206 protein-coding genes and 4 pseudogenes (1 of these 210 cut by a window edge) are annotated in these 230,686 nt (G+C 68.1%); 116 read left to right on the top strand and 94 right to left on the bottom strand.

The window, feature by feature from the left end; translation table 11 throughout:
• Nucleotides 1–468: the 5' portion of a TVP38/TMEM64 family protein gene (locus SK803_RS13455; RefSeq protein WP_319966290.1), read on the bottom strand. 183 nt of this gene lie to the left of the window's left edge; the window shows 468 of its 651 coding nt (coding positions 1–468); it begins with the start codon at nucleotides 466–468; its stop codon lies beyond the left edge, outside the window.
• A gap of 71 nt (nucleotides 469–539) precedes the next feature.
• On the opposite strand from SK803_RS13455, the gene SK803_RS13450 reads away from it, so the two are divergent.
• A complete protein-coding gene (locus SK803_RS13450) occupies nucleotides 540–944 on the top strand; it encodes a hypothetical protein (RefSeq protein ID WP_319966289.1) in 405 nt (134 codons plus the stop codon).
• 159 nt (nucleotides 945–1,103) lie between these two features.
• Here SK803_RS13450 and SK803_RS13445 read toward each other — a convergent pair whose 3' ends face one another.
• Genes SK803_RS13445 through SK803_RS13435 form a run of 3 tightly spaced genes read right to left on the bottom strand, consistent with a single transcriptional unit; the run spans nucleotide 1,104 to nucleotide 4,189 of the window.
• A complete protein-coding gene (locus SK803_RS13445; protein ID WP_319966288.1) occupies nucleotides 1,104–1,412 on the bottom strand; it encodes a transcriptional regulator in 309 nt (102 codons plus the stop codon).
• Entirely contained in the window at nucleotides 1,409–2,254 is an 846-nt protein-coding gene (locus SK803_RS13440) for a hypothetical protein (RefSeq protein ID WP_319966287.1), read from the bottom strand. Before SK803_RS13440 ends, SK803_RS13445 begins: the two co-directional genes overlap by 4 nt.
• Nucleotides 2,255–2,311: 57 nt before the next feature.
• Nucleotides 2,312–4,189 carry an ABC1 kinase family protein gene (locus SK803_RS13435; protein WP_319966286.1) on the bottom strand — a complete coding sequence of 626 codons (1,878 nt, stop codon included), beginning with the start codon at nucleotides 4,187–4,189 and terminating at the stop codon, nucleotides 2,312–2,314.
• A gap of 107 nt (nucleotides 4,190–4,296) precedes the next feature.
• Between SK803_RS13435 and SK803_RS13430 the strand changes: the two genes are divergently transcribed.
• Nucleotides 4,297–6,564, top strand: coding sequence for a glycosyl hydrolase family 95 catalytic domain-containing protein (locus SK803_RS13430; protein WP_319966285.1), 2,268 nt, complete (start codon nucleotides 4,297–4,299; stop codon nucleotides 6,562–6,564).
• Nucleotides 6,565–6,620: 56 nt separating this feature from the next.
• Here SK803_RS13430 and SK803_RS13425 read toward each other — a convergent pair whose 3' ends face one another.
• Nucleotides 6,621–7,004, bottom strand: coding sequence for an SSI family serine proteinase inhibitor (locus tag SK803_RS13425; RefSeq protein ID WP_319966284.1), 384 nt, complete (start codon nucleotides 7,002–7,004; stop codon nucleotides 6,621–6,623).
• An 87-nt stretch (nucleotides 7,005–7,091) separates the two neighbouring features.
• On the bottom strand, nucleotides 7,092–7,961 hold the full coding sequence (locus SK803_RS13420; protein WP_319966283.1) for an SGNH/GDSL hydrolase family protein: 870 nt from the start codon (nucleotides 7,959–7,961) through the stop codon (nucleotides 7,092–7,094).
• An 87-nt stretch (nucleotides 7,962–8,048) separates the two neighbouring features.
• On the opposite strand from SK803_RS13420, the gene SK803_RS13415 reads away from it, so the two are divergent.
• Nucleotides 8,049–9,338, top strand: coding sequence for an MFS transporter (locus SK803_RS13415; protein ID WP_319966282.1), 1,290 nt, complete (start codon nucleotides 8,049–8,051; stop codon nucleotides 9,336–9,338).
• On the opposite strand, the gene SK803_RS13410 is transcribed toward SK803_RS13415, so the two are convergent.
• Complete coding sequence (locus SK803_RS13410) at nucleotides 9,270–10,067, bottom strand: diacylglycerol kinase catalytic domain-containing protein (RefSeq protein ID WP_319966281.1); 798 nt, start codon at nucleotides 10,065–10,067, stop codon at nucleotides 9,270–9,272. The two genes, SK803_RS13415 and SK803_RS13410, sit on opposite strands and share 69 nt — an antisense overlap.
• A gap of 50 nt (nucleotides 10,068–10,117) precedes the next feature.
• The gene (locus SK803_RS13405; protein ID WP_319966280.1) at nucleotides 10,118–11,065 is read right to left on the bottom strand and encodes an SPFH domain-containing protein; all 948 of its coding nucleotides are present in this window, start codon (nucleotides 11,063–11,065) and stop codon (nucleotides 10,118–10,120) included.
• Between the two features lie 125 nt (nucleotides 11,066–11,190).
• On the opposite strand from SK803_RS13405, the gene SK803_RS13400 reads away from it, so the two are divergent.
• Nucleotides 11,191–11,877, top strand: a complete 687-nt coding sequence (locus SK803_RS13400) for an NUDIX hydrolase (RefSeq protein WP_319966313.1) — start codon at nucleotides 11,191–11,193, stop codon at nucleotides 11,875–11,877.
• 307 nt (nucleotides 11,878–12,184) lie between these two features.
• Here SK803_RS13400 and SK803_RS13395 read toward each other — a convergent pair whose 3' ends face one another.
• Together SK803_RS13395 and SK803_RS13390 are read right to left on the bottom strand one after the other, a co-directional pair.
• Nucleotides 12,185–13,132, bottom strand: coding sequence for an inositol monophosphatase family protein (locus tag SK803_RS13395; RefSeq protein ID WP_319966279.1), 948 nt, complete (start codon nucleotides 13,130–13,132; stop codon nucleotides 12,185–12,187).
• 21 nt (nucleotides 13,133–13,153) lie between these two features.
• The gene (locus SK803_RS13390; RefSeq protein ID WP_319966278.1) at nucleotides 13,154–14,299 is read right to left on the bottom strand and encodes a helix-turn-helix domain-containing protein; all 1,146 of its coding nucleotides are present in this window, start codon (nucleotides 14,297–14,299) and stop codon (nucleotides 13,154–13,156) included.
• A 954-nt stretch (nucleotides 14,300–15,253) separates the two neighbouring features.
• Between SK803_RS13390 and SK803_RS13385 the strand changes: the two genes are divergently transcribed.
• Nucleotides 15,254–16,834 (top strand): asparagine synthase-related protein, encoded by a 1,581-nt coding sequence (locus tag SK803_RS13385; RefSeq protein ID WP_319966277.1) that lies wholly within the window; start codon nucleotides 15,254–15,256, stop codon nucleotides 16,832–16,834.
• A 137-nt stretch (nucleotides 16,835–16,971) separates the two neighbouring features.
• Nucleotides 16,972–17,406, top strand: coding sequence for a GNAT family N-acetyltransferase (locus SK803_RS13380; RefSeq protein WP_319966276.1), 435 nt, complete (start codon nucleotides 16,972–16,974; stop codon nucleotides 17,404–17,406).
• Between the two features lie 5 nt (nucleotides 17,407–17,411).
• Here the strand turns inward: SK803_RS13380 and SK803_RS13375 are convergent, their stop codons facing one another.
• Nucleotides 17,412–18,419: a Gfo/Idh/MocA family protein gene (locus SK803_RS13375; protein WP_319966275.1), complete on the bottom strand. Its 1,008-nt coding sequence runs from the start codon at nucleotides 18,417–18,419 to the stop codon at nucleotides 17,412–17,414.
• Nucleotides 18,420–18,608: 189 nt separating this feature from the next.
• Between SK803_RS13375 and SK803_RS13370 the strand changes: the two genes are divergently transcribed.
• The gene (locus SK803_RS13370) at nucleotides 18,609–19,895 is read left to right on the top strand and encodes a bifunctional o-acetylhomoserine/o-acetylserine sulfhydrylase (RefSeq protein ID WP_406601526.1); all 1,287 of its coding nucleotides are present in this window, start codon (nucleotides 18,609–18,611) and stop codon (nucleotides 19,893–19,895) included.
• A complete protein-coding gene (metX, locus tag SK803_RS13365; protein ID WP_319966274.1) occupies nucleotides 19,895–20,908 on the top strand; it encodes a homoserine O-acetyltransferase MetX in 1,014 nt (337 codons plus the stop codon). The genes SK803_RS13370 and metX overlap by 1 nt, the downstream gene beginning before the upstream one ends.
• On the opposite strand, the gene SK803_RS13360 is transcribed toward metX, so the two are convergent.
• On the bottom strand, nucleotides 20,871–21,557 hold the full coding sequence (locus SK803_RS13360; protein WP_319966273.1) for a TioE family transcriptional regulator: 687 nt from the start codon (nucleotides 21,555–21,557) through the stop codon (nucleotides 20,871–20,873). The two genes, metX and SK803_RS13360, sit on opposite strands and share 38 nt — an antisense overlap.
• A gap of 79 nt (nucleotides 21,558–21,636) precedes the next feature.
• On the opposite strand from SK803_RS13360, the gene SK803_RS13355 reads away from it, so the two are divergent.
• Nucleotides 21,637–22,761: an erythromycin esterase family protein gene (locus SK803_RS13355; RefSeq protein ID WP_319966272.1), complete on the top strand. Its 1,125-nt coding sequence runs from the start codon at nucleotides 21,637–21,639 to the stop codon at nucleotides 22,759–22,761.
• Here SK803_RS13355 and SK803_RS13350 read toward each other — a convergent pair.
• Nucleotides 22,733–23,239 (bottom strand): hypothetical protein, encoded by a 507-nt coding sequence (locus SK803_RS13350; protein WP_319966271.1) that lies wholly within the window; start codon nucleotides 23,237–23,239, stop codon nucleotides 22,733–22,735. The two genes, SK803_RS13355 and SK803_RS13350, sit on opposite strands and share 29 nt — an antisense overlap.
• A 120-nt stretch (nucleotides 23,240–23,359) precedes the next feature.
• Between SK803_RS13350 and SK803_RS13345 the strand changes: the two genes are divergently transcribed.
• The 4 genes from SK803_RS13345 to SK803_RS13330 all read left to right on the top strand — a co-directional run bounded on the left by SK803_RS13345 (nucleotide 23,360) and on the right by SK803_RS13330 (nucleotide 26,938).
• Nucleotides 23,360–24,496: a sensor histidine kinase gene (locus SK803_RS13345; protein ID WP_319966270.1), complete on the top strand. Its 1,137-nt coding sequence runs from the start codon at nucleotides 23,360–23,362 to the stop codon at nucleotides 24,494–24,496.
• The gene (locus SK803_RS13340) at nucleotides 24,493–25,146 is read left to right on the top strand and encodes a response regulator transcription factor (protein ID WP_319966269.1); all 654 of its coding nucleotides are present in this window, start codon (nucleotides 24,493–24,495) and stop codon (nucleotides 25,144–25,146) included. The genes SK803_RS13345 and SK803_RS13340 overlap by 4 nt, the downstream gene beginning before the upstream one ends.
• Before the next feature lie 62 nt (nucleotides 25,147–25,208).
• A complete protein-coding gene (locus SK803_RS13335; RefSeq protein ID WP_319966268.1) occupies nucleotides 25,209–25,919 on the top strand; it encodes an alpha/beta hydrolase in 711 nt (236 codons plus the stop codon).
• Nucleotides 25,916–26,938: an acyltransferase gene (locus SK803_RS13330; RefSeq protein ID WP_319966267.1), complete on the top strand. Its 1,023-nt coding sequence runs from the start codon at nucleotides 25,916–25,918 to the stop codon at nucleotides 26,936–26,938. The genes SK803_RS13335 and SK803_RS13330 overlap by 4 nt, the downstream gene beginning before the upstream one ends.
• A 1,369-nt stretch (nucleotides 26,939–28,307) precedes the next feature.
• Here SK803_RS13330 and SK803_RS13325 read toward each other — a convergent pair.
• A pseudogene (locus SK803_RS13325) lies at nucleotides 28,308–28,544 on the bottom strand (hypothetical protein); the annotation flags it as partial.
• A gap of 269 nt (nucleotides 28,545–28,813) precedes the next feature.
• Nucleotides 28,814–29,386 carry an SACE_7040 family transcriptional regulator gene (locus SK803_RS13320; RefSeq protein ID WP_319966266.1) on the bottom strand — a complete coding sequence of 191 codons (573 nt, stop codon included), beginning with the start codon at nucleotides 29,384–29,386 and terminating at the stop codon, nucleotides 28,814–28,816.
• A 164-nt stretch (nucleotides 29,387–29,550) separates the two neighbouring features.
• Here SK803_RS13320 and SK803_RS13315 point away from each other — a divergent pair, with 164 nt between their 5' ends.
• The 5 genes from SK803_RS13315 (at nucleotide 29,551) to SK803_RS13295 (ending at nucleotide 37,990) form a co-directional block, all read left to right on the top strand.
• Nucleotides 29,551–30,336, top strand: coding sequence for an SGNH/GDSL hydrolase family protein (locus SK803_RS13315; protein ID WP_319966265.1), 786 nt, complete (start codon nucleotides 29,551–29,553; stop codon nucleotides 30,334–30,336).
• Nucleotides 30,337–30,474: 138 nt separating this feature from the next.
• Nucleotides 30,475–32,064: a carboxyl transferase domain-containing protein gene (locus tag SK803_RS13310; protein ID WP_319966264.1), complete on the top strand. Its 1,590-nt coding sequence runs from the start codon at nucleotides 30,475–30,477 to the stop codon at nucleotides 32,062–32,064.
• Between the two features lie 2 nt (nucleotides 32,065–32,066).
• On the top strand, nucleotides 32,067–33,980 hold the full coding sequence (locus SK803_RS13305; RefSeq protein ID WP_319966263.1) for an acetyl/propionyl/methylcrotonyl-CoA carboxylase subunit alpha: 1,914 nt from the start codon (nucleotides 32,067–32,069) through the stop codon (nucleotides 33,978–33,980).
• Nucleotides 33,981–33,985: 5 nt separating this feature from the next.
• Complete coding sequence (locus SK803_RS13300; protein WP_319966262.1) at nucleotides 33,986–35,137, top strand: acyl-CoA dehydrogenase family protein; 1,152 nt, start codon at nucleotides 33,986–33,988, stop codon at nucleotides 35,135–35,137.
• Between the two features lie 126 nt (nucleotides 35,138–35,263).
• Nucleotides 35,264–37,990: a hypothetical protein gene (locus SK803_RS13295; protein WP_319966261.1), complete on the top strand. Its 2,727-nt coding sequence runs from the start codon at nucleotides 35,264–35,266 to the stop codon at nucleotides 37,988–37,990.
• Here SK803_RS13295 and SK803_RS13290 read toward each other — a convergent pair.
• Nucleotides 37,987–39,522 (bottom strand): acyl-CoA dehydrogenase family protein, encoded by a 1,536-nt coding sequence (locus tag SK803_RS13290; RefSeq protein ID WP_319966260.1) that lies wholly within the window; start codon nucleotides 39,520–39,522, stop codon nucleotides 37,987–37,989. The genes SK803_RS13295 and SK803_RS13290 overlap by 4 nt on opposite strands.
• 70 nt (nucleotides 39,523–39,592) lie before the next feature.
• Between SK803_RS13290 and SK803_RS13285 the strand changes: the two genes are divergently transcribed.
• From SK803_RS13285 to SK803_RS13275, 3 genes and pseudogenes are all read left to right on the top strand, one after another.
• Nucleotides 39,593–40,942: an FAD-binding oxidoreductase gene (locus SK803_RS13285; RefSeq protein WP_406601527.1), complete on the top strand. Its 1,350-nt coding sequence runs from the start codon at nucleotides 39,593–39,595 to the stop codon at nucleotides 40,940–40,942.
• Entirely contained in the window at nucleotides 40,943–42,175 is a 1,233-nt protein-coding gene (locus tag SK803_RS13280; protein ID WP_319966259.1) for a cyclopropane-fatty-acyl-phospholipid synthase family protein, read from the top strand. It begins immediately after the preceding gene.
• A 163-nt stretch (nucleotides 42,176–42,338) separates the two neighbouring features.
• Nucleotides 42,339–43,325, top strand: a pseudogene (locus SK803_RS13275) (ATP-binding protein); the annotation flags it as partial.
• A gap of 170 nt (nucleotides 43,326–43,495) precedes the next feature.
• Here SK803_RS13275 and SK803_RS13270 read toward each other — a convergent pair.
• The 4 genes from SK803_RS13270 to SK803_RS13255 all read right to left on the bottom strand — a co-directional run bounded on the left by SK803_RS13270 (nucleotide 43,496) and on the right by SK803_RS13255 (nucleotide 48,236).
• Nucleotides 43,496–44,326: a S1C family serine protease gene (locus SK803_RS13270; RefSeq protein ID WP_319966257.1), complete on the bottom strand. Its 831-nt coding sequence runs from the start codon at nucleotides 44,324–44,326 to the stop codon at nucleotides 43,496–43,498.
• Between the two features lie 66 nt (nucleotides 44,327–44,392).
• A complete protein-coding gene (locus tag SK803_RS13265; protein ID WP_319966256.1) occupies nucleotides 44,393–46,426 on the bottom strand; it encodes a putative bifunctional diguanylate cyclase/phosphodiesterase in 2,034 nt (677 codons plus the stop codon).
• Between the two features lie 245 nt (nucleotides 46,427–46,671).
• A complete protein-coding gene (locus SK803_RS13260; RefSeq protein ID WP_319966255.1) occupies nucleotides 46,672–47,139 on the bottom strand; it encodes a GNAT family N-acetyltransferase in 468 nt (155 codons plus the stop codon).
• On the bottom strand, nucleotides 47,136–48,236 hold the full coding sequence (locus SK803_RS13255) for an LLM class flavin-dependent oxidoreductase (RefSeq protein ID WP_319966254.1): 1,101 nt from the start codon (nucleotides 48,234–48,236) through the stop codon (nucleotides 47,136–47,138). Before SK803_RS13255 ends, SK803_RS13260 begins: the two co-directional genes overlap by 4 nt.
• Nucleotides 48,237–48,440: 204 nt before the next feature.
• On the opposite strand from SK803_RS13255, the gene SK803_RS13250 reads away from it, so the two are divergent.
• A complete protein-coding gene (locus tag SK803_RS13250) occupies nucleotides 48,441–50,135 on the top strand; it encodes an FAD/NAD(P)-binding protein (protein WP_319966253.1) in 1,695 nt (564 codons plus the stop codon).
• Here the strand turns inward: SK803_RS13250 and SK803_RS13245 are convergent.
• From SK803_RS13245 to SK803_RS13235, 3 genes are read right to left on the bottom strand one after another with little or no spacing between them, the layout of a single operon-like run.
• Nucleotides 50,124–50,591: a flavin reductase family protein gene (locus SK803_RS13245; RefSeq protein WP_319966252.1), complete on the bottom strand. Its 468-nt coding sequence runs from the start codon at nucleotides 50,589–50,591 to the stop codon at nucleotides 50,124–50,126. The two genes, SK803_RS13250 and SK803_RS13245, sit on opposite strands and share 12 nt — an antisense overlap.
• Nucleotides 50,588–51,079 (bottom strand): NADPH-dependent FMN reductase, encoded by a 492-nt coding sequence (locus SK803_RS13240; protein ID WP_319966251.1) that lies wholly within the window; start codon nucleotides 51,077–51,079, stop codon nucleotides 50,588–50,590. Before SK803_RS13240 ends, SK803_RS13245 begins: the two co-directional genes overlap by 4 nt.
• A 55-nt stretch (nucleotides 51,080–51,134) precedes the next feature.
• A complete protein-coding gene (locus SK803_RS13235) occupies nucleotides 51,135–51,938 on the bottom strand; it encodes a S1 family peptidase (protein WP_319966250.1) in 804 nt (267 codons plus the stop codon).
• Between the two features lie 177 nt (nucleotides 51,939–52,115).
• Between SK803_RS13235 and SK803_RS13230 the strand changes: the two genes are divergently transcribed.
• A complete protein-coding gene (locus SK803_RS13230) occupies nucleotides 52,116–52,535 on the top strand; it encodes a cupin domain-containing protein (RefSeq protein ID WP_319966249.1) in 420 nt (139 codons plus the stop codon).
• A 319-nt stretch (nucleotides 52,536–52,854) separates the two neighbouring features.
• Here the strand turns inward: SK803_RS13230 and SK803_RS13225 are convergent, their stop codons facing one another.
• Nucleotides 52,855–53,541: a hypothetical protein gene (locus tag SK803_RS13225; RefSeq protein ID WP_319966248.1), complete on the bottom strand. Its 687-nt coding sequence runs from the start codon at nucleotides 53,539–53,541 to the stop codon at nucleotides 52,855–52,857.
• Between the two features lie 197 nt (nucleotides 53,542–53,738).
• Here SK803_RS13225 and SK803_RS13220 point away from each other — a divergent pair, with 197 nt between their 5' ends.
• Both SK803_RS13220 and SK803_RS13215 read left to right on the top strand, forming a co-directional pair.
• Entirely contained in the window at nucleotides 53,739–54,236 is a 498-nt protein-coding gene (locus SK803_RS13220) for a hypothetical protein (protein ID WP_319966247.1), read from the top strand.
• A gap of 251 nt (nucleotides 54,237–54,487) precedes the next feature.
• Entirely contained in the window at nucleotides 54,488–57,721 is a 3,234-nt protein-coding gene (locus SK803_RS13215; protein WP_319966246.1) for a S8 family serine peptidase, read from the top strand.
• 53 nt (nucleotides 57,722–57,774) lie between these two features.
• Here SK803_RS13215 and SK803_RS13210 read toward each other — a convergent pair whose 3' ends face one another.
• Together SK803_RS13210 and SK803_RS13205 are read right to left on the bottom strand one after the other, a co-directional pair.
• Nucleotides 57,775–58,050 carry a hypothetical protein gene (locus SK803_RS13210; RefSeq protein ID WP_319966245.1) on the bottom strand — a complete coding sequence of 92 codons (276 nt, stop codon included), beginning with the start codon at nucleotides 58,048–58,050 and terminating at the stop codon, nucleotides 57,775–57,777.
• A gap of 146 nt (nucleotides 58,051–58,196) precedes the next feature.
• Nucleotides 58,197–58,856 carry an alpha/beta fold hydrolase gene (locus tag SK803_RS13205; RefSeq protein WP_319966244.1) on the bottom strand — a complete coding sequence of 220 codons (660 nt, stop codon included), beginning with the start codon at nucleotides 58,854–58,856 and terminating at the stop codon, nucleotides 58,197–58,199.
• A gap of 42 nt (nucleotides 58,857–58,898) precedes the next feature.
• Between SK803_RS13205 and SK803_RS13200 the strand changes: the two genes are divergently transcribed.
• Nucleotides 58,899–59,249 carry a MerR family transcriptional regulator gene (locus SK803_RS13200; protein WP_319966243.1) on the top strand — a complete coding sequence of 117 codons (351 nt, stop codon included), beginning with the start codon at nucleotides 58,899–58,901 and terminating at the stop codon, nucleotides 59,247–59,249.
• On the opposite strand, the gene SK803_RS13195 is transcribed toward SK803_RS13200, so the two are convergent.
• From SK803_RS13195 to SK803_RS13170, 6 genes are all read right to left on the bottom strand, one after another.
• On the bottom strand, nucleotides 59,239–60,321 hold the full coding sequence (locus SK803_RS13195) for a mechanosensitive ion channel family protein (protein WP_319966242.1): 1,083 nt from the start codon (nucleotides 60,319–60,321) through the stop codon (nucleotides 59,239–59,241). The two genes, SK803_RS13200 and SK803_RS13195, sit on opposite strands and share 11 nt — an antisense overlap.
• 255 nt (nucleotides 60,322–60,576) lie before the next feature.
• Nucleotides 60,577–61,773 (bottom strand): M1 family metallopeptidase, encoded by a 1,197-nt coding sequence (locus SK803_RS13190; protein ID WP_319966241.1) that lies wholly within the window; start codon nucleotides 61,771–61,773, stop codon nucleotides 60,577–60,579.
• A complete protein-coding gene (locus tag SK803_RS13185; RefSeq protein ID WP_319966240.1) occupies nucleotides 61,770–65,507 on the bottom strand; it encodes a Pls/PosA family non-ribosomal peptide synthetase in 3,738 nt (1,245 codons plus the stop codon). The genes SK803_RS13190 and SK803_RS13185 overlap by 4 nt, the downstream gene beginning before the upstream one ends.
• Before the next feature lie 100 nt (nucleotides 65,508–65,607).
• The gene (locus SK803_RS13180) at nucleotides 65,608–66,987 is read right to left on the bottom strand and encodes a DUF4153 domain-containing protein (RefSeq protein WP_319966239.1); all 1,380 of its coding nucleotides are present in this window, start codon (nucleotides 66,985–66,987) and stop codon (nucleotides 65,608–65,610) included.
• Nucleotides 66,988–67,564: 577 nt separating this feature from the next.
• A complete protein-coding gene (locus SK803_RS13175) occupies nucleotides 67,565–68,536 on the bottom strand; it encodes a HAMP domain-containing sensor histidine kinase (RefSeq protein ID WP_319966311.1) in 972 nt (323 codons plus the stop codon).
• A gap of 23 nt (nucleotides 68,537–68,559) precedes the next feature.
• On the bottom strand, nucleotides 68,560–69,249 hold the full coding sequence (locus SK803_RS13170; RefSeq protein ID WP_319966238.1) for a response regulator transcription factor: 690 nt from the start codon (nucleotides 69,247–69,249) through the stop codon (nucleotides 68,560–68,562).
• Nucleotides 69,250–69,394: 145 nt separating this feature from the next.
• Between SK803_RS13170 and SK803_RS13165 the strand changes: the two genes are divergently transcribed.
• Both SK803_RS13165 and recD2 read left to right on the top strand, forming a co-directional pair.
• Nucleotides 69,395–70,306 carry a carboxyl transferase domain-containing protein gene (locus tag SK803_RS13165; protein ID WP_319966237.1) on the top strand — a complete coding sequence of 304 codons (912 nt, stop codon included), beginning with the start codon at nucleotides 69,395–69,397 and terminating at the stop codon, nucleotides 70,304–70,306.
• Nucleotides 70,307–70,315: 9 nt separating this feature from the next.
• Nucleotides 70,316–72,478 carry an SF1B family DNA helicase RecD2 gene (gene recD2 / locus SK803_RS13160; protein WP_319966236.1) on the top strand — a complete coding sequence of 721 codons (2,163 nt, stop codon included), beginning with the start codon at nucleotides 70,316–70,318 and terminating at the stop codon, nucleotides 72,476–72,478.
• On the opposite strand, the gene SK803_RS13155 is transcribed toward recD2, so the two are convergent.
• Nucleotides 72,475–73,239, bottom strand: a complete 765-nt coding sequence (locus SK803_RS13155; RefSeq protein WP_319966235.1) for an alpha/beta fold hydrolase — start codon at nucleotides 73,237–73,239, stop codon at nucleotides 72,475–72,477. The two genes, recD2 and SK803_RS13155, sit on opposite strands and share 4 nt — an antisense overlap.
• 424 nt (nucleotides 73,240–73,663) lie before the next feature.
• Between SK803_RS13155 and SK803_RS13150 the strand changes: the two genes are divergently transcribed.
• The 3 genes from SK803_RS13150 (at nucleotide 73,664) to SK803_RS13140 (ending at nucleotide 77,103) form a co-directional block, all read left to right on the top strand.
• Nucleotides 73,664–74,833 (top strand): M14 family zinc carboxypeptidase, encoded by a 1,170-nt coding sequence (locus tag SK803_RS13150; protein WP_319966234.1) that lies wholly within the window; start codon nucleotides 73,664–73,666, stop codon nucleotides 74,831–74,833.
• 16 nt (nucleotides 74,834–74,849) lie between these two features.
• Complete coding sequence (locus SK803_RS13145; RefSeq protein ID WP_319966233.1) at nucleotides 74,850–75,929, top strand: serine hydrolase domain-containing protein; 1,080 nt, start codon at nucleotides 74,850–74,852, stop codon at nucleotides 75,927–75,929.
• Between the two features lie 82 nt (nucleotides 75,930–76,011).
• Entirely contained in the window at nucleotides 76,012–77,103 is a 1,092-nt protein-coding gene (locus SK803_RS13140) for a serine hydrolase domain-containing protein (RefSeq protein WP_319966232.1), read from the top strand.
• Nucleotides 77,104–77,155: 52 nt separating this feature from the next.
• Here SK803_RS13140 and SK803_RS13135 read toward each other — a convergent pair whose 3' ends face one another.
• On the bottom strand, nucleotides 77,156–78,769 hold the full coding sequence (locus SK803_RS13135; protein ID WP_319966231.1) for a glycosyl hydrolase family 18 protein: 1,614 nt from the start codon (nucleotides 78,767–78,769) through the stop codon (nucleotides 77,156–77,158).
• A 332-nt stretch (nucleotides 78,770–79,101) separates the two neighbouring features.
• Here SK803_RS13135 and ribB point away from each other — a divergent pair, with 332 nt between their 5' ends.
• Together ribB and SK803_RS13125 are read left to right on the top strand one after the other, a co-directional pair.
• A complete protein-coding gene (ribB, locus tag SK803_RS13130; protein ID WP_319966230.1) occupies nucleotides 79,102–79,716 on the top strand; it encodes a 3,4-dihydroxy-2-butanone-4-phosphate synthase in 615 nt (204 codons plus the stop codon).
• Nucleotides 79,713–80,384: an HAD family hydrolase gene (locus SK803_RS13125; RefSeq protein ID WP_319966229.1), complete on the top strand. Its 672-nt coding sequence runs from the start codon at nucleotides 79,713–79,715 to the stop codon at nucleotides 80,382–80,384. Before ribB ends, SK803_RS13125 begins: the two co-directional genes overlap by 4 nt.
• Here SK803_RS13125 and SK803_RS13120 read toward each other — a convergent pair.
• On the bottom strand, nucleotides 80,374–82,782 hold the full coding sequence (locus SK803_RS13120; protein ID WP_319966228.1) for an ATP-binding protein: 2,409 nt from the start codon (nucleotides 82,780–82,782) through the stop codon (nucleotides 80,374–80,376). The genes SK803_RS13125 and SK803_RS13120 overlap by 11 nt on opposite strands.
• 204 nt (nucleotides 82,783–82,986) lie before the next feature.
• Between SK803_RS13120 and SK803_RS13115 the strand changes: the two genes are divergently transcribed.
• Nucleotides 82,987–83,712, top strand: coding sequence for a response regulator transcription factor (locus SK803_RS13115; protein WP_319966227.1), 726 nt, complete (start codon nucleotides 82,987–82,989; stop codon nucleotides 83,710–83,712).
• A gap of 141 nt (nucleotides 83,713–83,853) precedes the next feature.
• Nucleotides 83,854–84,714, top strand: a complete 861-nt coding sequence (locus SK803_RS13110; protein WP_319966226.1) for a DNA-3-methyladenine glycosylase family protein — start codon at nucleotides 83,854–83,856, stop codon at nucleotides 84,712–84,714.
• On the opposite strand, the gene SK803_RS13105 is transcribed toward SK803_RS13110, so the two are convergent.
• The gene (locus SK803_RS13105) at nucleotides 84,620–85,570 is read right to left on the bottom strand and encodes a serine/threonine-protein kinase (RefSeq protein WP_319966225.1); all 951 of its coding nucleotides are present in this window, start codon (nucleotides 85,568–85,570) and stop codon (nucleotides 84,620–84,622) included. The genes SK803_RS13110 and SK803_RS13105 overlap by 95 nt on opposite strands.
• Before the next feature lie 601 nt (nucleotides 85,571–86,171).
• Nucleotides 86,172–87,554 carry an N-6 DNA methylase gene (locus SK803_RS13100; protein ID WP_319966224.1) on the bottom strand — a complete coding sequence of 461 codons (1,383 nt, stop codon included), beginning with the start codon at nucleotides 87,552–87,554 and terminating at the stop codon, nucleotides 86,172–86,174.
• 52 nt (nucleotides 87,555–87,606) lie between these two features.
• Here SK803_RS13100 and SK803_RS13095 point away from each other — a divergent pair, with 52 nt between their 5' ends.
• Complete coding sequence (locus SK803_RS13095) at nucleotides 87,607–88,302, top strand: PP2C family protein-serine/threonine phosphatase (RefSeq protein ID WP_319966223.1); 696 nt, start codon at nucleotides 87,607–87,609, stop codon at nucleotides 88,300–88,302.
• A 60-nt stretch (nucleotides 88,303–88,362) separates the two neighbouring features.
• Here SK803_RS13095 and SK803_RS13090 read toward each other — a convergent pair whose 3' ends face one another.
• The 3 genes from SK803_RS13090 to SK803_RS13080 all read right to left on the bottom strand — a co-directional run bounded on the left by SK803_RS13090 (nucleotide 88,363) and on the right by SK803_RS13080 (nucleotide 92,063).
• Nucleotides 88,363–90,135: an alpha/beta hydrolase gene (locus tag SK803_RS13090; protein ID WP_319966222.1), complete on the bottom strand. Its 1,773-nt coding sequence runs from the start codon at nucleotides 90,133–90,135 to the stop codon at nucleotides 88,363–88,365.
• 177 nt (nucleotides 90,136–90,312) lie between these two features.
• Nucleotides 90,313–91,203 (bottom strand): helix-turn-helix transcriptional regulator, encoded by an 891-nt coding sequence (locus tag SK803_RS13085; RefSeq protein ID WP_319966221.1) that lies wholly within the window; start codon nucleotides 91,201–91,203, stop codon nucleotides 90,313–90,315.
• A 38-nt stretch (nucleotides 91,204–91,241) separates the two neighbouring features.
• A complete protein-coding gene (locus SK803_RS13080; protein WP_319966220.1) occupies nucleotides 91,242–92,063 on the bottom strand; it encodes an oxidoreductase in 822 nt (273 codons plus the stop codon).
• 132 nt (nucleotides 92,064–92,195) lie between these two features.
• On the opposite strand from SK803_RS13080, the gene SK803_RS13075 reads away from it, so the two are divergent.
• Complete coding sequence (locus SK803_RS13075; protein ID WP_319966219.1) at nucleotides 92,196–92,723, top strand: TetR family transcriptional regulator; 528 nt, start codon at nucleotides 92,196–92,198, stop codon at nucleotides 92,721–92,723.
• Nucleotides 92,724–92,745: 22 nt separating this feature from the next.
• On the opposite strand, the gene cobF is transcribed toward SK803_RS13075, so the two are convergent.
• From cobF to SK803_RS13035, 8 genes are all read right to left on the bottom strand, one after another.
• Complete coding sequence (gene cobF / locus SK803_RS13070) at nucleotides 92,746–93,504, bottom strand: precorrin-6A synthase (deacetylating) (protein ID WP_319966218.1); 759 nt, start codon at nucleotides 93,502–93,504, stop codon at nucleotides 92,746–92,748.
• Between the two features lie 10 nt (nucleotides 93,505–93,514).
• Nucleotides 93,515–94,681, bottom strand: a complete 1,167-nt coding sequence (locus SK803_RS13065; protein ID WP_319966217.1) for an MFS transporter — start codon at nucleotides 94,679–94,681, stop codon at nucleotides 93,515–93,517.
• Complete coding sequence (locus tag SK803_RS13060; protein ID WP_319966216.1) at nucleotides 94,675–95,895, bottom strand: phenylacetate--CoA ligase family protein; 1,221 nt, start codon at nucleotides 95,893–95,895, stop codon at nucleotides 94,675–94,677. Before SK803_RS13060 ends, SK803_RS13065 begins: the two co-directional genes overlap by 7 nt.
• Nucleotides 95,896–95,898: 3 nt before the next feature.
• Nucleotides 95,899–98,373 (bottom strand): acyl-CoA reductase, encoded by a 2,475-nt coding sequence (locus tag SK803_RS13055; RefSeq protein ID WP_319966215.1) that lies wholly within the window; start codon nucleotides 98,371–98,373, stop codon nucleotides 95,899–95,901.
• Nucleotides 98,370–99,506 (bottom strand): LuxE/PaaK family acyltransferase, encoded by a 1,137-nt coding sequence (locus SK803_RS13050; RefSeq protein ID WP_319966214.1) that lies wholly within the window; start codon nucleotides 99,504–99,506, stop codon nucleotides 98,370–98,372. The genes SK803_RS13055 and SK803_RS13050 overlap by 4 nt, the downstream gene beginning before the upstream one ends.
• Nucleotides 99,503–100,624: a GNAT family N-acetyltransferase gene (locus tag SK803_RS13045; protein WP_319966213.1), complete on the bottom strand. Its 1,122-nt coding sequence runs from the start codon at nucleotides 100,622–100,624 to the stop codon at nucleotides 99,503–99,505. Before SK803_RS13045 ends, SK803_RS13050 begins: the two co-directional genes overlap by 4 nt.
• A gap of 345 nt (nucleotides 100,625–100,969) precedes the next feature.
• Nucleotides 100,970–101,611, bottom strand: a complete 642-nt coding sequence (locus tag SK803_RS13040) for a peptidylprolyl isomerase (protein ID WP_319966212.1) — start codon at nucleotides 101,609–101,611, stop codon at nucleotides 100,970–100,972.
• Nucleotides 101,612–101,637: 26 nt separating this feature from the next.
• Nucleotides 101,638–102,300, bottom strand: a complete 663-nt coding sequence (locus SK803_RS13035) for a DUF2306 domain-containing protein (RefSeq protein ID WP_319966211.1) — start codon at nucleotides 102,298–102,300, stop codon at nucleotides 101,638–101,640.
• A 142-nt stretch (nucleotides 102,301–102,442) separates the two neighbouring features.
• Between SK803_RS13035 and SK803_RS13030 the strand changes: the two genes are divergently transcribed.
• From SK803_RS13030 to SK803_RS13010, 5 genes are all read left to right on the top strand, one after another.
• The gene (locus SK803_RS13030) at nucleotides 102,443–102,862 is read left to right on the top strand and encodes a DUF2690 domain-containing protein (protein ID WP_319966210.1); all 420 of its coding nucleotides are present in this window, start codon (nucleotides 102,443–102,445) and stop codon (nucleotides 102,860–102,862) included.
• Between the two features lie 77 nt (nucleotides 102,863–102,939).
• On the top strand, nucleotides 102,940–103,365 hold the full coding sequence (locus SK803_RS13025; RefSeq protein WP_319966209.1) for a hypothetical protein: 426 nt from the start codon (nucleotides 102,940–102,942) through the stop codon (nucleotides 103,363–103,365).
• Nucleotides 103,359–104,483 (top strand): C40 family peptidase, encoded by a 1,125-nt coding sequence (locus SK803_RS13020; protein ID WP_319966208.1) that lies wholly within the window; start codon nucleotides 103,359–103,361, stop codon nucleotides 104,481–104,483. The genes SK803_RS13025 and SK803_RS13020 overlap by 7 nt, the downstream gene beginning before the upstream one ends.
• A gap of 13 nt (nucleotides 104,484–104,496) precedes the next feature.
• Nucleotides 104,497–105,363, top strand: a complete 867-nt coding sequence (locus tag SK803_RS13015) for a M23 family metallopeptidase (protein WP_319966207.1) — start codon at nucleotides 104,497–104,499, stop codon at nucleotides 105,361–105,363.
• Between the two features lie 32 nt (nucleotides 105,364–105,395).
• A complete protein-coding gene (locus SK803_RS13010) occupies nucleotides 105,396–106,604 on the top strand; it encodes a peptidase inhibitor family I36 protein (protein WP_319966206.1) in 1,209 nt (402 codons plus the stop codon).
• A 1-nt stretch (nucleotide 106,605) separates the two neighbouring features.
• On the opposite strand, the gene SK803_RS13005 is transcribed toward SK803_RS13010, so the two are convergent.
• On the bottom strand, nucleotides 106,606–109,278 hold the full coding sequence (locus SK803_RS13005) for an AfsR/SARP family transcriptional regulator (protein ID WP_319966205.1): 2,673 nt from the start codon (nucleotides 109,276–109,278) through the stop codon (nucleotides 106,606–106,608).
• Between the two features lie 52 nt (nucleotides 109,279–109,330).
• On the opposite strand from SK803_RS13005, the gene SK803_RS13000 reads away from it, so the two are divergent.
• The 5 genes from SK803_RS13000 (at nucleotide 109,331) to SK803_RS12980 (ending at nucleotide 117,438) form a co-directional block, all read left to right on the top strand.
• Entirely contained in the window at nucleotides 109,331–109,792 is a 462-nt protein-coding gene (locus tag SK803_RS13000) for a (2Fe-2S)-binding protein (protein ID WP_455032243.1), read from the top strand.
• Complete coding sequence (locus tag SK803_RS12995) at nucleotides 109,789–111,621, top strand: molybdopterin cofactor-binding domain-containing protein (RefSeq protein WP_319966204.1); 1,833 nt, start codon at nucleotides 109,789–109,791, stop codon at nucleotides 111,619–111,621. The genes SK803_RS13000 and SK803_RS12995 overlap by 4 nt, the downstream gene beginning before the upstream one ends.
• 106 nt (nucleotides 111,622–111,727) lie before the next feature.
• Entirely contained in the window at nucleotides 111,728–113,857 is a 2,130-nt protein-coding gene (locus SK803_RS12990; protein ID WP_319966203.1) for a bifunctional diguanylate cyclase/phosphohydrolase, read from the top strand.
• Between the two features lie 27 nt (nucleotides 113,858–113,884).
• Nucleotides 113,885–115,858 (top strand): APC family permease, encoded by a 1,974-nt coding sequence (locus tag SK803_RS12985; protein ID WP_319966202.1) that lies wholly within the window; start codon nucleotides 113,885–113,887, stop codon nucleotides 115,856–115,858.
• A 143-nt stretch (nucleotides 115,859–116,001) separates the two neighbouring features.
• The gene (locus SK803_RS12980) at nucleotides 116,002–117,438 is read left to right on the top strand and encodes a tannase/feruloyl esterase family alpha/beta hydrolase (RefSeq protein WP_319966201.1); all 1,437 of its coding nucleotides are present in this window, start codon (nucleotides 116,002–116,004) and stop codon (nucleotides 117,436–117,438) included.
• Here SK803_RS12980 and pip read toward each other — a convergent pair.
• The 3 genes from pip to SK803_RS12965 all read right to left on the bottom strand — a co-directional run bounded on the left by pip (nucleotide 117,435) and on the right by SK803_RS12965 (nucleotide 119,671).
• Nucleotides 117,435–118,382 carry a prolyl aminopeptidase gene (pip, locus tag SK803_RS12975; protein WP_319966200.1) on the bottom strand — a complete coding sequence of 316 codons (948 nt, stop codon included), beginning with the start codon at nucleotides 118,380–118,382 and terminating at the stop codon, nucleotides 117,435–117,437. The genes SK803_RS12980 and pip overlap by 4 nt on opposite strands.
• Nucleotides 118,383–118,556: 174 nt before the next feature.
• Nucleotides 118,557–119,099, bottom strand: a complete 543-nt coding sequence (locus SK803_RS12970; protein WP_319966199.1) for a DUF305 domain-containing protein — start codon at nucleotides 119,097–119,099, stop codon at nucleotides 118,557–118,559.
• Nucleotides 119,100–119,188: 89 nt separating this feature from the next.
• Nucleotides 119,189–119,671, bottom strand: coding sequence for a hypothetical protein (locus tag SK803_RS12965; protein WP_319966198.1), 483 nt, complete (start codon nucleotides 119,669–119,671; stop codon nucleotides 119,189–119,191).
• A 288-nt stretch (nucleotides 119,672–119,959) separates the two neighbouring features.
• On the opposite strand from SK803_RS12965, the gene SK803_RS12960 reads away from it, so the two are divergent.
• Genes SK803_RS12960 through SK803_RS12950 form a run of 3 tightly spaced genes read left to right on the top strand, consistent with a single transcriptional unit; the run spans nucleotide 119,960 to nucleotide 122,366 of the window.
• Nucleotides 119,960–120,700, top strand: coding sequence for a lytic polysaccharide monooxygenase (locus SK803_RS12960; protein WP_319966197.1), 741 nt, complete (start codon nucleotides 119,960–119,962; stop codon nucleotides 120,698–120,700).
• Between the two features lie 4 nt (nucleotides 120,701–120,704).
• A complete protein-coding gene (locus tag SK803_RS12955; RefSeq protein WP_319966196.1) occupies nucleotides 120,705–121,307 on the top strand; it encodes a DUF305 domain-containing protein in 603 nt (200 codons plus the stop codon).
• A 36-nt stretch (nucleotides 121,308–121,343) separates the two neighbouring features.
• The gene (locus tag SK803_RS12950; protein ID WP_319966195.1) at nucleotides 121,344–122,366 is read left to right on the top strand and encodes an FAD-dependent monooxygenase; all 1,023 of its coding nucleotides are present in this window, start codon (nucleotides 121,344–121,346) and stop codon (nucleotides 122,364–122,366) included.
• On the opposite strand, the gene SK803_RS12945 is transcribed toward SK803_RS12950, so the two are convergent.
• Both SK803_RS12945 and SK803_RS12940 read right to left on the bottom strand, forming a co-directional pair.
• Nucleotides 122,335–124,932, bottom strand: a complete 2,598-nt coding sequence (locus SK803_RS12945; RefSeq protein WP_319966194.1) for a BTAD domain-containing putative transcriptional regulator — start codon at nucleotides 124,930–124,932, stop codon at nucleotides 122,335–122,337. The genes SK803_RS12950 and SK803_RS12945 overlap by 32 nt on opposite strands.
• Before the next feature lie 4 nt (nucleotides 124,933–124,936).
• Nucleotides 124,937–125,749, bottom strand: coding sequence for an AraC family transcriptional regulator (locus SK803_RS12940; RefSeq protein ID WP_319966193.1), 813 nt, complete (start codon nucleotides 125,747–125,749; stop codon nucleotides 124,937–124,939).
• Between SK803_RS12940 and SK803_RS12935 the strand changes: the two genes are divergently transcribed.
• From SK803_RS12935 to SK803_RS12915, 5 genes are all read left to right on the top strand, one after another.
• Entirely contained in the window at nucleotides 125,748–126,146 is a 399-nt protein-coding gene (locus SK803_RS12935) for a DUF2000 domain-containing protein (RefSeq protein ID WP_319966192.1), read from the top strand. The two genes, SK803_RS12940 and SK803_RS12935, sit on opposite strands and share 2 nt — an antisense overlap.
• 13 nt (nucleotides 126,147–126,159) lie before the next feature.
• Nucleotides 126,160–127,104, top strand: coding sequence for an RNA polymerase sigma factor SigJ (gene sigJ, locus SK803_RS12930; RefSeq protein WP_319966191.1), 945 nt, complete (start codon nucleotides 126,160–126,162; stop codon nucleotides 127,102–127,104).
• An 82-nt stretch (nucleotides 127,105–127,186) separates the two neighbouring features.
• Nucleotides 127,187–128,344 (top strand): NAD(P)/FAD-dependent oxidoreductase, encoded by a 1,158-nt coding sequence (locus SK803_RS12925; protein WP_319966190.1) that lies wholly within the window; start codon nucleotides 127,187–127,189, stop codon nucleotides 128,342–128,344.
• A 7-nt stretch (nucleotides 128,345–128,351) separates the two neighbouring features.
• On the top strand, nucleotides 128,352–128,930 hold the full coding sequence (locus SK803_RS12920; RefSeq protein WP_319966189.1) for a Pr6Pr family membrane protein: 579 nt from the start codon (nucleotides 128,352–128,354) through the stop codon (nucleotides 128,928–128,930).
• Nucleotides 128,931–128,958: 28 nt separating this feature from the next.
• Nucleotides 128,959–130,164, top strand: a complete 1,206-nt coding sequence (locus SK803_RS12915; RefSeq protein WP_319966188.1) for an MFS transporter — start codon at nucleotides 128,959–128,961, stop codon at nucleotides 130,162–130,164.
• Here SK803_RS12915 and SK803_RS12910 read toward each other — a convergent pair.
• On the bottom strand, nucleotides 130,074–130,901 hold the full coding sequence (locus tag SK803_RS12910; RefSeq protein ID WP_319966187.1) for an alpha/beta fold hydrolase: 828 nt from the start codon (nucleotides 130,899–130,901) through the stop codon (nucleotides 130,074–130,076). The genes SK803_RS12915 and SK803_RS12910 overlap by 91 nt on opposite strands.
• Complete coding sequence (locus tag SK803_RS12905; RefSeq protein ID WP_319966186.1) at nucleotides 130,898–131,581, bottom strand: SRPBCC family protein; 684 nt, start codon at nucleotides 131,579–131,581, stop codon at nucleotides 130,898–130,900. Before SK803_RS12905 ends, SK803_RS12910 begins: the two co-directional genes overlap by 4 nt.
• Nucleotides 131,582–131,718: 137 nt before the next feature.
• On the opposite strand from SK803_RS12905, the gene SK803_RS12900 reads away from it, so the two are divergent.
• Nucleotides 131,719–132,303 carry a DUF998 domain-containing protein gene (locus SK803_RS12900; protein ID WP_319966185.1) on the top strand — a complete coding sequence of 195 codons (585 nt, stop codon included), beginning with the start codon at nucleotides 131,719–131,721 and terminating at the stop codon, nucleotides 132,301–132,303.
• 73 nt (nucleotides 132,304–132,376) lie between these two features.
• On the opposite strand, the gene SK803_RS12895 is transcribed toward SK803_RS12900, so the two are convergent.
• A complete protein-coding gene (locus SK803_RS12895) occupies nucleotides 132,377–132,601 on the bottom strand; it encodes a zinc-ribbon domain-containing protein (RefSeq protein WP_319966184.1) in 225 nt (74 codons plus the stop codon).
• Nucleotides 132,602–132,686: 85 nt separating this feature from the next.
• On the opposite strand from SK803_RS12895, the gene SK803_RS12890 reads away from it, so the two are divergent.
• The 7 genes from SK803_RS12890 to SK803_RS12860 are packed head-to-tail and all read left to right on the top strand — an operon-like array spanning nucleotide 132,687 to nucleotide 138,138.
• Complete coding sequence (locus SK803_RS12890) at nucleotides 132,687–133,187, top strand: GNAT family N-acetyltransferase (protein WP_319966183.1); 501 nt, start codon at nucleotides 132,687–132,689, stop codon at nucleotides 133,185–133,187.
• 36 nt (nucleotides 133,188–133,223) lie between these two features.
• On the top strand, nucleotides 133,224–133,814 hold the full coding sequence (locus SK803_RS12885; RefSeq protein WP_319966182.1) for a nucleotidyltransferase family protein: 591 nt from the start codon (nucleotides 133,224–133,226) through the stop codon (nucleotides 133,812–133,814).
• Nucleotides 133,777–134,025 carry a BON domain-containing protein gene (locus SK803_RS12880; protein ID WP_319966181.1) on the top strand — a complete coding sequence of 83 codons (249 nt, stop codon included), beginning with the start codon at nucleotides 133,777–133,779 and terminating at the stop codon, nucleotides 134,023–134,025. The genes SK803_RS12885 and SK803_RS12880 overlap by 38 nt, the downstream gene beginning before the upstream one ends.
• Nucleotides 134,022–134,744 (top strand): metallophosphoesterase family protein, encoded by a 723-nt coding sequence (locus SK803_RS12875; protein WP_319966180.1) that lies wholly within the window; start codon nucleotides 134,022–134,024, stop codon nucleotides 134,742–134,744. Before SK803_RS12880 ends, SK803_RS12875 begins: the two co-directional genes overlap by 4 nt.
• Nucleotides 134,741–136,498, top strand: a complete 1,758-nt coding sequence (locus SK803_RS12870) for a thiamine pyrophosphate-requiring protein (RefSeq protein WP_319966179.1) — start codon at nucleotides 134,741–134,743, stop codon at nucleotides 136,496–136,498. Before SK803_RS12875 ends, SK803_RS12870 begins: the two co-directional genes overlap by 4 nt.
• A complete protein-coding gene (locus SK803_RS12865; RefSeq protein WP_319966178.1) occupies nucleotides 136,495–137,445 on the top strand; it encodes a TIGR03557 family F420-dependent LLM class oxidoreductase in 951 nt (316 codons plus the stop codon). The genes SK803_RS12870 and SK803_RS12865 overlap by 4 nt, the downstream gene beginning before the upstream one ends.
• Nucleotides 137,446–137,472: 27 nt before the next feature.
• Complete coding sequence (locus SK803_RS12860) at nucleotides 137,473–138,138, top strand: DUF6766 family protein (RefSeq protein ID WP_319966177.1); 666 nt, start codon at nucleotides 137,473–137,475, stop codon at nucleotides 138,136–138,138.
• On the opposite strand, the gene SK803_RS12855 is transcribed toward SK803_RS12860, so the two are convergent.
• Nucleotides 138,130–138,354 carry a hypothetical protein gene (locus tag SK803_RS12855; RefSeq protein WP_319966176.1) on the bottom strand — a complete coding sequence of 75 codons (225 nt, stop codon included), beginning with the start codon at nucleotides 138,352–138,354 and terminating at the stop codon, nucleotides 138,130–138,132. The two genes, SK803_RS12860 and SK803_RS12855, sit on opposite strands and share 9 nt — an antisense overlap.
• Entirely contained in the window at nucleotides 138,344–138,496 is a 153-nt protein-coding gene (locus tag SK803_RS12850; RefSeq protein ID WP_319966175.1) for a hypothetical protein, read from the bottom strand. The genes SK803_RS12855 and SK803_RS12850 overlap by 11 nt, the downstream gene beginning before the upstream one ends.
• Nucleotides 138,497–138,813: 317 nt before the next feature.
• Between SK803_RS12850 and SK803_RS12845 the strand changes: the two genes are divergently transcribed.
• Nucleotides 138,814–138,957 (top strand): hypothetical protein, encoded by a 144-nt coding sequence (locus tag SK803_RS12845; protein WP_319966174.1) that lies wholly within the window; start codon nucleotides 138,814–138,816, stop codon nucleotides 138,955–138,957.
• Between the two features lie 79 nt (nucleotides 138,958–139,036).
• On the opposite strand, the gene tuf is transcribed toward SK803_RS12845, so the two are convergent.
• Both tuf and SK803_RS12835 read right to left on the bottom strand, forming a co-directional pair.
• Nucleotides 139,037–140,218, bottom strand: a complete 1,182-nt coding sequence (gene tuf / locus SK803_RS12840; RefSeq protein WP_319966173.1) for an elongation factor Tu — start codon at nucleotides 140,216–140,218, stop codon at nucleotides 139,037–139,039.
• A 219-nt stretch (nucleotides 140,219–140,437) separates the two neighbouring features.
• Nucleotides 140,438–141,349: a LysR family transcriptional regulator gene (locus SK803_RS12835; RefSeq protein ID WP_319966172.1), complete on the bottom strand. Its 912-nt coding sequence runs from the start codon at nucleotides 141,347–141,349 to the stop codon at nucleotides 140,438–140,440.
• 70 nt (nucleotides 141,350–141,419) lie between these two features.
• Between SK803_RS12835 and SK803_RS12830 the strand changes: the two genes are divergently transcribed.
• The 6 genes from SK803_RS12830 (at nucleotide 141,420) to SK803_RS12805 (ending at nucleotide 145,430) form a co-directional block, all read left to right on the top strand.
• A complete protein-coding gene (locus SK803_RS12830; protein WP_319966171.1) occupies nucleotides 141,420–142,454 on the top strand; it encodes an FAD-binding oxidoreductase in 1,035 nt (344 codons plus the stop codon).
• Between the two features lie 5 nt (nucleotides 142,455–142,459).
• Nucleotides 142,460–143,080: a response regulator transcription factor gene (locus SK803_RS12825; protein ID WP_319966170.1), complete on the top strand. Its 621-nt coding sequence runs from the start codon at nucleotides 142,460–142,462 to the stop codon at nucleotides 143,078–143,080.
• 70 nt (nucleotides 143,081–143,150) lie between these two features.
• Nucleotides 143,151–143,522, top strand: a complete 372-nt coding sequence (locus SK803_RS12820) for an ATP-binding protein (RefSeq protein WP_319966169.1) — start codon at nucleotides 143,151–143,153, stop codon at nucleotides 143,520–143,522.
• 16 nt (nucleotides 143,523–143,538) lie between these two features.
• On the top strand, nucleotides 143,539–144,564 hold the full coding sequence (locus tag SK803_RS12815; protein ID WP_319966168.1) for a PAS domain-containing sensor histidine kinase: 1,026 nt from the start codon (nucleotides 143,539–143,541) through the stop codon (nucleotides 144,562–144,564).
• On the top strand, nucleotides 144,561–144,929 hold the full coding sequence (locus tag SK803_RS12810; RefSeq protein WP_319966167.1) for a response regulator: 369 nt from the start codon (nucleotides 144,561–144,563) through the stop codon (nucleotides 144,927–144,929). The genes SK803_RS12815 and SK803_RS12810 overlap by 4 nt, the downstream gene beginning before the upstream one ends.
• 117 nt (nucleotides 144,930–145,046) lie before the next feature.
• A complete protein-coding gene (locus SK803_RS12805; protein ID WP_319966166.1) occupies nucleotides 145,047–145,430 on the top strand; it encodes an STAS domain-containing protein in 384 nt (127 codons plus the stop codon).
• Between the two features lie 19 nt (nucleotides 145,431–145,449).
• Here the strand turns inward: SK803_RS12805 and SK803_RS12800 are convergent, their stop codons facing one another.
• The 7 genes from SK803_RS12800 to SK803_RS12770 all read right to left on the bottom strand — a co-directional run bounded on the left by SK803_RS12800 (nucleotide 145,450) and on the right by SK803_RS12770 (nucleotide 153,664).
• Nucleotides 145,450–146,595, bottom strand: a complete 1,146-nt coding sequence (locus tag SK803_RS12800) for a glycosyltransferase (protein WP_406601524.1) — start codon at nucleotides 146,593–146,595, stop codon at nucleotides 145,450–145,452.
• Between the two features lie 21 nt (nucleotides 146,596–146,616).
• Nucleotides 146,617–147,696: a nucleotide disphospho-sugar-binding domain-containing protein gene (locus SK803_RS12795; protein WP_319966164.1), complete on the bottom strand. Its 1,080-nt coding sequence runs from the start codon at nucleotides 147,694–147,696 to the stop codon at nucleotides 146,617–146,619.
• 9 nt (nucleotides 147,697–147,705) lie between these two features.
• On the bottom strand, nucleotides 147,706–148,227 hold the full coding sequence (locus SK803_RS12790; protein ID WP_319966163.1) for a TetR family transcriptional regulator: 522 nt from the start codon (nucleotides 148,225–148,227) through the stop codon (nucleotides 147,706–147,708).
• Between the two features lie 80 nt (nucleotides 148,228–148,307).
• Nucleotides 148,308–149,228 carry a hypothetical protein gene (locus tag SK803_RS12785; RefSeq protein ID WP_319966162.1) on the bottom strand — a complete coding sequence of 307 codons (921 nt, stop codon included), beginning with the start codon at nucleotides 149,226–149,228 and terminating at the stop codon, nucleotides 148,308–148,310.
• Nucleotides 149,229–149,385: 157 nt separating this feature from the next.
• On the bottom strand, nucleotides 149,386–152,145 hold the full coding sequence (locus SK803_RS12780) for a helix-turn-helix transcriptional regulator (RefSeq protein WP_319966161.1): 2,760 nt from the start codon (nucleotides 152,143–152,145) through the stop codon (nucleotides 149,386–149,388).
• Nucleotides 152,146–152,231: 86 nt separating this feature from the next.
• On the bottom strand, nucleotides 152,232–153,161 hold the full coding sequence (locus SK803_RS12775; protein ID WP_319966160.1) for an LCP family protein: 930 nt from the start codon (nucleotides 153,159–153,161) through the stop codon (nucleotides 152,232–152,234).
• Nucleotides 153,158–153,664, bottom strand: a complete 507-nt coding sequence (locus SK803_RS12770) for a SigE family RNA polymerase sigma factor (protein ID WP_319966159.1) — start codon at nucleotides 153,662–153,664, stop codon at nucleotides 153,158–153,160. Before SK803_RS12770 ends, SK803_RS12775 begins: the two co-directional genes overlap by 4 nt.
• A gap of 162 nt (nucleotides 153,665–153,826) precedes the next feature.
• On the opposite strand from SK803_RS12770, the gene SK803_RS12765 reads away from it, so the two are divergent.
• Nucleotides 153,827–155,440: a ricin-type beta-trefoil lectin domain protein gene (locus SK803_RS12765; RefSeq protein ID WP_319966158.1), complete on the top strand. Its 1,614-nt coding sequence runs from the start codon at nucleotides 153,827–153,829 to the stop codon at nucleotides 155,438–155,440.
• Here the strand turns inward: SK803_RS12765 and SK803_RS12760 are convergent.
• The 4 genes from SK803_RS12760 to SK803_RS12745 all read right to left on the bottom strand — a co-directional run bounded on the left by SK803_RS12760 (nucleotide 155,437) and on the right by SK803_RS12745 (nucleotide 160,989).
• Nucleotides 155,437–156,240, bottom strand: coding sequence for an SAM-dependent methyltransferase (locus SK803_RS12760; RefSeq protein WP_319966157.1), 804 nt, complete (start codon nucleotides 156,238–156,240; stop codon nucleotides 155,437–155,439). The two genes, SK803_RS12765 and SK803_RS12760, sit on opposite strands and share 4 nt — an antisense overlap.
• Nucleotides 156,241–156,297: 57 nt before the next feature.
• A complete protein-coding gene (locus SK803_RS12755; RefSeq protein ID WP_319966156.1) occupies nucleotides 156,298–157,338 on the bottom strand; it encodes a hypothetical protein in 1,041 nt (346 codons plus the stop codon).
• On the bottom strand, nucleotides 157,331–157,822 hold the full coding sequence (locus SK803_RS12750) for an RNA polymerase sigma factor (RefSeq protein ID WP_319966155.1): 492 nt from the start codon (nucleotides 157,820–157,822) through the stop codon (nucleotides 157,331–157,333). Before SK803_RS12750 ends, SK803_RS12755 begins: the two co-directional genes overlap by 8 nt.
• A gap of 128 nt (nucleotides 157,823–157,950) precedes the next feature.
• Complete coding sequence (locus SK803_RS12745) at nucleotides 157,951–160,989, bottom strand: TIR domain-containing protein (protein ID WP_319966154.1); 3,039 nt, start codon at nucleotides 160,987–160,989, stop codon at nucleotides 157,951–157,953.
• 211 nt (nucleotides 160,990–161,200) lie between these two features.
• Between SK803_RS12745 and SK803_RS12740 the strand changes: the two genes are divergently transcribed.
• Nucleotides 161,201–161,677, top strand: coding sequence for a DUF4262 domain-containing protein (locus tag SK803_RS12740; RefSeq protein ID WP_319966153.1), 477 nt, complete (start codon nucleotides 161,201–161,203; stop codon nucleotides 161,675–161,677).
• Between the two features lie 304 nt (nucleotides 161,678–161,981).
• Here the strand turns inward: SK803_RS12740 and SK803_RS12735 are convergent, their stop codons facing one another.
• Nucleotides 161,982–162,935 (bottom strand): helix-turn-helix transcriptional regulator, encoded by a 954-nt coding sequence (locus SK803_RS12735; protein WP_319966152.1) that lies wholly within the window; start codon nucleotides 162,933–162,935, stop codon nucleotides 161,982–161,984.
• Nucleotides 162,936–163,018: 83 nt separating this feature from the next.
• On the opposite strand from SK803_RS12735, the gene SK803_RS12730 reads away from it, so the two are divergent.
• Nucleotides 163,019–163,492, top strand: a complete 474-nt coding sequence (locus SK803_RS12730) for a VOC family protein (protein ID WP_319966151.1) — start codon at nucleotides 163,019–163,021, stop codon at nucleotides 163,490–163,492.
• Here the strand turns inward: SK803_RS12730 and SK803_RS12725 are convergent.
• The 4 genes from SK803_RS12725 to SK803_RS12710 all read right to left on the bottom strand — a co-directional run bounded on the left by SK803_RS12725 (nucleotide 163,476) and on the right by SK803_RS12710 (nucleotide 167,386).
• Nucleotides 163,476–164,852, bottom strand: a complete 1,377-nt coding sequence (locus SK803_RS12725) for an NAD(P)/FAD-dependent oxidoreductase (RefSeq protein ID WP_319966150.1) — start codon at nucleotides 164,850–164,852, stop codon at nucleotides 163,476–163,478. The two genes, SK803_RS12730 and SK803_RS12725, sit on opposite strands and share 17 nt — an antisense overlap.
• Nucleotides 164,853–166,070, bottom strand: a complete 1,218-nt coding sequence (locus SK803_RS12720) for an MAB_1171c family putative transporter (RefSeq protein WP_319966149.1) — start codon at nucleotides 166,068–166,070, stop codon at nucleotides 164,853–164,855.
• On the bottom strand, nucleotides 166,057–166,614 hold the full coding sequence (locus SK803_RS12715) for a hypothetical protein (RefSeq protein WP_319966148.1): 558 nt from the start codon (nucleotides 166,612–166,614) through the stop codon (nucleotides 166,057–166,059). The genes SK803_RS12720 and SK803_RS12715 overlap by 14 nt, the downstream gene beginning before the upstream one ends.
• Nucleotides 166,615–166,678: 64 nt before the next feature.
• Nucleotides 166,679–167,386: a hypothetical protein gene (locus tag SK803_RS12710; protein ID WP_319966147.1), complete on the bottom strand. Its 708-nt coding sequence runs from the start codon at nucleotides 167,384–167,386 to the stop codon at nucleotides 166,679–166,681.
• Nucleotides 167,387–167,627: 241 nt separating this feature from the next.
• On the opposite strand from SK803_RS12710, the gene SK803_RS12705 reads away from it, so the two are divergent.
• Both SK803_RS12705 and SK803_RS12700 read left to right on the top strand, forming a co-directional pair.
• The gene (locus tag SK803_RS12705) at nucleotides 167,628–168,530 is read left to right on the top strand and encodes a GGDEF domain-containing protein (RefSeq protein WP_319966146.1); all 903 of its coding nucleotides are present in this window, start codon (nucleotides 167,628–167,630) and stop codon (nucleotides 168,528–168,530) included.
• 77 nt (nucleotides 168,531–168,607) lie between these two features.
• Complete coding sequence (locus tag SK803_RS12700; RefSeq protein WP_319966145.1) at nucleotides 168,608–169,723, top strand: hypothetical protein; 1,116 nt, start codon at nucleotides 168,608–168,610, stop codon at nucleotides 169,721–169,723.
• Nucleotides 169,724–169,727: 4 nt separating this feature from the next.
• On the opposite strand, the gene SK803_RS12695 is transcribed toward SK803_RS12700, so the two are convergent.
• The gene (locus SK803_RS12695) at nucleotides 169,728–170,327 is read right to left on the bottom strand and encodes a DsbA family protein (RefSeq protein WP_319966144.1); all 600 of its coding nucleotides are present in this window, start codon (nucleotides 170,325–170,327) and stop codon (nucleotides 169,728–169,730) included.
• A gap of 114 nt (nucleotides 170,328–170,441) precedes the next feature.
• A complete protein-coding gene (locus SK803_RS12690) occupies nucleotides 170,442–171,752 on the bottom strand; it encodes a DUF2252 domain-containing protein (RefSeq protein WP_319966143.1) in 1,311 nt (436 codons plus the stop codon).
• 116 nt (nucleotides 171,753–171,868) lie between these two features.
• Between SK803_RS12690 and SK803_RS12685 the strand changes: the two genes are divergently transcribed.
• Genes SK803_RS12685 through SK803_RS12670 form a run of 4 tightly spaced genes read left to right on the top strand, consistent with a single transcriptional unit; the run spans nucleotide 171,869 to nucleotide 176,020 of the window.
• On the top strand, nucleotides 171,869–174,637 hold the full coding sequence (locus SK803_RS12685) for an SdrD B-like domain-containing protein (protein WP_319966142.1): 2,769 nt from the start codon (nucleotides 171,869–171,871) through the stop codon (nucleotides 174,635–174,637).
• Nucleotides 174,638–174,647: 10 nt separating this feature from the next.
• On the top strand, nucleotides 174,648–174,785 hold the full coding sequence (locus tag SK803_RS12680; protein ID WP_319966141.1) for a hypothetical protein: 138 nt from the start codon (nucleotides 174,648–174,650) through the stop codon (nucleotides 174,783–174,785).
• A gap of 11 nt (nucleotides 174,786–174,796) precedes the next feature.
• A complete protein-coding gene (locus SK803_RS12675; protein WP_319966140.1) occupies nucleotides 174,797–175,600 on the top strand; it encodes a hypothetical protein in 804 nt (267 codons plus the stop codon).
• Between the two features lie 15 nt (nucleotides 175,601–175,615).
• Nucleotides 175,616–176,020: a hypothetical protein gene (locus SK803_RS12670; protein ID WP_319966139.1), complete on the top strand. Its 405-nt coding sequence runs from the start codon at nucleotides 175,616–175,618 to the stop codon at nucleotides 176,018–176,020.
• Between the two features lie 4 nt (nucleotides 176,021–176,024).
• On the opposite strand, the gene SK803_RS12665 is transcribed toward SK803_RS12670, so the two are convergent.
• The gene (locus SK803_RS12665; protein ID WP_319966138.1) at nucleotides 176,025–178,022 is read right to left on the bottom strand and encodes an ArnT family glycosyltransferase; all 1,998 of its coding nucleotides are present in this window, start codon (nucleotides 178,020–178,022) and stop codon (nucleotides 176,025–176,027) included.
• Nucleotides 178,019–179,236 carry a bifunctional glycosyltransferase family 2/GtrA family protein gene (locus SK803_RS12660; protein ID WP_319966137.1) on the bottom strand — a complete coding sequence of 406 codons (1,218 nt, stop codon included), beginning with the start codon at nucleotides 179,234–179,236 and terminating at the stop codon, nucleotides 178,019–178,021. The genes SK803_RS12665 and SK803_RS12660 overlap by 4 nt, the downstream gene beginning before the upstream one ends.
• Nucleotides 179,237–179,387: 151 nt before the next feature.
• Between SK803_RS12660 and SK803_RS12655 the strand changes: the two genes are divergently transcribed.
• Genes SK803_RS12655 through SK803_RS12645 form a run of 3 tightly spaced genes read left to right on the top strand, consistent with a single transcriptional unit; the run spans nucleotide 179,388 to nucleotide 183,536 of the window.
• On the top strand, nucleotides 179,388–180,053 hold the full coding sequence (locus SK803_RS12655) for a response regulator transcription factor (RefSeq protein WP_319966136.1): 666 nt from the start codon (nucleotides 179,388–179,390) through the stop codon (nucleotides 180,051–180,053).
• Nucleotides 180,050–181,396, top strand: coding sequence for a HAMP domain-containing sensor histidine kinase (locus SK803_RS12650; protein ID WP_319966135.1), 1,347 nt, complete (start codon nucleotides 180,050–180,052; stop codon nucleotides 181,394–181,396). The genes SK803_RS12655 and SK803_RS12650 overlap by 4 nt, the downstream gene beginning before the upstream one ends.
• Nucleotides 181,397–181,451: 55 nt before the next feature.
• The gene (locus tag SK803_RS12645) at nucleotides 181,452–183,536 is read left to right on the top strand and encodes a M6 family metalloprotease domain-containing protein (protein ID WP_319966134.1); all 2,085 of its coding nucleotides are present in this window, start codon (nucleotides 181,452–181,454) and stop codon (nucleotides 183,534–183,536) included.
• On the opposite strand, the gene SK803_RS12640 is transcribed toward SK803_RS12645, so the two are convergent.
• The 3 genes from SK803_RS12640 to SK803_RS12630 form a co-directional block, all read right to left on the bottom strand.
• A complete protein-coding gene (locus tag SK803_RS12640; RefSeq protein ID WP_319966133.1) occupies nucleotides 183,533–184,021 on the bottom strand; it encodes a hypothetical protein in 489 nt (162 codons plus the stop codon). The genes SK803_RS12645 and SK803_RS12640 overlap by 4 nt on opposite strands.
• Before the next feature lie 52 nt (nucleotides 184,022–184,073).
• A complete protein-coding gene (locus tag SK803_RS12635) occupies nucleotides 184,074–184,535 on the bottom strand; it encodes a hypothetical protein (RefSeq protein WP_319966132.1) in 462 nt (153 codons plus the stop codon).
• Between the two features lie 71 nt (nucleotides 184,536–184,606).
• Complete coding sequence (locus SK803_RS12630; RefSeq protein WP_319966131.1) at nucleotides 184,607–186,055, bottom strand: LLM class flavin-dependent oxidoreductase; 1,449 nt, start codon at nucleotides 186,053–186,055, stop codon at nucleotides 184,607–184,609.
• Nucleotides 186,056–186,119: 64 nt separating this feature from the next.
• On the opposite strand from SK803_RS12630, the gene SK803_RS12625 reads away from it, so the two are divergent.
• From SK803_RS12625 to SK803_RS12565, 13 genes are all read left to right on the top strand, one after another.
• Nucleotides 186,120–186,602, top strand: a complete 483-nt coding sequence (locus SK803_RS12625) for a MarR family winged helix-turn-helix transcriptional regulator (RefSeq protein ID WP_319966130.1) — start codon at nucleotides 186,120–186,122, stop codon at nucleotides 186,600–186,602.
• Between the two features lie 416 nt (nucleotides 186,603–187,018).
• A complete protein-coding gene (locus SK803_RS12620; RefSeq protein WP_319966129.1) occupies nucleotides 187,019–188,413 on the top strand; it encodes a hypothetical protein in 1,395 nt (464 codons plus the stop codon).
• On the top strand, nucleotides 188,410–190,212 hold the full coding sequence (locus tag SK803_RS12615; RefSeq protein WP_319966128.1) for a DUF4407 domain-containing protein: 1,803 nt from the start codon (nucleotides 188,410–188,412) through the stop codon (nucleotides 190,210–190,212). The genes SK803_RS12620 and SK803_RS12615 overlap by 4 nt, the downstream gene beginning before the upstream one ends.
• A gap of 14 nt (nucleotides 190,213–190,226) precedes the next feature.
• Nucleotides 190,227–190,961, top strand: a complete 735-nt coding sequence (locus SK803_RS12610; protein ID WP_319966127.1) for a vWA domain-containing protein — start codon at nucleotides 190,227–190,229, stop codon at nucleotides 190,959–190,961.
• Nucleotides 190,961–191,938, top strand: a complete 978-nt coding sequence (locus SK803_RS12605; RefSeq protein ID WP_319966126.1) for a protein phosphatase 2C domain-containing protein — start codon at nucleotides 190,961–190,963, stop codon at nucleotides 191,936–191,938. The genes SK803_RS12610 and SK803_RS12605 overlap by 1 nt, the downstream gene beginning before the upstream one ends.
• Complete coding sequence (locus SK803_RS12600; RefSeq protein WP_319966125.1) at nucleotides 191,935–192,891, top strand: protein kinase family protein; 957 nt, start codon at nucleotides 191,935–191,937, stop codon at nucleotides 192,889–192,891. The genes SK803_RS12605 and SK803_RS12600 overlap by 4 nt, the downstream gene beginning before the upstream one ends.
• Entirely contained in the window at nucleotides 192,888–193,592 is a 705-nt protein-coding gene (locus SK803_RS12595; protein WP_319966124.1) for a protein DA1, read from the top strand. The genes SK803_RS12600 and SK803_RS12595 overlap by 4 nt, the downstream gene beginning before the upstream one ends.
• A gap of 11 nt (nucleotides 193,593–193,603) precedes the next feature.
• Entirely contained in the window at nucleotides 193,604–194,320 is a 717-nt protein-coding gene (locus tag SK803_RS12590; RefSeq protein WP_319966123.1) for a nucleotidyl cyclase domain-containing protein, read from the top strand.
• A complete protein-coding gene (locus tag SK803_RS12585) occupies nucleotides 194,317–196,569 on the top strand; it encodes a hypothetical protein (RefSeq protein WP_319966122.1) in 2,253 nt (750 codons plus the stop codon). Before SK803_RS12590 ends, SK803_RS12585 begins: the two co-directional genes overlap by 4 nt.
• A complete protein-coding gene (locus tag SK803_RS12580; RefSeq protein ID WP_319966121.1) occupies nucleotides 196,566–197,672 on the top strand; it encodes an SPFH domain-containing protein in 1,107 nt (368 codons plus the stop codon). The genes SK803_RS12585 and SK803_RS12580 overlap by 4 nt, the downstream gene beginning before the upstream one ends.
• Nucleotides 197,659–198,216, top strand: coding sequence for a hypothetical protein (locus SK803_RS12575; RefSeq protein ID WP_319966120.1), 558 nt, complete (start codon nucleotides 197,659–197,661; stop codon nucleotides 198,214–198,216). Before SK803_RS12580 ends, SK803_RS12575 begins: the two co-directional genes overlap by 14 nt.
• Complete coding sequence (locus tag SK803_RS12570; protein ID WP_319966119.1) at nucleotides 198,213–198,905, top strand: Crp/Fnr family transcriptional regulator; 693 nt, start codon at nucleotides 198,213–198,215, stop codon at nucleotides 198,903–198,905. The genes SK803_RS12575 and SK803_RS12570 overlap by 4 nt, the downstream gene beginning before the upstream one ends.
• Before the next feature lie 404 nt (nucleotides 198,906–199,309).
• A complete protein-coding gene (locus SK803_RS12565) occupies nucleotides 199,310–200,251 on the top strand; it encodes a hypothetical protein (protein ID WP_319966118.1) in 942 nt (313 codons plus the stop codon).
• 10 nt (nucleotides 200,252–200,261) lie between these two features.
• On the opposite strand, the gene SK803_RS12560 is transcribed toward SK803_RS12565, so the two are convergent.
• Nucleotides 200,262–201,464, bottom strand: a complete 1,203-nt coding sequence (locus tag SK803_RS12560; RefSeq protein WP_319966117.1) for a cupin domain-containing protein — start codon at nucleotides 201,462–201,464, stop codon at nucleotides 200,262–200,264.
• A 407-nt stretch (nucleotides 201,465–201,871) separates the two neighbouring features.
• Between SK803_RS12560 and SK803_RS12555 the strand changes: the two genes are divergently transcribed.
• The 19 genes from SK803_RS12555 (at nucleotide 201,872) to SK803_RS12465 (ending at nucleotide 218,520) form a co-directional block, all read left to right on the top strand.
• A complete protein-coding gene (locus tag SK803_RS12555; RefSeq protein WP_319966116.1) occupies nucleotides 201,872–202,951 on the top strand; it encodes a Gfo/Idh/MocA family protein in 1,080 nt (359 codons plus the stop codon).
• Nucleotides 202,952–203,027: 76 nt separating this feature from the next.
• Entirely contained in the window at nucleotides 203,028–204,086 is a 1,059-nt protein-coding gene (locus SK803_RS12550; RefSeq protein ID WP_319966115.1) for a hypothetical protein, read from the top strand.
• Nucleotides 204,086–204,676, top strand: a complete 591-nt coding sequence (locus SK803_RS12545; RefSeq protein ID WP_319966114.1) for a DJ-1/PfpI family protein — start codon at nucleotides 204,086–204,088, stop codon at nucleotides 204,674–204,676. The genes SK803_RS12550 and SK803_RS12545 overlap by 1 nt, the downstream gene beginning before the upstream one ends.
• Nucleotides 204,673–205,389 (top strand): SDR family oxidoreductase, encoded by a 717-nt coding sequence (locus SK803_RS12540; RefSeq protein ID WP_319966113.1) that lies wholly within the window; start codon nucleotides 204,673–204,675, stop codon nucleotides 205,387–205,389. The genes SK803_RS12545 and SK803_RS12540 overlap by 4 nt, the downstream gene beginning before the upstream one ends.
• Nucleotides 205,386–205,784, top strand: coding sequence for a RidA family protein (locus SK803_RS12535; protein ID WP_319966112.1), 399 nt, complete (start codon nucleotides 205,386–205,388; stop codon nucleotides 205,782–205,784). The genes SK803_RS12540 and SK803_RS12535 overlap by 4 nt, the downstream gene beginning before the upstream one ends.
• Complete coding sequence (locus SK803_RS12530) at nucleotides 205,781–206,716, top strand: carbohydrate kinase family protein (protein ID WP_319966111.1); 936 nt, start codon at nucleotides 205,781–205,783, stop codon at nucleotides 206,714–206,716. The genes SK803_RS12535 and SK803_RS12530 overlap by 4 nt, the downstream gene beginning before the upstream one ends.
• Nucleotides 206,717–206,723: 7 nt before the next feature.
• Entirely contained in the window at nucleotides 206,724–207,977 is a 1,254-nt protein-coding gene (gene ahcY, locus SK803_RS12525) for an adenosylhomocysteinase (RefSeq protein ID WP_319966110.1), read from the top strand.
• Nucleotides 207,978–208,015: 38 nt separating this feature from the next.
• Nucleotides 208,016–209,416, top strand: coding sequence for a hypothetical protein (locus tag SK803_RS12520; protein ID WP_319966109.1), 1,401 nt, complete (start codon nucleotides 208,016–208,018; stop codon nucleotides 209,414–209,416).
• Complete coding sequence (locus SK803_RS12515) at nucleotides 209,409–210,218, top strand: S-methyl-5'-thioadenosine phosphorylase (protein ID WP_319966108.1); 810 nt, start codon at nucleotides 209,409–209,411, stop codon at nucleotides 210,216–210,218. Before SK803_RS12520 ends, SK803_RS12515 begins: the two co-directional genes overlap by 8 nt.
• Complete coding sequence (locus SK803_RS12510) at nucleotides 210,215–211,405, top strand: adenosylhomocysteinase (protein ID WP_319966107.1); 1,191 nt, start codon at nucleotides 210,215–210,217, stop codon at nucleotides 211,403–211,405. Before SK803_RS12515 ends, SK803_RS12510 begins: the two co-directional genes overlap by 4 nt.
• Entirely contained in the window at nucleotides 211,402–212,568 is a 1,167-nt protein-coding gene (locus SK803_RS12505) for an adenosylhomocysteinase (RefSeq protein ID WP_319966106.1), read from the top strand. The genes SK803_RS12510 and SK803_RS12505 overlap by 4 nt, the downstream gene beginning before the upstream one ends.
• A 6-nt stretch (nucleotides 212,569–212,574) precedes the next feature.
• On the top strand, nucleotides 212,575–213,228 hold the full coding sequence (locus SK803_RS12500) for a histidine phosphatase family protein (RefSeq protein WP_319966105.1): 654 nt from the start codon (nucleotides 212,575–212,577) through the stop codon (nucleotides 213,226–213,228).
• Nucleotides 213,225–214,385 carry an MFS transporter gene (locus tag SK803_RS12495; RefSeq protein ID WP_319966104.1) on the top strand — a complete coding sequence of 387 codons (1,161 nt, stop codon included), beginning with the start codon at nucleotides 213,225–213,227 and terminating at the stop codon, nucleotides 214,383–214,385. The genes SK803_RS12500 and SK803_RS12495 overlap by 4 nt, the downstream gene beginning before the upstream one ends.
• A gap of 24 nt (nucleotides 214,386–214,409) precedes the next feature.
• On the top strand, nucleotides 214,410–215,210 hold the full coding sequence (locus SK803_RS12490) for an MTAP family purine nucleoside phosphorylase (RefSeq protein ID WP_319966103.1): 801 nt from the start codon (nucleotides 214,410–214,412) through the stop codon (nucleotides 215,208–215,210).
• An 18-nt stretch (nucleotides 215,211–215,228) separates the two neighbouring features.
• Nucleotides 215,229–215,930: a phosphoribosylaminoimidazolesuccinocarboxamide synthase gene (locus SK803_RS12485; RefSeq protein WP_319966102.1), complete on the top strand. Its 702-nt coding sequence runs from the start codon at nucleotides 215,229–215,231 to the stop codon at nucleotides 215,928–215,930.
• Nucleotides 215,908–216,612: an SDR family oxidoreductase gene (locus SK803_RS12480; protein ID WP_319966101.1), complete on the top strand. Its 705-nt coding sequence runs from the start codon at nucleotides 215,908–215,910 to the stop codon at nucleotides 216,610–216,612. The genes SK803_RS12485 and SK803_RS12480 overlap by 23 nt, the downstream gene beginning before the upstream one ends.
• A 14-nt stretch (nucleotides 216,613–216,626) precedes the next feature.
• Nucleotides 216,627–216,989, top strand: a complete 363-nt coding sequence (locus tag SK803_RS12475; RefSeq protein ID WP_319966100.1) for a hypothetical protein — start codon at nucleotides 216,627–216,629, stop codon at nucleotides 216,987–216,989.
• A complete protein-coding gene (locus SK803_RS12470) occupies nucleotides 216,986–217,810 on the top strand; it encodes an HAD family hydrolase (RefSeq protein ID WP_319966099.1) in 825 nt (274 codons plus the stop codon). The genes SK803_RS12475 and SK803_RS12470 overlap by 4 nt, the downstream gene beginning before the upstream one ends.
• A gap of 26 nt (nucleotides 217,811–217,836) precedes the next feature.
• Nucleotides 217,837–218,520: an HAD family hydrolase gene (locus tag SK803_RS12465; RefSeq protein WP_319966098.1), complete on the top strand. Its 684-nt coding sequence runs from the start codon at nucleotides 217,837–217,839 to the stop codon at nucleotides 218,518–218,520.
• Here SK803_RS12465 and SK803_RS12460 read toward each other — a convergent pair.
• Nucleotides 218,517–219,434, bottom strand: coding sequence for a glycosyltransferase family 2 protein (locus tag SK803_RS12460; RefSeq protein WP_319966097.1), 918 nt, complete (start codon nucleotides 219,432–219,434; stop codon nucleotides 218,517–218,519). The two genes, SK803_RS12465 and SK803_RS12460, sit on opposite strands and share 4 nt — an antisense overlap.
• A gap of 121 nt (nucleotides 219,435–219,555) precedes the next feature.
• Between SK803_RS12460 and SK803_RS12455 the strand changes: the two genes are divergently transcribed.
• Complete coding sequence (locus SK803_RS12455; RefSeq protein WP_319966096.1) at nucleotides 219,556–220,344, top strand: PIG-L deacetylase family protein; 789 nt, start codon at nucleotides 219,556–219,558, stop codon at nucleotides 220,342–220,344.
• A 22-nt stretch (nucleotides 220,345–220,366) separates the two neighbouring features.
• Here the strand turns inward: SK803_RS12455 and SK803_RS12450 are convergent, their stop codons facing one another.
• The 5 genes and pseudogenes from SK803_RS12450 to SK803_RS12430 form a co-directional block, all read right to left on the bottom strand.
• Nucleotides 220,367–223,066 carry an nSTAND1 domain-containing NTPase gene (locus SK803_RS12450; RefSeq protein WP_319966095.1) on the bottom strand — a complete coding sequence of 900 codons (2,700 nt, stop codon included), beginning with the start codon at nucleotides 223,064–223,066 and terminating at the stop codon, nucleotides 220,367–220,369.
• A 292-nt stretch (nucleotides 223,067–223,358) separates the two neighbouring features.
• Nucleotides 223,359–223,559: pseudogene (locus SK803_RS12445) on the bottom strand (RNA polymerase sigma factor); the annotation flags it as partial.
• Nucleotides 223,559–223,660, bottom strand: a pseudogene (locus SK803_RS12440) (dihydrofolate reductase family protein); the annotation flags it as partial. The pseudogenes SK803_RS12440 and SK803_RS12445, both read right to left, overlap by 1 nt.
• 156 nt (nucleotides 223,661–223,816) lie before the next feature.
• On the bottom strand, nucleotides 223,817–224,848 hold the full coding sequence (locus SK803_RS12435) for a hypothetical protein (protein ID WP_319966094.1): 1,032 nt from the start codon (nucleotides 224,846–224,848) through the stop codon (nucleotides 223,817–223,819).
• Nucleotides 224,849–224,859: 11 nt separating this feature from the next.
• Nucleotides 224,860–225,414: an RNA polymerase sigma factor gene (locus tag SK803_RS12430; protein ID WP_319966093.1), complete on the bottom strand. Its 555-nt coding sequence runs from the start codon at nucleotides 225,412–225,414 to the stop codon at nucleotides 224,860–224,862.
• 704 nt (nucleotides 225,415–226,118) lie between these two features.
• Here SK803_RS12430 and SK803_RS12425 point away from each other — a divergent pair.
• Nucleotides 226,119–226,385: a hypothetical protein gene (locus SK803_RS12425; protein ID WP_319966092.1), complete on the top strand. Its 267-nt coding sequence runs from the start codon at nucleotides 226,119–226,121 to the stop codon at nucleotides 226,383–226,385.
• A 1,314-nt stretch (nucleotides 226,386–227,699) separates the two neighbouring features.
• Here the strand turns inward: SK803_RS12425 and SK803_RS12420 are convergent.
• Genes SK803_RS12420 through SK803_RS12410 form a run of 3 tightly spaced genes read right to left on the bottom strand, consistent with a single transcriptional unit; the run spans nucleotide 227,700 to nucleotide 230,265 of the window.
• Nucleotides 227,700–228,131 (bottom strand): very short patch repair endonuclease, encoded by a 432-nt coding sequence (locus SK803_RS12420; protein ID WP_319966309.1) that lies wholly within the window; start codon nucleotides 228,129–228,131, stop codon nucleotides 227,700–227,702.
• A 45-nt stretch (nucleotides 228,132–228,176) separates the two neighbouring features.
• Entirely contained in the window at nucleotides 228,177–229,052 is an 876-nt protein-coding gene (locus SK803_RS12415) for a GIY-YIG nuclease family protein (protein ID WP_319966091.1), read from the bottom strand.
• Entirely contained in the window at nucleotides 229,045–230,265 is a 1,221-nt protein-coding gene (locus tag SK803_RS12410; RefSeq protein WP_319966090.1) for a DNA cytosine methyltransferase, read from the bottom strand. Before SK803_RS12410 ends, SK803_RS12415 begins: the two co-directional genes overlap by 8 nt.
• Nucleotides 230,266–230,686 lie beyond the last annotated feature (421 nt).

The following is a 230,686-nucleotide window of genomic DNA, read 5'->3' as shown; positions in this document are numbered from 1 at the left end:
CCTGGACACTCCGGCGGACACCGACACCGTCTCTGCCATCATCGGAATGCCGCGCGCCACCCCGAAGAACCACGGCCCGAACTGGCGGCCCCATCGCCGCATTTCGGTCAGTTCCTCGATGGTCACCACCCGGCGCACCAACCACGGGCCCGCGTACCGGCCGAGGGCGTACCCTGCGGCAGAGGAACCCAGGGATCCGACGATCGCGAGTGCCAGCCCGAGGGGCAGGCCGAGTGCCGTTCCCGCCAGCACGATGAGCGGAGTGGACGGCACGGGCAGCAGCACGTCCACGACGAGCAGGGCGAAGATCGCCACCGCCGCCCACACCGGGTCGATGCCGCGCACCCACGTCACGACGCCCTCGAAGTCGATGAGGTCGAGTGCTTCGAACACGATCCAGCTCAGCAGCACGAAGCCGAGCACGACGGCCGGTATCCACTTCCACCGAACGCCCGTCTCATAACTCATCGGGTGATGGTCGCCCACCGCGATGCGCCGGACAATCCGCCAGTGGCGCAGGTTCCGCGAAGGAGACACACATGAGTGACGACCTCGTGCCGTTTCTCGGCCACTGGGTGCTCGATCCCGCGCGTTCCGCGTACACCGGCGGAGACCCTCCCCGCAGCGGTCACTACGACCTCCGCCTCGAAGGAGAGCGGCTGGTCGTGAGCATCGAAGGCGTGCTGGGTTCCGGTGATCCCATCCGCACCGGGTACACATTGGACCTGTGGCAGGACACGCCGATGGCCGTCGGCAAGGTCGACCGAGTGCGCACGGTCGTCGAGCCGCGCAAGTTCTGCACGATCGCCTACGCGGGTGCGCAAGCGGTTGCGCGCGCGTGGCGGATCCTGGGCAACCTCAACGACATGACGGTCGTCCAGTCCGCACCGGACCACTTCGGCGTGTGGCGCGACGACGTTTCCGTGTACCGCAGGCAGTTCTAGTGGTGTGGCGCGGAATGTTGCCGGGGGAATGCGCGGTCAGACGGGTGCATCGTGGTGCCGCCCCCATGTCCTCGTACTGGTGGTACGGGGGCGTGGGGGCGGTGCCGCGAGGTGCCCTGCTGAGCGTGGATTACCTCGCCAACATTCCGGGGCGCGCCACTAGGAGTTGTCATGCCGGTCGAGCAGTGTTCGCAACGCCTTCATCTCCGCGGCGAGGGCGGCGCGGCCGGCGGCGGTGATGTGCAGCCACGTCTTGGGCCGCTTGCCCTCGTAGCCCTTCTCCACCTCGACCAGGCCTGCCTGTTCCAGCACGGTGATGTGCCGCGACAGGTTGCCCGCGGTCAGTTCCAGCGCCGACTTCAGGTAGGAGAACTCCACCCGTTTCGTCTCGGCCGCGATCGTCAGCACGCCGAGCCGATGCCGCTGGTGGACGGTGTCGTCCAACCCCGCTGTGGGGTTCTCGCTCATCGCGCCATCTCTCGTTGCACGGACCCGATGATCCCCCCGATGAGGAGGACGAACGCGGGCAGTGCGGTGCTCGCGAAGTACTGCACGGGGTACGGCCAGTAGATGAAGAACCGCCCTGCCTCGTTCACGAAGAGCACGGTAGCGGCGAAGATCGCCACGGTGACCGTGCAGACCACGCTGCGCTCCAGGTACGCGAGCCCGGCCAGGCCCGCGGCCAGGATGACCATCGGGCCGTACGGGTAGATCGTGACGAAGTGCGCGAGAGCGAACAGCGCGAGCACCGCGAGCGTGAAACCGACGCTGCGTACGCGCCAGGTCGCCGCCACGATCACCGCCACGGTGATCGGCAACGCGATCTGCCAGCCCGCCCGGCCGAAGAACAGCTCGCTCAGCACTGGCACCCCGATCAGCGGCAGCACCAGCATGAAGATCGTGACCTGGGCGTAGGCCCTGGTGGGGGTCTCCACGCCGACCTGCGCGGCGCGCCACCGGTACCACCAGACGACCGCGAGATAGCCGCACAGCAACGCGACGATCCAGTAGATGTCAGGGACGATGCTGGGCTGGTGCAGGCCGAACACCGGGCCCATCATCTGGCCGGTGGGATGCAGCCAGTGGTAGAGCCACGACTGGTCCGCCGAGGTCCACGTGCACACGCGAGGCTCGACGAGCTCCGGGTCCTGCCCGGCCTCCACGCACAACCTCGGCCCGTAGAACGGTGTCGCCCCCAGCGTGATCAACCCGAACAGCAGGAACGGCAGCCAGTAGCCGTGCCGGTCGGCGCGGGCGCGCTTGCGCATCGCGGCGAGTTCTACGAGCAGACCCTTCGGATCCACAGTCATGATCAGTCCCCCAACTGCACTCGACTGCAATCAGGTTTGCATCGCAAACCTGATTGGTCAAGCGCGAGGACGGAACACCGCGACGACGACGCGCAGGCCGAGCAGCACGCTGACGATCAGCAGGTTGTAGCCGAGCACCTGGTACAGCCCGATGTCCTGCACCACCTGGGGTCCGCCGGAGGAGCCGAGCAACAGCACCGCCATCACGCCCGCGGTGGCGCCCAGCGCGGTGAGCATCACCTGGTGCAGCAGGCCGGTGATGAACGACCTGTCGCGCTCGTCGGCGAACAGCCGCATCGACATGCTCAGCCGGCCCTGCTCCATCGCACCGGTGATCCGATCGATCCGCCGCGGCAGCCGGCGCAGCATCGGCAGCACGGCCTGGAGCTCCTCGGCCATCGTGCGCTTCACGGACTCCGGCGTGAGCCGCTCGGAGATCTGCTCGGCCGCGAACGCCCGCGACTCCACGACGATGTTGAAGCCGGGCGCCAGCACGGCCAGCGTGCCCTCCAGCGTCGCGAGCGCGCGGAACACCGCGGCGATCTCCGGCGGGATGCTCAGCCCGAACCGCGACACGATCAGGAACAGGTCGCCGAACATCTCCACGTCCGGTCGCATGCCCGCGCCCAGGTGCCGGGCCATGAACTGCCCGAGCGAGCGCTCCAGCCGTTGCTCGTCGATCTCCTCCGGCCGTGAGGTCAGCTCCAGCAACGCGTCCGTCAGTCCCGCCGGATCGCTGCGGTCGATCGCCAGCAACAGGCGTTGCAACGCCGAGCGCAGCGCGGAGTCGATCCGGCCGACCGACCCGAAGTCGAGCAGGCCCAACCGGCCGTCGGACAGCAGGAACACGTTGCCGGGGTGCGGATCCGCGTGGAAGACGCCGTCCAGCATCACCTGGCGCAGCACGAACCGCAGCAACGTCCGCGCGAGCCCCTCGTCCTGAGCGGCACCGCGCAACGGCACGCCGTCGAGCCGGTCCATCACCAGCACGCGCGATGTCGACATGTGGACGTGCGGCAACGTCACCGAAGAGTCGGAAGCCGCCGCCACGGCCGCGATGTTGCGTGCCTCGATCTTGAAGTCCAGCTCCTCGCGCAACGCCGCCGCGAATCCCGCCGCCAGGTCCCTGATGCCCAGCGCGGCGCCCCATCGTGTGCGCTGCAACGTCTCAGCGAGGCGGGACACGATGTCCAGGTCGCCCTCGGCCACCGCACGGACGTCCGGGCGCTGCACCTTCACCACGACCTCGGCGCCTGACTTCAGCACGGCCTTGTGCACCTGTGCGATCGAGGCCGCGGCCAGCGGCGTCTCGTCGACGGAGGTGAACGCGTCCAGCCCGACCTCGGCGTCGAGCACCACGCGGATGTCCTCCCACTTCGCCGGGGGAACCTTGTCCTGCAACAGGCTCAGCTCGTCGACGAAGTCCTGCGGCAGCAGGTCCGCTCGCGTGGACAACACCTGGCCGAGCTTCACGAACGTCACGCCCGCGTCCTGCAACGCCAGTCGCAGTGACCGGGAGAGTCCGGTGGAGGTCCGTTCCCGGCCGCGCAGGTAGGGCCCGAGGCCGTGCCGGAACGCGATCGCGGTGATCCGCGAGTACCGGCGCGTCCTGGCGATGCGGCGGCGCAGCATGCCCCACCACTCCGTCGGCGGCGGGATCGAGCCCGTCGGCACGATGATCTCGGCGAACGCCAGCAGGCCGATCACCGCGAGGATCGACAGCCCCAGCTGGAGCGTGACGAGCCCCGCCGTCGGCTCGACGCTGGTCTCGCCGAAGGCGCTCGACGCGACCGACATGGCCATCAGGCACGCCAGCGCCGTGCGGATCAGGCCGATGCGCAGGCCCAGGATCCGCCGTGCGGCCAGCGCCATGCCCAGGACCAGCAACAGGAAGGTGATCGGGAAGCCGATCGTGTAGACCAGGAAGTCCCCCATGATCGAAGCCTAGGCGCGCCTCTTGACTCAGGCTGTGCCGTCACGAAAGATCCGATGAATCGCCGCCCGCGTGGACCTGACCGCACATCGAAGTGAGGTGCCCGAACGTGGTCGAACTCAACCGGCGCACGCTGATCGGAGGCGCGTTGGCCGGGGTAGCGGGTAGTGCGCTGCTCCCGGACATCGCGTCCGCGGGTGATGACTTCAACTGGAAGGATTTTGTCGGGTCATCGGATCTTCTGTGGAAGAAGATGCCGACGACCTGGTACGAAGGCCCGTACCTGGGCAACGGCTATCTGGGGTCCGGCATCTACGCCGAGCCGAACGCCAACGCCATCAGATTCAACGTCCAGCACTCCCAGGTGCAGGACCACAGGCCGGAGTTCGGGGCGCTGTTCGGCCTCGCCCGGCTGCCCATCGGCTACTTCACGCTCGAACCCGTCGGCGCGATCACCGGCGTCGACCTGCGCATGGACCTGTGGAACGCCGAGCTGACCGGCACGATCACCACGGCCGCGGGAAGTCTGCGGCTGCGGGCGTTCATCCACACCAAGCGCGACCTCTACGCCATCGACGTGCAGGCCAGCGAGGGCGAGCGCGCGTTCAAGTGGGTCTTCCACCCGCTCAAGGCGATCAGCCCGCGCACCGACCCGAAGTGGGGCCGGCAGCCACCGGCGGGCTTCACCGACAACCCGCCGGTGCAGCTGACCAACGCCGGTGACGTGCAGCTGGCCGTGCAGCCGTTGAACGCGGGCGGCGAGCACGTGACGGCGTGGCGCGAGGTCACCCGCGGCACCCGGCGCACGCTCTTCACCAGCGTGGCGTGGTCGCATCCGGCCAAAACGGCTGTGCGCAGGGCGATCGGCAACGTCCGGTGCGGCTCGATCGAGGGTCTCGCGGTCGACCACCGCCTGTGGTGGCACGACTTCTACCGCAAGAGCTTCCTGTCCATTCCGGACAAACGACTGCAGGCGTTCTACTGGATCCAGCTCTACAAGTTCGCCTCCGCGGCCAGGAAAGAGGCGCCCGCGATCGCGACCTGCGGGCCGTGGCTCGAGAACACGCCCTGGCCGAACACGTGGTGGAACCTCAACGTGCAGCTGGAGTACTGGCTGATCCACGGCTCCAACCACGTCGAGTTCGACGCCGTCACATATTCGGTCGACAGGTACCGCGACGTGCTGGTCGAGCAGGTGCCGGCCGAGTACCGGCACGACTCGGCGGGCATCCCGCGCACCACCGACACCGTGCTGAACAACGGCGCGGGGATCGGCAACTCCGGTTACGGCGTGGGCATTCCCGGCAAGGACGTGCCGACGCCCGAGGTCGGCAACCTGACCTGGACACTGCACAACGTCTGGCTCACCTACCGGCACACGATGGACGACCGGGTGCTGCGCAACGTGCTGTTCCCGTTGCTGCGCAGGGCCATCAACTACTACTTCCACTTCCTGACCAAGGGCTCGGACGGCAAGTGGCACCTGCCGATCACCTTCTCGCCCGAGTACGGCGTGAACGCGCCGGACTGCAACTACGACCTGGCGCTGATCCGCTGGGGCTGCCAGACGTTGATCGAGTCCGCGAAGTCGTTGCGCGTCAACGATCCGCTGATTCCGAAGTGGCAGGACACGCTCGCGAACCTCACGCCGTACCCGGTGGACAAGAACGGGTACATGATCGGCGCGGGGGTGCCGTTCGCGAAGTCGCACCGGCACTACTCGCACCTGCTGCAGATCTACCCGCTGTACGAGGTGACTTGGGAGGATCCGGCGAAGCGTCAGCTCATCGAGACCTCGCTGAACCACTGGATCAGCTTCGAAGGCGCGTTGCAGGGCTACACGTTCACGGGTGCGGCGTCGATCAGCGCGCAGATGTTGCGCGGCGACAAGGCCGACTTCTACCTCGGCGAGCTGATGCGCCGGTACATCAAGCCGAACACGATGTACCAGGAGTCCGGCCCGGTCATCGAAACGCCGTTGTCGGCCGTGCAGTCGATGTACGACATGCTGTGCCAGAGCTGGGGTGGCGTGATCCGCGTCTTCCCAGCGGTGCCGTGGCCCGAGATCTCGCTGGACAACTTCCGGACGCAGGGCGCGTTCCTGCTCTCTGCTTCACGGCAGAAGGGTGTTACGCGGTGGATCAGGCTGCGGAGCGAGGCCGGTGCGCCCTGCGTGGTGCGCACGGACATCAAGGATCCGGTCGTGCGCGATCAGCGTGGGCGGGCGAGGCGTTTTTCGGTGCTGCCCAACGGAGATCTGCGCATCGAGCTGCGGCGCGGTGAGGAAGCTGTCATTCACCGCGCCGGTGACAAGCCGGACCTGAAGGTGGGGCCGGTGATCGGTGCTCCGGCGCCGTCATGGGGCCTGCCCGGTTAGAAACACAGCCGGTGCCCCGCCGCGACGGCGGTGCGGCGGGACACCGGCTGTGCGGCCTAGAAGTCGAACACCTTGGCGGTGTTCACGCGCATGACGCACGGGTTGGAGAAGGTCTCCTCGAAGTCGACCTTCTTGCCCTTCCACGTGCCGTGCAGCTTCGCCTTGGTCGGGTTCAGCTCCATGGTGCACATGGCGTCGCCCGTCTCGATCTTGGTGAAATCGCCCTGGACGGGAGCGAGGGCGTCGCACGCCGTCTTGGCGTTCTTGTGCGGCCCGCCGGCGGGCTCGCAGTTGAGCAGTGTGTTGTCGAACGAGCCCATCTCCTGCTCCACCGACAAGATCAGGGTGGACTCGGGGAGCAGAGGCGCCGCGGTCGCCGTCGCGGGGATGGCCGGAGCGGCGAGCGCGAGGCAGGCGAACAAAATTCGGTTCCTGGCCATGCCAACACTGTGGCGCGACCAGGAACCGAATCTCCAATCAACTCAGCGGTAACACCAGATCGTGTAAACCGCCACAACGGCGTGCAACTAGACGCCGATTGATTCCGTCCCGGCCAGTGCCGCGGCGACCTGCTTACCCACTGCAGCCATGCCATTGGCATTCGGGTGAACAGGGAACGCGAGACTCGTCGGAATGATGCCCTCGACCCACTTGTCCCACGGTGCCGCACACGTGTCGCGACCAAGACTGATGTCGTACGGGTTCACGAAAGTGGCGCCGGCGGCCTTTGCTTGGGCGCCGAGCATTCCGTTGAGTTGCTTCTGCACGTTGTCGAGGAACGGGATGTCACCCCTCGAGATGGGCACGATCGGCCAGCAGCCCCCGGACGGCGGCAGGATGCGCAGGTAGCCGACCACGACGACCTTGGCCTTCGGCGAACGCTGCTTGACGCCCGCGAGCACTTCGGCGACCTTCACGCCCGTGGCGTCGACGCGTTGGGCCAGGGAGTCGCCGTAGTTGGCCTTGCAGGGTGCGCCGTGCGGGTCGAGCAGGCTCTTTCCGGCGCAGGTCACGATGATGTCCATGAAGCCGATGTCGTTGCCGCCGATGGACACCGTGACGAGGTCCGTGTCGGCTTTGAGGGCGCTGAGCTGGGGGACGGACTGACCTGGGATGCCGCTCTGGGCGGCGAACATGTCCCCGGTCTGCGCTCCACCGCAGGAGATGTCGGTGAAGTTGGCGATGCCGAGCCTTTTCGCGATGACGGACGGGTAGTTCTGGGTGGACTTGAAGCAGCTCAGCGGATCGAGCCGCTGCAGGGGGATGAACGGCCCGGAGACGAACGAGTCCCCGAGTGAGACGTAGTTCCGGTACTTCGGCGCGGCGGTGGCGGTAGGAACGAAAAGTGCCGCGATCAGGGCGGTGAGCAGGGAAACAACAGTCACTCGGCGCGTCATTGCTACCTCGTTACTGAAGAGTAGGAACGTAGGACGAAGGGTGACCGGACCATTGCGCAGTGTCAATCCCTCGACCAGGCTGGAACGATGACGGGGGTACGCAAAGTAGCTGTGGCATCGGCGGTCGGTAACACGATCGAGCTCTACGACTTCCTGCTCTACGGCACGGCGTCGGCACTCGTGTTCGACAAGATCTTCTTCCCGCAGTTCGACTCGCGCGTGGGCGTGCTGCTCGCGTTCGCCACGTTCGGCGCGGGCTTCTTCGCCCGGCCGCTGGGCGGTGCGGTGATCGGTCATCTCGGCGACCGGATCGGGCGCCGCTCGATGCTCGTGGTGACGTTGTCCGTGACGGGCCTGTCGACGGCGATGATCGGCTTGCTGCCGACGTACGCCCAGGTCGGGATCCTCGCGCCGCTGTTGCTGGTCCTGCTGCGGCTCGTGCAGGGGTTCTTCATGGGCGGCGAGCAGGGCGGCGCGTCGCTGATGGCCGTCGAACACGCGCCACCGGGCCGTTGGGGCTGGTACGGCAGCTGGGTGTTCATCGGGTCGCCGGTCGGGCTCGTGCTGGCGAACCTGGCGATGTACGTGTCGTCGCGCGCGTCCGGGCCGGACTTCCTGAGCTGGGGCTGGCGGTTGCCGTTCCTGTTCTCGATCGTGCTGGTCGGGATCGGGCTCTACATCCGGCTGCGGGTGTCCGAGAGCCCGCAGTTCGCGCGGGTCGAGAAGTCCCGGCAGAAGTCGCGGCTGCCGATCGCCGAGGTCCTGCGCGACCGCTGGCGCGTGGTGTTGCTGGGGGCCGGGGTGAACCTGGGCTTCACGATCTTCATCTACGTGCTGAGCGTGTTCATGATCGGGTACGGCCGCACGACGTTGAAGATCTCCGCGGACGACCTGCTGGTGGCGACGATCGTGGGGTCCCTCGCCCAGGTCGTCGCGGTGCCGGCGTTCGCGTGGCTGTCCGACCGCGTCGGCCGGTTGCCGGTGATGTTCGGTGGTGCGATCTTCCAGGCCGCGTTCGCGTTCCCGTTGTTCTGGTTGACGGACGCGGGCTGGTTCACGTTCGCGATGGTGCTCGGTTTCGTCGGCTCGGCGGCGTTGTTCGGCCCGTCCGCCGCGTACTTCGCCGAGCTGTTCCGGACGCGCGTGCGCTACAGCGGGGTGGCGCTGAGCTTCCAGCTGGGCGCCGTGCTGGGCGGCGGGCTGGCACCGCTGGTCGCGCAGTCGTTGCTGCGCACCGGAACCTGGGCGATCGCGCTGTACCTGATCGCGGGCGCGGTGCTGTCCGGCGTCTGCCTGCTGGTGATCGGCTCAGCGCACGAGGCGGAGCCGGCGGGCGGCGAGTCCGACGCTCAGCCTCTGGCCCCAGCCGAGGCGTAGCGCGTCGCTCTCGATGCCGTCGCCGAACGCCACCAGCCCGTCGGACTCGACGTCGACGTGCAGGCTCGTGTCGGTGATCTCGCCTTCGGTGTGCGCGATTCCGGTGCTCGGCGACGGCCACGCCTCCCGCACGAACCAGACCAGCCTGCGCTCGGTCGGTTGCGGAAGGGTGAGCGCGCTCTTCCGTTCGCGGTGGGCACTCGAGCACCAGCCCGTCGCGCCGGTGCCGCTGCCGACGAGGATGCCGGACGACGCCTGGCGCTCGTTGTGGATGCGGTACCGGCTGGTCTGGTGGCTCGGGTGGCCGACGTAGATCTCGTTGAGCGCCTGGAGGGTCTGGCCGTCGTCCGTCCTGGCCTCGACCATCGTGCGGTCCTCGGTGTTCTTGGTGCTGTGCAGGAGTTCCTCGGCCTCGTGAGGGGCGTGCCGCGCGAGCACGCCCTGCTCGGGGTTGATGCCGATCACGGGCTGGCCGTCGAGGTACTTGGCGACGTTCGCGACCAGCCCGTCCTGCCCGACGATGACGACTACGTCCTCGGGCGCGAACAGGAACCGCGACAGGTCTTCCCTCTCGACCACGCCGCGGCGCCAGTCCAGCGGGATTGCGGCGCTGACCTCTCCCAACGCTTTGCGGGCCTGCTGGTCACGATCCACCACCTCGTCCAGGGTTCTGTCGCGGGACTTCAGGAAGAACTCGACCTGGCCACGGGTGCCGTGTCGTGCCAACAACTCTGTCAGCTCGGTGCGTCTGTGCACCAGCACAATTCGCGGGGCGAGGCTCATCGGGCCAGGCGGTTCAGGATCGGCTGGATCAGGTCGGGGGTCAGGGTGATGCTGCCGATCTCCGGCAGGTTGCCCGCGAGTTCCTTGGCCGCCAGGGCGTACAGGGTCTCCTGCGGGATCTCCTTGTAGGCGTCCAGGCGTGCCTTCTCGCCGGCGGCTTCGGCTTCGGCGAGCTTGCGGATGCCGTCCGCCTTGGCGTCGTCGGCGATCCGGCTGGCCCTGGCGTGGTCCTCCGCCTTCTTGAGGGCGTTCGCTCCTCGTTGCACGACAAGGAGTTCTTCTCGCTTGGCCAGTTCGATCTGGTTCTGCAGCTCGTTCTCGCTGATCGACCGTTCGCGTTCCACTGCCATGGCTCGGCGTTCGTAGGTGGCCTTGTCGGCCTCCTGCTGGACCTTCTCGCGGATGGTGGTCTGGAGGGCCTTCTCCATGTCGGCGTCCGGGCGGATGGCCACGACCCTGACGTCGATGATCTCCATGCCGATGTGGTCCGCGGTCAGGTTGGCTGTGACTGCTTCCTTGACCCGTTCAACGCCGGACCTCATCGCTGGTTCCAGGTCCATGGTGGCGAGGACCTTGAGGGCGTGTTGCTGGGTGCTCTCGGTGAGGGTGTTCGCGATCTGGCTCAGGGGGTCCTGGCGCCAGGTTCCGTTGTCCGGGTCGATCGAGAAGTCGATCCGGGTGGTTGCTGTCTCAGGGCTGGTGCAGCGGTAGGTGACGGTTAGCTGGACGGTGATGTCTTGGTAGTCCTGGGTTCTCGCGTGGAAGAGCATGGGGAGTTCGCGGTCGTCGACCGGGACCTCTGACAGGACGGCGTTTCTGGGGCGGAACCAGAAGCTCAGGCCCGTGCCTTCGTGGATGAGCTTGCCCTTGCTGACATGTCTGATGTGGACGGTGGGGGCGCCGCGGAGGTGGCGGAGTCCGGGGTAGGTGCTGATGTCGGCCACGGTCTTGGCTCCTTGCTGGTGCTTGGCGTCGGGCTGGGTCTTGGGTGCCGGCGATCGACGACAAGCGTGCGACCCCCCAGTCGGGCGCTTGTCGTCGATCTGACGATAAGCCTATACTCGTTGGTGTGTACAGGCCAAGTGATTTCCCTCCCTTTGCTGTCACGGTCGATCTGGTGGTGTTGACCGTGCGGGGCGACGCGCTGTGTGCGTTGCTGGTTCGGCGGGGGGAGGCGCCGTTCCGGGGGCGGTGGGCGTTGCCTGGAGGGTTTGTGCAGGTTGATGAGGCGGTGGATGCTGCCGCTGTGCGGGAGCTGTCCGAGGAGACTGGGGTGTCCGGGCTGCATCTTGAGCAGTTGGGGACTTATGGGGAGCCTCGGCGGGATCCTCGGATGAGGGTGGTTTCGGTGGCGTATCTGGCGTTGGCGCCGGATCTGCCGGTTCCGGTGGCCGGGACTGACGCTGCGGACGCGTCTTGGGTGCCGGTTGGGGAGGTTGGTCCGTTGGCGTTCGACCACGCCCGGATTTTGGGGGACGGGGTGGAGAGGGCCCGGGCCAAGTTGGAGTACACGGCGTTGGGGACCGAGTTTTGTGCTGCCGAGTTCACGGTGGCTGAGTTGCGGCGGGTTTACGAGATCGTTTGGGGGGTTTCGTTGGACCCGCGGAACTTTCATCGGAAGGTTACTGGGGTGGAAGGGTTGTTGGAGGCTACCGGGGGGAGTACCTCTCGGGATGGGGGGCGGCCGGCTGCGTTGTTTCGGCGGGGGGCGGCTGGGGTGTTGTATCCGCCGTTGGTTCGGGGGGCTGGGGCGTAGGGTTCCGCGACCTGTGTGGGTGGTTGGGGTGCGGGCGGCGGGTTGCGGTTGAGTGCTTCCCCTGGGGGACTCCGTCCCCCAGACCCCCTGCCAATCTGATCTGGGGGTACCACGCCACGCGTGGGTTGATGGCTCTGTTGCGTTGGGCGGCTGCCGGTTGCGTGGGTGGTGCGGTCCGGGCGGGTCCCCGTCACAAGTCGGGTCAGAGCGCGCTGCAACCAGGGAGGGCTGAGGCACGACTCGTGACGGGGCCCCGCCCGGAGCGCACTGAAAAGCAAAAGCTAAGAGCGCCTCGGCTTCGCCGTCGCTAGCTGGGCGTGCTGCTCGTGGGTCGAATTGTGCGCAGGATTTCTTCTGCGAGGGGCTGATTGCCTGCGGCGATGAATCTTCGGCGGGTGTTCATCGTCTTGTTGATCTCGGGCATGCTGTTCAGGCCGTAGTCGAGAGTGATCGGGTGCCCTTCTAGGTCGATGGTGACGCCTCCTGCTGCGTGCAGGATGTAGTGGCCTGGAGCGAGGTCCCACACGGCGAACCCTTTGGCGAATTCTACGGTGGCGTCGGTGAACCCTGCTGCGACGTGGCACAGGCTCACGGAGCCGAAGTCAACGCCGATGCGGCCCTTTTTCTTTCCGTTGCTTCCTGGTTCGCTCAGTGCGTCAAAGAATCGTTGTTGGTCGGCGAGAGGTTTGAAGCGCTCGTCGGGGCGCATTAGGTAGTTGGTGACCAACGCTTGTGACAGGCGAGCATTCGAAGGCCGGTTCAACGGGTGCCATTTGCCGTCCGCTGTGACGGTAAACGCGTGATCGTCACCGTTCTCGTCGCATCCGGCGACGTAGAGCCGCACATGATGGAAGATGTCGCCGACAACGGCGAGGACGGGCCGTTTTCGGGATCGTGAGTAGATCATGATGTGGGTGTAGCCATGCAGCGCTCGTACGGCGAGTTCGCTGGTGTCCAGCGGATCGACCAGGACGCACAGGTCTGGGTGCTCGGCTGATCCGATTACCTGCGGGTCTGCCTCTTCTGACGCGTAGATGAACGAAGGCATAACCTCGGCCAGCAGGTCTTTGTAGCGGCCGTGCATCCACAAGTCGTGGTCGGACAGGAAGTTGTCTTGGTGCCGAAGGTTCGCGTTCTCGGCGCGCTGGCCTGTCAGCGCTGCCTGTACCAGGCGAGGCCGAATCTCGTTCATCATGCCGGTGACGAGATCGACGATACGTAGTGCCAGCTCTGGAATCGGGCGTTCAGTGTCCATGTGGTGGTTGCCCTTTGCTGTCTACCGCAACTCTAGTGGTGGCTCGATGCCAGGTGGGCTCATCGTCGCGGCGATGAAGATCGCCTCGAAATGTGCGGCGCGCATGATTTTGGCGCCGGTCAGGTCGTTGAAGCTGCTGACTTCGAGGTTCTGGTCTTTGGTCATCGCGCCGAAGACTGCGAAGTAGAGTTCGGCGTTCGGGTAGCGGTTGCGCAACTGCCGGGTGATGTAACCGATCACGTCTGCATGCTTGACTTCGAAGTCGCACACCACGATGGAAGAGGCTTCCTCGGTACCGGGATAGAACGAGTTGGCATCGAGTTCTATGCCGTCGCGGATCTTGTTGCACCGCAGATAGCCGATGGGGCAGCGGGAAAAACGAGATGAGGCGAGAAAGGTTGCCATGGCCAGGCCTGCTTCATTTATTCCGAAGCAGATGTCGGCGTCGAGTCGCTTGCCGAGGTTCTTGATCTGCTGCGACAGGCGCTCCACACCGTAGCCGAAGGTGTCCCATGTCAAGTCCAGAAGTTGCCCTGGCTGGGGATTCGGCAGGCTGAGGACGCAGATGTCGGGGTTGCCGTGTTCAACGGTAGGCACTGTCAGTGTGAACTCCGAGCCGACCTGCTCCGGCGGCCCGGCGGAGTTGATTGTGCGGACCGGTGCAGCGTCGATCTCCAGTGGTGCGACTGGTATCGCCGTCTGTTTGTCCACCTTGAACTGCTTGAGTGCGAGTTGATCCTCGATGCTCAGGCGCTCGTACGCTTCGGCGATCAGCTCGGTCGGGCTGATCTGCTCGTCCGCGATGCCCAGCGGTCCTCGGCCGTAGGCGGCGCACAGGACGAGCAGGGCCGGCATCGATGGCGGCGAGCCTTGACCGCGGCTGCATGCCCACGTCTCCCAGGCATTGATCGTCGTGCCGCCAAGGCTGGTCTGGTTGCCGGTGACCTCGTTGTAGCGAGCTGCTGCCTGATCCTGAGACAAGCCTGCCGAGTATCGATGCGCTTGCAGGCTCGGGACATCTGGGTGTCTCGCCGACAGCTCCGCCGCTGCGCACTTCACCGATCCCAGCTCGGACCACAGCCGCCTGCCCTGAGCGGCGAGTTCGCGGCCTCGCGCTTGTGGGGTGGGGCGATGGTTCGCGTGCGGTGAGCTGGACGGCGTGATCACGGGCGCCCCTCGATCCGAGGACCGGCAACTACGCTGGGCATCTTACCCATCACAATGGGCAACGTTGTTTCTTCGGGCATCTTCCCAGGTCAGCGTGCCCACCGATCCGTCTGCTGCCGGTCTGCTGTGCAGGTGTCAGGGCATCAGGTCAACTGCGACGGTAGTGGTCGTCAGCAGATCCTGTTCCTGTGCAAGGAAGAAGTGAATGGGCACCACAGCGGTTGGCCGGCGTGCGAAGACCAAGTACGTCGCTCCGTACATCACGGCGTGGTGGCAACGAACCGCGGTACATCAGCGGGTAGGACTGCCCGAGTTCGGCAGGGTTCATCCGTTGAGGCAACGGCGTGCCATGCTCCGGCTGTTGTGCCAGGTCTGTGCCTGTCCTGCTGATCGGGGCGGCAATGGTGTTCTGTGGCTGCTGCGGGACTACCGAGATGACTGGCATGGCCGGCCGGAAGGCATGGCCTCAGTCGAACCGCCAGTCTGCGCGTGCTGTGTCGAGGTCTCACTGAAGCTCTGCCCAGCGCTACGGCGTGGCGCCGTGGCCGTTCGAGTTCGCGAATTTCCAATCGCGGGCGTGCGGGGTGCGGTCTACCGCAAAGGGGTGGCCGCTCCCGTTGCAGCTGAAGCGGCGAACCTGTCCTACGACGACCCTCGCGTGCGCTGGACGGTCGCCTCGGCGCTGATTCGCGAACTTCGGGACTGCACCGTGATCACGATTGCGGAACTCGCTGGCTCATGAGCTTGCAAGAACCGATCGAGGTCATGAAAGGAGGGGAGATGGACGAGTTCGCGCACGTGTTCACCGGTCCGGTCGTACTTGTGATGGCGAGGGAGTACACGAAGGAAGCAGGCAGCTCCGACACCAGCGACGAGTACGACGAGATGTGATCGACAGCTTGGGGTGGTGACCGGGCGGTGCTGCCCCAAGCGCTGCAACGGAGGTGCGCAGTGTTGGACTTCCAGCTCGACCGGTCCACATCGGACCTGAGATGGCGCAAGGGTGACGGTCGTTGGGTGTGCGGCCGGAGCTGGATCAAGCCGTTCAAGCATCCGCTGGTGGAGCAGTTCTGTGTTGCGAACGGTCGGTCAACACTGTTGGTCACGAGAGAACGTCAAACGTCTGTCCTGTCTGCACCTGTGCCGGATGACGTGACTTGCGTTGACGCGCCGACCTACGAGAAGTACCTGTCCGAGATGCGGGAGTGGCCTCTGGAGTACCTCGTTGTGGAGCATCACCACGAGGACGGCGCCTTCAGCATCCGGGCAGGCCAATGGGGGAGCGCGCCCGTCTATCTGGTCGAGGCGACGCAGCGCCTCCGCGGGACTTGGTCGCTGCCCGCGCTCCGGCCCTACATCCGTGCTGACCAGCTGAATGCATTGGAAGTGGTGCGAGGCCTCACGTATCGCTTGAGGTACAGCCGTGAGACGTACCTCGAAGGTGTCTTTCAGCTCACGGAACGCGCGGAGGCTGAGTACACGAAAGATCGTGGTTTGCAGTTGAGGTATCCCGAACCGGCGAAGCACGCGTTGCCGCGGGATGTCCGGGATGATGTCGACCTCGTCGGCGTCTTCGAACAAGAGCTCGACCGAGCTGTCACCGCATGGCCGTTCGCCCCTGGGGAAACCGCGGTCGAGTTGTCCGGCGGGATGGACTCCGCGAACGTGGCGATGACGCTGGCGGCGCTCGGCCATCGTGATGTCCAGGCCTATGCGTTGATCTTCGGAGGTGACATCGGAGAGCAGCAGTTGAGGCGACGTCGGGAGATGATCGAACACTGCGGCTTCGCGGACATGCGGATCGACGCATTGGACCACCCACCCCTCAAGCCTTTCGGGGCGCGGGCCAGCGGAGAGCCTCTGCACCCGCTCGCTCAGCCCTACCACGAAGGACTGGAACATGTCCTCGATCTTGCTCGTAGTCGAGGAGTGAGGACCGTCTTCACGGGCGACGGCGGCGATCAGCTTTTCAGTCTGCGTGAAGCTGAGTGGTCGGCATTGGGGAGCAGCCCCGGCCGAAACAACCCTCATCGGCCACTGCCCACCTGGCTCGGTGAGCGTGCCGTTGAGCAGTTGGAGTACCTGGACTCGAACCTGCCGCCGGCCACGGTGCTCAACCCCTCCGCGCTGTTGGGCTTCGCGTCGCGCACGCCGCAATACCTGGAAGCCGGGATGTGGCAGGTTTCGCCGCTCTGTTCACCCCGGTTGGCCGGCTTCTGCGAGCAGCTGCCCCTTGGCTGGAGGAAGCACAAGCGACTGGCTCGCGAACGACTGCGACGGCTGGGATTCTCGGATGACGTGGTCAATCCAGCCCTCCGGGAGAACTTCACGCACGTGATGGAGTACGCACTCGCCGAGTTCGGCATGCCGTTGCTGGAGAAGCAACTGGATCACTCGATCCTGGTCGATCTCGGGTACGTCGATGCGGACGAGTTGCGTGCGATTCACGGCAGGATCGCCAACGGTGGTGAGATGGACTTGTCCATCTTCGCGTTTCTCAGGATGGAGCTCGGCGTGCGAGGCGTGGCGGCGTGATGCCTGAGACGAGCGCGTTCGAGATGCGGCTCGGCAGGGAAGCCGATCGTCCCGCCGCTGCCGAGATGATCCGGTCACGCGCGGTGTGGATGCGGGGACGCGGCCAGCGCTGGGAGTCCTGGTACACGAGGGCGGAGATGCTGGCCGATCAGATCGGTGCTGAGCGCTGGCCGGTGTTCGTCCTGACGAAGGATCGTCGGGTTGTGGGTATGACCACCGCGACCTTCACTCTGCCTCATCTGGGATGGGCTGAGGACGAGATCGCCGAGCCGTCTGTGTTTCTCCAGACCACGGTCACCGATCCAGGCTTTGCTGGTGGTGGCCTCGGTGTGTTGATCGCTTGTTGGGCGCTCGACTACGCGGCGGTGAACGGGAAGCTGTGGACTCGGCGTGGTGTCTTGACGATCGGCGAGGAGAACCTCGGGCTGGTGCGGTACTACCAGTTGCAAGGTTGGCGGGTGGTTCGTGCCATCTCGCATCCGCGTAAGCCGGGCGTCACGGTGTGGTCCCTGCAACGCCCGGCTGTGCCTCAGTCCGACCTTCGCGAGTTCGTTCGGTGGCAGCCTGTCTGATCCGGTCAGAGGCGGACTGATTCGCCTGTGGTGGAGGAGTGTTTGGCTGCTTCGATTACCTCTAGGCCGGTTACTGCGTCTTGCGGGGAGACTGGGGCTGTGCCGGTGGCTACCTGGGCGTAGAAGTCCTGGTAGGCGCCTGGTTCTGTGCGGTGAGGTTTGCCGCCCAGGGTGCCCCAGGACTGTTCTGGGTCTTCGCCCCAGCCTGGGGTTGCGGGGGTTTCGCCTGCTTTCAGGCGTTCTTCTTGGGGGTCCATGCCGTATTTGACGTAGGCGGCGTCGTGGCCCAGTACGCGGAAGCGGGGGCCCAGGTCGGCGGCCAGGGCGCTCATCCAGAGGTGGGAGCGGACGCCGTTCTCGTGGGTCAGGGAGAGGAAGACGTCGTCGTCGGCTTTGGCGCCTGGGCGGACTGTGGCTATTTCGGCGTGGACTGAGAGTGGGCGGCCGAAGAGGGCTACGGACTGGTCTACCAGGTGGGTGCCCAGGTCGAAGAGGATGCTGCCGAGGTCGGCTGGGTCGCCGGATTCTTTCCAGGACGACTTGATTTCTGGGCGGTAGCGCTCGAAACGGGATTCGAAGCGGTGTACTCGGCCCAGGGCGTTGGTGTTGAGGAGTTTTTGGACGGTCAGGAAGTCGCCGTCCCAGCGGCGGTTGTGGAACGGGACGAGCATCAGGCCTCTTGAGGAGGCGATTGAGGCCAGGGCTCGGGCTTCGGCTGCTGAGGCGGCGAAAGGTTTGTCGACCACCACGTTGAGGCCGTGTTCCAGGACCTGGCGGGCGTGGGTGGCGTGGAAGCGGTTGGGGGTGGTGATCACTACCAGGTCGAAGTTGTTGGCCCACACCTCGTCCAGAGTGGACAGCAGGCGGGCGTTGGGGTAGCGCTCGGCCACCTCGGCTTGGCGGGCTGGGTTCGAGGTTACGACGGCGGCCAGGGTCAGGCCTGGGGTTGCCTCGATGAACGGGGCGTGGAAGGCCGCCCCACCTAGTCCGTAGCCGACGAGAGCTGTGCGCATGTGCTCAGACTAGGTGGTCTCAGCTGATGGACGGGGTGTTGGAGCGGTTGGTGGGGCCCTACCGTTCGAGTCATGACCATGCCGCTGGTTAGCCGACGCCACGTTGACTACGTGCGCGTCACCAGCATGGCTTGTTGTTGCTCGCGTTGATCTGACTTCCCCCAATCGGCGAACAGACGGAGCACAGCCATGTCCTGGTCCTTTGAGACGAAGCAGATTCACGCGGGCGCCGCGCCCGATCCGGCCACTGGTGCTCGTGCCACGCCGATCTACCAGACCACTTCTTATGTTTTTCGGGACACGCAGCACGGCGCTGATCTCTTTGCGCTGGCTGAGCCCGGGAACATCTACACGCGGATCAACAACCCGACGCAGGACGTGCTCGAGCAGCGGGTTGCCGCGCTCGAGGGCGGTGTGGCGGCGGTTGCGTTCGCTTCGGGGCAGGCGGCTGAGACGGCCGCGATTCTGAACCTGGCCAAGGTCGGCGATCATCTGGTTTCCAGCGCGTCGTTGTACGGCGGCACGTACAACCTGTTCCACTACACGTTGCCCAAGCTGGGCATCGAAGTGTCGTTTGTGGACGATCCGGATGATCTGGAGGCTTGGCGGGCGGCGGTCCGGCCCAACACCAAGTTGTTCTTCGGGGAGTCGCTGGCCAACCCGCGCAGCCACGTGCTGGACATCGAGGGTGTTGCGGGGGTGGCGCACGAGAACGACGTGCCGCTGATCGTCGACAACACGGTTCCCACGCCGTACCTTCTCAAGCCGCTGGAGCACGGTGCGGACATCGTCATCCACTCGGCCACGAAGTACCTGGGTGGGCACGGGACGGCCATCGCCGGTGTGGTGGTGGATGGTGGGAAGTTCGAGTACGGGGCTGAGAAGTTCCCGGACTTCCACGAGCCGGACCCCAGCTACAACGGGCTGCGGTACTGGCCGGTGCTGGGGCACGGGGCGTTCGCGGCGAAGTTGCGGGTGCAGGGGTTGCGGGACACGGGCGCGGCCATTGCGCCGTTGACCAGTTTCCTCGTGATCCAGGGGATTGAGACGTTGTCGCTGCGCATCGAGCGGCACGTGGAGAACGCGCAAGCGCTTGCGGCTTGGCTGGAGGAGCGGGACGAGGTCGAGAAGGTCCACTACGCGGGGCTGGAGTCGTCGCCGTTCCACGCTGCCGCGCGGAAGTACCTGCCGAAGGGGGCGGGTGCGGTCGTGAGTTTTGAGCTTCGAGGTGGGGTCGAGGCTGGGCGGGCGTTCGTTGACGGCACGAGCTTGTTCAGCCAGCTGGTGAACATCGGTGACGTGCGGTCGTTGATCGTGCACCCGGCTTCGACCACGCACAGCCAGTTGACGGCCGAGGAGCAGTTGGTCACGGGTGTTTCGCCTGGGCTGGTGCGGTTGTCGGTGGGGCTGGAAGGGCTGGAGGACCTCAAGGCCGACCTCGAGGCGGGCTTCACCGCGGCGAAGTCCGCGTTGTAGTGGGCGGCTGGCGGTTCGGGGACCCGAACGGGCGGCGGAAGTGGTTCAGTCACGCCGCGCCGTTCGGGGGACTGCCGGGTTTCCAGCTCGCGTACGAGACGTGGGGGACCTTGAACGCGGAGGCCTCCAACGCGGTGCTCGTGCTCCACGCCCTCACCGGGGACAGCCATGTCGCCGGGGGCGTGGAGCCGGGTCACCCCACGCCGGGCTGGTGGGCTTCCCTGGTGGGGCCCGGGAAGCCGCTCGACGGGTTCTTCGTGGTCGCGCCGAACGTGCTGGGTGGGTGTCAGGGGAGCACCGGGCCCTGGCAGTACCCGGCGTTTCCGGACATCGCCATCAGAGATCAGGTGGCGGCCGAGGTTCACCTCGCGGACTTCCTCGGGATCGAGCGGTGGGCAGCGGTGGTGGGCGGGTCGATGGGCGGGATGCGGGCCGTCGAGTGGGCGGTGGGTCAGCCTGCTCGGGTGGACTCGTTGTTGCTGCTGGCGACCACCGCGGCGGCGTCGGCCGAGCAGATCGGGCTGGCGTCGGCTCAGGTGCACGCGATCAAGGCCAGTCCGGCGGAGGGGCTGGGGATCGCGCGGCGGATCGCGCACATCAGTTATCGCAGTGAGCAGGAGTTGCAGGCCAGGTTCGGGCGGGACAGGCAGGACGACGGGCGGTTCGAGGTCGAGTCCTATTTGGACCACCACGCGGCGAAGCTCACCAGGAGGTTCGACGCGGCCAGCTATGTCACGTTGACGGAGGCGATGAACTCGCACGACGTCGGGCGTGGGCGTGGTGGGGTCAAGGCGGCGCTGCGGCGGGTTCAGGCGCGTGCGTTGGTGGCCGGGGTCGACTCGGACCGGCTTTATCCGTTGGCGCAGCAGCGAGAACTGGCGGCGGGCATCCCCGGGGCCGACGACCTGCGGGTGATCGCGTCGCCGTACGGGCACGACGCGTTCCTGATCGAGAGCGAACAGGTCGGTGCGCTGGTCAGGGAGCTTGTGCCCGCGCACTCAGGTAGTCGTTGAGGCGTGCGGAGGCGGCGAGCATGGCCAAGCCCTGTGCGGTGAGGCGGCGGCGCCAGTCGGCGAGGGCCGCACTCAACGTGTCGGTGCCGCCTGCCGTGCGGATTTGCTGTACCACCAAGGCGATTCGGGCCAACGGGTAACCGCCGCGGCGCAGCAGGTGGGCCAGTTCGGCGTCGCGGACGTCCTCGGCGCGGAACACGCGGTAGCCGGTGGACTCGCGGTTCGGCGTGAGGATTCCGGCTTCTTCCCATGCGCGCAGTGTTGCCGGGGTGACGTCCAGGCGGCGGGCGAGTTCGCCGATCGTGCGGGGTTCCAGGACCGGTTCGAAGTCGGCCAGGTCGTGCACGGCGCGGCTGACCGAGTCGAGGGTTTCGCGGTCGCGGAGGAGTCGCTCGTGGCCGCGGTCGATGGTCAGCAGGACGTCGTCGAGCGCGTCGGCGTGCACGGCGTTCATGATCTGGCCGGCGCGAGCGTGCCCGAAGGCCGGGATCAGCGCGAGGAACGCGCGCAGGGCGGCGGCGTGCACCGCCGTGTAGACGCGGTAGTCCGACGGGGTGCGGTCAGCGGGCGGGATGAACCCGGATTGCTCGTAGTTGCGCACGGCCTGGGTCGAGATACCGTGTTCACGAGCGAGGTCGGTTGGTCGCACGGTTGAGACTTTAGGCGATCTTATCGCCTGGAATCGCGCGAAAGTCTCAACAGAGGTTTCAATGTTACGGTTGAACCACATGAGCCAGGACATTCGCGAGTTCATCAGTCCCTTCACCGAGCTCTTGGCGTTCGGCGAGCCGACGCACCTCGAGCACGCCCACACCTGGATCCGCAACGAGCTGTTCGAGCAGCTGGCCGCGCAGGGCTTCCGCTCGATCGCCCTGGAGACCTGCCGGGTCAGGGGCCTCCTGGTCGACGACTACGTCCAGGGCGGCCCCGGCGACCTCGACACGGTCATGAAGGAAGGCTTCTCCCACAGCTTCGGACAGTGGCCGGCCAACCGTGAGCTGGTCGCGTGGATGCGCGAGTACAACGCGGACAAGCCGGCCGAGGAGCGGCTGTCGTTCCACGGCTTCGACTTCCAGACCGAGACGACCAGCGCGCCCAGCCCTCGGCCCTACCTCGAACACGCCCGCGACCACCTGGGCGAGGACGTGGATCTCACGATCGACGACGAGAAGTGGAGCAGGGACGAGGCCGTTCTGGACCTCACCAAGTCACCCGGTCAGTCCGAAGAGGCCATCAGGCTGCGTGAGATCGGCACGGGGATGCTCAGGCGCCTGCACGCGCGCAGGACCACCGACGAGGCCTGGACGCGCGCGGAAACCCATCTGACGGCCGCGCTGAGCCTGCTGCAGTACCACTGGGAGTGTGCCGAACCGAACCCGTTGGGGGTGCGGCTCAACCGTCTGTGTCAGATGCGCGACGGTGTGATGGCCCGCAACCTGCTGGCGATTCGCCGGATCGAGGCGCGAAAGGGACCGACGTTCGTGTTCGCGCACAACGCCCACCTGCAGCGCACGAACAGTTCGATGGAGATGGCTGGCGAGCGGATCGAGTGGTTCTCCGCGGGCGCGCTCGTGGTGCCGATCCTCGGCGACCAGTACACCGTCATCGGCGGCACGCTCGGCCGCAACGACACGATCGGATTAGGCGAACCGGACAAAGCCACCCTCGAAGGCCAGTTGCAGAGCCGGTTCACGACCTGGGGGATGACGACGGACAAGCCGGCCGGCCCGTCCCGCGCCGACACGGGTGCCGACCCGATGCTCGCGATGGCCTACTTCCCGCTCGACCAGCACCTGCTGGCCGGCGTGGACGCCCTGTTGCACGTCAGGGTTGGTCGTCCAGTGACGCGGTGATCCACGGCGCGACGGGCAGGTCGCGCGTCTCGCACTCGATCGCCAGCTTCAGGGTCCACCGCAGGGCTTGTAAAACCACGGTCGCGAGCTCCTGCGGTGCCCCGTTGGCCAGTGCGATCTCGATCTGCTCCGCAGCCGCGTCCTGATCTCCGTGCACCTCGGCCAGCAACGCCCTGATCGCGGTGCGCACGGGCGGGTCGGCGTCGTCGATCTGGACCTCGCGGCCCTCCTCGTCGAAGACCTGCATCTTCACCGGCGTGGCGCCGCCGGAGCCGAGCGCGCCGACCATGCTGCTGCACTCGGCGAACAGCAGCAACACCAGCTCACGGATCTCCTCGTTGCCCTCCGGCGACCCGCTGAGGTAACCGGTCACGAGGTCCACCGCCACAGCGTCCTCACCGGCCCTGGCGGCAGCCAGCGCCTCGCCGGCCACGGCGGTCAGCCGTGCCCAGCGATCTGGATCCTGCGGTGGTTTCACAGGTACTGCCTACCGCGCGGTGTCACGCATTCGCAATGCCCCATCTTGATCAGAGTGCTACCGGGGTATGTCACTCCGCAGGTCAATGTGTGATTCAGCGGATCCACCTAGCATCGGGTGGTGTTTCGCACGCTGTACCGGACAGTCCTCGGTCCCGATCGCACCCGAGTGCTCACGAAAGTGCTCGGCCGGTTCCGCGTTCCCGCGTTCGCCGCGTTGATCATCTACGGGTTCGTCTGGGCGATCATCGGCTGCGTGGCGTACGTGGACACCGCGAACCCCGCTGGGACAGTGCACGGTGACGGCTGGTGGGTGCTCATCTTCTTCGTCACCCTCGTTCCGTACGTTCTGCTGATCTGGTCGCCGCTCTACTCCTGGCGACTGGCGGCACCGGGGTTCTACTTCATCAGCTTCCTGTACGAGGGCGACCGTGCGGCGGCCTTCCAGTACTGGACCGTCATCCCGATCCTGGTCGCGGTCGCGGCCTTCTACTCGCGCGGAATCGTCGTCACGGCGACGTTGATCACCATGGCGATAGTTCCGTTCGCCGAACCGCAGCGCGCCGCCTTGGCGCTCTACGTGCCTCTCATAGTGGCGGTCATCTACCTGTTCGGCGAACGCGGCCGAGCTGAACGAGAGCTCGAAGAAGCCCGCACGTCGAAGGCCGCCCTCGAGGAACGCGCTCGCATCGCGCGCGAGATGCACGACGTCGTGGCGCACCACATGTCGATGGTGGTCGTGAGGTGCGAGACCGCGCCCTACCGCCTCAAAGGACTGAACGACGAGGCCGAGAAGGAGTTCGCCGAACTCGGCCAGGCCGCCAGGGAAGCCATCACCGACATGCAACGGCTGCTCGGCGTGCTCAGGACGAACGGCCACGAGCCGGAACGCGAACCGCAGCCGGGCATCAGCCGCATCCCCGAGCTCGCGAGGCCCGGTGACGAGGCCGAGGTCGACGTGGACGACGTCCCGGAGGCGGTCGGGCTGACCGCGTACCGGATCGTCCAGGAGGCGCTCACGAACGCCACCAGGCACGCGCCCGGCTCGAAGGCGTCCGTCCACGTGCACAAGAACGAGGGCCAGCTGGACGTGCTGGTGATCAACACCGCCGGGGGACCGTCCATGGGCGGTGGCAGCGGGCAGGGACTGGTCGGCATGCGCGAACGCGTCGCGGTGCACGGTGGCACGCTGACCGTGAAGTCGACCGAGAACGGCGGGTTCATGGTGCGGGCGAGGATTCCGTTGGGGGACAAGTGATCAGGGTGGTCGTGGTGGACGACCAGGAGATGGTGCGCGAGGGCTTCTCCGCGCTGCTCGACGCGCAGGAGGACATCGAGGTGGTCGGCGCCGCGGGCAACGGCGTCGAGGGCGTCGCACTCGCGCGCAACGTCAAACCGGACGTCGTGCTGATGGACGTGCGCATGCCCGAGATGGACGGCCTCACCGCGACCCGGCTGCTGCTGGACGGTTCGGTCGAGACCAAGGTCCTCGTGCTGACCACGTTCGACCTGGACGACTACGTCTACGAGGCGTTGCAGGCCGGTGCGAGCGGATTCCTGCTCAAGCACGCGCCCGCCCGTGAGCTGCTCAACGCCGTGCGCGTGGTCGCAGCAGGGGAAGCGCTGCTGGCGCCGTCCATCACCAAGCGGCTGATCGAGGACTTCGTGAAGTCCCGCCGCGCCGAACGCATCCGGCCGGCGCGACTGAACGTCCTGACCGAACGCGAGACCGAGATCCTGGTGCTGGTCGCGCAGGGCATGTCGAACGTGGAGATCGCGGCGCATCTGGTGCTCGCCGAGCAGACCGTCAAGACGCACGTGAGTCGCGTGCTCACGAAACTCGGGCTCCGCGACCGCGCCCAGGCCGTCATCGCGGCGTATGAGACCGGGCTCGTAGTACCGGGGTAGCAGGGATAAAACAGCACGTCAGAGGGATGATCACGGCCCTGTGGTCTTCCTAGGTTCGGTTCATGCGCCGAGCCGTGTTGTTCCTCCTGCTGATCGCCGTTCCGTCGGTCGCGCCGTCGATCGCCGAGTGGCGTGCCGACGTCGCCCGCCGGGTCGCGATCGTCGGTGACCTCGCCACCGCCCGTGACGTCGTGGTCGTCGTGCCGGGGTCCGACGTGGACGTCGACCGGTTCGACCGGACCGTCGGGCGGATGGCGACCAACCTGTACGAGCAGGCGCACCGCGACGACCTGGCGGTGATCGCGTGGCTCGGGTACCGCACTCCGCAGGGACTTGGGGTGGACGCGGCGACCGGCGGTTTGGCAAGGCAAGGCGCCACAGCGCTCGTGGAGTTCGTGCGTGCTTTGCACACCAACGCGCGTATCCACGTGTTCGGGCACAGCTACGGCTCGGTCGTGGTGTCGCTGGCGGCGCACGAGCTGGACGTGGCCGACATCGTGTTCACCGGAAGTCCTGGCGTGCGGGCGAATTCGGTGTCGGAGCTGGGGACCGGCGCCAAGGTGTGGGCGATCCGGGCCGGCGGTGACTGGATGCGGTTCGTGCCCAACGTCCGGTTGTTCGACCTCGGGCACGGCACCGATCCCACGTCGGACGGGTTCGGCGCCACCGTGCTGCGGTTCGAGGGCGGCAAGCACGACACCTACTACGAGCCGGGCAGCGAGACGTTGAGCGCGCTCGTCCGGATTGCTTCTGGTTCGGGGGAGACGCTGTGAGGAATCCGTTCATCGACGCTGTCCGTGCGATCGCGGTGATCGCGGTCGTGCTCGGCCATTGGCTCGTCACCTCGTTGGTGGACACGCCGACCGGCATGTACATCGACAGTCCGCTCAAGCACTTGCCTGAGCTGACACCGGTTTCGTGGGTGCTGCAGGCGCTCGGCCTGTTCTTCTTCGTGGGCGGCTATGCGGCGGCTCGCTCGCAGACTCCGTTCCTCGTCAGGCTGAAGCAGCTCGCCGTGCCCACGTCGCTGATGCTCGCCGCGTGGGTCGCTGTCCTCTTCGGACTGTCGATGCGTGGTGTCGACCAGGGCACCGCCTACAACATCGGTTTCCTGGTCACGACACCGTTGTGGTTCATCGTCGTCTACCTGGTGCTGCTGGCGCTGAAACCGGTGGTGCGCAAGCTGGACGAGCACTCGTGGGGTGTGCTCGTCCCGATCGCGCTGGTGCTGGTGGTCCCGTACGCGGTGTGGTGGGCGGCCTGGCAGCTCGGCCACTCGCTGGCACGCAGGAGGATTCCGGGTCCGCCGCTGCTGGTCCTCGGCGTGCTCGGGTACGCGTTGCTCACGCAGTTCGGCGGCTATCCGACGTCGGCCGTCGGCATCCCGGGTGCGGCCGTCTCGAACCTGAACCCGCCGAACTACGCGACGCTGGCGCTGGCGTTCGCCCAGATCGGCCTGGTGCTCACGATCGCGCCGCTGCTGACCCGGATCGGCACGACGAAACCCGTGCGGTGGCTGAACAAACGAGCACTCGGGATCTTCCTCGCACACCAGAGCGCACTGATCACCGTGACGCTGACGCTCAGCGCGTGGGGGCCGCTGCCGGGGCTCCAACAGCCACCAGATCATCCCGGCTGGGTGTGGCAACGACTGCTGTGGCTGCCGGTGTGCGCGGCCGTGACCTGGGGATGGCTCCGAGCACTGCAAGGCCGATCGCGGCGAAGTGCAGCACCACCACCGCGGGAGCCGGTTCCAGCGCCAGCATCGGCGGAACGCACGCCAGCGCCGTGAGCAGCCACGGCAACCGGGTGTCGCAGCTGCCGGTGCGGGCGGTGTGGATCAGGTACCAGCCGAGCAGGAGGTGGATGAGGTTCTGCAACGGGTCCACCGGCAGCAGCACCAGCACCCCTTCGCCGAGGAACCCGCTCACCACGAACCCGAGCACGCCGAGCGTCCCGAACACCACGCCCATGCCGGTCGCGAGCCTGGTCCGGTGCGACTCGTGGGCGAGTTTCGACACCTTGACCAGGCGCCGCTCGAACCGGTGGAACACCAGGATCAGCGGCACCAGCCCGAACACCAGCCAGATCGGCGCCTGCGTCAGCCCGAGCAACCCGACCAGCGCACCCACACCGGCCAAATAGGCCAGGTACACCGTCATCGGAGCCCGGCGCGCGAAGTTCACGACGTGCCAGGAACGGCCCTCCAGCCACGCGGTGACCCGCCCGCGGGCCAGCAGGGCCAGGCACACCTGCGCCACCCCGAGCACCATCATCGAGCGCGGGTAGTCGCTGAAGAACACCAGCGCCGGCAACGTGATCGCGCCCGCCGCGGCCAGCGTCCTGCGACTCAGGTTCGTCAGCGTGCCGTCCGCGTAGAAGAACCCGATCTGCTGCATCAGCAACGCGCCGACGATCAGGTTCGCGTACCCGCCGGTCTTCCAGTCCGTCGACGTGCGCGCGACCTCGACGGTGAGCGTCACCAGCACCAGCACGAACGGCGTGGTGCGGCGGAAGTGCTGGTGCAGCCACGCGGCGGCGGGCGTGGCCGCCACCGCGAGCAGGTAGACCCCGAGGAACCACAACGGATGCGTGATCAGGCGGCTGTACGCGTCGACCTTCACGTCCAGCAGGTTCAACGCCGCGAACAACACCACCCACAGCAACACGAACGCGAGCACCGGCCGCAGCAGCCACGAGGTCCGGCTCGACACCCAGCACCCGAAGCCGCCCTCGTGCGCCTGCCAGCTGCGCAGGTTCGCGTGCCCGCCCGCGAAGAAGAACAACGGCACCGCCTGCAACGCCCACAGCCACGGCGTGCCGAAGCCGCGCAGATGAGCCAGCATCGCCACGGTCTCGCCGAGCACGAGGAGGGTGAGGCTGAAGAGCCGCAGGAACGTCGCGTACCGGTCCTGCTTGGCGTGCGCCAGCTCCAGCGGCAGCGAGTTCACGCTGGCCGTGCGTGGAATGTCGTCGCGCCGCCGCCCGTGCAGGCGCGCCAGCAGGAGGAACACCACGACCGCACTGCCGAACGCCCACGCCACCACGGGTTCGTGACCCGGCGGCCCCCACCGCTGCCGCCACGAGTTGAACTTCAGCCCGAACGCGTAGGTCTCGGCCACCACGTGACAGGTCTGCTCGGCGCCTCGCGGGTTCAGCCGGCACTGCGCGTGCAGGTCGGTCGTGAGCCGGTCGTCCAACGCCTTGCGAGCGTCCTGCCCGAGCGGATCACCCTTGTGCTCCGCATAGCGCAACAGGTCGTAGCCCAAGTCGTGCGCCCGGCACCCGGTGCTGAAGTCCCACTCGGTGTCACCGGCCGGCCCGGAGCAACCACCGGAGGCGTCGACGACCCGCAACGTCCCGTCCGGCGCCGTCACCGTCTTGGGGTCGCGCCCCATCTCCTTGGCGAAGTCCGACGGCAGGTTGAGGTACGGATCGTGGGTCGCGGACGGCGCCGTGAACGCGTGCACGGCGTTGGCGGCGGCGATCACGTCGGCGCTCGGCGGCACCCCGTTGTCCCCGTTTGCCGGTCTTGAGGCGATCACCCCGCACACGAAGACGGCGACAGCGATCACCGTGAACCGGAACCAGGCCGGGAGACGGAGGAGGAGTTTGCGGGCGCCCATTGTCGCGCCAGGTTACGGAAGGGTCTCGGCTGATCGCCAGTTCACGAGGTCACAGTGGCCGGAGTGAGCGATGCGAGTGCCATCCGGGACAGCAACGCGGCCATCTGGTCGCGGTCGAGATGCGCACTGTGCGGGGTCGAGTTGATCAGCCCGAACACCGCGTGCGCCGCCGCACGCGCGGTCGGCTCGTCGAAGTCCGGCACGGTCCGCCGGATCGTCTCGACCCACACCTCGACGTAGCGGCGCTGCAACGCCCGCACGCGCCGGCGGTCCGGGTCGGTGAGGTTGGCGAGGTTCCGCATCTGCACGGTGATGAGCGCCGGGTCGTCCAGCGCGAAGTCGACGTGCCAGCCGACCAGTTCCCGCAACGCTTCCTCGGCGCTGGTGGCCGCGTCCACGCGCGTCTGGCCGCCGTCCAGCAGTCGTTCGGAGATCGACGTCAGCATCTCGCCGAGCATCGCGTCCTTGCTGCGGAAGTGCCGGTACAGGGCCGGGCCGGAGATGCCGACGGCCGCGCCGATGTCGTCGATGCCCACGCCGTGGAAGCCGTGCCGCGCGAAGAGTTCCGCCGCGGCGTTGAGGATCTGGTCCCGACGTGAGGGTTTCTCGGCCACGTGTGGAGGTTAGCAGCCGTTCACATTGTCGTCCGATGGGTGGAATTCGCGCAGGTACAAGCCCTGATTGTTGACTCTTGACGAATACTTCACACGGGCCTTACTCGTAAGTAACCATTGGCGTGCAATGCATCACACCCCTGCGGCCCCTTCGGGAGTCTTCGATGCGTCCTGCTCACTTCATCGCCTCGGTGGTCACCGCCGCCGCGGCCGTCATCGCGCTCGCCAACCCCGCGAGTGCGGCCCCCGTCAACTACGTCGCGCTCGGCGATTCCTACGCCTCCGGGCTCGGGACCGGCAGTTATGACGGTGCCAGCGGCAGTTGCAAGCGCGGTCCGCTCGCCTATCCGGCCCTGTGGGCGGCGGCGACGGCGCCCGCGAGCTTCAAGTCCGTCGCCTGCTCCGGTGCTCGAACGGGTGACGTCATCAACCAGTCGGCGGCGCTCACGAGCGGCACGAACCTGGTCACCGTGCAGGTCGGCGGCAACGACGCGGGCTTCACGGATGTCATCACCACGTGCACCTTCGGTTCGGATCAGGACTGCACCAACCGGGTGAACCAGTCCAAGACCTACATCGCGAACACGCTTCCCGGACTGCTCAACAACGTCTACGGCACGATCAGGTCGAAGTCCCCGTCGGCGCGCGTGGTCGTGCTCGGCTACCCGCGCATCTACAAGGTGCCCGGCACGTGCAACGTCGGCCTGAGCGACACGAAGCGGGCCGCGATCAACTCCGGTTCCGACGCGCTGCACAACGCCATCAGTGCGCGGGCGGGTGCGGCCGGGTTCACCTACATCGACGTGCGCGGGGCGTTCACCGGGCACGAGATCTGCTCGTCGAGCTGGTGGCTGAACAGCCTGAGCTGGCCGGTCGAGGAGTCGTACCACCCGAACCGCGGTGGTCACCAGAGCGGCTACCTGCCCGCTCTGCGGGCGGTCATCGGTTAGGTTATTCCGGAACGTGAGAGTGCCTGAAACCGCTCCTGACCTGGCTTCTGGTCACTCTCCACCTGTTCCGGTGGACCGCTTGGTTAGCGGGCGCTAACATGAGGAAGTTAACGCCCGCTAACCTGAGGTCTGGGGAGCATGGACGCACCGGTCCTGCGCAGCGCCGCCGAGCCATCGGACCGCTACGCCAAGGAGCACACCGCGCTCGTCGACGAGCTGCGCGGCAAGCTCGCCACCGCCGCTCTGGGCGGCCCTGAGAAGGCGCGTCAGCGGCACGTCGACCGCGGCAAGCTGCTGCCGCGTGAGCGCGTGGACACGCTGGTCGACCCCGGCTCGCCGTTCCTGGAGCTGTCGCCGCTGGCCGCGAACGGCATGTACGGCGACGACGCACCGGCCGCGGGCATCATCACCGGCGTTGGGCGGGTGTCCGGCCGTGAGTGCGTGATCGTCGCGAACGACGCCACGGTCAAGGGCGGCACCTACTACCCGATCACGGTCAAGAAGCACCTGCGCGCGCAGGAAGTGGCGCTGCAGAACAACTTGCCGTGCATCTACCTGGTCGACAGCGGCGGCGCGTTCCTGCCCAAGCAGGACGACGTGTTCCCGGACCGCGAGCACTTCGGCCGGATCTTCTTCAACCAGGCCACGATGTCCGCGAAGGGCATTCCGCAGATCGCGGCCGTCCTCGGGTCGTGCACCGCCGGTGGCGCGTACGTGCCGGCGATGAGCGACGAGGCGATCATCGTCAGGAACCAGGGCACGATCTTCCTCGGCGGTCCGCCGCTGGTGAAGGCCGCGACCGGTGAGGTCGTCAGCGCCGAGGACCTCGGCGGCGGCGATCTGCACTCGCGCACGTCCGGCGTCACCGACCACCTGGCGGAGAACGACGCGCACGCGTTGAGGATGGTCCGTTCGATCATCTCGACGCTCGGGCCGCGCGTGCAACGGCCGTGGGACGTCGCGCCGGTCGAGGCTCCCGTGGTCGACAGCGACCTGTACGGCGTGGTGCCAACGGATTCCCGGACGCCCTACGACGTGCGCGAGGTGATCGCACGGGTCGTGGACGGCTCGAAGTTCCAGGAGTTCAAGAAGGAGTACGGGCAGACGCTCGTCACCGGCTTCGCGCGCATTCACGGTCACCCGGTCGGGATCGTCGCCAACAACGGCATCCTGTTCGGCGAGTCGGCCGTCAAGGGCGCGCACTTCATCCAGCTGTGCGACAAGCGGTCCATCCCGCTGGTGTTCCTGCAGAACATCACCGGGTTCATGGTCGGCCGCGAGTACGAGGCGGGTGGCATCGCCAAGCACGGCGCCAAGATGGTGACCGCCGTGGCGTGTGCCCGCGTCCCGAAGTTCACCGTGATCATCGGCGGCTCGTTCGGTGCCGGCAACTACTCGATGTGCGGCCGGGCTTACTCGCCGCGGTTCCTGTGGATGTGGCCGAACGCGCGGATCTCCGTGATGGGTGGCGAGCAGGCGGCTTCGGTGTTGGCGACGGTTCGCCGCGACCAGCTCGGTGACGAGTGGTCCGCGGAGGACGAGGAGGCGTTCAAGGCGCCGATCCGCCAGCAGTACGAGGACCAGGGCAACCCGTACTACTCGACCGCGCGGCTGTGGGACGACGGCGTGATCGACCCGCGTGACACCCGCACGGTGCTGGGACTTGCCTTGTCCAGTGCGGCGAACGCCCCCATCGACGATGTTTCCTACGGCGTCTTCCGGATGTGATCATGTTCGACAGCGTTCTGGTGGCGAACCGCGGGGAGATCGCGGTCAGGGTTATCCGCGCGTTGCGGTCGCTCGGGATTCGTTCCGTCGCCGTGTACTCCGACGCGGACGCCGATGCGTTGCACGTCCGGATGGCCGACGAGGCCGTGCGGATCGGGCCCGCGGCGGCCAGGGAGAGCTACCTCTCCGTCGAGAAGATCGTCGCAGCGGCTGTTTCGACTGGCGCGCAGGCGATCCACCCCGGCTACGGCTTCCTCGCCGAGAACACGGCGTTCGCGGCGGCCTGTGACGCGGCCGGTGTGGTGTTCGTCGGGCCGCCCGCCTCGGCGATCGACGCGATGGGCGACAAGATCCGCGCGAAGCTGACCGTGTCGGCCGCGGGCGTTCCCGTTGTGCCGGGCCGCACTCGCGAGAACATGTCGGACGACGAGATCGTCGACGCTGCGCTGGAGATCGGTTTTCCGGTGCTGCTCAAGCCTTCCGCGGGTGGTGGCGGCAAGGGCATGCGGCTGGTGCACGAGGAATCGGCGCTGCGCGAGGCGATCGAGTCGGCACGGCGGGAGGCACGCGGGTCGTTCGGTGACGACACGCTGCTGATCGAGCGGTTCATCACGAACCCGCGGCACATCGAGATCCAGGTGCTCGGCGACTCCCACGGCAACGTCATCCACCTCGGTGAGCGCGAGTGCAGCCTCCAGCGGCGGCACCAGAAGATCATCGAGGAAGCCCCCTCACCGTTCCTCACGCCGGAGATGCGGGAGGCGATGGGTGCCGCGGCGGTCGACGCGGCGAAGTCCGTCGGGTACGTCGGCGCGGGCACCGTCGAGTTCATCGTGGACGGTGCGTCGGGCGACTACTTCTTCATGGAGATGAACACCCGGCTGCAGGTCGAGCACCCGGTGACCGAGATGGTCACGGGTGTCGACCTGGTCGAGTGGCAGCTCCGCGTCGCGTCCGGTGAGGTGCTGAACCTCGACGTCTCGCTCCAGGGCCACTCGGTCGAAGCCCGCGTCTACGCCGAGGACCCGTCGCGCGGCTTCCTGCCGACCGGCGGCCGGGTGCTGGCACTCAGCGAGCCCACATCGGTCCGGGTGGATTCCGGGCTGTACGAAGGACTTGTCGTCGGTTCGGACTACGACCCGATGCTCGCCAAGGTGATCGCACATGGCCGCACCCGCGAGGAAGCGTTGCGCCGCCTCGATCACGCGCTCGGTCAGATGGTCCTGCTCGGCGTCACGACGAACATCCCGTTCCTGCGGGCACTTCTGCGTGACGAGGACGTGCGTTCCGGCGCGCTGGACACCGGCCTGGTCGAACGGAAGCTGGACTCGCTGACCTCGGCCGAGATCCCGGACGACGTGTACGTCGCGGCCGGCCTGGAACGGTCGCTGGACCCGCGCGGCGACGACCCGTGGGACCAGCTGTCCGGCTGGCGCGTCGGTGAGCACGCCTGGACGACCTGGCGGATCAACGACGTCGACGTGCGCGTGCGCGGGGACGAAGTCGTTGTGGGCGCTGGAGAACCGGTCAAGGCCCGCGTCCGCAGGGAAGGCACCGACCTCCTCGTCGGGTCACGCCGGTATGCGACCGCGCGCGACGGCGACGTGCTGTGGCTGGGCCACGACGGCGCCTCCTGGGCGTTGGTCGAGGCCGAGTTCCTCGTCGGTGCCGCCGAAGGTGCCGCGGCCTCCGGCGGCCCGGTGAAGTCGCCGATGCCCGGAACAGTTCTGGTGGTCCGCGCCCAGCAGGGCGAGGAAGTGACCGCCGGTCAAGCGTTGTTCGTGGTCGAGGCCATGAAGATGGAGCACACCGTGACCGCACCGGTCGACGGCGTGCTCGCCGAAGTGAACGTTCAGGCAGGCCAGCAGGTCAGACTCGACCAGGTGCTGGCCCTCGTCGTCTCTCACGAGGAGTGACAGCAATGTTGGACTTCAGGCTCCCGAGCGAGTACGAGGACCTGCGGAAAACCGTCGAGGAGTTCGCGCGCGACGAGGTGGCGCCGGTCATCGGCGACTACTACGAGCGCTGCGAGTTCCCGTACCCGATCGTCGCGAAGATGGGGCAGATGGGCCTGCTCGGCCTGCCGTTCCCGGAGGAGCACGGCGGCATGGGCGGCGACTACTTCGCCCTGTGCATCACGCTGGAGGAACTTGCCCGCGTCGACTCGTCCGTCGCGATCACGGTGGAGGCGGCCACGTCGCTGGGCGCCATGCCCATCTACCGGTACGGCACCGACGAGCAGAAGGCCGAGTGGCTGCCGTCGCTCACGTCCGGGGAGAAGCTCGGCGCGTTCGGCCTGACCGAGCCCGGCAGCGGTTCGGACGCGGGCGCGCTCGCGACCACCGCGCGCCTCGACGGTGACGAGTGGGTCATCAACGGCACCAAGGCGTTCATCACGAACTCCGGCACGGACATCACCGGCCTGGTGACGGTCGCGGCGGTCACGGGCACGCTGCCGGACGGCCGCAAGGAGATCTCGTCGATCATCGTCCCGTCCGGCACGCCGGGCTTCACGGTGTCGAAGAAGTACTCCAAGGTCGGCTGGTCCGCCTCGGACACCCGCGAACTGTCGTTCCAGGACTGCCGGGTGCCCGCCGCGAACCTGCTCGGCACCCGCGGCCGCGGGTTCGCCCAGTTCCTGCGGACGCTGGACGAGGGCCGCGTCGCCATCGCCGCGCTGTCCGTCGGCCTGGCCCAGGGCTGCGTCGACGAGTCGGTCCGGTACGCGCACGAGCGGGAGACGTTCGGCGCGAAGATCGGTACGTACCAGGCGATCCAGTTCAAGATCGCCGAGATGGAGGCCCGCGTGCACACCGCGCGCCTGGCCTACTACGAGGCCGCGTCCCGGATGCTGCGCGGCGAGCCGTTCAAGAAGCAGGCGGCCATCGCGAAGCTCGTGTCGTCCGAGGCGGCGATGGACAACGCCCGCGACGCCACGCAGATCTTCGGCGGCTACGGCTTCATGAACGAGTACCCGGTCGGCCGCTTCTACCGCGACGCCAAGATCCTGGAGATCGGCGAGGGCACCTCCGAGGTCCAGAAGATGCTGATCGCCCGCGAGCTGGGTCTGTAGTCCGTTCCATCTAAATAATCTCAAACCGCCGGTTCGAATCGTTCTGTCCGGCTACCGTCGTTTGCCTTCCGCACGAGTGTGAGGGTGCAGATGACAGGTAGTCGGCCAGAACCGGTCTTTCCGGGTTTGCGAGTCCTCCTCGAGGTCATTCACGGTCTTTGCGACCGGCCCGGGTTCTTCTACCGGAGCAAGACCGAGGAAGTGGTCGGTGACCAGCCGCTTCCGTTGCTCTACCTGGAGAGCGAAGCCAGTCCGACGCCATTCCTGCGCGCGCTCGAACACAAGCTCGACGAGGGACGCCCGGCAATACCGCACGCCTATGTCGATGTGTCCGCCGTCGGTGCGGAAGTGGACAAAAGATGGCCGGAGGAAGCGCGGGAGACTCAGCCGCTGCTGCCGTTGTTGGACGTGCTGGCCTATCAGCTGGCGGAGGTCCACGTCGGCAGTGAGCGGCTGACGCGGTTCGACCACTACCGGCTCGTGGACTGGCTCACGAGCAAGCGGCTGCCGCGCAAGCCGGGGCGGGACGACCGGGCGAGCGTGATCGAGCTGCTGAGGCAGTGGACCGGCAAGACCGCCGAGAACGGCGAGGCGCTCAACCGGGCCGTCGACGCGTTCATCCCGAACCTCGTGACGAGGCTGGGGCTCGGGCTGGTCGCGTGGGTCGGCAGCAAGGCTGGCTTCCGGTGGCTCGGCAAGCGGGTGCCGGGGCTGGCGCGCGAGTCGAAGTGGTTCATGCGCGGGCAGAACTTCGCGCTGCCCAACCACTCCATCGAGTTCCTCGGGTTCGCCGAGCGGCTGACGCTGGGCAGGCGCGAGTCCGAGAACGAGGAGCAGATCAAGCTGCTGCTCGTGCACGCGTTCCTGGAGGACCTGCGGATCTCCTACCGGCGCCGCCGCCGGTTCCTGCCGCGCAGGGCCGGGTTCCGCCGCACCGCCTACATCCCCGTGCTGCTCGACGGCGTGACGAAGGACAACGGCGGCTGGGAGCTGCTGGAGCTGATCAACGACGTCCGCAACGAGACGGGTGAGGCCGACCCGTTGCTGGTGATCGCGGCCAGCTCCGTGCAGCCGGCGTTGTCGGAACGGCTCGGGACCACGCCGGTCGCGCCGGAGGAGACCGCGGACGCGCTGGCGACGTGGCGGGAGGAGCTTCCGCGCAAGCGTCAGATGCTCGCGCCGGACGCGCGCTACCTGATGATCAGGCTGCCGTTCCCGAGCCCGGACAGGAAGAAGTGGAAGGGCACGCCCGCGTTCACGGCGGCCCCCGTGAAGTGGCTGGCGCGGCCGCGGCGACTGGAGACGATCATCGCGGCCGTGGCCGCGGTGTTGCTGCTGCCGGGGTTCGTGGCCGTGCAGAACCACATCGACGCGAACTGCTCGATAGTCGGCTCAGCGGTCTCGCCGGGGGTGTCGACGCGGCTGATGGACGTCGACGGGCACGCCGAATGCGTGGGCTACAGCGACAACGACAGCCAGGTGTTCGGTTCGAACGAACGGCTCAGGTGGACGCAGCAGGCGGTCTTCGCGCAGAACGAGGAGGCCGAACGGCTGCGCGGCTCGAACGACGACCGCCCGCTCGTCTCGTTGCTCTACTTCTCGAGCCTCACCCACCGGGACAGCAACCCCGACGCCGACCACTCCAGGGCCGAGGAACTGGAGGGGATGCTGCTCAAGCAGCGGCAGCAGAACGACAGGTCGAGCTCAGGGCCGTTGCTGCGCATCGTGGTCGCGAACGGCGGCGCGAAGATGGATCGCGCGCACGACGTGCTGACGGAGATGCTGACCCCGTTGCTGGAAAAGGATCCGAGCATCATCGGGGTGATCGGGCTCGACCGCAGCGTCGAGCAGACCAGGAAGGTCATCACCTCGCTCGGTTCGCTCGGGGTACCGACCATCGGCACCACGCTCACCGAGGCGTCGCTGCCGAAGCTCTCGACGATGTACTTCCAGCTGATCCCCGGCAACGTCCGGCAGGCGGACCTCGTCCGGCAGTACGCGCAGCACGTCCGCGCGACCAAGGTGACGATCCACCACCCGAAGCTGGGGCAGGAGGACGTCTACCTCGACAACCTGGTCGCCGTGCTGGGACAGGAGCTGGCCAGGACAGGCGTGCCGTTCGAGGCACGCGAGTGGGCCAACGGCCCGCAGGAGGTGCCGTCGCAGTGCGTCGAGAACCACTCCAGCGAGCTCGTGTTCTTCGCCGGCCGCGAGGAGCACTTCGGCGAGTTCCTGCAGGCGGTCGGCAGGAACTGCTACGACAAGACGCGCCTGCCGCGCATCCTCGCGGACGACGCGATCATCCGGTTCATCGCGCAGGAGGCGAGCCGCAAGCGCGACTCGCTGGCCGGCATGCGCGTGTCCTACGTGAGCATGGCCGGACTCGTCGTGCTCGCGGGCAAGTCCTGTGTCGACGGCAAGCCGGACGACAAGGTGCGCGGCGGTCTGCCCCTGGACGCCTTCTGCGCCGGCTACAGCAAGCTGGCCAAGGAGGTTCAGGACTCCGCGCTGCCGCGGGAGGACAAGCCGGCCAAGCCGTGGCCTGGCGAGCACATGGCGGTCGCCTACGACGCGGCAGGGCTCTTCCTCGACGCCGTGCGCAACGCCCAGGCTCGCCTGGCCGGGTACACCCCGCACCGCGGGGCGATCGGCGGGGAGCTGCGCGAACTGGAGTTCTTCGGCGCCACGGGACGCACGAACTTCAAGGTGTCGAGGGTCGGTGAGACGAGGAACTTCACGATCCTCGAGCTCGCCGACATCTACGACTTCGAGCTGCAGCCCGAGTGCGTGTTCCTGACCGGTGACCTGTACGGGCCGGATTCACCACGCCGGGACACCGGTTGCCCTGCCTAGAGCTTGGGCACAGCTCGGTCGATGATCGCGCTGAAGTCGGTGGACTTGGGGAGCGTGCCGAACGCGACTCCCCAGTCGCCGCCGAGCCGTGAGCCGAGGAACGCGTCCGCCACCGCGGGGTGCCCGTGCCTGACCAGCAGGGCACCCTGCAGGATCAGCGCCATCTTCTCCACGACCCGGCGTGCCTGCGACTCGTCCACATCGGACAGCGCGGTGCCCAGGTCCTTGAGCGCGTTGTCGATCCGTGCGTCGACCCCGGTGACGGTGGCCAGGAACTCCTGCACCGACTCGGGTTCCTTCTTCATCGCGCGCAGGACGTCGAGCGCGGCGACGTTGCCGGAACCCTCCCAGATCGACATCAGCGGCGACTCGCGGAACAGTCGCGGCATCCCGCTGTCCTCGATGTATCCGTTGCCGCCCAGGCACTCCAACGCCTCGGCCGCGTGCACCGGCCCGCGCTTGCACACCCAGTACTTGGTGACGGCGAGCCCGAGCCGCGGCCGATGCTCCGCCAGCCACATCGCGGCGGTCGTGGCGGCCTCGGACTCGATCGCGAGGTCCGCCAGCACGTTGCGCATGGCCGGCTGGTCGATCAGGTACTTCCCGAACGCCTTGCGGTGCGCCGCGTGGTGCGCCGCCTGCCTCAGTCCGGCGCGCATGCCCGCCGCCGATCCGAGAACGCAGTCGAGCCGGGTCATGTTGACCATCTCGATGATCGTGCGCACGCCCCGGCCCTCGTCGCCGACCCGGTGCGCGAACGCCTCGTCGTACTCGATCTCGGCGGACGCGTTGGACTTGTTGCCCAGCTTGTCCTTCAGCCGCTGCAGGAAGAACCGGTTCCGCGTGCCGTCCGGCAGCACCCGCGGCACCAGGAAGCACGTCAGCCCACCGGGCGCCTGCGCCAGCGTGAGGAACACATCGGACATCGGCGCCGAGGTGAACCACTTGTGCCCGGTGAGGACATATCCGTCCTGGACGGGCTTGGCCACCGTCGTGTTCGCCCGGACGTCCGACCCGCCCTGCTTCTCGGTCATCGACATGCCGGCGATCAGGCCGGTCTTGCTCAGCGGTGCCCTGAGGCCGAAGTCGTAGTTCCTGGCCGTCAGCAGGGGTTCGTAGAGTCCGGCCAGATCCGGCGCGACACGCAAAGCAGGCACAGCCGCATAAGTCATCGAAATCGGACATCCGTGACCGGCTTCGACCTGCGACCACACGTAGAACTTCGCGGCACGTTCCACATGGTGGTCATCCACGTACGCGTGCAGGCCGTTCGAAATGGCGACCTTCGTCAGCTCGTGCCAGGCCGGGTGGAACTCGACCTCGTCGATCCGGTTCCCGTACCGGTCGTGCGTGCGCAGCACCGGCGGGTAGGCGTTCGCGAGCCGGCCCTGCTCCTGCCACTCGTCGCTGCCCGCGAGCCTGCCGAGTTCGTGCAGGTCGGGGGTGTCCAGCCAGCTGAGCAGCGCCGGGTCGTCGGCGACGTCGTGACCGCTCAGCGGCGGAACCTGGTTGGTCACCTCGTGCGTAGCCATGCCTCGCACGTTACTACTCGTTAGTAACTTTAGGCAGGGTTCGTCGATGATCGCTGGCCCATTCGGGCTTTTGGGCGCGACAACGGCGCTGACGCGGAATAACGTCGTTCTGGTGAGTGACCATGGGCACAGCTCGGCCGTGGCTGCGCTGACCGCGCAGTACGCCGCGATGCGCGAAGGTGCGCCGGTGCGGCTCGCGAAGAAGACGTCGAACCTCTTCCGGTTTCGCGCCGATCAGTCGGGCGGGCTGGAGGTAGGCAGGTTCGACCGGGTGCTGTCGGTGGACCCGGTCGGACGCACCGCGCAGGTGCAGGGCATGACCACCTACGAGAACCTCGTCGCCGCGACACTGCCCCACGGCCTGATGCCGTTGGTCGTGCCGCAGCTCAAGACCATCACGATCGGCGGCGCGGTAGCCGGACTCGGCATCGAGTCGACGTCCTTCCGCAACGGACTGCCGCACGAGTCGGTGCGGGAGCTGGAGATCCTCACCGGCGACGGCGAGGTCGTGATCGCCAAGCCGGACGACGACCTGTTCCGCGCGTTCCCCAACTCCTACGGGACCCTGGGTTACGCGCTGCGGCTGGAGATCGAGCTGGAGCCGGTGCGTCAGTACGTGCGGCTGCGGCACGTGCCGTTCGGGTCGTTCGCCGAGTGCGCCGCGGTCATCGAGGAGGTCTGCTCGGACGGTTCCGCGGACTTCGTCGACGGCACGGTGTTCTCCCGCGGCGAGATGTACCTGACGTTGGGGCACTACGCCGACATCGCGCCCTACACGTCGGACTACACCGGCAACCAGATCTACTACCGGTCCATCCAAAAGCGACGCACGGACCACCTGACGATCCAGGACTACCTGTGGCGCTGGGACACCGACTGGTTCTGGTGCTCGCGGGCGTTCGGCGCGCAGAACCCGGTGGTGCGCAGGTTGTGGCCCAAGCGGTATCTGCGTTCGGACGTGTACCGCAAGCTCGTCGCGAAGCACCGGCAGTTGAGGCCGCGCACGGACGTCGAGCCGGTCATCCAGGACGTGGAGATCCCGGTTTCGGCGCTGGCCGAGTTCCTCGACTTCTTCGACCGCGAGATCGGCATCGCGCCGGTGTGGCTGTGTCCCGTGCGGTTGCGGGACAACACGGGATGGCCGCTCTACCCGATGGACGCGGACACGTTGTACGTCAACGTCGGGTTCTGGTCGGAGGTCCCGGTGCGGCCGGGAGAGAAGATGGGTGACCGCAACCGGCTGATCGAGCGCGAGGTGGCTCGGCTGGGCGGCCACAAGTCGCTGTACTCGGACTCGTACTACAGCGAGGACGAGTTCTGGCGGCACTACAACGGTTCGCACTACCGGTCGGTGAAGAGCCGGTACGACCAGACGAACCGCCTGCCTGATCTGTACGCCAAGTGTGTCAGGGGACGATGAATGCGGTTGGCCTCCATTTTCCAGCGCATCACAGGTGGCAGCGACGTTCGCTTCCAGGCCTACGACGGCAGTACCGCGGGACCTGTGAGTGCCCCGGTTTCCATCGATGTCCGAACCCCGGAAGCCTTGTCCTACCTGGCTTCCGCCCCAGGTGAGCTCGGCCTCGCCCGTGCCTACGTGACAGGACACCTGGAGATCCTCGGCGACGTGCACGCCGGCCTCTCCCAGCTCTCCGAGTTCTCGCTGCGGGAACTCCCGTGGCTGCAACGCGTGGAGCTGCTGCGCTTCCTGGGCAGAATCCGGCTGTCGCACAAGGTGGCCCCGCCGCCGCAGGAGACCCGCCTGCGCGGCCTGCGTCACTCCAAGGCCCGCGACCAGCAGGCCATCGCGCACCACTACGACGTCTCGAACCAGTTCTACGAGTGGATCCTCGGCCCGTCGATGGCCTACACCTGCGCGGTGTATCCGTCCTCGGACTCCACTTTGGAGGAAGCCCAGTTCGCCAAGCACGACCTCGTGGCCCGCAAGCTGGGCCTGCGCTCCGGCATGAAACTGCTGGACGTGGGCTGCGGCTGGGGCGGCATGGTCATGCACGCGGCCCGCGAGTACGGCGTGCGCGCGATCGGCGTCACGCTGTCCCGCAACCAGGCCGAGTGGGCGCAGAAGGCGATCGTCGAGGCAGGCCTGTCCGACCTGGCCGAGGTCCGCCACCTCGACTACCGCGACGTCCGCGAGACGGGCTTCGACGCGGTGTCGTCCATCGGCCTGACCGAGCACATCGGCAAGGCCAAACTGCCCGGCTACTTCTCGGCGCTCTACCGCAAGCTCAAGCCAGGCGGCCGCCTGCTCAACCACTGCATCACCCGGCCGGACAACAAGCAGCGGGCGTTGTCCGGGCCGTTCATCGACCGGTACGTGTTCCCGGACGGCGAGCTGGTCGGCCCAGGGCATCTCGTGTCGTTGATGCACGACACCGGGTTCGAGGTGCGGCACGAGGAGAACATCCGCGAGCACTACTCGCTGACGCTCGCCGCCTGGAGCCGCAACCTGGACGCGCACTGGGACGAGGCCGTGGAGGACGTCGGGGAGGCCCGGGCTCGGGTGTGGCGGTTGTACCTGGCGGCGTCGCGGCTGGGGTTCGACCGCAACAACATCCAGCTGCACCAGGTGCTCGGGGTGAAGCTGGACGGGACGACCTCGCACATGCCGTTGAGGCCGGACTGGCTGTCCTGATCTTCGGCAAACCTAAAGGGTGATCTTCGGCAGATCAAATGAGTGATCTTCGGCAGATGTAAGGGCAACTGTTCGGCAGATCTAAACTGAGCGGTACGATGAGGTAGTGCGAGAAGGTATCGACTACCGGCCGCGACGTGCGGCGGAGCGGGTGACCGAAGCGATGTCGGACACCCGCGTCATCGTGCTGAACGGGGCTCGCCAGGTTGGCAAGAGCACCCTGGCCGAGAAGGTGCTTCGCGAGTACGGAGGTGTAGCGCGTCTTCTGGACGACGGCAATACGCGAGCGGCAGCTGCGGCGGACCCGTCAGCGTTCGTCCGGCACGACGGGTTGATGCTGATCGACGAGGTCCAGCGGGTGCCGGACCTCTGGCTCGAAATCAAGTACGTGGTCGATCACAATCAGCGGCCAGGTCAGTTCCTGCTCACGGGTTCGGCTCGCCTTCTGGCGTTGCGCAGCCTGCCGGACGCCCTGCCGGGGCGTTCGGAAACAGTAGAGCTGTGGCCGTTCTCCCAGGGTGAGATCGACGACGCACCTGATGGTTTCGTGGATGCGGCCTTCTCCGAGGGGGCTGATCTGCGCGCCGAACCTGGCGAGCTGCGGAAGAAGGACTACCTGGCACGCGCCGCCAGAGGCGGTTATCCGGAAGCGTTGCGAAGGGACAGCCCACGTCGTCGCGCCCGGTTCTTCAACGACTACCTCGCCGACCTGATCGCGCGTGACGTGAAGCAGGTGGCCGACATCGAGCGGGCGGGCGACATGCGCACGCTCATTTCACTGTTGGCAGCGCAGACCACTGGTCTGTTGAGCTTCAACCGGCTGTCTGGCGATCTCGAGCTGTCCGCGCCGACCGTGCGGAGATATGTGGAGATCCTCGAGACAATCTATCTCGTGCGCACGGTGCCAGCTTGGTCGGCCAACGCCACGACGCGGGCACTGGCGACCCCGAAGGTGTTCTTCGTCGACTCCGGGATCGCCGCTCATCTTGGAGCCGGAGAGGGCGCGCTGCTGGAGAACTTCGTGCTCGGCGAACTTGCGCGACAGCTGACTTGGTCGGAGACGTTCGCATCGCTCCACCACTACCGCGACCGCGACCAGTACGAGGTCGATGCGGTGCTGGAGGACAACGCGGGCCGGGTGATCGGGATCGAGGTCAAGGCCGCGGAAACCGTCCGAGCTGACGATTTCCGCGGCCTGCGGTTGTTGCAACGGCGCCTGGGCGACAGGTTCTACGCGGGGTATGTGCTGTACACCGGCCGCGAGTCGTTCAGCTTCGGTGATGGCATGGCCTGCTTGCCGATCTCCGCGCTCTGGACCAGTTAGCTCAGCTTGTCCACGATCTGCTTGGCCGTGTTGGACGGGATCGCGAACCCGATCCCCACGCTCCCGGCCTCACCGCTGCTCGACGCCGGCGAGTAGATCGCCGAGTTGATCCCGATCAGCTCACCGGCCGCGTTCACCAGCGCCCCGCCCGAGTTGCCGGGGTTGATCGACGCGTCGGTCTGGATCGCCTGGTACGAAACGGAAGACGCGCGGCGGGTCTCGCCGGGCACGGTCACCTTGCGGTCCAGAGCGGACACGATTCCGGTCGTCACGGTGCCCTGCAGGCCGGACGGTGAACCGATGGCCATCACCGCGTCGCCGACCTTCACCGAACCCGAGTCGGCCCACTTGATCGGCGTCAGGCCGGACGCTCCCGAGACCTGCAGCACGGCCAGGTCCGAGGCCGGGTCCGTGTTGACGACGGTGGCCGGCAGTTCGCGGCCGTCGTTGAACTTCACGGTGATCTGGCCGCCGGCCGCCGCCACGACGTGGTTGTTGGTGAGGATCTTGCCGTCCGCGGAGAGGATCACGCCGGAGCCGAGGCCGTTGCCGACGTTCACCTGCACCACGGAGGGCAGCACGTCAGAGGCGACGGCGCTCCAGTCCAAAGTGGACGTGTTGGAGATCGTCTGCGCGGAGACGGAGGTGGGGGTGGGGGTGGAGTCCGGCGAGGCGATCACCGCTCCGGTGACGCCGCCGAACAAGCCCGCGACGAGTGCCGCGGCCGTCAGCATCGGGGCCGTTCGGCGCCAGAACTTCGGGGCGACGACGGCGGGCTGCGGTTCCACCAGTGACCCGCTCATCGCGGGGAAGCTCTGCTCGGTCATGACTCCACGATGGACCCCCATCATGTGAGTCAGCTGTGCCGAAACCCTGGAAAACCCTGATAAGAACTAGCTGAGAAGCAGCGAGGAAACCTCTGAGGCCGGCAGCGGTGGCCCGAAGTGCGCGCCCTGCCCGCCCGTCACACCCAACGCGGCCAAACGCGAGGCCTCGGCCTCAGTGCGGACGTCCTCGGCGTAGAGCGGCAGCCGCAGGATCGACGCCCACTTCAGCAACGCCACCGAGGCGCTCTCCTCCACCCTGTTCGCGCCGGTGTCCAGGCCGCGCACGACGGCGCCGGTGAACTTCACGCCGCTCAACGGGATCAGCCGCAGCCGGTCGACGCCGACGTTGCCGCCGTTCATCTGGTCCAGCACGAGGCCGATGCCGCGTTCGGCGAGGATCGTCAGCTCTTCCAGCTGCTCGTCGGTCAGCAACGCCGGCAGGTGCTCGTGCAGTTCGAAACGCAGTGCGGCAGCGGGGAGTCCGGTGCGGTCCAGCACGCGGGCGACCTCGGCGACGAGTTCGGGTTCCTGGCACAGCCGCGGCGGCAGGTCGATCGACAGCACGGGCATCCGCGGGCCCAGCGCCGCGTGCCATTCGCTCGCCTGCGTGCACGCCTCGGCGAGGGCCCAGTGCACGAGACGGACGATCATGCCGTTGTCGGAGGTCTGGCCCATGAACCTCTCCGGGCACAGCACGCCGTGCTCCGGGTGGTTCCAGACGATCTTCGCTTCGAGGGCGAGCACCGAACCGTCGGCCAGCGAGTGGACGGGCAGGTAGTCGACCCGGAACTGGCCCTCCTCCAGCGCGCCGGGGATCGACGCGGCGAGCGCGTACCTCTCCTTGTCGCGCAGATCGCGTTTCGGGTCGTACAACGCCCACTGCGCCTTGCCGTCGCGCTTGGCCCAGCCGACCGTCACGTCCGCGGCGCGCAGCAGGTCCTCCGCGTCACCACCGCGGGCCGCCCGCGCCACGATGCCGACGCTGGTCGTGACGCCGATGCCGTGACCGTGGATCCAGATCGGCTCCTCCAGCCGCGCGGCGAAGTCCTCGACCAGTGCGATCACGCCGCGCACGTCGCGGGGGTCCTTGATCAGGACGCCGAACTCGTCCTCGCCGATCCGCGCGACCTTGCCGACGTCCTCGGTGAACACCGCCCGCAGGTGCCTCGCGACGTGCATCAGCACCCGGTTGCCCGCCTCGTGCCCGAACGCGTCGTTCACGCCGCGGAACCCGTCGATGTCGACCTGCACGAGGGCGAGGGCCTCCGGGCCCTTCGAGCCGACCGCGCCTTCGAGCCAGCCGAGGAACTGCGCGCGGTTGGGCAGGCCGGTCTGCATGTCGTTGAGGCTCTGCCGCACGAGTTGCGTCTGCAGCGCGCGCATCTCGTTCATGTTCTCGATCATCGTGACGAAGTACGGCGGTGAGTCCTCGTGCTCGCGCACCAACGAGATCGCCATGTGCGTCTGGAGCGTCTCGCCGTCGCTGCGGATCATCCGCTTCTCGACCCGGACGTTGTCGTGGCCGGACGCGATCAGCTGCTTGGCCAGCTCCCTCAGCCCCGCCCGGTCGTCCGGGTGCACCAGGTCGCGGCCGCTCATCGTGGCCAGGTCCGCACGCCGGTAGTCGAGCATCGCCAGCATCGAGTCGTTGACGTCGATGATGTCGCCGGTGAGGCCGCTCACGACGATCCCGAACGCCGCGCTCTGGAAGATCGCCCGGAACTTCGCCTCGCTCGCCCTGACAGCGCTCTCGGCCCGGCGCATCGAGTTGATCGCGGCGGTGCGGCTGATCTCCTGCTGGTCGAGCGTGCGGTCGCGCAGCCCCTCTGCGTACCCGGCGGCGAGCGCGGCCAGCTGGGCCGGCGTGACCGGAGCGTGGTCACCGAGGTAGGTGAGCGTCTGCTCCAGCGTCGCCGAGGAGATGAAGTCGTGCTCGACCATGGACCGGCCGACCCGCCGAGCCTCGTCCACGCCACCGGTGAGCAGCTGCTCGACGTACCCGCCGAGCAGTTGCTCGAGCTTCTCGCGCGTCAGATTCGCGAGAAGGGTGTTGGAGATCGCCGCCGCCCAGCGAACGGCGGGCTCAAGGCTCTCGACCATGCTCATTCAGCTCAGGTGGCCATTCGTGGGGACCGGGGTGATCCGCTGATCGATCGTCGGACGCCAATCGATACGCCTCGCAACCCACTTCCGCCAGATTCGGTCGAACGGGTGACAGCTCCGCGCGATACCACCACCGGGTGTGGGTCCAACGAGCAAGCTTACTGATCACGGGGCACGTGTCCAACCGAACCCCGATTCCCGGCCGGGAATCGTCGGTTCGTCCACGAATTCACTCGTTTGAACTAATGAATCACCTTGTCGAACGCCAGCGGGCCAATTGTCGCAGGGTCTGCGTCAACGTCGAACAACGGCGTGTACCCGGTCGCCAGGTAGAGCGCTTTCGCCTCGGGTTGCCGCGGTCCGGTGGTCAGGTAGATCCGGCGATATCCAAACGTTTGCGCCTCCTTCTCCAGTTCTTCCACGACCCGGCGGGCCAGCCCGCGCCTGCGGTGTTGCGAATGCGTCCAGATCCGCTTCAGCTCGGCGGTCTCCTCGTCGTGACGCATGAACGCCCCGCCCGCGATCGCCTCACCGGCCTCCATCAGCAGCAGGAACTGCCCATGTGGCGGTTCGAAGACGTCTGCGGCACGTTGCATCTCCTGTGCGCCAAGGGGTCCGTAGCGGGACGTGTACTCGTACGTCAGTTCGGCCACCAGCGGCGCCGCGTCCGGATCGGACTGCCGGACGCGGCGCACTTCGAGCGTGGTCATGCGGCCTTGGCCCGGTCCCGCTTCGCGACCTCCTCGCGCACCAGCGGAATCACGTACCTGCCGAAGTCGATCGCGTCGTCCAGCAGGTCGTAGCCGCGCGCGGACAGGATGTCCACGCCCAGGTCGTAGTAGTCCAGCAACGCCTGCGCGACGGTCTCCGGCGTACCGACCAACGCGTTGGAGTTGCCCGCCCCGCCCGTCGCCTTCGCGGTCGGCGTCCACAATGCACGGTCGAATCGTTCGCCGCGGTCGGCGACGGCCAGAAGTCGCTGGGAGCCGGTGTTCTCCGGATTCGTCAGCGAATGCCTGCGGCTCAACGGCCCGTTCGCCTTCCGCGCCTCGATCCGGTCCACCGTCCGGTGCGCCTTCTCCCAGGCCAGTTCCTCGGTCGGCGCGATGATCGGCCGGAACGCGACCTGGATCCGCGGCACGTCGGTGCGGCCGGCCTCCTTCGCCGCCTGCTTGACCGACTCGATCTGCTGGGCCGTTTCCGCGAGCGGTTCGCCCCACAGGCAGAAGATGTCCGCTTCCGCACCACCTGCCGCGTACGCCGCGGGGGAGGAGCCGCCGAACGACACGTCCGGGCGCGGTTGCTGCACGGGGAACACGTCGCTCACGAAGTCCGCGAAGTGGTAGTGCTCACCGTCGTGGTCGAAGGCTTCCCTGCTCAGCCAGGCCTTCTTGACGATCTGGATGTACTCGCGGGTGCGGCTGTAGCGCTGGTCCTTGGACAGGTAGTCGCCCTCGCGCTGCTGCTCGTGATCCGTGCCGCCGGTGATGAAGTGCACCGTCAGCCGGCCGTCGCTGATCTGGTCGAGCGTCGCGAACGTCTTGGCGGCGAACGTCGGGTACGAGACGTTCGGCCGGTGCGCCAACAGGATCTGCAGCTTGTCGAGCTTGCTGGCGAGGTAGGCCGCGGCAGCCGACGGCTCCGGCGCGCCCGATCCGTACGCGAACAGCACGCGGTCCCACCCGTGCTCTTCGTGCGCCCGAGCGAGCCTGAGCGTGTAGTCCTTGTCGAACGCTCCGCTGGACGAGCGCGGTGTCGTCTCCGACCCGTCGTTCGTGGCGGCGATCCCGAGAAACTCAACTGGCATGACCGATTCCCCAGAGTTGGTAGTGATCGGGGCTGGTGGTGATGGGGTGCGTTGAGGGAGACGCCCTTCGAGTGCACACCTGCCGCCCGGCCGTAGCAACGACGTCCACAGAGCGGGATTTGCTTGCACACGCGGGGTACCGTGGGAGTGCTCGCGTTGAGGGGCGCGGCTCGTTTCTCGTTGCCCTTCAACGGAAAGACGCGCATGCGCTCACTCGTCGTGATCGGCGGTGGCCCTCGTGCCGCCGGCCTGCTCGAACGCATCGCCGCCCAGTCACCGTCGCTGGAGCTGGCCGTGCACGTCGTCGACCCGTACCCGCCCGGCGCGGGCCGGGTGTGGCGGCACGCGCAGTCACCGTTGCTGCGCATGAACTCCATGGCCGAGGACGTGACGGTCTTCACCGACTCCTCGTTCGACGGCCTCGGTCCTGTTCGTCCTGGTCCGTCGCTCGCGGAGTGGGGTGATGTCGACCCGACGTCGTTCCCGTCCCGTCAGGTGCAGAGCAAGTACCTCGCCTGGTTCTTCGACCACGTCAAGGAATCTCTGCCACCGAACATCACTGTGTCCGTTCACGAAGCCCGCGCCTTGAAGGTCGTCGGCGACTGGGTGTGGCTGGACAGCGGGGAGTCGCTGCGGGCCGACGTCCTCGTGCTGGCTCTCGGTCACCTCGACGCCGAACCCGAGCCGGAACACCGCAAGCTCGCCGAACACGCTGTGGAGCACGGCCTGGTCTACGTGCCGCCGCTGTACTCGGCCGACGCGGACCTGTCGGAAGTCGCGGGTGACGTGGTGCTGCGCGGATTCGGGCTCGCGTTCATCGACCTGATGGTGTTGCTGACCGAGGGCCGTGGCGGGCGGTACGTGCGCTCGGACGGCGAGTTGCGTTATGTGCCTTCGGGTTTGGAACCACGGCTGTTCGTGGGCTCGCGGAGAGGCGTGCCGTACCACTCGAAGACCGGCTACCGCCTGCAGGGAACCCGTCCGTCGTTGCCGCACTTCTTCACCGCGGAAGCGTTGAAGGGCCGCTCTTTGGACTTCCGCGGCGACGTGTGGCCGTTGATGGCCAAGGAGATCGCGTGGGGCTACTACCACGAGCTCTTCACCGGGCATCCCGGGCTGGTGCGGATGCCGTTCGTGGAGTTCGCGACCGCTTTCACCGCACTGCCCTGGTACAGCCGGGAGATGCGGGCGCTGGAGGCTCTCGCGATCCCGGACCCGGCCGACCACATCGACTTCGAGCTGCTGGACCGCCCGCTGACCGGGCTGACCTTCGCGTCGGCTGAGGAGTTCCAGGAACATCTGCGGGCCTACGTCGAGGCCGATGTGGCCCGGCGCTCGGATCCGCGCCACAGCGCCGATCTGGGGGCGTTCCTGGCCCTGCTGTCGGTCTACGGCCAGATGGCGCAGGTGATGCCGCACGACGGCTGGTGGCACGGTTACTTCAGCTACCTGGCCTCCGGGCCGCCGCCGGACCGGCTGGAGGAGCTGCTGGCGTTGTCCCGCGCGGGAATCGTGCGGTTCGTCGGTGCCGACATGTGGGTGGAGGCGGTCGATGGAGCGTTCCTGGCGGGCAGCCCGACGACGCCGGACGTGGTGCGCGCCAACGGTCTGATCGAGGCCCGCCTGCCCTCGCACTCGTTGTCGCGCACGGCGGATCCGGTGTTGCGGTCGTTGCGCGCGGTCGGTGACGTCTCCGAGGACGATGCCGGGCTGGTGCGGGTGACTCCGGAGGGCCGCCTCGTCGACGAACGGGGTGAGGTCGACCCGGTTCGGTTCGCGGTGGGGCCTTACACGACCGGTAAGGCGTTCGCGGCGTTCGCGCGACCGAACACGAACGCCCCGGCGTTCCGGCAGAACGACGTCCTCGCCAGGGAGTTGTTGAAGGTCCTAGGCGACTGAGGTGTAGCGCCCCTGGTGCCGCACCAGGGGCGCGGCGATGTCGGTGTGCGTGATGTCGAGCGGTTCGCCGACCAGCGCCACGTGATCGCCGACGACGATCCGCCGGGAAGTCCTGCACCGCAACCGCACCGGCGCGTCCAGCAGCCACGGCACGCCGTCGTCGTCCGCCTGCCACCGCGTGCCGGGGCCGAACCGGTCGACGCCCTTCGTCGCGAACAGGTCCGCGAGCGCGGTCTGCCCGGCGTCCAGCAGGTGCACGGCGAACAGCGGCGCCGTTCGCAGCACCGGCCACACCGAGGCGCCTTCGCCGATCCACACGACGACGAGCGGTGGTTCGAAGGACGCCGAGGTGAACGAGCTCACTGTCGTGCCGACCGGTCCGTCCGCGCCGTGCGCCGTCACGATCGTGACGGCCTGAGCGTGGTGCCTCAACGCGTTCCGCAGCTGTTCTTTCATCGCTGCACCAACGCCTTCAGCACGTCCGAGTCGAGTGCGAAGTCCGTCTCGTGCGCGGGCAGCGAAGCCTCGTTCAGGAACAACGCCTGCGGCACCAGCGCACCCAGTTCGGTCAGGACGGGCCGTAGATGCACCTCGACGGCCAGCGCGTGCCTGTCCGACGCGGCGATCTGGAGCGGGACGACGATCTTGCCCCGCAACCACGCCGGCGGCGCCTGGTCCAGCACGGCCTTCAACAGCCCGGTGTACGCGGCCTTGTACGTCGGAGTGGCCACCACCAGCACGTCAGCCTGGCTCAACGCCTGGAGCGCGGCCTTGATCGTGTCCGGCTCCGTGAACACCGCGGGTGCGAGCGTGGCCGCGTCCACCACCGGCCCGTCGACGGGCACGCCCAGCGTCGAGGCGAGGGCCTCGCGCAGGGCCAGGGCCGCCTGCAGAGTGCGTGAGGCGGGCCGCGGGTTGCCGACCAGAACACCGATCTGCGTCATGCCTCCAGCACAGCCGCAAGCCGCAGGACCGTCAACCCGCGTCCACCACGCGAGATCAGAGCAAAATCTCTTTCGCGACCCACGAGTTGATGGCATCGACCCGCGCGTAGATCGCTGGGTGGTTCGGCCGCGCGCAACCGTCACCCTTCGACACCAGACCGATCAGCTTGCCGCCGGCGACGAACGGCCCGCCCGAGTCACCGTTGCACGCGTCGACGCCGCCCTTCGTCACCGCCGCGCACATCATCGACTTGTTCTCGTAGAAGTCGTTGCCCGCGCCGTCGTCACCCCAGAACACGCGGCAGGTCTCGTCCTCCAGGATCGGGATCGAGGCCTTCATCAGAAAACCGTTGGTGCTGCCGCCCTCCTTCACCGCGCCCCAGCCCAGCACGGTGGCGGACCTGCCCGGCGCGTACAGGTGGCGGTCCGCCACACCGGCCATCTTGATCGGCTTCTGCTTCAGCGCGCGGTCGAGCGTCAGCACCGCGGAGTCGAACGAGATGCCGTCGTACTTCGGGTTGATGACGATCTTCGTGAGCTTCGCGACGACACCCTCGCCGGTGCTGTGCACGTTCTCGCGTCCCGCCACGACCACGCGCTTGTCCAACGGGATCGGCTTCGGGCCGGTCACGCCCTCGTCCACGCAGTGCGCGGCGGTGAGAATCTTGTTCGGTGCCACGACAACCCCGGTGCACCTGGGGTCGCGGGTGTCGGCGGTGGGCGCCAGATACACCGCGAACGGATTGTCCTTGATGGACGCTCGGGTGCCGCCGACCACCTGGGCGGACGGATCCGCGACCGCCGTGCCCGCCATCGTGAGCGCGATCAGCGCGGCCGCGATTCCACCTCGTAACAGCATTCGCCGTTCCTTCCGCAGAGAACTTTCTTACGCGGCAAGGAACGGCGAATGTTTCGTCTCAGTTCGTCGTTGTAACTTAGGAGACCGCTTCAGCTGCCGAACGCCCGGCGAGCGAGCGCGGATCCACCGCATCGTACGAGACCTGAAACAAGTTCACTTTCTGGGGAGAGAGCGCCGATGACCTTCCGACCGGCTTCCGAAGTGGGTTTCAGCACCAAGACCACCCGGTTCGTGGCACCGGGCTCCGCAACGAACGGCGAGTTCGGCCTGTTCGAGTGGCGGATGGAGGCGCGTCAGCCTGGCGCGCGCCCGCACTTCCACAAGACGTTCTCCGAGTCGTTCTACGTGCTCGAAGGCGAGATCACGCTGTTCGACGGCGACGAGTGGATCAAGGGCGGCGAGGGAGACTTCCTCCACGTGCCACCGAATCGCCCGCACGCGTTCCGGAACGACAGCGACGCTCCCGTGCGCATGCTGATCCTCTTCGCACCGGGGATCGCCCGCGAGAACTTCTTCCTGGAGGTCGGCGCCGCGAAGGGCCTGCCGCCGGAGGAGCTGGAGGCGTTCTACGCGCGCCACGACCAGTACAACCTGTAGTGCGGTGCCCTCTGGGGGGAGGGGCACCGCACTATCCAGGTGCCGCCGACCGCCACTGCCCGGTGAGGGGGGTTCTCCGGTGGTGTCGGTCGACGGCGGGTTGACCGCGGCGCGAGCACGCGACGCCTGCGGAAGGGCTTTTCCAACCTGGGGGTGTCGGATCGCCCTGGCGCCCAGCTCGAGCGCTCGCGGCCACCCACATTGTTGAACGTACAACCGGACCGCCGTGTTCCACTCGGCGTTGAGTGTGACCAGGCTCAATTCCTTCAGGTCGTCTTCAGGTTCTTGCCCCCTTCAGACGCGAACGGTGATCACCTGCTCACGACAGGTCGTTGAGCTTGCGCTCAGCGGCCTTGCGAGCCTTCTCCGCCGCCGCCGTGACCCGCTTGGCGTCCTCCAGCCGTTCCGCCGCCCGGTCGAACGCCCGCTGAGCCGCCAGCTGATCGGCCTGAGCTTCCCCGAGCGCCTGCTCTGCCTCGTCCAGCGCCTGCTGGGCCTCGGCCCGCTTGCGTTCCTGCCGCTCCCGCCGCTTGCGGGCCAGTGCGTCCTCACCGTCCGGCGTCGGCTCCGGCGCCGGCAGCGCGAACCCGAACCCGGAGTACTCCAGCCCCTTGGTGAGGTGGCCCCTGCGCACCTGCTCGGCCGACTCCGGGTCCGCCATCGCCGCCGTGAGCGTGTTGCGCACCTGCGTGACGGCATCGTCCGCGAGCGGCCCGGTCAGCTCCAGCGTGCGGTAGACCAGGGCCTCCATCAGCTCTTTGCGCTTGCGGCCGAGCTCTCGCATGGTCAGCTGCGCGGTGGAGAGCCCCAGCGCCTCTTCCAGGCCTTCAGGGGCGTCTCGCACGAGTCGGTTGACGGCCCAGGCGCCCACGGTGGGGCGGCGCAGGTCGGCGATGGCCTTGGCGAGGTCCTTGTCGTCGGCCTGCTTGGCGGCGGCGTTGCGGGCCGCGGTGAACTCCTTCGGAGGCAGCCCGTAGAGCTCGTCGGCGACCGGCTTCAGGTCCATGGGCGCAAGGTAGCGCCTGAACAGCCGTTAGTCCTGTGGAATGACGTCGCTCAACGAGGTGACGGCGGCTTGCGTTGAAGGGGGGAGCGGCTCACGAGGAAACCGGCCGGTGACCGACTGGTCCGCTCGAATCGGGTAAACAGGATGGGGAGATGCACACCAGGTGGAGATGGGTCCTGTTCGGGCTCGGCGGAGCAGTGTCCGTCAGCGGGCCGATCGCGATGGCGGGCGGTCCCTGGTTCGGCTACGTCTTCGGCGGCCTGTGGTCCCTCATGGGCGGCACCGTCGCGTGGCGCAGCTTTCGCATGGGCACGAAGGTCACCGCTGAAGGCATCACGTCGAGCAGCCTCGACCGGCAGAGCGTCATCGAGTGGTGTGACGTCCACACGATCGAACCTGCGCGCCGGCGCAACCTGGTCTTCTTTCACACCATCGCGCCCGTCGTCCGGTTGCGCGGCCGCAAGGAGACGCTGACCGAGCTCAGCCTGCTCTCGATCAAAAAGGACTCCGTGCCCGCGCGGACGGCGGATCACATCAACGAACTCCAGCGGGCGCTAAAAGCGCATCGGGGTAACTGTCCGTCGTGCGGAGCGCAGCCGAAAGTGGTCGCGACCGGCCAGAGCATCGTTGCCCGCGTGCGGTCGAGATTGCGTTCGCTATTGGGCGGAAATAGCGATCAGTCCATCGTCCGCTGACGGGATCCTGTTACACGCCAACGACGTTCACCGTTGACACAGCCTTGACATTCCCCTCCATCAGCTCTTGACTGGAAGGCATCTGCTCGTTCCACGGCTAAAGAGAAACGCGCAGCACCATTAGCGTGCGCGGACAAGACTCTGAACAGTCCAATGTGGATCTCAAGAATGCTCCGACAAGACGATTGCCCCTTGCGGGGCGAAGAGATGTGCTTCGGAGCACTCTTTACCCCACGAAGGGCACATGCGCCGTGAAGAACTGGAGACGCCGCACCGGAACGGTCTTGTTGACCGCGGTGCTGGGCACTGCCGGGTTCGGCTTCGCCGCCACCCCTGCAATCGCGCAGAACGCTCCGCAGCAACCCGCCGCGGACAAACAGCTCGACAAGCTCGACCGCGAGCTCGTCGACGAGGCAGCCAGGCAGGGCAAGGCGACCGTCGACCTGCTGGTCGCCGCCGAGGACGGCAAGACCGATGCCGCGGTCAACGACCTGAAGGCTCTCGGCGCCACGGTCCAGAAGACCGAGAAGGACGTCGACTACGTCAAGGTCACCATCCCGCGCGACAACGCGGAGAAGGCCGCCAAGCTGGCGTCGGTCAGCACGGTGGACGTCGACGGCCTGATCGCCCTCGACGACCCGCGCCCGCAGGGCATGGAGCAGCCGGCCCCGCAGAAGGCTCCGGACTCGACGACCCCGCGCACCAACCCGTACATGCCGACGCAGGACACGCAGGCGGCGCAGTTCGCCACCGCGCACCCGAAGTGGGACGGCCGCGGCACCACGATCGCCGTGATCGACTCCGGCATCGACCTGGACACCCCGGCCCTGCAGACGACCAGCACCGGTGAGCGCAAGATCATCGACTGGTACAACGCGAACGCCACGAACTCCGGCGACGGCACCTGGGTCACCATGACCAAGACCGGCCGCGTCGGCAAGTTCGTCGAGGGCGGCAAGGAGTACACGGCGCCGGCTACCGGTGGCCCCTACTCGTTCGGCCTCTTCCGCGAGACCGCGGGCGACCTGAACCTCGGCAACAGCGAGACCGGCGGCGACATCAACCGCGACGGTGACCGGGTCGACGCGTTCGGTGTCATCCAGGACATCACGACGAAGGAAGTTTTCGTCGACACCGATGGTGACGGCAACTTCACCAACAACGCGCGGATGATCGACTACAAGGTCAAGAAGGACGTCGGCTTCTTCGGCACCGACAACCCCGCGACCCCCGTCGTCGACCGCGTCGCGTTCGTCGTGCAGACCGACCGCTCGGTCTACGACAACGCGGGCACGCCGTTCGTGAACCTCGGCATCTCGGGCGCCGCGCACGGCACCCACGTCGCCGGCATCACCGCGGCCCACAAGATGTTCGACGGCAAGATGGCCGGTGCGGCCCCCGGCGCGAAGCTGATGGCCATCAAGGCCTGCCTCTCCACGCCGTCCTGCACCAGCTCCGGCCTCATCGACGGTGTCCTCTACGCCGCGCGAAACGGCGCCGACGTCGTGAACATCTCCATCGGTGGCCTCCCGGCGCTCAACGACGGCAACAACGCCCGTGCGGAGCTCTACAACCGCACGATCAACGAGTACAACGTTCAGATCTTCATCTCGGCGGGCAACTCGGGTGCGGGCGCGAACACCGTCGGTGACCCATCGGTCGCCACGGACGCGGTGAGCGTCGGCTCGTACATCACCAAGGAGACCTGGCTCTCCAACTACGGCTCGACGACCGCGCAGAAGCAGAACCTGCACGGCTTCTCGTCGCGCGGCCCGCGTGAGGACGGCGGCTTCAAGCCGAACATCGTCGCGCCGGGTTCGGCGATCTCCACCACGCCGCGCTGGCAGCCGGGTGGCCCGGTGGCGGGCACCTACACCCTTCCGGCCGGTTACTCGCAGTTCAACGGCACCTCGATGGCCGCCCCGCAGGCGACCGGTGCCGCCGCGCTGCTCGTGAGCGCGTTCAAGGCCACGCACGACGGCCAGCGCCCGACGAGCGCCGAGCTGCGCTACGCGATCCAGCGCAGCGCGAACTTCGTGAGCACCCTCGGTGCCTACGAGCAGGGCGCTGGTCTGTTCAACACCAACGCGGCCTGGTCGCTGCTGGACAAGCACGGCGTGCCGAACCAGGTCACGACGTCGGTGCCGGTCAGCACCGTCCTCAGCGGACTGCTGGCCACCCCGAACGTCGGTGTCGGCATCCACGACCGTGAAGGCGTCACGGCGGGCCAGGAGTACACCCGCACCTACACGCTGACCCGCACCACGGGTCACGACCACCTGGAGACCTGGAAGGTTTCCTGGAAGGGCAACGACGGCACGTTCAAGGCCGCCAAGACCGTGGACCTGCCGTTCAACACGCCCGTGCAGTTCCCGGTCAAGATCAAGGCCGGTACCGCGGGCGTGCACAGCGCCGTCCTGCAGCTGGACGACCTGGAAACCCCCGGCGTCGACGTGCAGACTCTGAACACCGTGTTCGCGGCGGAGAACTTCAACGCCGCCAACAAGTTCGCGGTCACCAAGTCCGGCACGATCGCGCGCAACCAGTCGACCAGCCTCTTCGTGAACGTGCCCAAGGGCACGACCGCGCTGAAGGTCGACATGGCCGCCGGTGGCGCCGAGGCAGGCAAGGGCCAGGTGCGCTTCCTGCGCTTCACCCCGCAGGGTGTGCCGCTCGACGTGACCAGCTCGACCAACTGCTACAACCCCGACGCGGGTGCCGGATGTGCCGGTGGCATGCCGACCAGCCGCACCATCACCAGCCCGATGTCCGGTGTCTGGGAGATCGTGATCGAGGCCCGTCGCACCTCCGACGCCGCCGAGGCGCCGTACTCGGTGACCGCGTCGGTGCTCGGCACGACGATCAGCCCGAACCCGGACGTCATCGCGTCCGGCACGGTGGGTGTGCCGATCAACCGCAGCTACACCGTCACGAACACGCAGGCCGAGTTCACCGGCCGGCTCGTGGCCGGTGCGGTCGGCAGCGCCACGACGGGCCGTCCGTCGATCGCGAACCTGGAGACCAAGTTCTTCGACATCCTGGTTCCGGCCGGCGCGTCGCGCCTGACCACGACGATCGGCAACCCGTCCGACGCGGGCTCCGACCTCGACCTGTTCCTGCTGAACTGCACGTCGGGCACCTGCGTGGTGGCCGGTCAGTCGGCGGATGGTGACTCCGAGGAGTCGGTGACGGTCAACAACCCGGCCGCCGGTGCGTGGCGCGTCCAGGTGGACGGCTACGCGGTGCCGCAGGGCACCACGCAGTACGACTACTTCGACGTCTACGTCGCCGCTGGTCTCGGCACGCTGAGCGTGACCGACACCAACGCCCTCCGCCCGGCCGGTTCGTCCTGGACGGTGCCGGGCGTCATCACGCCGCAGGGCCAGCCGGGTGCCGGCCGCGTGCTGCGCGGTGAGCTCGAGGTGCGCACGGCGGACGAGAACGTCGTCGGCCGCGGTGCCGTGATCGTCGAGTCCGTCAGCTGAAGCTCGACTGAGTGACGCGGAAAGCCCCAGGATTCACGAGATCCTGGGGCTTTCTACGGTTCAGGGAGCCTGTTGCCGAGCGGCTCGTCCAGGTCCACTTTGGACACACCGCTGATGAGATACGCGTCTTCCACTTTGTCCACCGGCATCTCGGCCCGCAGGTAACCGATTCTGGGATCCCGCGACTCGACGGTCGCGCCCAGCTTCGTCAGTGCCTGCTCGACCTCCTCGTCGCGTCCCGGCTGCACGGAGATCATCAGTGGCACGGTGAGGTGGCCGTCGCGCTTCGCCTGCTCGATCCGGTTCTTGTCCGGTTTCGCTGAAGACACGACAGGGACCTCCGCGTACGGCACGGTTGGGGCCCCGTTCGTACCACAGCTTCCGAGAGCCAGCGCGCAAAACGCGACGGCGAGCGGTCTTCTCATGTGGCTAGGACGGAACGGGCTCCGCAGGCGGTTGCACGCCCGTTGGCAGATCACTCGACAATGGCCGCTACCAGGAGTTCCGGGTTCGTGATGTGTGCGACGTGACCTTGCCCGGCGAGCGTGACCAACCTGCCGCCGGTGTCCCGCACGACGTCCCGCGCGGCCGGTCCGAAGAGGTGGTCGGTCTGCTCGCCGACGATGACCGTGACCGGGACCTCCAGCTTCGGCGGCTCGTAGCGGTGGTCGTCGACCAGCATCAGCTCGCGCCACGTCGTGTCGAGCAGGTCCTGCGCCGCGAGCCAGCGTTCAGGATCGGTCTCGCGGAAGACCTGCTCACCCGCGATGCCGGTGACCATGATCTCCAGTGCGCGGTCCCGATCGCCCCTGCTCAGCGCCTGCCCGAAGCGCTTCACCGCCGAGCTGTCGAGGTGGATCGCCGGTTCGTACAGCACGAGTGCCTCGAGGTCGTCGCGTTCCTGTGCGGTCAGCAACGCGATGAGCCCGCCGTAGCTGTGCCCGATCAGGGTGGGCCGCTCGTGCCGGTCGAGCACGGCGTGCAGGTCGTCGATCTCGGTGCGCAGGCTGTAGTCGTCCGGCAGCGGTACCCCGTTGCGTCCGCGCCGTTCCGGTACCTCCGCGGGTTCCAGCAGGGCTTTCACCAGGTCCCAGTCGGTTGCCACGCTCTGCGCGCCATGAATGATCACGTTCATGTTCGTGACCGTAAGGCTTGACATCAGTGTCAAGGTCAAGACGTGTTGATCGGTGAACTGGCCGCCTTGTGCGGTGTCTCCACGCGCTCCGTCCGTTACTACGAGCAGTGCGGGCTCATGGAGTCCACACGCTCGTCCAACGGCTACCGCACGTACTCCTCGGATGACGTCGAAACCGTTCGACGCATCAAGGCGCTGCTGAACGTCGGCCTGTCCGTGCAGACCATCGCTTTGCTGCTTCCGTGCGTCGTGGACGCGTCACCACGCCTGGACCCGTGTGATGACCTCGTGGCGACCTTGCACGCCGAGGTGGCCCGCCTGGACACCCAGGCCGCCGAGATAGCCCGTTGCCGCGGCCTGATCACCGGCATCCTGGACCGCTCTACGGCTTAGGCCCCGCAAACGCTTGCTCCCGCTGCGCCCCGTCCAGGCTCTCCCCGAACACCCGCGCGTCGGTGTGCTGGTCGCTCGCCGGCTGCTGCTTCGACGTGCTGGTCACCGCTCGCGTCCTGACCTGCGGCAACGACCCGCCGTGCTGCCTGCGCACCCAGTCCACCAGGTGTTCCCTGGTGAGGCAGCGCAGATCCCACAGCTTGCCGGCATCAGCCGCACTCACCAACGCCCGCAACCGCACGAAACCCTGGGTCGCGCTGGTCACCTGCAACACGGACACCCGCCCGTCCCACAGGTCGCTGCCCTCCAGCATGGACCGCATCTCCTGCCGCATCGCCTCGACCGGCACCGTCCAGTCCAGGTCCAGCTCGACGGTCCCGAGCAACGCCGACTGCGTGCGCGTCCAGTTCTCGAAGGGGTTCTTCAAGAAGTACGAGGTGGGCAGCACCAACCGGCGGTCGTCCCACAGGTGCAACACCACGTAGGTCAGCGTGATGTCCTCAACCCGTCCCCACTCACCTTCAACCACCACAACGTCGTCCAGCCGCACCGCGTCGCTGAACGCGATCTGCATCCCCGAAATCACGTTGCCCAGCAACGACTGCGCCGCCAACGCCGCCACCGCACCGATGACAGCCGCACTGGCCAGCACCGTCGACCCGATCGCCCGCGCACCGGGGAACGTCATCAGGATCGCGCCCACCGCCAGCACACCGATGACCACCAACGTCAACCGCCGCACCAACGTCACCTGCGTGTGCACCCGTCGCGCATGCCGGTTGTCCGTGACGTCCGTGCGGATCCGCGACAGCGAGATGTCCACAAGGGTGCTGATCAGGGCGGAGAGAAGCCACGCGCCGGCCAGGATCAGCGCGATCCCCAGCGCGTGCAACGTGATCGGAGCGTCCATCGGGTACACGCTCAGGCTTATCTGCGTGGCCAGCAGCGCGCCGAACACCTGGCCTGGTCGGTACATCTTGCCGCTGTGGGTGAAGCGGCGCACCAGCCGGTGGATCACCTCCACCACCAGCAACGCGAATACGATCGAACAGCCGAGCACTACGAACAGCACGTCGTTCCTCCTCCCGTATCGGGGCGGGGTACCCGGCGTCTGGGGAGGGGAACACCATGAATCAACTCACGAAAGGTGAGAGGCTCACGACGTGAGAGAGGTCGTGCCGTGCGAGTAGACGTGCGAAGAGTGCTGGAACCCTCACAAGGGGTTGTCTTCTTCAGCTCTGACTTCGGCTCCGCGGCCGGTCGATCTTCCCGAGGGAGGTCTGATCTCCTTTCGGGTACCGGAGATCGAGCTCTACCCGTACCAGACCTAGACGGGCAGCGCGGCCTTGAACAGCCACCGCGTGAGCAGCTCCCGGTGCCCGGCCAGCGCCAGGAAGTCCTCCGTGGTCACCACCCCGTGCCGGTTCCGCGCACACCACTCCCGCAGCAGCGCGAAGAACGAGTCGTCACCCATCTCGCGACGCAAGGCGTGCAACGTCAAAGCCCCGCGCTTGTAGACCCGGTCGTCGAACCAGTCAGCCCGCGGCGGCTGGCCGATCACCAGGTCCTGCGGCAACCGCCGCAACAGATCCCGGGCCCCGGCGGCGCAGGCGTCCGCGGACCGGCCACCGGAAGCCTCTGACCACAGCCACTCCGAGTAGCAGGCGAAGCCCTCGTTGAGCCAGATGTGCTCCCACGCGGCAATTCCGACGGAGTTGCCGAACCACTGGTGCGCCAACTCGTGTGCCACCAGTCGTTCGGAGCCGCGCCGCCCGTCGACGTGGTTGGCGCCGAACGTCGACAAGCCTTGTGCCTCAACGGGAACGTCCAGCGCGTCATCGGTGACCACGACCGAATAGGTGGCGAACGGGTAGGGCCCGAACAACGACGAGAACAGCGAGATCATCTGGTTCTGCCGGCCGAAGTCGTGGGCCACGAGCCTGCGCAGCCGGGGCGGGGACCACACACCGGGCAACGCTTCGACGTACTGCCCGATCTGGACGGTCGCCAGGTACGAGGCCATCGGCGCGGCCATCGAGTACGTCCAGCGGGTGGTGCTGCCGGACACCTTGCCGTCCACCAGAACTCCGTTGCCCACGACCATGTACGACGACGGCGCGGTCACGTCCAGCAGGTACGAGGCCTTCGAGGCAGGCACGTCCAGGCACGGGAACCACGACGGCGCGCCGAAGGGCTGGGAGGCCACGATGGAGCCGTCGGTGAGCTGGTCCCAGCCGAGGTCGCCCCACTCCGGTGTGGACACCGGCACGGGCATCCCCGAGTAGCGCACCTCGACGGAGAAGGCGCCGCGGACGGCGGCGCGGATGTTCAGGACGCCGCCCGCGTGCGCGTAGCGCGCCGGTTTGCCGTTCACCAGCACTTTGGAGACCCGCAACGAGCCGAAGGACAGGGAGAACGACGACAGGGAAACGCAGGAAGCCTGCAGAACCGCACGCCCCGAGAGGCGTGCGGAGTGCGGCTTGTAGTCAAGCTCTAGTGCGTAATGGTGTACGGAGAAGCTCATGTCCACGCGGAGATCGGGTTGCCCAGCCAACGGGTTCCCGACGGTACATCCTCTCCGCGCATGACCAGCGAGGCGGGTCCGATGGTGGTGTGCGCGCCGACGGACGCTCCCGGCAGGACGATGCCGTGCGGCCCCAAAGTGGCGCCGGAGCCCAGTGTCACCCGGTCCATCCGCAGGATCCGGTCGTGGAACAGGTGCGTCTGCACGACGCAGCCGCGGTTGACCGACGCACCGGCGCCCAGAGTCACCAGGTCGGCCTCGGGCAGCCAGTACGACTCGCACCACACGCCACGGCCCACGGACGCGCCCAGCGAACGCAGCCACAGGTTCATCAGCGGCGTGCCACCGGAGAAGCCGACCAGCCACGGCACCGCGAGCACCTCGACGAACGTGTCCGCCAGCTCGTTGCGCCACACGAACGCCGACCACAGCGGGTACTCACGCACCTTGAAGCGGCCCACGAGCACCCACTTGGCGATGACGGCGACCAGGCACGCGGCGACACCGGCGCCCAGCAGAACGACGCCGGACCACCAGAGTCCGAACTCCTTCAGCGCGAACAGGACGAGCACGACCAAAGCGACGTTCAGCATCACCGGGACGAACCGGCACAGCTCCACCAGCGCCCGCGCCCACATCAGGTGCTTGGGCGGGTTGTAGGTGCGCGACTGGTCGGACACCTCGGCCGCGCGCGGCAGCTTCATCGGTGGCATGCCCAGGTAGGACGAACCGGCCTTGGCCCGCTTCGGCGCCGCCGACAGCACGCCGACCAGTCCGCCCTTCGGCACGTTGCGGCCGGGTGCGGTCATGCCCGAGTTGCCCAGGAACGCGCGCTTGCCCACGCGGGCGGTCGCGATGCGCAGCCAGCCGCCGCCGAGTTCGTAGGTCGCGACCATCGTGTCGTCGGCCAGGAACGCGCCGTCGCCCACGCGGGTCATCTTCGGCAGCGCCACCACGGTGGACGCTTCCACGTGGCGGCCGACCTTCATGCCGAGCAGACGCAGCCACACCGGCGTGAACAGCGAGGCGTACAGCGGGAACAGGGCCGTGCGGGCGTTGTTCATCAACCGCTCGGTCGTCCACGCGGCCCACGCGACGCGGCTGTGCACGGGGTAGTAGCCCTCGCGCATGCCGATGCCCAGCAGGCGTACGGAAACCAGGACCAGCAACGCGTAGGTGCCGAACCAGATCGCCGAGGCGACCGGCACGTCCCACAACGCCGACGTGAGCGTTACCGGCCGGCGCAGCACGTAGAGCAGGGCCGGAGCCGCCGCCAGCAACGGCAGCGCGCCCAGCAGGCCGGAGGACACGCCGTACATCAGATTCCAGAAGTACGACCGCGTGGGACGACGCGACGGGAACGAGCGCGACGCCTTGCCCTCGCGGGTGGCGGGCACACCGGCCCAGCGCTGACCGGTCGGCACGGACCTGACGACGCCCGAACCCGGTGCCACCTCGGCCCGCTTGCCGATCCGCGCACCGGGGAACAGCGTGCTGCGCGCACCGATGGTCGCGCCCGCGCCGATCCGGATGCGGCCCAGCACCAGCCGGTCGCCGTCCAGCCACCAGCCGGACAGGTCGACCTCGGGCTCGACGGCCGCGCCACGGCCGACCTTCAGCATGCCGGTGACCGGCGGCAGCGAGTGCAGGTCGACACCGGAGCCGATCTTCGCGCCCAACGCCCGTGCGTAGTGCGTCACCCACGAACCGGAAAGCTCGGTAGCGCGTGACATCCGCGCCAGCATCTCGGCGGTCCACAGTCGCAAGTGGACAGAACCGCCACGCGGGTACTCGCCGGGCTTCACACCGCGCAGCAACAACCGCGCGCCACCCGCGGAGATCGCGAGACGCCCGGCGGGGCTGATGAACACCGCCCACCCGGCGACGACCCACCACCAGGAAACGGAAGTCCAGCCCAGCACGTTCGAAAGGGCGGTCAGCGCGACGACCCAGCGCGCACCGGAAATGGTGAGCAGCGGGATCATCAGCAGCGTCTGGATCACACCGGTCAGCCGCGGCGTCGGCGCGACCTCGCGCACCTCCGCCGTCTCGCCGTACGACTCGAGGCGCCGCGCCAGCTTGTACAGCGTCGGGTTCTGGTAGATGTCCGACACGGACGTGCTCGGGTACCGCGTGCGGATCATCGAGACCAGCTGTGCGGCGCCCAGCGAGCTACCGCCGGACGAGAAGAAGTTCGCGCCCTCGGAAGCAGGCCCGGAGCCGAGCACCGCGGCCCACTGCTCCGCGAGCCAGCCTTCCAGCCCGGAGAACACCACGCCCGCGGTGTCCATCGACTCCAGCGGCCACGGCAGCGCGGCGCGGTCGACCTTGCCGGACGTGCGCGTCGGCAGCGTGTCGACGACCGCGATCAACGGCACCAGCGCCGCGGGCAGTTCGGCACGCAACTGCTCGACGGCCGCGTCCTGGTCGAACTCGCCGTCGACGACCACGTAGCCGACGAGGATCTGGTTGCCGCCCCGTGTGGTGCGCACGGCAGCGGCGGCACCCGCGATACCGGGCAACGCCGCCAGCGCCGCGTCCACCTCGCCCAGCTCGATGCGCCGGCCGCCGAGCTTGATCTGCTCGTCCGCGCGGCCGAGGAACACCAGGCCCTCCGGCTCGGCGCGGACCATGTCACCGCTGCGGTATGCGCGGTCCCAGCCCATGGACGGCAGCGGCGCGTACTTCTCGGCGTCCTTCGCCTCGTCCAGGTAGCGGGCCAGGCCGACACCGCCGATCACCAGCTCGCCGGACTCGCCCATCGGCACGACCTCGCCCTGAGCGTCGACGACGACGAGTTCCCAGCCGTCCAACGGCAAACCGATGCGCACGGGACCGGTACCGGTCATTTGCGCGGCACAGGCGACAACCGTCGCTTCCGTTGGCCCGTAGGTGTTCCACACCTCGCGGCCCTCGACCGCGAGACGCTCGGCCAGCTCCGGCGGGCAGGCCTCGCCGCCGAAGATGAGCAGCCGCACGTCGTCCAGCGCCTCGACCGGCCACAGCGCGGCCAGCGTCGGAACCGTGGACACGACGGTGATCTCCTGCTCGACCAGCCACGGTCCGAGGTCCATGCCGGTGCGCACCAGCGAACGCGGCGCGGGCACCAGGCAGGCGCCGTAGCGCCACGCGAGCCACATCTCCTCGCAGGAGGCGTCGAACGCGACCGAAAGCCCGGCCAGCACTCGATCTTCCGGCCCGATCGGCTCGTCCTGCAGGAAGAGCCGCGCCTCGGCGTCCACGAACGCAGCGGCGTTGCGGTGCGTCACGGCGACGCCCTTGGGCTTGCCGGTCGAACCGGAGGTGAAGATGATCCACGCGTCGTTGTCCAGCGACGGCTCGCCGGGAACGCCGAGCGCCGGGCCTTGCAGCACAATGGATCGGCCTTCGCCGAGCACGGCGGACACGCCCGCTTCGCCGAACACGAGCTCCGCCCGCTCGTCCGGGTCCTCGAAGTCGACGGGCACGTAGGCCGCGCCCGCCGCGAGGGTCGCCAGGATCGAGACGTAGAGGTCGGCGGTCCCGGACGGCACGCGAATGCCGACCCGGTCGCCGACCCCGATCCCGTCGCCGGCCAGCTTTTCCTTGAGTTCCAGTACTTCTGAGATCAGTGCGCGGTACGTCAGCGCGGTGGTGCCGTCGTCGACGGCCAGCGCGTTCGGGTGCTTTTCGGCACTCGCGCGCAAGATGTCCAGGAGTGTGCGCGGTGCCGGCGCATCCCCTGCCGTGAACATCGATCGAAGAACAACGGGTTCAGCCGCAATGGTCACGACAGCGTCACTTCTCACCCTCTCGGCAACTGGCAGACCTGCGACTTTACCTCCAATTAACGGACTACCGCCCTTCGGGGTAGGCGCTCTCACAGGTGACTTGAGTCACCGCAACACTTTCGAGTGACTTCTGGCCCGTGTAACGCGCGAGGTTGAACTCTCGCCAGTCCTGCTCGACGCTGCGTTCTTTCAACCACCGCAAGGCACACGAGCGTTCGTGCGCGGGCAGCCGGACCAACGCCGGCACCGCGTCCTCCGACAACTGCGACAGGTAGTAGGTGTCGATCTTCTGCGTCGCCTCGAACCGCGACACGTTGTAGTCGGCGACCACCCGTTCGGGGTTCATCACCATGACGGTCAGCAGGAACGCCGTCCCGGTCCCGACGATCGCCTTGGGCAACCAGTTGGCACGCAACGTGATGCCGCCCGCGATCACCAGCACGTAGACAACAGCCAGCCAGACTTCGCACGACGCAACGAGAAGCCGCAGCACGGTCCACCCGTATGCCTGCTGGTAGAACCACATGCGGCTCAACGCACTGGCCACGATCACCAGCGTGAGCACCGCCAGCGAACCGAGCAGAACCCGCAGCCACAACTGTTCCCGCGCCGTCTTCTTCACGGCGAACCGCGCGACACCGGCAATTACCCCGAGCGTGAGAATGGTGACCCACAGCAGCTGCCAGAAGCCGGACCTCGCGTACTCCGCAAACGTGACGCCGGCCGTCTTCATCACATAAGCCTCACCACCGAACAAGACCGCGAGCTGCGTCCCCACGAACCCGGTGAACAGCACCACAAGCACACCAACGGGCAACCCGTAGTCCTTGAGCCGCAACGAACCCGGCTTGGCCTCCGCGTCCTCGTTGATCTGTGGCGGCGCCGCCACCAGGTAACACGCCCCCAGCGCCCCGGCCGCTGCAACAACCCCGTAGAACGTCATCTGCACGTAGACGCCGACGTCGAGGTCGGGCACCAGGCTTTCCAGGAAGTCGTTGAAGCCCTTGTCCGCCCCGGCCAGCAACGACCCGAAGACCAGCAACAACACCAGCGCCACGCCGACCGAGACGAACGGCCTGACGCCGATCGGCCCCCGCTTGCTGAACCCCTTCGCGACCCACGGAATCGACCGCAACCCGCCCAGCCCCACACCCACGGCGCCGAACACGAGCCCCCGCACCGTCTTCCCGCCCGCCATCGCGATCGAGCCGCACAGCATCGACGCCAGCAGGCTCAACGGGAAGATCCACTCAGCCGCCCGCAGGAAGCCCATCGCCAGGAACGCGAGCGCACCCGCCAGCCAGAGCGCACGTTCGACGGACGGCTTGCCCGCGTAGAACAACACCGCCCCGACGCCGCACAGCCCGGCCAGGAACCAGCCGATGCCGTTGCCGGGCACGGCGAGGAACGCGCCGGCCAGACCCGCGATGAGCCCGATGACCATCACCTGGGCGGGGGCGCCGGTCGTGGGCGGCCGCCACCAGGGCATGAACGGAACGCCCGGCGCGGACATGACCACCGCCGCGTTCGGGTAGCGGGGCGGGCCCTGCCACGGTGAGGGCGGGGGGAGGGTGGCGGTGGCGACCTGCGCGGGCTTGGGCTCCTCGGCGGGCTTCTCGGCCGCCTGCGCAGGCTTGGACTCTTCCGCCGCCTCCGCAGGGCTCTCGCTCGCCGGCCGATCTTGTCGGACCTCCTGAGTAGGTTGAGTTGTAGGGGTTCCCAGCTCGGGGGTACCCCTGCGAGAGCCTGCCTCGGCGCCTTCCGCGCCCTCCGCAGCCTCTACATCCTCAACCTCCTCGGCCCCCGGCGAATCCCCAGCCCCAGCCGGCTCCCGACCCCCGGCAACAGGCCGGTACCCCACCTTCCGGAAGTGCCGATACCGCCGCGCGGCGGCATCCCCCGATGACGACTCCGAGGAGTCAGGCGATTGCGTCGAGTCAGTCATGTCTCTCTCCCAAGCCCGAAAACGGGCGCGCTTCACCGTCACACCAACCGACAGCGGGTGCGAACAAAGAACAAAGTCAGCGAGGCAAAGTCACCCGGATGCACGACCCGGGGTCCACCACGGCGATCGTCCCGCCGTGCAGGTCCACCACCCACCGGGCGATGGCCAGACCGAGCCCGGTCCCGCCACCCCCGGCCCTCTCCCCGCGGGTGAACCTCTCGAAGATCCGGGACCGGTCGGCCAGGGCGATCCCCGGCCCCTCGTCCCGGACCTCCAGCACCACCGAAGCACCGGCCGACGAACCCGACACGGACACCAACCCCCCGGTGGGTCCGTGCCGGGCGGCGTTGTCCACCAGGTTCACCAACACCTGGTGCAGCCGTTCCCCATCAGCCAGAACCTCCAGATCCCCCGGCACGTCGATCGAGAACGACGCCGCAGGGGCAGCCACAGCGGCCTCTGCCACCACATCGGCCACCAGCGAGGAGACCGACAGCACTTCCCGGTTCAGCGACAGCACCCCGGCGTCGATCTTCGACAGGTCCAGCAGCTCGGTGACCAGCCGTCCCAGCCGTTCGGTCTGCGCGAGAGCGGTCTTCATGGTCGCCGCGTCAGCCACGGCAACGCCGTCGACCACGTTCTCCAGCACTGCCTGCAACGCCGAGATCGGTGTCCGCAGCTCGTGCGACACGTTCGCGATCAACTCCCGCCGCTGCTGATCGGCGGCGGCGAGGTCGGCGGCCATCACCGTGAACGCTTCCGCCAACTGCCCGACCTCGTCCGACGAGGTCGCCCGCACGGACCGCGAGTAGTCCCCGGAAGCCATCGACCGAGCCGCGGAAGTCATCTCCCGCAACGGAGAAGTCATGCCGTGCGCCAGCAACTGCGAGGTCAGCAACCCCAGAACCAAGGCGATCAACGTCGTCCGCGGTGGCAACCACCCCGTCACGTAACGGAAGTAGGCGAACGACACGCACCCCGACACCACGATGACGATGCCGAGCTTGAGCTTGATCGACCGCACCGAGTCCAACGGCCGCGGCAACATGTCCAGCCAGCCCAGAACCGTCTTCACGGAGACACCTTCTTCTGGGGAATCTCCAGCGCGTACCCGACGCCGTGCACGGTCCGGATCAGGTCGGCTCCGAGCTTGCGCCGCAACGCCTTCACGTGGCTGTCGACGGTCCGCGACGAAGCTCCCTCGTGCCACCCGCACGCCTCCGCCAGCAACCGCTCCCGCGCCTGCACGGCGGACGGCCGCTCGGCGAGGAACACCAGCAGGTCGTACTCGGTCGGCGTCAGGTGCGCCTCGACACCGGCCCGGCGCACCCGGCGCCCGGCCAGGTCGATCACGAGATCCCCGAGCTCCATGGACGTGGAGGACACCGCCCGGGAGACCCTCCGCAGCAGCACGTGCACCCGCGCCGCCAGTTCCCGCATCGAGAACGGCTTGGTCAGGTAGTCGTCGGCTCCCACGGCGAGCCCGACCAGCAGGTCGGTCTCGTCCCCCCGCGCGGTCAGCATCAGCACCGGCACCGACCGCGACGCCTGGATCCGCCGGCACACCTCGAGCCCGTCGAACCCCGGCAGCATCACGTCCAGAACGACCAGGTCAGGCACGAACGAGGCCGCCATCGCGACTCCCGAGGGCCCGTCATGAGCCACCGACACCACGAACCCCTCGGCCCGCAGCCGGGCGGCCACGGACTCGGCGATCGTGATGTCGTCCTCCACGACGAGCACCCGGCGCTGACCTGTCATGACGGCGACTTTATGGGCATGTCGTGGAGGACGCCGGGACAAGTTGTGAAGATCGTGTGCAGAAGCCGGACAGTTACCCGCCGGTTACCGGAAGCGGGAACCTCAGCACTGTTAACAACGCGAACCATCTCCTTAGGCTCCGAACATGGCCGGGCTCACCTCGCTCTTCGATCCCGACTCCGCGACCTGGTTCGGAACGGCGTACGCCCGCGGTGACGTGCAGGGCGCCCACGCGTACGCCTACAACGGACTGGAGGGCGTTGTCGCGGCGGTTGACCAGGCAGTGCGCGAGGGATGCCCCGTCGTCGGCTGCTGGCGCCCCACCTCCCGCACCGACATCGAGGACACCGGCCAGGCGTTCGCCGCCATGACCCGCGCGTCCGGCTGGATTCCCCAGATCGCGATCGTCTTGGAGCGCCTCCAAGGCACCGACGCCTACGGCCCGGCCCTCAGCGACGTCGTCATCTCGAACGACCCGGAGATCGCCGACGTCCTCGTCACCGCCGAGCCCGATGCCGTGCGCACCGCCCGTCAGGTCGTCGACCTGCTGGGCCGGCAGGGCACCTTCAACCCCGTCCCGAACGGGGGCCCGTCGCTGTTCGACGCCGGACCACTGCACCTCGGCGCCAGCCACGCTCTCCGCACCAGCCTCGGCAGGCTCGGTGGCCGCACGGTAGGCGTCGCCGAGCAGTCCGGCCCGCTCGACGCCACGGCCGTGGAGAAGGGCGCACGGTTCGTCCGCATGTGCGACGCGTTCGGCATCCCGCTGATCGCCGTCGCCGGCGCGCAGGACACCGGCGGCGAGGTCCGCGACGGCGCCAAGCTGCTGCACGCGTTCGCGGAGAGCGTCGTCCCGAGGATCACCCTGGTCACGGGCACCGCGAACGTCACCATGAACGCCCGCTCGCTCGGCGCCACCAGGGTCTTCGCCTGGCCGGGCGCGCGGCACGACGGCGTCGACGCGGTCGTCGAACCGCACGACACCCGCCGTGTCCTCGTCGACGCCTTCGCACAGGCACCGGTCCGCAGAGGACACCACCGCAACATCCCGTTGTAGGTTCACAGCATGAACGTCCTCGAAGCGGTCCTGGAAAGGATCACCTACGCCAACGAGGACAACGGCTACACCGTCGCGAAGGTCGACACGGGCCGCGGCGACCTGGTCACGGTCGTCGGCGCGTTGCTCGGCGCGCAGCCGGGCGAGTCGATCCGCATGCGCGGCACCTGGGGCTCGCATCCGCAGTACGGCAAGCAGTTCCACGTCGACGACTACACGACGATCCTGCCCGCGACGATCCAGGGCATCCGCCGCTACCTCGGTTCCGGCCTGATCAAGGGCATCGGCCCGGTGCTCGCGGACAAGATCGTCACGCACTTCGGTGTCGACGCGCTGGACGTCATCGAGCACGCTCCCGAGCGCCTCATCGAGGTCCCGAAGCTCGGCCCCAAGCGCACCAAGCTCATCGCGGACGCCTGGGAGGAGCAGAAGGCCATCAAGGAGGTCATGGTCTTCCTGCAGGGCGTCGGCGTGTCCACGTCGCTGGCCGTCCGGGTCTACAAGCAGTACGCGGACAAGGCCATCGAGGTGGTGAAGGAAGAGCCCTACCGGCTGGCAAGCGACGTCTGGGGCATCGGCTTCAAGACCGCCGACGTGATCGCCAAAGCCGTCGGCATCCCGCACGACAGCCCGCAACGGGTCAAGGCCGGCCTGCAGTACACGCTTTCCGAGGCCACCACCGACGGCAACTGCTACCTGCCGGAACAGGCGCTCATCGCGGAGGCCATCAAGATCCTCCAGGTCGACACCGGCCTGGTCATCGACTGCCTGGCCGAGCTCGTCGACGAGGAGGGCGTGGTCCGCGAGGAACTCCCGGACGACGAGATCGCCATCTACCTGATCCCGTTCCACCGCGCGGAGATCTCGATGGCCGCGCAGCTCAAACGCCTGCTGCACAGCGACACGGACCGCATGCCCGCCTTCTCCGGCGTCGACTGGGACAAGGCGTTCGCCTGGCTCGGCACCGACCTCGAGGAACACCAGTCGGCAGCGGTCAAGCTCGCGTTGACGCAGAAGGTCGCGGTGCTCACCGGCGGACCGGGCTGCGGCAAGAGCTTCACCGTCCGCTCGATCGTCCGTCTGGCCCAGGCCAAGCGCGCCAAGATCGTGCTGGCCGCGCCCACCGGCAGGGCGGCCAAGCGCCTCACCGAACTGACCGGCCACGAGGCCCGCACGGTCCACCGGCTGCTGGAACTCAAGCCCGGCGGCGACGCGGCGTACGACCGCGATCACCCGCTCGACGCCGACCTGGTCGTCGTGGACGAGGCCTCGATGCTGGACCTGTTGCTGGCCAACAAACTCGTGAAGGCGGTCCCGCCCGGCGCCCACCTGTTGCTCGTGGGCGACGTCGACCAGCTGCCGTCCGTCGGCGCGGGCGAGGTGCTCAGAGACGTTCTGGCGCAAGGAAGCCCGATCCCGAACGTCCGCCTCACGCACATCTTCCGCCAGGCCCAGGAATCCGGCGTCGTCACGAACGCCCACCGCATCAACAGCGGCGACTACCCGTTGGTGCAAGGACTTCCGGACTTCTTCCTGTTCAGCACCGACGAAGCCGAGGAAGCGGCGACGACGACCGTGGACGTCGTCGCGAACCGCATCCCGCGCAAGTTCGGGCTCGATCCGCGCAAGGACATCCAGGTCCTCGCACCGATGCACCGCGGCCCGGCCGGCGCGGGTTCGCTGAACACCGTGCTCCAGGAAGCCCTCACGCCGTCACGCGACAACCTGCCCGAGAAACGCTTCGGCGGCAGGGTGTTCAAGGTCGGCGACAAGGTCACCCAGATCCGCAACAACTACGACAAGGGCAAGAACGGCGTCTTCAACGGCACCCTGGGCGTCGTCATCGCGCTGGACCCGGTCGAGCAGAAGCTGACCATCCGCACCGACGAGGACGAGGAAGTCGACTACGAGTTCTCGGAACTGGACGAGCTCAGCCACGCCTACGCCATGACCATCCACCGGTCACAGGGCAGCGAGTACCCGTGCGTGGTCATCCCGATCACGACCAGCGCGTGGATGATGTTGCAACGCAACCTGCTCTACACCGCGGTCACGCGCGCGAAGAAGCTCGTGGTGCTGGTGGGCTCGAAACGCGCGATCGGCCAGGCTGTCCGAACCGTCGGGGCGGGCCGCCGCCACACGGCATTGGCCCACCGTCTGAGAACCGACTAGATCGACGTCAGGTAGTCCGTGATCAGCCGCGCCCACGGCATCGCGGACTCCAGCGCGATCGCGTGCCCGCACGCGATGTCGGTGTACTTCGATCCGGGGACGAGGTCCGAGACCTGCTTGCCCAGGTCGTGCGACAGCAGCTGGTCACCGGACGCGCCGATCACCAGCGTCGGTTGCGACACCCGCGGCAGCACGTCGGTCAGGTCGATCTTCAGGATCAGGTCGACGTGCGAGGGGGACCCGGTCGGCACGCTCGCGCCGATCAGCTCGGCGAAGCCCTCCGCCTGCGCGGGCGTCAGCTTGGCCAGGTACTCCTTGCTGCACATCACCGAGAGGATGAACCGCGACAGCACCTCGCGGGACCCGTCCAGCAGCGACTTCCAGTGGTCGATCTTCGCCTTGGTCGCGTCGTCGATCTTCGTGAACGGCGTGCTCAGCACCAGCCCGCGCACCCGCTCGGGGTGCCGCACGGCGATGGTGACGGCGACCGCGCAGCCCATCGAGTAGCCGGAGACGAAGAACGACTCGTGCCCGGCCTTCACCGCGATGCCCACGAGGTCGTCGGCGAGCTTGTCCAGATCGAGCGCGCCCGCCGCCTTCGGTGAGCCGCCGGAGCCCGGCAGGTCCGGCGCGATGACGGTGAAGTACTGGGTGAGGGTGCCCACGATCGGGCCGTAGTTGGCCTGGATGCTGCCGCCGGCCCCGTGCACGAGCAGCAGGGCCGGGCCGGTGCCCTTGACGACGGTGGACAGGCCGGTCATGGGAAACCCCCGAGTTTCGTCAGTCCATGCTGCGGACGATGGTCGGCTCCAGCCCCTCGTCGTCGTCCGCGAGAGAACCGCGCCAGGGGAAGTGGGAGATCTCAGTGACGCCGTCGTTGTAGAGATGATCCATGGTTCGAGCTCCCGTTGTCTTCCCGAGACCCACAATAGCCGGTGCGATTCTGGGAGAAAGCCTATTGATTTCCGTCACAACGCGCCAAGTGGTCGCTTTCTCGATCCCAAGCACCGGACGGTAATCATCCGGTCGGTCGAACGGACTGGCGGGACCGGGCCGGACGGTCGATGATCGTTGATCATGCGCACCGCCGTCGCCCTGTTTGCCTGTCTGGCTCTTCTGCTGAGCCCCTCACCAGCGCCGGCGGAGGGCCCACCGACGACATATGTGCTGCGTGTGCCCGCACCAATGGGTGATTCCGCGCAACGGTTGCTCGGGCTCGGCTACGACGTGCTGGAGCAGCGCGACCGCGACGACCTGTTCGTGATGGGCGATGCGCACACCGCCGACAAGCTGCGCTCTGACGGTTTCGGGTCCTCTGTCGAGACGGCGATGCCGCCGTCTCAACGGGAACCGCGCTCTCTCGCCGATACGATCTACTACGGCGGCTATCGGACCATTACCGCCCATCTCGCCCATCTCGACGAAGTCGCCCAAGCCCATCCCGAACTCGCGACCGTGGTCGACTACGGCGACTCCTGGCGCAAGGCGCAGGGCGGTGGCGGATATGACCTGAAAGCCATCTGCATCACGCAGAAAGGCCCGGGCGACTGCGCATTGACGCCCACCGCGCCGAAACCGCGGTTGTTCGTGATGGGGCAACTCCACGCCCGTGAAATCACGACCGGCGACATGGCGTGGCGATTCATCGACGACCTGGTCGGGTCGGACCTCAAGGCGATGCTCGGCTCGGTGGAGGTCTGGGTCGTCCCGATCGCGAACCCCGACGGCGTCGAGATCGTCGAGTCCGGCGGCGACTCGCCGGTCCTGCACCGCAAGAACGCCAACGGCACCTGCAGCTCCGGCCCGCGCGGCGTCGACCTCAACCGCAACGCCGGCTCGCACTGGGGCGAGGTCGGCACGTCCACCAACAAGTGCAGCGACATCTACCGCGGCCCGCGCGCCGACTCCGAGGTCGAGACCCAGGCCCTGGAGTCGTTGTGGCGCAAGCTCTACCGCGACACCCGCGCACCCGGCGACACCGCGGCGGCCACCACGGACACCACCGGCGCCGTGATCTCCATGCACAGCTACGGAAACTACGTGCTCTTCCCGTGGGGCTGGAGCACGCAGAAGACCGGCAACGACGCGGCGCTGCGCAAGATGGCGAACGACATGGCCGCACTGTCGGGTTTTCGCGCCGGACAGCCCGGCGAGCTGCTCTACAACGCTTCCGGCGCAACGGACGACTGGGTGTACGACGACCTGGGCGTGCCCAGCTTCGTGTGGGAGATCGGCGCCTCGTCGGGTACCTGCGGTGGTTTTGTCCCGCCGTACTCGTGCCAGCAGGACGTGCATTGGCCGAAAGTGCGTTCCATGCTCGTTTCGGCCATGAAGGCGGCGTCCAAGCCCTATTGACGGCATCTTGGACGTCATGGGGACACGCTTACTGGCAACTGTTGCCGCATTCAGCCTGCTGTTCACCGGCACCGCGGTCGCCGACGACCAGCAGATCGACCGCGAGATCGTCCAGCAGGCACTCGACCAGATCACCGGCACCGCGGCCCAGGGCGCGCAGGTTCGCGTCACGGAAGGCCGCGACAGCTTCACCGCCCGGTCCGGCACCGCGGAACTGGGCGGTACCCGCCCGGTTCCGTTGAACGGCAGGTTCCGCGCGGGCAGCATCACCAAGTCCTTCACCGCGACGGTCGTCCTCCAACTCGCCGGCGAGGGCAGGGTCGAGCTGGACGCGCCGGTCGTCCGCTACCTGCCCGGCCTGGTCGACGCGCGGATCACCGTCCGGCAGCTGTTGCAGCACACCAGCGGCCTCTACAACTACACGGATGCCATCGGGTTCACCCCGCAGGAGTTCGAACCGATCAGGTTCAAGCAGTGGTCGCCGTCCGAGCTGATCGCGATCTCGACGGGCAAGCCGCTCCAGTTCGAGCCCGGTACCAGGTGGGAGTACAACAACACCGGTTTCGTGATCCTCGGCCAGCTGATCGAGAAGATCACCAGGCAGTCCTACGAGCGCACGGTCCAGCAGCGCATCCTGAAGCCGTTGCACCTCAACGACACCACGCCGCCCGGCGACAACCCGAACATCCACGGGCCGCACGCCCACTCGTACGGCATCGTGAACGGTCAGCCGGCCGACACCACCCGCTGGAACCCGTCGGTCTTCTGGGCCGTGGGCGACATCCTCACGACCACCAAGGACCTCGACACCTTCTACGCGGCGCTGCTCAGCGGCAAGCTCCTCAAGCCCGCGCAGCAGGCCGAACTGATGAAGACCACGCCGGTCAGCCCGGAGTACGGCCTCGGCCTGTTCATCCAGAAGGCTCCGTGCGGCACCACGATCATCGGCCACACCGGCAGCGTCCCCGGCTTCGGCAGCTACGCGTTCTTCACCCCGGACCTCGAGCGCCGTGCCGAGCTGTCCGCCTCCGCGGGCATCGGCACGGGTGATCCAACGCCTGGCTACTACGGGCTGCTCGACGAGATCTTCTGCTGATCGGAGCAAGGGCTACCCCTAGGGCCTTCGTACGACTCAAGGTGGATGCGGACACACGGCATGCCTCGACAAGGTGTGAGGCATGGGGATTCGATTAGTAGCCACAGTCACCGCAGCCAGCCTGCTGGCCCTGACCACCGCAGGCGTCGCGACGGCGGACACGTCGAGCGTCGACCGCTTGGTCATCCAGCAGGCGTTGGACCAGATCACGCAAAGCGGGGGAGCGCTCGGCGTGCAGGCGAGGGTCACCGACGGGCGGCAGCGTTTCACCGCCCGTTCAGGCAAGGCCGACCTGAACAGCAACCAGCCGGTGCCGCTCGACGGCAGATTCCGCGTCGGCAGCATCACCAAGACGTTCGTGTCGACCGTGATGCTGCAACTCGCGGGCGAGGGCAAGGTCGACCTGGATGCCCCGGTCGTCCGCTACCTGCCCGGCCTGATCGACGGCCGCATCACCGTCCGCCAGGTCCTGCAGCACACCAGCGGCCTTTACAACTACACCGACGCACTGCCGCTGAGCCCCGACGAGTTCGAGAAGATCCGCTACAAGCACTGGTCACCGCAGGAGCTTCTCGCGTTGTCCACGAGCAAGCCGCTGGACTTCGACCCCGGCACGAAGTGGAGCTACTCCAACACCAACTACGTCGTCGCGGGCCTGCTCGTCGAGAAGCTGACCGGCAGGCCGTACGAGAAGGCCGTCGAGCAGCGGATCCTGAAGCCGTTGCGCCTCAACGACACCGAGGTGCCCGGCGACAACGTCAACATCAAGGGCCCGCACGCGCGCGCCTACTGGACCGTGGGCGGCAAGCCGTCCGAGATCACCCGCCTGAACCCGTCGGTCGCATGGGCCGCCGGTGAGATGATCTCCACGACCCGCGACCTGGACACGTTCGCCAACGCGCTGGCCGACGGCAAGCTGCTCAAGCCCGCGCAGCAGCAGGAGATCAGCAAGACCACCGCGGTCAGCCCGCAGTACGGTCTCGGCCTGCAGGTCGAGACCCTGCCCTGCGGCACCAAGGTCTGGGGCCACGGCGGCGGCATCCCCGGCTACTCCTCGCAGGTGCTGACCACGCCGGACAGCAAGAAGCGCTTCGAGCTCAACGCCACCAGCGCGCCGGTCGAGGGCAACCCCGGTGACGCCTTCAACAAGCTCCTCACCGAGGTCTTCTGCTGAACACAAAAGGGGAGCTGGGTTGACCCAGCTCCCCTCCCGGCGTTGTGAAGAACTAGCCGAGCGCGTTCTTCATCGCTGTGATCAGTTCACCGTTCGCGGTGTCACCGGTGAGCTCCCAGAAGAACGCACCGCCGAGGCCCTGGCCACGTGCCCAGGAGATCTTGCTGGCGATGGTCTGCGGGGTGTCGTAGCTCCACCACTGGCCGTTGCAGAACGCGTAGGCCGTGCCGGCGACGGTGCCCGTTGCGGGGCACTTGGTCTTCAGAACCTTGTAGTCCTCGATGCCCGCCTCGTGCGTGCCCGGAGCCGGACCAGTAGCCGTGCCACCAGGTGTCGCCTGCGTCACGCCCGTCCAGCCGCGGCCGTAGAAGCCGATGCCGAGCAGCAGCTTGGACGCCGGAACGCCCTTCGAGCGCAGCTTGGAGATCGCGGCCTCGGAGTTGAAGCCCGCGGTCGGGATGCCCGAGTACGAGGTGAGCGGAGAGTGCGGGGCCGTCGGACCCTGCGCCGCCCAGGCACCGAAGTAGTCGTACGTCATGACGTTGTACCAGTCGAGGTACTGCGCCGCGGGACCGTAGTCGGCCGCGTCGATCTTGCCACCGGCCGAACCGTCGGCGGTGATCGCCGAGGTGACGAGGTAGTTCGAACCGAAGCGGGCACGCAGCGCCTGCATCAGGTTCTTGTACGCCGCCGGACCGCTGGTGTCACACGACAGACCACACGCGTTCGGGTACTCCCAGTCGATGTCGATGCCGTCGAACAGGTTCGCCCAGCGCGGGTCCTCGAGCAGCTTGTAGCAGGACTCGGCGAACGCGGCCGGGTTCGCCGCGGCCTGGCCGAAGCCACCGGACCAGGTCCAGCCACCGAACGAGTAGAGAATCTTGAGTTCCGGGTACTTCTTCTTCAGCTTGAGCAACTGGTTGAAGTTGCCGCGCACCGGCTGGTCCCACGTGTCGGCGACGCCGTCCACGCTCTCCGCCGCCGTCATCGCCTTCTCGAGGGCGGGGTAGGACTCACCGATGGTGCACTGCCCGTTCGACACGTTGCCGAACGCGTAGTTGATGTGCGTGAGCTTGCTGGCGGAACCCGAGGTGTCGATGTTCTTCACCTGGTAGTTGCGCGCCGGGTAGACACCCCACTCCGCGAAGTAGCCCAGGTTGATCTTGCCGGGAGGCGGCGGCGGGCCAGTCGTGGTCGTGGTGGTGGTCGTAGTAGTCGTAGTGGTTGACGTCGTGGTGGTGGTCGTCGGGTTCGTCCCGCCGGCATCACACGAGCCACCGTTGATCTTGCAGTTCGTCGGCGCGCCGAACGTACCGGTGTACGCGCCGTTGAAGCCGAAGCTCACCGACCCGCCGACACCGATGTTGCCGTTCCACGTGTTCTTGACCGTGACGGTCTGACCGCTCGTCGTGTACGAGCCCTCCCACAGCGAGGTCACGCGGTGGTTGGCCGGCAGGGTGAACTCGACAGTCCACGACGTCAGGGCCGCCGAGCTGTCGTTCTTGATCGTGTACTTGCCCTCGAAGCCCGTTCCCCAGTCCGAACCCTTGGAGAACGTGGCGGAAACGCCGCCGGCGCCGCTAGCAGCGGGCACCACGACGATTCCGAGGACCAACGCGGCGACGGCCGCGAAGAGAGCAGCTAGATGCCATCGGAACTTGGACATCGGTCTCCTCAGTCGCAGGGGGTACCGGAACGATGTGGTTTAGACCACTTCCCGGTCAAGGTCTAGACCTCTGCCGTCACTCGAATGGAGCAGTCCGAAAACGGTTCCAGGACGCTCGCTGTCTGTTCTCCGTCTATTTGGTCAACCATTCGCGGTCCGGGACGACTGCGCAAAGAGGACTCTCGGTCGAACCTCGTTCCAGGCCAAAGCGGTTCTCCACACGTTCGGGTCAAACCGACCGGTCCGCCGAGCAACGCCACCCGGCGCGCGGTGACGATTGCGGTGTGAACTTCACCGTCCCTGAACAGGCACGACGCGACCACACTCCCACCATGGACTCGGTCCAGGCAGCACTCACCGACCTGCGCGCAGGCCGCCCGGTGATCGTCGTCGACGACGAGGACCGGGAGAACGAGGGTGACCTGATCATGGCCGCCGAACACGCCACCCAGCACGCGCTGGCGTTCTACGTGCGGCACACGAGCGGCCTGATCTGCGCACCGCTGGCCCCGGAGGTGGCCGATCGGATGCGCCTGCCGTTGATGGTCCAGGACAACGAAGATCCCGAAGGCACCGCCTACACGGTCTCGATCGACGCCGCCGAGGGCATCGAGTCCGGCATCTCCGCCGCCGACCGCGCCCGCACTCTCCGCGTCCTCGCCGACCCCGCGAGCACCCCGCTCAGCGTGCGCCGGCCTGGGCACGTGTTCCCGTTGCGCGCCAGGGCGGGTGGCCTTGCCGAACGGCGCGGGCACACCGAGGCCGCGGTCGAACTGATGAGGTTGTGCGGGCTCGAGCCGGTCGCGGTGATCAGCGAGGTGTGCAACGACGACGGCAGCGTCGCACGGCTCCCACAGCTCAGGGTGTTCGCCGACCAGCACTGGCTGAAGCTGGTGTCCATCGAGCAGATCGCGGCGTTCGTCCCGGAGAGGGCGGTCGCGCTGTGACGCTTCTTGCCACGGTTTTCGACCTCGACGACACCCTCGTCGACAGCGCCGCGACGTGGAACCAGGTGATCCGCACCGTTGCGGCGAGGCACGACCACGTCTGGACCCGTGCGGACTGGGCGGCGATCCAGGGCACGTCGACCTGGGGCACGTACCTCGCCGAACGCTGCCGTGGCCTCACGCCGGAGCGCGCGGTGTCCGAATGCGTCGACGGGATGGTCGACGCGATCGCGCGCGGTGCGTTCGGGATGCTGCCGGGTGCCGCGGAACTCGTTGCCCTCGCGGCCGAACTCGGGCCCGTCGGGCTGGTGTCGGCCTCGCCGCGGCGCTACGTGCGGGCGGCCGCGTCGGCGTCCGGGCTGATGCGGCACGTGCAGGTGATCGTGACCGGCGACGACGTCACCAACGGCAAGCCCGCGCCCGATCCGTACCTGCTCGCCGCGCGCAAGCTGGGCCTGGATCCCGCGCACTGCCTCGCGGTCGAGGACTCCGGTTCGGGCATCCGCTCGGCGCACGCGGCCGGGATGACCGTGCTCGCGATTCCCAACGCCACCACCGCCCGTGATGCCGAAGTGCTGAAGCTGGCGGCGCATCAGGCGTCCGATGCGCGCGTAGCCGCCAAAGAAATCTGTCAACTGTGGGTAAACGTTTACGCGCTCAGCCGATAGCGCGTTCCGCACCCCAGGCCGCGATGTCCTCCCGGCTCTGCAGCCCCAGCTTGTCCCGCAGCCGCTGCAGCCGGGAGGCCACGGTCCGCACGGACACGTTGAGCCGGTTCGCGATCTGCTGGTTCGTGAGACCCGTGGCGAGCAGCGCGATCACCCGTCGTTCGTGATCGTCCAACGAGTCGTGCGCAGCCTCCGTGCGATCCAGCCACACCTCGTCCTGGATGAACGCCTCGGTCTCTGCAGGTGTCAACGGCGTAGAGGCAGCCTCCGCGCGCGCGACACACAGCATCAGTCGTGCAGTGCGCATTGCGCCGCTCACCTTCTCCGCCCAAAACGGATCCGGCACGACCCCGACGGAACGCCTCAACGCACGTCCGGTCGCTTCTAGTCGTAGCGCGCGCTCAGCCTGACCACGCATCAACGCCGCAACGGCCAAGCCTTCCAAGGCATCAGGCGCGCTCAACGGGTTGATCCCGTCCATCCGCAACGCCTCCTGGAAGGCGTGCGTCGCCTCGTCGAGGTCGCCCTGCACCAACGCCACGACGCCGCGTGTGTTCAGAGCAGAGGCGATGCGCGCGGGAACGCCCGACGCGCGCGAGATCGGCAACGCCTTCATGACGGCCTTCTCGGCGCGTTCGTGCTTGCCCAGCGATAACGCCGTGCGTGCCAAGTCCACCAAGCACGTCGCACGCGCGAGGGGTTCGCCCAACAACTCGGCTACCCGCAGGCACTCGGTGTTGTTCTCGTCCGACGCTTCCCACTCGCCGGAAGACTGCTGCACCGCCGCCAACGTGCTGCGGCAACTCATCACCAGGGCGGGCTGCCCGAGCTCACGCACCAACCGCGAGGCCTCGCCGGACAGTTCGAGCGCCTCGTCGTGATCTCCTTGCTCGGCGGCGAACCTGGCGGCGTGGTTCAGCGCGACGCACCGGTAATCGTCCCGAGTGGACGGTCGCCGCAACGCGTCCCGCAGCATCACCCGCGCCTGTCCGAGCCGGCCGCGCCGGGCAGCGCAGTCAGCGAGGGCGGAAGTCAGCAGCAGCAACCGTTCGTCGCCGCGGTCCGCCGCCCACTCGACCGTGCCGAGCAGGCTGTCCACGTGGTTGTCGAGCTTGTCCTGAACCTCCGCGGGCACCGACAAGGGCGCGGTGATCAGCACGTCCGACAGGTCCGTGAACCAGCGGGCCAACGCCTCGTAGGCGATGTCCAGCTCACCGGCCGCCAGCAGCTTCTCCCGTGCGTGCAACCGAACCGATTCCAGCTGCCGAAACCTTGTCGTGCAGGGGATCGCCGTCAGCAACGACTTGGCCTGCAGCCGCGACAGCACGTCCAGCACCGGTTCCGCGGACCGTTCCGACGAGCAGACCTCGGTGGCAGCGGCCAGATCGAAGCCGCCGTCGAACACGGAAAGGCGCCGCAACGCGAACTGCTCGTCCGGCGCGAGCAGCTGGTAGCTCCAGTCGATGGCTTCGCGCAGGGAACGCTGGCGTGCGGGCGACTTCCGGCAGCCCAGCGTGAGCAGCTCGAGCGGTTCGTCCATCCGGTCGCAGATGTCGATGACCGGCAACAACTGCACCCAGCGCGCCGCCAGCTCGATCGCGAGCGGCATGCCCTCCAGCCGTGCGCACAACAACGCGACCGCAGCCGTGTTCTCCGTGGTGAGCCGGAAATCGGGCTTGCGTTCGCGCGCCCGGTCCACGAACAGCTTCACGGCCTCAGAGCGTGGCGCAGCAGTAGTGACGAGGTCTCGGTCCGTTGACGGCACCGGCAGACCTTCTACGTGGAAGCTGACCTCGCCCGTGATCCACAGTGCTTCTCGTGACGTCGCGAGCACCCGCACGCTGGGACAGCGGTTCAGCAGCATGTCCGCGAGTTCGGCGCACGTGTCGAGAAGGTGTTCGCAGTTGTCGAGGACCACGACCACTTTCATGTTCACGAGCGTTTCTACGACTGTGTCCCGTAACGGTTCGTCGGACTGCGCGACGACACCAAGCGCGTGTGCAACGGCCGGCAAGACGTCCTGAGGGCTGGTGACCTCGCCGAGTTCGACGAGGAGAACCCGGTCCGTTCGCCCGCGCCGCAACCGTCCCGCGGCCTCCAGCGCGAGCCGGGTCTTACCCGCACCCGCACTGCCCAGGAGCGTAACGAGACGGTGCCTGCGCATCAGCTGGTCGAGCTTCGAAAGCTCTTGCTGGCGCCCGATGAACGTGTCGCGCGCCGCGGGCAGGTTCGCGAGCACGCGCGAGTTCTGCCTGGTCGCCGGCGTTGGTGCCGGAACGGTGGCACGGCGGCGATAGGCCCGTTGGCGGCATGCGTTGGAGCAGTAGGACCTGCGCTGCTCGGAGGTGGCGGGAGGCAGCGTGCCGTCGCACAGGGCGCAACGTCCGGTGCTGGTCATGAGTCCCTCTCCTCCAGCCGTAACGGCAGGGCGTCCCTGTCTCGGTCCGGCATGTGCGCAGGTCGTGCGTGCTGACCTGCCGTGTGCAACCCGTTACACGTCTTTGCGTGCGAGACGGTTCGCACTGCGCTCGTTATGCCTGCCTTCCCCAGATCCTCGTTCGGGAACAAACTGGTGGCTGGTCCGGTCTGACAGGGAGTCCGTATGACGTTGACGACGAGCACTTCGTCCGAATACTCGTGGACGAGCGCAGGTCTGCAACTGGTGGACAAGCCGCGCACGATCACCGTTGGCATCGCTGACGACGAGGTGCTGATCCGCACCGGAGTCCGCGGCGTGCTGGAACGGTCCGGCAACGTCGTGGTCGTCGGCGAGGCGAGCGACGGTGGCGGCGCCGTCGAACTGGCCAGGCGCCACCGTCCACAGGTGCTGCTGATGGACGCCGCGATGCCCGGCATGGAAGGCCTCGCAGCGGTGCGCATGGTGCGCAGGCACGTCCCGGGAACGCAGGTGATCATGCTGTGCACCCCGCAGACCGAGGAGATGCTTTTCCCGGCTCTGCGTTCCGGCGCGGCGGGATTCCTCTTCAAGAACGGCGAACCCGACGCCCTCGTGAACGCCGTCCGCGTCGTGGCCGCCGGCGAAGCGATCCTGTCGCCGTCCGCGACCCGCGCGCTGGTCGACCACTTCACCGGCGCCGACTCGGAGCGCCGCGACGCCGCGCGCGGACGCATCGGCCTGCTCACCCGGCGAGAGCAGGAAGTGCTGGTGTACCTGGCGCAGGGCATGGCGAACGCACGCATCGCAAGGCTCATGTACCTCTCGGAAGGGGCGATCAAGGCCCACGTCAGCCGACTGCTGACCAAACTGAGGTGCGACAACCGCGTCCAGGCCGCTCTCATCGCACGCGACGCCGCCCTTCCCTGCTGAACCGAGTACTGCTGCAACGGCGCAACGGCCAGACTAGCCACGAATTTTCGCGCCGCGAAGCAGGTCACCCGGTTGGCTCCGTCCAGAGTGATGTCCTTTTCCCGCCAGCGTCTCGGTTGGAACGGCGTCATGCTTGACCGCATGCGGCTGCACAAGTTCTCGGAACGCTTGCCCTTTCAAGCACCTCTTTGCCCCGACAACCTGTTCGGTCACCTCATCGCCACCGCTGTTCCCGGCGTGGAGGAGTGGCGGGAAGGCGTCTACCGGCGCACTCTCCGGCTCCCTTTCGGTTGCGGGATCGCGTCTTTGCAGCCGCACGCCTCCCACGTCGCGTGCACTGTGGAGCTCACCGATCCTCGCGATTTGGCTAGTGCTCTAGACCTTTGCCGCTTCCTGCTCGACCTCAACGCGGATCCATCCGCAATAGATGGAGCACTGTCCACCGACCCAGTGCTGGCCCCACTGATCTCCGCCGCACCCGGCCGCCGTGTCCCGCGCACGGTGGACGGCGCGGAGTTCGCCATCCGAGCCGTTCTGGGCCAACAGGTCTCAACGAAAGCCGCCCGCACCCACGCCGCTCGTCTCGTGTCGCGCCACGGCACCCCGGTAGGCGACCTGTTCCTGTTCCCTCTGTCTTTCGACCCTGCGGACCTGGCGATGCCCGAGTCGCGCCGGCGCACCATGGCAGCCCTTCTGGCCGCCCTTGAGTCCGGTTTGGACCTCTCGCCTTCTGCCGATCGCACTTCGGCACGGTCGTGGCTGACCTCGCTGCCCGGCTTCGGCCCGTGGACGGTGGAATCGATTCTGATGCGCGCTTTGGGCGATCCAGACGCGTTCCTGCCAACCGACCTGGGAATCCGCTTGGCCGCCGAAGCCCTGGGCCTCCCCACAACCCCCGCGGCTCTGATCAGACGCTCGGCGGCGTGGCAACCGTGGCGGGCCTATGCGGTGCAACACCTGTGGGCGACGGGCGATCACGAGGTGAACCGAATCCCGGCGTGAACTGCACACTCGCGTACATCGCCGCCGCCGACCCGTCCCGCACAAAACCGGGCAACGGCGGCAGATCCTGCGTAAACCCTTGCAAATCCCCAAAAACATCCAACGCCGTAGCGGGCCGATCACCAGGATCCTTGGCCAGCAACCGCTGCACCACCGGGTCAAGCGCACCAGGCACCCGCCGCGGCGCCTCCTTGACATGCTTGTCGAACACCGCATACGCCGTCGGCCCGGTGAACAGCTGCTCCCCGGTCAACATCTCGTGCAACACACAGCCCAGCGCATACAGGTCGCTGCGGGGCTCGGCGATCCCGCGCTGAATCTGCTCGGGCGCCATGTACGACGGCGTGCCCAGAATCTGCCCGGCGCGACTGAACGGCGCGATGTCGCTCTCCCTGAGCAACGCGAGCCCGAAGTCCAACACCTTCACCGCACCGTCCGGACCCAGCATCAGGTTGGTGGGCTTGAGATCGCGGTGACAGATGCCACGCTCGTGGGCCGCGGCGAGCACCGCGGCGGTCTGCGCGGCAATCGCCGCCGCCCAAGCCTCGGGCAGCGGCCCGAACTCACCCACCAGATCCGCGACCGTCACACTGTCCACGAACTGCATGACCTGGAACAGCCGCTGGTCATACGTCCCGAAGTCGTACAGAACCGGAACCCCGGGGTGCTCCAGCCTGGCCACGATCCTCGCCTCGCGCGCGAACCGGTGCTGCACCTCCTCGTCGCTGCCCGGCAGCCGCAGCAACTTGACCGCGACCCGCCGATCCAGCCGCAGGTCCCGGCCCTTGTGGACGGCACCCATGCCACCCCGCCCCAGCGGCAGGTCGTCGATCTCGTAGCGGTCGGCGATCAGCACCCGCGAAGCCTAACCGCCGCTGCCTGGCGCCCAGCCCCCGTTGTCCGGAGCATGCCCGCTGCTTCCTGGCGTCCGGTCTCCGTGGTCTGGTGTTCGGCTGCTGCTGCCGGGTGCCGAGCCTCCATTGCCTGGCCCGCGGCCGCTGCTTCCTGGCGTCCAGTCCCCGTTGTCTGGTGTCTGGCCGCTGCTGGGTGCCCAGACTCCGTCGCCTGGGTCCCGGCCGCTGCTGCCAGGTTCCCGACTTCCGGCGCCTGGTGCCTGGCTGCCGTTGTCTGGTGCCTTGCCTGGGGCGTCTGGTGCCCGGCCGCTGTCGTCCGGCGCTTTGCCTGGTGCCTGGCCGCCGTTGTCCGGTGCCTTGCCTCGGGCGTCTGGTGCCCGGCCGTCGTCGTCCGGCGCCTTGCCCGGGGCGTCTGGTGCCCAGCTGCCGTTGTCCGGCGCCTGGCTTCCGTCGGCCGGCATCCGACGACCGTTACCTGATGCCTGGCCGCCGTCGGCCAGTGCGTGACCGCCGTTGTTCGTTCGCCGGCCCCGCGCGCTTCCTCGTTAGCGAGGGATTGGTAACGGCGTTTCAGGACATCCCGATCGGGTGAATCCGTCCCGTTCACGCCGGGCCGATCTGCCCGCTCAGGAGTCCACCATACCCCAAACGAACCAGTGCGGCGGCGTCTTCTAGGCCCATCTCCAGGGCTTTGAGCTGCGCAAACGCGTGCCCGTAGCGGCGCTGCTCGTCGAGTGGCAGCGAGGGTACCTGGGTTCGTCGGACGTCAAGCCTGGTCGAGCCGGTCGGGGTGCGGGCGAACGCCGCGCGTAGCACGCCCTCGAGGAAGTCCGGGTCCAGCTTGCGCGGGTTGATCTCGTAGGTCGCGCCGGTGGGGGAGGTGACTACGTGATTGCCGGGGGCTGTGCGGACCAGGTCGCCGATGGTGGTCATGGGCAGGCCGGACTGTTCTTGCAGGGCGGGCAGGGAAGGTAGGGCGAAGGTTGGTTGTGCGGCCAGGTAGGCGGAGGCGTCGGTGCCGGTGCGGCGGGCTGGGCTGAGGTCTACGTCGTCGTCCAGGAGGTCGATGACGCGTGTGTTCGGTTCGATTGGGCCGGGGTTTTCCAGCAGGGCGATGTGTTCGGGTGTGCGGCCGATCGGGTTTCGCAGGAGCCAGAGGTCGCGGCCTGGTTGGACGGTCATCACGGCGCGGAGGGCGCCGGCGCGGAGCAGGTTGCCGCGGATTCGTTTGCCTGGTCGGCGGGAGGCTGCGGCTGAAGGGAGTAGCACTGCTACCAGGCCGCCTGGTTTGGCGAGGGACAGGCAGTGTTGCACCCAGGCCAGTTCTGGTTCGCCGCGTGGGGGTAGGCCGTAGGTCCAGCGGGCGTCGCCGATGAGGTCCTCGTGGCCCCAGGTGCGGTCGTGCCACGGCGGGTCGCAGATCACGGCGTCGGCTTGGTGGGTGATGCCGTTGTGGCGCAACGAGTCGCCGGTGATGATCTGGGCCGCGGGCATGCGGCGGCGGGCGATCACGGCTGAGACGGGGTCTAGTTCCTGGCCGACTTTGTGGCGGGCCGCGGAGGCTTTCAGGAGGGAGCCGGTGCCGCAGGCCGGGTCGATGACGGTGTCGCCGTCGGTGGTGGCCAGGACGATGTCGATGACTTCGGGTGGAGTGGGGTTCAACAGTCGTGAGTGTGCTTCGAGGTAACGCTCGTGCAGGAACTCGAACGTCACCGGATCCGCGTTGACGGCGGCCAGTGCGTCGCCTAGTCGGAGGTCGTCGACGGTGCGCAGTTGGGTCCACAGGCGTTCGGCGGGGGAGACGCGGAACGGCTTGCCGTTGCGGCGCAGCCATGCCTCGACGTCGCGCAGCAGGTACAACGGACTGGAGGCCGTTCCGCCCACCGGTGACGGGAAGTCCTCGAACCGCCGCCGCCAGTTCGACACGGCCGCCCGCCCCACGTCGGCTAGGCGCGCTATGTCGCCGGCGTTGACCGTCTCATCCATGGGCACAACCGTATTGCTTGTGAAGTGACTTCACAACTGATCTACTGGAGACATGACACACGAGCTGCGCATCGCCGTGGCGACCGATCCTGGGCTCGTTCGCGAGCACAACGAGGACTCGGTCTACATCCGCGCGGACTTGCAGGCCGTGGCGGACGGCATGGGCGGCCACGAGCACGGTGAGGTCGCCAGTGCGCTCGCGGTGAACGTGCTCGCAGGGTGGCAGGGCGACCTCGGTCCCGCGGTGGCCGAGATCGCGCGCAGGCTCGACGCCGAGGCGCCGCAGGGCGCCGGCACCACGCTCACCGCGATGCGCTGGGAGGGCCTCGCCTTCCAGCTCGCGCACATCGGCGACTCGCGCGCGTATGTGCTCAGGGAGGGCGAACTCCGCCAGATCTCCCACGACCACACGATGGTCCAGGCTCTCGTCGACGCCGGCCGGATGACGCCGCAGGAGGCCGCGAACCACCCGCGCCGGGCGTACGTGCTGCGGGCGCTGCAGTCCGGCAACTCGCACGAGCCGGACTTGTCGTGGCACCAGGCCAAGATCGAGGACCGTTACCTGCTCTGCAGCGACGGCCTCACGGACTACGCGCACCTCGAGGACGTCCACGAGATCCTGCTGTCCACAGAGGACGGAACCGAGGCGGCCTGGCAGCTGATCGCGCTCGCGAACGGCAACGGCGGCCCGGACAACATCACCTGCGTGATCATCGACGTGGCCAAGAAGAAGTGGTGGCAGCGCTAGCTTTCGCGGATATGGGAACGGCCCCCGGCACGTGCCAGGGGCCGTCAGCTCATAGAGGTGTTACAGGTTGGCAGGCATGCCCGACTCGTCGGTGGCCGCCGTCGAGGAACCGCTGAGCAGGTCCTTGACGATCTTGTTGGCCTCCTTGACCGCCGGCGTGATCATCTTGATCTTCACCTTGCCGTTGGTCAGCTTGCCGCCGACGTCGAACGTCTTGTCCTCGCCCGGCAGCGGGAGCGCCTGGCAACCGGTGAACTGCTTGCGCGGGGTCGCACCGGTCTGGAAGTAGAAGACGATCGGGTCGTCGACGCAGTCCGTGTTGTACGGGAACAGGCCGTGCGAGCCCTCGTTGTCGACGCTGATCAGCTTGGCGTTCGGCAGTGCCTTGGCCGTGGCCAGGCCACCCTCGTAGGCGGTGGCGGCGTCGAGCTCGGACTGCGCGACCAGCAGACGCGGGAACGTCTTCTTGTCCGGCTTCGGCATCGAGTTCTTGGTCGGCCAGTAGGCGCACAGCGGGGTGCTCATGAACGGCGCGATGAACGGCGCGTTCACGGTCAGGTCAGCCAGCCAGTAGTTCCAGTAGTGCAGGTTCTGGTTCCACTGACCGTCCTGGCAGCGGATCGCCTCGAACGTCGCGTCCCAGCTCTCGACCTCGGCGGCGGCGGTCGTGGCCTTCACCGCGACGCGCTCCTTCTTGGCGATCGCGGCGAGCGCGTTGCTCTTGCCCTTGGCGATGAATGCCTTGTTCTCAGGCGAAAGGCCAGGCGTGGCAAGCATCTTCGAGACGAGCGCCTCGACCTTCTCGGAGTCGGAGGACGCCGGAGCCGAGTCACCGATCACCGCGGCCACCGCGGACGCGGCCGTTGGGTACTGGGTGGTGTCGTACATGGCCGGGATCACGAACCACGCGACGAACAGCTGGCCGAGGAACTCACGGGTGCCGCCGGCCTTCTCCCACTTGCGGCGGATCTCCATCGGGTCGGTGCCCTGGGCGTACGTGGCGTCGTTGCGCGCCATGTACGGCAGCAGCGCCTCCTGGAACTGGCGGTCGCGGGTGCGCGGCTGCAGGTCCCAGGTGTTCTCGAGGGTCGACTGCGAGGCGTCGACGGCCGAGTCGAGCAGCATGCGGTGGACCTTGCCCGGGAACGTGGCGCCGTACCAGGTGCCGAGCCAGGTGCCGTAGGAGTAGCCGATGTACGAGGTCTTCTTCTCGCCCAGCAGGACGCGGATGAAGTCCATGTCGTACGTGGTCTGCTCGGTGGTGATGAACTGCGTCAGCGGGTTCTCCAGGCAGCCCTGGACCTTCGCCTTGTTCAGCACGTTGATGTCCGTGCTGTTCGGCACGGTGTAGCTGCACGTCAGCGGCGTGGAGAGGCCGACACCGCGCGGGTCGAAGCCGATGAAGTCGTACTGGCCGGCGAGAACCGGGGCGCGCAGGGCCATCGCCGCGCCCCACGGCAGGCCGGAGCCGCCGGGGCCACCGGGGTTGACCAGCGCGATCCCCTGACGGCTGGTGCCCTTGTACGCGGTCTCGGTCTTGGAGACCCGGATGCCGATCGTGTTGCCGTCGGCCGGGTTGTGCCAGTCGCGCGGGACCTGGATGGTCGCGCAGGCCAGACCCTTGACGGTCTTGAACTTCTTGACGGTCTCCTCGGCCACGCCGGGGAAGGTGCACTCTTCCCACTTCACGGACTGGGTGGCCAGCGCGCCCGCCAGCTTCGTCGTGTCCGGGTCCTGCTGAGGCGCCGCGCCGGCCGCCGGCGTGAGCACGATGCTCGTGGCGACCAACACCCCTGTCACCGCGGCGATGCCGCCTCTGAAGTACTTCCTCACGGTGGATCCCTTCCTGCCCCCGCACGGCCGAGTGAGGCCGCGCTTGCAACAGAGGAGAAAGGGAAAAGACCTCGTTTAACACTCCTGGGTGATGGCAGAAAGTCGCCATGTCTGGAAACTGTCACGAATGATGTTCACAGAGTGATGAACACTCCTCATCTTCGTGACTGCGGGTGATCAGAGCCAACCGCGCCGTGACGCCTGGACTCCGAGCTGGAACCGGGTCTGCGCGCCCAGCAACTGCTGCAGCCGGCTCACCCTGCGGTGCACGGTCCGTTCGCTGACACCGAGCTCGCGCGCGATCGACTCGTCCGTAAGACCGGCGCTGAGCAGCGCCATCAGTCGGCGGGTGGCCGTCGTCGGCTCTTCCTGGGTGTCCTCCTGGCCGCCAGGCGTGATCGACACGGCCATCCGCCAGAACGCCTCGAACAACTCGATCAACGCGCTCAGTAGCACGGACGGGTGAATGAGCAGTGCTACGACGTTCCCGCCGGTGACCGTCGGCACCGCGATCAACGCCCGGTCCGAGTCGGCGATCACGAGCTTGAGCGGCACGCCGGGGAACGTCCGCGCCTGCTCGCCCACCGCGATGCTCTCCTGCACCGACGCGAACCCCAGTTCGGTCTGGAGCAACGCCGACTCGTAGACGACCCGATAGCCGACACCGCGGGCCAGTGCCGGAGGCTGCGCGGGACTCGCCTCCGGCTGCGGGCTCAGGTACGAACCGGGATCCAGCGCCCGGATCTCCGTCTTCGCCTGGCTCTGCATCTCCTCGAACGCGCTGATCACCTCGCCCGCGTCCTTGAGGACCTCGACGAAGTCGACCTCTTTCGCGCCGTGCTCGGCGTAGGCGGCGGCCAGGACCTCCGCGGTCTCCCTGGCTCTGGCGGCCGCGGCCTCGTGACTCGACGCGATCGCGGCCAGCGCCGACCGCGGCGGGCGCACGTCGTGGTTGCGGACCAGACCTAGTCGTTCAAGCTCTTCGTGCGCCGCGCCGGGCTCGCTCTTCGCGCCTTGCAACATCGCCAGGTACAGCTTTTCGGCTTCCTGCGACAGCCCCTCGTGCACACGACTCCCCTCGGTGGTTCTGAACCGAAGGTACCTGCTCAGACACGCCCTGCGCGGCGCATGGCCCCGAGGAACAGCGCGTCGAACCCGCGGTCCGGCAACACCTTGCGCGCGAACAGGATCGGGCCCGCGCCGAACCCCGCCGCGTACCGGGTCCTCGGCCGCCGCGCCTGCGCCGCCTTCACGATCACGTCCGCGATGACCTTCGGGTCCGAGCCGCGGTCGGCCTGGCCGAAGAACGCGGACAGCTGCCGGACCTGCTCCTTGTAGGCGCCCTCGCCGGACGTCCTGCGCAGGTTGTCGACCGCGATCCCGCCCCACTCGGTCTTGATCGCGCCCGGCTGGATCACGATCACGTCGATCCCGAACGGCTTCAGCTCCAGCCGCAACGAGTCGCTCAGGCCCTCGACCGCGAACTTCGTGGAGTGGTACCAGCCGCCGAGCGGCTCGTAGATCTTGCCGCCGATCGACGACACGTTCACGATCCGCCCGCTCTTCTGCTTCCTCATGTGCGGCACGACCAGCTGCACGAGCCGGGCGAGCCCGAACACGTTGACCTCGAACTGGTACTTGCCCTCGGACAGCGGCACGTCCTCGAACGCCCCGTACGACCCGTAGCCGGCGTTGTTCACCAGCAGGTCGATCCGGCCGGTCTCGGCGATGATCTGCTTGACGCCCGCGACCATCGAGTCGTCGTCCGTCACGTCCATCTCCAGCACCCGGACGCCCTTCGCCGCGAGCCCCTCCATCCGCTGCACCCGGCGCGCCGCCGCGTACACGGTGTATCCGGCTTTGTGCAGCTCATCCGCCGTGGACTCGCCGATCCCCGACGAGGCACCCGTGACCAGTGCGACCTTCATGACGCTCTCCTGACTAACCGGTTGGCTGGACCAACTAACTGTTTGGTTGCTAAAACCAGGCAACCATGTCCGCGGCGGTCTGTCAACCAACTAGTTGGTTGCTTCTGCCAACCGGTTGGTTAGAATGGGGGTGTGGTGAGGGACAAGGAAGCGACCAAGGCCAAGCTGCTGGAAGCGGCCCTCGACGAGTTCGCCGAGTACGGGATCGCCGGCGCACGGGTCGATCGGATCGCCGCGAAGGCGGGCTGCAACAAGGCGATGATCTATGCCTACTTCGTCAGCAAGGAGGGCCTGTTCGAGGAGCTGCTGAGGATCCAGATCGACCGCATGATCAAGTCGGTGCCGATCACGCCGGAGGACCTGCCCGGCTACGCGGGCCGGCTGTTCGACTCCTACGTCGACCAGCCACAGGTGCTCAGGCTGGCGGCCTACCACCGCCTCGAGAACGGCTTCGACAACGTTCCCGCGCCGGAGGCCGAGGCCTACCAGCACAAGGTCGCGGCCATCGCGCAGGCGCAGATGGAGGGCAAGGTCTCCGCCGCGTTCAACGCCTCCGACCTGCTGGACCTGGTCGTGCACACGTCGATACTGGCTTTCAGCACCCCGAACGCGACCAGGGACCTCGTCGAACGCTCGGTCCGGCGCCTGATCGCCGAGTAGCGCCGGTCGCGGAACCAAACCACTACGGCGAGGCGGGAGAATCCCTGCGCAGCAAGTAGGTGTCCATGATCCAACCCTTGCGCGCACGCGCTTCCTCGCGCACCGAACGGATCTCCGCGGCCACCTCGCCGACGCGGCCGGAGATCAGGATCTCGTCCGGCATGCCGAGGTAGGCGCCCCAGTAGATCCACGTGTCCGGGTCCACGCCCTCGAACGAGTACTTGGCGTCCAGCATCACGGCCACGTCGTCCACATCGGAGGGCCACCCGGCCGCCAGCCGCCGCCCCGTCGTGATCTGCACGGGCTTGCCGACCTGGTTGAGCGCCACCCGGTGCCCGGCCGTCAGCGCCGCCACCGACGTCACCCCGGGTATGACCTCCACCGAGAACTCCGAGCCGCGGGCGAGCAGGTCGTCGAGGATCGCCAGCGTCGAGTCGTACAGGGACGGGTCGCCCCACACCAGGAACGCCCCGACCTCGTCGGGACCCAGCTCGGACAGCAGTGAGAGGCACACGTCCGCACGGGCCCGGCGCCAGGCGTCGATCGTCGCCACGTAGTCGGCGGGGTTCCGGTCGCGGTCCGGGTCCCGGCCCTCGACCCAGCGGTACGGCCTAGTCACGTGGGCTTCCAGGATCGACGAACGCAGGTCGACGAGCTCCTGCTTCACCGAACCCTTGTCCAGCACGAAGAACACGTCGACCGTCTGCAACGCCTTGACGGCCTGCACCGTCAGGTGGTCCGGGTTGCCCGCGCCGATACCGATGACCAGGATCTTTCGCACGGGCCACACCCTAACCGAGCGCGGGAGCGGGCTCCTTCACGCGCGACAGCACAGCGCCGAGAGCGAGCAAGCCCACACCCTGCACCACCACGAGCACCTGTGCGCCCAGCAGATCGCCGAAGACGCCGAAGCTGAGGAACGCCACCGGGAACGTGAAACTCAGCACCGCCGTCAACGCCGCGAAGAACCGGCCCTTCGCCGCAGGAGGCACGATCTGCTGGAACAACGTCATGAACTTGACGTTGCACACCCCGAGGCAGAAGCCGCTCAACACCAGCGCCACCACGTAGACGGGCAGCGACACCACCGCACCCGGCACCGCGAGGAACACCCCGAACAACGCCACGCAAACAGCGCCGAACGACGTGATCGAGCCGCGAACCGGAATGCGCGGCGCCAGCAAGGCACCCGCGATCAGCCCGAACCACACCGCCGATTCCAGCAGCGCCAACGATCCGGCGCCCGCGCCCAGCACGGACTTCGTGTAGAGCGGCAGCACCAGCACGGTCGGCGTCGAGAAGAAGTTGACGCCGGCGAACACCAGCATCACCGGTTTCACCCCGGGCAACGTGCCGAGGAACGCCCACGTGCCGCGCTCGCCAGGAACACCGGGAACGGACTCGAACCGGGCCATCAGCAAGCAGAGCACCGAGATCAGGTAAGTCAGCGCGTTGACCACAACCGCGCCGGAGAACCCGACGGAAGCCAGCAACACAGCGCCAAAAGCCGCTCCGGCGAAGTTCGCGACGGGCTGCGTCGACGAACCGTAGCTGACCGCCCTCGGCACGTCCGCGGGAGAAACCAGCTCCGGCAAGGCTTTCATCAGCGTCGGGTCGAAGAACGCCTGGCAGGTCGCGAGCACCAGGCCGACGACGTAGACACTCCACACAGGAGGGTCGCCGAGCAGCACCAACGACGACACCGCGAGGAACGCCACCGCTTCGGCCCGCAGCATCACGGTCCGCGCGGGAACCCGGGAGATGATCCGCCCGATGTGACCGACCAGTGTCAACGACGGCAGCACGCCGACCACGAGGAACGCACCGGCGGCGAGTCCGCGCGACGACGCGGGCATCTGTTCGAGCAGCCACCACAGCAACGCGATCTGGTACAGCCGGGTGCCGCCCTGGCTCAGCACCTGGCCGAGCCACACCAGCCGGAAGTCGCGGGTCAGCACGGTCGTTCGTCGATCAGCCGCACGGTCTTCCCGCTGCGGGGATTGACCTCCAGCGCCGGCACCCACTCGACGGCCAGCGGCGCCACGGTTCCGCGACCGACCTGCAGCTCGAACCGCGGACTGATCACGTACACCTCGGCCCGGACAGCGTCGAAGTCCTGCGCCGCACCAGCGATCCGCAGCACCAACTGGTCACGCGCATCGACCCGCCGAATCACGATCTGCACGCCGTTGTGCACCACGCCAGCGCGATCGACAGCCGCCCGCAGGTGATCGAGGTGCAACGTGACAGGCCCGACCCGCGCACCCTCGTCCGCCCGCCCGAGCAGCCGGAAGATGCCGTCCTCGACGTCGACCCACTCGGCCAGGTCGCCGACGGGGTAGCGGATCATCGGCTGCAACCGCCGGGTCAGGTCCGTCTGCAACAGCCGGCCGGGCCTGCCCGGCGAGGTGATCAGCTCGCCGGTCTCGGCGTCGACGATCTCCAGCACGGAGCTGTCCACAAAGGAGCGGAACACCCGCGGGTCGTCGGAGCCCAGCACCGCCGTTCCGATGATCCCTCCGTCCACGCTGCCGTAGACGAACGACCGGAACTCGGCCTGAGGAAACGCCTCGGACAACAACGCACGCTGGTCGTCGTAAAGGGCCTCACCGCTGAACAGGATCAGCCGCACCAACGGCAGCGATCCGGCCTCGGCGACGACGTGAGAAGCCAAGCGGCACAACGTCGTCGGGAAGCCCGCCACGACGGTCGCGTCGAAGTCCTGCATCGTCGTCAGCGTGAACTCGACCGGCGCGCTGCCGGTGATCGGCAGCTGCACCAGGTCGATCGGCGACCGCTGCAACGAGTTCAGCGCGAAGATGAAGCTGGAGTACAGCTCACCGGCCGCGAACAGGTTCGCGATCCGGTCGCCGTGCCGCAGTCCCGCCGCGGGCAGCGTGTCCGCGTACGTGCGGCACATCGCGTCCCATTCCTCGTTGGTGTAGAAGGAGACGCGCGGCGCCTTGGTGGTGCCACCGGTCTTGAAGATCAGCCCGTCGGTGTGGGCGCGGGTCAGCACCTGGTTGTCGCGGACGGTGTTCGCGGTCCAGAACGCGGCCTGGTCGATCACCGGCAGGCCGGACAGCGGCGCCGACGGGTCGATGCCGTCGTACAGGTCCTTGTAGAACGGGGAGTGCGTGCGGGCATAGCAAACGAGGTCGAGCACGGACACGGTTCACACACTCCTGCTGCTGCGCTGGTCGACGACACCGATCAACTTGCCGCTGCTGCGAGTCCGCAGGAAGTCCGCGAGCGGCACGTTCTCCACGCGCACGGTCAGCAGCTTGTCCTGCTCGACTGCCTCAGCGACCTCGGCGTACTTCGAAACAAGCGTCAAGCGACTCGCGGCCGGCTCCGGCGCACGACCGCTCTCCAGCCGCACGACCAGCTCTTCGCCCGAAGCTGACTCGTTCAGCTCGATCTGCAACGCGCCCGCGTAGCTGTGCTCGTCCTCCATGATCGTGAGGAACCGGCGGTAGTTCAACGTCTGCGCGGCGGCCCGGAACACGTCACCGGTGCGCCCCAGCAGCTCGAACCGCGGGGTGCGGCGGCCGCACGGGCAGTCGCCGGGAACCCACCGGCCGAGGTCGCCGATCTCGTAGCGCTCCAGCCGCTGGCCACGCCGGGTGTGCGTGGTGAAGACCAGCCGGCCGGGCTCGGATCCCGAGACGGACCGGTCGGTCTCCGGATCGAGGATCTCCAGCGTGTGCAGGCCGGTGAACAGGTGGTGCACCTTGCCGGACGACTCCTGGCACTGATAGCCGACCGGACCCGCGTCGACGGTCGCGTAGGCCGCCGAACGGATCGTTTCGACGCCGAACTCGTCGCGCAGCCGGGCGATGGCCTGGGCGCCGAAGTGCTCGCCCGCGTAGAAGATCTTGCGGATCCCGCCGTACGCCTTCAGCTGGTCACCGTGCTCGGCGAAGAGCCGCTGCACGAACGAAGGCGCGGTCAGCAGCGTGTCGACGCGGTTGTCCACAATGGCCTGGGCGATGGCGTCCAGCTGGCCCCACTCGCCGCCCATCGGGAACTGCACGGCGTTCATCCGCTCCAGCGCGGAGAAGAAGCTGACGAAGCTCGCGTACATGTGCCCGTTGAAGAACAGGTTCATGATCCGGTCGTGCCGCGGGTCGAGGCCGGTGGCCAGCAACGCCTCCGCGCCGACCCACATCTGCTCGTCCCAGTCCGCCCACGTGTACGCGGACAGCTTGGGCGCGCCGGAGCTGCCACCGCTGCGGAAGTACACGTCCGCCGGACGGTCCTGCAGCGTCTCGAAGTCCGCCTTCAACGTCACCGGCACCTGCGGTACGGGCAGCTGACGAGACTCGGCGAGGTCGTCCAGGGATGCGTCCGACACAAACCGGTCGTCGAGCTGCACGGACACGCGGTTGCTGTAGCGCTGCAACGCGTAGACGCCGTCGTGCGGCTCACCGCTGTAACCGCCGAGCATCGAGCCCGGCGTGGTGATCCGCTGCACGCCGACGGACACGAACGAGCGTGCCAGCAACGCGGTGTCGGGCCGGTCCGCCGCGAGCCCGACGGTCTGCAGGTAGCGGCGCATCGGCCGGAGCACAGACGTGATCTGCTTGCGTGGCAGCGGCTTCACCCACACCGACCGGTACAGCGGCGAGGTGCGCAACCCGGAACGCACGTCCGCCAGCACGCGCCAGCTCTCGCCGGTGTGCACCTTCGTGAGACCGAGGTGCTCCTCCAGCTGAGCGACGACCACGGTGTTCGTGATCTCTGCCCACTCCGCCTGCGACGGCTCACGCGTGGGCGGTCCGGTCAGTTCCAGCACACCGGCGAACCGCGAGGCGAACGCGAACACCTCGGCAGGGTCCTCGGTGTCGAGGTAGATCACCTGCGGGCTGGAGCACGCCTGCTGCTCCAGCTGGCACACGTCCGCCGCCAGCGCGTGCAGGGTGTCCACATCGGACCACGAGTCACGGGTCAGGTAGGCGAACGACAGCTTCGGGCCCCAGTCGATCACCCGTGTGCCGGGCCGGACCAGTTCGGTCACACCGTTGATCGCCTCTTCGCCACCCCAGACCGCGACGGCGTCGGCCGCGCCGAGCACGCCCGTCATCCAGTCGGTCCGCGAGGACGAGAAGTGCAGCACGACGAGTCGCGCGGCGATCTGGCCGGTCTGATCCAGAGCGGCCAGCGAGGCAAGCACCTCGGCGGTGAACCCGGAGTCGTCCGAAGCGACCTTGACGACGTTGAGGTTGCCCGAGAGCAGGCCCTCAACGGCGCTCAGCACACCCGCCGCGGGGGCGTTGCCCGCCGTCACGTGGGCGAGCAGGCCGAGCGGCACCCAGGCCTCGTAGGTGGGCGTGCGGAAGTCGAACCGGACCATCCGCGCCGGGTCGAGGTTGCCGAGCTCGCGCTTGAGCTTGCGCTCCAGGGAAGTCCTGCTCAACGCGTGCCGCAAGGCGTCCAGCGTCTCGTCGATCTCCACCGGGTCGAGCCCCCACGCGACGAGCGCCGCGCGGTGGTCCTCCAGGACCAGCTTCTCGGCCGCGGCGAGCACCACGAGCGGGTTCAGCCGCGGGCCGGTGATGACCTGCTGGGTGCGGTCCTCGAGGGTGTCGAGGCGCACCGCGACGGACTCGTCGTCGATCCACTCTCCCTGCCAGAAATGCCGGTTCATGCCTTGCCCTTCAGGAGCTCTGCGGCCGCGATGGCGCAGGAACGGTTGCGGGAGACGCCGGCGCGGCCGAGGATCTCGAACCACGGGGTCTCGTTGCCGCAACCGCACTCCTCAGGTGCGTGCAGTGCGGCGAGGTCACCCATCAGCACGCTCTGCGCGGGCGCCGAGGTGATGTACGGGGACACGAACTGGATGTAGCCGGATTCGCCGTACGGCAACGGCTCCAGCGTCCGGACGTCCCGGACGATCGCACGCGACCACGTCGGCACGTGCAGGTTGTGGTGCGCGCACTCGACGTACGGGACCGAGTGCTCGACCGAGCCGTAGCTGTCGCGGATCCGCTCGTCCGGGATGCCGAGCATGTCGCTGACCTTCGAGCGCAGCTCGGCCTTGGAGATCTGCTTGTCCGCGTTGCCCTTCCAGCCACCGCCGAACCAGACCATCGAGCGCTCGTTCAGTCGCAGCGGCTCGATGCCCATGGCGTGCATGCGGTCGATGGTGAAGCTGAGGAACGCGGGAAAGCCGAAGATCCGCACCGGCCGTCCGCTGTCCGCGAACCGTTGCAACGCGCGGATGCTGCCGAACGCGTCGAACTCGTGACCGGTGCCGGTGTGCGCGAGGCCGTAGTCGACCGACTCGACGGGCGCGAAGTCGGTCATGAACTGCCCGGTGAACGAGCTGCCCAGCTTCACGTTCGGCGTCGGCTGGTTGAGGTTGATCAGGTAGTGCACCGGACGAGAGTCGATGAACCCGTTGTGGTCGTAGATCCGCGCGACCATCCGCTGGCCCGCGCGCAACGTCCAGGCGTCCCAGAACATCTGCGACTTCTGCCCGGTCGTGCCGGACGAGGTGGCGTGCACGACGACCTCGTCGCGCGGCACCGACAGCACCTCGTGCATCTTGAAGAAGTTGGCGTGCACGTACGGCTGTTCGGTGATGTCCTTGAGCGGCTTGCCGTTCCACAGGCTGCGGAAGAACTCGTTGCGCTGGGCGTGCCAGAGGTTCGACTCGTTCATCGCTTCCAGGAACAGGTGCGAGTCACTGTGGTCGTACGGTGCCGCGATGTCGCACAGGGCTTGGACGGCGCTGAGCGACGGGTCCGGCACCGTTGCCGGTCCGAGGTGCGGGTTCATGCTCGAAAGACTCCGTTGGTGTTGAGGAACTTCTGCGTCCACAGCTCGATGTACTGCTCGGTGAAGGGCCGGAACGCCTCGTCGATCGCGAGGCCGCGGAAGTCCGGCGGCTGCGGCGTGTGCACCATGACCACGTAGTCGTGGTAGACGTCGCCGTCCTTGCGCATCGCCGGGTACAGCGCCACCGGCAGGAAACCGAAGGCCAGCAACGCACTCAGCTCGTCGAACTCCTGCAACGGCACCAGCGTCTCGACGTGCGGCGCGCCCAGGCCGGCCAGCGTGTCGATCACGCCACCGAGGTGCGGGAGAAGTGCTTGGGGGCTTGGGGTGGCACCGAAGATCGTGCAGTAACCGTCGTGGCGGTTGAGGTGCCCGTAGATCTGGTATTCGCCCTGCTCGTCGGCCAGCAGCACGTTCGGCTTGTGCAGCGGGTAGAACCGCCGCGCCGGATCGTTGATCGTGTGCTCGAAGTGCCGCTGCACGAACTGCGGCGCCTCGATGACCTCCAGCCGGGACACCTCACCGGCGGCGAACGCGGTGTCCTCGACGAACTCGGGCAGCGCCGGCATCTTCGCGTGCGTGGCCGTGACGAGCTTTTCGAGGCTCTTGGGCACCTTGTGCACCTCGGCCCGGTGCTCCAGGACGCCGTCGCGGTGCTTGGCCAGCAACGTCATCGTCTCTCGCTTGGCGTGCTTGAACAGGTTCGGCACGAGCCCGAGCGGGTGGAACCCGTTGCGCAGGCACACCCTCTGCGGAGCGAGATGAATCGTCCGCGCGGTGCCGTAGACCGAGTCGACCTCGCCGCTCGCGAGCATGTGGCCGGTGATCTGCCCGACGGCGTGGTGCGCGATGCCACCGCCCTGCGCGGCCGGGTCCACGACCAGCCCGGCGATCTTGCCGAGACGGTCCGTGCTCTCGACGTGCCCGGTGATCGAGGCGACAACCTGGCCGTCGCGGCGCCACACCAGCCACGTGGTGTGCGCGGCCTCGATCTCGGCCGCCATGACGTCGGGGTCGGTGCCCATCGCGATGGGGTAGTTCGCGCCGTGCGCCCGCCGGTACAACTTGAGCAGGTCGTCGATGTCGTCGAGTCGAGCCGGCTCGAACTCGGGTGCCACTCCTGTGCCTCCTTCAACGCGCGCGAAAACAAACCAATGCATGTGGGGGATCGACCGAATTCCAGGCTACTGGCTGGTACTACCGCCGTTCAGGTGAGAGAAGCGCAGGAACAGCGGAATTGATTCCTGAGGGCGAGCGGGATCACATGAAGTATCAAATCCGCCTTAATTGGCGATGGTCCTTCCGGGTTAATATGCGCAGGTAGAGGGTGTGACGGAGATCGCCCGCCGGAATTTCTCTTGCTGTCACATGTCAACACGACGCGCTCTCGTGGCGCTATTCCCGGGCCAAACGCGAAGTAGTCGCCGTTTCAACGAAACGGCGACTACTCGGAAAATCGGCAACTAGTGAGCGAGCACGTGCAGGATCCGGACCGGCTTCTTGGGCGCGCCGTCCAGCAACCCGTCCGGCTGCGGCACGATGCCGGCTTTGACGATCCGGTCCAGCGTGTCCATGCCGAAGGTGACGTGGCCGATCACGGTGTACACGGGCTTGATGTTGGCGAACGAGTGCACGATGAAGAACTCGCTGCCGTTCGTGCCCGGCCCCTGGTTCCCGTACGCGATGGTGCCGCGCGCGTAGGTCTCCTTGCCGGTCACCTCGTCGGCGAACCGGTAGCCGGGACCGCCCTCCTCGGCGCGGTAGATGTCACCGCACTGCAGCACCCCCAGGCGCGTGGTGTTGGTGAGCCGCCAGCACTGGGACATCGTGTAGAACCAGCTCCGCGCGAGGTGGGCGAAGTTCTCCACCCCGCACGGCGCGTTGGCGCGGTCGAGATCCGCGATGACCACGCCGTAGTTGGTCACGATGGTGACCTTCACGGTGCCCTTGGCGGGAACGTTCGCGGGCGGTGGCTGGACCGGGCGGGCGGCCGGGTTCTCCGGGGTGGGGATGAACTCGCACTTCGCGGTCGGCACGGTCTCGGGTGCGGCCGCGGCGGCCGGGGCCAGCACGACCATCATCAACACAGCGAGCAGTAGCCTCATGAGTGCCGACGGTAGTCGCCGGGACGTCACACGGGAACGGTCTCCCGCTGTTCAACGGAGGCGCGGCGCTTCGACGGCCTGCGCTCCAGCCACCACTGCGAGATCAGCAGCGGGACCGTCCACCCCAGCCACGTCGCGATTCCGCCGACAGTGTTCGGCAGCTCGGCTTCCGGCACCCGATCCGCCAGCAGTATGAACGCGACCACTCCCCAGATCCGGTTCGTGATGATCGAGACGGTCAGGGCGAAGCTGCGGATCATCCACTTGCGGTGGTCGCGGAACCGGCGCTCCCTGGCCGCGCGCCACGCCAGCCAGGTGAAGGTCAGCCACAGCGTGGCCAGCATCAGGGTGCTGACCATGGCGATCGGGCCGAACGGGGTCATCCAGCCGATGACGAGGCCGGCCAGGCCTCCGGGGAGCACGCCTCCCCACACGTACACACGGCCGATCCGGCGGTGCCAGACCGGGAAACGGCCGCGGAACCACGGCCAGATCTGCACCACGGACGCGAGGATGGCGATCGACGAGCAGACGACGTGCACGACCAGGATGGGGTAGTGCGGTCCCCAGTCCGATTGCACACGCGACTGCAAACGGTCACCGGTCAGGTAGGGCGGTAGCGAGAACGCCACGAACGCCACCACCACGAAGGCCAACGGGCCTACCCAGGGCTTGCGCAACCACGTCATGGCGCCACGATCGCCACCAGCGCTTACCGATCACGCACCGATCGCTGACGCGGCTGTTGTAGTGCGGTTCTGACACCGCGCTGACATCTGACGGGGTGTAGCTGTCAGGTCGCTGTGAGCGCTCGTCAGCAAGGTCGGCGCCATGAAGTCGACATGCCTGATCGCCGCGGCCGCGCTGACGCTCCTCATGGCGCCGGACGCACAGGCGGCGTCCTGCGGCGGGCGCGGCTGCAACAACCAGGACCCGGTCCAGACCGGGTGCGGCAGCAGCACCACCGTCGCCGACACCGCGCCCATGTACACCGGTGGCACCGCCGAGCTGCGCTGGTCGCCGGGGTGCAGGACGAACTGGGTCCGGATCTCGAACTACTCCGGTGGCGACTCCGCGCTGCGCATCACCGTCTGGTCGAGCAGCGACCACGTCGGCTTCGTCGCGCCGGGAACGCCCGGCAACCACTGGGGAAACATGGTCCACGCACCCGGCTGCGCTCGCGGCGAGGTGCTCTACGTCGACACCAACGGCGTTCATCGCACCGCCCGCCTCGCGTCCAGCGACTGCTGAGGGGGCGCGCCGTGACCGGCTACATCACCGACTGACTTTCCTGGCCAGCGACAAGAGCAATCCATCGAGGGAGAAGCATGTTCATCAGGATCGCCAGCGCCGTCGGCACCGTGGCGCTCGCAACGGGTGCGTTGCTCGGGATCGCGTCACCGGCGAACGCCGAGACCAACCCGAGCTGCAGCCGGGTGGACCAGATCGGCAGCACCGCCTACATCAAGTCGGGCGGCACGACCATCGCGTCGGTGAAGCAGTTCAAGGGCTGCAACAAGAACTGGTCCTACACCTACGTGTGGGAGGGCTTCCGCAACTCGCACAGCGGCACCTGGTGGGCCTGCTCCGGCGTTTCCACCAGCGGTGGCCTGCAGGACTACAAGTGCGGCGGCAACCACCAGAAGGAAGTCTGGTCCTCCGGCGCCAACACGCTGTCGGTGTGCACCAAGGCGTACGGCCAGCTCGAGTGGTCCAACGGCGAGGGCGCCGCCGCCACGGACCAGCGGTGCTGAACCTCCGCAGGACCGCTCTGACCGCGGTCGCCGCCCTGGCCGTGCTGGTGCCCCTCGTGAGCACCGGCACGGCCCAGGCCGAGGTCCGCACGTTCACCGCGACGACCGCCCTCGACGGCCGCACCGTCAAGGACCCGAACGTGCCGGTCGGCCAGAAGCGCGTCGCCGACATGTACCTCAAGGGACAGAAGGTCAACGTCGTCTGTCAGGACACCGGTCCCGAGTACGGCGGCAAGAAGATCTGGGACCTCACGACCGAGGGGCTGTGGATCCCGGACGGCTACACCAGCAACACCTCGGACACGATGGTGCTGCCCAAGTGCGCCACCTCGAAGTCCTTCCCCGCCAAGGTCGACCTCAACGGCCGCAAGAACAAGGGTGACGCCGCCACCGCACCCGGTTCGGTCGTCGACAGGTACCGGGCGGGACAGCAGGTTCCGGTCAAGTGCCAGGCGCAGGCCGAGAGCGGCACGATCTGGGACTTCACCACGGACAACCTGTGGGTGCCCGACAACTACGTCAAGACCGGCACCGACGGGTTCGTGCAGGGCCTGCCGCGCTGCGACACCGACGGCATCGAACCGGGCGAGACTCCTCCCGGCAACGCCGTCCACGGCCGCGGCACCGGCCCGGCCGGTCCGGCCACGGGCACGAACGCGGAGAAGATCCAGCGTGTGATCGACACCGCGAAGTCCCAGATGGGCAAGGGTTATCTCTACTCGTGGGGCGCCGGCGGCAAGGGTGGTGCGTCGTACGGAATCCACCATTACCCGGACAACGACCCGTCGCAGGGTGACGACTACAACCGGCTCGGCTACGACTGCTCCGGCCTGACGCTGTACGCCTTCTGGAAGGGCGCTGGCCTCGACATCGGCGCCTGGACCGGTGCGCAGAACACCGCGGGCCGCGCGGTGGCGATCGCCGACCGCAAGCCGGGTGACCTCGTCTTCTGGGGCCGTTCCGACAACGACTCCGACTCCACCACGCACGTGGCCCTCTACCTGGGCGACAACAAGATCCTGGAAGCCTCGCCGCCGCGCAACGGGCAGAGCCTCCGGATCAGTGATCTCAACAGCCATGGCACGCCGTACTCCAAGGTCCGTCGAATCTTCGGGTGAGCGAGGAAAAGTCATGAACGTCAAGAGAGTGCTGTCGGCGGTCGCGGGGCTCGCGATCAGCCTCGGCGCGCTGGTCGTCACCGGACAGGCGGCCCAGGCCGCTCCCGGCTTCCAGCTGCCGTTCCCGTGTGGACAGACGTGGGAGGGGCAGACCCGCGGCCCGAGCCACCAGTACCCGCACAACCCGTTGGAGGCCATCGACTTCAACCGCGCCAACGACGAGGGCGACTGGGTCGTCGCCTCCGCGGCCGGCAAGGTCTCCCGGGTCGAGAACCGCGGCAACGAGGGCTACGGCCGGTGGATCGAGATCAACCACGGCGGCGGCTGGACCACCCGCTACGCCCACCTGTCGGCGCAGAACGTCTCGGTCGGCCAGCAGGTCTCCCAGGGCGCGAAGATCGGCAAGGTCGGCAACACCGGCAACTCGGACGGGGCGCACCTGCACTTCGAGCAGCGGCAGAACGGTGACCCGAAGCGCGTCGTGCTGAACGGCTCGACCGCGTTGTACTACGGCTCGAAGAACTACAAGAGCAACAACTGCGGCGGCGGTGGCAGCACCAACCCGTACACGCCGGAAGAGGCGTGCGGCGACGGTTACAAGGTCATCGACGGCGCGAACGTCACCGGTGCCCGCGTTTCGCTGCTGTACAACGCCTCCAACGGTTACAACTGCGTGGTCGCGATCAAGACCACGAAGATCGGCACGGCGTCGGACGTCGGCGCGTTCCTCGAGGTGCAGGGTGCGGCTCGCACGACTGACCGCGACGAGTACGGCTACTACGCCGGCCCGATCAAGAAGAAGGCCCCCGGCAAGTGCGTCAAGTGGGGCGGCATGGTCGGTTCCTCCAGTTACACCAGCGGTTTCGAACACTGCGACTGAGTTTCCCTCTCTGCGAACAAGAAGGGCTCACGGTGTCAAAGAGACTCATCTTCGTGGCGATTGCCGGCGCGCTGCTCAGCGTGTTCGTCGCAACGGCCCCGGCGAACGCGGCGACGGCCCGCAACGGGGTTTGTGAGGCAGGGGAGTTCTGCCTCTACTTCAACAGCGACCAGGCCGGTTCGGTGTCGGACTTCGACACCTCGATCTCCGACTACGGCGACAGCCAGCCGTCCTGCTACGACTTCAAGAGTGCGGGCAACGGCCAGGGCGTGTGCGTCAAGAACAACGCCGCGGCGGTGTGGAACCGCATGGGCAGCTCGGTCACCGTGTTCTTCAACAGCGGGTACGGCGGCACCAGCCAGACGATCGGCGCCGGTGCCAAGGCCAACCTCAAGGCAGGGTTGAAGAACGAGAACGCCTCGCACCGGGTCGGCTCGCCGGCCGACGCTCGTGACGGCGTCTGCGACGACGACGAGTTCTGCCTGTACTACAACAGCGACCAGGCCGGTTCGGTGTCCGACTTCGACACGTCGGTCGCCAACTACGGCGACAGCCAGCCGTCCTGCTACGACTTCAAGAGTGCGGGCAACGGCCAGGGCGTGTGCGTGAAGAACAACGCGGCGTCGGTCTGGAACCGCACGAGCAAGCCGGTCACCGTGTACTTCAACAGCAACTACGGTGGCACGAACCAGACGATCGCGGCGGGTGGCAAGGCCAACCTCAAGGCTGGCCTGAAGAACGAGAACGCCTCCCACCGGATCGGTGACAGCGGTGGCGGCAGCCCGGACCCCGACCCCGGCGACCCCGGCCCCTACCCCACGCCGCCGGAGAACACGAACCCGGAGCAGGCGGTCCGCGCACCGAACGCCTCTGCCCGCACGGCGTTCGTGCGCACGCAGATCGCTGACCTGACCGGTGAGCGCCAGTGCTACGTGGGCGACTACCGGCCCGGTGAGCCGTCGACGAGCAACCACAACACGGGCAACGCGCTCGACTGCACCATCTCGAACGCGATCGGCCAGTACCCGAACGCCTCGCAGGAGGCGCAGGGCTGGAAGCTCGCGAACTGGCTGAAGCAGCACGCCGTCCGGCTCGACGTCCGGTACGTGATCTGGGACGGCAAGATCTGGAGCGTGGCCCGTGCGTCCGAGGGCTGGCGCACCTACACCGCGGGCGGCGGTGTGACCGGTGGTCACTACGACCACGTCCACGTTTCGATGCAGAACCCTTACGGCGACTGACCTAACTGATCAGGCTGTCCAAGAGGTTGTCTCGCCGCAGACCGGGTGTGCCGAGCAGTTCGGCCGCCCGGTCCGCGTGCATTTCCCGCCCTGCCTTGGCGAGCACGAGACGCGCGACGCCCTCGCCGTACCGGTCACCGCGAGCGCTGGTGATCTCCAGGCAGCGCTCGGCGTCCTTCGCGGCCTCTTCGGTCTTTCCTTGAGCCAGGAACACTTCCGCGCGGCACAGCAGGGCCTGCCACTCGTCGTTGTGCTCGCCCGTCTCCCGGCACAGTTCGATGCACTCGCCCAGCGCGGTCGCCGCTTCGTCCAGCCGGGCGAGCCTGAACAGCGCCTGCCCCTGTGAGGCCAGCGCATACGCTGTTCCGGCAGCGTCTTGATGCGTGCGAGCGTGCTCGAGGCTTTCCGTGGCGGCGTCGAACGCCTGCTCGTAGCGGCCGGCGACCTGGTGCACCTGAGCCAGCGCGGACAACGGAACCCGTTGCGCGCCCGCAGGTCCGTGGTCGGCGGTGAGCTTGATCGCCCGCGCGAGCGTGTCCGAGGCCTCGTCGAGCTGGCCCTGTTCGCGTTGGATCGTGCCGATGCCGGCCAGCGCACGGCCCTGTCCGAACGGGTCGTCGGCGCGTGTTTCCAGCACCTCTTCGAGCTGGGCTCGGGCGGTGCCGAACAGACCGATCCGGCGATTGGCCGCCGACCGCACCAGAAGCGCGGTCTGCAACGCCTCGGAGGTGTTGGTCGTGCGTGCCGCCTGGTCCGCGATCTGGCCGAGTTCGATCAGGTCCGCGACCCTGTCCTGTTTGAACAGATGCGGGTACAGCATGTGCGCGATCGCCAGAGCGTGCTCTGCCAGCGACGGCTCCGCCATCGTGGAGCGGGCCGCCGCCAGCAGGTTCTCGGCCTCGTCCGTCAGCCACCGCAACGGCTCGTCGATGTCCTGCTGGGTAGCGGAGTTCGTGAGGGCGCCGTAAGCGTGCGGGCGCAGCTTCTTGAGGGCCGCGGTCAAAGTCTCGCGGTAGTGCGTGAGTGCGCGGGTGAGAGCGTCGTGCTTCTCGTCGTTGACGTGCTCAGCGCCGAACAACCTGAGCAGGTCGTGCACCCGGTAGCGCTCGGGCCCGCACGGTTCGACGAGCTTGGCGTCCACCAACGGGTCCAACGCCCGGTCCACGTCGTCCTGCCCCAGCAAGGCCTGCGCGACCGACTCGCTGACCGTCGGCACGTTGAGGCAGCACAGCAGGGTGAACGCCCTGGTGGAGCTGTCGTTCAGGCCCTCGAAGCTCAGCTGGAAGCTCGACCTGACCCCGAGGTCGTCGAAGTTCAGCTCGTCCAGCCGGTGCCGCTGGTCCGCGAGCCGCTTCGCCAGGTTCGCCGTCGTCCAGTCCGGCCGCGACCGCAAACGGGCGGCCGCGATCGTGAGAGCGAGCGGCAGGTAGTCGCAGGCTTTGGCGACCTGCCTGGCCTCCTGGCTGGTGTCGCCCAGCAACCTCAGCGCGTCGTCCTCCGGCAACGGGTCGAGCCGGACGTGCCGCGCGCCGAGCGTCGCCAGCATGCGGCGGCTGGTGATCAGCACGGACGAGCCCGATTCCCCCGGCAGCAACGGCCCGACCTGCGCCGCGTCCACCGCGTTGTCCAGCAGCACCAGCACTTTGCGGCGGGCGAGCGTCGACCGGTAGAGCGCGGCGGCCTCGGAGGTGTCCGTGGGCACCGCGAGCGGTGGTGTGCCGAGCGCGCGCAGGAAGCGCCTGATCACCTCGGCGGGGGAGAGCGGTGACCGTCCCGGCGTGGCGCCGTGCAGGTCCACGTACAGCTGACCGTCCGGGAACCGGTCCGCCATCGCGTGCGCGGCCGCACTGGCGAGAGCGCTCTTGCCCTGCCCGCCCGGCCCGTGCACCGCGATCACCGGCTCCACCGCGTTCGTGATCAGCTCGATCTCCGCACGCCGTCCGACGAACGGGTCCGGCTTCGCGGGCAGCTCGCGGGGAACGGCGGGAATGTCGCCCTGGAGGATCGCGGCGTGCAGGTCCTTGAGCTCCTGCCCAGGATCGAGGCCCAGCTCCTCGGCCAGGTGCCGGCGGCCCTCGTCGTACGTCCTGAGCGCGTCCGCCTGCCGTCCGCTGCGGTGCAACGCGACCATCAGCGCGCCCCGGAACCGTTCCCTGGTCGGGTGATCGCTGACGTACCCGGTCAGCTCGCCGATCACCTCGTGGTGCCGGCCCTCCTTGATCGCCTTGTCGACCCGGCGCTCGATCGCCGCGAGCCGTTCCTCCTCCAGCTGGTTCGCGAGCTGGGTGTTCGTGGTGAGTTCGGCCAGCGCGGGCCCGCGCCAGTACCCCAGCGCCTCGTCGGGATCGCCGGCGTCGCGGAAGAGCCGCAGGTCGAGCGAGCGGTCGGGGACGTCGAGCCGGTACCCCTGTCGCGACCACTCCAGCGACACCCCGGGGAGGCCCTTCAGCGCCCTTCTGAGCTGTGAAACGTGCACCTGCACGGCCTTGCGCGCGCTCGCGGGCGGATCGCCGTCCCACAGGATCGACATCAGGTGGTCGACGCTGACGGTCTGACCGGCGTGCAGCAGCAGCAACACCAGGACCTGCCGTGGTTGACCTGCGGGAATGTGCACGTCCCGCTGCCCGTGCGTGACGAGCAGCGGCCCAAGCACCCCGAACCGAACGCCGTCCACGGGCCAACGATATCCGGTCCACAACGGTGTCGCGGCCGCTACGCTCGGTGAAGTGACCATGCACCGGCTGCACATCAACGGTGAGATCCACGACGTCGAGGCCGATCCGGACACCCCGCTGCTCTGGGTGCTGCGCGACCACCTGGGACTGACCGGCACCAAGTACGGCTGCGGTGTCGGCGCCTGCGGTGCGTGCACGTCCATAGTGGACGGCCAGGCGTTCCGCCCGTGCGAGCACCCCGTGGCGAGCATGCGGGAACAGGACGTGCTCACCATCGAGGGCATCGCCGATCATCCGGTGCAGCAGGCGTGGCTGGACGAGGACGTCGCGCAGTGCGGCTACTGCCAGCCGGGCCAGATCATGGCGACGATCGCGTTGCTGGCCAAGCACCCCGATCCCACCGACGAGGACATCGACGAGGCGTTGCGCAACAACGTCTGCCGGTGCGGCAGCTATCCCCGGATCCGCAAGGCCGTCAAGCTGGCCGCCGAACGAATGCGAGCCGAAGCGTGAATCCGTTCGTGCGCATCGACGGGGAATCCGGCCGGATCACGGTCACCGTCCCGGTTCCGGACACCGGCCAGGGCGTGCGCACCGCGGTCGCCATGATGGTGGCGGAGGAGCTGAAGGTCCCTGTCGAAAGCCTTGCGATCGAACAGGCAGAAGGCGACCCGGAGACCTACGGATCGCAGATCTCGGCCAACTCCAACACGATGCAGCGCCTGCACGAGCCGATCCGCACGGCCGCGGCCACCGTCCGGCACCAGCTGATCAAGGCGGCCGCACAACGCTGGCAGGTCGCCGAAGACGAGTGCCGGGCCGGCCGCGGTTTCGTCCAGCACGGCGAGGACCGGCTCAGCTATCGGGAACTGGCAGGGGAAGCCGCCCAGCTCACGCCGTCCGACGTCGTGCTGACGCCGCGGGACGAGTGGCAGGTCCTCGGCAACCCGGCGATCAAGCGGGTCGACCAGGCCGCGATCGTCACCGGCAAGCTCGCCTACGCCATCGACCAGCCGGCCGACCTCGTCGCGGTCGTCGCCAGGCCACCGTGGATCGGCGCCACCCCAGCACGATTCGACGCCACCGACGTCCGCGACGCAGAGGTCGTCCAGCTGGCCGGCGGGTTCGCCGTGCTGGCGAAGGACACCTACACCGCGCTCAAGGGCCGGGAGAACCTCGCGACGACCTGGGAGGGCGGCGCCCCGGACGCGGACAGCGACGAGTGGCTGGCCGAACTCGAAGCCGCCCTGCCGGAAGGAAAGACACCGCCGGGTGATTTCGTGGAGAAGATCTACGTCACACCGATGCTCGCCCACGCGCCGATGGAACCGCCGACGGCGACCGCGAGCGTCACGGGCGACGAGGTCACCCTGTGGGTTCCGACCCAGGCACCTGATCGGGTGCGCAAACTTCTGGAAGAGGACTTCGGGACCGTCCGGGTCGTCCCGACCCGAGCGGGCGGCGCGTTCGGGCGGAAGTTCGAAGTCGACTTCGTGTTGGAAGCAGTCCAACTCGCACGGCACACCGGCAGGACGGTGAAAGTGCTGTGGACAAGAGACGACGACATGCGACACGACTCGTACCGTCCATTGTCGGTCCATCGCATACGAGCAACGGTCAACGACGAAGGTCTACCCACTTGGCGCGATCACGCCGTTTCCACGTGGCCTCTCTCGGCGGTGCTCGAAGTCACGAGCAACCCCCAGATCATGAAGATGATGGCGAACAAGTATCCGTACGACGTGGACGGCGAGCTCCACTTCGCCATCTTGCCGCCGCCCATCAGAACCGGCTTCTGGCGCAGCGTCTACGCAGGTCAGTCCGTTTATGTCGAAGAGATGTTCCTGAGTGAACTGGACATGGCGCACAACCAGGTCGAACGCCGGTTGCGGCTGCTCACCGACCAGCGGGTCAGAAAAACGCTCGAAGCGGCCGCCGAAGCGCACGACGGAGAACCGCAGGCGGTGGCCTGTCATCAGAACTACGGATCGGTCGTCGCGGTGATCGCGGAAACGACACAGGACGGCCGTACGAAAATCACCGCGGCGGTCGACGTCGGCCCGGCACTGCATCCATCGGGTGTCCGCCAGCAGGTCGAAGGAGCGATCATGGACGCGGTCTCCACGGCACAAGGTGCGCGAATCACCGTCAGGCAGGGAAAAGTCGTGCAAAAATCGTTCGGGGACTACCCGTGGGCGAGGATCGGCGACACACCCGAGATCACGGTCGTGGTGGTGGCGTCGGACGCGCCGGTGGGCGGATTGGGTGAGCTGGCGTACCCGGCTGCCGCAGCGGCACTCGGTTTTCTTTCACAGGGAAAGCAGAACAGTGATTCGCGGTAGCGTTCGTATTAGTGGGTCACCTCATTGGAGTAACGGCGGTGCCGCGATGATGCCAAGTCGGGCATCATCATCGGGCTCGACCAAGTCGTAGAACGAGGGGTCTCGTGTGACCATCTTCCGTACCGGCCATACCGGACTGTGGTGGATGTACCTGGTGGCGGGTCACCTGCTGCTGGGCGTCTACTACCTGATTCCGGTCAGCCCCGCGGGGACAACGGGGCAAACGGTACGAGTGGTGCTCTACTGCACGATCAGCGCCTCGGCCGCGGTCGCGACATTCGCCGGTGTCAAGCGCAACCGCCCCCAATGGCGGCGGCCATGGGTGTTCCTCGCACTCAGCCAGGTGGTTTACGCGATCGCGGACCTCACGTTCTACGCATCGCACTACCTCTTCAACTACACGGTTTACCCCTCATACGCGGACATCTTCTATCTCGGGCATTACCCGTTGATGGTCGCGGGCGTGATCCTGCTGATCCGCCGCCGCACTCCCGGACTCGACCTGCCGAGCCTGCTCGACGCCGCGGTGCTCGCGGTCGTGGCGGGCATGGCGTCCTGGCTCTACGTCATCGGCCCGCAGGCGCGGCTCACGTCACCGGTGCTCGTGAAGATCGCGTCGCTCGGCTACCCGATGATGGATCTCGCGCTCTTCGTCGTGGCGCTGCGCCTGATCTTCGGCGCCGGGCCGCGGCCACGCGCGTTCGTGCTGCTCACGGCCAACCTGCTGGGAATCCTGACCGCGGACACCATCTACGTGTTGCAGCGCCTGGACGGCAGCTACCACGCGGGCAACTTCCTCGACGCCATCTGGTTGTCGGCCAACCTGTGCATGGGTGCCGCCGCGCTGCACCCGACGATGGCGCGGCTCGTCGACCGCGGGCACGTCAAGGACGTCGGCCTGAGCCGCGGCCGGATCATCGCGCTGTCGTCGGCCGCGCTCGCCGCACCGGTCCTGATGCTGATCCACGACGTCGGCCAGTCGTCGCAGGACGTCCTGGTGATCGCGGCGGGCAGCGCGCTGCTGTCGTTGCTGATCATCGCCAGGCTCGCGGGGCTGGTGGCTGACCAGCGCAAGCTCGCGATCACCGACAGCCTCACCGGGCTGCACACCCGCAGGTTCTTCGAAGCCCAGCTGCCACTGGAGATCTCGCGCGCGCGACGCAACGACGGTTCGGTCGCGGTGTTCATCATCGACGTGGACCGCTTCAAGTCGATCAACGACAACTACGGCCACCCGGCGGGCGACGACGTGCTGATGGAGGTCGCGGCACGGTTGCGCGCGGCGTCCAGGTCGGGTGAGGTGCTCGCGCGGTACGGCGGCGAGGAGTTCGCGCTGCTCGTCCCGGACGCCGGCCCCGGCAGGCTGTCCGTGATCGCGAACCGGCTGCGCGAACGGGTGGCGGAGAAGCCGATCCCGGTCAACGCGAGCAACGACGACATCCCGTTGTCCGTGACGGTGTCGGTCGGTTCGGCGAGCTTCCCGACGCACGGCGACGGTCCCGACGACATCGTGGTGATCGCGGACCGCGCGCTGTACGCGGCGAAGGCCGCCGGCCGCAACCGGGTCGCGGTCGGGCCCGAGCCGCTGCCCGCGGTCGACCCGGACACCGACGGCGCGATGGCGGAGTTCCTCTGCCAGGTCGCCGACCGGGTGGACGGCTGGCTGCACCGCTACGACCACAGCCGTTCGGTGTCGCGCTGGGCGGGCGTGGCCGCGGGGGAGTTCGGGCTGGACGCGCCGACGATCAGGGTCGCGCAGCTCGCCGGTCGCCTGCACGACATCGGCAAGATCATCATCCCCGAGGTGGTGCTCACCAAGCCCGGTGCACTGTCCGAAGAGGAATGGCGGCTGCTGCGGCAACATCCCGACTTCGGCTACCGGCTCGCGCGGATGGTGCCGGGGTTCGCGGGCGTGGCGCACGTGATCAGGCAGCAGCACGAGCGCTACGACGGCGACGGCTACCCGGACAAGCTGCGCGGAGCGGACATCCGTGCGGAAGCAAGGATCCTGTCCGTTTGCGTGGCGTGGGCCGCTATGCGGTCGAATCGTCCACACCAGACAGCGCTGGACGAGAACCGCGCACGACGCGAACTGTGGGCGGGCCGCGGTGAACAGTTCGATCCGGACGTGGTGGACATGTTCCTGGATCTGCACACCCAGGGCACGATCGGAATGTTGCGTCCGTCCGGATTGTCCGTTCAGGAGGCTGGATTTCCGGCGGAGTTCCGGCCCTGATCACCTGGTGATGGCATGCTCTGAGCCATGAGCACGGAGTACGCCATCCCCGCCGAGGTGCCGAGTCCGGAACGTCCGGCCCCGCCGGGTGGGCCGGTGGGGAGGTGGCTGCTCGCGGACCGCGTGGCGCCCTCCGGCCCGGAGAGCCAGGAGTCGCACGCGAAGCCGCACCCGTGGTGGAAGGTCATGACGCTGACCGGCGTCGACTACTTCTCCACGCTGTCGTACCTGCCGGGTATCGCCGCGCTGGCCGCGGGCGCGCTGTCGCCGCTGGCCACGTTGCTCATCGTGGCGTTGACGCTGCTGGGCATGCTGCCGATGTACCGGCGGGTGGCGCGCGAGAGCCCGAACGGCCAGGGCTCGGTGGCGATGCTGGAGGACCTGCTGCCGTTCTGGCGCGGCAAGATCTTCGTGCTGGTGCTGCTCGGGTTCGTGGCGACGTCGTGGATCATCACGATCACCCTGTCCGCGGCCGACGCCTCGGTGCACGCGCTGGAGAACCCGTACGTCCCCGAGTCGTTGCACGGCTACGAGCTCGCGTTGACGATCGTGCTGCTGCTGATCCTCGGCGGCGTGTTCCTGATGGGCTTCAGCGAGGCCGTGGGCGTCGCGATCCCGTTGGTCGCGGTGTTCCTGGCGTTGAACGCGGTCCTGGCCGTGGTGGGCCTGGTGGACGTCTTCGCCACGCCGGACGCCCTGCAGCGGTGGTTCGACGCGTTGGGCTCGCACGGCGGCGGGTTCTTCGGGGTGATCGGCCCGGCGATTCTGGCGTTTCCGTTGCTGGTGCTCGGTCTGTCCGGCTTCGAGACCGGCGTGAGCATGATGCCGTTGGTCGAGGCCTCCGGCAAGACGCCGGAAGAACGCCTGGAGAGCCGGGTGCGCAACACCCGCAAGCTGCTGACGGCCGCCGCGCTGATCATGTCGGTGTACCTGATCGCGACGTCGTTCATCACGACTGTGCTGGTGCCGCAGGACAAGTTCGCTCCGGGTGGGCCTGCGAACGGGCGTGCGCTCGCGTACCTCGCGCACGAACTGCTCGGCGAGGTGTTCGGCACCGTCTACGACATCAGCAGCATCCTGATCCTGTGGTTCGCCGGCGCGTCCGCGATGGCCGGCCTGATCAACATCGTGCCGCGCTACCTGCCTTCCTACGGCATGGCACCGGAATGGGGCCGCGCGGTCCGTCCGGTCGTGATCGTCTACACGATCATCTGCATCATCATCACGATCATCTTCAAGGCCGACGTGAACGCGCAGGCCGGCGCGTACGCCACCGGCATCCTGGCGATGATGGTGTCGGGTTCGTTCGCGGTCACGGTGTCCGCGTGGCGCAAGAAGCAGCGCGGCGCGACGATCGGGTTCACCGTGCTGACGCTGGTGCTGCTGTACGCGTTGGTGGAGAACGTGATCGAGAAGCCGGACGGCATCACGATCTCCTTCTTCTTCATCATCGGCATCGTGGTGATCTCGTTGGTGTCGCGCATCTCCCGCACCACCGAGCTGCGGGTCGACAAGATCAAGTTCGACGAGCGGGCACGGCAGTTCATCACCGAGACGATCGAGAACGACGGCCGGATCACGCTGATCGCGAACCGCCGCCAGGGCGGCGACAAGGCGGAGTACGACGAGAAGGAGACCGAGCAGCGCGGCATCAACCCGGTGCCCGGCACGGCGGACGTGATGTTCCTGGAGATCGACATCGTCGACCCGTCGGCGTTCAGCAACGTGCTGTGCGTGCAGGGCGTCGAGGTCGACGGCCATCGCATCCTGCGTGCCTCCGCGCCCGCCGCCCCGAACGCGATCGCGGCGATCCTGCTGGCGTTGCGCGACTCGACCGGCGTGATCCCGCACGCGCACTTCGAGTGGTCGGAAGGAAATCCGCTCGGCCACCTGTTCCGCTACCTGATCCTCGGTCGCGGCGACACCCCTCCGGTCGTACGCGAGATCATCCGCTCGGCGGAGGAGGATCCGTCCCGACGGCCACGCGTGCACGTCGGATAGCTGGAAGACTTCCCCCTGTTACGTCCGACTAAGGGGGAAGGACGCCATACATGTTTCGCAAGCTCTTGATCGCTTGTGTTTCGTTTGTGCTTGTGGCGGCGGGGACTGCTCCTGCCGCCGCAAGCGAGGACGGGTCTCGTCCAGTGCTTTCGTGCGCCGATCTGGTGCGCTCGTTCGACGTGCCGGACGCGAAAACACGTGTCACATCAGCTGTTGTCGTCGCGGGGACACCTGAGTTCTGCGACGTGCGCGGCACGATCGAACCGAACGTCGGGTTCCAGCTGAAGCTGCCGACGCAGACGTACCGCGGTCGCTACGTCCAGTACGGATGTGGCGGATTCTGCGGGTTCATCAACGATCCGGCCTTCCCGCAGTGCGGTCCGTCGTTCGGTGACGCGGCGGTGGCGGCGACCGACGACGGTCATCAGTGGCCGAACATGGACCCGTTCGACACCGAGTGGGCGAAGAACGACCAGAAGGCGCGCGACGACTTGTTCTTCCGCGCCCCGCACGTGCTGTCGAAGGTGTCGAAGCACCTCATCGGCAAGTTCTACGGCAAGGGACCGAAGAAGTCGTACTTCACGGGCTGCTCCAACGGTGGCCGCGAGGCGCTGGTGCTCGCGCAGCGCTACCCGCACGACTTCGACGGCATCATCGCCGCCGCGCCCGCGGGATACTACACGGGCCTGATCGCCTATCAGGCGTGGATCACCCGCAACACCATCCCGGACGAGAAGATCGACGTCCTGCACGCCGCCGTCATCAAGGCGTGCGACGGCCTCGACGGGCTGGTGGACCGGCAGATCGACGAGCCGAGGCTGTGCCGGTTCGACCCGGCGACGCTCGCCGGGCAGTTGACCGGCGACGAGATCACGCGGGTGAAGCGGCTTTACGCGGGACCGTCCGATCAGCGGGTGCGGCTCTACCCCGGTGGCCAGGCGTACGGCTCGGAGCAGGGCTGGAAGATCTGGATGAACCCCAGGCCGGAGTTCGGTGGTTCGCTGTCCGGCCAGCTCGCGGACAACGGCCTGAAGAACCTCGTCTACCCCATCGGGCAGCCGGGATCCTCACTCGACACCTTCCAGTTCACCCAGCGCGAGTTCCGCCGCCTGGTACCGGAAACCGTGAAGGCGAACGCGCTGTCCCTCGATCTGCGCGAGTTCCGTCGCTCAGGCGGCAAGCTGATCATCTGGCACGGCGCCGCCGACCAGGCGATTCCGGTTGAGGGCACGCTGGACTACTGGCAGCGTCTCACCGGCGGCAAGCAGCCGGACTGGGCTCGCCTGTTCATCGTGCCGTCGGTGCAGCACTGCTCGGAGGGAGACACCCTGACCACCTTCGACCCGCTGCCCGAGCTCGTCTCGTGGGTGGAGGGCGGTCCGGCACCCGAGAAGGTGATCGCCTCGGGGCCGGGCCGGACGCGTCCGGTGTTCCCGTATCCGTTGCGGGCCAAGTACGACGGCTCGGGCTCGATCGACGACGCCGCGAACTTCGTGGCGGCACCGGGATTCGGGTTCCACGACCGGATCCGGTGGGCCGGCGAGGATCTCTACCACCGGCCCGGACCCGTTGCGCCCTAACGGAACTTCTCAACCGCCGCGGTGACGGCCTGATCCATGCTGTTGCCCTCCATGATGACGTGCCCGGCGTCGTTCAGAATGACGAGTTCGGCGTCGGGCCACCTCTTCGCGACTTCCCACGCCGTGTACAACGGCCCGCCGAAGTCGTTGCGGCCGTGGATGAGCACGCCGGGGATGCCCTTGAGCCGGCCGAGGTTGTCCATCACGTGGTTGGGCTCGAGGAAACACTGGTTGCCCCAGTAGTGGGTCACGGTCCGCGCCAGCTGGTAACGCTCGACCGGGTCTTCGTACCTCGTGCCGGTGAAGTCGTTGTCCCCGCCGGTGATCGTGGACAGGTCCCACTTGCTCCAGTCCCACGCGGCCTTCTCGCGGACCTTCTCGTCGGGCGAGTTGAGGAGCTTGTTGTACGCCAGCGCGAGGTCGCCGTCGCGGTCCTCCTCGGGCACGCCCTCGCGGAAGGCGTCGAAGTAGTCCGGGTAGAACATGCCGAGGCCGCGGGTGATCCACGCGAACTCCTCGGGCCGTGACGTGGTGACGGCGGGGATGATGATCTCGCTGACCCGCTCCGCGTGCTGGATGGCGTAGGCGAGGATCAGCGTGGATCCCCAGGAGCCGCCGATCAGCAGCCACTTGTCGATGCCGAGGTGCTCGCGGAGCTTCTCGGCGTCATCGATGAGGTGCTGGGTGGTGTTGTGCTCCATGCTGGTGGCCGGGTCGCTCACCCGCGGGGTGCTCCGGCCGGAGCCGCGCTGGTCCCACAGCACCAGTTTCCAGTGATCCGGGTCGAAGTCCTCGCGCCATCGCGGGTTGGAACCTGATCCGGGACCGCCGTGGAAGACGACCGCGGGCTTGCCGTCGGGGTTGCCGCTCACCTCCCAGTGGATGAGCTGGCCGTCGCCGACGTCGAGCATGCCCTGGTCGTAAGGGTCCACACGTGGGTACATGCGGGGCAGCGTATTGAGGCGGGGCGGGAGGTGCCGACCGGTTTTCGCGCGGGCCGTGCAGGCAGGGTGGCGGTGGTGGCCGCCGGTTCCGGCGGAGGGTGGACACGCCGACACGCCCACTGCGATGTCACAGCGGACGTGTGCTTGGCGCGTTCCCGAAATCCCGGTGAGGCGTCAGGACTTCTGCTTGGCCGCGATCTGGTCGATGACCTCGGACTGCGACACGATGATCTTGCCGGCGAGTGCCTTCGAACCCACGTGCACGCCCTTGGCCTGGGCGTCCTTCGCCATGTCGACGCCGCTGCGGAGGTGGCGCGAGAGGGTGGCGAGGAACAGTTCGTCGAACTGCTTGCCCTGGGCGGACTTGAGGGTCTCGACGTCCTTGGCCGTCATCATGCCGGCCATCTTGTGGGTGGTGTTCGCGTCGTTGCCGGGGACCTGGATGTTCCACGAGCGCAGGTACGTGGCCATCTGCTCGATCTCGCCGGACTCGGCGGTGGCGATCTTGTCCGCCACGTCGATGACGAACTGGTCCTTGGACTTCTCCATCGCCACCTTGGCGATGTCGATCGTCTGGTGGTGGTGGGGGATCATTCGCAACGAGAACGTCGCATCCGCCTCGTTGGCCGCCGCTTCGCCGGAGGTACCACCCCCGACCGATGAACAGCCCGTCAGTGCCAGCAGTCCCAGCACGATGATGAGCAGACGCGCTCGCATGAAGCCTCCCGTCACGGTTCCCTGACGAGGCATACGGGTGGCCGATGTGTCCGGTTCAGTGAAACTTCCGCAACCTAAGTGCTTCGGGATCAGCCCAACTGGTTCAGGGCCTCCGCCACGCCGAACACCACGTACGGGTGGCCGAGCGGGAGCGGTGCCGGGACGCGGTCGTCCGGGACGTCCTGGCTGCGGGCCACGACGCGCACGAACGGGTCGTCAACCTCCACTTCTGGATCGACGAGCAGGACCGAACGCACCAGGTCTTCGTGGCCGCGGGCGAGGTCGATCACGTCGGCGGCGATCGGGCCGCTGGTGACGATGTCCAGCATGGTCCGCGTGTCGTCGCGGTGCCTGGTGAGCACCTTGTCCACAGTGGACCGCCACTCCGGTGCGGCCGGCACGCGCAGCCACACGATTCGCAACCTGTCGCTCAGGGTGCGCCAGGTCGCTGGAATCTCGTCGTGCAGGGCCTCTCCGGCTGGATCGATCACGAGCACTGTCGTCGCTCCGGCCGGTCCGTCGGCGACGACGCCCGGACCGGTGGCCCTGGCGGGCTCGGTGAAATCACGCATGTGCGGGGCTACCCACCGAGGCGGTGGTTTGCACCCAGTACCAGTGGGCCGATTGGTCTGGTGCCGTGACCTGGTTCGTCAACGGTAAGACCACTCGCTCACGTGGACTTGTTGACAGCCACCGATTTTCAGACCACAGCCGGTGAGCGCTTGACCGTTTTCCGGAGCCAGGTTTATGGTCTAGACCACACCGAAACTTGATCGGCGAGCGATCCAAAACGCTCCCGGTTCCCGCCCCCTGCATCGGGGTCCACCCCGCCTGGGAACGATCCAAGGAGTTCGGACGAAATGAAACTCACCCGAAAAGCGGCGCTCGTCATGGCCGCGGTCCCTGCAATCGTGTTCATCACGCCCGTCGGCTCGGCCAGCGCACACGGTTACGTGTCCTCGCCGGCCAGCCGTGCCGCGCAATGTGCGACCGGCGTCGTCGACTGCGGCAGCACCGGTCCGCGGTACGAACCGCAGAGCGCGGAAGGTCCCAAGGGCCAAGTCACCTGCAGTGGTGGCACCCGCAACGACTTCGAGGTGCTCAACGACGACAGCAAGCCCTGGAAGGTCACGAGCGTCGGCAGCACCATGTCGCTGACCTGGACCTTCACCGCCCGGCACGCCACGCGCGACTACGAGTACTTCATCGGCGGCACGCGCGTCGGTTTCGTCGCCGGCAACAACCAGCAGCCCAACAACCCCACCACCCACACCATCAACCTCGGCGGGTTCTCCGGCCGCCAGAAGCTCCGCGCCGTCTGGAACATCGCCGACACGGTCAACGCGTTCTACTCCTGCATCGACATCAACATCGGCGGTGGCGGCACCCCGCCGCCTACCACCACCACGAACCCGCCCACGACCACGACGAACCCGCCGACCTCCCAGCCGCCCGTCGGCGGTACGTGGGCGGCGAACACGCCTTACGCGGTCGGCACGACGGTCACCTACGGCGGAGCGTCGTACAAGTGCCGGCAGGCCCACACGTCGCTGACCGGCTGGGAACCGCCGAACGCGGCAGCGTTGTGGGAGCGGATCTGATCCGATGAAGCGCCTGGTGATCGCGATCGCGGCTGCGGTCCTGGCGCTGGCGGGGTGCGGCGGAGAGGCCATCGTGCCGGAGGGCCAGGGAGCCCACGGTCACGGTGCGTCCTCCGCCGCACCACCCGTTCCGGCGGCCAGCGCGAGGTTCAACGACGCGGACGTGACGTACACGCAGATGATGGTGGACCACCTGCAACTCGGCATCAGCCTGTCGCAGGTGGCCCTGGCGAAAGCCACCAAGCAGGAGGCGAAGGACCTCGCGGGCGCGATCGACGCGACCCAGCGCGAGGAGCTCTCCATGCTGAAGTCGTGGCTGAAGCTCTGGGGCAAGCCCGAGAGCGGAGGCAAGGACCTGCACGCCGCGCACGGTGGCCAGCCGTTGCTCGACGACAAGGTCATCAACGACACCAAGGACAAGGGCGGAGCCGAGTTCGACCTCTCCTTCCTCAACCTGATGGCCGGGCACCAGGGTGCCGCGGTGGAGATGGCCCTCACGGAGAAGAAGGACGGCTCGAACCCCGAGGCCCTGGCCTACGCGGAGCGCGTGACCACCACCCGGCAGGGTCAGATCTCGCAGATGCTGAAGGTCATCAGCGAACAGTAAGCGTTTGGTCAGCGGCCCGGCGTTGGCTTCCCGGTCATGGACGTACTGATCTCGGGAGCGGGCATCGCCGGGCCCGCGCTCGCCCACTGGTTGTCGCGGCACGGCTTCTCGGTCACCGTCGTGGAGCGCGCGTCAACGCTCCGCAGCGGCGGTCAGGCCGTGGACTTCCGCGGCGAGGCGCACCTGTCCGTGCTTCGGCGGATGGGCGTGCTCGACGCTGTGCTGGAACGGCAGACCTCGCCGCGGGACATGGTCTTCCGCGGCATCGACGGGCGTGAACGGTCCCGGTTGCCCGCGTCGTTCACCGCCGGGGAGGTGGAGATCCTCCGCGGCGACCTGTCCCGGCTGCTGTACGAGCTGAGCGCGGCCGACGCCGAGTACGTGTTCGGCGACTGGATCACCTCGCTGCACGACGACGGCGCCGGAGTGGACGTGACGTTCGCGCGCGGACGTTCCCGGCGGTTCGACTTCGTCATCGGGGCGGACGGCATGCGGTCCGCGGTGCGGCGGCTGGTCTTCCCGTCGTACCGGCCCAAGTTCCAGGGCTACTACTTCGCCATCTGGGACGCGGACGGCGACGACAGGGACCTCGTGTGCACGCCGGGAACGCTCACGGCACCGGGCTGGTTCATGTTCAAGTCCTCGGTGCCGCCCGAGCTCATGCCGGACGCACTGGTCGCGCCCGGCATCTACTTCGACTCGATCAGCCAGGTCAGGATGCCGACGGTCAGCTCGGGCCGCGTCACGCTGATCGGCGACGCCGGGTACGGATCGACGCTGGGAGGCATGGGCACCGGGCTCGCGGTCGTCTCGGCCTACGTGCTGGCGGGGGAGATGGCGGCCGGAGGGGACGCCTTCGCCAGGTACGAAGCCCTGATCGGGCCGTACGCGCGGGGATGCCAGGGCAATCCGGGGCCGTTCCTCGCGCCGGCGACCAGGCTCGGGATGTGGGTGAGGGACCGGATGTTCGGGCTGTTGCCGAAGATGCCGGTGTTCGCGCGGATGGACCTCCGCGCGGCGACCGCGATCAAGCTTCCCGACTACGCACCAGTTCGGTGAGCGCGGCCTCGACCTGTTCCTTGGCCGTGGAGTGCATCCATCCGAACCCGAGCTCCCCCCGGGCTTCCCGCAGGAGCCGTTCGGCCTCCGTCAGGTTTCCCCTGCGGTGGGCGATCCTGGCCAGGCCGGTGGCGGCCAACGCCCGCGTGGCGGTCACGCCGGCTCTGCTCGCCAGCTCCAACGCCTGGTGGTAGTCGCGTTCCGCCTCGTCCTGGTCGAGGTCCAGCAACCGATCCGCGCGCCGGCACCGCATCTCGGCCAGTTCCTCGTTGGCGCCCAGCTCGCTGACCGCCCGCAGCGCCTGGTCGGTGAGTGCGAGTGCCTCGTGCGGGTCCTCGGTGAGGTTGGCGAGCACGTCGAGGACCTGGGCGGCGCCCCAGCGTTCGCCCAGGTCCTCGAACTTCCGCAGGGCCACCCTCGACTCAGCGACGGCTTTGCCGCGGTCACCGTCGACGGCCCAGTTCAGGTACGCGGCGCTGAAGCTGATCAGGCCCTGGATCCACGGATCCTCACTGCGCTCGACCTCGTCCTGCAGCCGGGTGCGCGGGGCGTGCGGATCCGGTGGCCCCGAGAGCATCGCCCAGGCGACGAGCACGAACGGGTACCTGATCGGCCCCCGCAGCTGCTCCAGCACGCCGTGGACGCGTTCCGGGGCGGCGAGCGCGAGCAGGATCGCGTACTCCTCGGTGGGCTGCTCGCCGAGCTTGGCCAGGAGTTTCTGGGCGGTGGCCTGGATCTCCGTGCGGCTGCCCTTCAGGTACCAGTACCAGGAGAGATCGCTGACCAGCCGCAACGCCCGGTCCGGATCGTGCTCGGTGGTCCACTCGACGGCCTGGACCAGGTTGGCGTGCTCGGCGCTCAGCTTCGCGAACCAGTGCAGCTGGTTCCGTCGCCGCAGCTCGGGATCTGCCTGCCGGGCCAGGGCGTGGAAGTAGGAGGCGTGCTCGGCGTCGGCCCGCCCGTGCTGCGCGCAGAACTCGCGGATCGTCTCCAGCATGCGGTAGCGTCCGTCGGCTGCCTCCACCAAAGACTTGTCCACCAACGCTTCCAGCACCTCGATGTCGTGCCGGCCCACCTGTTCCACGGCGTCGAGGGTGGCGCCGCCGCTGAACGTGGCGAACGTGGTGGCCAGATCACGCTCGTCGTCGTCGAGCAGGTCCCAGCTCCACTCGACGACGGCCCTGAGCGTCTGGTGCCGGGGTGCGGCCGCGCGGTTTCCCTTGGTGAGCAAGCGGAACCGGTCGTGGAGCCGTGCCGAGATGTCCTCTGTGGTCAACGTCCTGGTGCGGGCGGCGGCGAGTTCGATGGCCAGGGGGAGACCGTCGAGCGAGCGGCAGACGTCGACGGTGTGCTCGTCCCGCACGAAGGCCGGGTTCACCAGACGGGCGCGGTCGGTGAACAGCGCCAGGCTCTGCTCGGGGTTCAGCGGCGGCACCGGGCACAGGGTCTCGCCGGTGATGCCGAGCGCTTCCCGGCTGGTGGCGAGGATCCGCAGCTGAGGGCACGTGCTGAGCAGATGTTGCGCCAGAGCGGCGGCCTGGACGATCACGTGCTCGCAGTTGTCCAGGATCAGCAACGCGTCGCGCTCGCGCAGCGCGAGCGTGAGCCGGTCTTCCGGTGCCAGCACGGTTTCCTTGAGCCCCAACGCCTGCAGCGTCGCCGCCGCGACGTCCCTGACCGGGGCGAGATCGACGAAGATCGCTCCTGGGCCGGCGCTCTGCAGGGCCAGCCGGGTCTTGCCGGCGCCACCGGGGCCGGTCAGCGTGACGAGCCGCGAGGTCAACGCGGCGATCCGTCGCAGTTCCTCTTGCCTGCCAACGAAAGTGGTGAGCTGTGCCGGCAGCTCGCGGTGGGACTGGCCGCGCAGGATCTGCAGGTGGATGGCGCGCAGCTCGGCCGACGGGTCGGTGCCGAGTTCGTCGGCCAGCAGTGCCTTGGCGTCCTCGAACGCCTGCAGCGCCTCGGCCTGGCGACCCTGCTGGTTCAGGGCCTGCATCAGGTAGCCGCGCAGGCGTTCGTCCAGCGGGTGCCGCTGGACCAGGTCGGAGATCTCCTGCACGTCGGCCTTGCCGAGCCGGATCCGCGCGGCGATCAACGCGTTCGTGGCGGTCGACCGTTGCTGTTCGAGCCGGGTCGCGTGGCCGGCGGCGTCGACATCGGCCAGCGCCGGGCCTCGCCACAGCTGAAGTGCTTCGGACAAAAGCGATTCCGCGGCCTGTGGATCACCCTGCTCCAGCGCCTGCTGACCGTCCGCCGCGAGCGCGGCGAACCGGTGCGCGTCGACCTGATCGGCCGCCAGCGCCAATCGGTAACCGGCCGGGTGGAACTCGATCAGTGAAGCGTCACCGAGCGCTCGGCGCAGGCGGGACACCTGGCCCTGCAAGGCGTTGGCGGCATCGGACGGCGGCTCGGCACCGTAGAGCCCGTCGATCAACCGGTCGAGCAGGACGATCTCGCCCACCCGGATCGCCAGCAACGCCAACAGGGTGCGCGGCCGCGGGCCGCCCACCGAGATCTTGCCGTCCGGGGAATGCGCCTCAACCGGACCGAGGATGCCAACCTGCACGGTGTCAGCGTACGAAGCGGCCGGGACTCGTACCCAGGACACGGCGAAAGTGGCGCGTCAGATGCGACTGGTCGTGGAAACCGGCCAGCACCGCCGCCTCCGCCGCACTCCGGCCGTCCACCAGGTAGCCACGCGCGAGATCGATCCGGCGCCCGGTCACGTACCGGTGCGGCGGCAGCCCGAACCGTCGGCTGAACGCCCGCACCAGGTGCGTCGGGCTGGTCCGCAGCTCGACGGACGCCTCGGCGAGCGAGATTCCGGTGGGCAGCGAGGCGTCCAGCAGCTGCCGCAACCGGTCGGCGAGCGTCGGATCCGCGTGCACGGCCGGCGAAGTGCCCGCGAAGTGGTGCGTGAGGCGTTCGGTGATCAACGCCAGCCGGCTCGACGCCTCGAACGGGTCCTCCAGCGCCAGGTGCAGCTGGTGGACCCGCTGCCGCAACAGCGGATCGACGAGCATCGGGGTGTCGACGGCCTTGCCGATCAGCTCGTGCGGCAGCACGGCGTCGTCGAGGTACAGCACGCGCTTGTGGAAGCCGGTCGGGTAGGCGGATCGGCCGTCGTGCGGCACGTGTGGCGGCAACAGCGTGACGCCGTCCACGAGAGCACCGTGCTCGTGACGGTCCAGTTCGTACCGCACGGCACCCGTGTCGATCAGCATCAACGTCCACGCATCGTGCGTGTGCGCTGGGTAGACGTGGGTGGTGAACTGCGCGTGGAAGACCTCCTTGATGCCTTCTACCGCTGGTTTCCACGCCGCCACACCCATGTCCAAAACGTACAAGACGCCGAAGCCACGTGCCCGCGATCGTGAGTCCATGTTCGACACCAAGATCGCTGTGCTGCTGCGGGACGACCTGGCCGGCTGGCAGGCGCTGAACGTCACCGCCTTCCTCGTCAGCGGCCTGCCGGAGGAACTCCGCGGCGAGCCCTACGTGGACGCCGACGACGTCACCTACCTGTCGATGTTCCGCCAGCCCGTCGTGGTCCTGCAGGGCGACAAGGACCTGCTCACCAAGGCCCACGGGCGAGCGTTGAACCGCAACCAGCCCATGGCGATTTTCACCGCCGACCTGTTCGCGACGGGCAACGACGAGGACAACCGGGCCGCCGTGCGCAAGGTGCACACGCAGGACCTCGACCTGGTCGGGATCGCGGTGCACGGTCAGAAGAACGCCGTCGACAAAATCTTCAAGGGCGCTCGCATGCATCCATGATTGACTTCGAACCATGCTGGTCGGTACGCGTGAGGTCGAGCTGTTCGAGAAGTCCAGGCCGCGCCTGGAGGCGCTCGCGTACCGGCTGCTGGGTTCGGCGAGCGACGCCGAGGACGCGGTGCAGGACACCTACCTGCGCTGGCAGGGAGGCGACCGGGAGTACGTCGAGACACCCGAGGCGTGGCTGACGAAGGTGCTCACCAACCTCTGCCTCAACCGGCTCACCTCGGCGAGGGCCAAGCGCGAGACCTACGTGGGCCAGTGGTTGCCGGAGCCGGTCTTCGCCGGTGACCGGATGCTCGGGCCGTCCGAGACCGTCGAGCAGCGGGAGTCGGTCTCGATCGCGATGCTCACCCTGATGGAACGGCTCTCGGCCAACGAACGGGTCGTGTACGTGCTGCGCGAGGCGTTCGGCTACGCCCACAGCGAGATCGCGGAGATCCTCGACCTCACCGAGGCCAACTGCCAGCAGATCTACCGGCGCGCCAAGCAGCACCTGGCCACCGGCAGGACCCGCGTGGAGGTCGACGCGTCCGGCGCGCGCCGGATCGTCGAGGAGTTCCTGGCCGCGGCGCTCAGCGGGAACACCGATTCGCTCGTGAAGCTGCTCGCCGACGACGCGATCAGCGCGGGCGACGCGGGCGGGGTGTTCATCAGCCTGCCGAAGCCGATCACCGGCGCGCTGAAGGTGGCGAGGTTCCTGCGCACCCTGTTCACCATCGACGAGGCCAAACGGGAGATGGTCGGCGGCCGTCCGTCGTTGTTCGCGGAGATCGTCAACGGCGTGCCCGCGCTGGTGCTGGTGGTCGGCGAACGGGTCGTCACCGTCGTCACCCTCGAGGTGACGACCGAGGGCATCACCGCCGTCCACACCCTGGCCAACCCCGCCAAGCTCGACCGCGTCACGCGCGAGTGGGCCACCTCCGACCGTGGTGAGCCGCTCGTCGAAAGCTGGTGACCCAGCTCACACCTCAGTCCTGTCAGGTTTCGCGTCGCTGTCCGGTTCAGGAAGCGACACCAACCAGACAGGAGCGAAACCCATGACCCACCGCATCGTCGTTCTCGGGGCCGGATACGCCGGAGCCAACGCTGCCGGGCGCCTCGCCAAGCGGCTGCACCCCGCCGACACCGAGATCACCCTCGTCAACGCCGACCCCGAGTTCGTCGAGCGCGTGCGCATGCACCAGCTGGCGGTCGGTCAGGACCTGAAGGTCCGCAGGCTGAGCGACGTCTTCGCGGGCACCGGAGTGCAGGTGCGGGTGGCGCGGGTCGCCGCCGTCGACGTCGAACGCGGGATCGTGCACACCGACGGAGGCGACATCGCCTACGACACCCTCGTCTACGCCCTCGGCAGCGCTGCCTCCGGTGTTCCCCAGCACGCCCTGGACATCGCGGGCAAGCAGTCCGCGCAACGACTGCGTGCCCGGCTGGACGACCTCGGTGCTGGTGCGGCCGTGCTCGTCGTCGGTGGTGGTCTGACCGGCATCGAGGCGGTCACCGAGATCGCCGAGGCCCGGCCGGACCTCGACGTCTCGCTCGCGGTCCGCGGTGACCTCGGGTCGTGGCTGAGCGAGAAGGCCCAGGCCCACCTGCGCCAGGCGTTCGACCGGCTGGGCATCACCGTGCACGAGGGCGTCGACGTCGCGCGGGTCGAGAAGACCTGTGCGATCACGGCCACCGGTCGTGAGATCCCGGCTCAGGTAACGGTGTGGACCGCCGGTTTCGCCGTCCACCCCATCGCGGCGGCCACGACTCTGGAGGTCTCCGAGACCGGGCAGATCGTCGTCGACGACTCGATGCGGTCGGTCTCGCACCCCGACGTGTACGCCATCGGTGATGCCGCCCTCGCGCCGGGTGCGAGCGGTTCGCCGCTGCGGATGTCCTGCGCCTCGGGCGTTCCGACGGCCCACCAGGCGGCCGACGCGATCGTCGCGCGCCTGACCGGCGGTCAGGTGCCGAAGAACAAGATCGGCTACAACGGTCAGTGCATCAGCCTCGGCCGCAACGACGCGGTCATGCAGTGGGTGACTCCTGACGACCGGCCCAAGCCGTCCGCTCTCACCGGCAAGGCCGCCGTCCGCCTCAAGGAGTTCATCTGCAAGGCCGCTGCTTGGAGCGTCTCGCATCCGACGGTCATGCTTCCGTCTCGCCGCCGGCGCGTTGGCGTGGCCAGCGCGGTGCACGAAACCGCGCTCTAATTCGGACGTGATCAGACTGCTCCGGATGGCCGTGTTCCTGCTGGTTCTTTCGGCAGAGGTGTACCTGGTGGTGGTGCTGGGGGAGAAGTTCCGCCTGGTCAACCACTTCAGCTACTTCACCGTGCTGTCGAACGTCTTCGCGGCCTGCGTGATGTTGCTGGGGTTCTTCGGGCCGGTGTCGGCGCAGATCAGGGGCGCTGCCGTGCTCTACATGACCACCACGGGCATCGTGTACGCGCTGCTGCTGCGGGGCGTCGACGTGCAGACACCGGCGTACGCGAACTGGGTGCTGCACGTCGTCGTCCCGATCGTGGTCCTCGTGGAATGGTTGCTAGCGCCGGAACGCACGACACGGGCGTGGATCTGGCTGTCCTTCCCGCTCGCCTACCTGGCGTACACGCTGATCAGGGGACCGATCGTGGGCTGGTACCCGTACCCGTTCATGGACCCGCGCCTGAACGGGTACGGCGAAGTGCTCCTGAACTGCGTCTTCGTCGCCGTCGTCATCGCCGCGCTGGCCTACGGGGTCTCGTGGGCCGGCAACAAATTGGCCCAAAGAAGTACTGCTGCCTTGTCCCACGACTAGGGCCAATCACCGCCATAGGGTCATCGACGTGACCAGGCGACTCGCGTACGCACAGCTGACGAACTCGATCGGTGACGGCGGCTTCCTCGTCGTTTCGGCGTTGTACTTCACCCAGATCGTCGGCCTGAGCGCGACGCGGGTCGGGCTCGCCCTGACGCTCGCGTGGGGTGTCGGCGCCGTGGCGGGTGTCGCGTTGGGACATCTCGCCGACCGCTTGGGCCCACGCACCACGGCCGTTGTGCTCGCCGCGGCGACGGCGATCAGCATCGGCATCCTGCTCTTCACCAGGAACTTCGCCGCGTTCGTGCTGGTCATGTGCCTCTACGCGAGTTTCCAGAGCGGTCTGCAGGCGTCCAGGCAGGCCCTCCTCGCGGGCCTCACGACGCCGGAAGAACGCACGCGGGCCCGTGCGCGGATCCAGTCGACGGCCAACGCGGGCATCGCGATCGGCGCGGCAGCGGGCGGGTTCGCGTTGCACCTGGGCACTGAGATCGCCTACACGGCCGTGTTCGTGATCGACGTGCTCGCCTTCCTCATCGCGGCCGCGATTCTGAGCACGTTGCCGGAGACCGTGATGACCAGGGCCAAGGGCAAGTTCGACGTGCTGAAGGACCGCCCGTACGCGCTGGTCACGGTGATCAACGCCGTGATGCTGCTCTACATGCCGCTGCTGAGCCTGATCATCCCGCTGTGGATCGTGCAGCGCACCGAGGCGCCGACGTGGCTCGCGGCCGCGTTGCTGGTGCTGAACACCGCGGCCGTCGTGCTGTTCCAGGTCCGGATCGCGCGCCGCGCCACCGACCTCGGCAGCGCGTCCAAGCTGGTCGAGCACGCCGGTCTGATCATGCTCGCGTCCTGCGCGGTGTTCGCGGTGACGGCGTTCAGCTTCGGTGCCTGGCCCGCGGCGGTGCTGCTGGTCGCGGCAGCCGCGTTGCAGGTGCTCGGCGAGATGATGCTCGCCTCCGGGGCGTGGGAGATCAGCTTCTCCCTCGCGCCCGCCGACCGGCAGGGCCAGTACCAGGGCTTCTTCGCGACCGGAACGGCCGTCGCCCGCATGATCGGCCCCGCCCTGCTCACCACGGTCGTGCTGGGCTGGGGCTCGATCGGCTGGCTGCTGGTCGGCGGGCTGTTCGTCGTGGCCGGCTACGCGATGGGGCCCGCGGTGCGCTGGGCCCGCGAGAAGAACTCCACCAGTTCCACCGCCATGACCGACGGCTTGTACATGTGCGTCTGACCGGGCAGCGTCCGGTACTCCGTGTCCGCCCCGAGCACCTCCGCGACGTTCTTCATGGTGTTGCGGAGGTACTCCGGCGACTTGCCGCCGTCCATCGCGAGTGTCGGCACCTTCACGGTCCAGCGGTCCGCCGGCAGCTTCTCGCCGCGGCCGTCGTCACCGAGGATGGTCAGGTCCCACGGCAGCGTGTGCGCGACCAGCTTCAGCTTCTTCCACATCGGGGTCAGCTTCATGATCGCGACGCCGAAGCCGGGTGCGCCGACCATCTTCATGAACTTCGAGAGCATGGCGGAGCGCTCGTCGCGGGCGAGCAGGTCGTTCATCTGCCGCACGATGTCGGCGGGGCGCGGGGCGTACGTGTCGTCCACGACGAACGGCGCCTCGTAGATCGCGAGCCGGGTGATGCCGGGGAGCCTGGTCGCGGCCTCCATCGCCAGCACCGCGCCCGAGGACACGCCGAACACGAACGCCGAGCCGCCGGCCTCCTTGATCAGTGCGTCGATGTCCTCGACCTCGCGCTCCAGCGACCACGGCGTGGCGCCGTCACCGGTCTCGCCGCGTCCGCGCCGGTCGTAGGTGTAGACGGTGAAGTTCTTGTCCAGCACGGAAGCCAGCTCCGTGGTGGGGCCGAACATCCGGTGGCACATCGCGCCGTCCACGAGGATCAGCGCGGGCCCGGAGCCGGTGATCGAGTAGGCGACCTCGGTGCCGTCGGCGGAAGTCGTGAAGCGCGTCATTTCTGCTCTCCCAAGGTGGTGTCGAGGAAGTTCTGCCAGTCCTGCTCGGACTCGTCGCCCTCGAAGACGTTGTGCGCGGCGATGACCGGGCCGAAGAACCCGCGCATGAACCGGTAGATGCCCTTGTCGGTGCGCAGCGCGAGCGTGTGAGCGTTGCGGTGGAACTCGACGGCGTCCGGCAGCTCGGCCGCGATCGCCTCGTCGAGCTTCTTCCAGGCCTCGTCCCAGTTCTCGATCATCGGCCCGAAGACCGTGATCGGGCGGGCCGTGCGGCCGGCGAAGTGGCTGAGGTACTCGAGCAGCGTGCGCCGGAACAGCGCGCCGCCCAGCGTCATCGCCTCGAACTCGTCGGCCCAGTCGTCGCCGGGCAGGAAGCCGCTCGTCACCATCCGCAGCACCGTGCTGCTGTGCTCGAGGCCCTCGACGAGGAACTCGTAGGCGATGAACCGGCCGTCCGGCGCCTTGCCGCTGGTGTAGGCGAAGTGCCGCAGCGGGTCCGACGCGGTGATCTCGCTCGTCGGCTCGTACCCGCCGAACGCCATCTTGACCTGGCCGTTCGCGACCTCGTTGCGGCCCATGAACCACGAGTCGATGCCCGGCCCTGTCGCGATGGCCGTCCAGACGTCCTCGACCGACGCCGGCACCTCGATGTCGTCGGTGCTCGTGAACTCGTGGCCCATCGGCCCTCCCCTTCAGGTTCGTGGATGGTCTCATCCTGCCGCCGACAATTACATTCGTCAAGACAGTGAGACTAGTCTTGACAAAAAATATTGTCGGTGGTTCCGTTCTCACCCGTACCGAACCTCTGGAGGAAGTCATGTCCCGCATCGCCTGTGGCGTCGTCGCCGGTCCGCTCTACCTGGTCGTCGGGTACGCCCAGGCCCTCACCCGCGAGGGCTTCGACCTGTCACGGCACCCGTTCAGCATGCTCAGCCTGGGCTCGCTGGGCTGGATCCAGATCGCGAACTTCGTCGTGAGCGGCGTGCTGTTCGTCATCGCCGCGACCGGCATGGCCCGGTTCTCGCGCTGGGGGGCGCGGCTGATCGGCCTGATGGGGGTGGGGATGATCCTCGGCGGGGTGTTCACCGCCGATCCGGCTCTCGGTTTCCCGGCCGGGACACCCGACACCGTGCCGGACTCGATCTCGTGGCACGGCGTGCTGCACGCGGTGGCGTTCGGTCTCGCCATGATCGGCTGGATCGGCGCGTGCTTCGTGTTCGCGCGTAGGCTCGGAGGATGGCTGGCGGTGGTGAGCGGCCTGACGGGCGTGCTCCTGATGGTGCCGATGGCGTTCCTCGGCAACCCCTCCGGGACCGTGCTGCTCTACGCGGTGGCGACGGTCGGCTGGATCTGGACGTCGCTGGTGTCCCTGAGGCTGAACCGGCCTGCCTTCTCGAACTGATCTGCCCGGAGTGCGGGCGCGTCACCACCGACGAGTACGCGCCCGGTTGTGAGGCCTGCCGCCAGGACCGGGCTCAGACGAGCTGATGGGCGTGCATCTTGCTGATGTCGTAGGAGACACCGCAGAAGGTGCACTGCAGCCCGTACCTGCTGCTGATGGTGAACAGCGGGATGAAGAAGATGGTCGGCTTCGTGTAGCGCCGGAACAGGTTGTGCGCGGACTGGTGATGGCAGTGCCCGCAGACCAGCGTCAGCATCCGCAGCTGCTCGATCGTCGTGCGCCAGCCGAAAATGACCATCTGTGCTCCCTGTGTTGGCTGTCCCTATGACGTCTGATGTCCCACTTGAGTTGCGGTCGATCCGCGAACTTCAGAAGCTGGACAGGTGGACACCCTGCTGCGTCCCTGGCTCCCCGACGACGCGCCGATCATCCTGGCCGCGGCCGGCGAGCCGATGATGGACCGCCAGTTCACCTCCCCGATCGACTCGCTCGCCACCGCGGAGGACTGGATCGCGACGCTCACGGCCCGCCGGGCCGGGGACACCGCCTACTCCTTCGCCGTGCTGGACGAGGGCGTCCCCGTGGGCAACGTCGCGGTGTCCAGCGTCGAGCGCCGCCACCTCACCGGCTGGGTGTCCTACTGGACGCGGGAAGGGGCACGCGGCAAGGGTCTCGCGACGAAGGCGTGCCGGGCGGTCAGCGAGTTCGCGTTCGCGGAGCTCGGCCTGTTCCGGCTGGAGCTCGCCCATCGGCTCGACAACGCCGCGTCCTGCCGGGTGGCGCTGGGCGCCGGGTTCCAGCCGGAAGGCGTGGAACGGGCCCGGCTGCTCTACGACGGCGTCCGCTACGACACCGAGACCCACGCCCGGCTCGCCACCGACTGAGGTTCACGCCGCGATCAGCCGGGTAACCGGCAGTGCATGAGCGACCTGCAGGCCGAGCTGCTGAGGACGTTGACCAAAGTCGCCAACGCCTTGCGCAGTGCGGAGATCCCCTTCGCACTGACGGGTGGCTGTGCGGGCTATGCGCGCGGTGGCCCGGCGAGCGAGCACGACGTGGACCTGCTGGTGCGTCCAGACGACGCGGCCAAGGCCGTCAAGGTTCTCGTGCAGCGCGGACTGAGGGCCGCTGAGCCGCCGGAGGACTGGCTGCTGAAGGTCTACGACGGCGACTCGTTGGTGGACCTGTTGTTCCGGCCCAACGAACGCATCGTCACCGACGAGATCCTCGCGATGGCGGAGGAGATGCCCGTCGGGTCGGTGATGCTGCCGGTGATGCCCGCGACGTTCGTGCTGAGCAGCAAGCTGCTCGTGCTGGACGGGCACCGCTGCGACTTCAGCGAGCTGCTGCCGTTCGCCCGCGCGCTCAGAGAACAGATCGACTGGGAGCAGGTGCGCGAGGAGACCAAGCACTCGCCGTACGCCGAAGCGTTCCTGGTGCTCATCGAACGACTGGAGATCATCGGGAGGGGCAATGGAATCCGAGCAGTACCTCGCGGCAAACCTGCGTAGGGCAGTCGCGGAAGACCCCAGAACGGCCGAACTCGGCGTGCGGGTGACCGTGCGCGGTGACCACGTGATGCTCTCCGGCCAGGTGGCGTGCGAGAACCGGCGGAAGGCGCTCGAAGAGGTGCTGCACGAGGCCGCGCCCCAGCTGACGATCTTCAACGACGTGCGCGTGACGCCGGCGGGCGAACCGGAGGGTGAGGAGGACCTGCGATGATCCGGATCGCCGCGGTCGGGGACGTGCACCTCGGTGAGGACATGCGCGGACGGTTGAGGCCCGCGCTCGAGAAGGTCGGGGAGCACGCGGACGTCCTGCTGCTGGCCGGCGACCTCACCAGGCACGGCACGGTCAGCGAGGCCCAGGTGGTCGCGGACGAGTTCGCGGACCTGCCGGTGCCCGTTGTCGCCGTGCTCGGCAACCACGACCACCAGGACGACAAGCCGCTCGAAGTCACCAAGACGTTGCAGGACAAGGGCATCCACGTGCTGGAAGGCACGACCTTCGAAGCCAGGATCAACGGCTGCACGCTCGGCGTCGCCGGGGTCAAGGGGTTCGGCGGCGGGTTCGCCGGCAAGTGCGGCAGCGCGTTCGGTGAGCGCGAGATGAAGGCGTTCATCCAGCACACCTGCGACATCGCGGAGACGCTGGAAGGCGCACTGTCCGAACTGGACACCGACATCAAGGTCGCGTTGACGCACTACGCGCCGGTGCCGGACACGTTGCGCGGTGAACCGCCCGAGATCTACCCGTTCCTCGGCTCGTACCTGCTCGGTGAGGCGATCGACGCCACCGGCACGCATCTCGCCGTGCACGGCCACGCGCACTTCGGCACCGAGCAGGGCATGACGCCGGGCGGGGTGCGGGTCCGCAACGTCGCGCAGCCGATCATCCGTTCCGCGTACACGGTCTACGTTCTGGAAGGTGCTTCCGCATGACCGTCGGTGACTACATCGTCGAACGTCTGCGTGACTGGGGTGTGCGGCAGGTGTTCGCCTACCCCGGCGACGGCATCAACGGGATCGTGGCGGCGTTCGGCAAAGCGGACAACGATCCCGCGTTCATCCAGACCCGCCACGAGGAGATGGCCGCGTTCGCCGCGGTCGGGTACGCGAAGTTCAGCGATGACGTCGGTGTCTGCCTGGCGACCAGCGGCCCTGGCGCGATCCACCTGTTGAACGGCCTGTACGACGCGAAACTCGACCACGTCCCGGTCGTCGCGATCGTCGGCCAGACCGCCCGCACCGCGCAGGGTGGCAGCTACCAGCAGGAAGTCGACCTGCACTCGTTGTTCCGCGACGTCGCTTCGTACCTGGTCGACGTGACGGTGCCCGAGCAACTGCCGAACGCGCTGGACCGGGCGATGCGCACGGCTCAGGCCGATCGCGCGCCGGCCGTGCTGATCATCCCGAACGACGTGCAGGAGCAGGACTACGAGCCGCCCAAGCACGAGTTCAAGTACATCCCGTCCAGCCCGCCTTCCCGGCCTTCCTCCCACGTCGTCCCGTCCACCGACGAGGTGCGGCGCGCGGCGGAGGTGCTGAACTCCGGCGAGAAGGTCGCGATCCTGATCGGTCAGGGCGCCCGGGACGCAGCGGCGGAGGTGGGCGAGGTCGCCGACCTGTTGGGTGCCGGTGTCGCGAAGGCGTTGCTGGGCAAGGACGTGCTGCCGGACGACCTGCCGTACGTGACGGGGTCGATCGGGTTGCTCGGCACGCGGCCGTCGTACGAGATGATGCGCGACTGCGACCGGTTGCTGATCGTCGGCTCGAACTTCCCGTACTCGCAGTTCCTGCCGGAGTACGGCAAGGCGCGCGGGGTGCAGATCGACGTCGACGGTCGTGCGATCGGCATGCGTTACCCGACCGAGGTCAACCTCGTCGGCGACGCGCGGGAGACGTTGCGCGCGCTGATTCCGTTGCTGGAACGCAAGGACGACCGCTCGTGGCAGCAGACGATCGAGTCGAACGTCGAGCGCTGGTGGGAGGTGGTGGAACGGCAGGCGCAGGTGCCTGCTGATCCCGTCAACCCGATGCGGATCGTCTCCGAGCTGTCGAAACGCCTGCCCGCCAACGCGATCGTCACCGCGGACTCCGGTTCCGCGACGAACTGGTACGCCCGCCTGCTGCGGATCAGGAGCGGCGTGCGGTCCTCGTTGTCCGGCACGCTGGCCACGATGGGCTGCGCGGTCCCGTACGCGTTGGGCGCCTCGTTCGCCCAGCCGACCCGGCCGTTGATCGCGTTGGTCGGTGACGGCGCGATGCAGATGAACGGCATGGCGGAGCTGCTGACGTTGAGGCACCACAAGATCCGCTGTGTCGTGTGCGTGTTCCACAACAACGACCTCAACCAGGTCACGTGGGAGCTGCGCGCGATGGGTGGCGCGCCGAAGTTCGAGACGTCGCAGGAACTTCCGGACCTGTCGTACGCGGCCTACGCGCGCTCGATCGGCTTGCAGGGCATCGAGGTCAACGACCCGGAGCAGCTCGGCGCAGCGTGGGAGACCGCGCTCGCGTCGGAAGGCACGGTCGTGCTCGACGTGCGCTGCGACCCGAACGTGCCGCCGATCCCGCCGCACGCGACGTTCGAGCAGATCAAGGACATGACCGAAGCCGTGCTGCGCGGCGACCCCGACGCGTGGGACCTGATGCGCCGCGGCATCAAGACGAAGATCCAGGAGTTGCTCCCGTGAAAATCGGCTATTTCCTCTCCTCCGAAGAACACGGCCCGCGCGACCTGGTCCGCAACGCCCGGATGGCTCAGGACCACGGCTTCGAGTCGTTGTGGATCTCCGACCACTACCACCCGTGGAACGACGAGCAGGGCCAGTCGCCGTTCGTCTGGGGCACCATCGGCGCGCTGTCCGAGACGGTGTCCGTGCCGATCACCACGGCCGTGACCTGCCCGACCGTCCGCATCCACCCGGCCGTCATCGCGCAGGCCGCAGCCACCGCGGCCGTGCAGTGCGAGGGCCGGTTCGTGCTCGGCGTGGGGAGCGGCGAGGCGCTGAACGAACACGTGCTGGGCTCGCACTGGCCGTCCGCGGACGTGCGGCTGGAGATGCTGGAAGAGGCGATCGGCATCATCCGCACGCTGCACCAGGGCGACGAACTCACGCACCACGGCAAGCACTACACCGTCGAGAACGCCCGCATCTACACCGTCCCCGAACGCCCGGTGCCGATCTACGTGTCCGCGTTCGGTCCCAAGGCGGTCAAGCTCGCGGCGCGCTGCGGCGACGGCTACATCTGCGTCGGCCCGGCCGGTGACCTGGTGCAGCAGTACCGTTCCGAGGGCGGGCGGGGACCGGCGCAGAGCGGGCTGAAGGTCTGCTACGCCGAGTCCGAGGAGGACGCTGTCGCCACCGCGCACCGCCTGTGGCCCAACGACGGCCTGCCCGGCGAGCTGGCCCAGGTGCTGCCGACCCCGCGCCACTTCGAGCAGGCCTCGGAGCTGGTCACGCGGGACATGATCCGCAAGTCGATCCCGTGCGGGCCGGATCCCGAGCAGTACGCGGAGAAGGTCAAGGAGTTCGCGGAGGCCGGGATCGACGAGGTCCACGTGCAGCAGATCGGGTCCAACCAGCGCGAGTTCTTCGAGTTCTGGGCCAAGGAAGTCACGCCGTTGATCGACGTTTAGCAGCAGTTGCGCAGGGCACCCGGTCCTATGAGGAGATTCCTGCGCGAGCACAGCCTGACGCTCGTTTTCGGAGGGCTTTTCCTCGCCGCGCTGGTCGGCCAGTTCTTCGCCGGCCACGCGGATTACAACGAGCGTCAGGCTGCGCTGGGTCAGCCGTTGGTGACCCTCGGGTCGTACCTGTTCTCCGCCGACTTCCTGGTCGACGTGGTGGAGAACTGGCAGTCGGAGTACCTGCAGTTCTTCCTGTACGTCACCGCTACCGTCTGGTTGATCCAGCGCGGTTCGCCGGAGTCGAAACCGGCGGACAAGGCCGGCCTGGACACCGATGAGAACCAGCAACTCGGTGCGCACACGAACGAGGACTCGCCGAAGTGGGCGCGTGTGGGCGGCTGGCGGACGACGTTCTACTCGACGTCGCTCGGTCTCGTGATGCTGGCGCTGTTCCTGTTCTCGTGGTCGATGCAGTGGGTCGCGGGCTGGTACGCCAACAACTCCGACCCGCTGGCCGAGAAGATGGGCCTGGGCGAGTACTTCCTGAGCGCCGACTTCTGGAACCGGTCGCTGCAGAACTGGCAGTCGGAGTTCCTCGCCATCGCCTCGATGGCGATCCTCAGCGTCTACCTGCGCCAGCGCGGTTCGCCCGAGTCCAAGCCGGTCGGCGCCTCGCACTCGGTCAGCGACAGGTCAGGTTAGTTCGACCCACTCGCGGCGCCACTCGGGCGGATCGAACTTCTGGCCGTAGTACCTGGTGTCGCGCAGAATCCGGCCCTCGTCGTCCAGTTCCCGCACGACGATGACGTGCCAGACCTCGTCGCCGTAGTCGTTGACGTCCTCGACCGTCCAGAACCTCCCGCGCCCGGCCACCCGTCTCAACGTGATCGTGGGCGGTTTGGGGAAGTCACCCTGCATCGCGCATCCTGTCGCGGCCGCGGATGCGTTCCCCTGACTGCGGCATCTCCATGTCGCCGAACATCAGCTCGACGCCCTCGCGCATCGCCTCGGCGTCGTCGGTGTGGGCGGCGCGACGGAACAGCTCCAGGACCGGGTTCATCAAAGGAGTCTGCGCTCGCGCGTACCGGCTGGCAGGATGAGCGGCATGACCAACCGAAAGGGCCATGCCGCGTAGGCGCCCCGCTCCGGTTCGTGCCCGTCGGCGGCACGAACGACCGATCCCGCAGGTCTCCCGGGTCTCCGCACCCACGTTGCGCGCCATCGCCAGACTCGAACAAACCCGTCTCGTCCCCGGTGCCGTCGCCAGGGCTCTCGACGGCTGGTCGCGGTTCGTCCATGGACCGGCTCGCGCCATCGCCGACTACGGCGTGGATCCTTACCCCCTGTTGTCCGCTGAGCGATCCGGTGGACTGCCGGATGGATCTGAAGACGGCTCTCAGCATGTTGCCTGCCAAGGCGGTCCGTGAGTTGCGTGCACTCGTTCGGCCGCTTGATGAGCTGTACCTGGCGCGCTCGATTCCAAGCCCGGACCAGGCTTACCTCCGCGGCCTGCTGGAGTGAGAAAGCGCGGCGGGACATGGTGTCCCGCCGCGCTCCTCAAGGCAGCGCGACCACCTTCTCGGGCCGTCAACCGCCGCCTCTAGGCGAGGATCTCGCCGACCGTGCCGGCACCCACGGTCTTGCCGCCCTCGCGAATCGCGAACCCGAGCCCCGTGTCCATCGCCACCGCCTTGCCCAGCTCCACCGTGACCTCGACGGTGTCACCTGGCAGCGCCAGCGTCCTGTCGAGCTCGACCACTCCGACGACGTCGCCGGTGCGGAAGTGGAACTGCGGCCGGTAGTTCGTGGCGATACCGGTGTGCCGGCCGCCCTCCGCGTGGGACAGCAGGTACACCGAGGCACGGAACCGGGTGTGCGGCGCGACGCTGCCGGGCAGGGCCAGGACCTGGCCGCGCCTGACCTCGCCGCGCTTGACGCCGCGCAGCAGCACCGCGGCGTTGTCTCCCGCCTGGGCCTGCCGCATCGGCTTGCCGAACGTCTCGATGCCGGTGGCCACCGAGGCGACCGCGGCACCGAGGCCGATCACCTCGACCGTGTCGCCGAGGCCGAGCACGCCGCGTTCCACCGCGCCGGTCACGACGGTGCCGCGGCCGGTGATGGTCAGGACGTTCTCGATCGGCATCAGGAACGGGCCGTCCAGGTCACGCGAAGGCACCGGAACGTGCTCGTCCACGGCGTCCAGCAGCGCGACCACCGAGGCGGTCCACTCCGGGTCGCCCTGCAGCGCGCGCAGGCCGGACACCCGCACCACCGGGGTGGCGTCGCCGTCGAAGCCGTACTGGGAGAGCAGGTCGCGGATCTCCAGCTCCACCAGGTCGAGCAGCTCCGGGTCGTCCACCGCGTCGGCCTTGTTCAGCGCCACCACCACGTACGGCACGCCCACGCGGTGCGCCAGCACCACGTGTTCGCGCGTCTGCGGCATCGTGCCGTCCTCGGCGGACACCACGAGGATCGCGCCGTCCAGCTGCGCCGCACCCGTGATCATGTTCTTCACGTAGTCGGCGTGGCCGGGCATGTCGACGTGCGCGTAGTGCCGCGTGGGCGTCTCGTACTCGACGTGCGCGATGTTGATCGTGATGCCGCGGGCGAGCTCCTCCGGGGCGCGGTCGATGCGGTCGAACGCCGTGAAGGTGGTGCCCGACGGGTCCTTTTCGGACAGCACCTTGGTGATCGCCGCCGTCAGCGTGGTCTTGCCGTGGTCGACGTGTCCCATGGTGCCGATGTTGAGGTGCGGCTTGGCGCGCACGAACTCTTGCTTCATTGCCCTTTGTCCTCGAGATGACAGCTGGAGGTTCAGAACCGATGACCCGCGACAACCCTCCCCCAGCGGTCCTGAAGGAGGGACTGGAGAAGGGTCAGAGTCGGGCGCCGGCCAGCTGTGCCGAGGCGACGGCGAGCGCGCCCGCAGGAACACCTGCGAACGTGTTGTGCTCAGCCGTCAGGAACATGCGGTGATCGTGACAGACCTGGGGATTCGCTGTCACCTGGTTTTCCGCGAGTTCGCGTCCGGCGAACTCGCCGCCGTCTCCGGAGGAGCGGCCGTCGAACACAGCCGGATCAGCGCTCGTGCGGCCGGGCTGTGCGGGCCCTCCGAACGCCACGCGAAACCGAGCCGGCTGCACGGCGACGGGTCGGTGATCCGCACCGCGTGCAGGTCCGAAGCCATCGACAACGCCAGGATCGCCGGCCCGAGCCCGCGCTGCGCCAGCGTGATCACCATCGGCGGCGCCGACGCCTCGAACGCGATCCGCGGCCGGCGCGAACCACATGCCGCGTCCAACGCCCCGCGCAACCCCGTCCCCGGCGGCAGGCTGATCAACCCGCGCTCCAGCAGCTCGTCCAACGACACGGACTCCCTGCCGTACCAAGGATCCGAAGCCGCGACCGCGGCCACGAGCGGTTCATCGGCCAGCACCCGGACCGACAACCCGTCCGGCACCGGCCCGGCGTAGCCGACCAGGGCGAGGTCCAGTTGACCGTCCAAAAGGGACGCGATCAACGAGTCGGAGTTCGCCTCCACCAACGTGATCTCCACGTCCGGAAACGACGAGTGGAACGACGACAGCAGCTCCGGCAGGTCCATGATCCCGCACGAGACGACCATCCCGACGCGCACGACACCGCGCACCAGCCCGGCCATCTCCTCGACGACGAGCCGGGCCGACTCCACCGACCGCAACGCCGCCCGCGCCAACGGCAGCACCGCCGCCCCTACGTCGGTCAACGTGACCGTGCGCCCCGACCGGTCCAGCAGGTCGTGCCCGAGCTCTCGCTCCAGCCGCCGGATCTGCGCGCTGACACCGGGCTGCGCGACGTGCACGCGTTCCGCCGCCCGCGTGAACGAGCCCTCTTCGACGATGGCGACGAAGTACTCCAGCTGCCGAAGCTCCATAACCAACGATTATAGGAGTGAGCACAACTAGATCTTGGACATATAGCAGCAGCTCAACCACGCTGGAGACATGCAGATCTTCTACCCCGGCGACACCGGCTACGACGACGAACGCGGCGGCTTCCAGACCGGACTCCGCCACGAACCCCGGGTGATCTTCGCGGTGGAGAACGCCCAGGACGTCGAAGAAGCCGTGCGTCACGCCGAGACGAACAACCTCGACCACGCGATCCAGACGACCGGCCACGGCCTGACCACGACCACCACGGGCGTCCTCATTTCGACGAGGCGCATGAACAAGGTCGAGGTCGACCCCGCGACGCGAACCGCGAGGGCGGGAGCGGGTGCGGTCTGGCAGCAGGTGATCGAGCAGGCCGCGCCGCACGGCCTGGCCCCGCTCAGCGGCGACGCGAGCGACGTCGGGGTCGTCGGTTACACGCTCGGCGGCGGGTACAGCGTGCTGGGCCGCGAGTTCGGCTTCGCGAGCGACCGCGTCCGCAAGACGGAGAAGGTCGGCGACGTCGTCACCGCGCTGGAGTTCGAACTCCTTCCCATCAGCCAGGTGCACGCGGGCGAGATGTACTTCGACGCCAAGCACGCGGAAGCGGTGTTCGAGGCGTTCCACCAGCCGTGGCCGGACCACGTCACGCCGTCGCTCAGCACGATCGCCTTCCCGGACATCCCGGCCTTCCCCGAACCGCTGCGAGGCCGCGACGTGGTCAGGCTGACCTGCGCGAGCACCAAACCGTTCGGCGTCGACCACCTGCGCGTCGCCCCGACGCTGATCGACGAGTTCGGCTGGAAACCGTTCGCCGAAGCCGCCGGCAAACCACTCCCGCCGCACACCTACCAGGGCGACAACGTGCTGCTGAACGACCTGCCGCTGGACGCCCTGCACCGCCTCCGCCACAAAGCGGCCAACGCCACCACACCCGTCTTCGTCGGCCTCATGCCACTCGGCGGCGCGCTCAAGGGCGAGGCCACCCACCTCGTCAAGCTGATCTCACCTCGACTGGGCGTCGAGAAGCTGCACGAAGAGGTCTTCGACGAGGTACGGCCGTTCGTCGTAGGACGGTCGCGGAATTTCAGGTACGCCGTAGGCTGATCCGCATGACCACAGTGGTTCTCGTCGAGGACCACGACATGGTCGCGGAGGCGATCGGACTGGCGCTGGAACGGGCCGGGATCGAGGTGATCGCCCGCGCGTCCACCGTCGCGGCCGCGCTCGCCGACACCCGCCGCGGCCGGCCCGACGTCGTCCTCCTCGACCGCAGGCTGCCCGACGGCGACGGCACCGCGCTGATCCCGGAGCTCGTCAGCGGCGGCGCCAAGGTGCTGGTGCTGACCGGTGAGGCGACCGCGTCGATAGCCGCCCGTGTGGCCGAGTCCGGTGGTGCCGGGCTGATCCTCAAGTCCGCGCGGCTCGATGAGCTGGTCGAGGCCGTGCGCAAGGTCGCGGCCGGCGAGGTGGTGTTCGACCAGAGGCTGCTCGCGGGCGTGCTGGACCGGCTGACTGGCCGGATCAAACCCGCAGGAGCCTCTCTCACCGCACGCGAGCAGGAGACGTTGTTGCTGCTCGCGGACGGCGCGGGCACCGACCAGATCTCCAGCAGGCTGGGCGTCGCCCGCAACACCGCCCGCAACCACGTTCAGCGCGTGCTGGACAAGCTCGGCGCCCGGTCCAAGCTGGAGGCGGTGTCCATCGCCCGCCGCGAGGGCCTGCTCGACTGATGCAACTGCACCAGTCGCACTGAGTCGCCTGCGTCTGCCCTGGTGACCGCCGTTGGTGCACTGTGATTTCGTGGCCACCAGTTCGCTCACCGAAGCCGTGTTCTCCCTTCCGGGTGAGGACCGGCGTGGTGGGGTGGCTCTCGCCCGCGACTTCGCCCGCCGCGCCATGGCCAACTGCGGCTTTCGCGGCAACCACGAGGACGTCGTGCTGGTCGTCAACGAGCTGACCACCAACGCCGTCCGGCACGGGAGCGGCCGCCCGATCGTGCGCATCGTCGGTGGTCAGGACCAGCTGCTGGTCGAGGTCGTCGATGACGACGACGCACATCCGGTGCTGCGTGCCGGTCGCTGGGGACTTCAGCTCGTGGCCCTGCTCGGCGAGAGCTGGGGCGTTGTCGAACGTGCTGGTCAGAAGGTCGTCTGGTGTGAGCTGACGGCCTGAGCGCCATGATGAGGCCGTGCAGCCGGACGCGTGGCGGGACAGCGATCTCTTCCGCCTGCTCGTGCTCGGCGTGCGGGACTACGGGATCTTCATGCTCGACCCCGGCGGGCACATCGTGAGCTGGAACGCCGGTGCGGAGCGGATCAACGGTTACACCGCCGAGGAGATCATCGGGCGGCACTTCTCCACGTTCTACCCGCCGGAGGACGTCCAGTCCGGCAAGCCCGACTGGGAGCTGCGGGTCGCGAGGGCCGAGGGCGCGCTGGAGGACGAGGGCTGGCGGGTGCGCAAGGACGGCACCCGGTTCTGGGCGAACGTGATCATCACCGCGCTCTACGGCGACGACGGCGAGCTGCGCGGGTTCGGCAAGGTCACCAGGGACATGACCGAACGGCGGCGCGCCGAGCAGCAGCTCACCGACCGGCGCCGGCTGCTCGCGCACCTCGTCGAAGCGCAGGAGCGGGAACGGCAGCGCATCGCGTGGGACGTCCACGACGACACGATCCAGGCCATGGTCGCCGTCGACATGAGGCTGCAGCTGCTCGCGGGCAAGCTGCCCGACGAGTACCGCCAGGCCGTCGACCAGCTCGACAGTGCGGTCCGCGCCACCATCAGCAGGCTGCGCAACCTGGTGTTCCGCGTCCGCCCGCCCGGCATCGAGCGGCAGGGCCTGCGGAACTCGCTGGCCGTGTACCTCGCGGACACCGCCATGGTGGGGGAGATCCACTACTCGCTCGAACGCGAGCCCGCCGACGACGCGGCCATCACGATCTTCCGCATCTGCCAGGAGGCGCTGACGAACGTCCGCAAGCACGCGCGGGCGTCGTCCGCGGCCATCACTCTGTCCACAGTGGACCGCGGGTTCCTGGTCCGGGTCACCGACGACGGCGTCGGCTTGCCCGACCTGGACCCGAACGCGGGCCACTTCGGCCTGATCGAGATGAGGGAACGCGCGGAGGCCTCCGGTGGCTGGTGCACCGTGACCGCGCGGGAGGGTGGGGGCACCGTCGTCGAGTTCTGGCTCCCGGACGTGCGGCCGTGATCGTCCGGATCCTGATCGTCGACGACGATCCCCTGATCAGGGACGTGTTGCGGGACGTGCTCGACGAGGAGCCGGACATGGAGGTCGTCGCGGTCGCCGCGGACGCGCGCGAGGCCGTCGAACTGGCCGAACGCCATGCGCCGATGGTGGTCGTGCTCGACGTGCGGATGCCGTTCGGAGGCGGTTCGCGCGCGGCCGTGGAGATCCTCCAGCGCGCACCCGGCACACGGATCCTGGCCTTCTCCGCCTACGCCGACCCCGGCGCCGTCGACGAGATGCGCCGTGCGGGCGTGATCGACTACCTGGAGAAAGGCGTGCGGAACGCCGAACTGGTGGCCGCGGTTCGGCGATTGGGTGTGCAATGAGTCGCAACCTGAGACAGGTTGTGGTGTGGAACCAACAGCCGTAACGTCGAAGCATCAGCCGGGTTCAGCAGCGTGCTCGGACAGGCACCTATGTGCTTCGGCCACCGGGGAGTGCTGGTGAACGAAGATCAGTTCAGAGAATCGCCGCTGCTCACAGTGCGTGCCCACGAGGTCGCCGGGGTAGTGGTCGTCGTGGTGGAAGGTGAGATCGACGTCGACACGGCTGACATCGTGCTGGACGCCCTGAAGCTCGGTTTCGAGTCCGATCGCCCCGCCGTCGTGGCGGATCTCACCAAGGTCAGCTTCTTCGGCTCGACCGGAATCTCCTCGCTGATCACAGCCCACGAGCTCGCTGAAGAACACAGCACGAAGTTCCACGTCGTGGCACCGCATCGGGCGGTCAAGAGGCCGTTGCAGGTCACGGGAGTGGCTGACGTGCTCGCGCTGTACGACTCGGTCGACGAGGCGTTGTCAGCGCTGAAACCGGTGCCCAGCGAGTAGGCACCGGTCCCGCTTCTCGTCAGCCGGCCAGTTCCACGAGCTTCGGCACGACCTCGTCCGGATGCGGCATCGCGGCGATCTCCGCCGCGATGCTCGCGTTCGCGGCGTGGACGTCGTTGTCCCGCAGCAGCTTCCGCGCGGCCTCGTGCACCGCGTCGGCGGTGAACTCCTCACCGACGAGCTGCCTGCCCAGGCCCGTGCTCGCGACGAGCTCCGCGTTGCGGAACTGGTCGGCCCCCTGCGGCAGCACGAGCTGGGGCACGCCGTGGCTCATCGCGGCGATCGTGGTGCCGGAGCCGCCGTGGTGCGCGACGAGATCCGCGTGCGCGAGCAGATCGGCCTGAGGCACCCACGGCAGGACGTGCACGTTGCCCGGCACGTCGGTCAGCGCGGACGGGGCGACCAGCGGCCCGGACGAGACCAGCACCTCGGCGTCGATTCCGGACAACCCGGCGGCAGCGGTCTTCAGCAAGTCCGGACTCGCGAACGCGGTGCCGAACGTCAGATACACGAGCGGCTTCTCGTGCTCGATCACCCATTCGGGCAATTCACCGGGTTCGGTGAAGGGGATCGGTCGCATCAGAATGCGTTCGACGTCGGAAAGATACGACGAATCCTGTAGAGACGACGGGAAGGCGTCGACATACGGCGATCCGAGTCCGTAATGCTGCCCATCCGGAAGTTGGATGCCGAGTTCGGCGACGTACTCCAGCAACCGGTCGCTCATGGCCTCGGGGACCAGGGTCTCGTCCATCTTGCCGAACCCGTGGCACACGGCCGGGATCCCCGCGCGCATGGCCGCGAGCCCGGCACCGGGGTTGACGATCTCGAAGACGACCAGGTCGGGCTTGTCGCGCTCCAGCACCGGCTCGAGATCGGTCAGGTAGGCCCTGGGCAGCACTGATCCGAACGCGTCGACGGCGGTCTGCCGCAACATGTCCCGCCGGAACTCCGGCGTGCCGTGCAATTTGTTGGCCTGGCGGAACGCGTCCCAGATGCTCAGGCCCGCGTCGACGACGGTGAAGCCCAACTTCTCCACGGTTGGGTGAAACCCCGGGTCGACGGCGTAAAGAACGTCATGACCCTGCTCGCGGGCGGCGATCGCGAGCGGGAGCAACGGGTATGTATGTCCGTGCGAGCCTAAGCTCGAGAAGAGAATGCGCACCCGATCCACAATAGGTGCAGATTATTTCGGCGGGATGAGATCTTCCCAAATTGCCGCCACCTCCGCGGGAGAGGGCATCCCGGCGATCTCGTCCCGCACCTCGCCCGCCGCCCGCTGCAGCTTCGAGTCCTCGATCAGCCCGGTGAGCAGCTCCGGCGTGACCTCCTGGGGCGCCGCCCTGAGCCCGGCCCCGCGCCCGGTGATGGCGGTCGCGTGCACGGTCCGGTCACCCGGCCCCGGCTCGACCAGCTGCGGCACGCCGGCCGCCAGTGCTCCGAGCAACGTGCCAGCGCCGCCGTGGTGCACGATCCCGTCGCAGAACGGCAGCACGCGTGGGATCGGCACCCACCCGACGGTCCTGACGTTGTCCGGCAGGCCTTCCGCGCGGTCCGGCCGGACCAGGACGAACTCGGCGTCGACCTGTGCGGCCGCCTTGATCACCGCAGCCATCATCCGGCCGGAGCCCGGACCGGGCGCCGTGCTGCGGCTGACCAGGATGCGCGGCTTGCCCGACGGTTCGGCGAGCCACTGCGGCACCTCACCATCACCGCTGTACGCGACGAACCGCATCTTCCTCCCGCCCCAGAACTCCGTGAGCGACGGCGGTGCCGTGCGCAGGATCGTCGCGGGAGAACGCAGATCGGCCTTCATGCGGGCACCGACCGCGGCCGTCAGCTCCAGTCCGTCGAACAGCGACACGTCCTGGATGATCGACGGCACGCCGAGCGCGGACCCGGCGGCGGCCAGCGGTTCGTGCACCACGACGTCCGGCTTCCACCGCTTCGCGAGCGCTCGCAACGGTTCCGTCATCGCGTCGCCGACCGTGCCGAACATCCGGGACACGAAGTCCAGCTTGCCGCTGCCGCGCAGCTCCCTCCTGGCCACCAGCGGATGCGTGACCATGATGCGCAGCGCGATCGGCCCGAAGCGGACGTTCGCCGGGACGACGTCCTCGACGTGCAGTCCGGAGTCGCGGACCCGCAGCGCCTCGCCACCGGTCGCGACCACGACGTCATGTCCCGCATCACGCAGTGCCAGCGCCAGCGGCATCAACGGAAAGACATGCCCCAGCAGCGGAGCGGCAACCACGAGAACACGCATACCACCAGGCTACGGCTCCACGAGCCGCCGCACGGCGTCCTCGACGGTCTGCCGCCTGAGGACGTGATCCGTTCCGCGGGCCGGCGCCTGCGACCACATCGACGCGATCGCCAGCACCAGTTGCAGCACCTGCTCGGCGGAGAAGCGGGACGACACCAGCCCCAGCTCCTGAGCCGAACGGATCGCCTCGACGTCGGCCGCGTGGCTGATGGTGCCGCGCCGCTCCAGCCGTTGCCAGGTCGCGAGCCTGGCCAACTCGGGGTGCTGGTGCTGGAGGTCGTACAACCGGGCCGCGTAGCCGGGGAGGTCCCGCGCGTCGAACTCCACCGCCGCCGCGCCCACCACCTCGGACTGCACGGCGTCGAACAGCTCGGCCTTGCCGCCGTAGTAGGAGTAGGCGAGGCCCGCGGAACACCCGGCGATGCGGGCGATCCGCTCCATCCGTGCGCCGGCGATCCCGTAGGCCGCGAACTCGACGGACGCGGCGTCCAGCAACCGGCGGCGGGTTCGTTCCCGATCGCGGCCGACCATGGAAACCAGGCTATGGCGAAGGGGCCACACCCCTGAAGGGTGCGGCCCCTGAAGAACCAGGATTCACCGAAGACCGGGAATCACTTGGCCATGTCGAACCAGTTGAAGCCCTCGACCATCTGACGGGTGGTGTCGCTGACGTAGCGCGGGCCGGTGAGCTCCCAGCGCGTCACGTAGCGGTAGGTGCCCGGCTGCATCGACTCGTCCTCGCGGGTGTCCTCGTCGTCCTTGACCGGGACGTACTCCTTGAAGACCTTCTTGTTCAGCGTCACGTCGAGCGACTCGTACGCGGACTGGGTGTAGAGGTAGTTGCCCTCACCGCTGTCCAGCGCGCGGCCCGGATCGGCCAGCTTGAGCTGGATCGAGGTGCCGTTGAAGTTGCCCGTCGCGGACACGACCGTGACGATGTGGCCGCCGCTGCGCTGCAGGGAACCGGCCGTGGGGCCCGCCTTGTAGCGGCCGTACACCAGCTGGATCGGCCCCTCGTTGAGCTTGCGGGCGACGTCACCCGCGAAGTCCGCGGCGTCATTGGTGCTGATCACGCCGGCGGTCGTGGTCCAGCCGGCGTCGCGGGCCGGCTTGGTGGCGATGTTCCACGCGTTGCGCAGGTTGGTGAGGTTGGTGCCGCCGTTGTACTTCGCGTCGACGCCGATCCGGCCGATCGAGTTCGTGATGACGCTGTAGTCGGCCGGGTCCTTCGGGTTCAGGTTGCCGACCTTGGTGGTCAGCCAGCCGACCGGGGCGTCCTTCTCGTGACCCCAGTAATGCAGGACGTTGTACAGCGACGCGGGGCCGCAGTAGGCGTTGCCGTTGTTCTCGAGACCGGCGCGGAACTGGTCCACATCGCTGATGCCGCACTTCTTGACGTTGAACGTCGGGCCCACGAGGTCTGCGGCACCGACGCACGGGGGCGGCGTGCCGATGATCGGGTCGGCGACGGCGGTGGCCGGAGCGACGACGGCGGTGAGGGCGGCGGCGGCGATGAGAGCGTTGCGGATCATTTCGGTTTCCCCTTCGAGATCTTGTGTTCCCCTGCGGTGACACAAGATTCGCCGAGGCGAACCCCCAAGGGCATGAGGGACGATCCCTCAACCTCAAGGCTCAAAAGATGGGTGTATCAGGGCGACCCCCACGTCGCTCCGTATCAGGCAGGCCGTGTCAGACGAGGACACGTGCGAGGTCTCTGCGGCCTGCGATTCCGAGCTTCGTGTAGATCCGGCCGAGGTGGTTCTCAACCGTCTTGGGCGTCACGAACAGCTCCTGCGCGATCTCCCGGTTCGCCCGGCCCGCCGCGGCCAGGTCCGCCACCCTCCGCTCGGACGCCGTCAACGCTTCGGCACCCAGCACGATCTGCCGCCGCGGCCGGTCGCCGAGTGCTTCGAGAGCCTCGACCGCCCGCGTCCGCAGCACCACCGAGCCGCACTCGCCGGCGAGGTCGATGGCCCGGTGCAGCGGCTCCCGCCCGTCGGTCCGCTTCCGCGCCACCCGCAGCGCCTCGCCCAGGTCGACCAGGGATCGGGCGAGCTCCAGGCGTGCGGGCGAGTCCTCCAGCACCGAGACGGACTCGGTCAGCAGCGCCAGCCGTGAGTCGGGAGAGGCGTGCGAGAGCAGCCGCAGCGCCGCGCCGACCTCGGTCGCCGCGCCCCACTTGTGCGCGACGTCGAGCTGTTCGGTGGCGAGTTCCAGCGCGAGTTCGTGTTCGCCGAGCTGCAACGACGCCCCGGTCGCCGGTGCGCGCCACGGGATGGTCGGCGGGTCCACGTGCACCTGGTGCATCGCGTCGCGCTGGCGGTAGGCCTCGGACATCGCCCGCCGCGGGTCGCCCTGGGCGAGCGCGATCAACGCGCGCACCTCGTGCAGCCAGATCGTCGGCATGGTCGGCCGGGCGTCCGCGTGCCTGCTGTCGAACGCCTTGATGAACGCCTCCGCCGCCGCGACGTCGCCTCGTTCGAGTGCGGCGTACACCGCGAAGTGCGTCGAGGTCGCCCGCAGGCTGATCACCTCGGACACCGGGTCCTCGTGCGCGACGGCCGCCAGCGCGCCCTCGGCCTCCGCCTCGACCGCCTGCATGTTGCCGCAGCGCCAGTTCAGGAACAGCGACGCGTTCGCCACCATCGCGAACTCGACCGGCGAGCCGTGAGCGCGCACTTTGAGGCGCGCGCGTTCGATCTCGCGCCGTGCGGTGTCCACGCCGTCCGCGGCCATCAGCGCGAGCAATGCCACCAGCCACGCGACCATCGCGTCCGTGCTGCCCGTCGCGTCGTCGAGGTACGCGCCGTTCGCCAGCGCACGCGTCGCGGTCGCCGCCACCTCGTCGTGCGGCCACACCTCGTAGCGCCCCATCTGCGCGAGGAGCCCGAGCAACGTGCGTTCGTCCGGGGTGCTGCCCGCCAGCCCGGCGTAGTCGCTGAGGTGCGCAGAGGCGACCTGCCGTTGATCCGGCAGGAACGACCGGAACACCGCCAGCCGTGCCTCCAGGTGCAACCGCGACTCGCCGCCCGGCCTGGCCGCGATGGCCTCGGTCAGTTCCTCTATTGCCGCCGCCGGTCCCTCGATCGCCGCCGTGGCCGAAGCCGCCGCCGCGACGAGTTCCGCGTCCGGCAACCCGGCTGCCGCGGCCTTCAGGTGCCGGTGCGCGTTCGTCGCGTCGCCGGTCCGCAGCAACGCCCGGCCCAGCTCGGCCCTCAGCGCGGCGTCGTTCGGCCGTTCGTCCACCGCACGCGCCAGATGAGCCGCGGCGGTGCGTGGGTCTCCTGCGGCCAGCAACGCGGCCGCGGCCTTGCGCAACACGTCGGCCGCGTTCGGCAGTGTCCCTTTGGGAGCGTGCACGAGATGCGCGGCCACCCGGTCGGCCGGCGCGTGCGTCTCCCACAACGTGGTCGCGGCGCGCGCGTGCAGCGAGGCGCGCGCGATCGGTCCGAGACCGGTCAACACCGCTTCACGCACAACGGGATGCACGTACTCGAGATGGTCGCCGGTGACGAGCACGTTCGCCGCCACCAACGCTTCGACCGCGGCCGGCAGATCTTTCACGTCGGCCAGCGCCGCCGCCTGCCAGGGATCCGCTTGAGTGCCCAGCACGGCGACCGCACCCGCGAGCGCGACGGCCTCCGCGGGCAGCCTGCCGAGCGTGGCGCGGAAGACGGTGCTGGGCCCGAGCCCGCTGATCTTCGCGGCCGTCCCGGCATCGTCCAGCGGCAGCCCGAGCGCTTGCAGTTCGTCGACCAGCACCCCGGTCAGGAACGGGTTGCCGCCGCTCGCCGCGTGCAGGGCCTCGACGACGTCGGGGTGTCCGCCCACCAGCGCGCGGAGGGCCTCTCGCGTGAGCGGGCGGGGCATCAGCCGGTCCGCGGACACGCTGAGCTGCGCGAGCGGCCCGAAGTTGTCCGCCGGTGGCCTGGTCGCGACGACCAGCGCGATCGGCAGGTCCGCGATCCGGCGCGAGAGGTAGACGAGGAACTGCAGCGACGACAGGTCCGCCCAGTGCGCGTCGTCGACGGTGATCAGCAGCGGGCGGGTGGACGAGAGGTCGACCGCGACCCACCAGAGCGAGTGCAGCGTGCGGGCCAGTTCGGCCTCGCTCGGGTCGAGCGCGGCGTCGTCCAGGGCTTTCAGCGCCGCCCCGGACGGTCCGGCCAGGATCTTCTCGCGGATCTCGCCGGAGTACCGCGACACCGACCGCTCGACCAGCTGCCGGACGACGCCCCACGCCATGGCGTTCTCCAGGGCGTCGCCGACAGCTTGAAGTCTCCCGAACCCGCGCTCTTTGGCCAGCTCACGGCACTCGTGCACGAGCCTGGTCTTGCCGATTCCGGCACGGCCCTCGATGACGACGACACGACCCTCACCACGGGTGGCTGCGTCGAGAGCTTCGCGAATGTGCGCTATCTCGGAATCTCGTTCAAGTGGTTCGCGCACGAATTGATCGTAGCGGCCGTTCGGCGGGCTACATGCTGGTCATCGACACTGCGATCGGGGGACTTGATGCTCCATTGGAGTGATCGTCAGTCCACGCACCCGGTTTCCGCCGCGCCCTTGCCGTCGAGGTAGCCGTCGACGAACTGCTTCGCCTGACCGGGGTCCGGCGCGAACCCGGACAGGCTGCCGCGCTGCACCGGTTCGCCGACCGGCAGGGTCGTGGTGCGGATCTTCACCGGACCCTGGAAGCGCTGGGCGAACTCCAGCACGTCGAAGCCGGCGTCGACCTTGATCGACCCGCCGACCGCGCGGGCGAGCGTCGCCGCGTTGTCCTTGGTGATCTTCGAGGCGAGCGAGGCGAGGAAGGCCTGGTGCCGCCTGACCCGGTCGAGGTCACCGTTCGGCAGGTTGTTGCGCTGCCGCAGGAACAAGGCCGCCTGGTCGCCCTGGAGCACCTGCTTGCCCGCCTCGAACCTGGCGCCCGTGTGGATGTCCTTCACCGCGTTGTTCAGGCACACCTCCACGCCGCCCACGGCCGTCGCGATGCCACCGAAATCGGACATCTTGACCGCGGCGTAGTGGTCGACCTTCGCGCCGGTCAGGTCCTCGACGGCGGAGGTCAGCTTCGCCGGGTCGGACTGGTAGAGGCCGTTGATCCGGTCGGTGCTCGAGCCCACGTAGATGTCGCGCGGCAGTGAGATGACCGCGGCGGACCCGTCGGCCTCGAAGCGCGCGAACACGATGGCGTCCGTGTTGCCGACGTCGTCGGTGCCGATGAGCAGCACGTTCTGCCCGGTGGCCGCGGGCGGTTGCACGGCGGGCGCGGCGTCGGTCTTCTTGATCGTCGTCGGGATGACGACGGCGGTGGCGGCTGCGGCGACGGTCAGCGTGGCGACGCCGACGATCATGCCCAGCGGCTTGCGCTTCCTGGCTTTGTGCAGGTTGGCCAGCACGGTCCGGGAGTCCACGCGCTCCTCGGCCTCAGCGGCGATGGCCTGGCGGATCAGGTCGTTCATGAGTGCACCCCCAGGGTGGCGGACCGGGCGAGTTCGTGGGCACGCAACGTCTGCAGCGCGCGAGAGAGTTGGCTGCGCACGGTGGATTCCGCGCAACCCAGCACCTGTGCGATCTCCGCGTCGCTGCAGTCCTCGTAGAACCGCAGCACCAACGCAGCACGTTGCTTGCGCGGCAGGATGGCGATCCGCGCGCGCATGGCCTCACGTTCGGCGTGCGCGTCGGCCGGATCAGCCATCGACGGCACGTGCCTGGCGAGCTCAGCGCGTTCCACGGAGATCTCGCGCGCCGCCCTGCGGTGCCGCCACGACAGGTAGTCGTTGGTCACCATGCGCTTCACGTAGAGGTACGGAGCATCCATCGCTCCGATGCGATCCCACTTGTGCTGCGTGCGTATGAGGACGTTCTGCACGATGTCCTGCGCCAAGTGCTTGTCGCAGGTGATCGCGGTGGCGTACCTCAGCAGCCGGTCCAGCCGATCAGCGACGAACTGGTCGAACCCCACGCCGCCCCCTTCTCCTCTGTGGTCGTTTGCGGATCGGGAAACCCCTCTCGCCGCTCGATCCGCTGCATCGGGTTCTGTGGCCTGGGCCACAGATGTCTCGGTTTGGACGGATTTCGGTGTGAAGTCTTTTCACGTTCACGTCCATCCGTGAGCCTTCACCCCATGCGCATCATCCCTGCACTCGCGCTGTTGTCGCTGCTGCTCGTCCCTGTCGACGCGGCCGCCGCTCCCAACGGCAACTACTACCTGCAAAGCGCCGTGACCGGCCAGAACGCCGCCGTGTCCGGCTCGTCCGTGGTCCAGCACCGCCCCAAGGGCAACGAGGACCGCCAGCAGTTCGCCTGGAACGGCAGCACGTTGTCCGAGGGCGGCCAGTGCCTCGGCCGCTCCGGCGACACTGCCCAGATGGTCAGTTGCTCCAGCGCTGACGCCCAGTGGGTCGCCGTGCTGGACGACCAGGACCGCTACCGCTTCAAGGACCCCGGCGCGGACCGCTACCTGATCGCGTCCGGCACCGACCAGGTCCGCGTCGGCACGGGCAACGACACGTGGTTCCTCACCCCGGTCAACCCGATCCGCTACCAGCCCCCTGCCGACCCGCGCCTCGACGAGATGACCTTCCTGACCTCGCACAACGCCTACGCGAACGGCGTCGACGGCGGCTTCACCTTCGGCAACATCGCCCCGAACCAGTCGCGCGGCATCGTGCAGCAGCTCAACGACGGCGTCCGCGGCTTCATGCTCGACATCCACCAGACGCCCGACGGCGCGATCCTCTGCCACAACAGCTGCACCCTCGTCAGCAAGCCCGTGGCACTCGGCGTCGACATCCAGCGCATCGTCGACTTCCTGAAGTCACGCCCCACCGAGATCGTCACGGTGTTCCTGGAGGACTACGTCTCCGCAGACGTGCTGCGGTCCTCTCTCGCGTCCGTCAACGGCCTGAACGACGTGTTGTTCCGCGCCGAGGGCGTACGGGAGAACGGCTGGCCGACGTTGTCGCAGATGAGGGCGTCCGGCAAGCGTTTGCTCATCTTCACCGACCACGGCAAGGACGGCCGCGAGAACTCCGGCGTGCTCTACCAGCGCGACTGGACCGTCGAGAACTACTGGTCGATGGGCTCCGGCACCGGCACGTCCGACTGGTCCTGCTACTCCCGCTGGGGCGAGAAGCCGCTCACCGCCACAGAGGCCGGCTTCCGCCCGCTTTTCGTGATGAACCACTTCCGCGACGTCCCGATGGAAGGCACCGTCGCGACCGACAACTCGAAGGCCGTCAACCGCGCCCAGCGCTTCTGCGAACCCGCGGCCCGCAAGACCCCGAACTACCTGGCCGTCGACTTCTACCACCGCAACACGCCAACGCTGCCGGCCGAGCGCCACCCGTCCGGCGCCGGTTCCGTGGAGATGTCCGCGGCCTCAACGTTGTGCCTGGACAACAACGCCGGCGGCACCGCCAACGGCAACCCGGTGCAGATCTGGACGTGCAACAACTCCTACGCGCAGAAGTGGCGCGTCGTCGCGGACGGCACCATCGCGATCTCCGGCAAGTGCCTCGACATCGACAACAGCGGCACCACCAACGGCACGATCGTCCAGCTGTGGGAGTGCAACGGCACCGGCGCGCAGCAGTGGCGCGTGCGGTCGGACGGGTCGGTGCAGAACCCGCGGTCGGGGCTGTGCCTGGACAACCCCGGTGCGTCGACGACTCCTGGCACGCGCCTGAACATCTGGACCTGCAACGGTTCCGCGGCCCAGGCCTGGAGGTTCCGCTAAAGCTTGCGGCCTACGCCGACGTAGACGTCCGCTGGGCCGCCAACTCCGGCCGGGCCGAGTTCCGGGTGCCACTGCGGCGCCGAGACGACGCCCGGCTGGAGCACCTCCATGCCGGCGAACATCGGCTCGAACTCGGCCAGGGCGCGGAAGTGCATCGGGTCGCGGCTGTGCTTCATGGCCTCGACGACGCCGCCCATCTCCTCCGGCTTGAAGTCGGCGGTCAGGTGCGAGAGCGCGATCAGGCTGCCCGACGGCATGGCGTCGCGGTAGCGGGCGACGATGTCGGCGGGGTCCTTCTCGTCCGAGACGAAGTGCAGCACGGCGACCATGAGCAGGCCCACGGGCTGGGAGAAGTCGATCAGATCCTTCACGACCGGGTCGGACAGGACGTCCTGCGGCTGGCACATGTCCGCCTGCACGACGCCCGCGTTGTCGTTGCCCTCCAGGATGAGCTGGCTGTGCGAGACCGCCACCTCGTCGTGGTCCACGTAGACGACGCGGGCGTCCGGGTTCGCCTGCTGCACGATCTCGTGGACGTTGCCGACCGTCGGGATGCCCGAGCCGAGGTCGAGGAACTGGGTGATGCCCTGCTCCATCATCAGCAGGACCGCGCGGCGCATGAACGAGCGGTTCGAGGACGCGATGGCGCGGCCGTCGCGCAGGATCTGCAGCACCTTGTCGCCGACCATGCGGTCCGACGCGAAGTTGTGGCCACCTCCCAGCAGGAAGTCGTACACCCGTGCCGCGCTGGGCACATCCGTGTTGATTCCTGCGGGGACCCACGAGAAAGGCTCGGCCATGCCGCAAAACCTACCCGTTCGCGCGCACGCGTGTATCGGCCCGGATCGGGTGAAACGTCAGCCACAGCGCGCGAAACGGGCGGTGATCTGCTCCACCAGCGAAGACGCACCGGCGCTCCGGGCTTCCGCGGCGAGCCAGCGGAGTTGGTCGTTCGCGCGCACCGAACGCAGAGTGGCCGCCTCGGACAGTGCACTCTCGACAAGACCGCTGGCGGCGGCCACTTCGCCGAGCGCGAGATGGTTGCGGGCCAGTGCGGTCAGCGCGATCGTGCGGGCGCGGACGCGTTCGGCACCATATGTGCCGACCTTTGTGGTGAGCGAGGCGATGGCCTGTTCCGGATCGGCCAGGTCCCGCCGGTCGGCCCAGGAGTTGTGCGCGGCCACGAATCCGAGCTGGAACGCCTTCAGCGCTTCCTGAGGTGCGTTGTGGTGCAGGAACATCCGGCCGGCCCGCGTCAGCACCGAGGCGATCAACGACTCGTTCTCCGCCTGCCGGGCCAACGTCAGCGCGCGCTCGAAGTGGGGCAGCGCGGTGCCCGGCACTCCGCTGTCGAACGCGGTCCAGCCCGCCAGCTCGTGCACCTCCGCGACGGCCGTCCACATGTCGGCGTCACCGACGACGATGAACGGCTCGACAACGGCGAGGTGCGCCAACACTGAGCCGTAGCAAGCGATTCCACCGTACTGCTCGTCCAACGCACGCAACGCCCGTGTTCGCGCCTGAACCTCCGCCGGCTCGGCATGGCCCGACGGCACTCCGGACGGCAGCCAGTCGAACGTCGGTGCGCCAACCATGATCCGCGCCGCGTGCTCCAGGAACCGTTGCCGCGCGCCAAGATCTGCCTGCACGAGTTCCGCGGCCTCGTCGAACCCGTCGGCCACCGCCACGGAGCACCAGCGCTGAGCCTCGGCAGTCTCACCGAGCGCGAACAGCACCTGAGCCAGGCGCACCGCCGCGTCACCGAGATGCTGGTCGGCGGCGACCCGGAAGTGCACGGCCGCCTCGCGCAGGTGCCCGGCCCGTTCCGCCGCCTCACCCGCCCGGTAGAGCCGTTCCACGGCCTGGTCGAACTCGAACTGAGCCAGCAGGTCACTCATCACTGCCTCCGAGAATCCGTCGCAGCTCGGCCCTGCCGCGAGAGAGGTGCGTCCGCACGGTCGACTCGCTGACCACCAGCACCGAGGCGATCTCGCTGACCGAGTAACCGAGCAGGTGGTGCAACGCCACGGCCTCGCGGTGCCTGGGGGAGAGCTGACGCACGGCGGAGTGCAGCGCCTCCACCTCGCGCACGCGTTCAACCACTTCAGGCATCGAGACCAGCGGTGTTTCGTGCTGGTACTTCTGCTGCCACCGGCGCATCAGCCGTATCGCGACTTTCAGCACCCACGCCTCGGGCTTGTCGTACGCGTGGATGTCGCCCCAACGGTGCTGCGCGATCACCAGCGCGTCCTGCGCCACGTCGTCGACCACTCGGGTGTCGCCGGTGAGCGCCGTCAACGTCCTGGTCACCACGGGCAGGCAGGTGCGGAAGAACTCGGCAAAGCCCTGGTCCGGGCCCTGATCCGGCTCCGGTGTGCGCAACGGCCTTCCCTTCAGCGTCCGCTCGTGCCCTTAACCGCCAGAAGGCGACCTTCAACGGTTACAGGCGCTGAAGCCAGGAAAGGCTGAGTCGAACGGGCAGATTCACCCGTTCGGCTGGCTCGCGGCGCTCACGGCAGGAGATGGCGGAAGGCGGCGACGAGCAGCATGCGTTGCTGGTCGACGTCCAGCCCTTCGTCGAGCTCGTCCTGGCGGAGTTCCTTGTTGTGGTACGGGAGGAACGACTCGACGCGGACCGCGATGTCGACGAGGTCGGAGCTCAGTTCCACGGTGGACTCGTCGTTCGGGATCGGCTCGTTGTTCCGGGACAGCTCGTAGGAGAACCGCATGCCGACCGTGCCGTCGAACGTGGCCTGCTCGGTGGGCAGCTGCAACGCGGTGGACACCGTCCGGTACAGCGCGGCGCCGGTCAGGTGCAGCGGGATCATGACGACGTGCGTGACGCCCAGGTCGTGGCTGCGCACGGAGACCGCGACGGTCGGGCCGTCCGTCGTCGCCGGCATCGGTTGCGGGAACACCGGAAGCTCCGACTTGCGGTCGGCCCGCCAGATCGCGACCAGGCGGTCGGCGGCGTCCACCAGGTCCACGTGTTTGCGGGGCGCGAGCAGGAGCGGCAGCGGTTCCTCGTCCAGCCGCACGATGAACAGGAAGGCGCGGCGGCGCGCCATCTTCAGGTTGAAGGCCGCGGTCCACTCCTGGTCGGCCCACTCCCGTTGCCGGGTGTTCGCCGACCACAGCAGGACGAAGTAGTCGGAGGTCGTCAGCGCGTCGTCGATCGTGCGGATCACGTTGTCGCCCGGTGTTGTCCCGTTCTCGTCGAGATAGGCGTTGACGCTGCGGGCTTCCAGTTCGGCGCGGAGCTGCTCGGCGTGCGGGCGGTCCTTGCCGGCGAACGACAGGAACACCTTGGGACGGGTTTCGAGCGGCACGTGTTCTCCGTTCTTCCTGAATCTTCTGCGCAGTGGGCCCGCTGTGGTCTGGACTCCCGCGTCGCCGTGCAGGGACCAGCACGCCCAGTCGGCCGGGTGCCGGTCGGCGACCTCTATCAGCGCGTGCTGCAAGGCGCGGTCGCGGGGGAGCTTGGCCAGGTTGCGGTCGAACGCGTCGAGCACCTGTTGTGCCGCCTCGTCTTCCGCCTTCCAGCGGGCGGCCACAACCGCTCCCGCTCCGGCGGTGATGGCCGCGCGGACGAAACCGGACTCGCACGCGCCGAGCACGACCGTGCCGCATCCACTGAAGTCCATGCCTTGCAACGCTTCCGCGGACACCCGTTCGCTGCCCAGCTTCAGCCACGGCTGGTCGGGGTTCATCCGGTTGTGCGTGCTGTGGGCGTCTATCCGGATGCGTTGGAATCGATGCTCTTTGAGGGCGCGTTCGAGTTCGGCCGGCTCCCGGAAGACCGCGGTGTTGTCGCCCCTCTGCCCGCGGGCGCGGTGGTGGAGCGCGGGCAGTGCGGACAGGCACGGCAGGTTCGACAACGCGTGGGTGAGGCCGAGGAAGTGGCTGGTGCCGGGGAGGGGCAGGCCGGCGAGTGGGATGTCCGCGAGGACGCCGCCCGCCACGACGGCGATCCTCGTGACTCTCGGCGGCAAGGCTTCGAGCACGTCTTCGAGTGCGATCAGCCTGGCCAGCTCGACGAGCAGGGTGCCGAAGATCGCGGGGTTGTGCCTCGGGTTCCACGCCTTGACCCGGCGGATCGTCCCGGTCAGCTCGCTGATGTGGACGTCGGTCACCAGATGCGTGACTCCGCGGCCGATGAGCACGTGGTGGATCTGGTCCGGGGTGGCGTGCATCATCCACACGACCTGGTCGCGCGGCAGCGGTTTCGTCGTTCTGCCGAGCCAGTGCCTGGCTGCCTGGAGGTCCGTGAACCCCGGCAGGTCGCGCGGCTCGGGGAGCATGGTGGCGCCGCGGGCCGCCTCGATCGCGACCACCAGTCCTGCCAACGCTTTCCTGCCGTCGCGCTGGACGCGGCGGACCGCGGCGAGCACGCGGCCGTCGTGTTCGTCCCTGGCCGCGCGCAGCGTCCTGGCCTTGCCGCCGGGGCTGTCCTGCTGGTCGGTGACGTCCTTCTCGACGTAGCGGGACTCGGTCCAGTGTCGCGCGGCTTGGTCTTCGTCTCCGATGTCGGCGTAGGTGTCACCGAGTTCGCGCAGCGCCAGCGCTTTCAGCTCGGCGTGGTTCGATCGGGTCGAGGCCAGGTGGAAGTGGCGGACGGCCTGGTCGAGCAGCCCCTTGGCGTAGGCGAGCTCGGCCGTGGTGAGGTGCCAGAACGCGGAGTTCCCCTCGCCCAGCATGCTTTCGGCGGTGGTCAGCCTGCCGTCCGCGATCAGGCGGCGGACGTGGTCCAGGCGGCGTTCGGGAGCGAGCGTCTGGGTGGCGTCCGGGAGCTTCGAGATCACGTCCGGCCCCGCCGAGGCGACGAGCAGCGGGAAGAGCCGGCGTGCCGCGCCCGCCTGCCTGGTCATCACCAGCAGGACGGTCAGCTCGTACAGGACGGCGAACCTCAGCGCGGGCTCGATCTCGTAACTGGTGGCGCACCTGGTCATCAGCGCCAGCGCTTCCTCGTACCGGAGGTCCCTGCGCAGCACCGCGGCCTGCCGCAGGTACTCGGCAGGGGCCCGCAGCGCCCGGCCGCTGATCTTCGGGACGTGGCTGCCCCTGCGCACGTCGAGCAGCACCCGGTCGTCGCCGATGATCTCCAGGTGCTCGGTGCGCCCGGCGCGGCGGAAGTGACGTTCGGCGGCGTCAAGCTCGCTTTCCGCGGTGGGGAAGTCGAAGCGGTCGGCGGCGGCCAGCGCGGCCACCCGCGCGAGCCTCGCCTGCTGCAGTTCGGTGAGCTTCAGCTTCCGCAGCTCACGAACGTCCTGGGCGGCCGTCGCGTGATCCGTCGCGGCACTGCGGATCTGGGCACGAAGGACCCGCAGCCCGGTGTCGTTGCTCCTGGTCAGGTACTCGTCGCAGCGCTGGGCGGCCGTCGCGATCGCGCCGTGGCCCAGCAGCGCGGCGCAGTGGTCGTGGGCGATGATCCAGGTGACCTTCGCGGCCTCCCGGTAGGCGTGATCGATCCCGTGCACGTCACCGCGCCGTGAGGCGGCCTGCGCGGCTTTGATCGCGTTGGCCAGCGGTGTGCCGGGCTCGATCTCCATCAGTCCCCGCAGCCCCTCGCGGCGACCAAGCCGTCCTTTGTGGGCTGCTGCTCGAGTGTTCGCTGGCGCATCGACGATCCTCCGTGCGTCGCAGATTAACGATCCACACGTCCGACAGATCGTTTGTCCACTTTCTGTCCACGAACTGCCCAAACGATCTTGTCGGTGCTCCTCGGCACACTGGAACCACCACCGATCCGAGGAGACCGTCATGTGCTGGGACTGCGACCACCCCGCCGGCCGCATGGAAGAACACCTGGCCACCCTGCGCCGCTGCATCGACGCGCGAGGCTGGGCCGTGCAGGCGATAGAACGAGACCGAGCCCACCCGCCCTGGGCCTACACCGTCGGCCTGACCCCGCGCGGCCTGCCAGAACTCGTCGTGACGGGCATGGCCGTCCTGGAAGCGGGCCGGCTGCTCGACGACACCGCCGAACACCTCACGCACAGCTGCGCGCCCTCGCCAGGCCAACGCTTCTCCTTGCCAGGCGGCCCTTTGCTGGAGGTCGTGCGCGTCGCACGCCCGTGGGCCCACCTGCTGGTGTCCGCGCGGCTGTACGGCGAGGGCATCGCCGCGCTGCAGCTCGTGCACGCCGACGAGGGTGGGCGATGGCCTTGGGACCGCGAGTACGAGGGGGTGCTGGGAGGGCAGCCGGTGCTGGGGGTGAGAGCGGGCCCGCCGGGCTAGTGGCACGACTCGAAACGTCGTCGAGGTAATCCACGCTCAGCAGGGCGCCTCGCGGCACCGCCCCCACGTCCACAGCCAACCAGGATGAGAACGCGGGGGCGGCACCACGATGCACCCGTCTGACCGCGAATTCCCGGGCAACGTTTCGAGCCACGCCACTAGCTCGCGTGGCGGCATGGTCTGGTCGCCGAGGTGTCGCAGATGTGTTGGGCGGCTGGGCGACCGATGACGGATCGCCCTGCCGGCACCGGTCGGGTCGCTACCTGGACCTGCGGCCGTCACCCGCGTTTCGCCACCGAGCGGACTAGGTCACCGAGCGGCTGATCCGCTCACCAAGCCCCCGCATGTGCTCCACCAACTCCACAGGCCCGTGCACCACGAACTCGCACCCCAGCAACGTCAGCCGGAACGCGAGGTAGTCGACCGTGTCCTCGACGCTGTGCCAGCCGCACGAGGCGTCGTCGATGGCCGTCAGCTCCCCGGCGAAGTCCGCCAACCGGGCCCGAGCCAGCTCCACCGGCAGCCGCAGGGTCGCGCGGGCCCGGTAGGTCGGCGCGGTGTCGTACATCCGCTGCGTCACGTACCCGGTCGCGTCCCCGCCGGGAGGCACCCTCGGCGTGAACCGCGCTCCCGTGGCCAGGGCCGCGGAAATGCGATCCAGCCGGAAGATCCGCCAGTCGTCCCGTTCCACGTCGAACGCGAGGAGGTACCAGCGCCGGCCGAGCGCTACCAACTGAACAGGCTCGACGTGCCGCTTCGAGACCACGTTCTCCTGCGTCACATAGCCGAACCGCACCCGTTCGCGGGCGGTCACGGCACCGGCGATCACCGTGAGCTGGGCCGGGTCGACCAGTGAGGCGAACGACGACGCGGGAGGTGCGGTCGCCGACGTCAGCGACGACACCCGCCGGGCCAGGCGGGGCGGCAGGACCTGTTGCAGCTTCGACAGGGCGCGAAGTGACGCCTCGGCGATGCCCGCGACCGGTTGGCGAGCGGCGGTGCGCAGGCCGACCGCGATGGCGACGGCCTCCTCGTCGTCGAGGAGCAGCGGGGGCATGGCCGTGCCCGCGACGAGCCGGTAGCCGCCGAGTGCGCCCATCGTGGCCTCGACGGGGTAGCCGAGGTCGCGCAGGCGGTCGACGTCGCGCCGCACCGTTCGCGGCGTGACGCCCAGGCGGCCGGCCAGTTCGCTGCCGGGCCACTCGCGCGGGGTCTGCAACAGCGACAGCAGACGCAACAACCGGGCCGCATCATTCATGTGGGCAAACCTAGGCCAGAACTAGGACCGGAATGGTCCTACATCGCTCATACGGTTCTCCCGAGACGAAGGGAAGGACCCACATGAACGTCGTGCCCGAGGGCTACCACACCGTGACGCCGTGGCTGATCACCCGAGGCCAGACGGCCGAGCTGATCGACTTCATCACGGACGTCTTCGACGCCACCGAACTCGGCCGCGTGGGCGAGGCACCGAACATCGGCCACGCCGAGGTCCGCGTCGGCGACTCGGTGGTGATGCTCTTCGACGTGCCGGACTGGCCGACGACGCCGGCGTTCCTCCGCCTCTACGTCGAGGACGACGCGGCCACGCTCAGGAAAGCCACAGCCCGCAACGCCACCACGATCACCGAGCCCACCGAGATGTTCTGGGGTGACCGGGTCAGCCGGTTCGCCGACCCGTTCGGCAACCTCTGGTGGCTCCACCAGCGCGTGGCGGAGCCGACCGAGGCTGAGTTGAACGACCGGATGCGGGACCCGAAGTTCATTGAGGCCATGAAATACGTGCAGAGCGCGGACTTCACTCCGCGGAGGTGACGCGCTCCCGCTCGTCCGCCGTCAGCGTCGGCTCCGGCGACACCTCGTGCCGGGGCCCGCGCATGGTCGCCCACATCACCTTGGGGCTGACCAGGTTCGCCATCGGTGCCGACAGCGTGAACGCGTCCAGGAAAGCACGGGTCACCGCGGCCTCGGTGGTCGCCGTGCGCACCAAACGGTCCACGTAGCGCTGCAACACCCGTCCCGCCAGCGGCAACGGTTTGCCGACCGCGCCCGGATAGAGGATGTCCTGGTTGGTCGCCATCGCCCAGGCCCCGTCGACCACCTTGCCGATGCCGCGCTGGATCTCCTGGGCGCTGTGGCCGGCCCGCAGGCCGGTGTCCAGCGCCTGGGCGCTCTGCGCCGCGATCGACATCCCGTGCCCGTAGACGGGGTTGTAGGTGGCCACCGCGTCGCCCAGCGCCAGCAGGCCGGTGGGCCAGGTCTTCAAGCGCTCGAAGAAGTTCCGCCGGTTCGCGGTGCTGTGCGACCCGTACACCGGAGACAACGGCTCGGCTGCGGCGATCAGCTCGCCCACGACCGGGTTGCGCACCGACCGGGCGAACGCGACGAACTCCGACTCGTCGGTCGACGGCTCACCGCCGCGCGTGCCCGACAACGTGACCAGCCATCGGCCGCCCTCGATGGGCAGCAGGGTGGCCGTGCACCCCGGATGCGGATCACGTGGATTCGCCTGCACGTTGACGATCGGGAAATCAGCGGCGGCGGACGCGGGAGCCTGGAAGATCCGGGTGGCGTAGGCAAGTCCGGAGTCGACGCTCTCGGAACGCACCTCGGGCAACCCGAGGTCGGCCAGCCACGAGGGCAGCCGCGAGCCCCGGCCGGTCGCGTCGACGACCAGGTCGGCCTCCAGCGAGATCTGCTCGCGCGAGATCCGGTCCTCCACCAGCACCCCGGACACGGCGTCCCGCGAGCCGAGCAACGACACCGGCTCGGTCCCGGTCAGCACCGAGATCTTGTTGTCCCGCAACGCCTGGGTCCGGACCACGTAGTCCAGCAAGCCGCGACTGCACGTCACGATGAACTGCATCTCCGGGAACCGCGGCACCCATCCCTGGGCGCTCAACGACACCAGGTCGTTCGGCACCCCGATCCGGTGCGCGCCGGCGGAGAACAACGCGTCCAACGTCCCCGGCAGCAACGACTCGATCGCCCGCGCGCCACCGGACATCAGCAGGTGCGCGTGCCGGGCCTGCGGCACACCGGCGCGGGAATCCGGGCCGTCCGGCAACTTGTCGCGCTCGACGACGGTGACCTCGTCCACGTGCTTGACGAGGACGGACGCCGCGAGCATGCCCGCGAGTCCTCCGCCCAGGACAACGGCGTGTGTGGGTGCCATCTAATCCATTCCCCCTGCTGCTTGCACACGCGTGACGTCGGCGACGGCTGCGTCGACTATCGGCGAATGCTGGTAGGCACGCGATATCCGCACCCACCTGTCGTGCTCGACGGACAGGTCCGTGCCGTCGACGATCTCCGAGGCGGGACGGCGCTTGGCGGGCCGCAGCCGCCCGCTGGACGATCCGGCGGCCCGCAGCTGAGCGGCCTCGACCACGGCGGCGACCTCGTCCTTGGGCAGTGAGGCCTCGCGCGCGAGGGAGGTCGCGGTCTCACCGACGGACAGGTCGAAGTACGGCGTGAGCGCCCAGCGCCAGTCGTTGAGCTCGATGATCTGCCGGCGCACGCGGTGGTGCGGGTTGAGGAACTTGCCCGGCGCGACCAGCACGATGCCGGGGTTCACGTGCACCAGCGCGCGGTGCAGCGGCCGCAGCGCGAAGTAGGTCCGCCAGCGCCGCACCCACAGCGAGGGAGACGGCCGGCGCGGGCCGAAGACCGGCAGCGCCATCGCGATCACCAGCGGGATCATCGACAGCGACGCCATCAGCGGCGCGGCCAGGCTCAGGATGTCGAAGCTGCGCTCACCGAACCAGTCCATCAGCAGCACGAACAGCTTGATCACCGCGAACGCCACCGGGAACAGCGCGGTGGCGCAGTACCAGCGCAGGCCGCGGGCGAGCCAGGGCCTGGCCGAGATCGCCTCGTCGCGCGAGCCCTGCCAGCAGTGGTAGGCCTGGCCACCGCAACCGACCGCGGTGGCCACGAGGTAGATGAACAGGAACACCGCCACCGTCGGCTGCGTGGCGTAGAACGTGTCGAAGTCGACCTGGCGTTCCTCGCCGACCTCGGACTTGAAGAACAGCACGATCATCGCCGCGACGATCGAGGTGTAGCTGACGACGATCAGCCGGACCCGTTGCCACGCCTGGACAGGCGGGTACCGCCAGTACAACACCAGCGCGAACGCCGCACCGGCGAAGCAGACCACCAGGCTGTAGACGAGCAGCGCCGCGAAGTTCGGCACGCCACTGGCCCAGTTGATCCAGGTGATGTTCGCGGGCGCGGCGAAGAGCACGGCGAACGCCGCGAAGAACACGGTGGAGATCAACGCGACGACACGGGGGCTGCCCCAGCTCGACCGCAGCGCACGGATCTTGTACGCGAGCAGGAGCAGACCGACGATGCCGCACGAGAGGTAGATCAGGTTAAAGATCGCCACGACGCACCCAGCGAGATCTTCCTTCGAGAGACTCGGCGACCCGCCGCACGTGCGCGGGTTCCTCGGTGGCGGCAGTGTCGGCCCACACCCGGTGTTCGGTCAACCGCTCCAGCAGGTGGTCCGCGAGGTTCTCGGCCTGCCGTTCCTCGTCCTCGGTCAGCGTCGTCCGGCCGGCGATGATCTGCGCCATCCGCGGCAGCAGGTGCGGCGCGAGCTTGCGCATGCCCTCGCTGCGGCCCAGCGCCACGGGCTGGTGCTCCAGCAGCACGTGCGCGAACTCGTGCAGCAGCACGTGCAGGCGGTGGTACCAGGACGGCGAATCCGCGCAGATGACGAGATACGTGCCGTTCTCGAGCAACGCGGTCGCACCGCTGAGGCAGACCGCGTTCGTGATGGCGGCGAAGCGGACGTCGACGGGACGCCCGAGTCGTTCGCTCATCAGCTCGCAGACCCGGCGGCTCGCGTCCCGGTGCGTGGCGTCGGGCGGCAGGTCGAGGTCTCGGGCGACCTCGTCGACCAGCTTGCGCAGTTTCCTGCGGTTCACCCGTCGCCTCCTCTCGATGTCGTCTGCAGCGGTCCAGGCTGAGATCTTCACGCCGTCGTCGTCATCAAGTGTGGTCCGGAGACGTACGGCGGCTGTTCAGTGGGAACGACCAGCCCTCGCCGACTTCGAGCGCCTGCCGGAACCCTTCTACCGCAGCGGCCCTCGCCTGCGGGGACAGTTCGCCCGTACGTTCGGCCAGACGGGTGACGAACTCGACGACGCCGAGCTCGCGCAGTGCCAGGAAGTCCGTCAGCTCCGAATCGACCCTGGCCGCCAGGTCGTCGTCGAAGAAGTACGCCGGATCGGCGCCGAAGTGGTCTGCCAGGCCGAGGATGTGCTTGAGCCGCGGGTTGTCGCTGGTGTTGCTCAGCAGTTCGCGGATGTAGCTCGCGGAGATGCTGCCGAACTGGCCGGACGAGCTGATCGAGGTCGCGACCTCCTCCGGCGACCACGGTCCGCGGTCCGGCGGGTGGACGGCCCCGAAGAGCGTGCTCAACGCGTTGGCGCGCCAACCGGGCTGCTCACCGGGGTGCAGCCGGCCGCGGCCGTCGAGGAACACCGCGGGGTGCACGCCGAGCGCACCGGCGAGGTCGACGATGGCCTGGCAGGTCGGGTTGTCCTTCACACCGAGCCGAAGCTGCGAGATGTAGCCGTGCCCGATGTCCCCGCCCCGCGCCTTGACCGCGGCGGCGAGCGCTACGTTGGTCACCTTGCCTGCGCCGTTGGGCGGGTTGTTGCACAGCTCGTTGAGCACTTCGGCGAACGGCCTCACGCCACACCTCCGCTGGAGCGACCCCTGGCCAGCGATCATTCCACTGTTGTGGAACCGCAAGAGCATATGGCATCACAGGGGTTGAATCCACCTGTGTGTCGCCCTATGATCACACTCCGTCGCTTCAACTGATGTGTCGCGTTTGATCCGAACGACGTCACTTGAGTTGAAGCGGGCAGATCGGGCCAGTCAGAGCTGAAGTCTGGGGGGACTCATGACGACTGCGCGGATGGGGCTTCCGGTGAACCACAGTTCTCTGCGCCTGCACGACGAGAGCGCTCCCTCGCGTTGCGGTTCCTGTGCACAGCCGGTCGGCGCGTGGGCAACGGACCGGTTGACCGGCCTTCTCGGCCGCTGGGGCTGGGACGACCAGGCACCCGCGACGTACCGCCGTGCCCAGCGCCGGTGGGAGCAGGTCGCGCTGCTGATGATCGACCTCGACCGCTTCAAGAAGATCAACGACGAGTACGGCCACCCCGCCGGCGACGTCGTGCTGAGCGATGTCGCCGACGTGTTGAAGACGCACACGCGCTCGTCGGACCTCGTGTGCCGGTACGGCGGCGATGAGTTCCTCGTGCTGCTGCCGCGCACCACGGGCGGTGAAGCGGCTGTTGTCGCCGAACGCATGTTGCGCGGCATCCGCGCGTTGCAGACCGAGATCACCACGAACGACGGCTACGGCCTCACGCTGCACGGCCAGACCGCGTCCATCGGCGTCGCGTCGCACGTGCCCAGCGGCGAGGACACGCTCATCGACCTGGTCCGCGACACCGACGCGGCGCTGCAGCGGGCGAAGCGCGCCGGCCGGGCCCGCGTCCAGGTGCACGACCCCGGCTCGTTCGCGGCCGAGCGCAACGCCGACGCCTCGGCGCTGCACCACCTGATCGCGTTGCAGGACCTGATGAGCAGCGACCAGCTGCCGCACGTCCTGGTCGCGCTGTCCGACGGTGCCAAGGCCGCGGAGGAGCTCGTCGCCGCCCTCGGCCCGCGGGTGATCGGCACGTTGGAGCGCTTGCAGGACAACGGTTTCGTGCTCCGGCGTGCGGGGCGTTACGGCCTCACCGCCGCCGCTCGCGAGTGGATCACCGACGTGCTGCCCGCCGTGGCCGCGTGGACCAACCGCCACCACGGGCTCGTGCACTGAAGTCACCTGTTCGCTCTGTATCAGGAGCGACCTCCCCGTCCTCACAATGATGTTCAGGCATCACAGGGGAGGCGACCGTGGGTGTGCGGATCGTGCTGGACGGACCGCGCCCGCGTCGTGCGGGCAGAGCGGCCGCGGTGGCGGCGTCGGTGCCGTTGATCCTGGTCGGTGTCGTAGGCCTGATCGGACTCGTCTACCTCGTCGCGTTGCAGCTGACCGACTCGTTCCGGGGTTCGGACAAGACGACAGCCGCGCTCTACACGGCGTGGTGCGCGGTCGCCGCGTTCGTCGGCCTGTGGCTCGGGTTGCAACTGCTGCGTGGCCGCCGTCGACTCGTGTTGTTCCTACGGCGGTTCGGCTACGCGGACGCGACCAAGGCGTTGAGCTTCGCCGCGACCAACGCGATCGGTGGCTCCTGGCGTCTGGTGACCCTCGACGACGACATGGTGCAGGGCATCGGCGGCTCGACGGCCCCGCGCAAGGCCTCGGGCGCCGGCACTTTGTTCGTGCTCGCCGCGGTGGGCGTGTTCGTGTGGTGGTTCATGCGGTTCGGTGCGGACATGTTCCTGGACGACTGGATGTCCAGCGCGACGGTGTCGCCCGGCACCGGCAGCGACGGCCTGGACGGCATCGGCAAGGCCCTCGGGGGCGCGATGGTCCTCGGCCTCGTCGTCTTCATCCTGATGTGGCTGCTGATCGCCCTGGTCGGCGTCTCCGTGCCGTTGCTGCTCTTCAGCTACTTCAAGGCCCGCCGTGCCGAGCGCGCGCTGACCGAACGCATCCGCCTGGAGCGCGAGATCCCCGGCCGGGTGTCCAAGATGGCCAGGAAGAGCAGCAAGATCCTCTCGCCCCGCCTCACCGTCGTCACGGTGGCGCACGCCGTGTGGCGGCAGGCCGTGGTCGGGTTCGCGCACGCTTCGGGCGTGGTGATCATCGACGTGACGATCCCGTCCGACGCGCTGCGGTGGGAGATCCAGACCCTGCTGCCCGCGCTCGGCGGCCGCTGCGTCCTGGTCGGCAGGCTGGAGGCGCTGACCAGGACGTTGCCGAACGGCCGCACGGTGATGGATTCCCCGCTGGCGCACGACATCGACGGCCACGAGATCCTCGCCTACCGCGCGGATCCGCAGGGGCTGCGCCGATTCGCCAAAGCGTTGCGCGGAACCATCGAATCCCGCGCGGCGTCCAGGTAGCTCCTCAAAGGAGCGCTGTCAGCCGCTTCTCGATCTCGTCCGCGGTGGAGTGTCCCCGTGCGAGCGCGAACGCCTTGTTCCCCTGCACGGCGAGCAAAGTCGGAAAGCTGCTCACGCCGAGCTGGGCCGCCCGGTTGAAGTCGGCCTCGTGCTCGGCGTTCTTGAACGCGCCCACGACCGCGTCCGAGTCGATGCCGAACGCGTCCGCGATCATCCGGTAGGTCTTCGCGTTGGACAGGCTCAACCCGTCGTGGAAGAACGCCTTCTGCATCGCGACGGCCAGCTCGGCCGCGCGGTCCGGCGCGAACTGGCGGAGCGCGATCAGCCCGCGCGCGGCGGCCTCGGAGTCCATCACGAACGACCCGTCCGCGATCAGCGCGTCGAAGGCCGCGCCGAACGTCACCCCGGTCCGCGCGGTGATCTGGGCGTTGGCGCCCTTGATGAACCCGTACTCGCGGATCGGCACCCGGCGCGCACCGGTGAACAGGCCGCCCGAGACCACCTCGACCGGCAGCTCGGGATGGCGCGCGATGACCTCCTCCAGCGTGCCGGAGAAAGCGTGCGACCAGCCACAACAAGCGTCGAAGACGTACACGAGCTTCACGATGGTTACAAAATAGCCGACCGACCGGGAATTTCGGCTGTGAGCTGTTTCTCGTCGGCTCCCCGCTCAGCGCGTGAAGATCGCTTGTCCTGCAACGTGAGCGCGTCGAACGGCCTAGGCGGTCGAGTCGACTCCCTTGATCCGCCCCTCCCGGAACGCGTCCACGAACAGCCGGTGGTCCTCCCGCGTCCGGCGTGCGTAGTCCAGCGCGAACTCGACGATCGAGTCGGTGAACTCGTCCTCGCGGTCACCGATGGCCGCGGCGATCGCCTCCTCGCACTGGAAGGCGACGAGCGTCTGCGCGGAGTCCTCGTCCGCCACGCAGTGCATCTTCGCGGTGGCGCGACCCAGGTAGTCGAGCACCGGCAGCATGTCCGCGGGCTCGGTGAGGTCCGACCAGTCGAGGTCGGCCTCGTAGGGCGAGAGTTCGGCGACGACGTAGCCGACGCCGTCGATCTGCGTGTGGCCGAGCCACGGGTCGGCGTGCGCCTGCAACGCCCGTTGGGAGACGGCGGTGCGGTGGCCGTGGTCGGTGAAGTACTCGCGGATGCGCTCGTCGGCCACGATTCGGCTGGGCGCGGCGACGTTGGCCTGCTTCATCGAGAGGACGACGTCGTTCTCCAACGCCTGGGAGCGGCCCTCGACGAGGATGTTGTAGGCGTGCAGGCCGGCTGAGCCGATGCCGAAACCGCTGCGGCCGACCATGTCCTTGACGGCGTAGCTGCGGCTGCTGGCGCGCTTGCCGGTCGGGATCGTGTCCAGGTAGGACTCGAAGGCCCTGGTGACCGCGGCGCACATTTCCGGCGTCAGTTCGTGGATGCCTTCGCGGTCGCGGCGGAACCGGCGTTCGTAGTCGACGATGACGGTCTTCTCTTCCAGCAGGCCGATCCGGGTGGAGAGGCGCGCTCGTTGCAGGACGCGGTGCAGGGCGCCCTCTGTGCTGTCGAGGCGAAGGCTGAACAGCTCGTCGCCAGGGTGGTCGGCGAACGCGCGGACCTGTGCCACGTAGGCGGTGACGTAGGTGCGGATCAGATCGGTGATCACGCTGTCCGGCAACGCCTTGCGCCAGCCGAGCAGGGCCATGGAGGCGGCGAAGCGGCGGACGTCCCAGGTGAACGAGCCGAGGTAGGCCTCGTCGAAGTCGTTGACGTCGAACACCAGCGTGCCCTCGGCGTCCATGTAGGTGCCGAAGTTCTGCGCGTGCAGGTCGCCCTGGATCCAGATGCGGCCGGTGCGGTCGTCCGCCCACTCGTCGGGCAGATCGGCCATGTCGGCGTAAAACAGACAGGCGCTGCCTCGGTAGAACGTGAACGGTTCGGCCGCCATCTTGCGGAACTTGTGCCGGAACGCGGCCGGATCGGCCGACATCAGTCCGGAGAACGCCTCCTCGAGCACGCTCACGATGCGGTCGCCGCGATCGGTCATGGCAGCCTCCCTCTCTCCTGCCCCCGGTTCCGCACGAGTTGGCCGAAGAACTTCAACAAACCGGGCAAGACGCGCATTGGGAGGTCAACGGGAAGACTGATTCATGGGGGATCACCTTGTCCAGCAGACCTGTCGGTCGCGCCCTGCTCAGATTCGGCGCGCTGACCACAGCCGCGGTGCTCGCGTTCGGCGGTATCGCCGCCACCGCGTTGGCTCAGGAGGCCGATCCGTCGGCTCCGGTGTCCACAACGGCCACACCACCGGCGGAGACCACCACACCGCCGCCAGCATCGGAAACGCCACCTCCGGTCACCACCGAGCCGCCGACGACCGAGCTACCGAAGACCGCTGAACCACCGCGGACGACCGAGCCGGCGAAACCGGCCGAACCGCCGAAAACGGCTGAGCAGCCCGCCAAGGTCGAGAAGGTCGCCGAGACCGGAGGCGTCAACGCCCTGGTCTACGTCGACGCCGACCACGACGGCGCGTTCGACGAGGGCGAGGCGATGAAGGACGTGATGGTCTCCATCACGGCGAAGGACGACCCCGCGCGGCACTACAGCAAGTTCACCGACACGTCCGGCCGAGTCCAGTTCACCGACCTCCCGACCGGCGGCTACGGCCTGTACTACCAACCGCCCACCGGCTGGACCGTCCTCTTCCCGCCCGGCGGGAGGCAGGTCGCCGTCGAGGCGAACAAGACGGCGCAACTGACGGCGGTGGCCGAGCGGCTGCTCATGAATCGCCTCACGGCCACGCTGACGCTGGACCAGAAGACCTACGCCTACCCGGCCACCGCCCGGATCACGGTCACGCTCACCAACACCGGCGACTACCCGATCACCGATCTCGAAGGGGTGTGTGACCGGACGCCCAAGCCGGGCAGTCTGGGCACCGGCCAGGGATGGGACGTCCTGCGCGGCGCCGGCGTGACGCTCGCGGCGGGCGAGCAGCGGGTCATCGTGATCGACGAGGCCGTGCCGGAGGGAGCCCGCGACGTCGGCGAGGCGGAGCTCTCGTGCGTCTTCGGGCAGAACGTCGCCGACAACTACGGAGTGTGGGTGCTCGAACGCGTGCAGGTCACCGGCGGCAAGGGCACGAAGACGATGTACCTCGTCGACGGGCAGGGCCGAGCGATCGGCGGCACGAAGATCACCTTGCTGGACAAGGAGACCGGCGCCGAGGTGGCCAGTGCCGAGAGCGGCCTCGACGGCAAGGTCGTGTTCTCGGACGTGACCGTCGGCAGGTACAACGCGGTGTCGGCACCGCCGTGGGCGTTCTCGAAGTACGGCGAACCGTTGGACGTGCACGTCTACAAACCGGGTTCCACCACCACTCACACGATGGTGCCCGCGCCGACGTCCAAGGCGTCGCTGCGGACGACGCTGGAGTTCGACAAACCGAACTACCTGTCGTACGAGACCATGCGGCTGAAGTTCACGATCACGAACGTCGGCGCGGAGACCGCGCAGAAGGTGCGCCTGCCGTGGAAGCTGATCGGCAACCCGATCTGGGACCCGACCGACTACGGCCCCATCGACCCCAGCGCATCCGGCCTGACCATCGCTCCCGGCGAGACGAAGACCGTGGTCGCGGTGAGCCCCATCAGCGACTGGCAGCGCGAGCCGTACGAGCTGAAGCTCTCCTACTACCTCGACTACACGGGCCGCGTCGACACCAAGGACGACTGGTTCTCGGGCAGCACCGTGATCACGTTCGTCGACGGTGACGTCCAGGGCGTGCTGTACGGCGACGCGAACCACAACGGCGTGCAGGACCCCGGCGAGGCGCTGGCGGGGGCCGAGGTCAGGATCTCCCGCAGCCTGCCGCGACTCTGGGCCACCCGCACCACGGACGCCGAGGGCCGGTTCCGGTTCGAGGACGCCCCGGCCGGCCGCTGGTACCTGCGCTACACGATCAACGGCTGGACGGTGCCGGACGACCCGGCGGTGAACACCGTGCTCGTGACGCCGGAGGGAGTCGATCTCACGGTGCGCGCCGAACGGTCGATCAGCGCGGTGCTGCAACCGAGGATGACCTTCGACAAGTCCTCGTACCAGCCCGGTGAGTCCGCCAGGATCACGGTCGCGCTGACCAACACCGGCGACCGCCCGGTCAGCGGCGTCACGGCCGCCTGCATCGGGTACGACGAGAGCTATCTCGACGTCGGGCCGGAGTGGGGCGATCTCGCGACCGGTGGCGCCACCGTCGGGGCCGGTGAGACCAGGACGTTCACCGTCGTCGAGCAAGTACCGGAAGGGGCGCGGCAGTTCGGTGAGGTGCAGGCGCGCTGCCGGTTCGGCCCGGACGCCGCTCGCCGGTCCGACCTTCCCGAAACGACGGCCTGGGCGAGCGTGCCCGGTGCGTTCGGCTCGGTGAACGTCCGGCTCTTCCACGACAAGAACAACAACGTCAAGGCCGACGACGGCGAGGGCGTGCGGAGCGCCAGGTTCGTGCTGCGCGCCTGGTTCAGCAACGAGGTCGTCACCGAGGCGGTGCCGGACGAGAACGGTGTCGTGAGGATGCCCCGTGTGCCCGCCGGGCCGTACAAAGCGTCGATCGAGGGGCGCTGGAAGTACGTCTACGAGACCCAGGGGGACATCAAGGTCGTCGGCGACCGGGTGATCTCGCGGGACATCCTCCTGGTGCCGGACGAGACGAAGGACCCGTGGCCGCCGACCCCTGCCGCGCCGGACAAACCCGCTGGTCCTGGCGCTGCGGCACCCCGGCCGTCCGCGCCGCCGCTGTCCGCCGAGGTCGTGCTGGCCAAGACGGGTGTCTCGGTGCTCGGGATCGGCCTGGTCGGCGCGCTGCTGGTGGCGTTCGGCATTGGCGCGCGGACAGCGAGCAGGAATCGAGAAGCCCAGGCCCGCGGGCGCGCCTAGCGTCAACGGCATGTGCTTCATGTTCGGTGCCAGCGAGGAACAGGTGCATCGCGCGCTCGGTCTGATCGAGGCGGAGCACGAGGAACCGACCGGCGTCGAGAAGACGCCGGTCACCGTTCCCGCGGCCGAAGACTGGCCGCAGGACTAGGGATCGCGTTCATGCCCGGCAGAACACTGCTGGGCATGAACGGATCCATGTCGCGCCGGAGCATCCTCGCCGCAGGGGTGGCGGGCTCAGCGGCGGTTCTGCTCGGCACCGGCAGCGCCTCCGCGGCGACCCTGGTCACCCAGAGCGAGATCAACTCGCAACCGACCTTCTACGAGGTGAACGGCGCCGCGACGTCGTTCCGCTACGAGCCCGGTTTCTACTCCCGTCTGGAGACCTGGCACGTCCACTGGCGCAACTGGACGCCGTACCACTGGACCGCGCCGCACAAGATCTATTCGTACGGCGCCTACGTCAACAAGTCCGGCATGCACGGTGAGGGCCGCGCGTTCGACCTCGCGCGCATGCTCATCACGAACCGTGACACGGGCGCGACGTTCACCGCCTTCAACGGTCGCTACGACCAGTGGAGGAGCCTCTCCGGCGACGCACTGCGCACCGCGCGGATCCGTTACTGGGGCACGATGGCGTCACTGCACTACCACTTCCGGCACGTGATCTCGTACCTGGACAACGCCGAGCATCACAACCACGCCCACATCGACAACGCGATCTCGGGCAGCGGCGACTCCAGCTACAACACGGGTTCGGTCACCCAGACGTACTTCGTCCAGGCCGCGTGCCAGTACATCTGGGGCTATTCCACGGGAATCGACGGCGACTGGGGTCCGCAGACCCAGCGCGACTCCTCCGCCGCCCTCGCCCGCGCCGGTTCCGACGGCGTCATCACCACGCAGAGCCGCTGGCTCGCGTTCTGCAAAGCCAGTGCACAACAGGCATGGGCACTCGTGCCCTGACCAGGGGAGGAAGCTATGAAACGAACTCTTGCGGCACTCGGGCTCGCCGCCGCGGCGCTGATGTCGACCGCCGGGATGGCGAACGCCGCTCCGGCCGGTGACGTCGAGATCCAGGGCGGTTGCGTCGCCGCGATCTGCGGCTCGGTCATGAACGAGAGCAGCGTCTACGTCTACGCCATCAAGGACTGGGGCTCCAGCGGACCGGCGCCCGGCACCGAGTGGCGCTACCTGGCTCCCGGCCAGCAGACGCCGCGCGACCAGGACTGGGACGGCTTCTGGGTGCCGTGCAACGCTTCCGGGCGCATCGCGGCGTGGACCCCGCCGGGCGTCTGGGTGTGGAGCGACTTCACCCTCTCCGCCGGCTACGCACGCAAGATCTCCACGCACGAGGACGCGCACGTCCGCAGCCAGCGGTGCTAGTGCCTCACGCATGACACTCCATGAGCGTCTGCGTTGATCCGCCGCCGTAGGCGCTCGGATCCACTGTGGAGCAGTGCTGGGTGATCCACTCCTGGCGGCCGTTGTCGCCGCGGCCGCCAGGACCGCCGCCACCCATCCGGTCACCGCCGCCGAGCACGAACTTGAGCTTGCCGTCGGTGACCCACTGCTGCAGCTGGTCGACCGACGGCGCGTTGTCCGAGCCGGAGAACCCGCCCATGCCGATCACCACCTCGTCGGTGCGCATGATGTAGGGCGAGGCCGCCTGTGCTGAACCGGCGACCGCCAGGGTGATCTCGGCACCGCCACTGTGTTCCTTGGCGTAGTTGAGGATTCGCTTCTGCTCGTCGGTGAGCTCGCCACCGCCCGGCCCGCCGGGCCCGCCCAACACCGGTCCGCGGTTTGGACGGTTCTGGGGTTGCCCGTTCGGCGGCTGCATTCCGTTGGGTGGCTGACCGTTCCCGAAGATCTCGAAGCCGCCTCCTCCACGCATGGCAGGCCCAGCAGCGGGCATCACGCCGTTCTCGCCTCCGGTGGCAGCTGTCGCGGTCGACCACACGGCAGGCGTCAGCAGTACCGCCACCACCGCGGCGACCAGTCCGGTCCGGCGAAGTCCTGCCAGCAGCACGACGACCGCCACCGCCGCGACCCCGAGCACCGCCCAGCGGGTCCATCCGTGGAACGACGTGTCGCGCGAGACCAGCACGTACGCCCACCCTGCGGTGATCGCGACCGCCAGCGGCAACAGGAAGCGCAAGAAGCTACTGGCACGCCAGAACATCACCAGTCCGGCAGCGCTGATCGCCGCGACCGCAGGAGCGAGCATCGTCGTGTAGTACGGGTGGAAGATGCCCTGCGCGAGGCTGAACACCAGCGCTGTGACCAGCAGCCAGCTTCCCCACATGAACCAGCCCGCGCGCGCGGCGGGATTGCCGGGAACCTTGCGCCGCCACCGCAGCACGCCCGCGACCCCCACCACGACGAGCACCAGCAGGCACAACGGCAGCAGCCAGGAGATCTGCCCCCCGGTCGACGCGTCGAACATGCGCGTGATGCCGGGCTGTCCACCGAACATGCCTCCGCGCCCGGCGAACTCAGCTCCCTCGGGCATCTGACCGGACGATGCCCCACCGGGGTTGCCGTCACCGCCGAACACCCTGCCCAGGCCGTTGTAGCCGATGATCAGGTCCCACGCGCCGCCGTCCGTGCTGCCGCCGATGTACGGCTTGGCACCCGGCCACCACGCGTGCAGCGCCACCCACCAGAACGACGACGCGACCAGCACCGCACCCGCGGCCAGCAGGTCGAGAATCCGTCGCTTCACGGGCGCGCTCGACCCCACCAGGTAGGCCAGCGCGAAGCCCGGCACCACGATCCACGCCTGCAACATCTTGGTGAGGAACCCGCAGCCGATGAAGAAAGCGCACCACAGCAACCACTTCGTCCGCGGTCGGCTCTCCGTGGACTGGACGGACCGCGTGAACGCGTAGGCGGCCGCGACGAGCAGCAGCACCAGCAACGTGTCCGGGTTGTTGTCGCGGTTGATCGCCACGGTGATCGGCGTCAGCGCGAGGATCAGGGCCGCGAGCAGCGCGACCTTCTCGTCCGCCCACAACCGGACGGTGCGGTGCAACAGGAACACCGCGGCAACGCCCTCGATCACCTGCGGCAGCAACACCGCCCAGCCGTGAAACCCGAACATCCAGACGGCGATCGCCTGCGGCCACAACGACATCGGCGGCTTGTCGACGGTCACCACGCCGGCCGGGTCGAACGAGCCGAACAGGAAGTTGGTGAACGACACGGACATCGACTTCGCGGCGGCCGCGTAGTACGAGTTGCCGACCTGGCCCGCGCCGATCGCCCACACGTACAGAGTCCCGGCCAGCACGCAGATCGCCACGAGTGCCCACGCGGGCCACCTGGCGGGCCGCGCGTCGATCTGTTCGTCAGCCGGAGCTGCCACTTCGGCAGTGGCGGTCATGCCTGGTCCTTTCGGTTGTCCCGGCGGAACACCCAGCTCCGCAACAGGAAGAAGCGCCCCGCGGTGCCCAGGGCGGACGAGCCGAGCAGCACCACCAGTTCGAGCGCTCGGGAGGGGTTGGCGGAGACCGCGTGCAGCAGGAGCAGCGCGGCCGATGTGAACGCGTAGTAGAGACCGAACACCACGAAGCCCTGCAGATGTGTCTTGCCGCGGGTGGTGTTGCGGGCGGTGAAGGTGAAGCGGCGGTTGGCCTCCGTGTTGAAGAGCGTGGTGATCACCAGCGCGGCGAGGTTCGCCCCCAGCACCGGCCACCACAGCCGGAAGACGCCGTACAGAGCCAGGTTCGCGAGCGTGGAGATCACGCCGATCACGGCGAACGACAGCATCTGCCAGGACAGCCCGCCCTCGCTGCGGCTGAGCACGGCGTCGGGGTGGATCGCTCTGGGTTGCGGCCGTCGTGGCAGCCCGTTGACGAGTGCTGTGCCGTTGGCCTTGGCTCGGGCCACCCGGATCAACCCCTTGATGTCGTCGATCGCCGTGCTGACCACGTCGACCCGGCTGTCCACGTCCTCGACCCAGTCGACCGGCACCTCGTGCACGCGCAAACCGTTGTGTTCGGCCAGGAGCAGCAGTTCGGTGTCGAAGAACCACGCCTCGTCGCGGGCCTGGCCGAGCAACGGCCGGACGACCTCGGTGCGGGCGGCCTTGAACCCGCACTGGGCGTCGCTGAACTTCGCGCCGTGGGTGAGCCGGATCAACGCGTTGTAGGCGCGTGAGACCAGCTCTCGCCGTGGCCCGCGAACCGTCCGTGAACCCGGCGCGAGCCGAGAGCCGATCGCGAGGTCCGAGTGCCCGTTGAGCAGTGGTGCGACCAGTGGCAGCAGTCCGTCCAGCCCGGTGGAGAGGTCGACGTCCATGTAGACGACGACGGCCGCCTCGCTGGCACCCCACGACTCTCTCAGCGCCAGCCCACGCCCCTTGCGGTCGAGGTGGTGCACCCGCACCCGCTCGTACTTCCCGGCCAGGTCCTGGGCCACCGCCAAGGTCGTGTCGGTGCTGGCGTTGTCCACGACCACGATCGACCAGTCGAACGGGAACTGCTCGCTCAGGAACTCGTGCAGCACCTCGACGCAGCCGGGCAGTGCGCGTTCCTCGTTGTAGACGGGGATCATGATGTCCACCGTCCCCGTGGCCTGTGCGGTGCTCACCGCCATGTCATCTCCGTTCCACTGTGGACACAGCTGTGACCGTTGTGAAACCGAGCCTGCTGACGTTGTTGTGAGAACGTCCTTGGCTTCTGCTGAGAGAATCGTGAGAGCGCGGATGCACAGCGGGCTCACAGATTCGGGCCTTACCGTCGCTCGCATGCGACTGCTCGTGGTGGACGACGACCCGGACGTCCGGGACAGTCTGCGGCGCAGCCTGGAGTTCGAGGGCTACGAGGTCACCACCGCCGCGGACGGTGCCGAGGCGCTGCCCCTCGTGCACCACGCTGACCTGGCCATTCTCGACCTGATGATGCCGAACGTCGACGGCTCAGAGGCCTGCCGCCGGTTGCGCGCGGCGGGAGAGCGCCTGCCCGTGCTGATGCTCACCGCTCGTGACGCGCTCGGCGACAAGGTCACCGGCCTGGACGCCGGCGCCGACGACTACCTGGTCAAACCCTTCGCGCTGGAAGAGCTCCTGGCCCGCGTCCGGGCGTTGCTCAAGCAGAACCGGCGCCGCGCCTCACCGCAGACGTTGCAGTTCGCCGATCTGCGGATGGATCCGCAGGCGCACGAGGTCGTGCGGGGCAGCGAGCGCCTCGACCTCACGCCGACCGAGTTCGACCTGCTGGCCGTGTTCCTGGGCGACCCCGAACGGCTGCTGACCAAGAAGCACCTCAAACACGCGGTGTGGGGCCAGGACCAGGGCACCAACCTGCTCGACGTGTACATCGGCTACCTGCGCCGCAAGACCGAGGCCGGCGGCCGCCCTCGCCTGCTGCACACCGTGCGCGGCATGGGTTTCATCCTGCGCGAGTCGCCGTGAAGGGCCCGGTGCTGTTGCGCGGCAAGCTCGCCTTGATCACCGCCTGCGTGGTCGCGGTCGCGATCGCGGGGATCAGCGTCGTCACCTGGCTCGCCACCGAGCACAACCTGCGTTCGCAGCTCGACAAGTCGTTGCAGGCCAGCCTGCCGCCGCGGATCGACCGGCCACCGGAGCCGGGGGAGCGGCGCGGGTTCAAGCTGATCTGCGACGAGGGCCTGCCCAACGAAGGCCTGCAACAGGTGATCCAGGGCATCCAGACGCTCGCCCGCGACGGCTCCACCTGCGCGCCTTCCGGCATCGACCCGGTCGTGACCAGCGCGGACGACTTCGTGACCGCACAGACGCTGCGGGACGGCGTGACCGAGTCCGGCGCAGAGGCACGCGTTCTCCTTCAGCCGCTCGACAACGGCGACGTGCTGATCCTCAGCCGCAGCACGGCGGAGATCGACACCACCCTGAACACGCTCGCCGGGGTCCTGCTGGGCGTGTCGGTTCTCGGCGCGCTGATCGTCGCGGCGGGCGGGTCGTGGCTGACCCGCCGTGCCCTGGCCCCGATGGAACGCCTGACCGGGACCGCCGAACACATCGCGCGCACCGAGGACCTCACCACCCCGGTCACCGTCTCGGGCCAGGACGAGGTGGGGCGTCTCGGCCGCGCCTTCACGTCGATGACCGCGGCCCTGGCCGAATCCCGCCGCCGTCAACGAAATCTGGTCAACGACGCCGCCCACGAGCTGCGCACGCCGTTGACCTCGTTGCGCACCAACATCGACCTGCTGGTCCGTGCGGAGCAGACGGGCCGCCAGTTGCCGCAGCGCGCCGAGGTGCTGGGCCGCCTGCAGGCTCAGAGCCAGGAGTTCAGCGACCTGGTCACCGAACTGGTCGTGCTCGCGCGCGACGACCGTGAACTGGCCAGCGAGCCCGTCGACGTGTCCGCCGTGATCGACCGTGCCGTCAAACGCGCCCGCAGCCGTGCCCACGACCACGTCTTCGACGTCGACCGCGCCGGCTGGACGATCGTGGGCGACGCGGGCGCGCTGGAACGCAGCGTGCTCAACCTGCTGGACAACGCCGTGAAGTTCTCCCCGGCGAGCTCCACCATCACCGTCCGCTCCCGGCCTGGCTGGCTCACCGTCAGCGACGAGGGCCCCGGCCTGCCGTTCGAGCACCGGCAGTCGGCGTTCGAACGGTTCTGGCGCGCGCCCGACGCCCGTGGCCTGCCCGGATCGGGTCTGGGGCTGGCGATCGTGGCGGACATCGTGGCGGTGCACGGCGGCTCGGTGCGGTTCGTGCCGAGGCCGCGAGGTGCGTCCGTTCGCGTCGATCTGCCCGAATTCCGTTGACTGGCAGACGATCGACGGGTGGTTCGCACGGGTGGCTCTACACCACGGTGGTGGTATGGACCGCAGACACCGGCGCCCTGCCCTGCTGATCACCGCGTTCCTCTCGGTCGCGATGTTCACCGCCGGCAACTCCGCCGCAGCCCCTGATGAGCCGACGAACCACTGGCAGTACAACCACTGGCCGCAGCAGCAGCCGTGGCAGCAGTCGAGGGACACCGCCCGCGTGCTCGCGCAGAACGGGTTCCCCGGCCCCGTCGACCCGCAGAACTGGGTCAACCCCGACCACATGACGTGGGAACGGGACTACAAGAAGATTCCCGGCACCAGCTGGGCCGACCCCGCGGTCAAGGGATCGGTGCGCAACTTCAAGGGCGCGCTGGTGCTTCTGGACTACCCGAACCAGCCGTTCGTCGTGACGCAGGCCAAGAACTCCACGGTGTTCGGCAACCCGAGCGCCGAGGCGAGCAACGTGCCGCGCGCCCAGGTCGGGCAGTTCTACCAGGACTTCCTCAACAAGCCGAACGGCCTCAACCGCGGCCACACCGTGCACGAGTACTGGATGGAGACCTCCGGCGGGCGCTACGGCGTCGAGCTGAAGGCGTTCGGCCCGTACACGATGCCGGGCAAGGACCACGAGTACGCCATGGAGTTCCAGGGCGGCACCGCTTGTCCTGCCGGGGACTCCTGCAACCGCAACATCCGCACCGACGGCCGGGCCGCGTGGGTGGCGGACGTCGGCGCGGAAGTGCCGGCGGGCTACGACTTCATCTACTACCTGTCGGCCGGCCAGGACGAGTCCGGCACGTGGCAGGAGTTCGGGATGATGAAGTTCCGGACCAAGGAGGACGTGACCGACGCCTTCGGCCCGCCCGACCCGGCCCTGCCGAACTGGTCGAACACCCGGTACGTCGACTGGACCTCGTGGGCGGCGGGCTCGTCGATCTGGCCCAACGCGGGCGGCGGTTCGTCAACGCAGGCCGAGAGTTCCGGCCAGGGCGTGTACGCGCACGAGCTGAGCCACATCCTCGGCATCGGCGACAACTACAACAACCCGTACGGCAGCCCGCCACGCCGTGACTACAGCGGTCCGTGGGACATGCTGTCGCGCGGTTCGTTCAACGGCCCCGGCGGCCCGCACTCGCGCTGGACCATCCCGGCCACCGGCGGCGGGTCGCTCGGCGCCCAGCAGACGTTGCGCAACAAGATCAAGCTCGGCATCGTCGACGAGAAGAACGTCCTGCGGCTGTCGCGCGAGGCGCTGGCCGGCTCCGGCACGGTGATCGCGAAGATCACCGCTCGGGAGGTGAATCCCGGTTCGACCGGCCTGACGGGCATCAACCTCGCCATGGGCACCGGCGACAAGACCCCTGCCTGCAACGTCGCCACCAACCCGTTCTGCGACGGCGGTGGCTACAACAACTACACGCTCGAAGTCGTCGACCGGATGGGCGCCGACTCGTTCACCCCGGACGCGGGCGTGCTGCTGGCCAAGACCAAGAACGTCGACGCCGCACCGTTCACCTGGGTCGTCGACGCCAACCCGCAGGACATCGGCATGACCGACTACGTCCTGCCCGACGGCACCAGGGTCCCGATCACGATCGGCGACTACCGCCAGCTGTCCGACGCCCTGTTCCACGCGGGCACGAACTCGGGCAGCGAGTACGAGTTCGTCGACCAGGCCAACCGGCTGCACTTCTACGTCCTGGACCTGCAACGGGATTCGCGCGGCGTGCTGTCCTACACGGTGGCGATCCGGTCGCTGGACGGCGCCGGCCCGCAGCAGCGCGGCGTGCGGGTCACCCCGACCGCCGCCCGTGCCGGTGCGGACGGTGTCGCGACGTGCCGCTTCCCGCTGACCAACACCGGCCGCACCGCGCCGCCGGGAGGACAGCACCCGGAGCCCGTCGACCAGTACCTCGACGGTGACGTGTACCGCGTGACGGCCAAGGCGGAGAACGGCTGGACCGTCTCGGTGCCCAACGCGCTGGCCACGGCCAAGTTCGGCGGCAAGGTCGACGTTCCGGTGCACGCCCAGCGCACCGGTGGGCCGGTCATGTCGAAGGTGACGCTGACGGCCGTCTCGGAGAGCAACCCCGGCAGGTCCGCGACCGCCACCTGCACGGTGACCGGCCGTTAGACGGATTCGTCCAGGTGCGCGTCCCACACCGCATGAGCTTCGGTGTGGGACGCGGCACCGACGAAGAACGCCTCGGCCACCGCGTCGAACGCCGGGTCGTCGCAGTCCGCGTTCATGAACTTGGGCTTGTGCACCGCGAACCCGCGCTCGTCCTGCGCCGGTCGATAAGGAACGGCGAGCTGCATCGTCTGCCGGTACGGGCCGTACTGGACGGCCTCGACGATCAACGCGTCGGTCTTGCCCTGGTCCAGGTGGATGTAGCCGTCGGCCACGAGCACGGCGCCCACCCAGCTGGGATCGCCGTCCTCCAACGCGTCCTGCCCGGCGCGGGCACCTTCCGCGTAGTCGTCGAACATCATCCGGTTCATGCCGTACTCGCCGTCAGCGTGCTCGTACCCGAGCAGCGGAACCAGCGTCTCTCCCTCTGACACGCACCACACTCCGTGGGCGGCGAAGAACCCGGCCAGGCGGGCAGTCTCGATCATGGCGAACACCATGCCAGGGACGCGCCGCCCAAGTGTCCGGAATGGAGGAATTTCAGCGAGCGCGCACGGACCTGCGGCGTTGTGGTTGCGGTGCAACAGGTCCAGAGGTCAGCATCACGAAACCGGCCAGCAGCAGCACGGCGGCGCACGCCACCCACGTCAGCGTCCTGACCGAGGAAACCGGTGCGGGCACACCGATGCCGAACAGCAGCAACGGCATCCCGAGCGCGTAACAGACTCCGGCCGCGAACGTCCGGCCCGTCCCGTTGACGAGCAGCGGAACCGCGGCCACGCCGGTCAGCACCGCGAACACCAGCCAGCCCCACGTCAGCCCGGCGTGCAGCCCGACCGTGATGTCCAGCCCGTCCTTCGCGCGGATCGCCTGCTCGACCTCCGTGGTGTTGCTGAACCCCACAGAGGCTCTGGTGCCCGCCGCAACGGCTGTGACCACCAGCGAGGCGCCCAGGATCGTGCGTCCTCGCCGGACCGGATCGACTCGTTTCCTGGTGTCCACGCACCCCAGTCTGTTGGCAATCGCGGGTCCGGCTCTACAGCACACGCCCAGGTGCACTCCGTAGTGGTAACTCAGTAGTGGTACGGAATGCGTGCTATCGGTTCCACCAGCTCGCGTTCCTCATAGGACAGATGCGACAGCAACGTGTCCGTCAGCAGGTCGACCGCCTCCTGCACCTCGGCGATCCGCTTCGGTTCGGCGACCGTGGCCACCAGCGCGGCGTCCAGGCGTTCCAGCACCTCGTGGATGACCTGGTGTTCCTCGGTCAACCGGTCCAGCACCGGCCCGAGCCGCCCGTCTCCCTCGCGCAGCTGCGGATAGAGGCTCCGGTCCTCGTGCGTGTGGTGGAGGGTGACGAGCCGGCAGTAGGTCTCGCAGTACGCGCCCATCGCCCAGTTGTTCTGACGCATGGTCATCGTGTTGATCTCGGACCGCGCGGCGCCGACGTCGATCACGCCGTCCGCGACCCGCCGGACCACACCGCGGATCTTGGTCAGCTCGTCCCGCAGGTGGTCGTGCACGCCGATGAGCTGCCGGCTCAGCGATTTGCCCGACGCGGTGTAAACGGCATCCGCCTCAGGCGCCGGGCCTTTTGGGCGCTTCGCCTCGTCCCACACCCGCACGTCCGACAGCCGGCTGCCGTCGTCCGGCGTCGGCGCGATCCCGAGCCGGTCCGGTTGCGCGCGTTCCTTCGCCACGAGCTCGCGCACGGCCGGTGCGGTCTCCTCGGCGAACCCGCGCACGTCGTCGTCGGTCTCGGCCATGAGGATGAAGCCGCTCATTCCGTTGTGCAGAGCCAGTTCCGCGAGCTGCTCGGCGCTGAACTCGCCCGTGATGTTGTAAAGCCTGCGGATGTCCTTGGGAGACCGCCCGGCCTCCTGCGCCGCCTCGTCGATGACCGCGTTCATCTGCCCGAGTTGCTCCGGCGGCGCGTAGGGGCTCGACGGCAGCCATCCGTCGGCCTTGCGCCCGATCAGCCGCAGCATCCGCGGCTTGTACGCGCCGAGCCAGATCCCGATGTCGTGCGCGGGGAACGGGCCGGGCTTCGCGCCGCTGAGCGAGTAGTGCTTGCCCTGCAACCGCACTCCACGCCCAGGCGTCCACAACGCGCGGATGACGTCGATCGCCTCTTCCAGCGCCTCCACCGATTCGGCCGGCGTGCGGTGCGGCCCGTCCATGGCGGCGATGGCGTCCCAGAACGCACCAGCACCAAGTCCGAGCTCCACGCGCCCACCGGTGATGACGTCGAGACTCGCCGCCGCGCGCGCAAGAACAGCCGGCGGCCTCAGGGGCAGGTTCGCAACGTTGGGGAACACACGGACGTTGGTGGTGGACGCGGCGATGACCGACAACGACGTCCAGGTGTCGAGGTGCGTCGCGTTGTACGGGTGGTCCTGGATGCTGACGAGCTCCAGTCCGAGCACGTCAGCGGCCTGCGCGAGCCGAAGCGTCGTGTCGAACCGGTCGGCCGCGGGCGGCAGGAACACCCCGAACTCGAGCGGGTGGCCATAATCTGTCATGCCGAAAGTATGCCACGCAGATATTCTGCTTGACAGACGTTCTGTGAGGGCTATCATTGGCCGGGTGACCGCCCTGGACGACGACTTCGGCTGGACCCTCGGCGTGGTCTTCCGCGCCTACGTCAAGGCCACGAACGCCGCCGTGGGCGACCTGCCCGGCGGTCACCGCGGCTACCAGATCCTCACCGCCGCCACCCGTGACCAGCCGGAAAGTCAGTCCGCGCTCTGCCAGCAGCTCGGCATCGACCGCACGGTCATGACCTACCTGATCGACGACCTCGAACGCGCGGACCTCGTCACCCGCAAGCCCGCCCCTGCCGACCGCCGGACCCGCCTGGTCGTGGCGACCGAAACCGGCCGCGCACACCTCGTCGAACTCGACCGCAAGCTCGCGCACGCCGAGGCGCACGTGCTGTCCGGGTTGCCGAAGGGCGACCGGGAGACGTTCAAGACGTTGCTGTGCAGGCTGGCCGGGCACGTCAACGAACTGGACCCGGTGCCGAGCGCCTGTCAGGCCGTTCAGGACATCGCCGCGAGCACGCCCTGAAGTTGCCTGCGCAATTTTATGTAAACATGCGCTCTGACCGGCACTAATGCGACTCTGTCGGGATAGTGGCGACCCCTGAATCGAAACGTGGGGGTCTCTTTTTGGCTGCCGCGAATGTGTCCAGCTTTTGTCAACTTTGGACTGGTCTTGGCCTGAAAACGATGTGGTTCGGGCCGTAACGGCTGGCGCCTGAGCGCCGATTGACCACGCATAGCGCCTCTGGCCAGCGCAGTTCCGAGGCGTGACAGCTGAGGAGGACGACCCGGCAGTTGACAGATGGTGGTCAAACCGCACTATCGGCCGCACCTGCGGTTGTCGTCAGTTTACCTTTCCCGGTGTCCATTGCCTGCCCGCCAAATGTCGTCATCCCGTAACTAAGAGAGGCAAACGTGGAGAAATCCTCGTCTGGCATCACCATGTCCATTGCACCTGGTGACCTCGGCAGACTTGGTCGTCAGCTCGGCAAGGGCGGCCAGGCGGTCGTGACCGAGCTTCCGGAGCTGAAGCTGCCGGACGTGGCGGGCGAACTGGTCTACAAGAAGTACCGCGAACCGCATGGCGAACTGGGGAGCCTGCGGAAGATCGTCGCCACCCGCAACGACCTCGACCTGCCCCTGCGCAAGCGGCTCGACGCCGTCACCGTGTGGCCCGTCCGGGTGGTGGAGGAGAACGGCCAGGCGCTGGGCATCGTCATGCCCAAGATCCCGTCGGCGTACTTCGACGAGATCACCCTGCGCGGCACCGGCAAGAAGAAGCACGTCCTGCGCGAGGTGCAGAACCTGTTCATCCCGCCGGACCGGGCTGCCGAACTGGGCAGGCCGACGCCGGACGAAGAGCAGCGCATGCGGATCTGCCGGGACTTCGCGGGCGTGCTGGCGCTCATGCACGACACGCTGGAAGTGGTGTTCGGGGACATCAACGCGATGAACGAGCTCTTCCGGCTGGACGACACCCCGATGGTGATGTTCCTGGACTGCGACGGCGTGCGGGCCAAGGGTGCGAAGGCCGCGGTGAAGCAGCTCAACGCGCCGGACTGGGTTCCGCCGGAGGACGAACTGCTCAGCCGTGCCAGCGACCTCTACAAGCTGGGGCTGTTCGTGCTGCGCTGCCTCACGCCGGGGGCCGGCACATCGGTGAACACGGATCCCGGCGCGATCGGCGGGGTGCTCGACTCGCAGGGCGTCGCGATGCTGCGCCGTGCGCTGGGTGCGGATCTCGGCAGCCGTCCGCTCGCTCGCGAGTGGGAGGTGTACCTGCGCCGCATGCTCGGCGAGCCGATCGCGCCGCCGCGGGTGGGCGACGTCTCCCTCGATCGCACGATCGTCCTCAAAGGACAGTCGGTGCTCGTCGAGTGGGAGGCGTTCGAGGCCACCGAGATCCGGATCTCCGCCGGCCCCGGAAGCACCGAGGTCGTCAAGACCCAGGGTGCGCGGAGCCGCGGGTCGACCGCCATCGCACCGCGCGAGGCCGCGGTCGTCGAGGTGTCGGCGATCAACGCGCTGGGCACCGACCACCGGTCGGCCGGTCCGGTGGACGTGATCGAGCCGCCTGTCCTGACACCACTTCCGGTCCCGATCCCCGACCTGCCGCCGTTGCAGGTCGACGTGCCGGCTCCGGCCGGGATCGGCGTGCTGCCGCCGTTGCCCGTCATCGGGATTCCCCCGCCGCGCGTGGACGTGCGACTACCGGACCCGAAGGTGTTCGAGTGGCCCTCGATCCCGGACACCGGCGTGGCGCAGTTCCCGATCGACCTCGGCAGCTTCTTCGCCGACGCCCCGCGATACGAGTTCGATGAGGAGTCAGGACGATGAGCGTGACGCGCTGGCTCGCGCGTGTGTCGGGAGCCCGAGCCGACATCCTCCAGAAGGCGCCGGGCGACGTGGTCAAGCACGCCACGATGGGCGGCGTGCTGCTGAGCACCGCGGCCGTCGCCGTGGTGTCCGCCTACTTCGCGATGACCTCGCAGCTCGACCTGCCGCTCGCGATCGCGCTACCGGCCGCACTCGGCTGGGGCGTCATCATCTTCAACCTCGACCGCATGCTCGTCGTGACGATGACCCGCGGCAACGGCAAGCTGCTCAACTTCCTCGTCGCGCTGCCCCGTCTCGGACTCGCGATCGTCATCGGCACGGTGATCTCCATCCCGCTGGTGCTGAAGATCTTCGAGCCGGAGATCCACAACGAGCTCGTCGTGATGCAGGTCGAGTCGATCCAGCGCACCCAGGCCAAGACCGACGAGGCGCTGAAGAAGATCGGGGAACTGGAGACCGAGGAGAAGCGTCTGCTGGAGATCCTCTCCGGCCGCGCCGTCACCACGGCCGCCGACGACCCGGACGTCAAGGCGGCGAAGACGACGCTCGACAACGCGGAGAAGGTCTACCAGGAGGCGAGCCGCCTGGCGCAGTGCGAGTTCGACGGCAGCTGCGGCACCGGCAAGGAAGGCGACGGCGAGGCCTACCGCCAGAAGAAGGCCGTCGCGGACGAGGCCCGCGGCAAACGCGACAAGGCGGCCGAGGACCTGTCGGCCACCACCGCCCGCGTCGACAAGCGCATCGCCGACGGATCGTCCACCGCCAGCAACGCCGCGACCCAGCGCCTCCCCGGCGTGCAGGCCGAACTCGAAGTGCTGCGCAAACAGGCGGAAAGCCTGCGCCAGCAGGGATTCGAGGCCGCGGCCGGCGACACGGGCCTGCTCGCCAGACTGGAAGCGCTCGACCGCATCACCGCCAACCGCGACAGCGGCGGCAAGGCGGACTTCATGCTGTTCCTGCTGTTCCTGTGCATCGAGCTGCTGCCGGTGATCGTCAAGCTGCTCAGCCTGTTCGGCAAGGAAACGCTGTACGACAGCCTCCTCCGCCGGGCCGACGAGGGCGCCGACGTCGACGACGAGGCGTGGGCCGACCGGGACCGCGACATCGCGCTGCTGCAGGCGAAACACAAGTTCGACGAGGAGGAACACCGCCTGACCAGCCACGCGGCGATGCAGGCGCAGACCTCGCAGGCGGTCGCCGACGAGCAGCTGAAGATCGCGATGAGCTCGATCAAGGTGTGGAGCGAGCTCGCGCAGCTGCGGGCGGACGAGGCCCTCGACGACTGGTACAAGGCGAACGTCGCGCACCGGCACGGTCCCGCGAACAGCGGTCCGATGATGGGCGGCCAGGCGATGGGCGGCCAGGCGGGTGGTGGCCAGGCGAGTGGTGGTCCTGGGCGCGCCGGTCATGCGAGTGGTGGTCACGCAACGGGTGGGCACGCAGGTGCTGGTGCTGCGAGCGCTGGCCACGCAGTTGCTGGTCCCGCCGGCGGCTGGCACACAAACGGTGGCCATGCGGGCGGCGGTCATGCGGGTGCTGCTCCCGCGAGCGGTAGGCACGCAAACGGTGGCCCCACGAGCAATGGTCACGCAGGCGGTGTCCCCCCAACCGGTGCCCCCGCCGGTGGCGCCCCCGCGAGCAGCGGTTCGGCGATCGGCCACCAGGTCGTGCACCCGTCGCACAGCCCCGCCGGCACCTCGCACCACACCCCGATCAGCGGTGACCCGAGCGCCACCACGCCGATTCCCCGCTACGTCAACGGTTCGAACCACACCCCCACCCAAAACCCCAACCCCTGACAGGAGATCTCCGCGTGGAGAGCGAGAAAGCCAAAATCCTGCCGTTCTACGTCCTCATCGACGTCTCGGCGTCGATGTCGGGACGGAAGCTCGACGAGGCGAACCAGATCATGCCGCAGGTCGTCGACGCGCTCGCCGAGGCGCCGATCCTCGCCGACAAGGTGCGGTTCTGCGTGATCGACTTCGGTTCGGACGCCCAGGTGCGCCTGCCGTTGTGCGACGTGCTCGATCAGCACAGTTCGTTGCCACCGTTGACGATTCGCGGTGCCACGTCGTACGCGGCGGCGTTCCGGCTGTTGCGGTCGGAGATCGAGATCAACGTCAAGCAGCTCAAGGCCGACGGGTATCTCGTGCACCGGCCCGCGGTGTTCTTCATCAGCGATGGCGAGCCGACGGATCCCGAGCACGAGTGGCGCACGGCGTTCCAGGAGCTGACGGGGTACGACAAGGCGTCGGGGCAGGGCTTCTCGACCTACCCGAACTTCGTGCCGTGCGGTGTGGATCAGGCCAACCCGAGGACGCTCGCGACGCTGATCCACCCGGCGAGTGGGCCGAAGCAGATGCAGATGTACCTGATGGAGCAGGGGCAGAACCCGGCGGACGCGATCGCGGCCATCGCGGAGATCCTCATCTCCAGCATGCTCGCGTCCGGGCAGAGCATGGCGCAGGGCAGCTCGGGCATGATCCTGCCGGCCAAGCAGGACCTGCCGCCGGGCATCAGCGCCCACTCCTCGGACGACTTCGTCTGATGGCGGCGGCGACGGAGACCGGCCCGGTGGAACCGGCGCCGGAGGGGAAGTGGCAGGGGTACGTCGACCTGTACGTGGTCGGCGACCCCGGACGGGCCGCCGCGGGTGTGGTGCCGCTGCCCGACGAGAGCGCGTGGGACCGCAGGGACACCGTGCTCGACGCGTTCACGTTGCGCGACGGGCGGACGCGGCTCGTCGAGGTGCGCGCGGCGAGCGTGCGCGGCTTGGCACACCGGGCCTACGGGCGGGTGCGGCAGGACGAGTACGGGTACCGCCGCACGTCCGACGGGCGCTACCTGGTGATCTGCGTCGCGGACGGGGTCTCGTCCGGCGAGCTGTCGCACAAGGCGGCCACACTCGCCGCGCGGTGGGGCACCAAGTGGCTCGCCGGCCTTCTCGAACGCACCGAACCAGCGGACCTGCCGTGGGGACAGTTCGTTCGAGGGGTGGCGGGCGCGATCGAGCGCTACGGCCGGAAGTTGTTGCGGGGCAGGGAAGATCTCGACGCGGAGAAGTGTGATCTGCGGGAGGTCGCGCACCGGCTCGCGACCACCGTGTTGTACGCGGTCGTCGACCTGCGGGCACATGAAGGTGTGCACACCGCGCACGTCGTGACGGTCGGCGACACCTCGGCGTGGGTGCTGCGCGAGGGCGGCCAGTGGGAACCGCAGGAGGCGGTCAAGAACGACGGAGCCGACGTGTACTCGGCGAGCGTGCAGGCACTGCCTCTGCCGCCCGTCACCGATCCGGTGCCGGTGCGGACGACGATCCGCGCGGGTGAGGCGTTGGTGCTCATGACCGACGGCATCGGTGACCCGCTCGGGCAGGGCACGGGCCCGGTCGGCCGGTTCCTCGCGGACGTCTGGTCGCGGCCGCCCGCGTCCGGAGTGGAGTTCGCGGCGCAGATCGGCTTCGCGCGCAAGAGCTTCGACGACGACCGCACGGTGGTCGCGGTGTGGCCGGTGAGCGCGCGGTGAGTTCACACACCATCGGTCTGCACGCGCTGGGCCCGCTCGGCGGGCAGCTCGGCGCGGGCGGCCAGGCGAAGGTCTTCCTGGCACCGGCCATCACGCTCGACGACGTGGCCGGACCGTTGGTGTACAAGCAGTACAAGCCCGGCCACGTGCCGCCGCACGGGTTGAACGCCGTCGTCACGCGGCGTCTGCGCATGGACGTCGCGACCCGGCAACGGCTCGACCGGCTCACGGCGTGGCCGGTGCGGATCGTGGAGCAGGAAGGGGCGGTGAGCGGCGTGCTGATGCCGCTCATCCCCGACGACTTCTTCGAGGACCGGTTTCTGCCGAGCGGGCAGGCCAAACGCAGCCTGCGGGAGGTGCAGCACCTCTTCATCGATCCGGACCGCGCCACCAGGCTCGGCATGCCCGCGCCCACGGCTGCCCAGCGCCTGCTGGTCTGCCGTGACTTCGCCGCCGCACTGCACCTGTTGCACCGCAACGATCTCGTGATCGGTGACATCAACGCGAAGAACGCGGTGTTCCGGCTCGGCAGCCGGCCGTGCGTCATGCTCGTCGACTGCGACGCCATCCGCATCAAGGGTTCGTCGGCGGTCGTCAAGCAGCTCAACGCGCCCGACTGGGATCCACCGGAGGACCTGCTCAGCCAGGCCACCGACCTCTACAAGTTCGGCCTGTTCGTGTTGCGCTGCCTCGCACCCGGCGCGATGGGGTCGGTGTCGCGCGACCCCGCCAGGGCCAACGCCGTGCTGGCGCCGGAAGGCAGGGCGTTGCTGCGCGCGTCGTTGAGCCGCCGTCCGGCCGATCGGCCGACCGCGCAGGACTGGGGCCGTTTCTTCGACGGCCTGCAGCCCGTGGTCCGGCGGCAGAGCGCACCCGCACCCCCGGCGCCGGTCACGTCGACGTCCGGCTGGAAGCGCGACCCGAAGACCAAGAGGTGGGTGCAGGCTCCATGACGTCCTGCACGGTCTGCGGCCTGCCGCCGATGAACAGTTACGAGATCTCGTTGCACGGTGAGGCGACCTGCGCCACGCACCCCGTCGTGGACAGGTGCACGCTGTGCGTGAGGCCACGCCACGCCGGCGAACGGAGTTGGGCCAGGTTCACCTCCACGACTGTGCGCTGCCCGACCTGCGTGAGCGTCGCCGTGGAGACACAGCAGGACGCCAGAAAACACATCCCGCGCGTACGTGCGGACATGGCCGCGCTCGGAATCGCGTTGCCCCAACGGGTACGGGTGACCCTGGTCGACCCCGACGTCATGAACCCCGACACGCGGTCGTTGTGCCTCGGTCGCACGTTGCAGCGCGTCTGGGAGGACACCGCGGTCACGGACGTGCTCGGGATCGAGATCGCCGGTGGTCTCACCGAGACCCACTTCTGCGCCACGGTCGTGCACGAGATCGGTCACGCGTGGCTCGCCCAGCGCGGCGCGCCCGGCCTCGACCACACCCTGGAGGAGGGCGTCTGCGAGCTGTTCGCCGGCGCCTGGCTCAAGCGTCAGCGCACGCCGTTCGCCGACACCTTGCGGCAGTCCGCGCTGGAGAACCCCGATCCGGTCTACGGCGGTGGCTACCGCCTTGTGCGCGAAGCCGTGGTGCGGCACGGGATCGCCGTTGTGCTCGACCACATCTGCGCGCGAGGAGAGTTGCCGTGAGAGGAAACGACATGAGCGAGCCGGTCACCAGGACGTTCCTGGTGGTGGACATGGAGAAGTCCAGCAGCCGGGAGAACGAGGAGCTGCCGGTGCTGCGCCGTCAGCTCTACACGATGCTGCACGAGGGCATCACCGCCGCCGGCCTGCTCGGCGGCTTGACCGTCACGGAGGACAGGGGCGACGGCGTGCTGGTCATCGCCGACGCGAGCGTCATCGCGGTGTTGTCGAAGCTGACCCAGAAGCTGGTCGACGAACTGTCCCGCTACAACGCGACGGTCGACCCGCCGGCGTGGCTGCGCCTGCGCATCGCCATCCACAGTGGACTCGTGCACCGCGACCCCAGAGGGTGGAGCAGCGAGGAACTGACCAAGACGTTCCGCATCTGCGACCTCCCGGAGGCGAAGGAGACGCTGAGCGCGGCACATCGCGCGCAGGCCATCGTGATCGTCTCCGACCACGTGTTCGGCACCGTGGTGAAGCACGGCTACAGCAAGCTGCCGAAGGACAGCTTCGGCGAGATCAAGGACGGCGTCGCGTGGGCGTGGGTGCCTGGTTACCTGAGCCCGCCCGTGCCGGCCGCCGTTCCGCAGGCCGTTGCCGAAACCGAGCCGTTGTCGCGGAAGCGGGACGTGACCAACAGCGTCAGCGGAACCGTCACCGGCAACGTCGTCCAGGCCGGCGAGATCGGGCAGGTCGACGCCCGCAACTACTTCCGAGGTCCCCGATGAGCGACGACGGCCAGGCCAAGCCGCCGGACCCGGTCGAGCAGAAACCGGACCCCAAGCCGGAAGCCCCGGCGCCACCCGCCTCGGACGCGGAGGGCAAACCCGCGCCGGAGGCCGAGAAAGCCGAGAAGTCCGAGAAGCCGGACAAGGAGGAGCAGCAGCACAAGGCCCGTGGCCAGGAGGAACCGCCCGACGCGAAGCGCAACGCCTCCGATCCGCGCAACGCCCGCAAGCTCTTCCAGGACACTCGTGCGCTGGACAACGCCGTCGCCGCGATCCTCGGCGACCGCTCGATCGGCAACGTCTTCCTGACCAGCTCGATCGGTCTCGTCGACGCGGGTTCGCTCGGCCAGCCCGGTGGCGCGTCCCATCGCGCGGTGCCCAGCGGCCCGATCTCGACCGAGGTGATCCGCTCGGTCACGGCCACGTTCGTCGCGCCGGCGAGCTACGACACGCTGCGGGAACGGTTGCGCAGCCAGTGGATCGTGCTGCTGCGAGGGCCTGCCGGTTCGGGACGCACGGCGACCGCGTTGCACCTGCTGGGCAGCGAGTGCGCCGAGGGCGTCGCCAAGCTCAGCCCGGACACCAGCCTGCGCAACCCGTCCGGCACGCTCACCCTGGACGACGACCACGGGTACCTGCTCGAGTCGCTGGAGGTCGACCAGGCGGCCTCGTTGAACGAGTACACCCTCGGGCTGTGGCAGCGGCAGCTCGAGAGCTCGCGGGCCCGGATGATCGTGCTCGTCGACGCGGGCACCGCGATGCGGGAACACGAGCTCGCGCACTACCTCGTCGACACCGCGCAGCTCGCGGACGGCAGGGCGTTGGTGGCGAGCCACTTCCAGGTGCAGCTGACGGTCTCGGGCAAACCGGGACAGCAGCTCGACGACTACCCCGAGTTCGGTGAGCTGGTCGAGGAGGTCGTCGGAGTCACCGCGCGCGCACACGACCTGGCCGACTTCGGCCGCGGCCTCTCGCAGATCGTGCTGGGGCAACGGGACATCGACGATCTGCGGCAGAGCTACACGCGCACCGCGGAGTCCGGGTTCCGGGAATGGTTCGACGGTCTCGGTGACAACGAGCAGAGGGCGTTCGCGATCGCCCTCGCGGTGTTCGACGGCATGCCGTTGCAGGTCGTTTCGGAGGCCGCGACGAAGCTCGCGAAGGCGATCCAGGCCGCGGAGGTCCCGGATCGCAGGGCGCGGGTGCGCGACGTTTTCGCCGTGCGCCGGCTGAGCCTCGTCGAGCGGGTGCACGCCGAGATCACCACGTCGGTGGAGGACAGCGACCTCGGCAGCCTGACCGTCGAGGTCGTCCGGTACCGCGACCGGCGCAGGCCGCGCCGAGTGCTGGAACACGTCTGGCGCGAGTACCCAGAGGCGCATCAGGTGGTGCGCAAGTGGTTGTGCGACCTCGGCAGCTCGGCGGACCGGCAGGTGCGGACCCGTGCGGGCGTCGCGGTGGGGCTGCTGAGCCTCTCCGAGTTCGATCACGTGCGCCGGCACGTGCTGGAACCGTGGGCCGACATCCGGCACGACTGGGAACGCCAGGCGGTCATCGGCGCGCTGCGGCTGCCGATGATGCAGCCGCACCTCCAGCCGTTGATCAACCGCATGCTGACCTGGTGGCTGCGGGGCAAGACCGCGACCGGCCGGCGGATCGCCGCGGTCGCCGTCCTCGGCACGTTGCCGATCATGGAACCGGCGCGGGTGCTCAAACTGCTGCGCAAGGCGGCGGACACCGACGAGGAAGCGATGATCATCGCGCTCGCCGACTCGATCACCAACCTCTCGCTCGACCTCGACCGGCTCGGCCTGGTGCTGGAGGCGTTGCTGAGCTGGACGCTCGCCCGGTCGATCCGGGTGCGCGCGGTCGGGCTCAACTGCGTGCTCCAGCTGTGCACCTTCCTCGAGGCAGAGGTCGAGGGCAGCGCGGAACCGTGGCCTGGCCTGTTGCGGGTGGCGGAGGGCGAGCACCGGACTGCCGTCGTGGAGCTGATCGCCAGGGCGATCGAGGCCCCGTTCTTCATGCCGGAGACCTACGAGGTCGTCCGGCGCTGGGTGAACATCGCGCAACGCGACGAGGCGCAACGCGAGCCGCTGGGCGCGCTGCTCGTCGACGTCGTCCGGACCACCGGTAGCCGGACATCCCTGCGCCACAACCTGATCCGCTGGGCGAGGGGCCGCAACGGCCCGGTCGACGCCGTCGTCGAGCTGATCGCCGTACTCGATCGTGAGGACCACCAATCGTGAACCAGCCACAGCAGAACTCGGCCGCCAACGCGCTCATCACCAAGCTGGAGCCGAGCAGGAGCGACCTGTTCCGCGACCGCCCGATGCCCGGTGGCGAGCGCGCCACCGTCTACCTGGATCGGCGAGGCCAGCTCTACCAGTCGGACCGGCCGCTCACCGCCGGCGAGATCGCGATCAACCGGCCGCGTTCGGTGTACCTGGTGGACACCTCCGTGCACCCGTACACCCTCGTCCTCGACGTGATCGCGCAGGAGGACGCGTTCCCGTTCCACGCCGAGGTCATGGCGCGATGGCGGATCGGCAATCCGTGCGAGGCGGTGCAGACCAGCCTGGTCGACGCCGGCCACGTGCTCGCGCCCTACCTGCGTCAGACGTTGAGCGAGATCAGCACCTCGTACGCCATCGAGGAAAGGTCCGCCGCCGAACGCGCGATGATCCGCTACTTCTCCGACCAGGGCCCGCTGATGCTCGCGCAGGGCGTGCAGCTGGTCCACTGTTCGGTGTCGCTGACCTTGGACGGCCCCGCGCTCGAGGAGCTGCGCAAGCGCAAACAGCACGAGTGGAACGCGCAGGAGTACGCGCGTCAGACCACCGCCCTGCACCAGAACGCCGAGCTCGAAAAGGTGCAGGAGAGGACCCGGCACACGCGCGAACGGGCCGAGACCGAACACCAGCTGACTCTCACCCAGCGGCGGATGGTCTTCTACGGCGAAGCTCTCGCGGGAGGTCAGGACTCGCTCGTCGCGCTGCAGCTGGCGAGCAGCCCGGCCGAGGTGAACAACGTCCTCGCGCTGTTCATGCAGCGCGACCGGATGGACTTCGAAACGGCGAAGGACCTGCTCAACTCCTTGCTGGAGAACCGATTGGTCAACCACAGCGACGTGCAGGGCATCATGAGCCAGGCGTCGTCCGTCATCGCCAACCAGCTGTCGAGGGCGTCGCTCGGCCTGCCGGCTCCCGCCCCCGCCCCCGCGCCCGGCCTGTCGATCAACGCAGCGCCGCCGCGGCCGATGGCGGACCAGATCTCGTCGGGGCCGATCACCGCGGAGATCCTCCTCGATCTGCCCCCGGACTTCGGGGAGGACGACGATGACGACGACTAGCGGCTTGGGCGAGGTGCCGTTGGCCGGGTTGCTCGTCGAGCCGCTCGACAAGGCCCTGCTGGACGCGGGGATGAACCCGTGGCTCGCCCAGACCGCTGAGTTCTTCCTGCTCGTGGTGCTGCTCTACGTGGTGACAGGGTTCCTGGTGCGCAGGGGATTCCCGTTGCTGCGGCTCGCGGCGCGGCCGGTCGTCGAGGCGGTGGCGGACACGGTGATGGTGCTGGTCCTGCTGCCCGAGTTCGTGTTCACCCGGACGCTGACGCGGCTGCGGTTGTCCCTGCCGTCGGTCGTCTACTTCTACGGTGACGCGGTGGTCGCCGGGAACACGGCCGTTAAGTCGGCGGCCACCGGGCTGGTCCGCGCGCTGGCATGGCTCCAGAAGAGGCCGAAACCGTTCGTCATTGCGTTCGTTTTCCTGTTCTTCTTGCTGTGGAACGTGAACACCTGCTTGCCTGGTCCTGCTGGATGTGTGACCCCCGTGTCCCAGTGGACGACCGGCGCGGGCACGTGGCTCGACGAGCAGAAGGTCAAGGGGGCCCGATGAGCGGGCCGTGGGTGCCGGGGTCGATCTTCGACCACCTGCCCGGCGGTGAGCGCGCGATCGTCATGGACGCGGGTGTGCGGCGCGTGTTCTCGTCCGACGAAGTGCTTTTGCGCCAAGGAGATCCAACGGATCACGTGTTCGTCCTGCTGAACGGCTGGGTCCGGGTGTCGGTCTCCACCGATGACGGCCGCGATCTGCTGCTGGCGTTTCGCGGTCCTGGTGACGCGGTCGGTGACCTCGCCGCTGTGCACGGCACGGACCGCACGGCGAGTGTTCGCGCGCTGGAAGACGTTGCTGTCACGCAGTTGCGCCGCGAACAGTTCGTGGACCTGCTGCACACCCGGCCGGCGATCTCGATGGCGATGATCAAACAGCTGTCCGCGCGCCTCGTCGAACTGGGCGAGGCGAGGGCGCTCTTCGCGTCGCTCGACGTGACCCGCCGGGTGGCCGCGTGCCTGTTGCGGCTGGTGGACCTGCACGGAGTCCCTGCCGGTCACGGCATCACCTTGCGCATCAAGCTCAGCCAGCAGGACGTGGCGAGTCAGGTCGACGCCTCGGCGCGTTCCGTGGCCAGGGCTTTCGCGGTGCTGCGGGATCGTGGGATCGTGTCCAGCAGCAGAGCCCGTGTGACGATCGGTCGTCCGGACGTGCTGCGCGCCCTCGTCGGCTACCCGCCAAATGGCAGGTAGCGACACCGTCATCCGTCGATGCCCCGGCCCGCTGGCCGGGGCATTCTTGTTCTCGCGGGCATCGAGGGGAGAAAAGGCGATGACACTCTGGCTGTCGATCAGAACCTTGCTGAAGATGGGTTTCCTGATGTTCGCCGTGGGCATGTTGCTCGGATTCCTCGTCGGTGCTGCTTTCTAGTTCGGTTCACTTCGGGAATCGGTGGGAATAATTTGTGTCGCTCCGTCACCCTGCCCTGCTCGATTTCGGCATGAAAGGGGGTGTGGAATATGGAGAGTCACTCGATCGTGGAGATTGTGTTCTGCCTGTTGGTTCTGCTCTTCTGATGGCGCGCCTTGTGGGGTGCGCACGGAACCGTGGTGTTCCACGGTGAGAGAGGCGGTGGTGGTCGGTGGAAGGTCAGCAGATGTTCAACGAGCTCAAGGAGATCCGCAGGGGGCGAGGTCTGCGCGCGGACGACCTGCACGAGCGCGTTGGCCTGTCGCTGCGCACCGTGTGCGGTGTGACCGACCTCGACCACCCCGCCCTGGTCAGGCGCAAGATCATCCTTCAGCTGACCAAGCTGAGCGCGAAGCTGCCGAGCGACCTGCACCTGGCCGCGACGGTGGCGCTCGGCCTGCACCCGGACGCCGCCGGCGAGTTCCTGGACCAGCGCGTCGCCTGGCTCGCCAACACCTACGACCGTGACCCCCGTACCGCGCGGCGACGTGTGGACAACGCGTTCAAGATTCTGGCGGAACTGCTCCACGACGCGGGGATGCGTGACCGGAAATCGGGTTCCTACTCGCCGGACGGGTGGTACGTGGAATCACTCCGGGGATTTCTGCGGCTGGACCAGGACCTGCCGAGCCTGACCGAGGAACGGCGAATAATCGCGGCCGTGGACGACCTGGACGAACTGATCCTCTCCATGAGCGCGCCACGTCACCCGGAAATCGGTGACGAGTTCAAAATTCGTGCCGAGATGGTCTACGGCGGCGAGATCGTGGCGGAGGAACAGGTGTCCTCGTCCCATTCGCGGTTCGTCGTGCGGCTGCCCGCCCCGCTGACCCTCGGCCAGGCGCACAACTACAGCATCGAGTTCACCTCGTATCCGAGGCGGTGGATGCGGCCTTACTACGTCTTCACGCCGCTGCGCCGGTGCGAGGAGTTCTCGGTCCGCGTGCGTTACGGCTCGCACGCGGTGCCGAAGAACGTGTGGCGGATCAGTGGCCTGCCGGCCAAGGCGTACGAGGACTTCGTGCCGGGCGACGACGCGTTGACCGTCGACCGGCTCGGCGACATCTCCCTCGAGTTCCACGACCTGCAGCAGGGGCTGAGCTACGGACTGCAGTGGCAGGAGGAGTGAGCGCGGCTGCTCACCCGGTCCTCCGGCCTGGCGCCACGTGGTGGTCGGTAGGTTCCCACGGCGGCACGGACACGGCGACGAACCGTGCGCCGTCCTCTCCCGCGGTCACTCCGTGGTGGACACCGGGCGGGATCGCCACGACGTCGCCCGTGTGCAGGGTCCTGGGGACGCCGTCGAGCGACACGGTGACCGAACCTGCCAGCACGACATAGGTTTCCTCGGTGCGCAGGTGGAAGTGTTCTTCGACGACGGCGCCAGGGGCGAGCGTCGAGTGCGCGACGGTGTGGCTCGTGCTGTTGCCGAGTTGGGGGCCCACGAGTTCCTGGAGGACGTGACTGTCCGTCGTGGTGGGCTTGATCGTGGTGTGAAAGGCCGCCGATGGCGCGGGGGCGGCGGCGACACTGGCCACATAGGACTGGATTTCGAGTGGAAGTGGCTGCACGCCGGGCTTTGCGGTGCGCCAGCCTTCGGTGAGCAGCCAGTCGCAGCTCAGGACGGTGACGGCGCTGAAGAGGTCCCAGAGGTCGTCGCCGTACGTGCGGCCGGCCGCCAGGTTCACCGGGCTGCCGCCGGCCAGGACGTACAGGGACTTGCCCGCCGGGCGGTATTCCACGATGCCCGGTTGTGCTTCGCCCACCAGGCTTGCGTTCAGGTGTCCGAAGTCGATCTCGGCCGGGGAGTGGCCGGCGTTCGCGACGATCGCGCCGTCGGGCAGGCGGTTCAGGACGTCGGCGTCGAGCACGCCTGTGCGACCGGTCGCGGTGACGACGTAGTCCGCGGCGTGGGCGGCGGCCTGCGGGGTGGGGACGACGGTGTGGCCGGCCAGGTGGGCGTTGAGTGCTCGCAACGGGTGGGGTTCGGCGACGGTGACCAGGGCGCCGAGCTTGCGGGCGCGGTCGGCCACGCCTTCGCCCACCTTGCCGTAGCCGACGACGAGGAAGCGCTTTCCTTCCACGGACATGCCGGTGAGCCACGCGATGGCGCCCAGCACGCCGGCGGCGACGTGGTGGCGGTGTTCGACGTCCTGCTTCAGCGGGATCTCCGCCCACTGCAGCACGGGGAACCCCACGGACAGCTCGTTGAGCGCGTGGATGCCGGTCGTCGTGGACTCGACGGAGGCCAGGGGTGGCACGCCCGCGGTGACGAGGTGGCTGACCAGCTCGCCGCCGGTGTCGAAGACGAACTCCGGCCGCCACTCGGCAGCGGTTTCCACGTCACCGAGAAATGTGAAAGACGAGAGATGCTCCAAGACCTCGGGTGGAGCTGTGTTCGGGTCGCATATTCCAAGTCGGAGGTCCACGCCCGTGCTCTTGAGCCACTCGAACAGCGGTACCGAGTTCGCGGTGATATGACCCCAGTAAGCGAAGCGCCTACCGGCAGCGCGGCGCCCATTCAAGTCGTTGATGATGCGGTGGGTCACCGGCATGGTGCGTTTTTGCCAGTTCAGCAGGGGAATCAGTGCCGAGTCCGTCATCTTGATCCTTGTGTCGAGTTGGCCGAATCGAGGGTGAGCCGCCCGGTATCGGCCACGAGTTGTTCACCTTGAAGTAGCAGTGATACATGGGTCGGGACCTGCACTTGTGTAGCACTTGCAAGGTGGTTGCGTAGTCCGTTGATTCTGTGCCAAGGTGTTGGACAACGCAGAGAGAATCAGCCCGGGGGGGCTTGGACTTGCGAACAATTGTGATCGGTACTGGGTTCGGCCGACAGCATCTCTCCTGGTTGTCGGAATGTACAGGTGCTGACGTCCGGTATATCGGCTTTTCTCGTGATGAGGGGCATGCACGGGAGCTGGCCGCTGAGTTCGGTGTTGCCGAAGTGACCGCGGATCCACTGGCGGTCATCGAGTCGGGCGAGGTCGACGCGGTCGCCGTGGCGAGTCCGCCCGCTACTCACGAGCAATACCTGACGGCGGCGGTGGCGGCGGGGCTGACGGTTGTCAGTGACAAGCCGCTGGCCGCCGACCTGGCGGGCGCCGGCCGGATCGTCGCTCTCGCGGAAGCCGCGGGGGTGGCCAACGCGGTCACCTTCCAGTGGCGGGCCAACACGGCGTTCCGGCGGCTGAAAGCGTTGCTCACGAGGGGGGAACTCGGTGAGGTCGTGCATCTCGACCTCGAGTTCCGGCACGACTTCCTGGCTGGGCCGACGACGGCGTGGCCGTGGCGGCACAGGTGGGAAACCGCAGGTGGGGGTGCACTCGGCGACATGGGTGTGCACCTGTTCGACCAGGTCCGCTGGCTCGTGCCGGGGGACTGGTCCGCCACGGCGGCGACCGCGTCGGTCGTGTGGCCGCTGAGGCAGGCGGCCGACGGCTCCGGGGTCGTGGAGTGCGAGACGGATGACGTCGCCGAGGTGTTGCTGAGCAACGGAACTGCAGGCGCGCGGGTGTTCGTGTCGCGTGTCTCCAGTGGTTATCGCACGGTCCGAATCCAGGTTTCCGGCACTCGCGGCGTTGCGGTGCTGACAGCGGATCCGGACGACGGCAGTGCCACGCTGGTCATCCGATCGGCGGAGTCCGACCAACTGGACGTGCGGTTCGGTCCGGACACCATGAATCCCTATGCCGCGCTGTTCGCACAGGATCCGGAATCGGCGTCCTTTGCGGACGGACATGCGGCTCAATTGCTGGTAGACGGGGCATTGCGGCTCGGCTGCGCAACGCCTTCGGTAATTCTGACAGGTTCGCTGAACCGAATTTGAGCAGTGTGTGAACATCAGTCGATTCATTCTCCCGGATGAATCGGCGGTGTTCGCCTGCCTGGGGAGGGGTACGGAAATGTCACAGCCAATCCTTCTTGCCGTTGCCGGTATGGGCAACAACATCTCGGCGTTGTTCCAGGGGGCCGAGTACTACCGCAAGCTCGCGGCCGAGGGGTTGTCCGAGGAGGACTTCCCCGGCATCAAACTGCCGCGCATCGGCGGTATCGGAGTTTCCGACATCGAGTTCGTCGCCGCGTTCGACGTCCATCCCAACAAGGTGGGTTCGAAGTTCGGGGACGCTGTTCTGGCTTCGCCGAACAACTACCCCCGCCTCGACGTCGACCTGCCCAATCCCGATGTGATCGTGGACGAGGGTCTGCCGGCGGACTTCACCCCGCAGCAGTTCGACGCGGTGGTGTCGAGGCTGCGGGAGAGCGGTGCCGAGGTGCTGCTGTACTCGTTGCCGACCGGCCTGCAATGGGCGGCGACGGCGTACGCGAAGGCGGCCCTGGAGGCCGGTGTCGCGTTCGTCAACTGCACGCCAGAACTCGCGGCGCGCGACGAGGAACTGCTGGCCGCGTACGAGGCGGCGGGTGTGCCGCTGATCGGTGACGACCTGGCGAGCCACCTCGGCACGTCGGTCGTGCACCGCGTGCTGCTCGGTCTGCTCAGCGACCGCGGCCTCACGCTGTCGAGCAGCTACCAGCTGAACTTCGGTGGCAACGAGGACTTCCGCAACCTGCGCGACGCCGGTGCGAGCAAGCGCCAGTCGAAGCTGAACGCGCTGGCTCAGGAGGGCGTCGACACCTCGCGGGTCGAGGTCATCCCGTCCGCCGGGTTCATCGGGCAGCTCAAGGACAACAAGGTCGCGATCCTCAACGTGGAGGGTCAGGGCTGGGCCGGCACGCCGGTCTCGCTCGACCTCAAGCTCAAGGTGCAGGACTCCAGCAACGCGGCCGGCGTGATCATCGACCTGATCCGGGTCGCGGCGGCGGCGAAGCGCGTCAACGCGGGTGGCTTCTCGGCCGCCGCGGTGCCGGTGCTGAAGTCGCCGGCCGGCGGTCACCCGAAGTACTCCGCTGCCGACGTGCGCGAGTCGCTGAAGCAGCTCGACGGAGTCACGGCAGGTCAGTGATGGCAGCCACCACCGCTCCCGTCCGGGTCGTCGTGCTCGCCTACCCGCGAGTCGACGAGCTCGACCTGTTCGGCGCGTACTCCGTGCTCGCGAAGGCCGCACCGCGGTTCGACGTGCGCATCGCGGCACGCGACGAGCAGGTCACCGGGTCGGGCGGCGTCACCTTCACGGCGGGCACCGATCTCGCCGCGGTGGAGTCCGCCGACGCCGTCGTCGTGCCCGGCGGGCGCGGTGCGGTGGACGCGGCGGCCGACGCCGGACTGCGGGAAGTGTTGCGGGCGGCCGATTCCCGGGGCGCGGCGATGTACGGGGTCTGCTCCGGCACCCTGCTCATCGCGGCGGCCGGGCTCGCGGACGGCCGCAGAGTGGCTGTGCACCACGGGAAACGTGAACTGCTCCGCGCGCACCCGGTCGGGGACGTCGTCTCCGGCCTGGTGCGCGACGGGCGGGTCAGCACGGTCGGCGGTGACCACCGGGACTCGGTGAAGTCCGTCGACCTCGCGTTCGCGTTGCTCGCGGACTTCGCGGCGGACCTCGTCGAACCGATCTCCACGCGGATGGAGACCCGGCCAGGCAGGAGGGCGTCGTGACGCGGGGCTGGGTGCTGGTGACCGGCGCGAGCAGGGGCATCGGCGCGGCGGTCGCGCGGCGGCTGGCGAAGTCCGGTTTCGACCTGCTGCTGTGGGCACGTGACCAGGACGCGCTGGCCTCGGTCGCCGCCGAGGCCGGTGACGTCCAGGTGCGCACGACCGCGGTCGACGTCGGCGACGCGGCTCAGGTGGAGGCGGCGGCGCGAACGCTGCCGCAGCTCACCGGGGTCGTGCTCAACGCCGGCAGCGGCAGGTGGGCACCGTTGCGCGAGGTCACGCCGGACACGTGGTCCGCCACGGTCAGGACGAACCTCGACGGCCCGTACCACGTGCTGCGTGCGGTGTTGCCAAAGCTTGCGGCACAAGCACTTGTCGTCGGCATGCTCTCCGACTCGGTGCGCTACCCGCACGCCGAACGCGCCGCCTACACGGCGTCGAAGGCGGGCATGGCGGCACTGCTGGAGGTCGTCCGGCGTGAGGTGCGGGAGAACGGCGTGCGGATCAGCGCGCTGCTGCCCAGCCGTGTCGACACGCACTTCCAGGGCAGTTATGCCGAAGCCGCACCAGGGACGCGCGAAGGCGCACTCAGTGCGGACGACGTCGCGGAGGTGGTCGGCGGCCTCTTCGACCTGCCAGGTCACGTCGAGGTGCGGCACCTGGAGTTCGCGGCGATGACCTCCAGCTACGGCCCATTCCCGGAGAGGGTGACATGAAGACCACGCTCATCCCCCAAGGACATTCCAAGCCGGTCGGGAAGTACTCGCCGGGGCTCTCCGTCGACGGCGGCCGGTTCGTGTTCGTCAGCGGCCAGGTCGCGACGGACGCGCACGGCAACGTCCTCGGCCCCGGCGACGCGGCGAAGCAGACCGAGGTCGTGTTCGACCGCATCGAGCAGGTGCTCGCCCAGGCGGGCGCGACGCTGGCCGACCTGGTCAGCCTGGTGATCTACGTGGTGGACGTGAAACGCGACTTCGCCGCGGTGTCGGGGGTGCGCAACCGCGTGCTCGACGACCCCTCGCCGACGAGCGCGCTCGTCGAGGTGTCGAGCCTCGTCGAGGACGGCTGTCTGGTCGAGATCAGCGGAATCGCCGTGGTGGAGCCGAAATGAGCCCGGTGCTGGACCAAGCTCTGTCCGAAGTGGACGGAGATCGGCTGCGGGCGGCCGCGGCGGGGGCACGCGTCCTCGTCGTCGGATCGCTCAACGTCGACCTGATCCTGGAGACCGGCGGTGACCAGCCGCCGGACGAGGGCGCGGTGGAGGTGCACACGGCCACCACGCTCGTCGGTGGCCACGCGGGGAACTGCGCTTCTGCGCTCGCCGCGCTCGGCATCCAGGTGAGCGTCGCCGGCGCCGTCGGCCAGGACCCGGACGGTGATCTGCTGATCGCCGACCTGGTCGAACGCGGTGTCGACGTCACGGGCGTGCGGCGGCGCGCGGACCAGCCGACCGGACGCGTGGTGATCCCGGTGTTCGGGGAGAAGCACTACATGCTGCTGATCCGCGGCGCGAACGACTCGTTCGGCGCGGCCGACCTGCTCGACGTCGTCGACGACGAGTACGACGCCGTGATGCTGTTCGACCCGAACGCCGAGGCGTTGCGCGCGGTCCGCCGCCGCAAGAGCCTGCTGTGCTGGACGCCCGGTGGTGTCTACTCCGCTCATCCCGTTGCGGCACAGGTGGTTCCGCACTGCGACGTGGTGTTCGTCAACCGGGCCGAACGCGACCAGCTGGCCGGGAACGTGGTCGACGTGCCGGGCGAGCTCGTCGTGACGCTCGGTGGCGACGGCTCGATGCTGCGGCACGACGGTGACGAGGTGGTCATGCCCGCACGCCGGGTACCGGTGGTGGATCCGACCGGCGCGGGTGACGCGTTCGCCGCCACCTACCTGTTGACCAAGCTCGCGGGCGTCACCGCACGTAGTCGTTTGGCTACCGCTAACGTGAGTGGGGCACTCGCTGTGGGTGCCACTGGGGCGAGGTCCCGGCTCGCGACGATGCCGGACCTCCTACTTCACGTGTCCGAAAACAGAAACGGGTAAATCAACCATGAGCATGCTGCGAGACATCTCGCTGGCAGGTGCGGGGCAGACCAAGATCGAGTTCGCCTCGCGCCGGATGCCGGTCCTGGCCGCGCTCGCTGAGCGCTTCGCCGAGACCAAGCCGTTCGCCGGCCATCGGATCGCGGCCTGTCTGCACGTCACGACCGAGACCGCGAACATGTGCAAGGCGCTCGTCGCCGGCGGTGCCGAGCTGGCCCTGTGCGCGTCGAACCCGTTGTCCACCAAGGACGACGTCGCCGCGTCCATTCAGCGCGACATCGGCGCCGAGGTGTTCGCGATCTACGGTTGCGACCGCGAGACGTTCTACAAGCAGGTGCAGGGTGTGCTCGACATCCGGCCGACGATCGTGGTGGACGACGGCGCCGACCTGACGTCGATCATCCACAACGACTACCCGCAGCTGCTGGAAGACATCATCGGCGGCACCGAGGTGACGTCGACCGGCGTGCTGCGCATGCGCAACATGGAGACCGACGGCGCGCTGAAGTACCCGGTGCTGCCGACGAACGACGCGGCGACCAAGCACCTGTTCGACAACCGCTACGGCACCGGTCAGAACACGATCGACGGCATCCTGCGCGCGACGAACATGCTGCTCGCGGGCTCCACCGTCGTCATCGTCGGCTACGGCTGGTGCGGCCGCGGTGTCGCGATGCGGGCGCGCGGCATGGGCGCCAACGTGATCATCACCGAGATCGACCCGATCCGCGCGCTGGAGGCCAAGCTCGACGGCCTGCTGGTGATGAAGCTGGACGACGCGCTCGCGCACGGCGACATCTACGTGACGGTGACCGGAAACCGGGACGTCATCACGCTTTCGCACATGGAGCGGATGAAGGACGGCGCGGTGATCTGCAACTCCGGTCACTTCGACGTCGAGATCGCGGTCGAGGCGCTGCAGAAGGCCGCGGTGGACCGCCGTGAGCTGCGTCCGAACTGCGTCGAGTACGTGCTGGCGGACGGTCCGCGGATCATCCTGCTCGCCGAGGGCCGCCTGGTCGGCCAGTCCGCGGCCGAGGCCCACCCGGCCGAGGTCATGGACATGACGTTCTCCACGCAGGCGCTGGGTGTCCAGTACCTGATCGAGAACGCCGCCTCGATGAAGCCGGGCGTGCACGAGATCCCGCGGTCGATCGAGAACATCGTGGCCTCGGCCAAGCTGGAGGCGTACGGGGTGACCATCGACACCCTGAGCGACGCGCAGCAGAGCTACCTGACCGACTGGCGCGTCGGCACCTGATCAGACAGCACTGCCGAGCAACCGGGGGGAGGTTCGACGTGAGCGTGCCGCAGTTGGGGTTGAAGGCCAGTGCCGATGGCTGGCGCGGCGTCATCGGCGACGGTTTCACCGTCTCCGGGGTGAGTCTGCTCGCCGCCTGCGTGGTCGACCGCGTCGGCCTCACCACCGGTGCTCCGGTCGTGCTGGTGACTCACGACGGGCGTCGCGCCGGAGCCGAGGCCGCTCAGGCAGCGGCCCGCGCGGCGCTCGCGGCGGGAGCCCGGCAGGTGCGGCTGGTGCCGCACCTGCCCACCCCGACCGCCACCGCGGCCGTGCGGCGCGGGGACGCGGACATCGCCCTGCTGGTCACCGCGAGCCACAACCCGGCGCGGTGGAACGGACTCAAGGTCAAGGTGGCGCCAGGATGCCCGTTGCCACGTGACCTGGAAGCCGAGATCGACGCCCACTTCCAGGTGCGGCGGCTGGACGTGTCGTCCCGCGACGACTTCGTGGCGGAGCCGGCGGACGCCCTGGTGGACCAGCACATCGAGGAAGTGCTGGCCCGCGCCGGCACACCACGGCCGCTCGCCGTCACGGTCGACGGGCTCGGCGGCGTCGCCGGTGAACCTGTGGCGCGGCTGTGCGAACGCCTCGGCTGGACCGTCACCCGCGTCGCCTGCACACCGGATCCGGACTTCGGCGGGATCGTGCCCGACCCCTCGGTCCCCGCGTCGCGGGAGCGGGCCGCCGGGCACCGCACGGACCTGGCGATCGTGCTGGACGGTGACGGCGACCGGATCTACCTGCTGGACCACCTGGGCAGGACGGTCCAGCCGTCCGAACTGCTGGCGCTGTTGCTGGAGCGCCGGGAAAAGCTCGGCGTGCCCACCGCGGGCGTCGCCGTCACGACGTCGACCGGGACGGCGGTGCGCGAGGTGGCCCGGCGCATCGGCGCGCCGGTGCACGAGGTCGGGGTCGGCTTCAAACACCTGTCCCCGTTGCTCGCCACGAACAGCGTGGACGTCGCGGGCGGGGCGGTGGGGGACCTGAGCTTCACCGAGTTCGGCCTGGACCGCGACCCGTTCGCCGCGATCGTCCTGCTGGCGGAGTTGCTGAGCGGCACCGGATCCTCGCTCGCCGCGCTGCTGGACGACCTGCGCGCACGGGTGGGCGGACTCTGCTGGTTCGAGTCCAAAGTGGACGTCGAAGGGGCGGACCCGCGCGCGGCGGGGCTCACGGCGTTGCGCACGTGCGGGCTGGACCCGATCGAGATCACCGAGGTGGACGGCACGAAGTTCTGGTTGCCCGACGGCCAATGGCTGTTGTTGCGCGCGTCCACGACCGAGGGGGGAGTGCGGGTGTACGGCGAACTCGGCGACGAGCACGCCACCCGTGCGCTCGTGCGCTCCGTTGAGGAACAGCTGACAAACGGAATCAATTGGGGAGTAGTCCATGACTGACCAGGTCGGCATCGCCATCATCGGCGGCACAGGTTTCTACAAGTTCCTCGAGGACGCCGAGGACGTGCAGCTCAGCACGCCCTACGGCGAGCCGTCTGCACCGATCAGCATCGCCACCGTCTCCGGCCGCCGCGTCGCGTTCCTCCCGCGGCACGGGCGCAACCACGACTACCTGCCGTCCGAGGTGCCGTACCGGGCGAACCTGTGGGCGCTCAAGCAGCTCGGCGTGCGGCAGATCGTCGCGTTCAACACCGTAGGCAGCCTGCAGCCCGAGTACCGCAAGGGCGACTTCGTGCTGGTCGACCAGTTCGTCGACCGCACCACCGGGCGTCCCGACACGTTCTTCTCCGGTGACATCGGCGCGCACATCAGCTCGGCGGACCCGTACTGCGCCCGGCTGCGCGAGAACTCCGCGAAGGCGCTCGTCGGCGCGGACGCGACCGTGCACCCGAGCGGCACCGTCGTGGTGATCCAGGGACCGCGCTTCTCCACCAGGGCCGAGAGCCGGTGGTTCTCCGGCCAGGGCTGGCACCTGGTGAACATGACGCAGTACCCGGAGGTCGTGCTCGCCCGTGAGCTCGAACTCTGCTACGCCAACCTCTCCTACATCACCGACTACGACGTGGCCGCGGCCGAGATCGTCGGCGAGGAGGGTGCGGAGGTCGTCACGCACGAGGGCGTGCTCAAGGCGTTCAGCGCGGACTCCGAGCGGGTGCTGGACATCGTGCGCCGGCTGGTCGGCGCGATGCCGGAGTCGGCGGAGTGCGGCTGCCAGGCGGCGCTCGCGGGGGCGCGCACGTGACCGAGGAACTGGTGCGGGCGGGGCGCGGCGCGCTCCGCTTCGCACGCTCCCAGATGCCCGTGCTCGACGGCATCCAGCGCGAGGCAGAACGCACCCGTCCGCTGGCGGGGCACCGCATCAGCGGATGCGTGCACCTCACGAAGGAAACCGGTGTCCTCGTGGAACTCCTGGTCGCCGCCGGCGCCGAGGTCGCGTGGACGGGCGGTGACGAGGTGTCGACGCAGGACGAGGTCGCGGAGGCGCTGCGGGCCGCGGGTGTCCGGGTTTTCGGGCGGCGCGGCATGACCACGGCCGAGGTCGAGCAGGGCATCGACGACGTGCTGAAGGCGTTCCCGGCGGGTCCGACCATCGTGCTGGACAACGGTTCCCGCATGATCGAACGGGTCGTGCGCGACCGGTCGGCGTTCCCGGAGCTCGTCGCCGCGACCGAGAAGACCACCGAGGGATCGCGGCGCGTCCGCGAGCTGGACCTCGACTTCCCCGTGGTGTCGGTGAACGACATCGTCACCAAGTGGGAGGTGGACAACACCTACGGCACCGGTCAGTCCACCATCGACGGCATCCTGCGGGCGACCGGCGCGCTGCTCGCCGGCAAGCGGTTCGTCGTCGCCGGGTTCGGGCACGTCGGCCGGGGTGTCGCCATCCGCGCGGCCGGTCTCGGCGCACGGGTGATCGTCACGTGCCGCAGCAACGAAACCGCGGTTCGCGCGCGGCTCGCGGGCTTCGAAGTGCTGTCCCCGGTGAAGGCCGCGGCGCAGGCCGATTTCCTGTGCACCGCGACGGGTTACCCGGACGTCGTCACGGGCGAGCAGCTCGACGTCCTGCCGTCGGGCGCGGTGCTGTGCAACACCGGGCACTCGGTCACCGAGATCAACCTCACCGACCTCGCCGCGCGCACCGCCGAGGTGGAACAGGTGCGGCCGCACGTGGCCAGGCACCACCTGCGCGACGGCCGGTACGTCGACCTGCTGGCGGGCGGCGGCCTGGTGAACCTCGCGGCGGGCGAGGGGAATCCCAGCGAGGTCATGGACGTGACCTTCGCCAACCAGGCGCTCGCGACGCTGGGCCTGGGTGCGGAGGTCCCCGCTCCCGGTGTGCACGAGGTGACGGCGGAGCAGGACGAGGACGTGGCGCGGCGCAAGCTCGCCGCCATGGGCATCCGGATCGACGAGGAGGCAGCGGCATGACGGTGAAGCTCGACACGGCGACCGCGCGCATGCCGGTGCTGGCGGCCATCAGGCGCGAGTTCGGTGAGGTCGCACCGCTGAACGGCCACCGGATCGCGTTGTGCGGGCACGTCACCGCCGAGACCGCGGTGCAGGTGCGGACGTTGCTCGCGCTCGGCGCCGAGATCGTGTGGTGCGCGTCCAGCACGACCACCACCGACGAGGAGATCGCCGCGGCCATGCGCCGGGACGGTGTTGTGGTGCACGGAAAGCGCGGCATGTCCGACGCCGACCTCGCCCGCGGCGCGCACGAGGTGCTCAGCGTGTGGCCCGAGGGCCCGACGCTGGTGCTGGACGAGGGCGCGGTGCTGATCACGGCGCTGCACCGGGACTTCGCGCACCTGCCGGCACCGGTGCTCGCCACCGAGAAGACGCCGGACGGGCTCGCGGCTCTCGCCGGCGTCGGCCCGCTGCGGTTCCCGGTGATCAAGAGCGACGAGTCGTTCGGCAAGGACGCGGTCGACAACCCGCACGGCACTGCGCAGTCGCTGGTCGAGACGATCGCCACGGTCAGCGCGAGGTTGCTGGCGGGCAAGGTGTTCGTGGTCGCCGGGCACGGCCGGGTCGGATCCGGTGTCGCGCAGAAGGCACGCGGGCTGGGTGCGCGGGTCGTCGTCACGGAGGTCAGCGCCACCAAGGCGTTGCTCGCCGTGCTGAACGGCTACGAGGTGCTGCCCATGCGCGAGGCCGCCAGGATCGGTGACTTCTTCTGCACTGTCACCGGCAAACCGGGCGTGATCGGGCGGGACGACCTGCTCGCGATGAAGAGCGGCGCCGTGCTGGCCAACGGCGGGCACCTGCCGTGGGAGATCGACCAGGAAGCGCTTTCCGCGCTCGCCACCGGGCGCAGGGAGCTCGCGCCCGGGCTGGAGGAACTGACGCTGTCCAACGGGAACACCGTGGAGCTGCTGGGAGGCGGGCACATCGTCAACCTCTCGGCGGGACGCGGGAACGCGAGCGAGGTCATGGACGTGACCTTCGCGAGCCAGGTGCTGGCCCTGCAGCTGGTCCTGCCGAAGGCGGCCGACCTGGCTCCCGGGCTGCACGCGCTGCCGCCCGAGTGCGACGAGTACGTGGCCGCGGCGCTGGCGAAGGCGCTGGGCATCCAGCTGGACGAGAAGTAGGAAACGATGCGTGCTGAAGGACTCCACGGCGAACTCGTGCTCATCCGGCACGGGCAGACCCACTGCACCCCGCAGGGCAGGTTCTGCGGCTCCCACGAGGGCGTGCTCACGCCGGCCGGCGAGCAGATGGCCAAACTCGTCGGTGGGCACCCCGCGCTGTCCGGGGTGCGTGCGGTGTACACGAGCCCGGCGGCACGCACCCGTGCGACGGCGGCGTTGGTCGCGGCACAGCACGGCGTGGCGGTCACGGCCGACGAACGGTTGCGCGAGCTGCACTTCGGTGAGTGGGAGGACCTGCTCCCCGCGGACGTCGACCAGGAGCTGTTGCGGCGCTGGGAGTTCGACCCGGCGCTGTTCTCACCGCCTGGTGGAGAGACCGGACTGGCGGTGATGGCACGAGCCGTCGCGGCCGTCCGGGACGCCTTGCGCGAGGGTGGGAAGATCGCCGTCGTGACTCACAAAGCGCCTGTGCGACTCGTGCTCTCCTTCTTCCTCGGCCTCCCACCCTCTCGTTATCGCGAGATCGGCAACGTCTCCGTGGGGTCGTTGTCGCACTTGCGGTTCGCGGGCGATCGGGTGACTCTCAAGGCGATCGGCGACGTCAGCCACCTGCCGGACGAGTGGCGGACCGCGCCGGACAAGGCCGAGGTGGCGGCATGAGCACCCTGACCAAGGACGCGCGCCGTTCCGCTCTCGTGCTGGCGTTCGGCTTGATGCTGCTGCACATGCCGAGCGGCCTGCCCGCTCCGCTCTACCCGGTCTACCAGGCGACTCTCGGCATCACGGCCGCGACCGTCAGCATGCTGTTCGCGACGTACGTCCTGGGCACGCTCGTCGGCCTGATGGTCATGCCGAGGATCGTGCACCACAGGTACGTGCTGGTCTGGGCCTGCGTGTTGTCGATCGCCGCCGACGTGATGTTCCTCTACGCGAACGGTGCGTTCGCGTTGTTCGCGGGACATTTGGTGCAGGGCGTCGTGCTCGGTGTGTTCACTGGCGCGGTCCCTGTGCTGCTCGCCCAGCTCGACCTCTCCAACGTGAACAAGACGGTCGGCCGGTTCACCACGTCGGCGAACGCGGTCGGTCTCGCGGCGGGTCCGCTGTGGAGCGGCCTTCTGCTGGAGTTCGCGCCGTGGAAGGGCCAGCTGGTCTGGGTCGTGCAGATCGTCGCGACGCTCGCCGTGATGCCGTTCATGCGCGTGCCGGCCGGGCTCAGCGCCGGTGCGGGTGACCAGGCCCCGATCGGCTCGGTCGTGAAGTCCATGCTGTCCGGCGTTCCTGGCCGAATCGCGTTGCTGACGGGCTTTTGCGCCTTCGCGTCCGGTGGCCTGCTCGCCTCGCTCGGGTCGGTCGTGCTCGAGTCGATCGTGGGCGTGCGCAGCGGTGGCGTGCAAGGGTTCCTGGTCGCGCTGTGCTTCATCCTGTCCGCGATCTTCGGTGCCGTGCACCTCAAGCGCAGCGACCTCGGTGTCACCGGGTTCGGACTCGTCTTCAACGCCGTCGGCTCGCTCGCGCTGGTGGGCGGCGTGGTGTTCTCCAGCATCTGGTTCATCGTCGCCGCAGCGGTTCTGTGCGGCATCGGTCAGGGTTTTGGTCTGCAGGGTGCGACTCAGCTCGTCGCCGTGCACGCCGACGACGCGAGTCGCGGCAAGGCGATCTCGCTGTTCTTCATCTGGTGCTATCTCGGCACCACCATCGCGAGCTTCGGCGTCGGCGGGCTCATCACGCTGGTCGGCCTGGGAGCCGCGTTCAACGGGTTCGCGGCGTTCGTCGCGGTGCTGTCCCTCTTCGGGCTGCTGTGGGGGCGTTCGCGTTAAACACCTTTCGGGGGAGGAGTTCTCGTGATCGATCTGGGTTTCATCGGGGGTACCGGGTTCTACAAGTTCTTCGAGGGCACCAAGGAAGTGGAGGTCAAGACCGAGTACGGCGACCCGAGCTCGCCCATCACCATCGCGGAGTGGGCGGGCAAGACGATCGGGTTCCTGCCGCGGCACGGCCGCGAGCACGAGTACCTGCCGCATCGCGTGCCCTACACCGCGAACGTGGCGGCGATGAAGGAGCTCGGCGCGAAGCAGATCCTCGGCTTCAACGTCGTCGGCAGCCTTTCCACGCGGGTCGGCAAGGGCCACTTCCTGCTCATCGACCAGTTCATCGACCTCACCTGGGGCCGGAACTGGTCGGTGTTCGACAAGCCGGGTGGTGCGCACGCCGACTGCGCGGAGCCGTACTGCCACCGGTTGCGGAAGGAAGCACTGTCCTCTTTGGATGGTGTGGACGAGGTCGTGCACCCCGATGCGACCGCGGTGATCATCAACGGGCCCCGCTTCCAGACCAAGGCGGAGAGCAGGCTCTACAACTCGTGGGGCGCCGACGTCATCAACATGACGCAGTCGACCGAGGCGTCGGTCGCCCGCGAGCTGGAGATGTGTTACGTCAACCTGTCCTACTGCACGGACTACGGCGTCATCTCCGAGGTGATCAAGCCGGAGAGCGGGGAACCGCCGATCCTGCACCGCGAGATCGTGGAGGAGTTCCAGAACAACATCCACCGCGTCGAACCGGTGGTGCGCAAGGTGGTGGCCGCGCTGACGGACGACGCGTCGTGCCACTGCCGCTCCGCCATGGACGGGTGCTGGCTCTGATTCGGGGGGATCACGACGATGACGAAGACCAAGGCCCCCGACGTCGAGGGGCGTTCCAAGCGACTCTGGCTGCGTGACGGCGACACCTGTGAAGTGGAGCTCGTGCCGAGCCTGCGCAGCTTCACCTTCGACCGCGACGAGATGGTCGAGGACACCGGCAGGCCCCGGCTCGACTTCTACGAGCTGGCGGCGGCCAAGCTCGCCGCCGCCGGGGTGCGGACGGCGTTCCTGGAGCGGTCGGGCCCCATCAGCTACGTCGCGAAGTACCGGCCGGCGCCGCCGTTCGAGGTGATCGTGAAGAACATCGCGACGGGCTCGACGATCCGCAAGTACCCGGGGTTGTTCGAGGAGGGGCACCGGTTCGCCCGTCCCGTGGTGAAGTTCGACTACCGGACCGACCCGGAGGACCAGCCGATCGGCGAGGACTACCTGCGCCTGCTCGGCGTGCCGGTCGAGGCGTTCCACCAGACGGCGTTGCGCACCAACGAGGTTCTGCGCGAGTGGCTCGCGCCGCTCGACCTGTGGGACTTCTGCCTGGTGATCGCCGAGGACCACGACGGTGAGCCGATCATCATCTCGGAGGTGTCCCCGGACTGCATGCGGTTGCGGGACCCGGACGGTGCACCGCTGGACAAGGACCTGTTCCGCCTGGGCGCGGACCCGGAGACCATCGTCGCGAAGTGGCAGGAGCTGATCGATGACGTCCGACATCGCGCCTGACGGCAAGGTCGCCCTCGTCACGGGAGCCAACCGCGGCACCGGGCTCGCCATCGCCACCCGGCTGGAAAAGGCCGGGATGAGCGTGTGGCGGCTCAACCGCACGGCGACCGGGCACGAGCGCGAGGTGGTCGCCGACCTGTCCGATGTGGACGCTGTGGAGGCGGCGGTCGGCACGGTCGTGGACCGGGCCGGCCGGCTGGACCTGGTCGTGCACAACGCGGTCGAGCGGTACTTCGCGTCGGTGGCGGCGTTCGACACCTCGGAGTGGCAGCACGCGCTCACGGTGAACCTGACGTCCGTGCTGGTCGCGATTCGCGCGGCGTTGCCGGCGTTGCGCGCGTCACGCGGCCAGATCGTGCTGATGGGCAGCCACGCGGGCACGCACTTCTTCGAGCAGGGCGCGTCGTACTGCGCGACCAAGGCCGCGTTGAAGGCCGTGTGCGAAGTGTTGCTGCTGGAGGAACGGCCGCACGGTGTGCGGACGACGCTCGTCTCGCCGGGCGCGATCGCGAACCTCGACGGCGACGAGTCCGAGTTCAAGATGAGCACGGACTCGGTCGCGGCTTTCGTCGCCTGGCTCGCCGTGGCGCCGACGGACATGGTCGCGGGCGAGATCGAGCTGCGGCCGTCGGTGCTGCCCGCGCCGCTGGTCACCGGCCTCGACCGGCTGCAGGCCGTCTGATGGGGGGATCGCAGATGGTGGAGCATTCCGTCGTTCCTGCCGTGCGCGCGTGGCCCGACGTCGGGCGGATCGAGCTGGCGTTCGGCGAGAAACCGGCCGCCGGCCTCACGCGGGTGGCGTTCACCAGCGCCGTCCGGCTTGACCTCGTCGGTGATCGGCTGATCTCGGTGAACGTGTTGCACGTGCCCGAGTTGCTGTGGGACGCGACCGGGCCGGTGCCCTCGATCGTCAACGACTCCGGCTGGTTGTGGATCACGCTGGGCGAGGGCACGAGGGCGACGCGCCGCTGGTCCGGTTCCGCCGAGGCGGAGTTCGTGCTGGAGGGAGCACGGCTGGTGTCCGTGTCGCTCGAGACGGACGGAAGCTACCTGCGATGACCGGCCCGACGCCGATGCGCGACATCCGGCTGGTGGCGGCGGATCTCGACGGCACCCTGCTCGACGTCGAGGGCCTGGTGACCGAACGGGTCAGCAGGGCCGTCGCCACCGCGCGGTCGGCGGGGGTGGAGGTCGCGTTCCTGACCGGACGCCCGCTCGACGACGCGCGGGCGGTGCTCGGCGGTGGCGGTCTGACCGGCTTCCTGGCGGCCAGCAACGGCGCCGTCGTGTGCGGCCGCGACGGCGCCGTGCTGTGCCGGCACGTGTTCGCGGGCGGCTTCGGGCTGGGGCTCGTGGGTGAGCTGCGGCGGCTCGGCCTGGTGCTCGGCGCGGTCACCGAGTCCGATCTGGTGCTGGACAGCGGGTTTCCCGCCGATCTGGCGGCCGAGTGGTGTGTCGTGGAGTACGACCGCACCGTCGAGGACCTGGTGCGCGGCGGCGGGGTGCTGAAGCTGCTCGCGGCACGGACCGGGCAACGGGCGGGCGAGCTGGCCGAAGCGGTCCGCGGCGTGGCGCGGGACGTCACCGTCACCTATTCCACGCACCGGTTCCTGGAGATCTCACCGCTCGCCGCCGACAAGGGCGCGGCGCTGCGGGTGATCGCGGATGCCGCCGGTGTGGCGTTGCGGGAAATCGCCTGTGTGGGGGACATGCCGAACGACCTCGTCATGTTCGCCACCGGTGGGCTCGCCGTGGCGATGGGCAACGCCGATGACCAGGTGCGGGCCGCCGCGCACCTGGTCGTGGCCGGCAACGACGCCGGCGGGGTGGCGGAACTGCTCGAGCGGATCGTGGATGCGCGGATGGCAGAGGTTCGGTAGACAAGGTGCGGGGAGAGGAGAGCGGCGTGTCCGCGGAACACATCATCTGGGACTGGAACGGAACCCTGTTCGCCGACGGTGAGGCGCTGATCGACTCGACGATCGACGCGTTCACGCACGCCGGGCTCGGTGCGATCACCAGGGAGGCCTACCAGCTGCACCACCGCCAGCCGATCCCGGAGTTCTACGAGCAACTCGTGGGGCGGCGGCTCACCAGGGTCGAGCAGGGGTTGCTGGACAAGAGCTTCCAGGCCGCGTACCTCGGCCGGCGGGAGCGGATCGAGCTCACCGAGGACGCCGTGAAGGCGCTGGAGACGTGGCGGGACGCGAACGGCAGCCAGTCGCTGCTGTCGATGCACCCGCACGACCGGCTGATGCCGTTGGTGAAGAAGTTCGACATCGGCGACTTCTTCGTGCGCGTCGACGGCCTGGTGGGCACCGAGTTCGCCCGCAAGGCACCCCACCTGCAGCGGCACCTCGACCACATCGGCGTGCCCGCGGACCGGGTGCTGCTGGTCGGCGACAGCGTCGACGACGCGCGGGCGGCGATGGCGTGCGGTGTCTCGTGCGTGCTCTACCACGCGGGGCCGAACGCGCTGCACGCGCTCGATCATTTCGTCGCGCTCGGCGTCCCGGTGGTGAAGGGATTGCTCGAAGCCGTCTCGATGGTGCTCGACGGCTCCGAACAATTCGTGATCGCGACCGATTAACGTCCGGAGTCGAGCAGTGCGGCCATTCGGGCGGGGATCTCGTCGTCCGGGAACTTTCCGGTGAACCCGTCGAACAGGATGTGCAGGATGTGCTCGTAATAGGTGTGCGGCAGCAGGACGTTCGCGAGGAGTCGTTCGAGAATGATTTCGTGCATGAGCACGCCGAATTGCCGGTAGCGCGCCGCACGTGAGTCGGCGGCGACCGGGAATCGTGCGCAAATGGTCTTCCAGCAGTCGAAGAAGCTCTGGAAACCGACGACGTCGTGATCGGCGTCGACCGACATGCTCGTCGAGTCCTCGACGCGGTGGTAGAACGCGGTGACCTCGGTGGCGTTCGCGCAGCGGAATCCGTGCTCGTGGATCAGCCGCAGCCACATGTCCCAGTCCTCGGCGAGCGGCAGGTCGGCGTCGAACCGCGCGCCCGGCAGGTCGCGCGGGTTGCGGCAGACCGCGGCCACTGGCGGAACGTAGTTCACGACGTGCAGGAACTCCAGGTCCGTCGGCAGGTCGTAGTGGAGGGTGAGCTGGTCGGCAGGGGTGACCCGGTCGGGGCGCACCGCGGTGTTGACGTGCACGAAGTCGGCGTCGCCCGGCTCGAGCAGCTTCAGCGCGAGCGCCAGGTGGTCGGGTAGATAGAGGTCGTCGTCGTCCAGAAAGCTGACGTACTTGCCGCGCGCGAGGTCCAGCGCGGTGTTGCGCGCGGTGCTGACACCGCGGTTCACGGCATGATTCACGAGCTGCACCGACAATTCACCCGCGAATTCGGCGACGACGTGCGACATGTCAGGCCCGGCGTCGTTGACGACCACGACCTCGACGTCGTCGACGGTTTGCTCGGCAACCGAACGCAATGCCTCGGCAAGTGTTCCGGGACGGTTTCTCGTGGGCAGTACAACACTGACGAGTGGACTCATGGCGAACTCCCCTTTCGTTGACTCCCTCGATTCGCGATGCTAGCGTCAAATTGATCGCCGGGCCAGCAGGCAGAATTCCCGGTTCCACACGTTCCTGCTTTGGGGGCGGACGTGTCAGGGAATGCCGTGTTCGTGCACGGGTCCGAACGGCGCCGGCACGTTGTCAGGGGGCCTGATGATTGTTCTTTCCGCTCACTTGGACGATGCCGTTCTCTCCGCCGCCACCGCGCTCACCCGCTACCGCGCCACCGCGGTGACGGTGTTCTCCGGCCCGCCACCGGACGGCGTAGCGCTGACCAGCTGGGACCGCGTGACCCGCGCCGAGTCCTCCCACGACCGCTTCCGGGAGCGCCTGGCCGAGGACGACCGCGCGATGAGCGTCCTGGGCTGCCGCACCCGGCGCCTGGACCTGCCGGAAGCCCAGTACCGCACGACCGAACTCGACTTCGACGACCTGGTCGCCCGGCTGCGGCGCGAGTTCGAGGGGGAGAGCGAAGTGTGGGCGCCGGCGGGCATCGGAGGTCACCCCGACCACCTCGCCACCCGCGACGCCGCGCTGGCCGCCGTCCGGGAACTGCCCGAGCGCCCTGAAGTGACGCTGTACGCGGACGTTCCCCACGCGCTGCGCTACGGCTGGCCGTCCTGGGTCGACGGCCGGGAACCGCGTCCGTACCTGAGCATCGACGCGTGGCTCGACTGGGAACTCGCCGAACGCGGGCTCGACGCCGCCGACCTCAAGCCGCAGGTGGCGGAACTGTCGCCGGCGGAACGACTGCTGAAGGCCGACGCCGTCCGCGCGTACCGGTCGCAGCTGCCCGCGCTGAGCCTGGAAGACCTCGGGGACCGGGACTCGGACGAGCTCTGGGGCCCGGCGCTGAAGTACGAGGTGGCGTGGCGGCTGCTGGCCTGACCCGGCTGAAGTGTCGGCCGGGTCAGCACGGCGGGGTGTACGGGACGTCTGGCACGTGCAGGCGCCACTCGTCCTCGGTGAGGCGCGGCCCCGCCGACTCGCAGGCTTCGGCGATCGCGGCGTCGAGGTTCGCGTTCAGCAGCCGCATGGTCGGATCGAACATGGTCCACACCAGGGTCCGGCCGTCTGGGCTGAACGCGATGTCGGCGACGGCGATGGCGGCCCCGGACAGCGTGGCGATCTCGGTGACGTGCCGGGGATCGGTGACGTTCCACAGCCGCACCGTGCGGTCGTCGCTGCCGGACGCGAGCGTGCGCCCGTCCGGGCTGAACGCGACACTGCCGACGACGTCCTCGTGGCCGCTGAGCGAGGGGAGCTCGGCGGGCTTCCGCGGTTCGGAGACGTCCCACAGCCGCACGGGTTTGTCGTTACCGCTGCCTACCGCGAGCGTGTGCCCGTCCGGGCTGAAGGTCAGGTCGTACACGTCGACCCGGTTGCTGGACAGCGTCGCGATCTCGGCGCCGTCCTGCCACAGCCGCACGCTGTGGTCGTCGCTCCCGGTGGCGAGCGTCTTGCCGTCGGGGCTGAACTCCACCGTCCGCATCGCGTCCGTGTGGCCCCGCAGCACGGCGGCCTCGACGGGGTTGCGCGGATCGCTGACGTTCCACAGCCGCACCACACCCGTGCTGGAGCCGACCGCGATGGTGCGACCGTCCGGGTTGAACGAGACCGTGCGGACCGCCTCCTCGCCCGGCATCACCGCGAGCTGTCCTTGCTCGTTCCACAGCCGTACGGTGCCGTCGTCGCCGCTGGACGCGAGGACCTTCCCGTCCGGGCGGTAGGACAGTGCGCGCACGGCGCCGGTGTGGCCGGCGAGGGTGCCGAGCCGGACCGGTTTGCGCCGGTCGCCGACGTTCCACAGGTGGATCGAGCGGTCCCTGCCCGCCGTCGCCAGCGTGCCGTCCTTGCTGAACGTGGCCGCGTACACCTCCTCGTCGTGGGCCTTGACCACGGTGGCCAGCGTGCTCAGCACCCCGTCGCGGGTCTTGCGGGTCGCGGCGAGGCGGTGCGCGACCAGACCGAGCTGGAGCCCGAGCGACGGGTTCGTGCGGTGTTCCACCACCGCCTCGGACCCGAGGTTCAGTGCGATCGCGCTGTTGCGCTGGGACGTGATCTCGTCGCGTGCCCGTACGGCGTAGATCGTCGTTGCCGCGGAGACGGCCAGCAGCACGGCGAGCACGCCGACCAGGTAGCTGAGGCGTTTCGCCCGGCGCCGGGCCAGCACGTGTTCCTCGGCTTCGGCCTTGGTGCTGGCTTCGACGAACGCCCGTTCGCGAGCGGTGAGCGCCTGAGAACGGGCGGCCCATTCGCGGACGATCGCCAGCCGCGCTCCCCGGTACAACGCGCTGCGGTCGTGGTCGAGCTGTTCCCAGCCGTCGGTCGCGTGTGTCAGCTCCCGGTGCACGCGCTGCCCGTCGCGATCGCTGCTCAGCCACTCCCGGAAGCGGGGCCACGTGCGGATCAGCGCCTCGTGCGTGATCTCGATGCTCTCCGTGTCGCGCACGATGAGCCGTGCGGCGGTGCACCTGTCCAGCACCACGGCGGTGTCCTGGTCGTCGTCGAGCTCAGCGGGGGAGATGCGGCGTTTGGTGTCCTCAGTGCTCTCGCCCAGCACGGCCAGACGCCGGAAGAGGTCCCGCGCGCGATCCTGCTGCCGTGCGTCGAACGAGCTGTAGACCGCCTCGGCCGTCTTCGCGAGCGCCCCGTCGATGCCACCGACGGCCTGGAACCCGGTGAGCGTGAGCCGGTTCCCGCTGCGCCGGCGCCAGGTCTCCAGCAACGCGTGCGACAACAACGGCAGCACACCTGCCCGGCCGTGGGCGTGTGCGACGAGCGTGGCGGCCAGGTCGGCCTCGACCGTGCAGTTCGCCTTCATCGCGGGCAACGTGATCGCGTGGCGCAGTTCCTCCGCCGTCATCGGGCCGACGGTGAACTGGGCGTCCTGCAGCGCGGCCGCCAGCTCCGGGATCATGCAGCAGTGCGTGTAGAAGTCCGCCCGCACGCTGAGCACCGTCTTGCGGCCGAGCAGTTCGGCGATGAACCGAGTCCGTTCGTCCGGGTCCTGGCAGAGGGTGAATACCTCTTCGAACTGGTCGACCACGATCACGGTCTCCGAATCGGACGGGAAACCGGAAACCATTCGCAGCGGATGTTCGCCCGGCGTCCGAAGAATGTGCGCCGGCAACCGCGGCAGAAGCCCGGCGCGAATCAGCGACGACTTTCCCGACCCGGACGGGCCGAACACCGCGACGAACTTCTGCCGTTCCACCCGAGCGACGAGATCGTCGACAAGGCGTTCCCTGCCGAAGAAGCGAGACGCGTCCTCGACGCGATAGGCGGACAGCCCGACATAGGGCGCCTCCTCGTCGGTCTCAATCTCGATGGCGACCGTCGCGTTGAGTTCGGCGGCGAGAGAGTGCCATCGCCGCTCCCACAGTTCGAGGTCGCCGCCGCACGCGCGGACGTACGCGAGCGCGACCTCCAGACTGGGAAACCGGCGCCCACCTGCTGCGTCCGCGAGCGTCGTGGCCGAGTAACCGGCGCGCTTGCCGAGCTCGCGGTAGGACGGCGTACCCGCGTCCTGGCGCAAACGCCGCAGGTCAACGGCGAACTCGACCAGCGCGGTCCCGTCGAGCTCCAGCGGCCGCTCTGGTCGTGGCACGTGATGCCGCCCCCTCGGATTCGTGTTGTCCGGTGCTCAGTGTCCGGCGCCTGACAACACAACCACGCTATACACCACCTGTCCGGCTTCGATGGCCACTATTGGGGGTGTCATCGAAGCCGGACAGGAGCGCCGCGGCATTTCGTGCCTTGGGGTGAACGGTTCGTCCTGCCCGGATTCGGCGCTCGCTCGACGCAGGGCCTTCCGAGTGAACGGCCTCGCGCCCCCGCCGGGGATCCGGGGGTCCGGAGGCGAAGCCCCCGACTGGGGTGGGGGCTTCGCTCTCCATCCGCTATCGCAGTTGTTCGCGGCGGCGGGTCAGATGTGCGATCTCGGCGGTGTTTCCAGCGAGTTCGATGGCTTTGTCGTAAGCCGCGCGCGATTCTTTGCTGCGACCCAACCGGCGCAGCAGATCGGCGCGGACGAGTTGGTCGTAGAGCGCGAGGATCTGCGACCAGTCGGTGTCGCGGATGTCGCGGGCGGAGGTGTGCATCCGCCGCGCTCGAACCCGTTCCTGCGGTCCTCCTCCGAGGCGCCACCGTTGCCCTGCATGACCCCGTCGAGGGTGATCTGAGTGATGGTCGTCAGCTTCATGATCGGGATTCCTTCGCCCCTGCGCGCCCCTTGCGGGCGGCTTCACCCCTCCTGCGAACGCCCCGGCCCCGATCCGACACCGCCTCGCGGACTTCTTCAAAAACGTTCTGGGAGGACCGAAGCCTTCTCGGCCCTCCCAGAACTTCGAAACGAAGATCAGATCTTGCCCGCCACGACGTCCGCGAGGTTCACGCGGGACGACTTGTACCTCGCCGCCGAGGGCTTGCCGTCCTTGACCGGGAAGACCTCGGAACGGATGGGCAGGCCGGTGTCGGCGTTGATGGTCACCACGTGCGTGCTTTCCCCGCCCTGCAGCGAGGGGCCCGCGGTGAGCGTCAACGCGGACTGGTCGTCGACCTGCGCCTTGCCGATGGTGACGTCCTGGATGGTCGCGACCAGCTTCAGCACGCCCGCTCGGATGTCGGCGTTGGCGGCACCGATGAACAGGGCGTACGTGGTGTGGCTCCACAGCCTGTTGTTGATGACGTCCTCCAGTTCCTTGCCCGTCGGGCGAGGCTTGAAGTCAGGCACCTGCTTGCCGATTTCGCGGAGCATCTTGGCGGTCACCTCGTAGTTCTGCGCCCACGCCTTCTCCTGCTCGGCAGGGCTCAGGCCGAGGCCCAAACCGTTGGGCGAGGCGTTGACCATCGCGATCTTGGCCTTCTCCACGTCGCCGGTAGCGGCCAGCCGGGCCGCCGCCATCACGTTCGCGTCGTACTGAGTGGCAGCGTCGTCACCCTTGGCCGCCGCGGCCTGGAGGGTCTTCGCCGAGTCGCCGTGGAACACCTGCCCCTTGTCGGTGTAGACCGTGTAGACGAGGTACGGCGACCCGTCCGGCGCGGTCTTCGTGGTGATGACCAGCGACGAGTCACCGGACAGCGTGCCGGCCGCCTTGACGTCGGAGGCCAGCTTCACCAGCGCTGAGTCGACCACCTGCGGGGCAGCGATGATCGGGTCGCCGGTCGGTGTGCTGGTGCCCGTCGTGCCCATCACCACAGCCGCCGCGACGGCCGCCGCGCCCACGGCGGCAACGCTGACCTTGGGCCAGGACAACCAGCGCTTCGGACGCACAACCGTGCTCACCGGCTCCGCCATCGCCGTGTGCAACGCCGCGCGGGCGCTGTCGTAGGCGTCGGTGCGGGGGGACGGCACATCACGCAGCTTCTTCATCAGGTCCATCTCATCCATGGGTTGTTCTTTCACGTTGTCGGTACCTGCAGCAGCGCGGCCACCTCAGGGGCGTCGCGCAGTGCTTTGCGTGCCTGGTGCAGCAGCCGGCGAGCCGTGCCAGCGGGAATGTCGAGCACCCGCCCGGCCTCCGCGACGGTCAAGTCCTCCCAAGCGACCAGCCCCAGCACTTCGCGCTCTTCGGTCTTGAGCCGTGCCAAAGCCGTGCGCAGCAACGCCTGCGTGTCCACGCGGGCGTCCACCGTCGGCCAGGGATCCCAATCACCGGCCATGCGCGCCACGTCCGGCGCAGCCACCTCCGCCGGCTCGGACCGCCAGTGCTTGCGCAACCTGTTGAGCGCGACCCCGTACAACCAAGGCCGCGCCTCGGGGTACGAACAGTCATAGGTCGCCCGGGAGGCGTACGCCGCCACCCACACATCGCCGAGAACGTCCTCGGCGGTCTGCCGCCCCACCCGGCGCGCCAGATAGTTTCCGATCGCGGTCTCGTGGCGGCTGATCATCTCCACGAAGGCATTGGTGTCTCCGCGCAGCGATCTGCCGATCAGTTCCGCGTCTGACGACATGAAGCTCCTCGGGTCTCGCTTCGCCCTTCCACCCCGTCTTTGCCAACGCGGCCCGAAAGCGTTCAGGTTGCCCAGAGATCAGATGAACGCCGCTGGTCAGCGCCCAGCGGCTGCCAGGGGCGCGCTCAGCTCGCCTGTGGCGTGTTCGCGGCGACCCAGCAGGCGCTCAGTGCCGGGGCGGGCACTCTGCTCTGCCCGGCCAGCGGCAGAGCAGCGTCTTGAACGTCTCGCGTTCCCTCCGACACCCCGGACAGCACGTGCGCTCCGGCGTGCGCCAGCCGGCGGTCTGGTTCTTGCAGCCGTGAGCGGCTCACAGTGGTTGCCACGACCAGACACGGCCAACCGCGCTGGCATCATCTGCTGCGGCTGCCAGCCCAAGAAGGCTTATCGTCCGACGGCCATCTCCCGATGTTTCCGCGTACGCGGAAACGAGCTGTTGAAAGGCTTCACCAGCTTCCTGACGCACGAGGTGTTGGCGCCTGCCGGCTCAGCCTGTTCAGCGCGGAGAAGACTGGCCAGGGGATATGGCCGGGCTGGACGAACGCGAGCACAAGGTCGCGGCGATACGGCGCGCTGAGCGATAACCGAACGAGATGATTGACGAGTTCGTGAGGGATCGTGAACAACCGTCGCGTCCAACTTTATTCCGAGCAGGTGGGGCTGGAGGAGCAGCTGAACGCGATCGACGGCGAGGCGGCGATGCCATGAACCCGGACATGCTCGACTGCCTGCCCGATGAGGTGTCACGACCGTTGTTCGAGGCGCTCCGCCTGGAGATCTACTACGACTACGATGCTTGGGAGTCGTCGCGACACCTCACTTCGTGGGAAGCGATTGACTTCGAGGTCCGCAAGGATCGGACGGCACAGGCACGGAAGCCGGTGAGTCGGGTGCGCGCTGCATATCTTGATCTTATGGGGCGTGGTGTGAGTAGCCAGGAAGCTTGCCGGATCGTCGGGATCGATGTGTAGATCGGACAGAAGTGCCACAACGGTGGCGCTCCGCTCGGTTCCTTCGCGGGCACCACGGATCACCTCGGTGTCCTTCTGGGCGTTCGAGGCCGGTTTCTGAACGAGACCGAACGCGTCCGGATCGTTGACCTACGACGCGCTGGCACCGGAGTCCGTGTAATCGCCGTCGAACTGGGCAGGCCGCCTCAACCGTAACCGGGAACTGCGGCGCAACGCTCATCTCGGTAGCGGGAATTATCGCCCGCGCGCCGCGCTGAGGCCCGGCGTACGCGGCTCCAGATCCGCAAGCTCACAGGCCGATGCCGAACTCCATCGCGTCGCACAGGACCATGGCCCGTAAACACGTTTTCGAGCAGATCGCGGCGATCCTGCGACGGAACTTTCCCGACCGGCCAGAGAGGTAGGTGGTCCACAAGACGATCTACCAAGCACTGTACATCCCAGGACATGGCGCGAGCCGGCCCGCGCGTTGCGGCATCGGCCGCACCGTGCGCAAACCTCGCCGTCAGCCGGGGCAACGCCAGCGCCGATTCAAGGACAACACCTCGCAATCGGCACCCTGGTCGAACGCGCCAACCGCTATGTGATGCTCGTGCACCTGCCCGACGGCCGCACCACTGAACCGGGCCGCGTCGCCCTGATCGACACCATCCAGGCGTTGCCCGCCGATCTCGCGCAATCCATGACATGGGACCAGAGCACTAAATTGGCCGGCCACGCCGCATTCGGCCTGGCCACAGCATCTCCGTCTACTTCTGAGACCCAGTCAGCCTTGGTAACGCGGCTCCAACGAGAACACCAACGGCCCCTGCTACGCCGTACCTTCCCAAAGCCACAGGCCCTTTCAGCCCAGAGCCTGGGACACCTTGCGTTCGTCGCCGCCGAACCAAACGAACGCCCACGCAAACGCTCGGCTGGGACACCCCGACCGAGCGCTTGACCAAACTCCTTGCCCAAGCCAGTTGATCGCCCGTGTTGCAACGCCCTCGAATCCGCCGACGGTCGCGGCCCTTCCGAAGCGACGTGCTGCCAGCAACTCGGCATCGACCGCACCGTCATGATCCAGCATCTATATGCTGGACGACCTGGAACGCGCATCGCTGGCCGCGAGCTGCTCCAGAAACTCGATCGCCGGCTTAGCACGCCGAAACGCATGTGTTGTCCAAGGTTTTCGGTGCCCGATCGCGAGACGTTCAACGTGCTGCTCCCCGGCTGGCCCGGACGTCAACGAGCTGGATCCGGCGCTGAGCGCACGTCAGGCCGTGCAGGACATCGCCGCCAGCGCACCGCAGTTCTCGGCGAGCCCCAGGCAGATCAACGAAAACGATCTCTTCGTGCATGTACAATATCGGCTATTCGCAATGCGGATTGCTCGCTATCTTCGTGTTCCCACACCACTTCAAGTAGCCAGCCGGCTTCTTGAAGTCGTCGAGCGGTGTCGTGATCGCGAGCCACATTGCGGCGGACCTTCTCCGCCCAATAATTGTCATTGGACTTGGGCGCGCGGTAGTGTGCCGGGCACCCGTGCCAGAAGCAGCCACGCAATTCAACGGCCACCTTGGCCGGGCGAAACACCACGTCGACGGTACGTCGAACATCTGGGAGCGGTCGAGCGCACACCCGATACCTCAGTCCCAGTTTATGCAGGGCCTTCCGCAGCTCAATCTCAGGTTTGGTGTCTCGACTTTTGTTGGCCTGCATGGACTTACGTGTCCCGGCGCTCGTCGCCCAGGATTCTCCGGGCATGAGATCGCGCTCGCTCGAGGAGTTCGTGTGCATCCGGACGCGTGCCTAGTTGAATAGGGAAAAGTCGTCTTCATCCAGCTCGTCTTCGGCACTGCTATTTTCACCGTGAGGGTCGGAGCGCTCACGGAGCACGCTTCCAACGAGCTTGGTGGCGTCAATCACAGATGGTTCGGGGGGCTCGCGCCCCTCCACGTACGCCAGTCGCTCGGCTGCGATATACGCAAGTCGTACGGCTTGAATGACCAGGACGCGGCGTAAGCCATCGGAAACCTCTCCGCGCTCATGGGCCACGGCGGCCAATCTGGAGATCGTCTCGGCACGCCTTGCAATTCGGACGTCGTCGTGCCCGAATTGATCGCGGGTTTCTTTGCTAACAAGGTCGAAATCGAAGGAGGCTGGCAATGGAACCTGAATGGAGATCGGTGGGATCTTCTCGTTTAGGATAGCCTTAAAGCGGCTTGCGTCGATTGCTTCTAGGTACGCGGAGTACTCCACCGCGTTCAAATTGATTTGAGCACGGTCTCGAGTCGCCTTGGCGGCGTCCTTTCCCAAGCTCTTCTTGACCGCGTCAACTTTATCGTCCAGATCTTGGTACTGCCACAGTGGCCACATTCGGAGCTTGGCAACTTCGAACACGTCGAGAATGCGCATGGCCACAGCGTCGGTCCGCTGATTGGTCAAGTGGCGACGGATGCGCGTGCGTAGCGACTCAACCGTCTGTCCGACGTAGATGGGCTCTCCATCGTAGTCGTAAAAGGCGTAGCAGCCCCACTTTGCCGAAGCGATTACGTTGCCGGCAGGGTCCTTTGCCTCGAGGGCGCCCTTCAGCAAGCTGCGAAACTCCCGGACGGAGTCAGCCGGCAGGCCGCTTTTGGCGGGCTTGCGAATCCCTGTGGTCCTGCGAGAGTCGTCTTCAGGCACTTGTCACCTCCAGTCCGTCCTTTGTGGTCGCCTTCTTTTGCATCGTGCCCTGCACGAGAGGCATCAGGTAGTTTTTGGCAAGCCAGGCGACGGCTGGAACGCACACAGCGTCGCCGAAGCCGAACAGTGCCTGGCTGGCCCTTTTTACTTCTTGCAGGTTGTACCTGCCTGCGCCCATCAGACGTGCGTATTCCAGCGAGGTCATCCATCTAACACGAAGCTTGCCATTGCCGGCTTCGACAAGGGCCTGCTTGGAAGAACCACCGCCCGCAGTGCGCAGGCAGCCAGCGATGTCGTCAGCGCGGATCTCCCACATCGGCACGCCTGCGCGAGTACGGCGGTAGGCAGTCCGATGAGAAGGGTTGCCCTTCTTTCTGCGAAGCACATCTAGGCGTTTGGCTTGAACAGGAGACAGCGAGGCTTCAAACTTCGCGACTCGGGCCGCGTCCCACCACTCCTCGACGTCTGCTTCCACGATGGTCGACAAACCGCCTACTGCGGTGTCAGGAACCTCAGGCAATCTGGCTTCGTGTGTAATCAAGGAAGCGTCGCTAAATGGTGCGCGAAGCCAATCCGGCCGTAGCTTCGGGTTTGCGCCCTGCTCGCTCACTGGGGCGTTGCGCGCGCCGACCAGGAACAAACGTGGGCGGGACTGAGGCACGAACCACCGCGCGTCCAGTGTCAGCACGTCCACCGAGTACCCGAGTTCGTTCATTGCAGAGATGGCCGCAGCCAGGTCTTCGCCACCATGACTGGTGGCCAGACCAACCACGTTCTCGAGGGTCAGAACGGCTGGCCGGGCTGTCTCGTCCAGCTCGCCGATGACACGGGTGAATTGATAGAACATCGACGACCGTTGCCCCTTCATGCCAAGACGTGCGCCCGCAAGCGACACGTCTTGGCATGGCGAGGATGCCCATGCCAAGCTCAGCTCTTCGGGCATGTGGTGTCCCTTGGCCAGGGAGACGTCGCCTAGGAAGTAGTGCGAAGACTTGTCCGGGTCGGTTGCGGTGTTTAGGTCCTCTGGCTGACCGAACTGGGCCTGGTACATCTCAGCCTTGGCGCGCTCGATGTCGTTCGCCCAGCCGATTTGGAACCCAGCCTGCTCTAGTCCCATCCGCGCAAGGCCTATCCCGGCGAAGAACTCCACGGCAACTGGGCCCAGCGGCAGGGCCTGCTGATCCGGCACGACAGTTAGCTTTGGCTTCGGCACGGTCCGCACTGTATGAAACCTACCGGGAAGACTGTGGGAGGTGGTACGCGGGGCGCGTGATTATTCGACTCCTGGCAGTGGCAACCAGCAGATGATCGTCTTAAAGGTGTGCGCCTGTTGTGCACTGGCTGTCCACATGACGAAGCCAGCCAAGCGGATCCGCTTGGCTGGCTTCGTCATGTGGTGCCCCCGGCAGGACACACAGCAGATGGGAACAGCTCCGACCAGGGGTTTCTTGAGGGGGCGTCTGCTCGTTGAGCACCGGGTGTCACTCGATAGGTGTAGTGGAGCAGCTTCGGTTGAGCCTGCCGCAGCAGACGACTCGGCAGCAGGTGATCAGTCGTGATCAGGCGATCTTGTCTGGGCCGAGTGATGTCCGCATGGCGGCAGCCCTGCTTGGCGTCAAAGTCCGCACCTCCTA

It is taken from the genome of Lentzea miocenica (assembly GCF_033949945.1).
Classification (GTDB): Bacteria; Actinomycetota; Actinomycetes; order Mycobacteriales; family Pseudonocardiaceae; genus Lentzea; species Lentzea miocenica.
The sequence above is the reverse complement of the archived record's forward strand: the minus strand, read 5'-3'. Positions and strand labels throughout refer to the sequence as shown.

Coding starts and splice junctions, on each gene's coding strand:
- SK803_RS13450 (WP_319966289.1), top strand. CDS start 540: ATGAGTGACGACCTCGTGCCGTTTCTCGGCCACTGGGTGCTCGATCCC.
- SK803_RS13445 (WP_319966288.1), bottom strand. CDS start 1,412: ATGAGCGAGAACCCCACAGCGGGGTTGGACGACACCGTCCACCAGCGG.
- SK803_RS13440 (WP_319966287.1), bottom strand. CDS start 2,254: ATGACTGTGGATCCGAAGGGTCTGCTCGTAGAACTCGCCGCGATGCGC.
- SK803_RS13435 (WP_319966286.1), bottom strand. CDS start 4,189: ATGGGGGACTTCCTGGTCTACACGATCGGCTTCCCGATCACCTTCCTG.
- SK803_RS13425 (WP_319966284.1), bottom strand. CDS start 7,004: ATGGCCAGGAACCGAATTTTGTTCGCCTGCCTCGCGCTCGCCGCTCCG.
- SK803_RS13420 (WP_319966283.1), bottom strand. CDS start 7,961: ATGACGCGCCGAGTGACTGTTGTTTCCCTGCTCACCGCCCTGATCGCG.
- SK803_RS13415 (WP_319966282.1), top strand. CDS start 8,049: ATGACGGGGGTACGCAAAGTAGCTGTGGCATCGGCGGTCGGTAACACG.
- SK803_RS13395 (WP_319966279.1), bottom strand. CDS start 13,132: ATGGACACTGAACGCCCGATTCCAGAGCTGGCACTACGTATCGTCGAT.
- SK803_RS13380 (WP_319966276.1), top strand. CDS start 16,972: ATGCTGGCCGATCAGATCGGTGCTGAGCGCTGGCCGGTGTTCGTCCTG.
- SK803_RS13375 (WP_319966275.1), bottom strand. CDS start 18,419: ATGCGCACAGCTCTCGTCGGCTACGGACTAGGTGGGGCGGCCTTCCAC.
- SK803_RS13370 (WP_406601526.1), top strand. CDS start 18,609: ATGTCCTGGTCCTTTGAGACGAAGCAGATTCACGCGGGCGCCGCGCCC.
- SK803_RS13355 (WP_319966272.1), top strand. CDS start 21,637: ATGAGCCAGGACATTCGCGAGTTCATCAGTCCCTTCACCGAGCTCTTG.
- SK803_RS13335 (WP_319966268.1), top strand. CDS start 25,209: ATGCGCCGAGCCGTGTTGTTCCTCCTGCTGATCGCCGTTCCGTCGGTC.
- SK803_RS13315 (WP_319966265.1), top strand. CDS start 29,551: ATGCGTCCTGCTCACTTCATCGCCTCGGTGGTCACCGCCGCCGCGGCC.
- SK803_RS13310 (WP_319966264.1), top strand. CDS start 30,475: ATGGACGCACCGGTCCTGCGCAGCGCCGCCGAGCCATCGGACCGCTAC.
- SK803_RS13305 (WP_319966263.1), top strand. CDS start 32,067: ATGTTCGACAGCGTTCTGGTGGCGAACCGCGGGGAGATCGCGGTCAGG.
- SK803_RS13300 (WP_319966262.1), top strand. CDS start 33,986: ATGTTGGACTTCAGGCTCCCGAGCGAGTACGAGGACCTGCGGAAAACC.
- SK803_RS13290 (WP_319966260.1), bottom strand. CDS start 39,522: ATGGCTACGCACGAGGTGACCAACCAGGTTCCGCCGCTGAGCGGTCAC.
- SK803_RS13280 (WP_319966259.1), top strand. CDS start 40,943: ATGCGGTTGGCCTCCATTTTCCAGCGCATCACAGGTGGCAGCGACGTT.
- SK803_RS13270 (WP_319966257.1), bottom strand. CDS start 44,326: ATGACCGAGCAGAGCTTCCCCGCGATGAGCGGGTCACTGGTGGAACCG.
- SK803_RS13265 (WP_319966256.1), bottom strand. CDS start 46,426: ATGGTCGAGAGCCTTGAGCCCGCCGTTCGCTGGGCGGCGGCGATCTCC.
- SK803_RS13260 (WP_319966255.1), bottom strand. CDS start 47,139: ATGACCACGCTCGAAGTGCGCCGCGTCCGGCAGTCCGATCCGGACGCG.
- SK803_RS13255 (WP_319966254.1), bottom strand. CDS start 48,236: ATGCCAGTTGAGTTTCTCGGGATCGCCGCCACGAACGACGGGTCGGAG.
- SK803_RS13250 (WP_319966253.1), top strand. CDS start 48,441: ATGCGCTCACTCGTCGTGATCGGCGGTGGCCCTCGTGCCGCCGGCCTG.
- SK803_RS13245 (WP_319966252.1), bottom strand. CDS start 50,591: ATGAAAGAACAGCTGCGGAACGCGTTGAGGCACCACGCTCAGGCCGTC.
- SK803_RS13240 (WP_319966251.1), bottom strand. CDS start 51,079: ATGACGCAGATCGGTGTTCTGGTCGGCAACCCGCGGCCCGCCTCACGC.
- SK803_RS13235 (WP_319966250.1), bottom strand. CDS start 51,938: ATGCTGTTACGAGGTGGAATCGCGGCCGCGCTGATCGCGCTCACGATG.
- SK803_RS13230 (WP_319966249.1), top strand. CDS start 52,116: ATGACCTTCCGACCGGCTTCCGAAGTGGGTTTCAGCACCAAGACCACC.
- SK803_RS13225 (WP_319966248.1), bottom strand. CDS start 53,541: ATGGACCTGAAGCCGGTCGCCGACGAGCTCTACGGGCTGCCTCCGAAG.
- SK803_RS13205 (WP_319966244.1), bottom strand. CDS start 58,856: ATGAACGTGATCATTCATGGCGCGCAGAGCGTGGCAACCGACTGGGAC.
- SK803_RS13190 (WP_319966241.1), bottom strand. CDS start 61,773: ATGAGCTTCTCCGTACACCATTACGCACTAGAGCTTGACTACAAGCCG.
- SK803_RS13185 (WP_319966240.1), bottom strand. CDS start 65,507: ATGTTCACGGCAGGGGATGCGCCGGCACCGCGCACACTCCTGGACATC.
- SK803_RS13180 (WP_319966239.1), bottom strand. CDS start 66,987: ATGGTCATCGGGCTCATCGCGGGTCTGGCCGGCGCGTTCCTCGCCGTG.
- SK803_RS13175 (WP_319966311.1), bottom strand. CDS start 68,536: ATGTTGCCGCGGCCGTTGGACTCGGTGCGGTCGATCAAGCTCAAGCTC.
- SK803_RS13170 (WP_319966238.1), bottom strand. CDS start 69,249: ATGACAGGTCAGCGCCGGGTGCTCGTCGTGGAGGACGACATCACGATC.
- SK803_RS13165 (WP_319966237.1), top strand. CDS start 69,395: ATGGCCGGGCTCACCTCGCTCTTCGATCCCGACTCCGCGACCTGGTTC.
- recD2 (WP_319966236.1), top strand. CDS start 70,316: ATGAACGTCCTCGAAGCGGTCCTGGAAAGGATCACCTACGCCAACGAG.
- SK803_RS13155 (WP_319966235.1), bottom strand. CDS start 73,239: ATGACCGGCCTGTCCACCGTCGTCAAGGGCACCGGCCCGGCCCTGCTG.
- SK803_RS13150 (WP_319966234.1), top strand. CDS start 73,664: ATGGGTGATTCCGCGCAACGGTTGCTCGGGCTCGGCTACGACGTGCTG.
- SK803_RS13145 (WP_319966233.1), top strand. CDS start 74,850: ATGGGGACACGCTTACTGGCAACTGTTGCCGCATTCAGCCTGCTGTTC.
- SK803_RS13140 (WP_319966232.1), top strand. CDS start 76,012: ATGGGGATTCGATTAGTAGCCACAGTCACCGCAGCCAGCCTGCTGGCC.
- SK803_RS13135 (WP_319966231.1), bottom strand. CDS start 78,769: ATGTCCAAGTTCCGATGGCATCTAGCTGCTCTCTTCGCGGCCGTCGCC.
- ribB (WP_319966230.1), top strand. CDS start 79,102: ATGGACTCGGTCCAGGCAGCACTCACCGACCTGCGCGCAGGCCGCCCG.
- SK803_RS13120 (WP_319966228.1), bottom strand. CDS start 82,782: ATGACCAGCACCGGACGTTGCGCCCTGTGCGACGGCACGCTGCCTCCC.
- SK803_RS13115 (WP_319966227.1), top strand. CDS start 82,987: ATGACGTTGACGACGAGCACTTCGTCCGAATACTCGTGGACGAGCGCA.
- SK803_RS13110 (WP_319966226.1), top strand. CDS start 83,854: ATGCGGCTGCACAAGTTCTCGGAACGCTTGCCCTTTCAAGCACCTCTT.
- SK803_RS13100 (WP_319966224.1), bottom strand. CDS start 87,554: ATGGATGAGACGGTCAACGCCGGCGACATAGCGCGCCTAGCCGACGTG.
- SK803_RS13095 (WP_319966223.1), top strand. CDS start 87,607: ATGACACACGAGCTGCGCATCGCCGTGGCGACCGATCCTGGGCTCGTT.
- SK803_RS13080 (WP_319966220.1), bottom strand. CDS start 92,063: ATGAAGGTCGCACTGGTCACGGGTGCCTCGTCGGGGATCGGCGAGTCC.
- SK803_RS13055 (WP_319966215.1), bottom strand. CDS start 98,373: ATGAACCGGCATTTCTGGCAGGGAGAGTGGATCGACGACGAGTCCGTC.
- SK803_RS13050 (WP_319966214.1), bottom strand. CDS start 99,506: ATGAACCCGCACCTCGGACCGGCAACGGTGCCGGACCCGTCGCTCAGC.
- SK803_RS13040 (WP_319966212.1), bottom strand. CDS start 101,611: ATGAGGCTACTGCTCGCTGTGTTGATGATGGTCGTGCTGGCCCCGGCC.
- SK803_RS13035 (WP_319966211.1), bottom strand. CDS start 102,300: ATGACGTGGTTGCGCAAGCCCTGGGTAGGCCCGTTGGCCTTCGTGGTG.
- SK803_RS13030 (WP_319966210.1), top strand. CDS start 102,443: ATGAAGTCGACATGCCTGATCGCCGCGGCCGCGCTGACGCTCCTCATG.
- SK803_RS13025 (WP_319966209.1), top strand. CDS start 102,940: ATGTTCATCAGGATCGCCAGCGCCGTCGGCACCGTGGCGCTCGCAACG.
- SK803_RS13015 (WP_319966207.1), top strand. CDS start 104,497: ATGAACGTCAAGAGAGTGCTGTCGGCGGTCGCGGGGCTCGCGATCAGC.
- SK803_RS12985 (WP_319966202.1), top strand. CDS start 113,885: ATGAGCACGGAGTACGCCATCCCCGCCGAGGTGCCGAGTCCGGAACGT.
- pip (WP_319966200.1), bottom strand. CDS start 118,382: ATGTACCCACGTGTGGACCCTTACGACCAGGGCATGCTCGACGTCGGC.
- SK803_RS12970 (WP_319966199.1), bottom strand. CDS start 119,099: ATGCGAGCGCGTCTGCTCATCATCGTGCTGGGACTGCTGGCACTGACG.
- SK803_RS12965 (WP_319966198.1), bottom strand. CDS start 119,671: ATGCGTGATTTCACCGAGCCCGCCAGGGCCACCGGTCCGGGCGTCGTC.
- SK803_RS12960 (WP_319966197.1), top strand. CDS start 119,960: ATGAAACTCACCCGAAAAGCGGCGCTCGTCATGGCCGCGGTCCCTGCA.
- SK803_RS12955 (WP_319966196.1), top strand. CDS start 120,705: ATGAAGCGCCTGGTGATCGCGATCGCGGCTGCGGTCCTGGCGCTGGCG.
- SK803_RS12950 (WP_319966195.1), top strand. CDS start 121,344: ATGGACGTACTGATCTCGGGAGCGGGCATCGCCGGGCCCGCGCTCGCC.
- SK803_RS12935 (WP_319966192.1), top strand. CDS start 125,748: ATGTTCGACACCAAGATCGCTGTGCTGCTGCGGGACGACCTGGCCGGC.
- SK803_RS12940 (WP_319966193.1), bottom strand. CDS start 125,749: ATGGACTCACGATCGCGGGCACGTGGCTTCGGCGTCTTGTACGTTTTG.
- sigJ (WP_319966191.1), top strand. CDS start 126,160: ATGCTGGTCGGTACGCGTGAGGTCGAGCTGTTCGAGAAGTCCAGGCCG.
- SK803_RS12925 (WP_319966190.1), top strand. CDS start 127,187: ATGACCCACCGCATCGTCGTTCTCGGGGCCGGATACGCCGGAGCCAAC.
- SK803_RS12910 (WP_319966187.1), bottom strand. CDS start 130,901: ATGACGCGCTTCACGACTTCCGCCGACGGCACCGAGGTCGCCTACTCG.
- SK803_RS12905 (WP_319966186.1), bottom strand. CDS start 131,581: ATGGGCCACGAGTTCACGAGCACCGACGACATCGAGGTGCCGGCGTCG.
- SK803_RS12900 (WP_319966185.1), top strand. CDS start 131,719: ATGTCCCGCATCGCCTGTGGCGTCGTCGCCGGTCCGCTCTACCTGGTC.
- SK803_RS12895 (WP_319966184.1), bottom strand. CDS start 132,601: ATGGTCATTTTCGGCTGGCGCACGACGATCGAGCAGCTGCGGATGCTG.
- SK803_RS12885 (WP_319966182.1), top strand. CDS start 133,224: ATGAGCGACCTGCAGGCCGAGCTGCTGAGGACGTTGACCAAAGTCGCC.
- SK803_RS12880 (WP_319966181.1), top strand. CDS start 133,777: ATGGAATCCGAGCAGTACCTCGCGGCAAACCTGCGTAGGGCAGTCGCG.
- SK803_RS12875 (WP_319966180.1), top strand. CDS start 134,022: ATGATCCGGATCGCCGCGGTCGGGGACGTGCACCTCGGTGAGGACATG.
- SK803_RS12870 (WP_319966179.1), top strand. CDS start 134,741: ATGACCGTCGGTGACTACATCGTCGAACGTCTGCGTGACTGGGGTGTG.
- SK803_RS12860 (WP_319966177.1), top strand. CDS start 137,473: ATGAGGAGATTCCTGCGCGAGCACAGCCTGACGCTCGTTTTCGGAGGG.
- SK803_RS12855 (WP_319966176.1), bottom strand. CDS start 138,354: ATGCAGGGTGACTTCCCCAAACCGCCCACGATCACGTTGAGACGGGTG.
- SK803_RS12850 (WP_319966175.1), bottom strand. CDS start 138,496: ATGAACCCGGTCCTGGAGCTGTTCCGTCGCGCCGCCCACACCGACGAC.
- SK803_RS12845 (WP_319966174.1), top strand. CDS start 138,814: ATGGATCTGAAGACGGCTCTCAGCATGTTGCCTGCCAAGGCGGTCCGT.
- tuf (WP_319966173.1), bottom strand. CDS start 140,218: ATGAAGCAAGAGTTCGTGCGCGCCAAGCCGCACCTCAACATCGGCACC.
- SK803_RS12835 (WP_319966172.1), bottom strand. CDS start 141,349: ATGGAGCTTCGGCAGCTGGAGTACTTCGTCGCCATCGTCGAAGAGGGC.
- SK803_RS12830 (WP_319966171.1), top strand. CDS start 141,420: ATGCAGATCTTCTACCCCGGCGACACCGGCTACGACGACGAACGCGGC.
- SK803_RS12825 (WP_319966170.1), top strand. CDS start 142,460: ATGACCACAGTGGTTCTCGTCGAGGACCACGACATGGTCGCGGAGGCG.
- SK803_RS12795 (WP_319966164.1), bottom strand. CDS start 147,696: ATGCGTGTTCTCGTGGTTGCCGCTCCGCTGCTGGGGCATGTCTTTCCG.
- SK803_RS12790 (WP_319966163.1), bottom strand. CDS start 148,227: ATGGTCGGCCGCGATCGGGAACGAACCCGCCGCCGGTTGCTGGACGCC.
- SK803_RS12785 (WP_319966162.1), bottom strand. CDS start 149,228: ATGATCCGCAACGCTCTCATCGCCGCCGCCGCCCTCACCGCCGTCGTC.
- SK803_RS12775 (WP_319966160.1), bottom strand. CDS start 153,161: ATGAACGACCTGATCCGCCAGGCCATCGCCGCTGAGGCCGAGGAGCGC.
- SK803_RS12765 (WP_319966158.1), top strand. CDS start 153,827: ATGCGCATCATCCCTGCACTCGCGCTGTTGTCGCTGCTGCTCGTCCCT.
- SK803_RS12760 (WP_319966157.1), bottom strand. CDS start 156,240: ATGGCCGAGCCTTTCTCGTGGGTCCCCGCAGGAATCAACACGGATGTG.
- SK803_RS12755 (WP_319966156.1), bottom strand. CDS start 157,338: ATGAGTGACCTGCTGGCTCAGTTCGAGTTCGACCAGGCCGTGGAACGG.
- SK803_RS12745 (WP_319966154.1), bottom strand. CDS start 160,989: ATGGAGATCGAGCCCGGCACACCGCTGGCCAACGCGATCAAAGCCGCG.
- SK803_RS12740 (WP_319966153.1), top strand. CDS start 161,201: ATGTGCTGGGACTGCGACCACCCCGCCGGCCGCATGGAAGAACACCTG.
- SK803_RS12735 (WP_319966152.1), bottom strand. CDS start 162,935: ATGAATGATGCGGCCCGGTTGTTGCGTCTGCTGTCGCTGTTGCAGACC.
- SK803_RS12730 (WP_319966151.1), top strand. CDS start 163,019: ATGAACGTCGTGCCCGAGGGCTACCACACCGTGACGCCGTGGCTGATC.
- SK803_RS12725 (WP_319966150.1), bottom strand. CDS start 164,852: ATGGCACCCACACACGCCGTTGTCCTGGGCGGAGGACTCGCGGGCATG.
- SK803_RS12690 (WP_319966143.1), bottom strand. CDS start 171,752: ATGACCGATCGCGGCGACCGCATCGTGAGCGTGCTCGAGGAGGCGTTC.
- SK803_RS12680 (WP_319966141.1), top strand. CDS start 174,648: ATGTGCTTCATGTTCGGTGCCAGCGAGGAACAGGTGCATCGCGCGCTC.
- SK803_RS12675 (WP_319966140.1), top strand. CDS start 174,797: ATGCCCGGCAGAACACTGCTGGGCATGAACGGATCCATGTCGCGCCGG.
- SK803_RS12670 (WP_319966139.1), top strand. CDS start 175,616: ATGAAACGAACTCTTGCGGCACTCGGGCTCGCCGCCGCGGCGCTGATG.
- SK803_RS12665 (WP_319966138.1), bottom strand. CDS start 178,022: ATGACCGCCACTGCCGAAGTGGCAGCTCCGGCTGACGAACAGATCGAC.
- SK803_RS12660 (WP_319966137.1), bottom strand. CDS start 179,236: ATGGCGGTGAGCACCGCACAGGCCACGGGGACGGTGGACATCATGATC.
- SK803_RS12655 (WP_319966136.1), top strand. CDS start 179,388: ATGCGACTGCTCGTGGTGGACGACGACCCGGACGTCCGGGACAGTCTG.
- SK803_RS12645 (WP_319966134.1), top strand. CDS start 181,452: ATGGACCGCAGACACCGGCGCCCTGCCCTGCTGATCACCGCGTTCCTC.
- SK803_RS12640 (WP_319966133.1), bottom strand. CDS start 184,021: ATGATCGAGACTGCCCGCCTGGCCGGGTTCTTCGCCGCCCACGGAGTG.
- SK803_RS12630 (WP_319966131.1), bottom strand. CDS start 186,055: ATGACAGATTATGGCCACCCGCTCGAGTTCGGGGTGTTCCTGCCGCCC.
- SK803_RS12620 (WP_319966129.1), top strand. CDS start 187,019: ATGTCCATTGCACCTGGTGACCTCGGCAGACTTGGTCGTCAGCTCGGC.
- SK803_RS12615 (WP_319966128.1), top strand. CDS start 188,410: ATGAGCGTGACGCGCTGGCTCGCGCGTGTGTCGGGAGCCCGAGCCGAC.
- SK803_RS12605 (WP_319966126.1), top strand. CDS start 190,961: ATGGCGGCGGCGACGGAGACCGGCCCGGTGGAACCGGCGCCGGAGGGG.
- SK803_RS12595 (WP_319966124.1), top strand. CDS start 192,888: ATGACGTCCTGCACGGTCTGCGGCCTGCCGCCGATGAACAGTTACGAG.
- SK803_RS12590 (WP_319966123.1), top strand. CDS start 193,604: ATGAGCGAGCCGGTCACCAGGACGTTCCTGGTGGTGGACATGGAGAAG.
- SK803_RS12585 (WP_319966122.1), top strand. CDS start 194,317: ATGAGCGACGACGGCCAGGCCAAGCCGCCGGACCCGGTCGAGCAGAAA.
- SK803_RS12575 (WP_319966120.1), top strand. CDS start 197,659: ATGACGACGACTAGCGGCTTGGGCGAGGTGCCGTTGGCCGGGTTGCTC.
- SK803_RS12570 (WP_319966119.1), top strand. CDS start 198,213: ATGAGCGGGCCGTGGGTGCCGGGGTCGATCTTCGACCACCTGCCCGGC.
- SK803_RS12565 (WP_319966118.1), top strand. CDS start 199,310: ATGTTCAACGAGCTCAAGGAGATCCGCAGGGGGCGAGGTCTGCGCGCG.
- SK803_RS12550 (WP_319966115.1), top strand. CDS start 203,028: ATGTCACAGCCAATCCTTCTTGCCGTTGCCGGTATGGGCAACAACATC.
- SK803_RS12545 (WP_319966114.1), top strand. CDS start 204,086: ATGGCAGCCACCACCGCTCCCGTCCGGGTCGTCGTGCTCGCCTACCCG.
- SK803_RS12535 (WP_319966112.1), top strand. CDS start 205,386: ATGAAGACCACGCTCATCCCCCAAGGACATTCCAAGCCGGTCGGGAAG.
- SK803_RS12530 (WP_319966111.1), top strand. CDS start 205,781: ATGAGCCCGGTGCTGGACCAAGCTCTGTCCGAAGTGGACGGAGATCGG.
- ahcY (WP_319966110.1), top strand. CDS start 206,724: ATGAGCATGCTGCGAGACATCTCGCTGGCAGGTGCGGGGCAGACCAAG.
- SK803_RS12515 (WP_319966108.1), top strand. CDS start 209,409: ATGACTGACCAGGTCGGCATCGCCATCATCGGCGGCACAGGTTTCTAC.
- SK803_RS12505 (WP_319966106.1), top strand. CDS start 211,402: ATGACGGTGAAGCTCGACACGGCGACCGCGCGCATGCCGGTGCTGGCG.
- SK803_RS12500 (WP_319966105.1), top strand. CDS start 212,575: ATGCGTGCTGAAGGACTCCACGGCGAACTCGTGCTCATCCGGCACGGG.
- SK803_RS12495 (WP_319966104.1), top strand. CDS start 213,225: ATGAGCACCCTGACCAAGGACGCGCGCCGTTCCGCTCTCGTGCTGGCG.
- SK803_RS12485 (WP_319966102.1), top strand. CDS start 215,229: ATGACGAAGACCAAGGCCCCCGACGTCGAGGGGCGTTCCAAGCGACTC.
- SK803_RS12480 (WP_319966101.1), top strand. CDS start 215,908: ATGACGTCCGACATCGCGCCTGACGGCAAGGTCGCCCTCGTCACGGGA.
- SK803_RS12475 (WP_319966100.1), top strand. CDS start 216,627: ATGGTGGAGCATTCCGTCGTTCCTGCCGTGCGCGCGTGGCCCGACGTC.
- SK803_RS12470 (WP_319966099.1), top strand. CDS start 216,986: ATGACCGGCCCGACGCCGATGCGCGACATCCGGCTGGTGGCGGCGGAT.
- SK803_RS12460 (WP_319966097.1), bottom strand. CDS start 219,434: ATGAGTCCACTCGTCAGTGTTGTACTGCCCACGAGAAACCGTCCCGGA.
- SK803_RS12455 (WP_319966096.1), top strand. CDS start 219,556: ATGCCGTGTTCGTGCACGGGTCCGAACGGCGCCGGCACGTTGTCAGGG.
- SK803_RS12435 (WP_319966094.1), bottom strand. CDS start 224,848: ATGGATGAGATGGACCTGATGAAGAAGCTGCGTGATGTGCCGTCCCCC.
- SK803_RS12430 (WP_319966093.1), bottom strand. CDS start 225,414: ATGTCGTCAGACGCGGAACTGATCGGCAGATCGCTGCGCGGAGACACC.
- SK803_RS12425 (WP_319966092.1), top strand. CDS start 226,119: ATGAACCCGGACATGCTCGACTGCCTGCCCGATGAGGTGTCACGACCG.
- SK803_RS12420 (WP_319966309.1), bottom strand. CDS start 228,131: ATGCCCGGAGAATCCTGGGCGACGAGCGCCGGGACACGTAAGTCCATG.